This window comes from Pseudomonas protegens, from assembly GCF_003363755.1.
GTDB classification, from domain to species: Bacteria; Pseudomonadota; Gammaproteobacteria; order Pseudomonadales; family Pseudomonadaceae; genus Aquipseudomonas; species Aquipseudomonas danubii.
Genome location: NZ_CP031396.1, coordinates 2,107,648 through 2,336,888, shown reverse-complemented (window position 1 = coordinate 2,336,888; position 229,241 = coordinate 2,107,648). Strand labels below are relative to the sequence as shown.

The following is a 229,241-nucleotide window of genomic DNA, read 5'->3' as shown; positions in this document are numbered from 1 at the left end:
AGCTGCCGAACCAGGCACCTACCGCGCCGGCGGCCGCATGGTTGGCCAGGGTCGCGGCGACGATGCCGGCGATGATGGGCCAGGGTTTGCGAAAGCGCGCGGCAAGAATCAGGGCGAGCAGTTGCGTCTTGTCGCCGATTTCGGCCAAGGCAACGATTGCGGTGGGAACGAGGAGAGAATCCAGCATCATCAGGGTTTTCCTAAGGGGCGGGTCGACACGGCTATGACACGTACAGCCTTCCCGCCCCGGGTAAGGTGTGCGTGTCATAGGTCTTGTCAAACCCTGCGGTCCGTCTGTGCGGACTCTTGGGTCGCATGCGCCATGGTCTGAGGACCAAGTATGTTGACGCATGCCGGACGAGCGTGGCGCTCGTGGGAGACTACTCCCCTAGGACGGAGCGGATTCTGCCTAGGCAAACTCCATTCGGCAAGCCTTGTTTGCGAAAAGAAGGTCAGCCGCGTTTGGCCCGATAAATCCGAAATCCCTGGCCTTCGGCCTTGATTGCGCAGGGTCCGAGGTGCTCTTCGATCAGGGGTTGGTAGCGCAGGAAGCTGTTGGCCACTACCCGTAGTTCGCCGCCTTTTTGCAGATGTTTGGCCGCTTTTCGCAGCAGGTTTTCTGTGGCTTGGTAATCGGTGTGGACCCCGGTATGGAAGGGGGGATTGGTCAGAATGCAGTTCAATTCCATGGGCGCGGCATCAATTCCGTCGCCGGTCAGCACCTCGGCTTCAAGACCGTTGGCGGCCAGGGTCAGGCGACTGCTGGCGGCGGCAAAGGCGTCCACATCCAGCAAGGTCACGCTGTTGTCCGGGTAGCGGCGCTTCACTGTGGCCCCCAGCACCCCGGCGCCACAGCCGAAGTCCAGCAGGTGGCCGGCGGGCAAGTGATCCAGATGCTCCAGCAACAGCGCGGTGCCGCGGTCCAGGCGCCCGTGGCTGAACACGCCCGGCAGGCTGACGACCGTCAATGGACCTTCGGCCAGGGGCAGTTCGTATTCCTGGGCCAGACTCTCCAGCGCCACCGGTTCGGGAGCGTTGGCGACCGTGACCTGCCACAGCTGGCAGTGGCGCGCGCTGTCGAGCTTGCGCGGTTTGCCGAAAGGGTTGAGTTGCTTGGCGGCGCTCTCCACGCCGCTGCGCTTCTCGCCCACCAGATACAGCTCGCGTCCGGCCAGGCGTGAGGCCAGGGCGTTGAGCAGGTAGTCAGTGAGGTCCTTGGACTTGGGCAGGAACAGCACGGCGCTGTCGAAGGATTCTGCCGGTGCTTCTACGCCAAAGTGGCTGCGGCCTGGAAAGCGTGCCTCCAGGGCCGCGTGGTCACCGGCGTGCCAGCTCCAGCCACGGGCATTGGGCAGGCGCCCGAGCAGGTCATCCGCGGTCAGGCCGGCCAGCAGCAGTGAGCCTTGAAACAATTGAGCCTGGCGTAACAGTACTTCACTGCGTGTGTCCATGATCCGCACCCGAAAAAAGTGGCGAAGTTTATCAACTCACGACACGCAGTGGGGCGCCACTGAAGAAGGCTTGGGCATTTTCCGTCAGTTGCCCGACGATTCGCTGGCGAGCTTCGCGGCTGCCCCAGGCATTGTGCGGCGTGACGATCAGGCGTGGGATATCACCGGCCAGCAGTGGATTGCCGTTCACCGGCGGCTCGACGCTCAGGACGTCGGTGGCCGCCCCACCCAGATGACCACTGCGCAGCGCATCGGCCAGGGCCTGTTCATCAATCAGGCCGCCGCGGGCGGTGTTGACCACCAGGGCGCCGGGCTTGAGCAGGGCCAGTTCCCGGGCACCGATGAAGTTTCGGGTGTGTTCGTTGAGTGGGCAGTGCAGGGTCAGGGCATCCACTTGTGGCAGCAGTTCCTCCAGCGGCAGGCGATCCGCTCGAGCCGGGCGTCCGGGGATCTGCCCCAATACCACGCGCATGCCAAAGGCTTCGGCCAGGCGTGCCACGGCGCTGCCTAGCTCGCCATTGCCCAGCAGACCCAGGGTCTTGCCCGCCAGTTCGATGATGGGGAAGTCCAGCAGGCAGAACTGCTTGGCCTGTTGCCAGCGGCCGGCGGCCACGGCTTGTTGGTAGTCGGCAACCCGAGTGGCGAGATTGAGCAGCAGCATCAGGGTGTGCTGGGCCACCGACGGAGTGCCATAACCCTGGCAGTTGCTGACGCTGATGCCTTGTTGGCGGGCAGCGGCCAGATCGACATTGTTGGTGCCGGTGGCGGCCACCAGGATCAGTTGCAGATCAGGGCAGGCCGCCAGGGTCTCGGCGCTCAGGGCCACCTTGTTGCTGATGGCGACCTGGGCACCCTGCAAGCGCTCGGTCACTTGCTCCGCGGGGGTGTTGGCATGCACTTGCAGGGGGCTGAAGCACTCATGCAGCGCACTCAGATCCAGGTCGCCCAGGTCCAGTGAGCTGTGATCGAGGAAGACGGCGCGGCGATTGTTGATCATGAACTGTACCTTTTGCACGAGGGATCTAAGGCGTAATCTGCCGAGCCTAACAGATGAAATAATTAGACATACACAGGAGCCTGCATGTACCTCACCGAGTTCTTGACCGTTGCCCTGATCCACTTGCTGGCGGTGGCCAGCCCCGGCCCGGACTTTGCCGTGGTGGTGCGCGAAAGCGTCACCCACGGCCGTCGCGCCGGTACCTGGACTGCCCTGGGAGTGGGCTGTGCGATCTTCCTGCACGTGGGTTACTCGCTGCTGGGGATCGGCCTGATCGTTTCCCAGTCCATCGTGCTGTTCAACGCCCTGAAGTGGTTGGCGGCGGCGTATCTGCTGTACATCGGCTACAAGGCCCTGCGTGCTCAGCCGGCCAAGCCGGCGGCGGACGACCTGCACAAGGAAGCCGGAGAGCGTACCGCGCGCGGTGCCTTTACTTCCGGTTTTGTCACCAATGGCTTGAACCCCAAGGCGACCCTGTTCTTCCTCTCGCTGTTCACCGTGGTGATCAACCCGCACACGCCCCTGGCGATCCAGGCCGGTTATGGCGTGTATCTGGCGGCGGCCACAGCAGTCTGGTTCTGCCTGGTAGCCATGCTCTTCAGCCAGCAACGGGTGCGTGCCGGCTTCGCCCGCATGGGCCACTGGTTCGACCGCACCATGGGCGCGGTGCTGATCGCCATCGGCGTGAAACTGGCCTTCACCGAGATGCATTGAACGCTCTCCCCGGACAGGGCACGCAGGATCTCCTGAACCGCGCGAATACTGGCCTGGAGCTAGTATTGGTGCGGCCCTGCAAATCATCCCTTTGGCTGATTTAGCCGGCGCACGGGAACTTTAGAGTGGTCATCCTCCAGTCACGACCGAGCCGTCAGAAAAGGGATTCTTATGTTGCAGACTCGTGTTATTCCCCCCGCCGAAGGCGCTTATCAATACCCGCTTCTGATCAAGCGGTTGCTGATGTCCGGCGCGCGCTACGAGAAAACCCGCGAAATCATCTATCGCGACCAGTTGCGCTACACCTATCCGACCCTGATCGAGCGGGTGGCGCGTCTGGCCAATGTGTTGACTGCGGCCGGGGTCAAGGCCGGAGATACCGTGGCGGTGATGGACTGGGACAGCCATCGCTACCTGGAGTGCATGTTCGCTATCCCGATGATCGGTGCGGTGATCCACACCATCAACGTGCGCCTGTCACCGGAGCAGATCCTCTACACCATGAACCACGCCGAGGACCGCTTCGTGCTGGTCAACAGCGAGTTCGTCGGTCTGTACCAGGCCATCGCCGGGCACTTGACCACGGTGGAGAAAACCCTGCTGCTCACCGACGCACCGCAGAAGACTGCCGAACTGCCGAATCTGGTGGGCGAGTATGAGACCTTGCTGGCCGCCGCCAGCCCCCAGTATCAGTTCGAGGACTTTGACGAGAATTCGGTGGCCACCACCTTCTACACCACCGGCACCACCGGCAATCCCAAGGGGGTGTATTTCACCCATCGGCAACTGGTGCTGCACACCATGGGCGTCTCCACCATCATGGGCTCCATCGACAGTGTGCGCCTGCTAGGCACCAACGATGTGTACATGCCCATTACGCCGATGTTCCATGTGCATGCCTGGGGGCTGCCTTATGTGGCCACCATGCTTGGGCTCAAGCAGGTCTATCCCGGGCGTTACGACCCGGAGTACCTGGTGGAGCTGTGGCGCCGGGAGAAGGTCACCTTCTCCCACTGTGTGCCTACCATCCTGCAGATGGTGCTCAATGCCAAGGCGGCCCAGAACACCGATTTCGGTGGCTGGAAGATCGTCATCGGCGGCAGTGCGCTGAACCGTGCGCTGTACGAGGCGGCCAAGGCCAAGGGGATTCAACTGACGGCCGCCTATGGCATGTCGGAGACTGGTCCGCTGGTGTCTTGTGCTCACCTCAACGATGAACTGATGGCGGGCAGCGAAGACGAGCGCACCACTTACCGGATCAAGGCCGGGGTGCCAGGGCCCTTGGTGGAGGCAGCGATCATCGATGCCGAGGGCAACTTCCTGCCGGCGGACGGTGAGTGCCAGGGCGAGCTGGTGCTGCGTGCGCCCTGGCTGACTGAAGGCTATTTCAACGAGCCGCAGAAGGGCGCCGAGCTCTGGGACGGCGGCTGGTTGCACACCGGCGACGTGGCGACCCTGGACAGCATGGGGGTGATCGACATCCGTGACCGGATCAAGGACGTGATCAAGACCGGTGGCGAGTGGATCTCCTCCCTGGACCTGGAAGACCTCATCAGTCGCCATGCGGCGGTACGTGAAGTAGCAGTGGTGGGCATCGCCGATCCACAGTGGGGCGAGCGCCCGTTTGCCTTGCTGGTGATCCGCGAAGGCCATGAGATTGGTGCCCGTGAGCTCAAGGAACACCTCAAGCCGTTCGTGGAACTGGGGCACCTGAGCAAGTGGGCGATTCCCAGCCAGATCGCCCTTGTTACTGAAATTCCCAAGACCAGCGTTGGCAAGCTCGACAAGAAGCGCATCCGCGTCGACATCAGCGAATGGCAAGCCAGTAACAGCACCTTCCTCTCCACGCTTTGAGCGTCCTCTGCCGTGCCCGTCCGGGCACGGCATGCCCATCCGACAAGCCTTTGCCTTGTGCTCACGAGATTTTCAGCCATCCTTACCGCGCCGTCTTTCAACGGTTGTGGCAAAGGACTGTTCCAATGCGGTGGTCGGCTGCAAATCACACTTTAGAGGGATCAAGCAGTAATCCCTGCTGGATATAGTCCGCCTACGGATTTTTCTGAACAACGGAGCACTGTGGGGTGCTCGCGCCATGCAACTTCGGAACCGGGCAAGTGTTCATCCAACCGGTATTCGAAGCGTTTTCAGAAGAGCGTACTGCCATAAAAATAATGCACATGGAGTAGCGTCGATGACATCAGCAAACCAGTTCTGGCGCCGGGCGAAACTGCCCCTGGCCGTCGGTCTCGCCTCCACGCTCGCCGGGCCTGCATTCGGCGTCAGCTTCAATATCGGTGAAATCGAAGGCAGCTTCGATTCGTCCCTGTCGGTGGGGGCCAGTTGGTCGACCGCCGGACGCAACAAGGACCTGATCGGGGTCAACAATGGCGGCAAGGGTCTGTCCCAGACCACCGATGACGGCCACTTGAACTTCAACAAGGGGCAGACCTTCTCGAAGATCTTCAAGGGCATTCATGACCTGGAATTGAAGTACGGCGATACCGGTGTGTTTGTGCGGGGCAAGTACTGGTATGACTTCAAGCTCAAAGACGAAGACATGGACTTCAAGAACATCAGTGACAACAACCGCAAGGAAGGCGCCAAGTCCTCCGGCGGTCAGATCCTCGATGCCTTTGTCTATCACAACTACTCCATCGCCGATGAACCGGGCTCGGTGCGTTTGGGCAAGCAGGTAGTGAGTTGGGGTGAAAGTACCTTCATTGGCGGCGGTATCAACTCGATCAACCCGATCGACGTGTCGGCGTTCCGCCGTCCCGGTGCCGAGGTCAAGGAAGGTCTGATCCCGGTCAACATGTTCTACATTTCCCAGAACCTGACCGAGAACCTGTCGGCCGAAGCTTTCTATCAATTGGAATGGGACCAGACCGTTACCGACAACTGCGGGACCTTCTTCTCGCAGCCGGACAACATTTCCGATGGCTGTGACGACAATCTGCGTCTGCTCGCCAAGCGTTCGACCATCACCGCCACGGCCCCGGGCCGGGCGGCCCTGGCGGCGATGCAGGCGCGTGGCGTCGATGTCAATGAAGAGGGTGCGCTGGTGCGTCGCAGTGGCGACCGCGATGCCCGTGACAGCGGCCAGTTCGGTGTGGCTTTCCGTTACAACTTCGAGCCGCTGGACACCGAATTCGGCGCCTACTTCATGAACTATCACAGCCGTGCGCCGATCTTCAGCGCCACCGGTGCACCTCAGTCGGCCTATACCATCGCCCCGGGCTTTGGCACGTTGGCGCCGGTGTGGATTGCCGGTAACTCGAAGTACTTTGTCGAGTATCCGGAAGACATCCGCCTGTACGGGCTGAGCTTCTCCACCACCTTGCCTACAGGGACCGCCTGGAGCGGCGAACTGAGTTATCGGCCGAATGCGCCGGTTCAGTTGAACAGCACCGATATCCTCTACTCCGCTGTCCGGCCTCTGGGAGGCAACTTCACCAATGCTTCCTTGCTCGATGGGATTCCTGGACAAGACCTTCATGGCTATCGCCGTAAAGAGATTACCCAGTTCCAGACCACCTTCACGCACTTCTTCGACCAGGTCATGGGTGCCAGCCGCCTGACCCTGGTAGGCGAACTCGGGATCACTCGTGTGGGTGGCCTGGAGAGCAAATCGGATGTGCGTTATGGCCGTGATCCCGTGTTCGGTCCTGGTGCCCTGCCTGCCACTCCCGGTGGACAGAACAGTTGCCGGGTGCTCAATGCCGCCACCATTGCCGGCGCAGGCCCAGGAGCCGATGCCAGTAACCTCACTTCCAACTGCAACAACGACGGCTTCACCACCGCCACCTCCTGGGGTTACCGCGGCCGGGCGATCTGGGAATACCCGGATGTATTCGCCGGTGTGAACCTCAAGCCGAACGTGGCCTGGTCCCATGACGTCAAGGGCTACTCGCCAGGTCCTGGCGCCAACTTCGAGGAAGGCCGCAAGGCCATCAGCCTGGGGCTGGATGCCGAGTACCAGAACACCTACACCGCGAGCCTGGCCTACACCAACTTCTTTGGTGGCGACTACAGCACCGTGGATGACCGGGACTTCCTCGCCTTGAGCGTTGGCGTGAACTTCTAAGCACACTGCATTTTCAGGAAGAACAACAATATGAACATCACCAAGAGTCTGTTGCACATCGGTGTGCTGGGACTGTCACTGCTGGCCACCGGGGTCATGGCCGCGGTCTCGGCCGATGAAGCGGCCAAGCTGGGCACCAGCCTGACGCCGATGGGCGCGGAGATGGCCGGTAACGCTGCCGGTACCATTCCCGCCTGGAAACCCCTGGCAACCAACGCCGGTACCGTGGACAGCAAGGGTTTCCTGTCCAACCCATACGGCAGCGAGCAGCCGCTGTTCACGATCACTGCGCAGAACGTCGAGCAGTACAAGGACAAGTTGGCCCCCGGGCAGTACGCGATGTTCAAGCGCTACCCGGAAACCTTCAAGATGCCGGTTTACCCGTCTCATCGCGGGGCCACGGTGCCTGCTGAGGTGTTCGCCGCCATCAAACGCAATGCCACCAACACCAACCTGGTGTCCGGCGGCAACGGCCTGGAGAACTTCGAAACCGCGATTCCGTTCCCGATCCCGAAAAGCGGTGTGGAAGTCATCTGGAACCACATCACCCGCTATCGCGGTGGCAGCGTGACCCGTCTGGTGACCCAGGCCACGCCACAGGCCAACGGCTCCTACAGCCTGGTGTACTTCCAGGACCAGTTCGTGTTCCGCGACAAGATGAAGGACTACGACCCGAAAAACCCGGGCAACATCCTGTTCTACTTCAAGCAGAAGGTGACGGCCCCGGCGCGTCTGGCCGGTGGCGTGCTGCTGGTCCACGAGACCCTCGACCAAGTGAAGGAGCCGCGTTCGGCCTGGGTCTACAACGCTGGCCAGCGTCGTGTGCGCCGTGCCCCGCAAGTCTCCTATGACGGCCCGGGTACCGCCGCCGATGGCTTGCGGACTTCCGACAACCTGGACATGTACAACGGTGCGCCGGATCGCTACGACTGGAAACTGGAAGGCAAGAAGGAGATGTACATCGCCTCCGACAGCTACAAGCTCGACTCGCCGAGCCTGAAGTACGCCGACATCATCAAGGCCGGGCACATCAACCAAGACCTGGCTCGCTACGAGCTGCGTCGGGTCTGGCATGTGGTCGCCACCTTGAAGGAAGGTCAGCGGCACATCTATGCCAAACGTGACTTCTATATCGACGAAGACACCTGGCAGGCCGCGGTGATCGACCACTATGACGGTCGTGGTCAACTGTGGCGTGTGGCCGAGGCGCACGCCGAGAACTACTACGACAAGCAAGTGCCGTGGTATGCCCTGGAAACTCTCTACGACCTGCAGTCCGGCCGCTACCTGGCACTGGGCATGAAGAACGAAGAGAAGCAGGCGTATGACTTCGGCTTCACCGCGACCACCAGCGACTTCACTCCAGCCGCCTTGCGTCAGGACGGGGTTCGCTGATCCGCTGCAAATAGAGGCCGCATCCTCGGAAATTGCCCCGACTGGCTCGGGGCTTTTTTTTGCCTGGACGATTGTGGATTCGCAGATATGCACAACAATCTAGGCTGTTCCGGCAGGCTTTCTCCAGATGAATTAGTAGGTTGCCGGATAAACAACCGAAATAACGACTGATCAATCAGCTGTATCTGACCCATTTGGTCATAGTCTTTTTCACTCGAATGGTCGCAAAAATCTTCAACAGGTCGCTTTTTACCGCTAGTCTGCGGGCATCTGCTACGCCGACAACCCTACATCAATAAGAGTTGGCCATGACTGAGCTGTCCCCCCTTCAACGGTCTGCCAGCGCGGTGATTCCTGCGTTGGAAGGGCGTTTCTATCGACCCCCTCTGCCCGACGGATACGTGCAGCGGCCGCGTCTTTGCGAACGCTTGAGTGCCGGGTTGAAGGGCAGGCTGTTGCTGGTCAGTGCGCCGGCCGGGTTTGGTAAGAGCTCGTTGGCGGTGGAGTTTTGCCAGGGCTTGCCGGGCAACTGGCAGAGCCTATGGCTGGGGTTGAGCCGCCGGGACAGCGATCCCGGGCGTTTCCTCGAACGCTTGCTGGCCGGTTTGCAGCAGTACTTTCCCCAATTGGGCCGGCAGTCTCTCGGTCTGTTGAAAATGCGCCAGCGCCATCAGCCTTTCGCCTTTGAAGAGTGGCTGGATGGCTTGCTGGACGAACTGGCGCTTCACCTGTCTAGCAGCAGGCCGTTGTTGCTGGTCCTGGACGACTATCACCTGGCCCAGGGGCCGGTGCTTGATCGTTGCTTGCAGTTTTTCCTCAATCACCTGCCCGACGGCCTGCTGGTGCTGGTCACCAGCCGCCAGCGTCCGGATTGGCATCTGGCGCGGCTGCGGCTTTCACGACAGTTGCTGGAGCTGCATGAGCAGGATTTGCGCCTGACCCATGACGAGTCCCTGAGCTTGTTGGACCGCCACAGCAGTTCCTTGCGCGGCGAGGCTCTGGAAAGCCTGATCCAGCGCAGCGAGGGCTGGGTTGCCGGGCTGCGTTTCTGGCTGTTGGCAGCGTCCGAGGCTGGTGCGCTGGGCACCTTGCCTCAGGGACTGCATGGGGGCGAAGGGCTGATCCGCGACTACCTGCTGGAAGAGGTCATCGACTGCCTGCCCGCCGAGGTCCAGGCTTTCCTCTATGACACGGCGCCCCAGGAGCGCTTCTGCGCCGAGCTCTGCGACGCCCTGCGCGAAGCGCATGACAGTGCCGAGATCCTGGGTTTCCTGCAGGCTCACCAAGTGTTCCTGGTGCCATTGGACGAACACGGGCACTGGTATCGCTATCACCATCTGTTTTCCGATCTGCTGCGTACCCGACCCACGGCCAATACCCTGGTGCCGGCCGCCAGCCTGCATTTGCGTGCCTGTCGTTGGTTCAACGCTCAGGGGCTGCTGGATGAAGCCGTGGAGCAGGCGCTGCGTGCCGGACACCTGGATGTGGCGGCCAACCTGGTGCAGAACCTGTCGGAGGAGCAACTGCTGGCGGAGCAGAATGTCGGCATGCTGCTGCGCTGGAAGATGGACCTGCCCGACAGCCTGCTGATCAGCACACCGCGGCTGATCGTGCTCTACAGCTGGGCCCTGGGCCTGGCCTGCCAGTTGGACGCGGCAGAGGAACTGGCGGATCACCTGAGTCGTTTCCTGCCGGCGCCTTCGGCTACTGCGCAAAAGTCGATGCTGGCGCAATGGCTGGCCTTGAGCGGGATCATCGCTCGTGGGCGGGGCCAGCGGGAACGGACCCTGGCCTACTGCGGCGAGGCTCTTGAAAGCCTGCCGCACAAGCGTTACGGACAGCGCCTGATGTGTCTATCGACCTTGTCCAACCTGGCGATCACCGACGCCGACCTGTGGCGCGCCCGCAGTCTCAATCGCGAATCCCTGGAGTTGGCGCAGCGGGTCGGCAATCCGCTGTTCGAGGCCCTGGCCCATTACGATCGGGCCCGGGTTCTGCAGGCGCGGGGCGAGGTGCTCAGAGCGCTGGAGGAGGTGCACCAAGGGCTGCGACGGCTGCAGGGACTGTCGGCTCAGCGGCTGTACGCGGTGCGGGCCCGGCTGACCCTGTATGAAGGTTATCTGTTGACGCTGCGTGCCCAGCCTGAGGCCGGCCTGGTGCGTTTACAGGCCGGGTTGCTGGAGGCGCGGGCCTGTCGCGACATCAGCGTGTTGATCGCCCATTGCGTGATCGCCAAGCAGGAAGGCCTGCGGAGCGAGTTTTCCCGGGCCTTTGCCGAGTTGGCCGAGGCCGAGCGCCTGATGCACATCTGGGACGTGCCGCCGATCTACTACTTGGCGATGATCACTCTGGTGAAGTGCGAGCTCTGGCTGGCCCAGGGCCGCATCGACCTGGCCGAGGCCTGGCTGGCGCGTCTGGGCCAGACCTACACTGGAGAGCAGGCTGCGGCGCCGCCGGAGTTCCATCCGCAGTTGCCCTTGCACATCGAATTGCAGCAAGCCCAACTGGAAACCATCAAGGGCGACTCCGCCCGGGCCGAACAGCGCTTGAGTCGATTGGTGGAGCATGGCCAGCAAAGCGGTCGGCAGTTGTTGAGCGTTATGGCCCTGACCCAGAAAACCCTGCTGTTGCTGGCGTCCGGGCGCGGCGCAGAGGCACGACGGGACTTTGCCCAGGCCCTGGAAGCAGCGGTGGGGGGCGCAGTGCAACCTTTCGAGAGCTTGATCCGCAGTCACCCCTGCTGGATGCGCGAGCAATTGCAGCACTGTGTGTCGACCGCTTTGACTCAGGCTCTGTTGCAGCGTTTGCCTGCTGCCCCCCGTGAGCTTCCCGAGGCGGCTCATAGTGAGTCGTTGAGTTCCCGGGAGCTGTCGGTGCTGCAATTGATTGCTCAGGGGTGTTCCAATCAGGAAATCAGCGAGCGCTTGTTCATTTCGCTGCATACGGTGAAAACCCACGCCAGCCATATCAACAGCAAGCTGGGGGTTGAGCGACGTACACAGGCAGTGGCACGGGCCCAGGAGTTGGGGTTGCTGGGGTAGGCGCTACCCCGCCGGCCAGGGCTTTTGGCGGCCGCGTCGAGGTCGGCCAACCGGCTGCAGCTGCGCCGTGATACAGCGTCGGGCCCGGGGTTATCGGGCCAGGTGCTGTTTGCAGTAATCGGCGAACAGGCGCGCCGGCTTGGTCAACTGGCCACGTTTGAGCCAGGCCGCCACCAGGCCGGAGCCGGTCACGTCCTCGACAATATCCACGCACACCACCGGCTTGCCGTCGTAGGAGCACTGGGAGTGGGGGCGGGTTACCAGAATCGAAAAGCCGAAGCCCTGGCCCACCATGCCCCGCACCATCTCGATGGAGGGCGAGCTGAAGGCGATCTGTGGCGTCAATCCCAGTTCCTCGAACAGGCTGACGAAGTAGGTCCGGCTCGGTTGCACATCCAGCAGGATCATTGGTTCCAGGCTCAGGTCACGCAGTGAAACCTGGGCCTGCTGGGCGTAGCGGTGGTCGGCGGGAAGCAACGCATAGGGCCGTTGCGGTGGCATCAGTGGTTCGGTTTCGATGGTGCCGTCCAGTTCGTGCTCGTACAGGATCACCAAGTCGAACGCACCGCCGGTCAAGCCCTGTACCAGTTCCTGCTGTTCGCCATCGCGGATGCGGATTTCCACCCCGGGATACAGGGCACTGAAGCCGGCGATCAACTGCGGCAGGTACAGCGGTGCCACGGTTTCAAAGCAACCGATGTCGATCTGTCCGGCCACCACGTCGTTGTCCGCCAGGGCGTTCTGCTCGAACTCCTTGGCCATGCGCAGCAGTTCCTGAGCCTTGCGGTAGAAGCGTGCACCACTTGGGGTCAGGGACACCCCCAGGGCGTGGTGGCGGATCAGCAATTGCACGCCGAAGCTGTCCTCCAGGCCCTTGATGGCGGTGGAGATCGACGGCTGGGCGATATACAGCTTGCGTGACGCTTCAGCGACGCTGCCGCATTCGACGGTGGTGATGAAGTACTTGAGTTGACGCAGATTGTAGGCGGCCACAGCGAACCTCGTTCTGATTCGGCTCTAGAGTGCACTGCGCAAGATGCAGCCCGCTTCCTGCAAGCAAGTTATGCACCGACAAGCCTCCCGGGCTTGGTTTCTTGTCCGTCAACGATACTCACAAACGCTGTCGGAAAGGGCGGGGTCTAGGCAGTTTTTTCATCGCTTGTGAACAGGTATTTCCTGGCCTTGAGCGATCTCGACCAGGACGATGGTTTTCAACTTTACGCCTCTGGAGCGCTCTGCGGTGCAGGCAGCTCCTCGGCGGGCGGGGCGGCATTGAAGTCCAGGGTGACCGTGAAGAGTTGCTGTTCCATCAGCACCTCAATGCGCCAGCCGAGCCGGGCGCTGAGTTGCCGCATCAGTTCCAGGCCCAGGCCATAGCCAAAGTCGTTGGATGGCTCCAACTGCTTGGCTTCCCGGATGCGGTTGACGATGCGCAGTTGTGGGTAGTCGAAATTGATCTCGACACTGCCCTCATCGGCGTATTGCAAGGCATTGCGCAGGAAGTTGCCCACCACGATGCGGCAGGCGGTCAGAGGCAAGCGGCAAGGGGTGCTGCTGATGTCCAGCAGCAGTTCGATATCCCGTGTACCGATCAGGTAGCGGTGTTCCTCGATCAGTTCAGTGACCAGGCCGCTCATGTCGATGGGTTCCTCGGGCAAGGGTTCTGGCAGTTCCCGGCTCATCCACAGCAAGGTTTCGGCGATGCGCTGCATGTTCAATACCGAGCGCTCGATACGTTGCAGGGGCGGCGGCAGGACGCCGCCGGATTGCAAGGTCAGCAGTTCGATATTGGCCTTGAGCACCGCCAATGGGGTGCGCAGCTCATGGCTGGTGTAGCGCAGCAGGCGGCCTTCTCGCAGGCTGGCGGCCTGCACCTGCTGCACGCTTTGGGCCAGGGCATCGGCGAGCACGTTGAACTCCTTGAAACCGAAATTAGGTCGCTGGCCGGACACCGCGTCCGCATCCTTGAGGGTCGAGGACCACTGGGCCAGGCGCTCCAGGGGCCTTACCAGCCACCAGACCAGCAGGACAATGATGATCAGCGCCGGGACGAACACCGCCAGGCTGATGAGGTTGACGCCGCGCAACTGGCGCTCGATGTAGGCGTCGGACAGTGGCGTCTCCACTTCGCCGCCTTCTTCCTTGTCGTGGTCGACGTCGAACATGTACAGGGTCTTGCCGTCGCTAAGGGGCTGGGCCAGGACCGCCCGCCCTTCATCCTCGTCATCGGAGTCCAGGTCGCCGAAGGCCTGCAGCGCGCCGAAGGACAGGCTGGGCGGAGTGTCCAGCAGCTGACGGATTTTCTCCGGCAGCGCCTCTTTGCCTATGACGCTGGTATAGAAGTAGTTGTGCGGCGGTGGGGTGTTTGGATCTTTCTTGTAATGCCTGGCGAAGTACTGGGCTTCCTCCTCCATCATGGCGCTGGCGGTATAGAGCAGGCCACGGATACTGTACTCGGGCAGCAGCAGGCTGTAGATCAGCAACACCACGGCAATCAGCAGCAGGAAGCTGCCGCTGATCACCCATTTCAGACCCAGACCGTTACGCATGTGACCTCATCTGAATGCCAATACCAGGGAGGGTGTGGATCAACGGTTGGCCGAAGGATTTGTCCACGGTCTTGCGCAATCGGTGCATGTGCACCTTGAGGGTATTGCTGTCCGGTGGCTCGTCGCCCCAGATCATGGTCTCCAGGCGTTCCCGGGTTACCGGTTCCGGACTGGCACGCATCAGGCATTCCAGCAGGGTCCAGCAAATGGGTGACAGATGCAGTTCTTGCCCGGCGCGGCTGACCTTGCGGGTAGACAGCTCCATCACCAGGTCGGCCACTTGCAGGCGGCTTGCCTGGCCGCTGCGGCGCATGCTCAGGGCTCGGATACGGGCCACCAGTTCCGCCATTTCAAAGGGCTTGACCAGATAGTCGTCAGCCCCGGCGGCGAAGCTGGCGAGTTTGTCGGAAAGGGCATCCAGCGAGGTGAGCATCAGGATCGGCGTCTGGCTGCCTTGCTGGCGCAACTGTTGGCACAGCTGCTGGCCGTCCAGTCGCGGCAACATGATGTCCAGCAGGATGACGTCGTAGTGCTGGCTTAAAGCCAGGTTAAGGCCGGTCTGGCCATTGCTGGCGTGGTCGCAGACGATGCCGCTGATTTCCAGGTACTCGATGACGGTGTTGGCTAGGTCGAGGTTGTCCTCGACCAATAGCAGTTGAATATGCACGGAAACGTCCCCTTGGACCCTTGGCGCTTGATGGGCCGAAGGATAGCGGAGTCAGGCCGCTTTCTGCCGATGTTTACCCGGTGTTAACCCGGCCGTCTCTAAGCTCGGGCTCTTCTTAACTCCAGAGCGTGGCACGGCCATGAACCTGATTTCGGTAGTCAAAGGAATCCTGCTGGTCCTGATACTTCTCGTCCTGATGGCCTGCGTCCTGCCTTCCCAGGCACCTTTGGGGCGCCTGGGAGGGGGCGGCCCCCTGAGTTGGTTACTGATTGGCCACAGTGTTGAGCGGGCGGGATCCGAGCATGTCATCAGTGCATGCTGATAAGACCGGCGCCAGCTACACCGATCAGTTGGTGCTGTGCCTGGTGCTGATTCTCTGTGTATCGATCTCCCTGGGGATCTACATCATGCGCTTCAATGCGCAGATCGACCGGCAGCGCGAATTGTCCCCGGTGCACTTGCTCGAATGCGGCCAGGGGCGCGGGGCCTTCATTGTCGACCCTCATGGACAGCGCAGTAGCAGTGACAACTGTTTCCTGGTGGATGAGGACAACTAGTTTCGGGTCTGCTCGGCACTCAGAACGATTCGCCGTCGAATTCAAGCACAAGAAACGTGGTTCTTGCGCTTGAATCTCGTTTTACAGTGTCGGCGTACTGAGAAGACGGCCATGGACCACTGGGTTCCGGGTCCGATTCCACTGGCGGATTGAAGGAGACCTGAGATGTCCTGCGTATTCAAACTGATGCCGTCCCCCGTTGGCCAACTGACCCTGGTGGCCAGAGGGACCAAGCTGGCGGCGATTCTCTGGGAGCACGAACGGCAGAACCGGGTACGTCTCGGGCCGTTGCAGGAGTCGGTTGATCATCCCCTGCTGCTGGAAGCCGAGCGCCAGCTTCGGGAATACTTTGCAGGCAGCCGTGAGCGCTTCGAGCTTGAGCTGGATTTCGTCGGTACCGAGTTTCAGTGCAAGGTCTGGCAGGCCTTGCTGACCATCCCTTTCGGTGAGACCCGCAGCTACAGCCAGATCGCCCAGCAGATTGGCAGTCCCAAGGCGGTGCGGGCGGTGGGTGCAGCCAATGGCCGGAACCCGATCTCGATTGTGGCCCCCTGTCATCGAGTGATCGGTGCATCGGGGAGCCTGACCGGCTTTGCCGGAGGGCTTGAAGCCAAGCAGTTCCTGCTGGCACTGGAGGGGGAGGAGACGCTGCAACTGGCGTTCTGAGTGAGTGTTGGCGGTGAGCTGTGCCAGAATGCGCCATCGATTTTTCTGGAACGCTTCCATGGACGCCGCCAAACCCAGCCTTATCCGCGAAACCTTCCCCGTCGGCCCTTTGCAGTGCAACTGCACCATCATTGGCGACCCGCTGACCAAGAAAGCCATAGTTGTCGATCCGGGAGGCAATCCCGATTTGATCATGGCTCGCCTCGATGCCCTCGGGTTGAAGGTGGTGAGCATCATTCATACCCATGCGCACCTGGATCATTTTCTTGCCTCCGGGCAGATGAAGGAAAAGACCGGCGCCACTTTGCATCTGCATAAGGACGACCAGTTCCTGTGGGACAACCTTGAGATGCAGTGCAGCATGTTCGGCGTGCCCTACACCCCGGTCCCGTCCCCGGACCGCTGGCTGGGCGACGATGAGGAACTGGCCTGCGGTTGCGGCGTGGCCCTGCATACTCCCGGGCACACTCCGGGTTCCATGAGTTTTTGGTTTTCCGAGGCTAAGCTTCTGATTGCCGGCGACACGCTGTTCAAGCGCGGGGTCGGGCGCACGGACTTGTGGGGCGGGGATCAGGCCACCCTGGTGCGTTCGATCAAGCAGCGTCTGTATACCCTTGATGAAGATGCCACAGTGGTTGCCGGGCACGGTCCAGACACTCGATTGGGCGATGAGATGCGCCAGAATCCGTTTGTGAGGGCCTGACTTTTAGCCAGGCTGCTGACGGAATTTTTGCCACTCTGTGTGTTCCAACGCTAGCTAAGGTCTGTTGCCAACGTCCGCTGCACCACAGAATGCAAAATGTAGGAGTTTTCCATGTTCACCTCGCGTCGTTTGATTGTTGTCGCTACTGCTGTGGCCTTGTTGTCCGGCTGCGCTTCGCCTAACCCCTATGACAATCAGGGGCAGGCCGACGGCGGCTCGTCGGGCATGAGCAAAACTGCAAAATACGGTGGCCTGGGTGCCCTGGCTGGTGCATTGGCCGGTGCTGCCATTGACCACAATAACCGTGGCAAGGGCGCGTTGATCGGTGCCGCGGTGGTGGGGGCATCCGCTGCCGGTTACGGTTACTACGCCGACCAGCAGGAGAAAAAACTGCGCGCCAGCATGGCCAATACCGGGGTTGAAGTGCAGCGTCAGGGTGATCAGATCAAGCTGATCATGCCGGGCAACATCACGTTTGCCACTGATTCGGCGAATATCGCCCCAAGCTTCTACCAACCGCTGAACAACCTGGCCAACTCCCTGCGCGAGTTCAACCAGAACCAGATCGAGATCGTCGGCTACACCGACAGCACTGGCAGCCGTCAGCACAACATGGACCTTTCCCAGCGTCGTGCCCAGAGCGTGGCGACCTATCTCACGTCCCAGGGGGTGAGCAGTGCCAACCTGTCCGCTCGCGGTGCTGGTCCGGACAATCCGATTGCCAGCAACGCCGACGTCAATGGCCGTGCGCAGAACCGTCGTGTAGAGGTCAACCTCAAGGCGATTCCGGGCCAGCAGTATCAGCAGCAAGGTCAGCAGTACCAGCAGCCCTACCAGCAGTACTGATCGACTCGACTGCAATCCCAGGTACAAAAAAGCCCGCCCGATGCAAATCGGGCGGGCTTTTTAATGACTGAAGCGGTTACTTCTTCAGGCCGTAGTGCTCGTCGAGCATACCCGGAGCGTTTGGCGTCTTCGGCGCGTAGTCCCGTGGTGGCTCCTGATCCCGCGGTGGAGTCAGGCGCTCCCGTGGAGTTTGTGCCGACTCGGAATGCAGTGCAGCCAGCAGGCGTTGCCGGGTCAGTTCGTCCAGGGCCAGGCGGTTGGCACCCTCGGCGAGATGGTCCTGCACTTCCTGATAGCTCTGGGTGAGCTTTTTCACCAGGGTGGCAGTGCTGTTGAAATGGGTGACCACTTCATTTTGATAATTGTCGAAACGTTCCTGAATATCGTCCAACTGACGCTGCGTGCGGTTAGGCGCGGCATTGGGCAGCAGGCGAGCAACCAGGAATCCAATGGCGACACCCGCGACCAGGGCAAGAGTCGGCAACAACCAAACTAAGAGCGAGTGTTCCACGAGTCCTTCCTCTATAAACGGCTTTGCTTTACGTTAACGGCTCGAACCTGCGCTGTATACCGCGATTCACTCGCAATAGATTGGCACAGACCATTTGCTAGACGAGTCGACCCCCTTCGAGGTCACGGAGTTCCTTCCTTGCTAATGCGTGAAACCCCTGTAGTGATTGCCGGCCCGGTGGGCCAATTGGAAGCCCTGTATCTGGAGGTGCCCGATCCTCGTGGTGTGGCACTGATCTGCCACCCCAACCCGGTGCAGGGCGGCACCATGCTCAACAAGGTGGTGTCCACCTTGCAGCGCACCGCGCGGGATGCCGGCCTGATCACCTTGCGCTTCAACTACCGGGGCGTTGGTGCCAGTGAAGGCAGTCACGACATGGGCAGTGGCGAAGTCGATGACGCCCAGGCTGCCGCCCAGTGGTTGCAGGCCAAACATCCTGAACTGCCATTGACCCTGCTGGGGTTCTCCTTCGGCGGTTTTGTCGCCGCCAGCCTTGGCGGGCGCCTGGAGGCCCAGGGCGTGCAGCTCAAGCACCTGTTCATGGTGGCGGCGGCGGTGACCCGTCTGCGGGATACCGACCAGTTGCCGGAAAACTGCCCGCTGACCCTGATCCAGCCGGAAACCGATGAAGTCATTGACCCTCAAGCGGTCTATGACTGGTCCGACGCGCTTGTTCGCCCCCATGAGCTGCTGAAAGTGGCAGAATGCGGGCACTTTTTTCATGGCAAGCTCACTGATCTCAAGGATCTGGTGCTGCCGCGACTTTCGAATTGATAGCAGTCTGATAAGCGATTACCCATGACTACTCGTACGCGTATCCTCACCGGCATCACCACCACCGGTACCCCGCACCTGGGCAACTACGCTGGCGCGATTCGCCCGGCGATCCTTGCCAGCCGTGACAGTAATGCCGATTCCTTCTACTTCCTGGCCGACTATCACGCGCTGATCAAGTGCGATGACCCTTTGCGCATTCAGCGTTCGCGCCAGGAAATCGCGGCGACCTGGCTGGCGGGCGGCCTGGATGTGGAACGTGTGACCTTCTATCGTCAGTCGGACATTCCGGAGATTCCGGAACTGACCTGGCTGCTGACCTGCGTAGCCGCCAAGGGCCTGCTCAATCGTGCCCATGCGTACAAAGCATCGGTGGACAAGAACCTAGAGGCCGGTGAAGACCCGGATGCCGGCATCACCATGGGGCTCTACAGCTATCCGGTGCTGATGGCCGCAGACATCCTGATGTTCAACGCGCACAAGGTGCCGGTGGGCCGTGATCAGATCCAGCACGTGGAAATGGCTCGGGACATCGGCCAGCGTTTCAACCATCTGTTTGGCCAGGGCAAGGAGTTCTTCACCATGCCCGAGGCACTGATCGAGGAGAGTGTCGCGACCCTGCCTGGCCTGGACGGTCGCAAGATGTCCAAGAGCTACGACAACACCATCCCTTTGTTCACCAGTGCCAAGGACATGAAGGACGCGATCTCGCGGATCGTCACTGACTCCAAGGCGCCGGGTGAGGCCAAGGACCCGGACAACTCCCATCTGTTCACTCTGTTCCAGGCGTTTTCTACCCCGGCACAGGCCGCCGAGTTCCGTACTGAGCTGTTGCAGGGGCTGGGCTGGGGCGAAGCCAAGAACCGCCTGTTCCAGTTGCTGGATGGTGAATTGGGCGAGGCTCGTGAGCGTTACCATCAGTTGATCGCCCGTCCCGGGGATCTTGAAGACATTCTGCGTGCCGGCGCCGCCAAAGCTCGGGCTGTGGCCACGCCGTTCCTTGCCGAGCTGCGTGAGGCCGTGGGCCTGCGCTCCTTTGCCAGTCAGGTGCAAGTTGCCGCCACGACCAAGAAAAAGGCCGCTAAGGCCGCGCGCTTCATCAGCTTCCGTGAAGACGATGGTAGTTTCCGTTTCCGCTTGCTGTCCGCCGATGGCGAGCAGTTGCTGCTGTCGCGTCACTTCGCCGATGGCAAGGCTGCTGGTGCGGTGACCAAACGACTGCAATCGGGGCAGGAGCTGGATCTGCGTAGCGAAGCCGGCAGTTTCAGCGTTTGGCTGGATGGCGCCTGCGTGGCTGACAGCCCAGCCTTCGCTGACGCTGCCGCGCGTGACGCAGCCATTGAAGCGCTGCGGATTGCGCTGACCCCAGCGCAGGACTAATCGGAATCTTCCCGACCAAGGGCTGATTGCCATTCCCCAGGGCCGTCGCTAAAGTGACGGCCCGTTTTTGTTGCCTTGCTAACGAATTATGACGCCCCTAGAACGATACCAAGCAGATCTGAAACGCCCGGACTTCTTTCATGACGCGGCACAGGAAACCGCTGTGCGTCATCTGCAGCGCCTGTATGAGGATCTGATTGCAGCCGAGCAAAACAAGCCGGGTTTGCTCGGCAAGCTCTTTGGCAAGAAGGATCAGGCGCCGGTCAAGGGGCTGTACTTCTGGGGCGGAGTAGGGCGTGGAAAGACTTATCTGGTAGACACCTTCTTCGAAGCCTTGCCGTTCAAGGAAAAGGTTCGTACGCACTTTCACCGCTTTATGAAGCGCGTACACGAAGAAATGAAAACCCTGGGTGGCGAAAAGAATCCGCTGACCATCATTGCCAAGCGTTTCTCACAAGAGGCGCGGGTGATCTGCTTCGATGAATTCTTCGTGTCTGATATTACCGATGCGATGATTCTCGGCACCCTGATGGAAGAGTTGTTCAAGAACGGTGTGACCCTGGTGGCGACGTCGAACATCGTTCCGGATGGCTTGTACAAGGACGGTCTGCAGCGTGCGCGCTTTTTGCCGGCCATTGCCCTGATCAAGCAGAACACCGAGATCGTCAACGTCGACAGCGGCGTCGACTACCGTCTGCGGCATCTGGAGCAGGCGGAGCTGTTTCACTATCCATTGGATGAAGCTGCCCATGAAAGTCTGCGCAAGAGCTTCCGTGCGCTGACGCCAGAGTGCACTCAGGCGGTGGAAAACGATGTTTTGATCATCGAGAACCGAGAAATTCGTGCGCTGCGCACCTGTGATGATGTGGCCTGGTTCGACTTCCGTGAGCTGTGCGATGGCCCTCGTAGCCAGAACGACTACATCGAACTGGGCAAGATCTTTCATGCCGTGCTGCTCAGTGGCGTGGAGCAGATGAGTGTCACCACGGATGATATTGCTCGGCGTTTCATCAACATGGTCGACGAGTTCTATGACCGCAACGTCAAGCTGATCATCTCCGCCGAGGTCGAGCTCAAGGACCTCTATACCGGAGGGCGCTTGACGTTCGAGTTCCAGCGCACTCTCAGCCGGTTGCTGGAGATGCAGTCCCACGAGTTTCTGTCGCGGGCGCACAAGCCATAATCTCGAGTCGATGAAAAAGGGCCTGCATTGCAGGCCCTTTTTTTATGCCGCCTGCTGCTGGAACTGCTGGCGGTACTGATTGGGTGAGAGTTCGGTGTGTTGGCGGAACAGGCGGGCGAAGAAGCTGGCGTCGTCGTAGCCGACTTCATAGCTGATGGTCTTGATGCTCTTGCGCGTTCCCGAAAGCAGGCCCTTGGCGGTTTCGATGCGTAGACGCTGCAGGTAGTGCAGGGGCTTGTCGCCGGTAGCCGTCTGAAAGCGGCGCATGAAATTGCGAATGCTCATGCCATGTTCGCGAGCCACGTCCTCGAAGCGGAACTTGTCGGCGAAGTGCTCTTCAAGCCAATGCTGGATCTGCAGGATGATTACATCCTGATGCAGTTTCTGGCCGCCGAAGCCGATGCGTCCGGGGGCGTAGCTGCGTTGCACTTCATAGAGGATGTCCCGAGCCACGGCCTGGGCCACGTTGGCTCCACAGAAGCGTTCGATCAGGTAAATGTACAGGTCGCAGGCCGAGGTGGTGCCGCCGGCGCAATAGAGATTGTCGGCGTCTGTCAGGTGCTTGTCCTGGTTGAGCTGGACCTTGGGGAAGCGCTCGCTGAAGGCGTTGAAGAAGCGCCAGTAAGTGGTGGCTTCCTTGCCGTCGAGCAGTCCGGCTTCAGCCAGCCAGAAAACCCCGGTGGCTTCACCGCAAAGCACTGCACCGCGGGCGTGCTGGGCGCGCAGCCAGGGCAGTATCTGTGGATAACGCTGGCACAGGGTGTCGAAGTCATCCCAGAAGGCCGGGAGAATGATCACATCGGTATCTTCCAGCGCACCGTCCACCGGCATGATCACATTGCTGAAGCTGCAGACTGGCTGGCCGTCGGGGCTGACCAGGCGAGTTTCGAATGCCGGAGTCAGGCCTTGGCCCAGCTGTTTGCCGTAACGCAGGCTGGCCAGATGGAAAAAATCCTTGGCCTGCATGAGGGTGGAAGCGAAAACCCGGTCGATAGCCAGGATGCTGACGCGCCGCAAGGGCGTGGAGGTTTGGTTAGACATAATTCAATTGTTCTTATAGGGGAAAGTGGTCACCAGACGGCTGGATCGTCTTATTTTTTGTCGGATGTGTCCAGTGTCCCGTGCAGGTGCCTGGGCTTAGGCTCTGGCAGCCAACCCATGATCAATCAACATCACAGGTGCCTGCATGATCCCTAGAACCTTGTTCAGTTCCGAGCATGAACTCTTTCGTGACAGCGTGCGTACGTTCCTTGAAAAAGAGGCTGTGCCTTTCCATGGTGAGTGGGAAAAACAGGGCTTCATCGACCGTCAGTTGTGGAGCAAGGCTGGGGAGGCGGGGATGCTGTGTTCGCATATTCCCGAGGAGTACGGCGGTCTGGGGGCGGATTTTCTCTACAGTGCGGTGGTGATCGAGGAGATCGGCCGTCTGGGGCTGACCGGCATTGGTTTTTCTCTGCATTCAGACATTGTTGCGCCCTACATCCTGCACTACGGCAGTGAGGCGCTGAAGCGCAAATACCTGCCCCGTCTGGTGTCGGGGGATATGGTCACGGCCATTGCCATGACCGAGCCGGGTGCGGGCTCTGACTTGCAAGGGGTGAAGACCACGGCAGTGCTCGACGGCGACGAGTATGTGATCAATGGGTCCAAGACCTTTATTACCAACGGCTATCTGGCGGACCTGGTGATAGTCGTGGCCAAGACCGATCCCAAGGCTGGAGCTAAGGGCACCAGCCTGTTTCTGGTTGAGGCCGATACTCCCGGGTTCTCCAAGGGCAAGCGCCTGGAAAAGGTTGGAATGAAGGCTCAGGACACCTCCGAGCTGTTCTTCCAGGATGTGCGAGTGCCCAAGGAAAATCTGCTGGGGCAGGCTGGGGCAGGCTTTGCCTACTTGATGCAGGAGTTGCCCCAGGAGCGCCTGACCGTGGCGATTGGTGGCCTGGCCAGTGCCGAGGCCGCGTTGCAGTGGACCCTGGAATACACCCGCGAACGCAAGGCCTTTGGCAAGGCAATTGCCGATTTCCAGAATAGCCGCTTCAAGCTGGCTGAAATGGCCACGGAAATTCAGATCGGCCGGGTCTTTGTCGATCGCTGCCTGGAGTTGCATTTGCAGGGCAAACTCGATGTGCCGACGGCGGCCATGGCCAAGTACTGGGGCACCGATCTGCAGTGCAAGGTACTCGATGAGTGCGTGCAACTGCACGGCGGCTACGGCTTCATGTGGGAGTACCCGGTGGCCCGGGCCTGGGCCGATGCGCGGGTGCAGCGCATTTATGCCGGGACCAACGAGATCATGAAGGAAATTATCGCCCGTTCACTGTAGGAACCGGCTTGCAGGCAAATGGTGCGACGTGTCCATTCGTTGGCAAGCCAGCTCCTGTAGACCAGTTAAGGCGCAGGGTTGGGGTGATCCTTGTGGATTGCCTCTATCCCGGCGAGGACTTCTTCCGACAACTTCAAGGTGGCGCTGGCGATGTTGCTGTCCAGCTGTTCCAGTGTGGTGGCGCCGATGATGTTGCTGGTCACGAACGGCTGTTGAGTGACGAAGGCCAAGGCCATCTGTGCCGGGTCCAGACCATGCTCGCGGGCCAGCGCCACATAACGGCTGCAGGCCGCTTCCGACTGAGGGTTGAAGTAGCGGCTGAAGCGGCTGTAGAGGCTCAGTCGAGCCTTGGCTGGTCGGGCGCCTCCCTCGTACTTGCCGGACAGGTAGCCAAAGGCTAATGGAGAGTAAGCCAGCAGGCCGCATTGTTCGCGAATGGCGATTTCCGCCAGGCCCACCTCAAAGCTGCGGTTGAGCAGGTTGTAGGGGTTCTGGATCGAAACTGCGCGAGGCCAGCCACGACTTTCGGCCAGGGCGAGGAACTTCATGGTGCCCCAGGGCGTTTCGTTGGACAGGCCGATATGGCGGATCTTGCCGGCCTTGACCTGTTCGTCCAGCGCTTCGAGGGTTTCTTCCAGCGGTGTGAAGTCTTCGTCGGCCTGGTGCCTGTAACCCAGCTGACCGAAGAAGTTGGTGCTGCGCTCGGGCCAGTGCAATTGATAAAGGTCGATCCAGTCGGTCTGCAGGCGCTTGAGGCTGGCATCCACGGCTTCGACTATGTGTTTGCGGTTGTGCTTGAGTTGTTTGTCGCGGATGTAATCGATGGTGTTGCCTGGGCCGGCGATCTTGCTGGCCAGGATCCAGTCGGCGCGATCGCCGTGTTGCTTGAACCAGTTGCCTATGTAGCGTTCGGTGGTGGCATAGGTTTCGGCCTTGGGTGGCACCGGGTACATTTCGGCGGTGTCGATAAAGTTGATTCCGGCGTTCTTGGCTCGCTCGATTTGAGCGAAGGCTTCAGCCTCGGTGTTCTGCTCGCCCCAAGTCATGGTACCCAGGCAAATCGCACTCACATTCAGATCGGTTCGGCCCAGCTGGCGGTAGTCCATCGGGTACTCCCTTGGCAAAACAATCATAAAAGCAGGTTGAATTTTTTTTCGCAATCTGCATAATTCGGCAGCTCTTTCTGCAGTGGAAGTGATGCGCCGCCTGCCGAAGAATCTTGCCGTATATCAGACGCGCTGACCCGAGCCCCCGATAGCGTCTGTGTCCGGCTGCCTTTGACCTTGTCAAAGTACGCACTATTCAGTAAGATCCGCCGTCTATTTTGCTGGGCGGCCCCTGAGGCTATAAAGAATGAAAACTTTTACTGCTAAACCGGAAACAGTAAAGCGCGACTGGTTCGTCGTCGACGCTGCTGGTCAGACCCTGGGTCGTCTGGCCACTGAAATCGCGAGCCGTCTGCGTGGCAAGCACAAGCCTGAGTACACTCCTCACGTTGATACCGGCGACTACATCGTCGTAATCAATGCCGAGCAGGTACGTGTTACTGGCGCTAAAACCACTGACAAAATGTACTACTCCCACTCCGGTTTCCCGGGCGGCATCAAGTCGATCAACTTCGAAAAGCTGATCGCTAAAGCCCCTGAGCGCGTGATCGAGACCGCGGTAAAAGGCATGCTGCCTAAGAACCCGCTGGGTCGCGACATGTACCGTAAGCTGAAAGTCTATGCGGGCGCTGCTCACCCTCATACTGCTCAGCAGCCCCAAGAACTGAAGATTTAACGGAATAGTTCATTATGTCGGCGACTCAAAATTACGGCACTGGCCGTCGCAAGACTGCAACCGCACGCGTTTTCCTGCGTCCGGGCACTGGCAACATCTCGATCAACAACCGCTCCCTGGATAACTTCTTCGGTCGCGAAACTGCCCGCATGGTAGTTCGTCAGCCGCTGGAGCTGACCGAGACTGTTGAGAAGTTCGATATCTACGTTACCGTTATCGGCGGCGGTGTAAGTGGTCAAGCTGGCGCAATCCGCCACGGTATCACTCGCGCTCTGATGGATTACGACGAAACTCTGCGCAGCGCTCTGCGTAAAGCTGGCTTCGTAACCCGTGACGCACGTGAAGTTGAGCGTAAGAAAGTGGGTCTGCGTAAAGCGCGTAAGCGTCCGCAATACTCCAAGCGTTAATTCGCTACTGCGTTCAAAAGCGCCCAGTCTCCTCGCGGAGCTGGGCGTTTTTTATTGTCTGAAATTTGCGCTGTGACAACTTGCCACATCCGCGCAGGCCCTATACTACAAGGCTTCGGGCTGGGTCGGCTTGGTAATTACCTTGTCAGAATAGGGGCTTTTCATTACCATTCGGCAAAATTTTTATAAGTTCAGATTTTTACTTAGTAGATGCCTGATTTAACAGGCCACAAAGCTGATGGGAGAGGACTGAATGAGCAATGACGGCGTGAATGCAGGCCGGCGTCGCTTCCTAGTAGCAGCCACATCCGTGGTGGGTGCTGCTGGAGCGGTGGGGGCTGCGGTCCCGTTCGTGGGGTCATGGTTTCCCAGTGCCAAGGCGAAAGCCGCAGGTGCACCGGTGAAAGTGAATATCAGCAAGATCGACCCAGGTCAGCAGATGATTGCTGAGTGGCGTGGTCAACCGGTATTCATCGTCCGCCGTACAGAGGAAATCCTGGGGAATCTTAAAAAGATCGAGGGCCAGCTGTCTGACCCTGACTCCAAGAACTCGGTACAACCAACCTACGTCGATCCGGAAGTGCGTTCGATCAAGCCAGAGATTTTGCTGCTGATCGGGATCTGTACTCACCTGGGTTGTTCTCCGACCTTCCGTCCTGAAGTGGCGCCCGCTGATTTGGGTAAGGACTGGGTAGGTGGCTATTTCTGCCCTTGCCACGGCTCCCACTACGACCTGGCTGGTCGCGTCTATAAAGCGCAGCCTGCGCCCCTGAACCTGCCAGTACCCCCGCATTCCTATGAGTCGGATGACATCATCGTCATTGGCGTCGACACGGAGAAAGCGTGATGAGCAAGTTCATGGATTGGGTTGATGCGCGCTTCCCAGCGACCAAGATGTGGGAAGACCATCTCAGCAAGTATTACGCTCCGAAGAACTTCAACTTCTTCTATTTCTTTGGCTCCCTGGCACTGCTGGTACTGGTTAACCAGATCGTTACTGGTGTCTGGTTGACCATGAGCTACACCCCTTCGGCGGAAGAAGCCTTTGCTTCCGTTGAATACATCATGCGCGACGTCGAGTACGGCGCGATCCTGCGTTTGCTTCACTCCACCGGCGCTTCGGCGTTCTTCATCGTGGTCTATCTGCACATGTTCCGTGGCTTGCTCTACGGTTCCTACCAGAAGCCTCGTGAGCTGGTGTGGCTGTTCGGCATGCTGATCTACCTGGCGCTGATGGCCGAGGCCTTCATGGGCTACCTGCTGCCTTGGGGGCAGATGTCCTACTGGGGTGCCCAGGTGATCATCTCGCTGTTCGGTGCGATCCCCGTTATTGGTGACGACCTGACTCAGTGGATCCGTGGTGATTACCTGATTTCCGGGATTACCCTGAACCGCTTCTTCGCTCTGCACGTGGTAGCCCTGCCGATCGTGATTCTCGGTCTGGTGGTGCTGCACATTCTGGCGTTGCACGAGGTGGGTTCGAATAACCCGGATGGCGTAGACATCAAGAAGAACAAGGATGAGAACGGTATCCCGCTGGATGGCATTCCTTTCCACCCTTACTACACCGTGAAGGATATCGTCGGTGTAGTTGTGTTCCTGTTCATCTTCTGCTCGATCGTGTTTTTCTTCCCTGAGATGGGTGGTTACTTCCTCGAGAAACCGAACTTCGAACCGGCCAACCCATTCAAGACACCTGAGCATATTGCTCCTGTTTGGTACTTCACTCCGTTCTACGCGATTCTGCGTGCGGTGCCAGACAAGCTCTTGGGTGTTATCGCCATGGGCGCTGCAATTGCGGTCCTGTTCGTGCTGCCTTGGCTCGACCGTAGTCCGGTCAAGTCCATGCGCTATAAAGGCTGGCTGAGCAAGATCTGGCTGCTGGTGTTCTGCGTCTCGTTCGTGATCCTGGGTGTGTTGGGTGTGTTGGCGCCGACTCCAGGCCGTACGCTGTTGTCGCAGGTGTGTACCTTCCTGTACTTCGCCTACTTCATTCTGATGCCGTTCTATACCAGGCTCGAGAAGACCAAACCGGTTCCGGAAAGGGTGACTGGCTGATGAAAAAGCTATTTGCTGTACTGATTCTTGCTGCTATGCCTGTGTTGTCTTTCGCGAATACCGCGGGTCCTGAGTTGGAGAAGGTTGATATCGACCTGTCCGACAAGGCTGCCTTGCAAGATGGTGCGCGTACTTTCGCCAACTACTGCATGGGTTGCCACAGCGCCAAGTTCCAGCGTTATGAGCGGGTCGCCGATGACCTGGGCATTCCTCACGACTTGATGTTGAGCAAGCTGGTTTTCACCGGTGCCAAGATCGGTGACCACATGAACATCGGCATGCAGCCGGCTGATGCCAAGACCTGGTTCGGCGCTGCGCCGCCAGACTTGACTCTGGTGGCTCGCGTGCGTGGTACCGATTGGCTTTATGGCTACCTCAAGTCCTTCTATGAAGATCCTGCGCGCCCTTGGGGCGTGAACAACAAGGTCTTCCCGAACGTTGGTATGCCTAACGTCCTGGTCGGTCTGCAAGGGCGTCAAGTTGTCGGTTGCAAGCAGGTGCAAATCGTTGAAGGCGGTAAGAAACAATACGATCCGCTGACTGGTACGCCCCTGACTCACGAGGCGTGCGACCAGCTGACAGTCAAAGAGGGTACCGGTACTCTCAATGAGGCTCAGTTCGACGAGAAGGTCAAGAATCTGGTGACCTTCCTGGCTTACTCGGCCAACCCTGTCAAACTGCAGCACCAGCGCATCGGTACTTACGTGCTCTTGTATCTGGCCTTCTTCTTCGTGTTCGCCTATCTGCTCAAGCGCGAATACTGGAAGGATGTGCATTAATAGCGTTTTAAGCATCAGTTGTTGAACATGCGCGCCTAGGGGCGTCTCTGAAACTGTAACAACCCTGTATCATTCGGGGGTTACCAGAGGCGCCCTGAGGGCGCGCTTGTTTTTTCTGCTTCCGATAATTTCAACAAGCGAGGAGGATCGCCATGGGCGTGACCAATCGGTTGGCCTGTTACTCCGACCCCGCCGACCACTATTCCCACCGGGTGCGCATTGTGCTTGCGGAGAAGGGTGTCAGCGCCGAGATCATCAGTGTGGAGGCGGGGCGTCAGCCGCCGAAACTGATCGAAGTGAACCCTTACGGGAGCTTGCCGACGCTGGTCGATCGGGACCTGGCGTTGTGGGAATCGACAGTGGTGATGGAATACCTGGATGAGCGTTACCCTCATCCTCCATTGCTGCCGGTCTACCCTGTTGCGCGTGCCAACAGTCGCTTGCTCATCCATCGGATCCAGCGTGATTGGTGCGGGCAGGTGGATCTGATTCTGGATTCGCGGACCAAGGAGGCGGTCCGGGTGCAGGCGCGTAAGGAGTTACGCGAAAGTCTGACAGGGGTTTCCCCACTGTTCGCCGATAAGCCATTTTTCCTCAGTGAGGAACAAAGCCTGGTGGACTGCTGCCTACTGCCCATACTCTGGAGGTTGCCAATCCTGGGTATCGAACTGCCGCGGCAGGCCAAGCCGCTGCTTGATTATATGGACCGCCAATTTGCGCGTGAGGCTTTCCAGGCAAGTTTGTCTGGTGTCGAACGTGATATGCGCTGAGGCTTAAGGAGCCGCTATGAACTCCAGTCGACCTTATCTGGTCCGCGCGCTCTATGAGTGGATTGTGGACAACGATTGCACCCCGCACATGCTGGTCAACTCCGATTACCCGGCTGTACAGGTGCCTCAGGGTTTCGCCAGCGATGGGCAAATTGTTCTGAATATTTCTCCCAGTGCCGTGCGCCATCTGCATATGGATAACGATGCAGTAACTTTCGAGGGGCGCTTCGGCGGTGTGCCTCACAGCCTGCACGTACCGGTTGCTGCGATCCTTGGGATCTATGCGCGCGAGAATGGGCAGGGCATGGTCTTTGATCTGGAATCGCCTCTGGATGAGGAGGACGATGTTGAGCCGGATGATGACCTGCCTCCACCGGGCAGTGAGCCGCCGCGACCTAGCGGCCGGCCGAGCCTGAAAGTGGTCAAGTAATAAAAAAGGCGATCCGGATGGATCGCCTTTTTTGTATCTGCTGCAGTGCTTTTTCAGTCGATGTATTCGAACAGCTTAACGATTTTCTGTACGCCGGAGACGCCCTGTACCAAATTGGTGGCTTGGGCGGCTTCCTGTTGGGTCAGCAAGCCCAGCAAGTAGACAATGCCGTTCTCGGTCACCACCTTGATCCGTGAAGCGGGAATGCTGGCGTCGGTGAGCATCTGTGTCTTGATCTTGGTGGTCAGCCAGCCATCGTTCTGCCGTGCCAGGAATCCTGATGGTGGCAGCACCTGCAGTTCGTTATGCACCTTCTTGACTCGCTGTACCTCGCTGGCGGCCTGTTCGGCTGTCGCCTTGAGGTCGGGGCGCGGTGTCTGGCCGGCCAACAGGACGATGCCGTTGAAGCTGGTGACGACAATGTGCGAGTTGTTTTCCAGGTCCGGGTTGGCCTTGGCAACGTTGACGGCGACTTTGGTCTCTATCAGCGAATCGTCGATCTTGCTGCCGAAGGTGCGGGTGCCGCGATCGTCATCGATTGGTTTGTCGCGGGTGGCGGTAATCACCGAGCTGCAACCAGTGATGCCGAGGCACAAGGTCAAGGCCAGAAGGCCAAGGCGATTAAGGGTCATTCTTCACTCCCGAACAATTGGCTGTCGATCAAGTCGCAAAGGCAATGGATCGCCAGCAGGTGGACTTCTTGAATACGTGCAGTGACGGTGGCCGGTACGCGAATTTCCACGTCTTCAGGCAGTAGCAGTGAGGCCATGCCGCCGCCGTCGCGACCAGTCAATGCTACGACAATCATTTCACGATCATGTGCGGCCTGGATGGCTTGAATAATGTTCGCCGAGTTGCCGCTGGTGGAAATTGCCAGCAACACATCGCCAGGTTGGCCTAGAGCGCGAATCTGCTTGGAGAAGACTTCGTTGTAGCTGTAGTCGTTGGCAATCGACGTGATGGTCGAGCTGTCGGTGGTCAGGGCGATGGCGGGCAAGCTGGGGCGTTCACGCTCGAAGCGGTTGAGCAACTCGGAGGAGAAGTGCTGGGCGTCGCCGGCGGAGCCACCGTTGCCACAGGAGAGCATTTTGCCCTCATTGAGCAAGGCGTTGACCATGACCTGGCTGGCTTGCTCGATGTGCGGTGCAAGTACGTCCATCGCCTGTTGCTTGGTGTCGATGCTGGCCTGAAAAAGCTGGCGAATTCGGGATTGCATGTCCATCTGTGTGACCTTAAGTGGCGCGGCTTGGTGGCACGTGAATGTGCAGCCCGCAAAGCAAAGAGCAAAAAAGTTGAGTGAAAATGGGTGCGGCCTGAAGGCGTCTTTCAGCTATCAAAGGCATTGCGTAGCCAGTTCAAACGGGCTTCTGCACCCGGGGCGCCTTCAATGGCGACCACGTCGAAACGGCAGGGGTGGTTGGACCAGCATGATTCGCGTTGCAAGAAAATCTGCGCGGCAAGAATCAGTTTTTGACGCTTGCGTCCATCGATACTGCCCAGAGCTCCACCCCATTGCGTGTGTTGTCTGTAGCGGACTTCGACGAATACTACTGTATCGCCGTCAAGCATGACCAGATCAAGCTCGCCGCGTTTGCACAGCCAGTTCTGCGCCAATAGGCGCAGTCCGTGCTGTTGGAGATGCCGGAGTGCTTGGCTCTCGGCATCTCTTCCGCTTTGCTGGCGTGCTCCTTGAGTCATTAGCGCGGTGTGTCGGGCAGGCGGGTAACCTGGCCGTTGACGAACTTGGCCCAGGGCAGTTGACGCTCAATGCGCTGACCGGCGGCCATGCCCAGGCTTCCGGATTCGCCTTCGATACGGCTGTCGGGCAGAGCCTTGAGCTGACCCAGGCGTGGCGCCAGGCGATAGGCGTCGACCCCCATTGCGTACAGGCGACCGAGGCTGCCTCCAGCTTGTGGCCATTGTGCAGTGACCTGGCGACGCAGAAGGCCGTTGGCATCCAGCAGCCAAGGCGTTTCGCAGAACATTACACCGTTCATGTCGTTGTATTGATTCTGATCGCCGCTGGCGCTGAACACGTTGGAAGTTGCGTACACCGGAACATCGCCAGCGTACTGGAAGTTCAGGGTCGGCTTGATCTGCTGTGCTTGCTGTGGAGTGGAGGCGAGAAAAATGAACTCGATATCCTGGCGGCGCGACGGTTGTGCGGCGACTTGAGTACCTACAGTGCTCTGCAGGCTCTTGGCGCGGCTCTCGCTTTGGCGCAGTCGGAATAGGTCGGCAATTTGCTGAGCTAAGGCGACAGGCTGGTCAACGCGTTCGATGCCGATCACGCTGCCACCGTTGGCTTCCCAATCCTGGCGGAACGCCTTGAGCACGCGATCGCCCCACTCGCCCTTGGGGACCAGTACCGCGGCGCGATGCAGGCCATCGGCGCGGGCACGACGAGAGACTTCACGGGCTTCGTCCTCGGCAGCCAGGCCAAACTGGAACAGTTGCGCCGGGCCTTGTTCGCCTTCGCTGTAGTTCAGTGCGAGGGTGGTAATCGGCAGTTGCGAGCGTGTGGCCAGTTGCTTGACCAATGGTTTTTCCAGGGGGCCGACTACCAGTTGCACGCCTGCGGCCTGGGCTTTGCGGTAGAAGTCGTCCAGGGAGCTCAAGCGCGAGCTGTCGTAAAACTCAATGCTGGGCGGCTTTTGTCCTGCTTGCTGAGCCTGGTAGTGAGCGGCCATGAAGCCTTCACGCAGGGCCTTGGAAACCGAAGCCAAGGGACCATCTTGTGGCAGAAGCAGGGCGATTTTCGAAACGGGTTGGCTAGCCAGCTCTTTGAGCTGGGTCAGCGGTTGTGGCAGTTGAATGGCCGCAGGATGCTTTGGGTTCTGCGCGCGCCAGTTATCAATGGCCGACTGTTGCTGCTCCAGAGTGCCGGCGGTCTTGACTGCCAGGGCCAGGCTCAACCATCCGGCCAGGTCATCGTTGCCTGCAGGTTGCAGTTGGTCGGTGGGCAGGGCAGCAATCAGTGCCCAGATAGCCTCATGGTTTTTTGCCGCGGCATCATCTTTCAGCAGGGGGGCGATAAGAATTCGCTGCTTGGCGGCAGAGAGCGTTTGGCCGTCTGCTTCCAGGGCGCGAGCATAAACGGTGCCGGTGCGGATCTGCTGAGTTGCAGGTAGTTCGCTGAGATGCTGCAGGCTCTGATGGCTCAGCGCAGTCAGCGCGGCTTTCGGCTGATTGCGGATCATGGCCAGCTCTGCGGCCAGGGTGCTGGCGAAGATCTGCTGGGCAGGTTTGAGTTGATCCAGCGACACTTGCTGAAGGATTTGTCCGGCGCGTCCTGCGTTGCCCTGGCGATATGCCAGGTCTGCAGCGCTCAAGCGCAGCAGGGCTGCCTTGTCCGGGCTTTTGCTGGTGGCGGCCTGTTCGAGCAATTGCTCGATGCTGGCATCCGGTGTCCGTGGAAGTTCGCCAAGGCTGGAAGAGGGCGAGCTGGCGCAAGCCACCAAAAGGGTAGCCAGGCAGAGGGCAAGAAACAGCCGCAGGCAAGCGATCATGTAAGTGTTCCTGATACTCGATCAAATGAGCGTGGAATTGTACCCAAGCGCTGGCCGGGGCGCGATGTTGCTGGTGATAAACCGTCTATTTAGCTGGTGCAAATGTTGCCGTGGTGCCTAAAAGGCCCCAAAGGGCTGGGTTGTTGAGTGATCGTCAGGCGTATTGATAGGGCTTCAACGCGTTACAATGGTGCTTTTGTCGATCTAGAGGTGTGCCCTTTGACTGCTCCAGGTGCTTTGAATACCGCTGCTGGTTCGCTTTATGTGGTGGCGACGCCCATCGGCAACCTGGACGACATCAGTGCCCGGGCCCTTAAGTTGTTGCGCGAAGTGTCTTTGATCGCTGCCGAGGATACTCGGCACTCTCAGCGCCTCATGCAGCACTTTGGCATTTCCACGCCCTTGGCGGCTTGCCATGAGCATAACGAGCGTGATGAAGGCTCTCGTTTCATTACTCGTTTATTGGCGGGTGATGATGTCGCCTTGATTTCCGATGCCGGCACGCCGCTGATTTCCGACCCGGGTTATCACTTGGTACGGCAGGCTCGAGCTGCAGGCATCAATGTGGTTCCTGTGCCGGGGGCTTGTGCATTGATCGCGGCACTGTCGGCGGCAGGTTTGCCGTCGGATCGGTTTATCTTCGAGGGGTTTCTGCCGGCCAAGGCCGTTGGGCGGCGTGGGCGCCTGGAGTTGGTCAAGGAAGAGCCCCGCACGTTGATTTTTTATGAGGCGCCGCATCGCATTCTTGAGTGTCTGCAAGACATGGAAGCGGTATTCGGTGGTGAGCGGCCGGCACTGTTGGCTCGAGAACTGACCAAGACCTTTGAGACCCTCAAGGGGCTGCCTCTTTCCGAATTGCGCCAGTTCGTAGAGGCTGACAGCAACCAGCAGCGTGGTGAGTGCGTGGTGCTGGTGGCGGGATGGACTGCACCGGAAAGTGATGAAGCGATCAGTAGTGAGTCGATGCGCATTCTTGATCTGTTGCTTAAGGAGATGCCTCTCAAAAGGGCGGCGGCGCTGGCAGCCGAGATCACGGGTGAGCGCAAGAATGTCCTGTATCAGGTAGCACTGAATAAGCAGAAAGAACAATAAATTGCGTGGCAGGGTGGCCAAAGGCTTTTAGCGCTTGTTCTTGGGGCGCTCTGCCGTTAACCTGCGCGGCGGAGAGTCGATTGGACAGTCGCTGCCCTCTATGAAAATTAGAGGGGGGAGGAAAGTCCGGGCTCCATAGGGCGGAGTGCCAGGTAATGCCTGGGGGGCGTGAGCCTACGGAAAGTGCCACAGAAAATAACCGCCTAAGCACTTCGGTGCCGGTAAGGGTGAAAAGGTGCGGTAAGAGCGCACCGCACGTCTGGTAACAGTTCGTGGCTAGGTAAACCCCACTCGGAGCAAGACCAAATAGGGTTCCAAGGCGTGGCCCGCGCTGGAACCGGGTAGGTTGCTAAAGATGTCCAGTGATGGCCATCGTAGAGGAATGACTGTCCTCGACAGAACCCGGCTTACAGATCGACTCTCCACCTTTTCCCTCCCTGCTTGAATCAATAGCAGAAGCGTTTCTGTAATACCGAAAAAATCTTACTCTTAATAAATTACTTTAACTTCATGCTGCAGCTTATTGAGCTGTTTGAAGTTGATGCTCTGGAATGCCCTCCGAATTCTCGTTATCTCTCCTCTTAGTCTCCTAAATCTCCGTTCTATAAGGCTTTTCCGTCGCTGCGCGCCTTGACGGTGGTGTGGGCGCATTCCTATAGTGTGCGCAAGTGGCAGAAAGTGGCATGAAGTGGGTTTTTTGAGCGCAAAACGCTAAAATTTGGAGAAACGCTGACGTGTTTCGCGGAGCTAACGCTATCAGTCTCGATGCGAAGGGCCGTCTCGCCATGCCGAGTCGGTATCGTGACGAGCTCGTTTCGCGAAGTTCCGGGCAATTAATCGTCACTATCGACGCTGTTGATCCTTGTTTGTGTGTTTACCCCCTCGATGAGTGGGAGCTGATAGAAACCAAACTGCGCGCATTGCCTTCGCTTCGCGAAGAAAACCGTCGTTTGCAGCGTTTGCTGATTGGTAATGCCGTCGATCTTGAACTCGATGGCAGTGGTCGTTTTCTGGTGCCGCCGCGCCTGCGTGAATATGCCAAGTTGGATAAGCGCGCGATGCTGGTGGGCCAACTGAACAAGTTCCAATTGTGGGACGAGGATGCCTGGGATGCTGTTTCGGCGGCTGACCTGGCGGCTATTCAACAACCGGGCGCGATGCCTGATGAACTGCGTGATTTGATCCTGTGACTATTGATAGCGGCTTTAACCACATCACCGTGCTGCTTGACGAAGCCGTCGAGGCTCTCGCCGTGCGCCCTGATGGCTGCTATCTGGATGGCACCTTCGGCCGTGGCGGGCATAGCCGCTTGATTCTCAGCAAGCTCGGAACGGAGGGCCGGCTCCTCGGATTCGATAAGGACCCCCAAGCGATTGCCACCGGGCAAGCGCTAGCGGCCGAAGACGGCCGCTTTGTCGTTGTACAGCGCAGTTTTGCCGAGTTGGGTTCGGAGGTCGCGGAGCGCGGCCTGGCAGGCAAGGTCAGTGGTGTTCTGCTGGATCTTGGTGTGTCTTCGCCACAGCTGGACGATCCTGAGCGCGGCTTCAGCTTTCTCAATGATGGCCCTCTGGACATGCGCATGGACCCGACTCGTGGCATCAGCGCTGCGCAGTTCATTGCCACCGCGCCCGTCGAGGAAATTGCCCGTGTGTTCAAGGAGTACGGCGAAGAGCGCTTCTCCGGGCGCATGGCGCGGGCCGTGGTCGAGCGTCGTGAAATCCAGCCCTTCGAACGCACCGCCGATCTGGCCGAAGTGTTGAAAGTCGCCAATCCTGCCTGGGAGAAGGGCAAGAATCCTGCTACCCGGGCTTTCCAGGGATTGCGCATCCATGTGAATAACGAACTGGGCGATCTTGAGGCCGGCCTTGAAGCGGCGCTGGAGTCGCTGGAAGTGGGTGGTCGCCTGGTGGTGATCAGCTTCCACTCCCTGGAAGATCGCATCGTCAAATTGTTCATGCGACGCCTGGTGAAGGGCGAGTCCGACAATCTGCCGCGCAACCTGCCGGTACGTTTCGAAGCCTTCGTGCCGAAAATCAAGATTCATGGCAAAGCGCAGTTCGCCTCCGAGGCCGAGCTCAAAGCCAATCCCCGTTCCCGTAGTGCGGTCATGCGTGTTGCGGAGAAGCTTCGGTGAGCAAGCTCTTCGCCAAGCCTCTTCCAGGCGGAAGCTTTTTCATGCTTCTGCTATTCGTTGGCGTTTTGGTCTCCGCGATTGCGGTTACCTACAGCGCCCACTGGAATCGCCAGTTACTCAATACGCTGTATGGCGAGTTGAGCGTACGCGACAAGGCCCAGGCCGAATGGGGACGGTTGATTCTCGAGCAAAGCACCTGGACCGCTCATAGCCGGATCGAAGTGCTGGCCACCGAACAGCTGAAGATGCATATCCCTGGCGCGGCTGAAGTCCGCATGGTGGCGCCATGAAACTTGAAGGCGCTCTCTACCCCTGGCGTTTCCGTGTGGTGCTGGGTCTGCTGGCGATCATGGTGTCGGCGATTGGCTGGCGCATTATCGATCTGCAGGTGGTCGACCGTGACTTCCTCAAGGGGCAGGGCGATGCGCGCAGTGTCCGGCACATCCCTATTCCCGCTCACCGTGGCCTGATCACCGACCGCAATGGCGAGCCTCTGGCCGTGAGTACGCCAGTGACCACGCTTTGGGCCAATGCCAAGGAAATGCAGTTGGCCAAGGACCGCTGGCCAGCATTGGCCATGGCTCTTGGTCAGGACCCCAAGGCGTTGGCCGAGCGTCTTGAAGCTCAGGCCAATAAAGAATTCATCTATCTGGTCCGGGGCCTGACTCCGGAGCAGGGCCAGGCGGTGCTTGATCTGAAGGTGCCGGGCGTCTATGGCATTGAGGAGTTCCGGCGCTTCTATCCGGCCGGCGAAGTGACCGCGCACATGGTTGGTTTTACCGACATTGACGACCGTGGCCGCGAAGGGGTCGAGCTGGCCTATGACGAATGGCTCGCCGGTGTTCCCGGCAAGCGCCAGGTGATCAAGGACCGGCGCGGCAGATTGATCAAGGATGTCCAGGTCACCAAGAACGCCAAGGCCGGCAAGCCCTTGGCGTTGTCGATTGATCTGCGCCTGCAATACCTGGCCAACCGTGAGCTGCGCAATGCCATTGTCGAAAACGGCGCCAAGGCCGGCAGCCTGGTGATCATGGACGTGAAGACCGGCGAGATCCTGGCCATGGTCAACCAGCCGACCTACAACCCGAACAACCGCCGCAACTTGCAGCCGGCGATGATGCGTAACCGCGCGATGATCGACGTGTTCGAGCCTGGCTCGACCATGAAGGCGATCTCCATGAGTGCCGCTCTGGAAACCGGGCGCTGGAAGCCCAGCGATACTGTCGAGGTCTATCCGGGCACCCTGCAATTGGGTAAATACACCATTCGTGACGTGTCGAAGACCGAAGGGCCGGTGCTCGATCTGACCGGCATCCTGATCAACTCCAGTAACGTCGGCATGAGCAAGATCGCCTTCGATATCGGTGGTGAAGCCATTTTTCGTCTGGCACAGAAGATTGGCCTGGGTCAGGACACCGGCCTGGGCTTCCCTGGCGAGCGAGTCGGCAACCTGCCGAACTACCGTGAGTGGCGCAAGGCTGAAACCGCGACCCTGTCTTATGGCTACGGCCTCTCGGTGACCGCGATCCAGCTGGTCCACGCGTTTTCCGCGTTGGCCAACAATGGTCGGATCGCTCCACTGACGCTGATCAAATCCGACAAGACCCCGCAAACCGCCCAGGTGATTCCGGAAAACGTCGCCAAGACCATGCAGGGCATGCTGCAGCAGGTGATCGAGGCGCCCCGTGGCGTGTTCCGTGCCCAGGTTCCGGCCTATCACGTGGCTGGCAAGAGCGGTACCGCGCGCAAGACTTCGGTCGGCACCAAAGGCTATGCCGAGAATTCCTATCGTTCGCTGTTCGCCGGTTTCGGCCCGATGAGCGATCCGCGTTATGCCATCGTGGTGGTGATCGACGAGCCGAGCAAGGCCGGTTACTTCGGTGGTCTGGTATCGGCTCCGGTGTTCAGCAAAGTGATGTCCGGCACCCTGCGCCTGATGAACATCACTCCGGATAATCTGCCGGCCACGCAACAGGCCAATGCGGTGCCCGGTACCCCAGTACGAGCTAATGGAGGGCGCGGCTAATGTCTCTTAGCCTGAACAAGATTTTCGCCCACGCTGGTCGCGATCTGCTGATCCGCGAGTTGACGCTGGACAGCCGCAATGTACGTGCCGGTGATTTGTTCCTGGCGGTACCCGGCGCCAAGTTTGACGGCCGTGCGCATATTGCCGACGCCTTGCAGCGCGGTGCTGCTGCAGTGGCCTATGAGGTGGAAGGCGCAACCGTATTGCCGCTGACTGATGTGCCGCTGATTCCAGTCAAGGGCCTGGCGGCGCAGCTGTCGGATATTGCCGGACGCTTTTATGGTGATCCAAGCCGCCAACTGAATCTGCTGGGCGTGACCGGTACCAACGGCAAGACCAGTGTTACCCAGTTGGTCGCCCAAGCGCTGGATCTGTTGGGCCAGCGTTGTGGTTTGGTGGGCACGCTGGGCACTGGCTTCTATGGCGCGCTGGAAAGTGGCTTGCACACCACGCCTAACCCTATCGCTGTGCAGGCGAGCCTGGCTGACCTGAAAAACGCCGGCGCCAAGGCGGTGGCCATGGAGGTCTCGTCCCATGGCCTGGATCAGGGGCGCGTGGCGGCCCTGGCATTCGATGTTGCGGTGCTGACCAATCTGTCCCGTGACCATCTGGATTACCACGGAACCATGCAAGCCTATGGCGCAGCCAAGGCGAAGCTCTTCAACTGGACTGACCTGCGTTGCCGGGTGATCAATCTCGATGATGAGTTCGGCCGGCAGCTGGCAGCGGACAAGCACGAGTCACGGCTGATTACTTACAGTCTCGAGGATGCCTCTGCTTATCTGTATTGCCGTGAGGCGACCTTCGACGACGACGGCGTTCGCGCAACCCTGGTGACTCCGCAGGGCGAGCACCATCTGCGCAGCGCTCTGCTCGGGCGCTTCAACCTGAGCAATGTGCTGGCTGCGGTCGGTGCTTTGCTGGGCCTGGAGTATGCACTGGACGAAATTCTCGCCGTGCTGCCCAAGCTCGAAGGTCCTGCCGGACGCATGCAACGCCTGGGTGGTGGTACTCAGCCCCTGGTGGTCGTGGATTACGCCCACACTCCGGATGCCCTGGAAAAAGTATTGCTGGCCCTGCGCCCTCACGCCAAGGGGCGTCTGCTCTGCCTGTTCGGCTGCGGCGGTGACCGCGATCGTGGCAAGCGTCCGCTGATGGCCGAGGTGGTAGAGCGCCTGGCAGATGGTGTGCTGGTCACCGATGACAACCCACGCAGCGAAGACCCTGCGCAGATCTTCGACGACATCCGTGCTGGTTTCAGCGCGGTAGACAAGGTCGATTTTGTTGCCGGTCGTGGCCTCGCCATTGCTCGATTGATCGCCGCCGCATCGGCAGACGATGTGGTGGTTCTGGCGGGTAAGGGCCATGAGGATTATCAGGAGATCAATGGCCAGCGCCATGACTTCTCCGACCTTGCTGAAGCCGACAAGGCCTTGACCGCATGGGAGGTGGCACATGCTTAAAGCCTTGCTGCTCAGTGAAGTATCGGCCCCATTGGATGCCCGCTTGATCGCGGGCGACGTGCGTTTCAGTGGTGTCAGTATCGATAGTCGGGCGATTCAGGCGGGCCAGTTGTTCGTTGCCTTGACGGGCCCCCGTTTTGACGGCCATGACTACTTGAACGAAGTGGCAGGCAAAGGTGCCGTAGCCGCGTTGGTTGAACGTGAAGTTCCCGACAGCACCCTGCCTCAGTTGCTGGTCAAGGATACCCGTCTGGCCCTCGGCCAATTGGGCGCTCTGAATCGTGGCGCCTTTACCCAGCCTGTGGCTGCGGTGACGGGTTCCAGCGGCAAGACCACGGTCAAGGAGATGCTGGCCAGCATCCTGCGTACCCGTGGTCCAGTGCTGGCAACCCGGGGCAACCTGAACAATGATCTGGGCGCGCCGCTGACACTGCTGGAGCTGGCCCCCGAACATACCGCTGCGGTGATCGAGCTGGGTGCGTCACGCATCGGCGAAATCGCCTACACCGTAGCCATGACTCGCCCCCATGTGGCGATCATCAATAATGCAGGTACCGCTCACGTCGGTGAGTTCGGCGGGCCGGAGAAAATCGTCGAAGCCAAGGGCGAGATTCTCGAGGGGCTCGATAGCGCCGGGATCGCGGTGCTCAATCTGGACGACAAGGCCTTCCCAATCTGGAAGACCCGAGCCGCCGGTCGCCAGGTGCTGAGCTTTGCCCTGGACAACAGCGCAGCAGATTTCCATGCCTCGGATATCGGTCGTGATGCCCGTGGTTGCCCGTCCTTCACATTGCACAGCCCAAAGGGCGTGGATAGGGTGCAACTGAACCTGCTTGGCACCCATAACGTGGCCAACGCCCTGGCTGCTGCCGCCGCAGCCCATGCCATAGGCGTCTCGCTGTTCGGCATCGTCACTGGCCTGAACGCTGTGCAGCCGGTCAAGGGCCGCACCGTTGCCCAACTGGCCAAGAACGGCCTGCGGGTGATCGATGACACTTACAACGCAAACCCCACCTCAATGTGTGCCGCCGTTGATATACTCGCCGGCTTTTCCGGCCGCACCGTCCTGGTGCTCGGAGACATTGGCGAGTTGGGCGAGTGGGCGGAGCAGGGGCACCGCGAAGTAGGTGCATATGCCGCTGGCAAGGTTTCGGCCCTCTACGCCGTAGGCCCGATGATGGCTCATGCCGTTGCCGCCTTCGGCGAACACGCGCGCCACTTCGCCAGCCAGGCTGATCTGATTGCCGCCCTGAACGTCGAGCAAGACCCAAATACCACCATTTTGATCAAGGGATCGCGCAGCGCGGTGATGGAAAACATCGTCGCGGCTTTGTGCGGCTCGAGCACGGAGAAACATTGATGCTGCTGCTGCTAGCGGAGTACCTGCAACAGTTCTACAAAGGCTTCGCGGTCTTTCAGTACCTGACCCTGCGCGGGATTCTCGGGGTACTGACTGCGTTGTCTTTGGCGCTGTGCCTGGGTCCGTGGATGATCCGTACTCTGCAAAACCGGCAGATCGGCCAGGCCGTGCGTAATGACGGTCCGCAGTCCCACCTTTCCAAGTCCGGTACACCGACCATGGGGGGCGCGCTGATTCTTTCCGCCATCGGTATCAGCACCCTGCTCTGGGCCGACCTGCGCAACCACTATGTGTGGGTAGTGCTGGTGGTCACCCTGGCGTTTGGCGCCATCGGTTGGGTCGATGACTACCGCAAGGTGATCGAGAAGAACTCCCGTGGCCTGCCGAGTCGCTGGAAGTATTTCTGGCAGTCGGTGTTCGGCCTGGGCGCTGCGATCTTCCTTTATATGACCGCACAGAGTCCGGTGGAAACCACCCTGCTGATTCCGATGCTCAAGGACGTGAGTATTCCTCTGGGCATCGGTTTCGTGGTCCTGACCTACTTCGTCATCGTCGGTTCGAGTAACGCGGTCAACCTGACCGACGGCCTCGATGGCCTGGCGATCATGCCGACCGTGATGGTTGGCGGCGCGCTGGGGATCTTCTGCTACCTGTCGGGTAACGTGAAGTTCGCCGAATACCTGCTGATTCCTTACGTACCGGGAGCGGGCGAGCTGATCGTCTTCTGCGGTGCGCTGATCGGTGCCGGCCTGGGTTTCTTGTGGTTCAACACCTATCCGGCACAAGTCTTCATGGGCGACGTCGGCGCACTGGCGCTGGGCGCGGCCCTGGGCACCATTGCGGTGATCGTCCGTCAGGAAATCGTCCTGTTCATCATGGGCGGCGTGTTCGTGATGGAGACCCTGTCGGTGGTGATCCAGGTCGCTTCCTTCAAATTGACCGGTCGCCGTGTGTTCCGCATGGCACCGATCCACCACCACTTTGAACTCAAGGGCTGGCCCGAGCCTCGCGTGATTGTCCGCTTCTGGATCATCACCGTGATCCTCGTGTTGATCGGCCTTGCCACCCTGAAGCTGAGGTAGAACGAGTGTCTCTGATCGCTTCTGACCACTTCCGCATCGTTGTCGGCCTCGGCAAGAGCGGCATGTCCCTGGTTCGCTTCCTGGCGAACCGGGGCGTGGCTTTTGCGGTGGCCGATACGCGGGAGAATCCACCTGAGCTGGCCACGTTGCGTCGTGACTACCCGCAGGTGGAGGTGCGTTGTGGCGAGCTGGACGTCGAATTCCTGTGCCGTGCCGACGAGCTCTACGTGAGCCCCGGCCTGGCCCTGGCGACTCCGGCCCTGCAGGCCGCTGCTGCCCGTGGCGTGAAATTGTCCGGTGACATCGAGCTGTTCGCGCGTAACGCGAAGGCGCCGATTGTCGCCATCAGCGGTTCCAACGCGAAAAGCACCGTGACCACCCTGGTGGGCGAGATGGCCGCTGCGGCGGGCAAGCGGGTCGCCGTGGGCGGCAACCTGGGCACTCCGGCCCTGGATCTGCTCAGCGACGATATCGAGCTGTACGTGATGGAACTGTCCAGCTTCCAGCTGGAAACCACCGACCAGCTGGGCGCTGAAGTGGCCACTGTGCTCAACATCAGCGAAGACCACATGGACCGTTACAGCGGTCTGCCGGCCTATCACCTGGCCAAGCACCGGATCTTCCGGGGCGCGCGGCAAGTGGTGGTCAATCGCCAGGATGCGCTGTCCCGGCCGTTGTTGAGCGAGAACCTGCCGTGCTGGACCTTTGGCCTGGGCAAGCCCGACTTCAAGGGCTTTGGCCTGCGGGAAGAGAACGGCGAGAAGTACCTGGCCTTCGAGTTCCAGAACCTGATGCCGGTGCGCGAACTGAAGATCCGCGGTGCCCATAACCAGTCCAACGCCCTGGCGGCATTGGCCCTGGGGCATGCAGTCGGCTTGCCGTTCGACGCGATGCTCTCGGCCCTGCGCACCTTCGCCGGCCTCGAGCACCGTTGCCAGTGGGTTCGCGACGTGGATGGCGTGGGCTATTACAACGATTCCAAAGCCACCAACGTCGGCGCCGCACTGGCTGCCATCGAAGGCCTGGGTGCGGACATCGCTGGCAAGATCGTGCTGATCGCCGGTGGCGACGGCAAGGGCGCCGAGTTCAAGGATCTGCGGGACCCGGTGGCGGCCAACTGCCGCGCGGTGATCTTGATGGGCCGTGACTCCGACAAGATCGGTGAGGCCATCGGCGATGCCGTGCCGCTGATTCGTGCCGATTCGCTGGCCGACGCTGTGGCTCAATGCCGCGCAGCCGCGCAGCCTGGCGACGTGGTGTTGCTATCTCCCGCCTGTGCCAGTTTCGACATGTTCAAGAATTACGAAGACCGTGGTCACCAGTTCGTCCGTGTCGTGGAGGAACTGGCATGAATCTGAGAAACATCATCAAGCCTTATCCGTCCCCGCTGATCACCGGGCGCGGCATCGACCTTGATTTCCCGATGCTCGCCGGCTGTCTGACCCTGCTGGGCCTGGGGCTGGTGATGATTGCCTCGGCCTCCACCGAAGTGGCGGCGGCGCAGTCGGGCAGTGCCCTGTACTACATGATTCGCCACCTGATCTACATCGTGCTGGGGCTGGGTGCCTGCATTGTCACCATGATGATTCCCATCGCCACCTGGCAGCGCCTGGGCTGGATGATGTTGATTGGTGCCTTCGGCTTGCTGGTGATGGTGATCATTCCGGGGATTGGCCGTGAAGTGAACGGTTCGATGCGCTGGATCGGTTTCAGCTTCTTTAACGTTCAGCCCTCCGAGATTGCCAAGGTGTTCGTGGTGATTTACCTCGCCGGCTACCTGGTGCGGCGGCAGAAGGAAGTGCGTGAAAGCTGGATGGGCTTCTTCAAGCCGTTCATCGTTCTGCTGCCAATGGCGGGCCTGCTACTGATGGAGCCGGACTTCGGTGCCACCGTGGTGATGATGGGCGCCGCGGCGGCGATGCTGTTCCTCGGCGGTGTCGGGCTGTTCCGGTTTTCCCTGATGGTGCTCCTGGCGGTGGCGGCGGTGGTCTTGCTGATTCAGATGCAGCCCTATCGAATGGCCCGTCTGACCAACTTTGCCGACCCCTGGGCGGACCAGTTTGGTGCCGGTTACCAGCTGTCCCAGGCCTTGATCGCCTTCGGTCGTGGCGAGTGGCTGGGAGTGGGTCTGGGCAACAGTGTGCAGAAACAGTTCTATCTGCCGGAGGCTCACACCGACTTCGTGTTCTCGGTGCTGGCCGAAGAGCTGGGTGCCGTGGGCTCCTTGTGCACAGTGGCGCTGTTCGTATTCGTCTGTATACGCGGCATGTACATCGGCCTGTGGGCCGAGAAAGCCAAGCAGTATTTTGCCGCTTATGTGGCTTATGGCTTGTCGTTCCTGTGGATTGGTCAGTTCTTGATCAATATCGGGGTGAACGTCGGTCTGCTGCCAACCAAGGGGCTGACCCTGCCGTTCCTCAGTTATGGCGGTAGTTCGTTGGTGATCTGCTGCGCCTGCCTCGGATTGTTGCTGCGTATCGAATGGGAGAGCAGGACCCACCTGGGCAGTGAAGAGATGGAGTTCAGTGAGAGTGACTTTGCCGAGGAGCCGATCCATGGGCGCTAACGTGCTGATCATGGCGGGCGGCACCGGTGGCCACGTGTTCCCGGCGCTGGCTTGTGCCCGCGAGTTCCAGGCCCGTGGCTACAGCGTGCACTGGCTGGGTACTCCCCGCGGGATCGAGAACGAATTGGTACCGGCGGCTGGCCTGCCGCTGCATTTGATCAACGTCACCGGGCTGCGGGGCAAGGGCAAGCTGTCCCTGCTCAAGGCGCCGTTCGTCCTGATCAAGGCGGTGCTCCAGGCCCGGCGGATCATTCGGCAACTCAAGCCGGTGTGTGTGCTGGGTTTTGGTGGTTATGTGACCGGCCCTGGTGGTGTTGCCGCCAAGTTGTCGGGGGTGCCGGTGATCGTTCACGAGCAGAATGCTGTGGCCGGTACCGCCAATCGGCTGCTGGTGCCGTTGGCCGCCCGAGTCTGCGAAGCTTTCCCGGACACCTTCGGAGCCTCCGACAGCCGCCGCACCACGGGCAATCCGGTGCGCACCGAACTGTTCCTCGACACACCGCGCGAGGCCCTGGCCGGACGCAAGGCGCGTTTACTGATCCTGGGCGGAAGCCTGGGGGCAGAGCCGTTGAACAAGTTATTGCCGGAAGCCCTGGCACAGGTCGCCCCCGAGCTGCGTCCGGAGGTGTTCCATCAGGCTGGTAAAAACCACGATGAAGTCACTGCAGAGCGCTATCGCGCCGCCGGCGTCGAGGCGCAGGTGCAGCCCTTTATCAAAAACATGGCTCAAGCCTATGGCTGGGCCGACCTGGTGGTCTGTCGCGCAGGCGCGTTGACCGTCAGCGAACTGGCTGCTGCCGGTCTGCCTTCGATGCTGGTGCCTTTGCCCCATGCGATCGACGATCACCAGACCCGCAATGCCGAATATTTGGCTCGTGAAGGTGCTGCCTTCCTGATGCCGCAAAGAACGACTGGTGCAGCGGACCTTGCCGCTCGCCTGACAGAGGTTTTGATGCAACCAGAACGACTCGACAACATGGCCCAGGCTGCGCGCCGCCTGGCCAAACCCGATGCCACCCGCGATGTGGTGAATATCTGCCTGGAGGTGGCCCATGGTTGAGAATCAAAAAGCCATGCCGCAACCGGAAATGCGCCGTATCCGTCGTATCCATTTCGTTGGTATTGGCGGCGTGGGCATGTGCGGGATTGCCGAGGTGCTGCTGAACCTGGGTTACCAGGTCTCCGGTTCCGATCTCAAGGCGTCGCCGGTCACCGAGCGCCTGGAGTCGTTCGGTGCACAGATTTTTATCGGCCACCGCGCCGAGAACGCTGCGAACGCCGATGTACTGGTGGTTTCCAGCGCCGTGAACACCTCCAACCCGGAAGTCGCCACTGCACTGGAACGGCGCATTCCGGTGGTGCCGCGGGCGGAAATGCTCGCCGAGCTGATGCGCTACCGTCACGGCGTTGCCGTGGCTGGTACGCACGGCAAGACCACCACCACCAGCCTGCTGGCTTCGGTGTTCGCCGCGGGCGGTCTGGACCCGACCTTTGTCATCGGTGGTCGGCTCAATGCAGCGGGCACCAATGCCCAGCTGGGCACCAGCCGTTACCTGATTGCCGAAGCCGACGAAAGCGACGCCAGCTTCCTGCATCTGCAGCCGCTGGTGGCCGTGGTCACCAACATCGACGCTGACCATATGGCGACCTACGACGGTGACTTCAACAAACTGAAGAAAACCTTCGTCGACTTCCTGCATAACCTGCCGTTCTACGGGCTGGCGGTGATGTGCCTGGACGATCCGGTGGTGCGCGATATCCTGCCGCAGGTCAAGCGTCCGACCGTGACCTACGGCTTCAGCGAAGAAGCCGACGTGCGTGCCATCAATGTACGCCAGCAAGGCATGCAGACCTTCTTCACCGTGCTGCGTCGTGACCGCGAGCCGCTGGACGTGTCGGTGAACATGCCGGGCAACCACAACGTGCTGAACTCCCTGGCGACCATCTGCATCGCCACCGACGAAGGCATCAGCGACGAAGCCATTGTCCAGGGGCTGTCGGGCTTCCAGGGTGTGGGCCGGCGCTTCCAGGTCTACGGCGAACTGCCGGTGGAAGGCGGCAACGTCATGCTGGTGGACGACTACGGGCACCACCCGACCGAGGTCGCGGCAGTGATCAAGGCCGTGCGTGGCGGTTGGCCGGAGCGCCGCCTGGTGATGGTCTACCAGCCGCACCGTTTCAGCCGTACCCGCGATCTGTACGACGACTTCGTGCAGGTGCTGGCCGATGCCAACGTGCTGCTGTTGATGGAGGTCTACCCGGCCGGTGAAGAGCCGATTCCGGGCGCTGACAGCCGCCAGTTGTGCCACAGCATTCGGCAGCGGGGCCAGTTGGACCCGATCTACATCGAGCGAGGCGTCGACCTGGCACCGCTGGTCAAGCCACTGCTGCGTGCCGGTGACATCCTGTTGTGCCAAGGCGCCGGTGATATCGGTGGCCTGGCGCCAAAACTGCTCAACAGCCCGCTGTTCGCCGGTGCTGTGGCCGCTGGCAAGGGGGCGAAATGACGGCTGCCTACGCCAACCTGTTCTCCACCGTAAAGCCGAGCGATTTCGGTCGCGTTGCCGTGCTCTATGGCGGCAAGAGCGCCGAGCGCGAAGTGTCGCTGAAGTCCGGCAAGGCCGTGCTTGAAGCCTTGCAGAGTGGCGGTGTGAACGCCTTCGGCATTGATGTCGGTGACGACCTGCTGCAGCGCCTCTTGAGCGAGAAGATCGATCGCGCCTTCATCATTCTCCACGGCCGTGGCGGTGAAGACGGCAGCATGCAAGGCCTGCTGGAATGCGTGGGGATTCCCTACACCGGTAGCGGCATCCTCGCTTCGGCCTTGGCCATGGACAAGCTGCGCACCAAGCAGGTCTGGCACAGCCTGGGTATTCCGACGCCGCGTCACGCGGTCCTGAGTTCGGAAGCCGACTGTATTTCCGCGGTGGCGGAACTGGGCCTGCCTTTGATCGTCAAACCGGCTCATGAAGGCTCCAGTATCGGTATGGCCAAGGTGACTTCCGCACCCGAATTGATCGAGGCATGGAAGGCGGCCAGTACCTACGATTCGCAAGTGTTGGTCGAGCAATGGATCCAGGGTCCGGAGTTCACCATCGCAACCCTGCGTGGTCAGGTGCTGCCACCGATCGCGTTGGGCACTCCCCACACGTTTTACGACTACGACGCCAAGTACCTGGCTTCCGATACCCAGTACCGGATTCCATGCGGCCTCGATAGCACCAAGGAACAGGAACTCATGGAGCTCACGGCGAAAGCCTGTGAGGCGCTCGGTATCGCCGGTTGGGCGCGTGCCGATGTGATGCAGGATGCCCAGGGGCAGTTCTGGTTCCTGGAAGTGAACACCGCTCCCGGGATGACCGACCACAGCCTGGTGCCGATGGCCGCTCGTGCGGCCGGTCTGGATTTCCAGCAGTTGGTCCTGGCCATCCTGGCAGCCAGTCTTGAGGCGAGAGGTTAAGTCCATGCAAGGCGCGTCGCTTCGTCATCAGCAACCTGCACCCGGCCGCAAGCCGGTGCCGCGGGGTGCCAGCCGTATGGTGGCCAAAGAGCCGATGTCGGTGCGCCTGCCGAAAGCCAACTTTGGTTTTCTGAAAAGCCTGTTCTGGCCGGTGCTGCTGGTGGCGTTGGGCTTTGGCACCTATGAAGGTGCCCAGCGCTTGCTGCCATACGCCGACCGTCCGATCACCAAGATCGCGGTGCAGGGGGACTTGAGCTACATCAGCCAGCAGGCGGTGCAGCAGCGGATCGCGCCATATGTCGCGGCGAGCTTCTTCACCATCGACCTGGCGAGCATGCGCACCGAGCTGGAAAAGATGCCCTGGATCGCCCACGCCGAAGTTCGTCGGGTGTGGCCGGACCAAGTGGTGATTCGCCTGGAAGAACAACTGCCAGTGGCCCGCTGGGGCGACGAGGCGCTGTTGAACAACCAGGGCCAGGCCTTCACTCCGCGTGAACTGGCGAACTATGAACACTTGCCGCAGTTGTTCGGGCCGCAGCGGGCCCAGCAGCAAGTGATGCAGCAGTATCAGGTGTTGAGCCAGATGCTGCGGCCGCTGGGCTTTTCGATAGCCCGTCTGGAGCTGCGTGAGCGCGGCAGCTGGTTCCTGACCACCGGTGCCGGCAGTGCCGGTCCCGGTATCGAGTTGCTCCTGGGTCGCGATCATCTGGTGGAGAAGATGCGCCGCTTCATTGCCATTTATGAAAAAACGCTGAAAGAACAGATCACGAACATCGCGCGCATCGATCTGCGCTACGCCAACGGCCTGGCCGTGGGCTGGCGCGATCCGGCGGCACCCACGACGGCGCAACCTGCCGTCGCGAAGAATTAAGAAGAGGCAGGACCATGGCAAATGTGCAAAGCGGCAAAATGATCGTCGGCCTGGATATCGGCACCTCCAAGGTGGTGGCGCTGGTGGGCGAAGTCGCGGCCGATGGCTCGCTGGAAATCGTCGGCATCGGCACCCATCCTTCCCGCGGCCTGAAGAAGGGCGTGGTGGTGAACATCGAGTCCACCGTGCAGTCGATCCAGCGCGCGGTGGAAGAGGCGCAACTGATGGCGGGTTGCCGTATTCACTCGGCCTTCGTCGGTGTGGCGGGCAATCACATCCGCAGCCTGAACTCCCACGGCATCGTGGCGATCCGCGACCGTGAAGTCAGCTCGGCGGACCTGGAGCGGGTATTGGATGCGGCCCAGGCCGTGGCAATCCCGGCTGACCAGCGGGTCCTGCACACCCTGCCACAGGATTACGTGATCGATAACCAGGAAGGCGTGCGTGAGCCTTTGGGCATGTCGGGCGTGCGTCTGGAAGCCAAGGTGCACGTAGTGACCTGTGCGGTGAATGCCGCTCAGAACATCGAGAAGTGCGTGCGTCGCTGCGGCCTGGAAATCGACGACATCATCCTCGAGCAACTGGCCTCGGCCTATTCGGTACTCACCGACGACGAGAAAGAGCTGGGCGTGTGCCTGGTGGACATCGGCGGCGGCACCACCGACATGGCGATCTTCACCGAAGGCGCGATCCGTCACACCGCGGTGATCCCGATTGCCGGCGATCAGGTGACCAACGACATCGCCATGGCCCTGCGCACGCCGACCCAGTACGCCGAGGAGATCAAGATCCGTTACGCCTGCGCCCTGGCCAAGCTGGCCGGTGCCGGCGAAACCATCAAGGTGCCGAGCGTCGGCGATCGTCCGCCGCGCGAGCTGTCGCGTCAGGCCCTGGCCGAAGTGGTCGAACCGCGTTACGACGAACTGTTCACCCTGATCCAGGCCGAGCTGCGTCGCAGCGGCTACGAAGACCTGATCCCGGCCGGCATCGTGCTCACCGGTGGTACGTCGAAGATGGAAGGCGCGGTGGAACTGGCCGAGGAGATTTTCCACATGCCGGTTCGTCTGGGCGTGCCCCACAGTGTCAAGGGCCTGTCCGACGTGGTGCGCAACCCGATCTATTCCACCGGCGTCGGCCTGCTGCTGTACGGACTGCAGAAACAGTCCGATGGCATCTCGTTCTCCGGCATCGGCAGCCGCGACAGCTACAGCAGCGACGAGCCCAAGGCCGCGTTGCTGGACCGCATCAAGAGCTGGGTCCAGGGCAACTTCTAAAGATTTACCGCAACACCGTTTCAAAGCAGTAGGCAGTAGGCGAAAAACTAGAGAAATGAAAGGAGAGGGAAAATGTTCGAACTCGTAGACAACATCCCGCAGAGTCCGGTAATCAAGGTTATCGGTGTTGGCGGTGGCGGCGGCAACGCGGTCAATCACATGGTCAAGAGCAACATCGAAGGCGTCGAGTTCATCTGCGCCAACACTGATGCTCAAGCGCTGAAAAACATCGGCGCGCGGACCATCCTGCAACTGGGTACCGGCGTGACCAAGGGCCTGGGTGCTGGCGCCAATCCGGAAGTCGGCCGTCAAGCCGCTCTGGAAGACCGCGAGCGTATCGCCGAAGTACTGGCGGGCACCAACATGGTGTTCATCACCACCGGCATGGGCGGCGGTACCGGTACCGGTGCGGCGCCGATCATCGCTGAAGTGGCCAAGGAAATGGGCATCCTCACCGTTGCGGTGGTGACCCGTCCGTTCCCGTTCGAAGGCCGCAAGCGCATGCAGATCGCCGATGAGGGCATCCGCGCGCTGAGCGAAAGCGTCGACTCGTTGATCACCATCCCCAACGAGAAGCTGCTGACCATCCTCGGCAAGGACGCCAGCCTGCTGTCGGCTTTCGCCAAGGCTGACGACGTGCTGGCCGGTGCCGTTCGCGGTATCTCCGACATCATCAAGCGTCCGGGCATGATCAACGTCGACTTTGCCGACGTACGTACCGTGATGAGCGAAATGGGCATGGCGATGATGGGCACTGGCTGCGCCAGCGGTCCGAACCGTGCGCGTGAGGCCACTGAAGCGGCGATCCGCAACCCGCTGCTGGAAGACGTGAACCTGGAGGGTGCACGCGGCATCCTGGTGAACATCACCGCAGGTCCCGACCTGTCCCTGGGTGAGTACTCCGACGTGGGTAGCATCATCGAAGCCTTTGCTTCCGAACACGCCATGGTCAAGGTCGGTACTGTTATCGATCCGGACATGCGTGACGAGCTGCATGTAACCGTAGTGGCCACCGGTCTGGGCGCGAAAATCGAGAAACCTGTAAAGGTCATCGACAACACCGTTCAGACTTCCATGTCCGCGCAGTCGCAAGCGCCAGCCCCTGCTCGTCAGGAACTGCCGTCGGTGAACTACCGTGACCTGGACCGTCCGACCGTCATGCGCAATCAGGCGCAGTCGAACGCGGCGACCGCGGCGAAGCTGAATCCGCAAGATGATCTGGATTACCTGGACATCCCGGCATTCCTGCGTCGTCAGGCCGATTGATGGAATGTATCAGGGGTATTAGGGTGATTGGTGTTCAGCAAAGGCATGGTCTGCTATTATCGCCAGCCTTTGTTGATACCAGTTCGCAATTTGCGCTGAAGCGGCCCAAGCCATGATTAAACAACGCACCCTGAAGAATATTATCCGTGCCACAGGTGTAGGCCTGCATTCCGGGGAGAAGGTTTACCTGACCCTCAAGCCTGCGCCTGTCGACACCGGCATTGTGTTTTGTCGTGCCGACCTGGACCCTGTGGTGCAGATTCCTGCTCGCGCGGAAAATGTTGGCGAAACCACGATGTCGACCACGTTGGTCAACGGTGACGTCAAAGTGGACACGGTGGAGCACTTGCTCTCGGCCATGGCTGGCCTGGGCATCGATAACGCCTACGTCGAGCTCTCCGCGTCCGAAGTCCCGATCATGGATGGTAGCGCCGGACCCTTCGTATTCCTGATTCAATCTGCTGGCCTCGAAGAACAGGACGCAGCTAAAAAGTTCATCCGCATCCTTCGTGAAGTGACCGTGGAAGACGGCGACAAGCGCGCCACTTTCGTGCCTTTCGATGGTTTTAAAGTGAGCTTCGAGATCGATTTCGATCACCCGGTTTTCCGTGACCGCACCCAGAGTGCAAGCGTGGACTTCTCCAGCACTTCGTTTGTAAAAGAAGTCAGCCGCGCCCGTACCTTTGGTTTCATGAGTGATATCGAGTACCTGCGCAAGCACAACCTCGCACTCGGCGGCAGCGTGGAAAACGCCATTGTGGTCGATTCGGATGGCGTACTGAACGAAGACGGTCTTCGCTACGAAGACGAATTCGTCAAGCACAAGATCCTGGATGCAATTGGTGACCTCTACCTGCTAGGCAATAGCCTGATAGGCGAGTTCAAGGGCTTCAAATCGGGCCACGCACTGAACAACCAGCTACTGCGCAAGTTGATTGAGCAGAAAGATGCCTGGGAAGTCGTGACCTTCGAAGATGCCAGCACTGCACCGATCTCTTACATGCGTCCGGTCGCGGCCGTGTAATTACTCTCTCTTTCCTTTTGTTTTTGAAGGCCATCCCCCCGGATGGCCTTTTTTTATGCCCGAAGGTTCAGCTGCTGCGCCGTGACATGTTGGAAACCACTCGGTTGCGGCCGCTGTACTTGGCTTGATACAGGGCCTTGTCGGCGTCACTCACCCATTGCTCGAGGCTGATATCGGGATTGCCCGACCAGGTGTTGATGCCGATGCTCACCGTCAAGGGGGTGGCCTGCTCGCTGACAGTCGGCAAGGCGGCGATGCTGGCGCGGATTCGCTCGGCGAGTACGGCGGCGCCGGCGCTGTCGGTCTCCGGCAGTACTACCGCGAACTCTTCGCCTCCGTAGCGCGCCGCCAGATCTGCCGGGCGTCCCGCGCAAGTGCCAATGTTCTGCGCCACTGCACGCAATGCCTGGTCCCCCAGTGGATGGCCAAAGCGGTCGTTGAACGACTTGAAGTGGTCGACATCGATCATCAGCAGCGACAGGGGCTGGTTGGCGCGCCGGGCCCGGGCCCACTCATTGTTCATCACCTGATCCAGGGTACGACGGTTGGCCAGGCCGGTGAGGGCATCGACAGCTGCCAGGCGCGCCAGCTCCTGCTCGGCATCCTGCCGACGCCGCAGTTCACGACACAGTTGCCAGGTCAGCCAGAACAGGGCGATGCACAGCGCCCCAGTGGCGCCGCTGATCAGCAGCGCCGTGCGTTGCCAGGCAGCGAAGACTTCGTCGATGGACAGCGCCACAACCACGATCAGCGGCAGGTCACCCACCTGGGAAAAGGTGTAAAGCCGGTGCATCCGATCCACGCTGGACACGCTGCTGAAGCTGCCATTGCCTTCGCCCAGGATGCGCACGAAGTTGGGGCGGTTACTGAAACTCTTGCCAATCAGGTCGTCCGCCAGGGGCGGTTGTTGGGCCAGCAGAACCCCGTCGCGGCTGATCAGGTTGATCGAGCCGTTGCGCCCGATATCCAGATTCTTGAACAGCTCATTGAAGTAGCTCAGGCGCATGGCCGCTTCGGCGACACCGATGAACTCGCCATTCTCGTTGCTGAGCCGACGACTGAAGCTGATCCGCCAGTCATGCTCGGCGGTGCGGGCACGGAACGGGGGGCTGATCATCATCCCTGGATCTGGATTGTCGATATGCGAGCGGAAGTACTCGCGGTCGGCGTAGTTGCCCGTGCGCGGCACGACCGAAGCCGAGTCGGCAAGTACCTCGCCGTGCTTGTCCAGCAACAGAATATCGCCCTTGTAGGGCGCTGCGGTGGCCCGGTCGAACAGCGCCAGGTGGCGGATGGGCGCCGATACGTCCTTCAGGTCGTCGCGTTGCGCCGCACTGATCAGCCCCTTGAGGGACAGGTCGTAGAGTTCGACGTTGCGCAACACATCCGCTTCGATCAACTGCACGATGTTGTTCGCGGCACGGGTGGCAGCCTGTTCGGCAGCAGCGTGTTCACGGATCAACAGGTAGGTGACGATACTGAGAATGGCCACGACGATCAGCGAGCTGGCCAGGACCAACAGACGTTCCGGATTTGACGCGATTTTCCCTGTGCGGGGTGTCGCACGACTCACGCTCATGATTTTGATTTCTGCTACGTCGACATAGTTAAGTCTAGTGTGGACGTGGGCTACAGAAATCGGTCACGCCTTCGCGCCTGTATAAATCCCGAATAAAAAAAAGGCCAGCAAAACATGCTGGCCTTTTGCTCATATCGGCTTAGAACACGTTGATCGGATAGTCGACGATCACCCGGTACTCATCGGTGTCGTTGTCCAGTGCGCCGTAGCCGTTGCCGCCACGGTTGGTGGCCCATTGCAAGCGCACGGCCAGGTCCTTGGCGGTGCCGCCTTGCACCACGTACTTGAGGTCGAGGTCGCGCTCCCAGTGCTTGGCGTGCTTGCCGTCGGCGCTGTACCAGTTGGCATAGCCGCGGCTGGCCGGATCGACCTGGGTCAGGTCCAGCTCGCCCCGGGAGTAAGACAGTGCCGAGGTCAGGCCCGGCAGGCCGACGCCGGCGAAATCGTAGGCGTACTTGAGCTTCCAGGAGCGCTCGTTGGGACCGTTGAAGTCCGAGTACTGCTGGGAGTTGTCCAGGTAGATGCTGTCACCCTGGGCGATGTAGTCGAACGGCGTGTTGCCGTTGACTCGCTGGTAGGCCGCAGTGACGCTGTGGCTGCCTACGCCCACGGTGAAGTGCAGGCTGTAGGTGTTGTTGTCGATGTTGCCCAGCAGCGCCTGGCCGGTGTCCTGGGTGTGATAGAAGTGCAGGCCCGGATTGAGGCTGACCAGATCGTTGAGCGCGTAGGTGTAGTCCAGGTCGTAGTAGTACTGGTTCCAGATGTCCTTGAGTTCAGAGGCGTAGAGGCTGCTGGTCAGCCCCGGAATGCCACTCCAGGCGACCCCGGCCCAATCCAGGTGCAGGCTTTCGTCACCTTTTTGCAAGGTGCCGTAGGAGGTGCCGATGCGTTTGTGGCCACTCTGGTTGTAAGGCTTGGTGAAACTGGCTTGGCCGCCTTCGATCAACCAGCCGTCGAAGCTGTGGTTGGTCAGGCTGACGCCGCGAAAGGTCTGCGGCAGCATGCGGCTCATGCCCCCGGCGATCACCGGGTTGTTGAGAAACAGATCGCCGGCCTTGAGCTCGGTGTCGAAGGCTCGCATCTTCAAGGTGGCGCCAGCGGTGGAGAACGCTGTGGGCGCTTTTCCGTTGCCATCGCTGATGGGCAGGATGCTCGAACTGTCGGTGCCGCCACCGCCATCGAGCTTGAGGCCGAGCATGGCATTGGCATCCAGGCCGAAACCCACGGTGCCCTGGGTGTAGCCGGACTCGAAGACCCCCAGGAACCCCTGGCCCCATTCGATGTTGTCATCGGCTTGCTGATGCCGGTTGCGATTCATGTAGTAGTTGCGGGCGTTGAGCTTGAGGCTCGAGCCGGCGACGAAGCCCTGTTTGTCGCGCTCTTCGGCAGCTTGGCCCAAGGCGGGAATAGTTGCAGCGATTGCAATGAATAGTGGGCTGATTCTCAGCGTGGTCCTGAACAACGTGTAGCTCCTTTGGTGAATGAACATGATTTTTTATTGTGAATTCGGTTGTTTCTTGTTCTGTGCATGACGAATGTGCAGAGGGTTTCTCTACAGCAAAAAAAAGCCGCTGAAGTCAGCGGCTTTAAGACAACTTACTCCAGGGTTGAAAGCAGAGAAGTTGTCGAGGGAAACGAGTGGCTATCGCCGATCAACTGTCTTTGTGAGCGTCGGTCTTGCTGTGCTCAGCGGTGATCTTCTGGGCTTGCTGACTGTGTTGCTGCTGGGCGGCCTGGGCAATCTGTGCTTGTTCGAATGCGGCGGCGCGTGCGGCATTTCTCGCCACGAATCCCTGGGATTCTTCGGCCATGGCCATTGGCACCACGAACAGGGAAGACAAAACAAAGACGCTGGCCAAACCCATACTGTTGGACATTTCTGAAGACCTTCTTGCAGAGCAAGTTCAATTCGGTGCGACAAAAATATAACCATGGGGCTGCTGGAAAAAGAGCCGAACAGGATAAGGACTGTTACCAAAAACACAACAGTAGAGACTGGCCAGCAGGCGCCGGGTTGCCAGCGAAAGTGCCCCATAGTCCGCGCCGGATATGTTGAGGCGTGCGTCGGCCAGTCGGCGTCTGCAGAATCCGAGAATCCCGAGTCACAGAGGCAGATAAAGGCCGAAGGTGTTGATCCCCCGATCGCTGCGCACAAAGACGTCGCCGCCATGCATCAGAGCGATGGCCTTGACGATGGCCAGCCCCAGGCCGTGGTTGGCGCCGCTGTTGCTGCGCGAGGCATCGACCCGGTAGAAACGCTCGAACAAACGCGGCAAGTGTTCGCTGGCGATGTTTTGCCCCGGGTTGCTGACGGCGATCGCCACCTGCTGCGCCTGCACTTCAATCCGCACCCGGATCACTTCCCCTGCCACCGTGTGCTGCACGGCATTGCTCAGCAGGTTGATCAGGGCCCGGCGCAGGTGGGCAATCTCGATCCGTACCTGGGCATCGCCCTGGACCTCGACCCTGACCTGGGCGTCTTCGAGGATGAAGTCCAGGTAGTCCAGGGTGGCAGCCACTTCCGTCGCCAGGGAGGTGCTGGTGAGCTTGGTGGCCTTGTTGCCCTGGTCGGCACTGGCCAGGAACAGCATGTCGTTGACGATGGAGCGCAGCCGTTCCAGTTCTTCAAGATTGGATTGCAGTACTTCGAAGTAATGCTCCGCCGAGCGGCCCCGGGTCAGGGCCACCTGGGTCTGGCCGATCAGGTTGGTCAGGGGCGAGCGCAGTTCATGGGCGACGTCGGCGTTGAACGACTCCAGGCGCGAATAGGCCTGTTCGACCCGTTCCAGCGTGGAGTTGAAGGAGCTGACGAACTGGCTCAGCTCCGGCGGCAGGGGCGAGAGCTGCAGGCGTCCGGAGAGCCGCGGCGGTGCCAGGCGCTGGGCCTCCTGGGACAGCTTGATCAGCGGCTTGAGGCCGATCCGCGCCACCCAGTAACCCAGGGCCGAGGCCAGCAGTACACCGACGATGGCCAGGCCGATCAGGGCTATCAGCAACTGCTGCTGGGTCTGGTGGAAAGTATCGGTGTCGATGGCAATCAGGAAGCGCAGGGCCGGGCGCTGTTCCTTGGCCGGCAGTTGGCTGACCAGTACCTTCAGTGGATAGGGATGAGCGCTCAGGATCAGGTCGCGCATGCCCAGCGGACCTTGGGCGAATGCGCGGATCTGTGGGTCCGGGTTGCCGTACTCATAAGCGGGATCGCCGCTCACTGCCCAGAAACGGATGCGCTTGTCCTCCTCGCTGAGCAGCTTGAGCTTGGCGTTGATCTTGGCCCAGTGTTCAGGCGTGCCGTAACGGTTCAAGGCCGACTCCAGCACGCTGTAACGCGCGTCCAGCTCGGCTTCCGGCAGCAGGCCCAGGCCTTTGTCCACCTGTTGATAAAGGGCGCCACCAATCAGCAGGAAGATCAGCAGTGCCACCAGGGTGAACAGCCCGCTCAGGCGCAGGGCAATGGAGTTACTCGGCACTGCGGCTCTCCAGCACATAACCCATGCCGCGGATGGTGTGCAGCAGCTTGTGTTCGAAAGGGCCGTCGAGTTTGGCCCGCAGGCGCTTGATTGCCACTTCGACGACATTGGCGTCGCTGTCGAAGTTAATGTCCCAGACCATCTCGGCAATCGAGGTCTTGGACAGGATTTCGCCCTGGCGCCGGGCCAGCACGCTGAGCAGGGAAAACTCCTTGGCGGTCAGGTCCAGGCGCATGCCGGCACGGCTGGCCTTGCGGCTGATGAGATCGATCCACAGGTCGGCGATGCTGATCTGCACCGGTTCGTGACCACCGCTGCGGCGGGTCAGGGCCTGCAGGCGGGCCACCAGTTCAAGGAAGGAAAAGGGCTTGCCCAGGTAGTCGTCGGCGCCATCGCGCAGGCCGCGAATCCGGTCCTCCACGCGCTCCCGGGCGGTAAGCATGATCACCGGGGTCTGCTTGCGCGCCCGCAGGGCCCGCAGCACGCCAAAGCCGTCCAGGCCGGGGAGCATCACATCCAGCACGATCACGGCGTAGTCGCTTTCCAGCGCCAGGTGCAGCCCCTCGACGCCATCCCGGGCCAGGTCGACGGTATAGCCCTGTTCGGTCAGTCCGCGATGCAGGTAGTCCGCAGTTTTTTCTTCGTCTTCGATAATCAGAACGCGCATGACCCGCCTCAGGTGTTGGTGGCCGGCGAAAGGGCCGGCTGGGGCCGGTGGAACAGCCGCTCGAGCCACAAGTATATGACCGGCGTGGTGAACAGCGTCAGGGCCTGGCTCACCAGCAAACCGCCGACCACGGCGATGCCCAGGGGCTGGCGCAGTTCGGCACCGGTGCCATAGCCGAGCATCAGCGGCAGGGCGCCGAGCAAGGCGGCGAGGGTGGTCATGATGATCGGCCGGAAGCGGGTGATACAGGCCTGGTAGATCGCTTCTTCAGGAGCCAGGCCACGGTTGCGCTGGGCCTCCAGGGCGAAGTCGATCATCAGGATGCCGTTTTTCTTGACGATGCCGATCAGCAGCACCAGGCCGATCAACGCCATGATGGAAAAGTCCTGGCCGCAGAGCCAGAGCATCAACAAGGCGCCGAGGCCCGCTGAAGGCAGGGTGGAAATGATGGTCAGCGGATGCACGAAGCTTTCGTACAGCACCCCGAGAATGATGTACACGGCCACCAGCGCGGCGAGGATCAGGTACGGCTGGCTGGCCAAGGAGCTTTGGAAGGCCTGGGCCGCGCCCTGGAAGTTGCCGCTGATGGCCGCCGGCATGCCGATCTCGCTCTTGGCCTGGTCAAGCAGGATCACCGCATCCCCCAGGGCCACGCCGGGGGCCAGGTTGAACGACAGATTGGCCGCCGGAAACATGCCGTCGTGGGCGATCGACAGCGGCCCGATGCTGGGCGCGTCGAAGCGGGCCAGGGCCGACAGCGGGACCATCTGCCCGGTCAGCGGCGAGCGCAGGTAGAAGTAGTTCAGGCTTTCGGCCTTGCCCCGTTGCTGAGTGTCGAGTTCGAGGATCACGTTGTACTGGTTGATCTCGGTCTGGAACTCGTTGATCTGACGCTGGCCGAAGGCGTCGTACAGCGCTTCGTCGACATCGCTGGCGGTGAGGCCGAAGCGCGCGGCGGCGGTGCGATCGATGTTGATGTGGGTGATGCTGCCGCCCAGTTGCAGGTCGTTGGAAACATCGCGGAACGCCGGGTTGCCGCGCAGTTTTTCAGTCAGGCGTTGGGTCCAGGTACTCAGGGTCGGGCCGTCGTTGCTTTTGAGCACATATTGATACTGGGCGCGGCTGGGGCCGGAACTGAGGTTGATGTCCTGGCCGGCCCGCAGGTAGAGAACGATGCCGGGCACCTGCATCAGTTGTGGGCGGATGCGGTCGATAAAGGCGCTGGCGGAGACATCCCGGTCGCCACGTTTTTTCAGCGAGATCCAGAAGCGGCCATTGGCGATGGTCTGGTTGTTGCCGGAGACGCCCACCGAATGGGAGAAGGCTTGCACCGCCGGGTCGGCAGCGACGATTTCTGCCAGGGCCTGATGTTTTTTCACCATGTCCGGGTAGGAGATGTCCGCCGCCGCCTCGGTAGTACCCAGCACGAAGCCGGTGTCCTGCACCGGGAAGAAGCCCTTGGGAATCAGAATGTAACCGGCGATGGCCATGCTCAAGGTCAGGCCGAAAATCCCCAGCATCAGTCGCTGATGGGCCAGGGCCTTGCGCAGGCCGCGTTCGTAGAAGGCCAGCAGGCGCTCGCCGAAACCCGGCTGGGCATGGGCCGGGTGCACCGGGGCACGCATGAACAGGGCAGCCAGGGTCGGGGCCAGGGTCAGCGAGACCACCACCGAAATCATGATGGTGGAGGTGGCGGTCAGGGCGAACTCCTTGAACAGCCGGCCCACCACGCCGCCCATGAACAGCAGGGGAATGAACGCCGCCACCAGGGAAAAGCTGATGGAGACCACGGTAAAGCCGATCTCTGCGGCGCCCTTGATCGCCGCCTCGCGCATGCCGTCGCCGGCCTCCAGGTGACGGTGGATGTTCTCCACCACCACGATGGCATCGTCCACCACAAAGCCCACGGCGATGACGATGGCCACCAGGGTCAGGTTGTTCAGGCTGAAGCCCATCACATACATGAGGGCGAAACTGGCGGTCAGCGATACCCCCAGCACTGCGGAGACGATCAGGGTCGCCGACCACTGGCGCAGGAACAGCGCCATCACCGCCACCACCAGCAGCACGGCGATCAGCAGCGTGATCTCTACTTCATGCAGCGAGGCGCGGATGGTCTGGGTGCGATCCACCAGCACCTTGACCTGCACCGACGCCGGCAGCATGGCCTCAAGGCCCGGCAGCGCAGCCTGGATGCGGTCCACGGTGTCGACGATATTGGCCCCCGGTTGGCGCGAGATCACCAGGTTGACCCCCGGCTGGTCGCCGGACCAGGCCTGGACGTAGGCGTTCTCCGAGCCGTTGACCACTCGCGCCACGTCCTGCAGGTGCACCGGTGCGCCGTCCTTGTAGGAAACGATCAACTGGCCGTATTCCTCGGGATGGAACAGCTGGTCGTTGGTGGACAGGGTGGAGATGCTCGACTCGCCATACAGCGCGCCCTTGGCCAGGTTGAGGCTGGTTTGCTGGATCGCCAGGCGAATGTCGGCCAGGGTCAGGCCGATGGCCGCCAGCTTGTCTGCTGAAGCCTGGACCCGGATCGCCGGGCGCTGCTGGCCGGTGATGTTGATCTGGCCAACACCGTCGATCTGGCTGATCTGCCGGGCCAGCAGGGTTTCCGCGTAGTCGCTGAGCTCGGTGCCGGGCATCTGCGTCGAGCTGATGCTGAGGATCAGCACCGGGCTGTCGGCGGGGTTGACCTTCCTCCAGGTGGGCAGGGTGGGCATGTCCTTGGGCAGTTTGCCGGCGGCGGTGTTGATGGCCGCCTGTACTTCCTGAGCGGCGGTGTCGATGCTCTTGTTCAAGGTGAATTGCAGGGTCAGCAGGGAGGAGCCCAGGGCGCTGCTGGAGGTCATCTGGGTTACGCCGGGGATGGCGCTGAACTGCACCTCAAGCGGCGTGGCTACCGAGGAGGCCATGGTGTCCGGGCTGGCCCCGGGCAGGGCGGCGGAAACCTGGATGGTGGGAAACTCGGCCTCCGGCAGCGGCGCCACCGGCAGGCGCGTAAAAGCGATCAGCCCCAGCAGCACCAGCGCGAACGTCAGCAACACGGTGGCGACCGGATGGTCGATGCACCAGGCGGATACCGAGCCACGGCCCTTCATGGCTTGGGCTCCGAGGCCTGCACCAGGGGCGGCGGGTCGCTCAGTACCTGGACCCTGGAGCCGGGTTTGAGCCGCGACTGGCCGTCACTGACCAGCACGTCCCCGGCCTGGACGCCGGAGATGATGTTCAGCCCGCTGTCCTGATACAGCACCTGCACCGGCACGCTTTCCACGTGCTGGTCTTTGACCCTGAACACGAAGTGCTGATCCAGGCCTCGCTGGACCACGTCAGGCGGCACGGTGAGCGCGGCCTGGTCCAGCGCCGTCTGGATTTTCACCGTCACCAATTGTCCGGGCCAGAGCTTTTGCTGAGCGTTGTCGAACTCGGCCTTGACGCGAATGGTGCCGGTACCGGCATTGATCTGGTTGTCGATCAGCGTCAGGTGCCCGGTGCCCAGCAGGGCATCGGGGCTGTTGCTGTCGGCGCCCAGGTAGGCCTGGACCGCCGCCGGCTTCGGGGCGCGGATCAACTGCTGCAAGGTCGGCAGCATTTGCTGGGGCAGGGAAAACTCCACGGCGATGGGGTCGATCTGGGTCACCGAAAACAGTCCCTGGGTGTCGGTCACGCGTAGGAAGTTACCTTCATCCACGGTACGAATACCCACCCGGCCAGTGACGGGAGAGCGGATCTGGGTGTAGGAGAGTTGTACCTGGGTGGCGTCGATGGCGGCCTGGTTGCCCTGGGCCGTGGCATTGAGCTGATTGACCAGGGCCACTTGCTGGTCGTACGTCTGCTTCGAGACGCCGTCATCCACCGACAGCAGCTTGTAGCGCTTGAGATTGATCTGCGCCACCTGCAGCTGGGCCTGATTCTGTGCCAGCTGGGCCCGGGCCTGATCCAGGTTGGCACGGATCGAGCGGTCATCGAGAGTGGCCAGCAGGTCGCCAGCTTTCACCCATTGCCCTTCCTTGACCCGCAATCGGGTGAGGATGCCGTCCACCTGGGGACGGATGGTCACACTGTGCAGCGACTGCACTGAGCCTATGCCGCTGGTGTAGCGCGCTACGTCCTGCTGGACCACCTGCACCACCCGCACCGGTATCGCCGAGGGCGCGCTCAGCCTGGGGCTTGTGGGTTGGTTGAGAAACCAGATCGCAGCGGCGGCGATGGCCAGGAGAAGCGTTGCGGTCACGACGGTTTTCTTGGCAATGGGCATGGGGGGAGGGCGCCGGGCAGTGATGTCGGAAGGATGGCCATGATCTGTGCACAGTTATAGTCCGCTAACCCGGTCAGCAGGGTGACGGCCAGCTGTCAGCCCTGTCAGAAAAGTACCTGCCAGCCCTTGCGACGCAGGTCAAAGATCGCAGGCACACAGGTATACTGCCGATCCCTGTGGCCCGTCCCTCGGCCCGGCTTTTCTTTCTCTCCTGGAGCTTCCATGACTTCCCCTGCACAACCCGCCGCGGATGACGCCCTGAGCGTTGATCCTGCGGCCGAGCCGGCCACCCCTGAAACCGAGGGCAAGGCTGAGATACCGGCGTTCAAGTTTCCCTTCAAACCGTCCGAATTCGCCGCGGCCAAAAACGTTCAGCAGCCCTGGTACAAGAACGGCGCCAGCAATGGCCACACCAAGACCCCCGGCGCAGCGCCTCCCGGTACCCGGCGCTCCATGGGCAAACGTTGATATCGCCGACAATCGAAGACATTGCCTCTATTTGCGCTTTTTAATCGCAATGATGGCTAATTGCTTTAAACCTGAGCTGGATCAGTATTTGTGGCATCAGTGCGCTTAGAGTCAGCAGCCCTGCCGACTCCTCCTAACAATTACGAGCGCGCTTCCCATGAAGATCAACCTTCCGGTTACTGGGCGAAACGTGGACTTTGCCCCTGATGCGAACATCCTCTCGACCACCGATCTGACCAGCGCGATCACCTACGCCAATCCTGACTTCATCGAGATCAGCGGCTATAGCCGCGAGGAGTTGCTGGGCTCGCCGCATAACCTGCTGCGTCACCCGGACATGCCCTCCGCGGCCTTCGGCCATATGTGGCGCACCCTCAAGAGCGGCCGCTCGTGGATGGGCATGGTCAAGAACCGCTGCAAGAACGGCGACCACTACTGGGTCAGCGCCTACGTCACGCCGGTGACCCGCGACGGTCAGGCGGTGGAGTACCAATCGGTGCGCACCAAGCCCAGCGCGCAACAGATTGACGCCGCGGAGCGGGCTTATGCCCGGCTCAGGGAGGGCGGGCGTTCAGGCTGGAGCCTGCTGCCGGTGGTGAGCTTGCGCTTGCGCCTGTGGGCCGCCATCAGCGCCGGTTTTATCGGCAGTTTCGGGGTTTCAGCCTGGCTGCTGCCCGAGTCCTGGATGCTCCAGGGCACGGTGATGGCCATGGGCTGGTGCCTGAGTCTGGTGGCGCTCGGTATGCAAATGCGCCCGCTGGATCGCCTCGCCGAGCGTGCCCGGCAGATCGGCGACAACCCACTGAGCCAGGGCATCTACACCGGTCGTGCCGACGAGTTCGGGCGTATCGAGTTCGCTTTGCAGATGCTCGAGGCCCAAGTGGGGGCGGTGGTGGGGCGGATCGGCGATGCGTCCCAGCGCCTGGCCGGGCATGCCGCAGAGCTGGTGGAACACCTGCACAGCAGCCACAACAGCACTCTGGAGCAGCAGGCGGAAACCGATCAGGTGGCGGCCGCCATTCACCAGATGGCCGCCAGCGTGGCCGAGGTCGCCACCCATGCCCAGCAGGCATCGGTGGCGGCGGATCAGGCGGAAAGCGAAACCCGTGAAGGTCATCAACTGGTGGGCGAAAGCCGCAGCGCGGTGCTGCGCCTGGCCAGCGAGCTGGAGCGGGCCACCGAAGTCATTCATCAGCTGGAGGGCCACAGCACGGATATTTCCGGGGTCCTGGAGGTGATCCGCAGCATCGCCGAGCAAACCAACCTGCTGGCCCTGAACGCTGCCATCGAGGCGGCGCGGGCCGGGGAGCAGGGGCGTGGCTTTGCCGTGGTGGCCGATGAGGTCCGTGGGCTGGCCCAGCGGACCCAGGATTCCACCAACGAAATCCAGCGCATGATCAGCACCTTGCAAAATGCGGCGCGCCATGCCGTGGAGGCCATGCAGCACAGCAGTGCGCATGTGGAAAGCAGCGTCGACCAGGCCCAGCGCGCCGCGGTGGCCCTGGACGGCATCAGCCAGCGGGTCAATCAGATCACCGAAATGAGCCTGCAGATTGCTGCGGCGGTGGAGGAGCAGAGCGCGGTGAGCGAGGACATCAACCGCAACATCATGGGTATTCGCAATGCCTGTGAAGTGACGGTCAGTGCTGGCCAGCTCAGTCATGTCAATTCAGGCGACGTGGCCGGGCTGGCGGGGGATTTGCGGCAACTGGCCCAGGAGTTCTGGCATAAGCGCGGATAGGCCGGTTCGCCGGCCAGCCTGATCCTGCGGGGTCAGGCGGCGCGCAGCGAGATGAAGGCATAGTCCAGGGCCGCTTCGCTGACCACCTGGGCGCCGGCAGCCTGGACCTGGCCGGCGATGTCGTTTCCGGACAGGTGAAAGCGCCAGGGCTGGCTGGATGCCACGGGGGGCGCTGCCTGAACTTGATCGATGGCCTTGGCCAGGGCATTCATGTCGGGCAAGTAGGCGGTGAAGCCGTCGCCCTTTAGGGCCGTGGTGCGAATGCCGAGCAGGGCGCAAATGGCTTCCTTGGTGTGGATATCGTCGCGGTCGGCCTGGCGTGAGCGGCTGATCAGCTCGGCCAGTTCCCTATCCACCAGTGCTCCCCCCAGAATCAGTTGCGGCCCCTGTTCCCAGGATTCCGGCGGGCACTCCTTGGCCTGCGGGTTGAGGGGGATATGGGGATTGATCTCCATGGGGTAGATACGGCACACCAGGGGGCGACGCTCATAGATGCGGCAGAGCTGGTCTTCGTCAAGATTCCGGCAGGGGCCGACGTTGTAGGCGGCAAAGGTGATCGCCACGTAGGCCTCGGTACTGCCACTTTTGACCCGGCAGGAACGGCGCTCGGCGTGCTCGCGCTGTTGCGCCGGCAGCCCCAGGCCATTGCCGAGGAAAGCCTCCACCAGGACGATCACCTGACCGCCGTCGGCGGCCCAGGCCCGGGCTTCGGTGAGGGTCAGGGGCACATGGTGATCGTTGCAGCACTTGCCGCAACCAACGCAGGAAAACTGAGTATTCATGGAGCGAGTAAACCGTTCTGGGTCGACAGGGATAGCGCCATAAATGCTGTTATTGACGCGGCCAGGAGCCGTGTCGAAGCAAGTTGCACGCCAGCTGTCGGGTCTTGATGGCTGTCGCCTAGGGCAGGACTTCGCGACGCACGATATGCATGCCGGTGCTTTCATACAAGCGCCGCGCCCGCAGGTTGTCCTCCAGCACCCTGAGATCGACAAAGCCTTCCCGGCGTTCGGCGAACATCATGAAGGCTTGTAGCAGCAGGGCGCGGCCCAGTCCTTGACCACGGGCCCGAGGGTGCACCACCAGATCCTTGATATAGGCGCTGGTCCAGCACTGGGCCACCGCCACCACGCCCTGCGCATCCCGCACCACCAGACACAGTTGAGGGTCGTACTCGGCATCGGTTTCAAAGGCCCGGCGCCAGTTTTCCAGGGGCGGCACCTGGCCACCGCCGTCCTGGTAGCCCAGGTGCAGCAGTTGATGCACGGCTTCGGCCAGTTCCGGGCTGTAGTGCTGCAGGGTGATGCCCGCCGGCCACTGTGGCGTGGCCTGGAGGACACTGAGGTCACGACGCAGCAGCAGGCAGTGGACCTCGCTCATGGCTCAGGCTGCCTGGCTGGCGATGGTCTTGGCAGCGTCGATCAGGCAGCGGGTCAGTTCCGGCGAGGAGAATTTGGTGAGTACCGCATTGGCTCCGGCCTGGCGTGCTTTTTCGCTGTTCATGGCACTGTCCAGCGAGGTGTGCAGCAACACATACAGATGGGCGAAGTCCGGGGTTTCCCGCAGGGTCCGGGTGAGGGCGTAGCCATCCATTTCCGACATCTCGATGTCCGAAACGATCAGGTTGATCTCGTTGGCCGTGCCTTGCAGTTCCAGCAGGCAGTCGATGGCCTCTTTGGCGCTGCGGGCGGTGTGACATTGCAGGCCGAGGTTGCGCAGGGTGTGCACCGATTGCTGCAGCGCTACCTGGCTGTCGTCCACCACCAGGATGCGCGCATTGCCCAGGGCATCGGCGTCTTCCATGCTCAGTTCGGTGGGCGCCATCTCGATCTGCGCCGGGGCGATGCCGTGGATCACTTTCTCGATATCCAGCACTTGCACCAGCGTGCCGTCTACCTGGGTTACGCCGGTGATGTAGGACTTGATACCGCCGGAACCAAAGGGCGGTGGGCGGATATCGGTGGTCAGGCAGTGGACGATCTTGCTCACCGCCTGCACGTGCAGGCCCTGTTTGGAACGGCTGACGTCGGTGACGATCAGGCAACCGCTGTCCGGGTCGGCCAGGGGGCGCTCGCCGATGGCCCGGCTGAGGTCTATCACCGACAGCGAGTTGCCGCGCAAGGTGGCGATGCCTTTCACATGGGGGTGGGATTCCGGCAGCTTGGTCAGCGGCGGGCAGGGAATGATTTCACTGACTTTAAGCAGGTTGATTGCCATCAGCTTGCCGCTGCGCAAGGTAAACAGCAGAAGCGAAAGCGAGTCTGCGCGGGCTTTGTTGGAGGACATAAAAACCTTCTCTGGAAAAAATTGGCTTGTGGCTCGACCCACGGACAACCCTTGATAACGGGTTATCGACGTATTCAGGACGGGCTTTAGCGGCGAGGCTGCTTTCCGTCGGCCGCTGCGCGGGTCCCTGGATTTACGCCGTGCCCTTTGCTGGCACGCCCGCTCCAGCGAGCAGGCCCTTGGCCTCTACCGCAGGCCCAGGCGCTTGGCCAGGCGGCTGAGGTTGGCCCTGTCCAAGCCTAGCTCACGGGCGGCACTGGCCCAGTTGTGCTGGTGCCGTTCAAGGCAGGCGTTGATCAGTTGGCGTTGATAGTGCTCGGTGGCCTGGCGCAGATCGCCGTTGGTGAGGGCCAGAGGCGCGCTTTCAAGGGCTTGCTCGGGCACGGCAGGCGCCTTTTCGCTGACCCGCGGCAGGTCCAGGTCCGTTGCATCCAGGCTGAGGATCTTCGGCCGTTCACGGCAGTTGCCCAAGGCCTTGAGGGCGCTGCGGCCGATCAAGTGCTCCAGTTCGCGGACGTTGCCCGGCCAGTTGTAGGCCAGCAGCGCCTGTTGCGCATCGGCGCTCAGGCGCAGGCTGACCAGGCCCATGCGCGAGCGGTTCTGTTCCAGGAAGTAGCCGCTGAGCAGCAGCACGTCCCGGCCCCGGTCCCGCAGGGCCGGCACCCGCAGTGGATAAACGCTGAGGCGGTGGTAGAAGTCGGCGCGATAGCGACCGTTGCGCACCTCTTCTGCCAGATCGCGGTTGGTGGCGGCGATCAGGCGTACGTCCACCTGATGTTCCTTGTCCGAGCCCAGGCGTTGCAATTGGCCACTTTGCAGCACCCGCAGCAGCTTGGCTTGTACCGTCAGCGACAGTTCACCGACTTCATCGAGAAACAGGGTGCCGCCATTGGCCAGCTCGAATTTCCCCCGACGATCCTGGGTGGCCCCGGTAAAGGCGCCGCGCACATGGCCGAACAGCTCGCTTTCCACCAGGGTTTCGGGCAGGGCCGCGCAGTTGAGGCTGATGATCGGTTGCTCCGCCCGGGGCGAGGCCGCGTGAATGGCTTGGGCCACCAGTTCCTTGCCAACGCCGGTTTCCCCGGTGATCAGCACGGTCAGGTCGCTGCCGCCAACCAGATTGATCTCTTCCAGCAAGCGCTTGTGGGCCTTGCTCTGGCCGATCATCTCGCGGTTCTGCCCGCTGGCCTGGCGGAAGACTTCGGCCCGTTGGTGCTCGTTTTCGGCGCGCAGTGCCAGGCGCTCGATGCGTTCGGCAGCGCTGACCGTGGCGGCAGCGAGGCTGGCGAAGGCTTGCAGGGCGTCCAGTTCGATAGGCTCGAAGCGCTGCGGGTCGAGGGCATCGAGGGTCAGCAGGCCCCAGGGGCGTTCATCGACGAACAGCGGACAGCCCATGCAGTCATGGACTTCCAGGTGATCATCGAGACCTTCCACCAGGCCATCATAGGGATCGGGCAGTTCACTGTCGCTGGCAAAACGGGTCGGTCCCGGGCTGCTGAGCAGGGCGGCAAAGCGCGGGTGCTCGCTGACCTTGAAGCGCCGGCCCAGGGTATCGGTACTCAGGCCGTTGACCGCCAGCGGCACCAGCCATTCGCCATCCAGGCGCAGCAACGCGGCGGCATCGCAGGGCAGCAGGGCTCGCAGGGCCTCCAGCAGGCGGCGATATCGTTCGCCCTCTGGCAGTTCCCGAGACAGGTCGGTCACCAGTGGCAGTAGGGTCGTGAGTAGGGATTTTGCAGTCATAAGGACTCCGCGTTGTCTTAATGACTATAAAGGTCGGCGTGTCTTTATGACTATTTATATTTTAAGTTATTGATTTATAACGATTTAAATTATGGCATGGAAACTGATTAGTTAAGGGCAACCTGCAAGCAGTCAAAAAGTCCAGGAGTTGTCCCTATGCTAAGCGTTCAAGATCGCGCCATCATCAAATCCACTGTGCCCCTGTTGGAAAGCGGTGGCGAAGCCCTGATTACCCATTTCTACCGGATGATGCTGTCCGAGTACCCTCAGGTGCGTCCGCTGTTCAACCAGGCCCACCAGGCCAGCGGTGATCAGCCCCGGGCCCTGGCCAATGGCGTACTGATGTATGCCCGGCATATCGACCAGTTGGACCAACTGGGGGACCTGGTGGCCAAGATCATCAACAAGCATGTGGCCCTGCAGATCCTGCCGGAACATTACCCCATAGTTGGCGCCTGCCTGTTGCGGGCCATTTCCGAGGTGCTGGGCAGCGAGATCGCCACTCCTGAAGTGATCGATGCCTGGGGCGCGGCCTACAACCAGTTGGCGGATATCCTGATCGGCGCCGAGGCGGCCATCTACGACGAGAAGGCCCAGGCACCCGGCGGCTGGCGGGGTGCGCGGGAATTCACATTGGTGGATAAGGTCCAGGAGAGCGCGGAAATCACCTCCTTCTATTTCGAGCCATTGGACCGGGGGCCGATCCTCGCCGCCGAGCCTGGGCAGTACATTGGCTTGCAGCTCTTCATCGAAGGCCAGGAAGTGCGGCGCAATTATTCCCTGTCGGCGCTTACCAGCCAGGGCCAGTACCGCATCAGCGTCAAGCGCGAGGCCGGAGGTGTGGCGTCCAACTACCTGCATGACCAGTGCCCGGTGGGCGCGCGCATCATGCTGTTTCCGCCGGCGGGTGAGTTCACCCTGGAGGCCAGCGACAAGCCCCTGGTGCTGATCAGTGGCGGGGTTGGTATCACCCCGACCCTGCCGATGCTGGAGGCCGCGTTGGCGACCGAGCGCCCGGTGCATTTCATCCACTGTGCACGCAATGGCCAGGTGCATGCGTTTCGCCACTGGGTCGACGAGTTGGCGCAACGTTATCCACAGCTCAAGCGTTTCTACTGCTACGCCGAAGACGACGGCATCAGCCCTGCAGCAGACAAACTGGGGCTGCTGACCCGGGAGCAGTTGGCCGACTGGTTGCCGGAGCAGCGTGATCTGGATGCCTATTTCCTCGGGCCCAAGGGCTTCATGGCGGCCATCAAGCGCCATCTCAAGGCCCTGGGCATTCCCGAGCAACAAAGTCGCTACGAGTTCTTCGGCCCGGCGGCGGCCCTGGAATAACCCTCGCGACTCCTGCACAAGCCAGCCCTGCAATGGGGCTGGCTTGTTAATCCTTGCTTAACCTGCCTGTCGTTAATTCCCCACCATGCTGGGATGGCGCTGCCATGCCGGCCCTTTCATTGTGCGTCCCCCAGGCCCGTAAACCTTGGGTATTGCCTTCGATGCAATGCATTCAAAGGTCATGATCAGCGTGTAGACTTCCGGGCACCCGATGGCAATCAGATCAACTTCGCAATTCAACCGTGGGCTGCCGTGAGCAGCACAGGTGGCCCGGTTGGACAGACAACAGAAAAAAGGAAAAGGGATGAGTGACGACAGACTGCGTTTGGGACGTGAACGGCGCTTCCTGGTGCTGCTGGGGGTTATCTGCCTGGCGTTGATCGGCGGTGCCCTGTACATGCAGGTGGTATTGGGCGAGGCGCCTTGCCCTCTGTGCATCTTGCAGCGCTACGCCTTGCTGCTGATTGCACTGTTCGCCTTCATGGGCGCGGCCCTGAGTTCGCGGCGTGGTATCACCATCATGGAGACGTTGGTGGTGATCAGTGCCATCGCCGGCGCGGGAGTGGCCGGGCACCATGTGTACACCCAGTTCTATCCAGCAGTGAGCTGTGGCATTGACGTGCTGCAGCCGATTGTCGACAGCCTGCCCTTGGCGACGATCTTTCCCCTGGGCTTTCAGGTAGACGGCTTCTGCTCCACGCCGTATCCGCCGATCCTTGGGCTGTCCCTGGCCCAGTGGGCACTGTTGGCGTTCGTGCTGACGGTGATCCTGGTGCCCCTGGGCGTGGTGCGCAATCGCAAGAAAACCTACTGATTCACCCGGAAAAGCCCCGGTCCCTCAACAGGGGCCGGGGCTTTTTCATGTCGTTCATCCAGCCGTTGAAAAGTCCGTGATTTGCGGCAAGTGAGGGTGCGGCAAAAGTGCGACATGTTGTCACACTGTTGCGGCCGCAGGCGGGCGGCCGGGGGCTGCCAACAGACTGCATTCCGGGCAACTGGTTCCATACAAGTCTGTCAGTTTATGTAAGCCGCGTTGTTGGGGAAAACCCATAGCCTGCTATCTATACAATTCTTCACAGACCCCGTTTTACAAGGGGTGAAGCCATATGAAAGGCGGCTTTCAGGGGTGGGTAGAGGTCCGGTGGCGGGGCTTTTTTAAGTCCTTTTTGGGGGTTTTTGTTGATAATGAAAATCGTTATGATTGCGATCCTTTGCAACAATCGTGAGCGATTGTTGCGACCAGCGATAAAAATTATTTCGGGATAAGACATGGTTTATAAAACGCGACATATCTACAATCGCCCGCACTGAATTTCCGACGCTGCTCATCCCTGAGCACACGAGGACGGTCGAGGGGCGGATTGAGCGCTCCATGCGACTGCGGGTGTCGGCGCCTTCCAAACTTCCGCACCAAATGGAATTGGTCTGTAACAAGGCCTTTGACCACGAGATCGAATAAGAACCACTGCTAGCCCGGGATGTGTCGTTGAGCGTTTAACGCAACGGGCAGGCCCTTATTCCATTGAAGAAAAATGCCAACCCTTGGCAGGGTGAAGTGTTGGCGATCAAAACCCAACTGCATTGCGCAAGCTGCTTTAGAGGTCGTGAGATGAGTAAAAACAGGTACCCCAGATTACTAGGCTTATTGCCGCTGCTCGGCATGTTGATGCTGGGAGGCTGCAAATGGACCTTGCTCGATCCTAAGGGTCAGGTCGGTCTGGATGAACGAAACCTGATCATCACGGCAACCATCCTGATGCTGCTGGTGGTTGTGCCGGTCATCATCATGACCTTCGCCTTCGCCTGGAAATACCGCGCCTCGAACACGGACGCGACCTACGCGCCGAAGTGGTCCCACTCCACCAAGATCGAAATCGCCGTATGGCTGGTTCCGGTGCTGATCATCATTGCCCTGGGTTATGTCACCTACAAGTCGACCCACGCCCTGGACCCGTACCGTCCGCTGGAATCCGACGTCAAGCCGGTGACCATCGAAGTGGTGGCAATGGACTGGAAGTGGCTGTTCATCTACCCCGAGCAAGGCATCGCCACCGTCAACAAGATCGTGTTCCCGGCCCATACCCCGGTGAACTTCCGCGTGACCTCCGACACCGTGATGAACTCGTTCTTCATCCCGGGCCTGGGCGGCCAGATCTACGCGATGGCGGGCATGACCACCAAGCTGCACCTGATTGCCAACCAGAACACCGAACTTGAAGGTATCTCCGCCAACTACAGCGGCGCGGGCTTTACCGGCATGAAATTCAAAGCGATCGCAACCAGTCAGGAAGATTTCGACGCCTGGGTAAACGAAGTCAAGAAGGCACCTAAACAGCTGGACACCGCTGAATACGAAGCCCTTTCCAAGGCGAGCCAGAACAATCCTGTAGAACTCTACTCCGCGTACGCGCCGAACCTGTTCCAGACCATCATCGACAAGTATGAAGGCATGAAACCGGGCCAGCCGCTCAAGCACGAGAAGAAAGAAAAGGAAGTGGCCGCAACCGAAGGGATGGACGTGAGTTCGCATTCAGCTGCCGGGGCAGAGGAGTAAACGATGTTTGGTAAATTAAGTCTGGAAGCGATTCCGTTCCACGAGCCGATTGTCATGGTGACCATTGCCATGATCGCGCTCGGCGGCGTGGCGCTGTTCGCGGCAATCACCTACTTCAAGAAGTGGACCTACCTGTGGACCGAGTGGCTGACGTCCGTCGACCACAAGAAAATCGGTGTGATGTACATCATCGTCGCCATGGTCATGCTCCTGCGTGGCTTCGCCGACGCCATCATGATGCGTACCCAGCTGGCCATGGCCACCGAGGGTTCGCCTGGCTACCTGCCACCTGAACACTATGACCAGATCTTCACCGCCCACGGTGTGATCATGATCATCTTCATGGCGATGCCTTTCTTCACCGGCCTGATGAACCTGGTCGTGCCGCTGCAGATCGGCGCGCGTGACGTGGCCTATCCGTTCCTCAACTCCCTGAGCTTCTGGCTGCTGGTATCGGGCGTGGTGCTGATCAACCTGTCCCTGGGCGTTGGCGAATTCGCCAAGACCGGCTGGGTTGCCTATCCGCCACTGTCGGGCCTGCAATACAGTCCGGGCGTGGGTGTCGACTACTACATCTGGGCGCTACAGCTATCAGGGCTGGGGACAACGCTGACGGGGGTCAACTTCCTGGCCACCGTGCTGAAAATGCGTACCCCGGGCATGAAGATGATGGACATGCCGATCTTCACCTGGACCTGCACCTGGGCCAACGTGCTGATCGTGGCTTCGTTCCCGATCCTCACCGCTACCCTGGCACTGCTGACGCTTGACCGTTACATGGATTTCCACATTTTCACCAATGAACTTGGTGGCAATCCAATGATGTACGTGAACCTGTTCTGGGCCTGGGGTCACCCCGAGGTGTACATCCTGATCCTGCCGGCGTTCGGTATCTTCTCCGAAGTCATCTCGACCTTCTCGGGCAAGCGCCTGTTCGGCCACCACTCGATGATCTACGCGTCCGGCGCGATCTCGATCCTGGGCTTCATGGTCTGGCTGCACCACTTTTTCACCATGGGTTCGGGGGCCAGCGTCAACGCCTTCTTCGGCCTGGCAACCATGCTGATCTCGATCCCGACGGGGGTGAAGCTGTTCAACTGGCTGTTCACCATCTACCACGGCCGTCTGCGCATCACCAGCCAGGTTCTGTGGACCCTGGGCTTCATGGTGACCTTCGCCATCGGCGGCATGACCGGCGTACTGCTGGCCATTCCGGGTGCGGACTTCGTCCTGCACAACAGCCTGTTCGTGATCGCTCACTTCCACAACGTGATCATCGGCGGCGCGGTATTCGGCTACATCGCCGGCTTCAGCTTCTACTTCCCGAAAGCCTTCGGCTTCAAGCTGCATGAAGGTTGGGGCAAGGCTGCCTTCTGGTTCTGGATCTCGGGCTTCTTCGTCGCGTTCATGCCGCTCTATGCACTGGGCTTCATGGGCATGACCCGTCGTCTGAACGCCACCACCAACCCTGAGTGGGTGCCATACCTGTACGTGGCCATGGTGGGTGCACTGATGATCGCTGTGGGTATCGCCTGCCAGCTGATCCAGCTGTACGTCAGCGTGCGTGACCGCAAGCAGAACATGTGTGTGTCCGGCGACCCATGGAACGCCCACACCCTGGAATGGTCGACCTCGTCGCCACCACCGTTCTACAACTTCGCGGTACTGCCCAAAGCCGACGGCATCGATCCGTTCACCGAAGCCAAGGAAGACGGTACCGCCTACGCGAAGCCAAGCCGCTACCAGCCGATCCACATGCCCAACAACACCGCTACCGGTGTGGTCATGGGGGCCCTGCTGACCGTGTTCGGTTTCGCCATGATCTGGCACATCTGGTGGCTGGCCATCGCAAGCCTGGCCGGCACCGTGATCTATTTCGCGATCCACGCTGCCCGTGATGATCAAGGCTACATGGTGCCGGTCGAGACGATCGAACGCATCGAAGCCGAGCAGCACAAGCGTCTGGTATCGGAGAACAAGATCCCGGCTACCCGTGTTGAAACCTCGTTGGAACAGGCTTAATCCATGTCGAACTTAGTGACCAATGCTGGACACGCCCATGTCGATGACCATGGGCACGATGACCATCACCACGACTCGGGCGAGATGACCGTATTCGGTTTCTGGCTCTACCTGATGACCGACTGCATTCTGTTTGCGTCGATCTTCGCGGTATACGCGGTACTGGTTAACAACGTAGCGGGTGGCCCGTCGGGCCACGACATCTTCGAACTGCCTTACGTACTGGGCGAAACCGCTCTGCTGCTGTTCAGTTCGATCACCTACGGTTTCGCCATGCTGGCGTTCTTCCGGGGCAACAAGAAGCAGGTACTGGGCTGGCTGGGCATGACCTTCCTGTTCGGCCTGGGCTTCATCGGCATGGAGATCAACGAGTTCCACCTGCTGATCTCCGAAGGCTACGGCCCTAGCCGTTCCGGCTTCCTGTCCGGGTTCTTCACCCTGGTCGGCACCCACGGTCTGCACGTGACCAGCGGTCTGATCTGGATGGCGATCATGATGTATCAGGTGCAGAAAAACGGCCTGACGGCGACCAACAAGACCCGTCTGAGCTGCCTGAGCCTGTTCTGGCACTTCCTGGACGTGGTGTGGATCTGCGTATTCACCGTTGTTTACCTGATGGGGACTATGTAAATGGCCAACACACACTCCCACGACGAAGCCGGTCACGGCAGCGTCAAGTCCTACGCCATCGGCTTCATCCTGTCGGTCATCCTGACACTGATCCCGTTCGGCCTGGTGATGTACCCGTCGCTGCCCAAAGACGTGACCCTGTGGATCGTCCTGGCGTTCGCGGTCATCCAGGTGATCGTTCACCTGGTGTACTTCCTGCACCTGGACCGTTCCGCGGCACAGCGCAACAACGTGGTGGCGTTCATCTTCGCCGCGCTGGTCATTGTTCTGCTGGTTGGTCTGTCGTTGTGGATCATGTTCAGCATCCACACCGTCATGATGGCCAAGTGAGGTAAACCCGATGTCGCTCAAGCACTTTATCCAAATCACCAAACCGGGGATCATTTTCGGTAACGTGCTTTCTGTGGCAGGCGGGTTTTTCCTGGCCTCGAAAGGGCATGTCGATCTGGCCATTTTCCTGGCCGCCATGATCGGCACCTCGCTGGTGGTAGCGTCCGGTTGCGTGTTCAACAACTGCATCGACCGTGACATCGACCTGAAGATGGAGCGCACCAAGAACCGGGTGCTGGTCCAGGGCCTGATCTCCCTGGAAGCGGCCCTGGTCTATGCCTCCCTCCTCGGGATCGCCGGCGTCGCCCTGCTGTACTACGTGGCCAACCCGTTGGCCGCGTTGTTCGCGGTCATCGGCTTTGTCATCTACGTCGGCCTCTATAGCCTGTACCTCAAGCGCAAGTCGGTTCACGGCACGCTGGTGGGCAGTCTGTCCGGGGCCATGCCGCCGGTGATCGGTTATGTGGCCGTGAGCAATAGCTTCGACATGGCCGCGCTGACCCTGCTGGTGATGTTCAGCCTGTGGCAGATGCCGCATTCCTACGCCATCGCGATCTTCCGCTTCAACGATTACCTGGCCGCATCGATTCCGGTGCTGCCGGTGAAGCGCGGCATTCGCGTGGCCAAGAAGCACATCCTGCTCTACATCCTGGCGTTCCTGGTGGCGACCCTGATGCTGACCTTCAGCGGTTACGCCGGCATGAGCTACCTGGCGGTAGCGGCGGCGATGGGCATGTACTGGCTGTACATGGCCTGGACCGGCTACAAGGCGGTGGATGACACCGTGTGGGCGCGCAAGCTGTTCGTGTTCTCGATCTTCACCATCACCGCGCTGAGCGTGATGATGTCGGTGGATTTCAAGGCACCGACCGAGCTCTTGCTGACCTACGCGCACTAAGCTGTCCAGGCCACAGAAAAGCCCCGCCTTCGTAAGAAGCGCGGGGTTTTTTTTGCCGCGTCGTTACATCATTTAAAGTTTTTCGGCCCAGTACGATCCCCGGGCTGGGTAAAATTGCCGGTTCGTTGATTAAGCCTGAGTGGATGTCATGCAAAGCCGTATTGAAATGAACGACTCCAAGGCGCGCTACGGCGCGGTCAGTCGTGGGTTGCACTGGGCCATGGCGCTGGCTTTTGCCTGGATCTATTGCACTACTGCTGCCCATTACCTGCTGGAGGAGTCGGCACTGGACAAGTTCCTCTGGCCGACCCACAAGCAAGTCGGGCTGCTATTGATGGGGTTGTTGCTGGTGCGGCTGCTCTGGAGCCTGCTGAACCGCCATCGTCGGCCGCCGAGCCTGAACCTGGCCGCGCGCCTGGGGCATGGGTTGCTGTATGCCGGCATGTTCGCCATCCCGTTTCTCGGCCTGCTGCGCCAGTACGGTTCCGGGCGGGCGTTTTCCGCCTTCGGGCTGCCGGTGATGAGCGGCTTCGAAGGGCCGAAGATCCAGTGGATGACCGACCTGGGCAACAGCTTCCACAGCCTGCTGGGCTGGACCTTGCTGGTACTGATCGTGGGCCATGTGGCGGCGGTGATCCTGCATTGTGTCAAAGGCCAGGGGCATGTACTGCGGCGCATGGCGGGTAGCACGACCTCGGCTTGATTGATCGTCCGAGCAGAGAAAACCCCGTCTTCGAGAGACGGGCGGGGTTGTTTATCCAGAGCCCGCCATTGGGCTATTCAAACCATACAAATGACTCAACCTTTGCAGGAAGCAGAATGATGAAAAAAATAGCCGTTGTCGTTTTTAGTGGCGGGCAGGACTCAACAACCTGTTTGATCCATGCACTGCCGGCTTATGACGAAGTGCACTGTATTACGTTTGACTATGGTCAGCGTCATCACGCGGAAATCGAAACGGCACAGAGACTGTCCAAACAATTAGGAGCGACAGTCCACAAGGTACTGGACGCTTCGTTGTTGAATGAGCTGGCGATCAGTAGCCTCACTCGGGACAATATTCCCGTTCCGACGGTAAACAGTTCCGGTGAAAGCTTGCCGAGCACTTTTGTACCAGGAAGAAATATTCTGTTTTTAACGTTGGCTTCTATATATGCCTATCAAGTAAAGGCTGAGACTGTCATTACCGGGGTGTGTGAGACAGACTTTTCCGGTTACCCCGATTGTCGGGACGAGTTCGTAAAAGCCTTGAATAAGGCCCTTGAATTGGGAATGGAGTACCGGCTGCGTCTTGAAACCCCGTTGATGTGGCTAAACAAGGCAGAGACTTGGGCGCTGGCGGACTACCACAACCGTTTGGATCTGATTCGCGAGCAAACACTGACTTGCTATAACGGTGTCATCGGAAGTGGCTGTGCTAATTGTGATGCTTGCAACCTTCGTGCAAGAGGCTTGAGCAGTTACTTGGAGAATAGAGCTGAAGTTATGAATAGCTTGAAAAGCAAAATGGCTCTGAAATAATTTATAAGTGCTGACTCGCCATTGCTATTCAATACTGCACCTGTCTTTGAAACAGGTGAGTATTGAATTCAATGGCTTCCGCCTATTGTATGTCTATTTTCCTACCTGGTTATCTGTGACGTATCTCTTGAATAGTGATCGCGCACCATAGGCAGGTAGAATGTTGAAAAAAGCAAAGCATACTTTGATCGCGATCTGGATGTAAATCATGCTCAGAATATCGTTGTTCTGCATTGCTCCATAAAAAGCAATGAAGCAGAACAGGAAGCTGTCGATGATTACTGCAAACAAGGTGCTCAGGAATATACGCAGGAAGAGGAATCTAGAGTTTGTCAGTTCCTTTATCTTGCATAGTAAGTATGAGTTTACGTTTTCCGAAACAAGGAAAGAAACGGAGGAGGCAATCAATACGGAGGTCACCTGAATGATGACGTCGTTATAGGGTTTGTCGAGCTTCCAGTCGGGCAGTCCAGGGAGAAAAGTCGAAGCATAAAGGAGGATGATGATCATTGCGTTGCTTGCAAAAGCAAAGAAAATGGCTTTTCTTGCAAGTCTGAGTCCGAAGTTTTCGTTCAGCAGGTCAACGATCAAAAATGTCAGGGGATAAAGAAAGGTGCCGGGAGTGATGATGATATTGAGCGACTCCAGATAAATTGGCTTTGTCGCAGCAATGCTGGTGAAAATATAGAATGTAAAGAGTAGTAGGTTCAGGATGATATAAATCATCCATGAGTTTTCGTGGCGGTCATTCAGGTCGTAGGCAGTAAGTGCTCCTCCTTGGGAATAGAATTTTTTATACAGGTTTCTGATTTCCATTTTGTTCAGGTTGTCCATTATTTCACTGTTCAGTACTTCGTTCAGCTTTATTCTGATGACCTTGCCTGTGGCGATAATCATAATCACGGCCAGATTCTTATTGTTTTCAAAGCCTAGTAATTTATATTTGCTGTTCTCGATTTCACTTTCAAATGCTGTCATTGAATCGCTCCTCGATGATGTCTCCCACGATGCACATATCATCCGAGTTGGAGTACGGAGTGTTTACGATGAACAGTTTCTTTGTCAGCCTGTCGTAAACGAGTTTTTCCTTGTCGTCTGTCGATGACCCTTTTTGCACGATCAAAAGGTCGCCAGGTTCATTCATGTCACGTATTTCATTCTCAAGCAGTACCGCTATCAAGTTGTGAGATGTGCCGAAATAATAGGTCAGCGGATAAAGCGTGGCCAGTTCGCCGATGCGTCTATCGAGATTGGCGATCAGCAGACTTTCCTTGATGATTGGCACAGCGGCGGGATTCATGTTGCCTTGAGGTGAAATGCTGCTTTCGATGATCTCCTTTTCTTCAAAGTCGATGGTTTCTATTTCTTCGTAGGAAACACCGAAGAAGTCGGAAATCTTTCGAATGGTGGATTGCTGTACATTAGTAACCTTGCCTTCCAGTATGTTGTATATGGTCGTTCTGGTCAGGCCACTAGCGTTGCACAAAGATAATTGCGTTTCGCCGCGACTTTTTATCAGGTATTTGATATTGCTCTTCAAATACTCTGTTCTTTCTCTTCTGTGCATCAAATGCTCACCATTTCCTTATAGTCGTCAGGCATAGAGACGTTTATAGAAGTTATGCCGTATATGGCTCTCGGCATGTGTTATGCCAAACGCTGGGCTACTGCAGCGAAAGTGGGCAGGTTAGTTTTTGGTATTTACCAATTCGCTACTACTCCTTTAGTCAGCTTGCATCCGTCCTGGGTTGCTCTGCTGTTGGTATGTGGGGCGATCAAATCGTGGGAGAAATCACGATTCGTAAGGGCGCCGCGGTGGGTAAGTGTTACATGCGTCAGTCCGGGGAATAAAGCCCCAAAAAAACCGTGGCCTGGCTCCTCGTTGCTGGGTATTGAGCAAAAGTACAGGGCTGTTGTTTTTATCTGGGCAGAAAAGCAGCATTTAATTTGGAAAATGTTTAATTCTTTGATTAATTTTGTTGCGCCTTATAGAGTCTGACGCCGAGGCTTGGATAAGCCCGATGCAGGCAAACGAACGTGATATCCAGGAAGCGTGCTGTCGTTCGTGGCGCGCAACATACAAGGAAGGGACACAGAACAATGGCAGCTGACACTGAACCACTCAGGACCCAGGCCGACCTGCTGCGACGTGGCTTGGCCGATCTGCGCGCTGAAGACACGGAGCTGGCAAGCATCCTGGACGCGGAAGTCACGCGCCAACACCGCACACTGTCTTTGGTTTCATCTTCCTGCGCGGCCGGCCCCCGGAGCTTGGCGGCATCAGCCTCGGCGCTGGTCAACGTCACGGTCGAGGGCGCTCCCGGCCGGCGTCATTATAGTGGGTGTGAAAACGTTGATCGGGTTGAGGCTCTGGCGATCCGACGCGCTCGGGAGCTGTTCTCTGCCCAATACGCCTGCGTGCAATCACACTCGGCCTCGAATGCCATTTACCAGGTGCTGACGGCGCTGGCCGAGCCGGGGGATACGATCCTGGGCATGGCCCTCGAACAGGGTGGGCACCTTGCACATGGTCGAGTGGAAGCCTTCGCGGAGGCCAACTACAAGGCTGTTCGCTACGGCATCACATCCCAGGGGGAGATCGATTACGCAGAAGTGCGCCAACTGGCGATGGCCCATCGTCCGCGGATCATCATTTGCGGGGCGACGGCCCATTCTCGGGTCGTGGACTTCCAGCGCTTTCGTGCCATTGCCGATGAGGCCGGGGCCATCGTGCTTGCCGATATTTCCCATATCGCCGGGCTGGTGGCCACAGGGCGCCATCCGAGCCCGATCGATGCCGCGCACGTCACAATCACCTGCACCCACAAGCAGCTCGCCGGCCCGCGTGGAGGTCTGATTCTTTCCGGTCGTGATGCAGACACCAAAGTGCCTGGACTGAGGTCGAGTTTTCGCCGGGTTCTCGAACAAGCGGTTTCCCCCGGTATGCAAGGCGCGCCTGCCGTCAACGTGATTGCCGCCAAGGCGGCCGCGCTGGGCTATGCGATGTCCCCGCCGTTTGATGCCTACATGGAGCGGATTCGCGCCACGGCAGATGAAATGGCTTGCGCGTTCATGGAGCGGGACTACGAGGTTGTGGGGGGAGGAACGGAAAATCACACGATCCTGCTGCGCTTGCGTGGCGGCATCAGCGGCTCCATCGCCGAATCGGCGCTGGAGAAGTGTGGAATCATCGTCAGCAAAAAACGCGGTCCGAGGGAAAACCGGTCATCATTTGCCGCCAATGGCTTGTGTATCGGCACCGGCTCCATCGCCCAGCGCCACGTGGACGCGCAAGGGTGTCGCCAGATCGTCGACCTGGTGTGCCGGATACTCGATCAGGTGCAGCCCCACGGCGAGCAGAAATACACCCTGGAGCCCGGATTGCAGGAGCAGTTCCGACAACAGACCGAAGCGTTGTGCGCGATGTACCCGATCCGTGAGTACGGGGATCGCTGAAAACAACAAGCCCCGACTTCACACGCAAGTACGGGGCTTTTTCTCGGCGCTCAGGTCGGGCTGATGCCTTCGCGAGCAAGCTCGCTCCTACAGGGCCGGGTTACAGCTGTTGTTGCGCGCTGTAGCCTTCGAATGCGGTCTGCTGCTGGATCGCGGTGATGATGTTCTTGCGGGTCGCTTGCTGCTCGTTGCCGTTCTTGTCGAGGAACATTTCGCTTTCCAGTTCCGCCTCATCGCCTTCGCCGACAAAGCTGAAGCCGAGGAATTCGAAGGCTTCACGGTCGACGTTGGCCTTGGAGCGCGGGCGCATCGGCAGGGTGACGCTGATGCCGTCCTTGCTGATGGCGAACACTTCCATTTCCTTCTTCGGCCGCGCCTTGCTCTTGCCGCCGCTGGGGTTGCTGATGGCCTGGTGCGTCTGGTTCAGCACTTTCAGGGCCAGGCCGTAGACCAGCTCCTGGAAGTCCGGGTCGTCCTTGTAGCTGGAGAGAATCCGGCTGATGGGGAATTTCTTGCTCAGGTCTTCCAGGGCGGCCAGGTCGGCGGCCTCGGCGTCTTTGAGTTGCTTGAGCTGGCCCATGAGTTCATAGGCGGTGTCGTCGTCAAAGCGGTCGTGGGCCTGGCGAATCGCAGCACGCAGTTCGCGAATCTGGTCACTTTCTTTCGAGCTGTGGAAGGCGTCGAGCACCATCTCGCTGATGGTCTTGGCCTGGGACACGTGCTGGGAAAGATGAATGGCGTTTTCGTACTCGGCCTTGTTGGACAGGGCGATTACGGATTCTTCGGTGTTGGAATCAGGCATTGAACATCCACTACTTGGTTTAACAGGTTTGAGGCGCGAAAGGCCCAGGGGGATTTTCGGGGGCGCCTAATCTATTGGACCCGGACCCTAATGTCACGGACCAAGCGACCCGCGCAACAGGACCGTCCCTACAGACCGGTTTGTACGGCGAAGATTCCACAGTGCTCCAAGGGCATGGCCGCACCGCTTTCAGGCGTTGAGCCGCAGTTGCCGGAAGTTGCGGAACAGCTTGAGTGCTCGCCCGCAGAACAGACCAACGGTAAAGCCTGCAGCGGCGCCACTGATAGCGAGCATCTGCACGCTGGCGGCCTGTTCGGGGTGCACGGCGGTTTGATAGCCGATCCAATACTTCACCGCGAAGAACAGCAGCGAGATGGCGAGGATCTTCACGGTGCCAGGCACCAGGATCGCCTCGCCGCCGGGCTCCAGTAGCACGCCGGCGCTGGAGAACAACAGCATCGCCAGCAGGCTGCCGAGTGCGGCACCACCGGCCCAGGCGCCCAGCGCCAGCAATGGGTGATCGCCGAGATTCACCGACCACAGCGACCAGACCAGCAGGATCACTGGCGTCAGCAGCAGCGAACGACGGCTTTCGCGAGTGATGGCGAGGGCGTGCAGGCCGTAGTAGCCGATCAGGGCGAAGACCGCGTACACCCACAGGGGCGTGCCTTGGAGGATATCGAGCATCTGTAGCGTCCTTGCTTCAGCGGAAAATGAGCGATCCATGGTGCGCTTTGTACCCGCCGACGTGAAGCCTTCGCCCTCGGCACAGCTCACCGCAGCCGCTTGCGGCTGAAAACGTGCCGCTTGAAGCTCAGTGCACTTGGGTATCGCTGACCCCAGCCTCCAGTTCCTGACGCAGATCGCTGCCCCGGCGGGCGATGAACACCAGTTGCGCGGCATGCTCGGTGGGCTGCCCTGTGGCGAGGGTGAACTGGCTGCGGTTGCCCACATGCTGCAACCAATAGGGTTGTTCATTGCCTTCCAGGCGCACCAGGCCCTTGAGGCGCAGCAGGTCGGCGGGCAGGCGCGCCAGCCAGTCGCGCAGGGCCTTGGGCTGCAGCGGCCGCGAGCTTTTCCACACCCAGCTTTCGAACAGTTCGTCGTGGGCCTGGGGCAGGGCCTTGAACAGCACTTCGGTGGAACGCACCGGCGGCGTCAGCAGCAGCTCGGGTGGCAGTTCGGCCTGCACCGTTTCGAATACCGGGGCGCGGCCGCCGAGGCTGGCGCGGATGCTCTGCAACTGCTCGGCGCTCACCAGGTCGGCCTTGTTCAGCAGCACCCAGTCGGCGCAGGCCACCTGGGCCCGGGACAGCCGGGCCATTTCACCTTCCAGGTCCTGGTAGCCGCTGGCATCCACCAGGGTGATCACCGCGTCCAGGTGCAGGCGGTTGCGCAGTTGCGGGTAGCCGATGGTCTGCACGATGCGCTGCGGGTCGGAGACGCCACTGCACTCGATGACGATCCGTTCCAGGGCCGGGCGCAGCTTGGACAGGCTCACCAGTTGCGCCAGCAGGTCCTCTTGCACGGTGCAGCAGATGCAGCCGTTCTGCAGGCTGTACACCGCGTCGGTGACCTCGGCGATGATCGCCGCATCGATGTTCAGCTCGCCGAAGTCGTTGACGATCACCGCCAATCGACCGCTGTCGGCGCGCTGCACCATGCGGTTGAGCAGGGTGGTCTTGCCGGCGCCGAGAAAGCCTGCAACCACGGTCACCGGAATGCTCGGGGTGCTGTTCATTGTTCCTTGCCCTCGATCACCGGCGGCAGGCCTTCCCACACTGCCTGCAACGGCGTGTCGCTGAAGATGCCCTGGCGGTCGTAGACCAGTTGCCCTTCGACGAAGGTCAGTTGCACCTGGGTGTGGTGGATGTAGTTGCGCGCGCCCTGGGCGAACAGATCGCGGTCGAGGACGATCAGGTCCGCCGACTTGCCCACCTGCAGGCTGCCGGTCAGGTGTTCCAGGCCCATGGCGTGGGCGCCGTTGAGGGTCGCCACTTGCAGCGCCTGCTCCAGGCTGATGGGGTCGCCGAAGGTGTCGGGTTCCTGGTTCCACGGGTTCTGCCGGGTGACCATGGTTTCCAGGGCCAGCCACGGGTCGATGGACGCCACCGGCCAGTCGGTGCCGAACACCGCGATGCCGCCGGCCGCCAGCACGCCCTTGAAGTCATAGATGCGCTTGAGACGCTCCTGGCCGTAGCCGGAGCGGGCACCGCTGGCGAACGGCGTCGGGTACCAGGCCGCCGGGGAGAACTCGGCGATCACGTCCAGGCTCTGGAAGCGCTTGAGGTTGCCCGGGTGCAGCAAGGTGCTGTGGGCGCATTGGTGACGGATGCCGCTGTTGCCGTTGCGCCGCCGGGCTTCGGCCACGGCGTCGAGGAACACGTCGGAGGCGCCGTCACCGGTGCAGTGGGCGATCACCCGCAGGCCGCGCTTGTCCATGTCCACCACCATGTCGGTGATGTGTTCCGGGGTCAGGTTGAGCTTGCCGCGCCAGCTCGACTCTTCCGGCCAGGGGGTCAGCAGGTAGGACGACTTGGGCTCCACGGTGCCGTCGAAGTGGAACTTCACCGCGTTGGCGCTCAGGCGGGCGCTGCGATAGAAGTGCCGCTCGCCACTGAGCAGCTCCCAGCGCCGGCGCACCGGGAAGATATCGTCCTGCCAACTGATGGCCGCCTCCACCCGCAGGGTCAGCTCACCGGCGTCGTCCAGTTCCTTGAGGGCCTGCAGACGGTTCTCGCAGACGTGCACGTACTTGGTGGCGGTGACCCCGCGCGAGGTCTGGAAGTGCACGCCATCGCGGTAGGCGCGGCGTAGTACCGGGACGGGCGTCGGCGGCATGGCCGCGTGGATCAGGGCATAGGCGCCGTCGATCAGCAGGCCGTTGGGCTCGCCGCTCAGCTCGTCGCGCTCCAGGTAGCCGTTGCGCGGGTCGCTGGTGTGGCGGTCGATGCCGGCCAGATCCAGGGCCTTGGAGTTGACCATCATGGTGCCCCACATGCGGTCCAGCAGGGCCACCGGACGGTCCGGCATGACGCTGTCGAGCCACTCGCGGCCCGGGGTCAGGCCGGCTTCGCGGAAGGTGTAGCGGACCCAGTACTGGCCGTAGATCCAGCCATCGCCTGGGCGACTGTCGGCGTAGGCGTGGATCGCCGCCGCCAGTTGCTCGGGAGTCGGATCTTCGATGCCCACGTCCAGGTCGTCGGCGTAGCGCGGGGCCAGGGCCAGGTCCGGGTGGGTGTGCATGTCGTGCAGGCCAGGCATGCAGAAGGCCCCGTCCAGGTCGTGCTGTCGGGTGTTGGGCCCGATCAGCGAAGCCAGGGAGGCGAGGCTGCCCACCGCGATCAGCTTGCCCTGGCGGATGGCCACGGCATCGGCCCAGGGTTGGGCCGGGTCGAGGGTGTACATCCGGCCGTTGTGCAGCACCAGTTCGGCGTATTGATCGACGGCGCTATGGGTGGAGTTGAATTGGTCGGAAGCGGTCACGGGGTCAACCTCTCAAGCAGGGGGCCCTTCAAAGGTGGGCGGAAAAATGGGCGACAAGCTCAAATGCATTCTTGTTGTGCGGGCTACTGTGGCGAGGGCTGTTGTTTAGCGTTGTGCGCCCAGGGTTTCGACAAAGCCGGCGATGCGCTGGCAGGCGTCCTTGAGCACCTCGTCGGCGACGGTGAAGGAGATCCGCACGAAGCCCTCGGCGCTGGCCCCAAAGGCCTGGGCGTCGAGCACCGAGACCCCGGTGGCGCGGAACAGCTGCCAGGCGAAATCCATGCTCGACAGCCCTGTGCGGCGCACGTCCACCAGCATGAACATCCCGGCCTCGGGCTCGCGGCAATCGAGCAGGTGCACCGACTTGAGCCCGGCCACCACCAGATCGCGGCGCCGGCGATAGACCTCGCGGGCGCTGCCGATCACTTCTTCATCCAGCTCCAGGGCCTTGAGCGCGGCTTCCTGGATAAACCCGGGCAGGCCGTAGAGCATGCACAGCAGCAGGTTGTCCAGGTGCCCGACCAGGGCCGGCGGGGCGATCACCCAGCCCACGCGCCAGCCGGTCATGGCGTGGGTTTTCGACAGGCTGTTGAGGATCACCGTGCGCTCGGCCATGCCTGGCATTGAGGCGATGCTCAGGTGTTCGCGGTCATAGGTCAGTTGCCCGTAGACCTCGTCGGAGATCACCCACAGGTCATGCTTGCGCGCCACTTCGGCCACGGCTTCCAGCTCTTCGCGGCTGTAGACGTTGCCGGTGGGGTTGCACGGGGTGGCCAGGGCGATGCCCCGGGTCTTGTCGGTCAGCGCCGCTTCCAGGGCTGCGGCGGTCAAGCGGAAGCCGTTGGCTGCCGGCTGCTGCACGCAGGCGATCTGCGCCCCGGAGGCATGCACGCACGCCTCGTAGGTCAGGTACATGGGCTCGGGCACCAGCACTTCGTCGCCACTGCCGAACAGGCACAGGCAGGTGGCGAACAGACCGTTCTGTGCACCCGCCACCAGGGCCACGTTATCGGCACTGACATCGATGCCCAGCAGGCGCCGCTGCTTGGCGGCAATCGCTTCGCGCAGGGCCGGGCGACCCAGGACATGGGTGTAATGGGTGTCGCCTTGCTCCAGGGCAGCGCTGGCGGCGGCGCTGATGCGCGCATCGGTAGCGAAGTCCGGATCACCGACGCTGAGGACGATGACGTCCTCGCCGCGCCCCCGAGCCTCGATGGCTGCGTAGTGAATATCCCAGGCGCTGACGGATTCGCCGCTGATGCGCTGAACGAAAGGTGAGTAACGCATGTTGTTCTCCTCACGGGCTTGGTTGCCCGTGCAATCAATGGGTTCAGGCCTGACGCTGGGGGGCCCGGTTTCGTTCGGGGTTGCCCAGGCGTGCGCACAGATGCTCAATGGCGAAGGCCAGGATGATGTAGATCAGCGCCACCGCCAGCAGTGGCTCGTAGACCTTCAGGGTTTGGGCGCGCACCAGGTTGGCGGCGCCGAGCAAATCAGTGACCGCCACGGTGGACGCCAGCGCCGTGGCCTTGAGCAGCAGCACGCATTCGCCCACCAGGGTCGGGCGCACCAGCTCCAGGGCCCGGGGCAGCCACACCCGGCGCAGGGTCAGCCAGTAACCCATGCCGTAGGCGCGGGCGGCTTCCAGTTCGCCCCGAGGCACGGCCCGCAGGCCACCGCGCAGCACTTCACCGACATAGGCGCCGACACTCAGGGTCAGGGCCAGGGCCACGTACCAGAAACCTTCACGCAGGTAGGGCCAGAGAAAGCTGCCGCGAATCGGCGGGTAGGCGGCGAACAGGCTGCCGACCCCGTAATAGAGGATGTAGATCTGCACCAGCAGCGGCGTACCGCGGAATACGCTGATATAGAACTGCATCGGTGCGCGAATCAGAGGGTTGCGCGACGCCCGGCCCAGGCCCACCACCACCGCCAGGGCAAAGCCGCAGATTCCGCTCAGCAGCAGGAGCTTGAGGGTGATGCCCAGGCCGCGCAGCAGCTCTGTGGAAAAACCGTTGATCCAGGAAAAGTCCATTCGAGTCTCCTAGTGCTGGGGCAGCCAGCGGTTGGTGCGACGCTCGAGCACACGGAACAGGCTGCCGGACACCAGGGTGATGACGAAGTAGAAAGCCGCGACCGCCAGGTAGAACACCAGGTAGTGCTTGGTGGAACCGGCCGCCTGTTTGCCGACTGAAAGCAGTTCGCTGTAACCGACGATGCTGATCAGCGCGCTGTCCTTGACCAGTACCAGCCACAGGTTCGACAGCCCGGCCATGGCGTAGGGCAGCATGCTCGGCAGCAGGATGCGCCGCACCAGCAGCCAGCGCTCGATGCCGTAGGCCCGCGCCGCTTCGATCTGGCCGTGGGGAATGGCCTGGATCGCGCCGCGGATGATCTCCGCCGAATAGGCGCCCTGGACAATCCCCAGCACCAGTACCGCCGCGATAAAGCCGTTGACCGTGACACTCGGACGGTCCATGGCGGCCATGGCCATGTTCAACAGGTCAGTGCCGGCGTAGTACAGCAGCAGAATCAGCAGCAGCTCGGGCATGGCCCGGTACAGGGTGGTGTAGACGTTGGCCAGTTTCACCAGCCAGCGCGGGCCCTTGAGCTTGATCATCGCCACCAGCAGGCCGATGCCCAGGCCGAGGACGAAGGCCCCGGCGGAAATCTGCAGGGACACCAGCGCGCCCTGGGCCAGGGCACCGAGCCAGCCGTCGGCGACGAACAGTTGGGAAAGGTCGGACAGAGAAATCATGACGTATCCAGTCAACGCCGGCGGCCCGCGCGAGCGGGCGCGCCGGACGGCTTAGTTGGCAGAGATGTCGACGCTGAAGTAGCGGCTGCGGATCTTGTCGTAGGTGCCGTCGGCCTTGAGCGAGGCCAGGGCGGTGTTGATCCGCTGTTGTAGGGCGCTGTCGCCCTTGCGCAGGCCGACGCCGATGCCCGAGCCGAACAGCGGGTCTTTCGGCGCCAGGCCCTTGTCCGCCAGGCCAGCACCGGCCGCGGTCTTGAGGATCGGCTCGATGGTCAGGGCGTCGGCCAGCATCACGTCGATGCGCCCGCTCTGCAGGTCGGCGATCATGTCGTCCTGGGTGGTGTAGTAGCGCAGGGTCGAGGTCTTGCCGTAGTAGGTCTTGGCGAAGGTGGCGTTGGAGGTCGAACCCTGCACGCCGATCAGCTTGCCCTTGAGGCCTTCGGGAGTGGTCGCAAGCTCCAGGCTCTGGTCGGCGACCCACATGGCCGGAGTCTGGTAGTAAGGCGCGGAGAAATCGATGACCTTCTCGCGCTCCTCGGTGATGCTCAGGGAATTGAGAATGGCGTCGATCTGGCTCGATTGCAGGGCCGGAATCAGCCCGTCCCAGGCCACTTCCTTGAGCGGGCACTGGGCCTGCATGCGTTCGCACAGGGCCTTGATCAGCTCCGGCTCGAAGCCGCTCCAGTTGCCGTTGCCGCTTTTCATCGAGAACGGCGGGTAGGGTTCCAGGGCGATGCCGAAGACGATCTTGTCGGCGGCCACGGCGTGGCTGGCCAATGCGCTGAACAGGCAACCGGTGGCGAGCACCTTGAGCAGGTTTTTCATGGCTTTACCCTTTATCGAAGTTGTTGTTTTCAAGGATTGAAGCGGGACGTCAGACGCGGTTTTCCTGGGCCATGACGAATTGCCGGCAGCGTTCGCTGACCGGGTTGAGGAACACTTGCTGCGGCGGGCCTTCCTCTTCCACCAGCCCCTGGTGAAGGAACATCACCTTGCTCGACACATCCCGGGCGAAGGCCATTTCGTGGGTCACCAGGATCATGGTGCGGCCTTCCTCGGCGATGCCCTGGATGACCTTGAGCACTTCGCCCACCAGTTCCGGGTCCAGGGCCGAGGTCGGTTCGTCCATCAGCAGTACCTGGGGGCGCATGGCCAGGGCTCGGGCGATGGCCACACGCTGCTGCTGGCCACCGGAGAGAAAGGACGGGAAAGTGTCACGTTTGTTCGCCAGACCGACTTTTTCCAGCAGGTGCTCGGCGTGGGCGATGGCATCCTTGCGATCTTCACCGAGGACATACACCGGCGCCTCGATGACGTTTTCCAGCACGGTGCGATGGGGCCACAGGTTGAAGCTCTGGAACACCATGCTCAGTTGGGTGCGCAGGCGTGCCACCTGGGCCGGGTCGGCGACCTGAGGGTTGCCGGCGCGATCGGTCTTGATGCGCACCTCTTCGCCATTGATGCGCAAGCTGCCGCTGCAGGGAATTTCCAGCAGGTTGATGCAGCGCAGCAGGGTGCTTTTGCCCGAGCCGCTGGAGCCGATCAGCGACACCACTTCACCTTCATTGGCGCGCAGGGCAATGCCCTTGAGCACGTGGTGATCGGCGTAGCTCTTGTGCAGATCATCGATCGCCACCACGGGATTGACGGAGTTGGGCTGCGATTGCAAGGGTCGACCCTCTTGTTATTGTGCGATGGCCGGGCAGTACCCGGCACAGGGTAGGGCTGGAGAATTAGCCATCGATGGCCTGGGGTCAATCGAGCATTTTTAGCCCGATGCGGTAATTTTTTTCAGCAGTCGGGGATTTTTTCGGCGACGGGCAAGGCTATTGCCGGATCGCGATTGCGGCTATGGTGCTGGCACTCGTTTTTTGCAGTCGAGGCCTGATCGGTATGCGTTATCCCTCCATGACCGCTCTGCGCGCGCTGGACGCGGTGGCCCGCCTGGGCAGTGTCGCCGAAGCCGCCAATGAGCTGAACCTGACCCCCAGCGCCATCAGCCACCAGATCAAGAGCCTGGAGCAGACCCTGGGGTTTGCCCTGACCGAGCGCCAGGGCCGCAGCATTCGCATCACCTACCAGGGCGAGCGCTATGCCCGGGACATTCACCTGCTGCTGGCCAATATCCTCGAGGCCGGCCAGCGCTCCGACGGCCAGCAGGTCAGCGGGCGGCTGTGCATCAGCAGCCCGCCGGGGTTCGCCACCTATTGGTTGTGCACCCATATCGCCGAGTTCCAGGCGCTGTATCCCCAGGTCGAATTGCAGCTGGTTTCACCCCGCACCCCGGGCGACACCAGCGACAGCAGCGTCGATCTGTTCGTCGCCTACGGCATGGGCGACTGGCCCAACCAGCATGTGCAGAAGATCGTCTCCCTGCGCTATTTCCCGGTGTGCAGCCCGAGCCTGGTCAATGCCATGGGCGGTTTGAAAACCCTCGACGGGCTCGATCACGCCTTGCTCCTGCACATGATCGACTACTCCGATTGGCGGGTCTGGCTGGCGGCGGCCGGGGCGCCGAATGTCGATGTGCGCCGGGGCATCGTGTTTGCCGACGCGCACTTCGTGCAGTCGGCCTGCATCGCCGGCCAGGGCATCGCCATGGGCGACAACCTGATCAGCGGCGAGGCCCTGGCTCGGGGGCAACTGGTGCAGCCCTTCGGCACCGAAATCGAATCCAACCGCGGTTACTACCTGGTGGCCGACCTGCTCAAGGCCGAGCGCCCGGTGGTGCTGGCCTTCAGCGAATGGGTCAAGTCGCAGTTGCAGGGCATCACCCGCCTGCACCCGGAACCCCGGCGCAATGGCAAAGCGTGAATTTTATTGAGCAATCGCGGCGATTTTTTTCGATTGTTGCCCCTCGGGTGCAGCGACTAATGTCCCTCGACATCAGCCGGGCGCAGGGTGTCGTCCGGACGCATAAGAACAAGAGGAGTAGTCGATGACCACCTGTGCCCAGTCCCTGGTTCGTTTGCTGGAAGGTTATGGCGTGGACACGGTGTTCGGGATTCCCGGCGTGCACACCGTCGAGCTGTATCGCGGCCTGCATGGCAGCCGCCTGCGCCATGTCAGCCCGCGGCATGAACAGGGCGCCGGGTTCATGGCCGACGGTTATGCCCGGGCCAGCGGCAAGCCGGGAGTGTGCTTCATCATCACCGGTCCGGGGATGACCAACATCCTCACCGCCATGGGCCAGGCCTACGCCGATTCGGTGCCGATGCTGGTGATTTCCACGGTCAACCGTCGCGAGCACCTGCGCCTGGGCCATGGCCACCTGCATGAACTGCCGGACCAGCGGGCGATGGTGGCCGGGGTCTGCGCCTTCAGTCATACCCTGCAATCGCCTGCGGAACTGCCGGAGCTCCTGGCCCGGGCCTTTGCCGTGTTCAAGTGCGCGCGACCACGGCCGGTGCACATCGAGATTCCCCTTGATGTGCTGGACATGCCCGCCACCGACCTCAACCTCATGCCCCGCAGCCTGCCCGGTGCTCCGGCCCCGGCCGGAGCCTCGATCGAAGCGGCCGCGACCTTGCTCAACAGTGCCCACCGGCCGCTGATCCTGGCCGGCGGCGGCGCCCGCGGTTGCGCCGAAGTCCTGCGGCAATTGGCCGAACGCCTGCAAGCGCCGGTGGCCCTGACCACTAACGCCCGGGGCCTATTGCCCTGCGCGCACCCGCTGTTGCTCGACGGCGTGCAGTCATCGGCCCATGGCCGGGCGCTGATCGACGAAGCCGACGTGGTGCTGGCCGTGGGCACCGAACTGGGGGAAACCGACTACGACTTCTTTGGCCTGGGCCCGCTGCGTTTCAAAGGCTCGTTGATCCGCCTGGACATCGACCCGATGCAGGTCATGGGCGTGCAACGGGCCCATGTCGGCCTGGTGGGCGATGCCCTGGAAGGCTTGCAAGCCTTGCTCAGTAAAGTGGCGCCACCCAGCGCTCGCGGTCGTTGGGCGCTGGACAGCGTGCAACGCGTGAACCAGGCCGAACGCACCGGCTGGACGCCCAAGCAACAAGGCTTGCAGGGCTTGCTCGACCTGCTGCGCGACACCCTGGGCAGCCCGATCCTGGTGGGCGACTCGACCCAACCGGTGTACCAGGGCGCCTGCGGCTACCAGGCACCGGCCCCGGCCAGCTGGTTCAACGCCGGCAGCGGTTACGGCACCCTGGGCTACGGCCTGCCGGCGGCCATGGGCGCCAAGCTGGCACAGCCCGAGCGTCCGGTGGTGGCGTTGGTGGGGGACGGCGGCCTGCAGTTCGCCAGCAGCGAACTGATCGCCGCCAAGGAAGCGCAGATCGGCGTGATCCTGCTGGTGTGGAACAACCAGTGCTACGGCGAGATCCGCGACTACATGCAGGCCCGGGACATCGCGCCGCTGGGGGTGGACATCCTCACCCCGAACTTCGAGGCCATGGCCCAAAGCTTCCACGTGGCGCACCATCGTGCCGACACCCCGTCGCAGTTGCAGGAACTGCTGCAGAGCCTCAGGGATATCCGCCAGCCGGTGATGATCGAGGTCGACGCCGGCGCCTATCTGGCTCTGGACTGATCTGCGGGCCTGTTCTGCGGACGGGCTCTCCAGGAATGAGTCTTCAAGGGACAGGCCTTCAAGGGATAAGGTGGGTTACATTGACGTAGCCCGCCAGGACGCACCTTGTCACTTGAGGATTCATGGATGAACTGCATTTTCTGCCAGATCGTCGCCGGCACCCTGCCGGCGGCCGTGGTTTACCGCGATGAACACTGCATGGCCTTCATGGACGTGCATCCCCTGGGAGCGGGTCATGTCCTGCTGATTCCCCAGCTTCATGTAGAAAAGCTCGATCAATTGCCCGGTTTCGTCCGTCAGCATCTGTATCAGGTGTTCGATGGATTGCTGGCCGCGCAGCGGCGTGCCGGCTACGGCGTCGAAGGCACCCACCTGCTGGTCAATGATGGTCGGGCCACCAACCAGCACATCCCCCATGCCCATCTGCACCTGATCCCGCGCAAGCGTGGCGATGCCCTGGGGTTTGCCGGGCGCCTGCTGCTGCACTTCAGCGGGTTGTTTGGGCGTCGCGCCAAACTCGAGGTCCTGCAGCAGCAGGCTGCCAGCATCGCCGAACAAGTGCGCGTGCCCTGGGTCAGTGAAACCCCGATGGGCGGTCGCTGATATGGATCGCCGCCGCGCCCTGGCGCTTGAATACGCAGAGCACCAATACCTGCGGGCCCGGGTCCAGGGCGTGGCGAGTTTGCCGGGAAACCCTTATCAGGCGCAGCTCTATGGTGATCAGGATGGCGGAGCCTTTGTCGTGGGTGGCAATCCCAGTCCGATGATGAACCGGGTGCACGGCGACAGTGCGCAACAAGCCCGCAATCTTGCCGATCTGCTACAGACCTGCGTGGCTTACGCCCCGGCGATCGCCTTGATCGCCGAGTCAGCCAAGGTAGCACCCACTCTGGAGCTGGAGGGGCAGCAGCTGCAGCGCCTCAGGGGCTGGACCCACGGACAGCTGTTCGCCTCGGTGGACGAACTGGTGGCGCCGCCTTCGGCGCTGGATATCGAGCCGGTGCTCGCCTCGACCCTGGAAAGCTTCTGTGCTCTGCACCGCGAAGGCTTCAATACCCCTGCGGCCGCCCGGCCAGTCAACCAGGCAGCCTTCGGCGGCTTGCTCAACGATGGACGTGGGCATCTGTACCTGCTTCGGGACCAGGGCGTAGCGGTGGCCGGTGCGGCGCTATTCGTCGCCGACAATGGCGTGGCCTACCTGGGCACCGCCTTTACCACCAAGGCCGCCCGGGGCCAGGGCTATCACCGGGCCCTGATCGCCCATCGCTTGCAGCAGGCCGCCGCCCTCGGCGCCCAGAGTGTGGCGGCCACCGCCCTGGTGAACTCGCAAAGCCGGCGCAACCTGGAGCACTACGGCTTGCGCCTGTCCCACCTGCAGACCCTGTATCGGGCCGTGCCTTAGTGCGGGTTCTGTTGCGCCGCTGGCAGCGGGTCGAAGCGGATCGAGTGCAGGATCGCGTTCAGGGTCGCGAAGTCCTGGAAGAACCCCACGCTGTCAGCCACCACCTGACGCCGACCACTGTCGAGCAACGCCATCAGGCAGGTGCCACCATAGGCGTGAAAGCCGGTGTCCCCATCGCTGATGCCGCAGGTTTGATAGGCCCGCAAGCCTTTCCAGCCGGGGCCTGAGATGTCCTGCACCGGGCTGGGCGCATCCCTTCCGGCGCTGCGCATCCAGACGCCGTTTTCCTGATAGAAAAACAGCTCTTCGGCGGCCTGTTCCAGGCTGCCCTGCCGCAGGCACAGGTGCAGGGTGTACTCCTCGTTTGGGCGTTTTTCCGGATGGTCCAGGGTGAGGCAGTTCTGCGTCTGGCTAAGCTTCCAGCCTTTGGGGTACTGCAGGCTGAATCCCGGTCCGTTGAAGCGTGGCGAATCCTCGGGCAATACCGGTATCCCGTCTTCCTCCCGCAAGGGCTCGTACAGCCTGGGATCGTTGCGACAGGCGGACAGCGGGCGGGCCTGGGCCTTGTGCAACTGGTCGAGGCGATGAGTCCGTGGATCAGCGCTGGCGCTGACACAGGCACAACCGTAGCCGTAATGATTGTTGGTGCGTACCCATTGCTGGTCGTTGAAGGTGGGCCAGTCGCCTTCGGCCTGATAACCGCCCTGGCTGGCAATTTCCCAGACGCCGTCGCGGTCGGTCAGGGTGGCGTTGGCCGGGGTCGGGTTCTCGAACCAGCCGCATCGGCGTTCGACCTTGGCCGGAGCGGCGCTGGCAGGTAAGGCAATCAGTGTCAGGAGTGTGCAGATCAGGGCACGCTGAAACATGGAGCATCCTTGTTCGGGGTTAAGAACCGCAGATTGTGCGCCGGCATTGGCGTTAGTAGAGATCGAGGTCCTTGTTCTTCAGTAGCGCCACTTGCGCACCAAGTCGTCGCCGTAACGCTGGCTGATCAGCGCTTCGGCGCCGTCGTCGTCCTCGTACACCTCGGCCAGGCACAGCAGCATCAGCGCATCCAGGTACTCCTCGGGGGAGTCGAAGAAGCGTGTCAGCGCTACGCCGGTGTCGTGATCGAAGTAGTAGACCGCGCCGCTGTCCCGGTGGAAACAGAACAGGTTGCCGTTGCCCAGGTAGTCGCCAAAGGCAACCAGCTGGTGCGCCAGTGTCAGGTCCAGATCGCTCTCGGGGATATCGACAATGCCAGGGTAGGCCTCCAGCAGAGGCTGGATCGGGGTATGGCCGGGGCCTACGCTGCAAAGGATCTCCGCCAGGGACAGGACCCCCAGCTGCCGATGATAGTCGCGCAGAGAGGGCGGCAAGGTACAGCCCAGTCGCTGCTCAAGGGCCACCAGCGCTTCTTCGCTGACGGGGGTTAATTCAGGCTCGTTGACGTGCCCTTCCCACAGCGCGCCGTAGGCACCGATGACCGCCAGGTACCAGCTCAGCCGCGCACCCTGGTCGGGCAGGTCCTGCCAGGCCAGGGGTGGGCAGCCAGCGGGTGGCCAGTCGGCGTGTGGGGCGTGCTGTTCTGACATGGGGGTCCTTGGATGAGCGTGCGGGGTGGCGGATATGCGCGATGGTGCTGGCGTTCTAGGGGATGTATGAGAGTACTGGTTTGCTAAAAAAGCCAGCATGCAGCATGGTTCGAGGCGGATCTCGCAAAGACTGGGCTGCTATGGGCGACCCCAGACGTACTAGTCTGGAGCACCTTCTTTGAATAAAGCCTAACCTAGACGATGACGGCGATTTACCGTCCAGAGAAAAAGCTATAAAAACGCTCTCTAATGGAGTAAAGCCAAGCTGAAGAGTTTAATAGAAGTTTGGCCCGTTCCTTTAAGGATGCTTCTGGGATGAAACATATTATTTTTGAGTAACCAAGATAGCGCAAAAGTTGTAGAAGAAATGCTACAAGAAGTGCTCTCTGTTTTTGAGGGGAAAGCTTTGGTTTGTATTGTTCGTAAAAATAGAATATCGCACGCTGCCTGACCCACATCTGTTCGTTAATTTGTGAGTAATTGATCCCGCGCTTGTAACTGTTGTTGTCATGAATTCGATAAAAAATTCCAATTTTAGGGACGTGAGTTGCTTCGACGGAAGAGTAGCGTGCGTGGAGCATCATCCACACGTCTTCATTCGGCAAAAAACTTGGGATTGGAAAAGCCAATTGAGCAAATGAACGATTAAACGCCATGCAACCACCTGACTCAAGACCCAGTGCAGGGTTCTTTGGTAGTGTCATTGCATTGTATTTTGAATCAGCGGAGAAAGACTTTAGTTTGCAGTATGAGACTTTTGGTGTGCCGTCTTTCTGTATTGGCGTGATTCGCTCATGAATACTTTCTGCAATCAATAAGTCGTCAGCTGCCAGCAGGATAAAAATATCTCCAGATGCGTTCTCATAAGCAATATTGAAGGCTTGTGCTTTACCAACGCCCCCGCTTTTTATGAGTTTTACAAAGCTGAAAGCGAGTCTCTCTACAATATTGAAAGTTTCGTCATCAGATCCATCATCGACAACAATAACTTCGAAGTCGAGATTATTTATTTTTTCAATGGAACGAAGTGCTGCCTCAATGTAAAGAGCTTCATTTTTGGCGGGCATCAAAATACTTAGCATTTTGTGTCAACTATTTAAGAGTTTTTTTACAGTATCAAATATAAATTTTTTTGTGGAGTCGCCATTTAAGTCTTTGGCCGCTAAGTTGGCCGACTCTTTCATTCGATAGATATCTTTTGATGTCAGCTGAGACAGTTTGTGTGCCATGTTTTTTGGCGAAAAATCGTCGCTGATTATACCCAGGTTATATTTTTTTGTTAGTCGAGCCATTTCGTCAGAAGGACCAATAGCAATGGCAAGGCGGGCTTGGATAAACTCGAAAAATTTATTGGGAAGTGCATACTTGTAGTTGAAGTTTACGGGGGGTAACAAGAATAAGCCGATATCATAGTTGTTGATTTCGAACGATATTTTTTTCATGTCGACAGGCGGGCGAAATTTGATTTTCTTATTCTTGGCTGCCATTTCTTTTAATGTTTCAAGGTAACCGCTTCCGTTGTCTACTAACATGAGGTCCAAAGTGAAGCGTTCATCAAGATAGTCCATCATTTCGATCATTAGTTCGAGATTTCTTGAACTAATAGCTGCGCCGTGATGGATTAAGCGGATGACTCCTTCCATAACTGGTGTTGGTGATAGCTCGCTGTAAGCCGGTGCGTTCAGGACAACATTAGAATGTACTCCGAAATTTCTTTCATATTCCTCAGCTATTCCCGTGCAAACAGTAGACATTACAGAAACTTTGGGGATGTACTTTTTACAAATGTATTCGTAGAATTTTGAGAAAAATAAACGCCAAATAAAGCGGTCTTCAAATTCCTTTGGTGAGTACTCGTGGGCATCAAGAAATGTTGGGGATTTTCCTGCTAGGCGAAGAGCAAGCGGCAAACTGTTTATATCGTTTGCCAATACACAGTCAAATCTTTTCCCTTGTAGTAAATTAAGGGTTTTTAGGACGTAGGGCATTTTCCAGTAATAAGTTTCGAAGCATTGGGATATAAGTAAAGTCCCTTTCAAGACTTTTTTAAAAAAATGAGCACCTATAGAGCTGATGTCGATAAACTCAATATCTGGGTACGGAGAGCTACCAAATCCGGCAACAGTTAAATGATATGAACCTCTTAGTGAGTCAATTTGACGCATCACGCGAGGGTCAGTTTTTATGGGGGAAAACGAAATTATTAGTATGTTAGTCATGATTTTCACCCGAAAAAATGTTGGTGCCAGCGAATAAAATTAATCCAGCGCCATACTTGCCAGCTAAAAGGTGCTTTCCCTGAAATTATTTTATCAAACTCTTTTAATATGGCGGATTGATCAAGGAACGGAAGCCCAAGGTCAATTTTTAGCCATTCCCGTATCTGATCGGCCAAATGGGTCAACCATACTTGTTCTGGTGTAGAGAAGCCTATCTTATCTCTGCGATCAAGAATGGCATCGGGCACGATGCCTCGCATTGCTGCTCGGAATACTGATTTAGTTTCTCCTTGTTGAGAAATCAGGTAGTTTTCTGGGAGCGAAAGAAGAAAATCTGCCATGTCACTGGTGAGAAACGGTACTCGACTTTCTATGGAGAAACGCATTGAGTTTCGGTCACCATGTCTTAGTAGTGACTGAAGTCCACGGTGGCTCAGGGAGAAAGCAAGCTCAGAGGCGAGTTTACGTCCAGTTATATCATAAGGTGACTTTTGACGCGGGTATCCAATAACAACTCCCGATTCGCGTAGGATATCAGTATCAATCCACGTTGGTTTGGTACGCATACCATTTCCGCGTCGGAGCAGTTCGTATACTGGGCCGTCTACGCACTCCGCGATTACCGTTTTTAAACAATGCTTTAAGTCTCGATCAGGCCATTTTGACCATTCTTTAGCAAAGTTTAATGCCTTCAAGTATTGTCGCTGTTCCAACATGCTCTTTATGCGTTTACTAGGGTATCCATGGTAACCTGCAAGCAGTTCATCAGCACCTTGACCGTCAAGAGTTACGGTGATGCCACTCTCTCTCGCTAGTTTGAATACTCTGTATTGCGCATAAATACTGGTGCTTCCAAATGGCTCACCTTGAGCAAGTATCATATCATCGAGATCATTGGCTAACTCATGAGGACTTACAAACACTTTATATGCTTTTGCCCCAACATGTTGATTAACCAAATCAACCCATGACTCTTCGGATACTGTACTGTCTTTAGCAATGAAGCTGAACGTACTAATGACTGCGTCTGGTTCTATCTTACGCATTGCACAGACAACTGCCGAAGAATCTACCCCACCTGAGAGAGCAGCACCCAACGGCACATCACTTCTAAGATGTAGCTTTATATTATCCAGAAAGCGCTCACGTAGTTCATCAGCAGCATCTGAAAAACTCAATACAGATGTTTGCTCTACATTAGGAACCCACCATTGCTGAGGAGCAGATACAACTCCTGTGGAGGTGTTCAGTTTTATTAAATGTCCTGGCATTAGCTGATAAATGTCTTTGACAAATGTCGAACTTTTGGAGTCATAGTCTCCATGAACCAGATAGTCATATGCCCGTTGAGTATTAAGCTCAAATTTTTTTGTTTTCAATTTTCGTAGAGCAGGTAGCTCTGAGGAAAACAAAAAATCTTTATTTTCTTGGGTATAAAAAAAAGGCTTGATACCAAATTGGTCTCTTACACATGTTAGAGTTTTATCTTTGCGGTTGTAAATGACAAATGAAAACATCCCTTTCAACCGGCTGAGACAACCTTCTTTCCAATGTTGCCAAGCTGCTAATAGTACTTCTGTATCTGACTCAGAGTTAAATAGTGCGCCGGTAGTGCTAGAGAGCTCTTTTCTTAACTCCTTGAAGTTGTAGATTTCACCGTTGAAAACTATAGTGAAATTTTCATCACTGGAGTGCATTGGCTGATGGCCAGCTGAAGAAGTGTCCTGTACAGACAGTCGAGTGTGTCCGAGCAAAGTTTCCCTATCATGATGGACGTATCGTTCAAAACCTTGATCATTAGGCCCTCGATTTTTCAAAGTTGAAAGAGCTTCTTGGATTGCTTGATCAGATTTTGAAGTATTTTGTTGCCAGTTACCGCCTAAAATTCCGCACATTGATAAAGTCTCTCCCTCACAGCTCGCGTACTTTTTTTAACGAGGAAAAAAAGCGCATAAGAAAATATAATATAACAATTGAATTTAAAATAATAAGAAAAATTTCGTACTTAGAGGTAGTTGCCAGTGTGAATACTGTAGTTATACCTAAAGCAAATGACAGGAGCTCATAAGTTGTAAATCTTGAGAAGCCATATTTTACAGCTGCAAAGTAGTTGAGTAAAAATATGCTAATACCTACAAGGGCAGAGGAAATTGCCCCGCCGAGTGCTCCAATTCTATTAATTAATATTAAGTTAAGGATAAGTGCCAATCCTCCACCTGCTATATTAATCAGAATGTAAGTATATGTTTTTCCGCTGAGGGATATATATGTATATAGAGTTGCGGATACCATTGGTAGTGAGCTACCAATAACAAGGGGCAAAACATAATAATGTGACTCTGAATATATTTCAGAAAACAGGAGTATTATTCCCCAATTCGAAAACCAGTGCAATAGTAGGCAAGTAGCAAAAAATGCAGTCAAGCATCCATAAAACACCATTTTATGGAGTGCTAGAAAGTTAGATTTAGATATTGCTTGTAGGCGCGCAGCAGATGGACCCCATGCGGATAAGATGGAAGCAAACATGAGTCCTATCATGGTCGCTATTTTTGCAGCCATTGCATAGCTTCCAAGAGTAGCTAGTCCAGCATCACTAGCAATCAGATATCTGTCCAATCCTGAAATTAGCCATTGGAGTGGGGCGAGAAGTGCGAATGGCCATCCATAAGAAACGACTTTTCTTAAGCTATTCCATTTAAAAGATGCTGAAAGATCGCTGCGGATTAATAAAATACCAACTATAAGCGCTGAGGCTGTGGCTATAATTGGAGCAGATAAGTAGCCTTTGACTCCGAAGCTTAAAAAAACTACAAAAACTAAACATAAGAGACCTCCGCCAATACGAGCTAATCCTGCTACAAGCAGGTACTGTAATGGTTCTCCTCGGATTCTGATCACGTCTAATGTCAGTTGACCAAAAATGGAAAAGATAATAAATAATGCAAAAATTAATTTGTAATCTTTAAAGGTGTAGAGGTTTAGTTTTAGGATGAGGTAGTCATAGAATAAGAATAGGATTGCTAAGGATAGAGTTGTTATAAATATAACAAATAGAAAGCTAGTGCTAATTATTTCAGACCGTTCCTTGAGTGAAAACTTCGGATCGTTATAATACCTGTGAATGGCGCTGCCGGATCCAAAACACAAAAAAATAATAAATGAATTCATGATTGTCAGCATTAGTTCGGCTGCCCCAAACTCAGCTTGATCTAAATTTCTAACAATGAAAGGAAGAATTAGTATTGGGAGAAGTTTGAATATGAGCTCCCCAATACCATAGGTGAATATGTCTCTACCTACTTTTATGCTCATGATAAGTCTGTCAGTTTAAGGAGTCGATCGATTTGATATTCAGAATTATAAGTACGGCTCAGTTTTATTGCTGCTTTTTTCATTTCCATTACAGCACTGATATCCGACTTCATGAGTTCTATTTGAGCCGCTATTTTATTTGAATTTGGCCATCCGTAGGTTACTCCACAACCACTCTTTCTGAGCACGTTCATCAGGGGGAGAGAGGAGGGGGCAAGAACAGCTAAGCCTGAATTTATATACTCATAAAGTTTAAAGCCGACACACATTCTTCCGTTGCCGGTATTGGGCGATGCCAGGATTACTCCGACATCAAAACTTACTGAGTTTGACACAAGTTGATCGGAGGGTACTGCGTCTAGAAAAAAAATCCGCTCTGTCAAATTTTCTTTGATAACTAGATCTCGTAAAACTTTCTCATAATCACCAACTCCGCGGAGATATAGGGTTGCAGAGCTAACTTGCTTGAAGGCAAGAATTAGTTCATCTAACCCGCGAGATGCTTGATATGCACCATGATAGTGAAGTTTTAAAGGCGTCTCTACAGAGAAAGTTGTAGCGGAATATTTGTCTGGGCATACAGGTATCGTCGCCATGACGTTATTGTTAAGATGATATTTCCGTCTTATATATTTGGAGACGACATCTTGTACAGTTATTACTTTGTCTGCACGGTTACAGAAAAAGTACTCTAAAGCTGTACGAGCACTCTTTTCTGCACGATCAACTAATGAGGTAACCGGGTATTGATCAGGCCATATTTCGTAAACGAAGTAATAGAATTTTGCGCCAAGCAATCTTGCCGTAAGCCATGAGGCTAGCAAGTAGTCTCCATCTACAGCGAATACTAATCTGACACCACTTTTAACAAAGCGAAATTGCTTAGCTAGAAAAATAAAGTTATTGATGATGAAGTTTACAATAAACAAAAGTGTTAAAAGGTAGAGTGAAATTTTTTTTATGAATTTTATTTTCTTAAGAAGATTTTTTAATTCTATGGGGGACTTTCTGTAAAGTGCTCTTATATATTCCCAGTGATTGATTGAGATGTTGGTGAGCTGAATGTCTTTTTCAGGAGGTGTTGTTTTACTATCGAAGCATGATACTAGGCAGTCGTACCTTGTTTTGAACGCACTAGTATACATTTTCAGCATTGGGTTATTTCTATAGTTTTTATAAGTGAAGAAAACGACCTTCCCTTTCGAGTTTTTTTTTCTCTTATTCATTTAACAAGCTCGGTACAGTTCAATTTCAGCATCTAGGCACCTGATTATTATGGATATATCGTCATTGATTATAAAATCTTTATTTTTTAGCGTGCCAGAAGGTATTTTTTTTACTTCACCGAAGTATAATCTCGAACCATGAATTTCTAAGTATGCTCCCTTTGTGTAGGGTGGGCGTTGAGCTCGTATAAAATTGTAAATTTTTTCATAGCTTTGAGACAAATCTATCATAGAGTCTTCAGGGCGACGAGCTCTAAAGTATGTTGCCTTATTATTGTTTTGTTTTTTTGGTATTGCTTTTTTTTCTATTACTTGAATTAGTTTGCTGGGGAGCCAGCTTGCCAGTTCCGTTTCAGCGATCTCAAATAAAGTATTTATATCGATTTGCGAGTCCACAGGTATAATTAATTGGGCATAAATATCACCTGTGTCTATACCACCATCAACCTTATGAAGTGTATAGCCAACCTCCTTCTCTCCATTGATCATCGCCCAGGTAAAAGCATGCCTGCCACGATATTTAGGAAGCAGCGAGTTGTGCACGTTTAGCACGCAGGTTTGCTTGTTTATAAATTCTTCGGATAATATCGTAGGCCATGAGTAAAGTATTATAAAAGAGTTTTCTACATCGATTATCTCTTCAAGGCTTGATGAGAACTCTAGTTCACGAAGCTCATTTTTTAGACTTGATAAAACTTTATCGTCTGATTTGCAACGACTCAATACTATTTTACGTGTCATGGTCTGTATTATCTAGAGTAAAAGATTTTCTGAAGTAACCATTTGCACCAAAGCCTTCTTTAAATTCGAAAATACTAGGGTGTGGTAAGCCTTTTTGTGTCGATGTTCCAAAATCAAAGTAGTCGAACTTTTCGTTCTTTGCGCGTTTTAATGCATCTGATATCACTAGAGATAGAGCTTGGTACTCTCTTTTTTCATTGTTCTGGAATATGTAAAAAGAGCAGCGTACCTTATCTGTGATATCAAACTCGCATATTCCTCCGAGAGGTTCTGATCCAATACTTGCTATATGGAATGAAATTTTATTAGGAAATTTTTTAAGCAGCTCTGAAAGTTCATCATAGCTATGAGTGGGGGCGACATTGTGTTTTTCTAGGCTCTTAACCAGTAATGGCCAAGCTAAGTCTAAACTAGCGTTGTTTTGTAGCGATACTCCAAGACTCACTGCTTTACGTACCATGCGTCGTGCACGAGTATTTAATATATCATCCGTATCGAATGCTTGCTGCAGATGTACTGTACTTGAAATATCATGTGAGGACTGATTAAAACCTACTTGTAGCAAGCAGTAGTAAAATGTTCCAAGTGGTACTTTGTCGCATGCGCTAGTTGGGAACGTAAGAGTCATTTTGTCCGCACGATTTGACGTGAGAAATGACTTTAATAGTATGGAAACTTCACTTGATATAGAGAATGTTGGTCTTTCTAGGAAAACAACACCACCATAGCTTGCACCAAATGGTGAAACTATGGCGTCTTTTTTGTCAAGTAAAGACAGTAAGGCAATAATTTTATTTTTTTTCTTGAATACAAGAAACTGTTCTTGGTTGTCGAATTTTTTTCCGTGATAGCTCAAAAAAAGTCGCTGGTGATAAATGGTGCCATTGACCGAGTTTTCAATCATATGATCCCATTTTTCTAGTTCTTCTTTGGTTGCCTCAATAAGCTGCATGTTTCATCTCTATCTTAGCTGAATATTATTCAGTATTACTGACTCAGAAGTATCTTTAGCCAGGAAGCGCTGCCATTGCCACGATTTATTTTTTTTGATAATAGTTTTGTGTCAGATAAAAAATTACGGCACTCGTTATAAAGTGAAATGTCAGAGGTGTTTAAAAAAAGGTGTATTGGGTGGAAGTCGAAAACTTTGAGCCCTTCTCTCTTTTTTAAGGTGTATAAATCCGAGTTGTTTTTGCTTAGGCATACTACATCGTCCTCCCAGAAATATGGAACTTTGGTCATGTTTAGCCAATGTTCCCAGGGCTTTAACTCTATATTTGCCTGCTCTGGTATGAAGTGATTACACTCATGAGTCAGTCCCTTCTCACTGAATAAACTGATCAGATAGCTACTTTGTGTCATAAAATGAGATCTAACGGAAGTAGCCTCTGGCACAAGTTGCATTAGACGATCAATCACCTCGCTTGCGGTTGTACCGTTGGTGAAATCTCCCTTTAGCAAAGGATTGAAGTTAGGGTGTATACCGAGCTCAAACTTTGGATTGTTCCTGAGTCTCTCTAATACGGGAGTGTTATGAGTGATAAACCATGTTGCAGGAACATCGAACTCTTCAACTAAATCGATAGAGTGGTTGATGACATCATCATTCGCCCAGTCGATATCGAGTGTCAAAAATAATCGATTGCTCCAGGACAAGTCGTCTTTCGTGCTGATTTCACTTATCTTGGAGAATAGGTTCATTCTTTCCTTCTTAAAGAAGCCTTTCCTTTATGCTAGGGAAAATGGTTCTTATGGTTTCGTTGTTAGAGTTTTTTGCCTTTAATATTTTAATGGCGCCGTTACCGCATTTTATAGTGACATAGTTAAGGTTGCGTTCGACTATTGCTCCAGTGGGGGCGTATATGGTCCTGTTGTCTATTTCGCACTTTATGATCTTAATTTTTTCTCCTTTTGAATTTACTGTAAATGCTCCAGGATATGGGGTCGTCTGCGCTCTAACAAAATTAAAAATTTCTTGTGCGCTTAGATTCCAGTTTATTTTTCCATCTTCCGGTATCCTCAATGAGCAATAGCTAGCTTTGCTATGGTCTTGGAGAGTCAAGGTGACCTCCCCATTAAGGATTTTTTTAACCTGCTCTTCTAGTATTTCTTTTGAATAGAAATTTGCTTTTGCAAGAACTGTAGAAATATCATCTTCATTCAGTAGTGGAAATTTTTTCTGAGCAACTATTTCACCATCATCTATCCCCAAGGAAAATTTGAAAAGTGAAAGACCTATTTCACTTTCCCCGTTAATAATTTGCCATACAAGCGGTGCATTTCCTCTGTATTTTGGTAATGGAGAGTAATGCATGCCAAAGAAGTCATTCCTAGAAAGCAGATTTTCCTGAAGAATGCTGTACCATCCAATAACAAATACTTTTGCGCCTTGGTGTGCTTTTAACTCGATTGATAAATTTTTCGGTTCAATAATTGAAAGAGGTATATTTTTTTCACTGCAATAAGAAGAGAATTCATTTAATACGCTTCTAGAGTCAGCCCTATCATCAAAGGTAATAGCCTTTACCAAACGTTCTTTGGCTGAGGCTCTGATAGCTTTTAGAGCCTCTAATCCTGCATCCTTACTGCCTAAGAATATTGCGTCAGACATGCCTCTAGCGCCTCAATAATGTAGTCGACGTTTTCTTCATTCAAACCTTCAAAAAAGGGAAGCGCCAATCCGTTATGGAAAAGTTCCTTTCCATTGGGGCATTCATTATCCATCACTCCATAGATACCTATTTCTGTCAGACTTTGAGCGCCAAGATTACTCTCGATATTCTTCGACTTAAGATTGTTAATGACGGAAGCGCGATCAATATTGTTTTTCAGAACTAGCATAAAAGTTTGCCAGCTATGACCGTCAGCAGGTGTAGGTAGTTTAATTAATTTTTTTTCTTCTAGTGGGCGTAGTTTTAACAAATAGTGTTGTGCTAGTTTTCTACGTATTTCTATCCACCCATCGAGCTCGGGTAGTTGTGCTCGTCCAAGGGCTGCTTGAAAGTTGGTAAGGCGATAGTTTGTCGCTGGCTCTATGAAGCTCATGCCTTCCGGGCCCCGCTCCATTCCATGATTACGCAAGCGTCTTATGCGTGTTGCCAGATCAGAATTATTGGTCGTGAGCAAACCGCCCTCACCAGTTGTTAAGGTCTTACGCGGGTGAAAGGAAAAACAACCTATATCTCCAAGAGTTCCAGTTTTCTTATCTTTAAAAGTTGCACCAAGTGCACAGGCTGCATCTTCGACTATAAATAAGTTGCTATTTTTAGCAATGTTTTTGATGGCATTCATGTCGGCTGGGCATCCGAATTCATGTACAGGCATGATTGCTCGTAGGCGCTCCGGTCCTTTCCAGTTTTGGATAGTTTCCTCTAGATGCTTGATCGACAGCGTATAGTTATCGAGATTTACATCAACAATTATCGCTCGGGCTCCTACCATAGCGACTACATTCGCTGTGGCTGGAAAGGTAAAGTCAGGGACAATGACAGCATCTCCTGGCCCAATATCAAGTGCCATTAATGCAATGTGTAAGGCTGCCGTTCCTGATGAAACTAGTATTGCATTGTTGCAACCGATATAAGCGGCAAGTTCTTGTTCGAATGCTTCGGATTCTTCACCATGCACTAGTTTTCCGCTTCGAAGGACCTCCGCCACAGAGTTAATGGCAAACTCACTAATATTGGGCTGGGATAGCTTAATCATTTTTAACTCTTAAATAGCTTCGGAAGCGGTGGTAGGGATTTTTCGTTTGCTGCAATCCAAGCGGCAGTTTTTTCAAGCCCTAGATCTAAGTCTACTTTCGCTTCAAATCCAATCAGCTCTTTAGCTTTTCCTACGCTTGGAATTCGTAGCTCAATATCCGCAGACAACGCATCACGGAAAATGATTTTGGATGAACTATTGGTAATTCTACAGATTGTTTGTGCCAATCCATAAATTGTTGTAACTGCACGTGAGTTACCTATATTGAAAGACTCACCTATCGCGTTAGGGTGCTCCAACGCACAAAGAACCCCTTCAACCATATCGTCGACATAAAGCCAGGCGCGAATTTGGCTACCATCACCAAAAATTAAAATATCTTCATTTTTCAATGCTCTACGAACAAAGATTGAAAGTGCACCTTCGCCTGTCTGGCCTGGACCGTATACGTTGAAAGGACGAACGGTAACTGTCGGCATTTCATACTGTTTATGGTATGCATGTGCCAAGTGTTCTCCTGCCAGTTTACTAACAGCGTAAGTCCAGCGAGCTTCACCTACTGCTCCTGTGACAGTTTGTTGGTTTTCGTCAACTTTAAATGCGTATGAGCCAAATACTTCAGATGTGGAAAAATCGATAAAACGTTCGATTTTTCCTAGCTGGTGAGCTGCCTCCATTGCGTTGGCGGCACCTATCATATTGACTCGCATTGTTGAAACGGGATTTCGTACAGTCGAGTCAATTCCTGCAATAGCAGCAGCATGAACAACTATCTGTGACCCAGTCATTGCTTCTTTAAGTTTAGAGAAGTCTAAGACATCGCCATGAACTTGCTTGACATTTGGGTGGTTCGAGTAAGGTGTGTCTTTCAGCGTGTTACGAGTGTAGTTGTCATAGACTACAATATCATTCTGATCTGCTAGTTTAGAAATTAGCATGCTGGCGATAAAGCCTGCACCACCCGTTATAAAGATTTTTTTACCGGTGATCATGTTTTTAATCCTTAATTATCGATGGCTTTTTTTAGCTCAGAGACGATGTTTGATATGTTTTCTAGTGATAGATAGGGGTGCATGGGAAGGCTTAAAACGCGAGTTGCAGCTTTATCACCTATGGGGAGATATGCTTGGTCGTCTTTAACTGCTGGCTGCCTGTTTAGAGGGGTTGGATAATGAACGGTTGTTGGAATGCCAGCTGATTTAAGTTTTTGTTGAACTTTATCTCGTACATCTACTTGTACAGTAAACTGTGCCCACGCACTTTTGTTATCTGCGGCAACATAGGGGGCAGGTATATCCACGCTCTCTAGTAGTCTTGTATAGTTGTACGCAACCTCTTGACGCAGATTGAGCTCGTCGTCAAAAATTTCAAGTTTAGATAACAATATGGCAGCTTGTAGAGTATCTAGCCTGCTATTAACACCTACGCGGACATGATGATAACGTTGACTTTGTCCATGTCGTGCTATTTGGCGTATTATTTGGGCGAGCTTTTCATCGTTGGTAAAAAGTGCTCCACCATCACCGTAGCATCCCAATGGCTTACTTGGAAAAAAACTCGCACATGCAATGGTGCTTATGTTGCAAGAGCGTCTTTCTTTGTAGTGTGCTCCAAAGCTCTGTGCGGCATCCTCAATAACTGACAGATTGTATTTTTTGGCAATACTATTAATTTTTTTGAAGTCGGCGCATTGACCATACAGAGAGACTGGAACTATAGCTTTCGTGCGTGGGGTTATAGCCGCTTCTAGCAGTGTTGGATCAAGGTTGTAGGTTTGTGGGTCAATATCTACATATACCGGTTTGGCCCCTAAAAGGGCTACGGTTTCTGCGGTCGCGATATAAGTGAACCCAGGTGTTATGACCTCATCACCCGGACCAATGCCTATCGCCATCTGGGCAATTTGGAGGGCATCTGTTCCGTTTGCACAGCTAATACAGTATTTCGCTCCTACATAAGCGGCAAGTTTTTCCTCAAGCTCTGTCACTTCTGGGCCAAGGATATACTGGCCGTGACATAGGACGCGTTCAATTCTCGCGTCAATCTTTTCTTTGATCCGGTCTTGTTGAGATTTCAAATCAATGAATTCGATCATTTACTGTGCGTCCATTTTGCTCAGGTTGTTGCCACGCAAGACATAGCGGGCGCCGGTATGTGGGCAGAGGCATTCGGCTTCTCCCTCGACCGGCAGTTCGAGGCGTTCACCAAACTCGCTCATCCAGCCTAGCTGTCGTGCGGGCACCCCAACCATCAGTGCGTAAGCCGGTACATCCTTGTTGATGACCGCACCTGCGCCGACGAAGGCGTATTCGCCGATGGTGACCCCGCAGACGATGGTGCAGTTTGCGCCCAACGTGGCACCCTTTTTCACCAGGGTGTCGCGGTATTGGTCCTTGCGCTCGATCAATGAGCGTGGGTTGTAAACGTTGGTAAAGACCATGCTTGGACCGCAGAATACGCCTTCTTCCAGGGTAACGTTGTCATATACCGAGACATTGTTCTGGATCTTGCAATGATCACCGATGACCACTTTGTTGCCGACGAAGACGTTCTGGCCAAGGGAGACTCCTTTGCCGATCTGTGCGCCTGGGCATACATGCACGAAATGCCAGACCCGTGAACCTTCGCCGATCTGGGCGCCATCATCGACGATGGCGCTTGGGTGCTGGTAATGGCTCATATTGTCAGACCAGGCGGGACAGGAAGGGGTGGCCTTCGTTGTCCTGAGCTCTGACAGGGTTCATGGTACGGATAGTCTCGACGGTCTCCACACAGTGCCGGGTATCCTCGATACCGTAGCCCTTGCCGTCGAGTACGGCTTGGTAGCTGACGGTATGGAGATCGGTGAAACCTTCGGAAAACTCTATTTCCGCGCCGTCAACAGTGATCGAGCGGTAAGTAGGTTTCTTGCCTTTGACCGATTCAGGCAGGTCGTTGGCATCGATGGAAAGGAACCAGCGTACTCGGGCGTTCTCATATTCCAGATAGCCGCAGGCCTTGTCGGCATTGCTGAAATGCACAACGTTGCGTTGTAGCTTGCCGAAAATGAAGTGCAGCATGTCGTAGAAGTGCACGCCGATATTGGTCGCGACACCAAAGGACTTGCGAGGGTCGCCTTTCCAGCTTTCCATGTACCAGCGGCCACGGCTGGTGATGTAAGTCAGTTCTACCTCGTGCTTATGGGCACTGGGTTGCGACTGCACACGGTTCTTCAGGTCGATGATTGCCTGATGGTGACGCAGTTGCAGGATATTCCAGAGGCGCTTGCCGGTTTCGCGTTCAGTCAGGCTCAGGTCTTCCAGCAGTGCTGCACTAGGTACCAGAGGCTTCTCGCAGATCACGTCGCATCCAAGGCGCAGGCCGGCAGTGATATGAGAGTGATGGAGGTAATTGGGCGAGCAGATCGAAACGATATCCAGAGCGGTTGCCGGATCTCGTTTGAGGCGCCAGGCGTGATCGTAGAAGCGCTCGAACTCGGTGAAGAATTCGCTTTGAGGCGAAAGGCTGTCGATGATGCCGACGGAGTCGTTGATGTCGTAGGCACAAGCCAGCTCATTGCCGGTGTCCTTGATGGCACGCATATGGCGCGGGGCGATGTAGCCGGCGGCGCCAATCAGGGCAAAGCGTTTCATGGGGTTCCTCGGGGAAGAGTTTCAACTGCCTGTGGCAGGAGGCGTGAAACAGAGGCCGTATGGCGGTGGCCTCTGTCTCATGCAACTCGCTGCGATGTGTTGTGGTTCGATCAGGCTTTGATGACGTTGCTCGCAACAGCGCGGTACTTGCCGCGGCTGTCGATGATCAGTCGAGCGTGATTCTGGATAAGTTCGTAATCGAACTTATCATGATCTGTAGCCAGTACCACTGCGTCGAATGCGGCCAGGTTTTCTGCGGTCAACGGCTCGCTATCCAGTTCAAAGTGATGCTCGCGCATTTTCGGGAATACCGGAACATGGGGGTCGCTGTAGGCCACGATACCGCCCTTGGCTTCTATAAGTTCCATGATCTCCACGGATGGAGACTCACGCATGTCATCCACGTTCTTCTTGTAGGCAATGCCCAGGACTAGGACCTTGCAGCCTTTCAGCGCCTTGCCACTGTTGTTCAGACCGTCCATCAGCTTGTTCAGGACGTACTCGGGCATTGCCTTGTTGACTTCGCCGGAGAGCTCGATGAACCGTGTGTGCAAACCGTATTCGCGAGCCTTCCAGGTCAGATAGAAGGGGTCGATGGGAATGCAGTGGCCACCCAGTCCAGGGCCAGGGTAATAGGCCGTGAAGCCGAAAGGTTTGGTTGCAGCGGCATCGACGACTTCGAAGATGTCGATGCCCATGCGGTCGGCAACGACTTTCATTTCGTTGACCAGACCGATGTTGACAGCGCGGTGGATATTTTCCAGCAGTTTGGTCATTTCCGCGGCTTTGGTTGAGCTGACAGGCACTACCTGGTCGATGGCCTGCTCGTACAGCGCGATACCAACGTCCAGGCAGCCGGGGGTGTGACCACCGATTACCTTGGGAATTGTACGGGTTTCAAAGTTGGCGTTTCCCGGATCTTCCCTTTCCGGCGAATACACCAGGAAGATGTTTTCGCCAACGATCAGGCCGTTTTCTTGTACTCGAGGCAGCAGTTCTTCTTCTGTTGTACCCGGGTAGGTGGTGCTTTCCAGGGAAACCACTTGGCCTGGACGCAGGTAAGGCTTGAGTGCGTCAGTGGTGTTGATCACGAAGCTCATGTCCGGCTCGCGATACTTGTTTAGCGGCGTCGGTACGCAAAGGATCAGTGCATCACACTCACTGGCACGGCGAAAGTCGGTGGTTGCCTCAAATCCCGAATTCCTAGCCTGGCTGATGTGCTCGCTGGCAATGTGTTCTATATAGCTGGTGCCATTGTTGAGCTTGGCAACCTTGGAGTCATCGATATCGATACCCAGCACCCGGAAGCCGATAGCGTTGTAACGTAACATCAGCGGCAAGCCCACATAACCGAGCCCTACGATGCCAATCAGGGCTTCCTTGCTCTTGAACTTGGCGATGCTAGTTTGTTTTTGGTCAGGCATTTTAGCTCCGATGTAATACAGGTTCGATGCATGCAGCAGGCGTTTCGTTAATTTTTCGACAGGAGCGTGGGAACTAGTTCTGGTTCTTACACACCTGGGATCAGACCTATCGTAGGATGCGATCAACAGGCGAATGACTCTTAGAGTCCACGCGTCAAGCCGTCAATAAACAGAATGTTCTGCCATCCGACAGCTGCGTGATCGGAAGGCGAATTCATGGTGTATGCGGCCAAATTGGCGGCGATTCTACACTGGCAAGGCGCCTCGGGCGACAGGCCGGGCACATTTACTCCATGCCAGCCTCCCCGCCCCCCGCCCAAGCTGGCTGCTGAGCCTTGCCAGTCAGGAAAAGTAAAATCTCCTTGCCGCTATGGAAGAGGCTGTGGTCCCATCGCGTCCATCAAGCGGGCACCCGTTCTCCCGGCAGGTTACTGCCGGCTCACGTCAATGATTGCTGCTTCCGATGAATGGCAATAGGCGTATATGAGGCGCCGTCCTGAGGTCCCACGAATGAGTAAAGTGGTCGTGCGGGAAGTGTTGTTTTCACCGAATATAAAGTGAACTCTTTGAAGTTATTAATTTTTTCTCAATACTTTAGTCCTGAAAATTTCATCATCAACGATATAGCCAGGACTCTTGTTGCTCAGGGGCATGAGGTAGTAGTTGCCACGGGAAAACCTAACTATCCCGATGGTCGGATATTTGCGGGTTATCGTGCATGGGGATGTCACTACGAGCGTTATCTGGATTCTATTGATGTACTGCGGGTGCCGTTATGGCCGCGCGGCGAAGGTGGTGCAAAGAACATGGTTCTTAACTACCTGTCATTTGTTTTTGCCGGGCTTGTCTTTTTTCCATGGATGCTGCGCAAGCGTGAGTTCGATGCGATTCTGGTATTCGCGCCTTCGCCCATCACCCAGGCCATTCCGGCGATTCCTATCAAGTGGCTGAAGAGGGCGCAGTTGGCCTTGTGGATACAAGACCTGTGGCCAGAGAGTCTTGCTGCCACCGGATTCGTCAAGAGCCCCTATCTATTGAAAATGGTTGGCTGGATGGTGCGCGGGATTTACGCAGGTTGTGATCGGCTGCTGGTCCAGTCTCATGCCTTTGTCGATTCAGTGGCCCGCTACGCACCCAGAAAGAAGATTACCTATTATCCCAACTCCGTTGATGCCCAGACTTTTAATGCAGAAGTAGAAGTTGACGAGCAGCTGTCGCAGGTCTTGAAGGCGCATTTCTGTGTAGTGTTCGCTGGCAATCTTGGAACCGCCCAGGCACTGGAGACATTAGTTGAGGCTGCGAAACAACTGCGTGACGAGCCGGACGTTCGCTTGGTTCTGGTGGGCAGTGGCAGCCGGCTGGAGTGGCTCAGGGAGCAGAAGCAAGTTCATTCACTGGATAATCTGATACTTCCTGGGCGCTTCCCGGCCGTTGCAATGCCTGCAGTTTTTGCACAGTCCAGCGCATTGCTGGTGTCACTTAATAATGAAAGCATCTTTGCCCAGACCATCCCCAGCAAGGTTCAATCATACCTGGCATCCGGCAAGCCAATCATTGCCAGTCTGAACGGCGAAGGCGCGCGAGTAGTTCAAGAAGCCCGGGCGGGACTCACCAGTCCCGCGGAAGAAGTGGCTCCATTGGTCGCCAACATACGGAAGATGTATAGCCTGGGCGGTGCGCAACGGGAGGAAATGGGGCGTTGTGGACGGAGCTACTTTGCCGCCCATTTCGAAATGGATCAGCAGGTCCGTAGTCTGGTGGAGTTGCTGAAGACTTGAGGCATATCGCTTGCTTGCCTGGCTCGCGGTGCTTTTCCAAGCAGTGCTATTTTTTTCCTGTTGCTGGACAATACGGCCATTTTTGAGGGGGCTTGTAGCCCCTCCGTCCCAGGTTGTAGTGCATGGGATACATTCAAGGTCTGGATCTGAGTCATATTTATGAAGGTATTGGTATTGGGTATTACCGGCATGCTCGGTAGTACTGTTTTTAAAGTATTCAGCCAGGACCCGCAGCACGAGGCCTGGGGGACGGCGCGCAGTCTGTCCGCCCTGAAGCATTCTTCTCTACCTGATTATGCGCGGGTTCTGTCAGGCGTCGACGTGCTCGATCAGGATGCCCTGACAGCGGCAATGGTTCAGGTCCGTCCGGATGTGGTCATCAACTGTGTAGGCTTGATCAAGCAACTTGCAGATGCCCAGGACCCGCTGACTGCGCTCCCGATCAATGCCATGTTGCCCCATCGTCTGGCACAGCTGTGTGCCTTGAGCGGCGCACGTCTGATTCACATCAGCACCGACTGCGTGTTCTCCGGAGCCAAGGGCGGCTACCTGGAAACGGATACTTCCGATGCCGAAGATCTGTACGGAAAGTCCAAGTACATCGGTGAGCTGCATGATGAGCCTCATGCAATTACCTTGAGAACCTCCATTATCGGGCACGAACTGAATTCCGATCATTCCCTGGTGGACTGGTTCCTGAAGCAGCAGGGCAGCGTGCGGGGCTTCACCCGTGCCATTTTCTCCGGTTTGCCTACCGTGGAGCTGGCTCGAGTAATGAAAGACTTCGTCTTGCCGCATCCGCAACTTAATGGGCTGTATCATGTTGCCGCGGAGCCGATTGCCAAGTCCGACCTGCTGGCGCTAATTGCCCGGCAATATGAAAAGGCAATCGATATACATCCAGATGCCAAACTAGTGATCAATCGCTCGCTCAACAGTGATCGGTTCACTCAGGCTACTGGGTACAAGGCTCCATCCTGGCCTCAGCTCATTGAGCTGATGCATGCCAATCGCTAAAAAATTTGGAAGGTGTACATGTTCGACGACAAGGTATTGATGATCACCGGTGGAACCGGTTCTTTCGGTCATACGGTCCTCAAGCGTTTTCTCAATACCGCTGTGCGTGAAATTCGCATCTTCAGTCGCGATGAGAAGAAGCAAGAAGATATGCGTATCGCCCTGGCCAATGACAAGGTCAAGTTCTACATAGGCGATGTTCGCAACTACGACAGCCTGGCCCAGGCCATGGTCGGCGTCGACTATATCTTCCATGCTGCGGCGCTAAAACAGGTCCCGTCCTGTGAGTTCTATCCGATGGAAGCTGTTCGTACCAACGTATTGGGTACAGAGAATGTGCTCAATGCGGCCATCGCTACCGGAGTCCAGCGGGTCGTCGTGCTCAGCACTGACAAAGCCGTTTATCCGATCAATGCCATGGGAATTTCCAAGGCCATGGCGGAGAAGCTGATGGTTGCCAAATCACGGATGATTCCGGCCAAGGGGCCGATCATCTGTGCAACGCGTTACGGTAACGTCATGGCCTCGCGAGGCTCGGTGATCCCTCTCTTTGTCGATCAACTGCGTTCCGACGAAGCCTTGACGGTGACCGACCCGGAAATGACGCGGTTCCTGATGTCGCTGGAAGACTCGGTGGATCTGGTCCTGCACGCCTTCGAACATGCACAACAGGGTGACCTGTTTATCCAGAAGGCCCCCGCGTCCACCGTTGGCGACCTGGCCGAGGCACTCAAGCAGCTGTTCGGTAAAAGCAATGAAGTCAGAGTCATCGGTACTCGTCATGGTGAAAAGCTTTACGAGTCGCTGGTTTCCCGAGAGGAAATGGCCAAGGCCGAGGACATGGGGCGTTACTATCGGATTCCTGCGGACAATCGTGACCTGAACTACAAAAAGTATTTTGTAGAGGGGGAGCAGCGTATTTCCGAACTCGACGACTACACCTCTCACAACACCTCCCGCCTCGATGTACCGGGCATCAAGGAGCTTTTGCTCAAGCTCGATTACATCAAGGAGCAACTCGATGCTTAAGGTCATGACCCTGGTCGGTACCCGTCCCGAGCTGATCAAGATGAGTCGGGTGATTGCCGAGTTGGACCGTCAGGTCAACCACGTGCTGGTGCACTCGGGGCAGAACTACGATTACGAACTCAATCAGGTTTTTTTCGATGACCTGCAGATCCGCAAACCGGATCATTTCCTCGGTGCTGCCGGCGAGACAGCCGCGCAGACCATTGCCGAAGTCATCGCCAAGTCCGATGCGATTTTCGAGCTCGAGAAGCCCGATGCACTGCTTCTGTATGGCGATACCAACACCTGCCTGGCAGTGATTGCTGCCAAGCGTCGCAAGATCCCGGTGTTTCACATGGAAGCCGGCAACCGCTGTTTCGATCAAAGAGTTCCTGAAGAGCTCAACCGCAAGGTGCTCGACCACCTCAGCGATATCAATATGGTATTGACTGAACATGCCCGTCGTTACCTGATCGCCGAAGGCATTCGTCCGGAAACCATCATCAAGACCGGTTCGCACATGCAGGAAGTCCTCGACTACTACATGCCGAGGATTGAAAGCTCGGACGTGCTGGCGCGTAGCGGCCTGGAGCAGGACAAGTTCTTCATCGTCAGTGCGCACCGTGAGGAAAACGTCGATACCGCCGATAACCTGCGCGACCTGCTGGATACCCTGCGAGCGCTGGCTGATCATTACGGCTTCCCGTTGATCGTCTCCACCCACCCCCGCACGCGCAAGCGCCTAGAGGCCTTGGGAGAGAGCCTTGACCATCCGCTGATTCGTTTCGTCAAACCTTTCGGCCTGTTGGATTACATCAAGCTGCAGATGTCGGCATTCTGTGTACTGTCCGACAGCGGCACCATCACCGAAGAGGCCTCCCTGCTGAACCTGCCGGCGGTAACCTTGCGAAATGCCCATGAGCGCCCCGAAGGGATGGACGAGGGCACGCTGATCATGAGCGGCCTTAAGCGCGAATCGGTCATGGACGCTGTGCGAGTCGTGACCAGCCAGCATTCTCGCGATCAGCGCAAAGTGCCTTTGGTGCAAGACTATCAAGGTGGGCCTGTCTCAGTTCAGGTGGTGCGGGTGGTGTTGAGTTACACCGACTACATCAACCGCACGGTGTGGCGTAAAGACTGAAACCAACGACGTTGACCGGGGCCGTTGACGGCGCCGGTCATGGGGTTGTTCTGTCCTGCTGCTCTTCACCCTGATGGAATCGGTCAATTCCATCGAGCGTTCGGAACATTGTTGTGGCCAACCGCCAAATCTAGGCTAGGGCTTCAATAGCTAGCGCAAGAGCACCGCCATGAGTTCAGCATTCTCAGCCATCGATGCCTGGGCACAACCGGCCAACGGCCGTGCCCGGGCGCTGTTGCCGGAAGTGGCGCGGTTGTTCGAAAAGTCCGGGTCCGCGCATTTGCTGGACCAGGCCCTGAGCATTGAACAGACCGTGGAACTGATGGATCAGGCTGGGGTGGAGAAACTCATGCTCTCGGCCTGGTGCCGGCCCGAGGGCTGGGTGTTCAGCAACGATGAGATTGCGGCTTATACCCGGGCCTTTCCCGAACGTTTCGTCGGCGTGGCCACGGTGGACCTGAGCCGGCCCGTGGCGGCGGTGGCCGAGTTGGAGCGAGCCGTCAAGGAGCTGGGCTGCAAGGCTCTGCGCATCGTGCCCTGGTTGTGGAAGCTGCCACCCAATCACCGCTGGTATTACCCGCTGTATGTGAAGTGCATCGAATTGGGCATTCCCTTTTGTACCCAAGTCGGTCATACGGGGCCGCTGATGCCCTCGGAAACCGGACGGCCCGTGCCGTACCTGGACGAGGTGGCTCTGGATTTTCCCGAACTGGTGATTGTTGGGGGACACATCGGGCATCCCTGGACCGACGAGATGATCGGCCTGGCCTGGAAACACGACAACATCCACATCGATACCTCCGCCTACCTGCCGGCCTATTACCCCCCGCAGTTGCTGCACTTCATGCGCACTTATGGCCAGGACAAGGTGTTGTTCGGCAGCAACTTCCCCCAGCTGTCGCTGAAAAAATGCCTGGAACAGGTGCGAGCCCTGGAACTTCCGCCGGCCATTGCGGACAAATTCCTCCAGGGCAATGCCCGTCGGGTATTCGGTTTGTAAGCGCTGGCAGCGGCGCTCAAGCGATCTCCTGGGCGCCTGAACGCCGCTGCGGCGGTTTTTCTGGGGGTAGGTTTCTTGCTATCGTGGCCTCCCTCTTTCACGGACGAATATCGAGACAGCCCATGGCTAACTCCACCCCGTCACGCCTCGGCAAGATCCTCCAGGGTCTGCTGTTTGTTCTGATCGGCATTGGCCTGTTGGCCATTGCTGTCAATCTCACCCTCGATCGTCGCGAATTCATTGCCAGCGCCCAGACCGCCAACGGTGTCGTCAGCGACCTGAACGCCGGTGGTTCGCACCCCGAGATCGCCTTTACCACCGGCAGTGGTGAGAAAATTTCCTACCCCCAGGGCGGCTTTATCTTCGGCTACCAGAAGGATCAGCCCGTGCGGGTGTACTACCAGCCTGAGCGGCCGGCCAACAGCGCGGTCATTGATGACCCCGCGGCACTCTGGGGCACTCCCGGTGTGCTGGGCCTGATCGGTTTGGTATTCACCCTGGCCGGCTTGGTGGGTGTCATCAGCCAGCGCGGAAGAGCCGCACAAAAAGCAAAAGGACTTTGACCCCATGAACCTCAGCATTCCGATTCCGGTCAACGAAAGTAAATGGCTGTACCAGACCGCCAGCGGCGGCGGCCTGACCATCGCCCTCGTGGCCGGCGGTGGTGGGTCGATCACCCTGCGTTCGCCCCAGGGCAAGGACGTCAGCTATCGCTACGGCGGTCTGGGGGTAGGCGCCGGCTTTGGTGGACGCCTGCCGCGTTTCGGCAAGGTCAATATCCAGGTCAAGGGCAAGAGCGTCAGTGGTGCCGGTGCGGCGGAGGCTTTTCCCAGCACCGGCAAGGTCTTTGTCAGCGATGCCCTTCGCAGCCGGGACCTGACCGAGGACGACATCACCGGGCCGTGTTTCTATACCGAAGTCGGTGGCGGACTGGTGGTGGGCGGTTCGGCCACGGCCCTGCTGTTCGGCCTGGACCCCAAGCTACTGGCCCTGGCGGTCGTTTTGGGAAGCAACCCGGCGACCATGATGGCTTCGATCAAGGTCAACGAGCAGTTGCTGCGTTCGGCGAAGGGCGCCGTGGTCATGGCGGGCATGAACGTCGGACCACAGGCCGGTGGCGGCATTGCCACCTACATGGGCTACCTGTTCTAGCCTCGTCCTGAGGCGCGCCGGGAATCACAGGCGCGCCAGGCACTCCTGGAGAATATCCAGGCCCTCCTCGAAGATTTCAGGCTCGGTGGTCAAGGGCGCCAGCAGGCGAATGATGTGCCGCGACTTGCCGCTGGGCATCAGCAGCAGCCCGGCCTCCCGGGCGTTGCCGAGCAGGGCGCTCAACTGTTCCGGCGCCGGCTCGCCCTGGGCATTGACCAACTCGATGCCGCGCATCGCGCCGACGCCGGTCAAGCGTCCCAGATACGGGCTCAGGCGATCGGCTTTCCAGCCCTCATAACGTTGCACGATGGCCTGTTCCTGGCGTTCGCCCCAGGCTTGCAGATGTGCATCGGTCATTTCCTCCAGGGTGGCAAGAGCGGCCGCGCAAGCAATCGGGTTGCCTGAATAGGTGCCGCCCAGGCCGCCCTTGGGCAGCACGTCCAGCAACTCCCTGCGACCTACCACCGCGCCCAGCGGAAGCCCACCGCCAATGCTCTTGCCCAGCAGGATCAGGTCGGGCTCGATGCCCAGCCGTGAGAAGGCGAAACGCTGCCCGGTGCGGCCGAAGCCGGACTGGATTTCATCGGCGATCAGCAGTATTCCGTGTTCGTCACAGAAGCTGCGTAACGCCTGGGCGAAGGTGGCGTCCAGGGCCAGGAAGCCGCCTTCGCCCTGCACCGGTTCGAGGATGAAACAGGCCACTTCCTCGACATCGATTTCCACACTGAACAGGCGCTGCATGGCCTTCAGGGTTTCGTCGCAGCTGACGCCGTTGTCGGCGCTGGGGTAGGGCAGGTGATACACCGGCCCCGGCAGCAGGCCGACCTTCTGCTTGTAGGGCGCTACCTTGCCGTTGAGGTTGAGGGTAGCCAGGGTGCGCCCGTGAAAGCCGCCGTCGAAGGCGATGACCGCACTGCGCCCGGTGGCTGCGCGCACGATCTTCAGGGCATTTTCCGCGGCCTCGGCGCCGCTGTTGGTAAGCATGCCGCTGACCGGGTAACTCACCGGGATGAAGTCCGCCAGGCGCTGCATGAGCTCGATGTAGGGCTCGTGGTGTGCGGCGTTGAAGGCGTAGTGGGTGAGTCGGGTGGCCTGCTGCTGGATGGCCGCGACGATCCGCGGATGGCAATGCCCAAGGTTGAGCACGCCGATACCGCCGACAAAGTCGATGTAGCGCTTGCCGTCGCTGTCCCAGACTTCGGCGTTGCGGCCGTGGCTGAGGCGGATCGGGTGGACGGTGGAAAGCGAACGGCTGATGTTCTCGTGGCTCATGGATGCGGGCTCTGGGTGCCGGAAACGAGCCGTTATCTAAGCCGGGGCCGGGGGGCCGGGACAAACGAAATAAAGTCGTCGGGTCAGTATGAAAATTCCCGATGTGTTGCGGCCTTTAGCTCATTTTTGCTGCGCCTTGCGCCGGTTGCGCAGGTGCCGCACCAGCGCTATCAGGGCCACCAGCGCCAGGACCCCGAGGAAGATTGGCAGGCGATAGGGTTTCAGGTCGCCGAGGAAATGCTCCAGGGCTTCGCCGGCCCAGTAACCGGCGCTGACGAACAGGACGGCCCAGACCGCCGCGCCCAGCACGTTGAGCAGGGCGAAGCGCCAGGGCGCCAGGCCGCTGGCACCGATCACCATCGGGCCGACCAGGCGCATGCCGTAGAGAAAGCGCACGGCGAACACCGACGTCGAAGGGTAGCGCTGGATCAGCTCCTGGACCCGTTCGATGGCCGCCTGATGGCGCTTGAGCCTGGGCAGCAGGCGCGCTCCGGAGTAACGGCCGGTCCAGAACAGCAGTTGATCGCCGAGGATGCCGCCGAGGGTGGCCCAGCCGATCACTTGCGGCCAGTGCAGGCTGCCCTGATGCGCCGCTATGCCGCCGATGATCAACACGGTTTCGCCTTCCAGCAGGCAGCCGATGAAGATCACCCAGTAGCCGTAGGCGGCGATCAGGGTATTGAGGTCGAGGTGTTCGAGCATGGGGCAAGAGCTTCCGGAGGGGGCCTGAAAACAAGCCGGGCGATGATCAGGTTTCAAATGGCTCTGATTCCATTCCTAGGCACAAGTGCCCAGGATCTTCAGCGCGGGTCCGGCCAGGGCGCCGGCCAGTCCTTCAGAGCCCAGCGTAGACGTCAGTCTCGGCGTAGGACACGGCTAGACATACGGCCATTGTTTCCGTGGAGCAGACTGGGATCGCGGGTGTGAGGAAGCCCCTGTGAGTGCAGGCGGCATGGGGGAGCAGGATCAGTCGTTATCTGCGTCGGCTTTCTCAGCCCAGGCGGATTTGGACGAGGGATAGCGTATTTCAACCTGGGTACCCGCTTGAATCAGGGCCTCCTGCCAGACCCTGAACTGTTGCGGCCAGGCTTGGCTCACCTTGAAGGGGACGCCGGCCAGCAAGTCTCTGGCCACGCTGGGACTGACGCCCATGGCTTGCCTGATCAGCGCGAAGACTTTCGCGGGGTTGGGCCCCACCTCGGTGATCCAGAGCGCTGGATCATTGGAGGCGAGGGGCGGGTAGTCCGCAAACGGAGCATATTGCCGGGTCAGCACTGTCATGGCATCGCTGTAGCTCAGCGAAGCCAGGGCCTGGGCATTGGCCAGGTGTTCATCGCAGAACCACTCGTAGCCATGAGGGTGTCCTGCGCACCCTTCGCCCAGTGGACGGTAATCGGCGAACTGCACCATGGCGCCGCCACTTCCGGCATGCTGCATCTCTGAGGAAAAATCGTTGTGGCACAGCTCGCATACAGGCGGTTTCATCGCTCTATCACTCTGGGCATGCTTGGCCTTGCGGGGTCGAGGTCACGCAGTCTGCCCCAACACCCACGCCCAGAACATCCCCGCCCCATACAAGCCCAGCCCGAACACCGCATGCGCCATCAGGCTGCGCAGCCGGGCCACATTCGGCTTGGGCGTCTTGCTCGCCGCGATTCCGGCGCCCATGCCCGGTTGCATCAGCAGGAACGGCGCAGCCACCGTCAAGACACCGATGATCAGGGCCGGTGCCAGGGTCGGCTGTCGCGCCCACTCCAGGCCGCAGATCAGCAGCAACAGGGCGGCAAAGCCGACGCCGATCAGGTAGTGCGCCAGCCAGCCCAGTGCATGCTCCCCGGGGACCGCAGCGGCTTGGGCGATGCTTGGATGCACGAAGCGCCCACGAGGAAAATGCCCGATCCAGCGGCCGACCATCGCCCAGTTGGCGCCAGGCATGTTCAGCGCCCGCGCCAGAAACAGCGTCCAAAGATCAAGGATCAAGGTGGCGCCGATGCCCAACAGCAGCGCCTGTGAGATCAACGCGACGAACTCATGCATTACGGACTCCTTGAAGTGCGACGGGCTGTGCTTCAGCCTTGTGCGCGGGCGTGATAAGTTTTCATTCAATTAAGTGATTGAATGATCAATAAAGCAGCAGGAGCTGTCAATGAGCGATTCGATTTCCCCCCAGCATCCCCTGGTCGAGATGGCTGAGCTGGCGCGCATTCTCGGCCACCATCACCGGCTGATCCTGTTGGAGCACATCGCTCGCGGCGAGCTGCCGGTGGAGCGTCTGGTGGAAGCCTCGGGCCTGTCGGTGGCCAACACCTCCCAGCATCTGCAGCAGTTGCGGCGTGGCGGTTTCGTGCAGACCCGGCGCGATGGCAAGCGGGTGCTCTACAGCCTCAGCCAGGGGCCGCTGGCCGGTCTGCTGGGCGCCTTGCGTCAGTACGTCGATTACAACCATGGGCAGATTCGCCAACTGCTGGCCGACAGTGAGCAGCAACCGATGCAACTGGAGGGCATATCCCGTGAGGAACTGCGTCAACGCTTGCAGGAAGGCGGCATGACCCTGCTGGACGTGCGTTCGCCGGAGGAGTTTGCTCAAGGGCATTTGCCCGGGGCAATCAACATCCCGCTGGAGGAGCTGGAGCAGCGTCTGGCCGAATTGGCTGCTGATCAGGAGTGTGTGGCGTATTGCCGTGGCCCTTACTGCGTGCTGTCACACAATGCCGCAGCCCTGCTGCGGGCCAAGGGCTTCAAGGTGCGGCGTCTGGAGCAGGGATTCACCGATTGGCAAGCGGCGGGACTGGGGGTGGAAACCAGCGAGTAAAAGCGCCACCTGGGCCGGCATACAGGACATTGCCTAGGGCGCCATGATCCATATCAACAGGGCTTTCAGAAAAATCCGATACAAGGGCATCAGGCTCGGACTCACGAGGTATCGAGCCCCTGGCCTGCACCGTGAAGGTCGGGATAACCAATAAAAACCTTTGTGGATATCGGCCAAGGGGACCACCCCAGGCGGATTTTAAAGGAATAACCTGATGGCTTTTTCTCTGTCGCGCCTGTGCCTGCTAGGCGCTGCGTTGCTCTGCGTACCCCCTCTGCAAGCCAGTGAGCCGATCCCGGCAACGGCGGTTACCCCACCCGACTCCGAGCTGATCCAGCGTGGCCTGTACGTGGCCCAGCTGGGTGACTGCATTGCCTGTCACACCGCCAAGGGCGGTGCCACCATGGCCGGTGGCCTGGAACTGAAGACGCCCATGGGCACCATCTACTCCAGCAACATCACCCCGGATAAAAACACCGGTATCGGCCGCTACAGTTTTGAAGAGTTCGATCGCGCCATGCGCGAAGGCGTAACCCCCGACGGCAGCCATCTTTACCCGGCCATGCCCTATCCGTCCTACGCCAAGATGACCGAAGAGGACATGCGCGCTCTCTACGCCTACCTGATGCACGGCGTGGAACCGGTGGCCCAGGGCAACCTGGAAGCCGACATGGGCTTCCCCTTCAACCAGCGCTGGGGCCTGTGGTTCTGGAACCTGGCCTTCGTCGACAAGCAGCCGTTCAAGCCCGATCCAGCCAAGGACGAGCAGCTCAATCGCGGCGCCTACCTGGTCCAGGGGTTGGGTCACTGCGGTTCCTGCCATACGCCACGGGGCATTGCCTTCCAGGAGAAGGCCATGAGCGACACCGAGTCCGGCGGCCAGCACTACCTGGCCGGTGAGACGGTGGAAGAGTGGCGGGCCCTGAGCCTGCGCAACCTGTGGACCGTGGAAGACACGGTGCAACTGCTCAAGACCGGGCAGAACCGCTTCGCCACGGTGTCCGGCAACATGGCCGACGTGATCCATCACAGCACCCAGCACTTCACCGACGCCGACCTGACCGCCATTGCCGCCTACCTCAAGTCCCTGCCGGCCGGTAAAGACGATCTGCCCATGCCTTCGGTGGCCCTGACTCCGGCGGCCCCGCCGAGCAACCTGTTCACCTCTCGCGGTGGCCTGGGCTACGCGCAGTTCTGTTCCGACTGCCACCGCCAGGACGGCGCCGGCGTGCCGCAGATGTTCCCGTCCCTGGCGGGCAACCCCAGTGTCGCCTCGGCCAATCCGACCTCCTTGCTGCACATCACCCTGACCGGTTGGCAGACCGCGCAGACCGCGGCTCATCCGCGGGTCTACACCATGCCCGGGTTCGCCCAGCTGGCGGATGGCGAGATTGCCGAAATCCTCAGTTTTATCCGCAGCAGTTGGGGCAACAACGGCTCGGCCATCAGCGCCGAACAAGTGAAAAAGATGCGTGCGCAACTGAGCCCGCAAGTGGAAAGCACTCTGTTCGAAACCCCGCGCCTGGCCAATCTGCTGGCGGCGCCGAATGCCGAGCAAGTGGTGCGTGGCATGCGCCTGCATCTGGAAACCAAGGCCCTGTTGCCGGACAACGTCGGCAACTCGCTGAACTGCACCAGTTGCCACCTCAACGCCGGCACCGTGGCTGACGGTTCTCCCTTTGTCGGTGTCTCGGCGTTCTTCCCCGGCTACGCGCCGCGGGCGGGCAAGACCATCACCCTGGAAGAGCGCATCAACGGCTGCTTCCGCCGTTCCATGCACGGTAAGCCGCTGCCGGTGAACGGCGCCGACATGCAAGCCATGGTGGCCTACTTCGAGTGGATGAAGATGAACACTCGTCCCGAAGACAAGGTGGCCGGGCGCGGCGTGGGCAAGATCGACCCGGCCCTCAAGCCTGACGCCGACAATGGCAAGCAGGTCTATGCCAAGCAATGCGCGGTGTGCCACGGCGCCGACGGCGAAGGTCTGAAACGGGCCGACGGCAGCCTGATCTTCCCGCCGCTGTGGGGCGATCAATCCTTCAACATCGGCGCCGGCATGGCCCGCACCTACACCGCGGCGGCCTTCGTCAAACGCAACATGCCGATTGGCTTCCACGAGAAATTCCCCCTGGGCCAGGGTGGCCTCTCGGATCAGGAAGCCCTGGACGTGGCCGAGTACTTCTCCCACCAACCGCGTCCGGACTTCCCGGACAAGGTCAAGGACTGGCCCAACGGTGGCCGTCCGGTGGACGCTCGTTACTGAGGGCTTGACCCTGTAGCCGCCGCCTTGAGCCGCGGCTACAGGCCCCGCAGAAAAATCTGCCGACGCTCCCTGGCGTCGAGGTAAGATCGCCATCCTTTGCCTCAGCCTTCGCTGGCGGTCCCATCAAGGATGAATCATGCGGCTGTATTCGATCCTGTTGCTGAGCCTGTCACTGGGGCTCGGCGGCTGTACCTTTGTCTCCACCCTCAAAGCCACCACCGTGAGCTACCGGGTGCCGGCCGATGCCGGTGACACCGCGCTGATCCGCATCGTTGCCCAGGGGCTGGTGCGTGGCGTGCCCTACAGCGATTGCATCGACTGGCGTAAACCGAGCTCCGGGCTGATGGTTCGTCCCCATCGTGGTATTGCCAATCCCAACTTCCGCAACCTGGGCATTCCCATGACGGCCGCCACCGACCGCATGCGCCGTCAGGAAGGCTTTGGCGCCAACGAGCTGAAGATCCCGGCCAATCGTCCGTTCGCCTTCATGTTCTACAACACGGAACCGGGGATGGATAAGGACTACCGCTTTGTCTGCGAACAAAGCGTGACCTTCGTGCCTGAGGCCGGTGCGACCTATCAGATGGTCTTTCTCCAGGACCAGATGTGCACAGCGATGCTGCGCAAGATCGACGCACAGGGCGAAATGCTGCCGGAACGGGTGGCGCTGCGGCCTACCGATTACTGCAGCGCTGATGCGCGTTAGGGCTCGAACCTAGGGCGCATAGTGCTTGCAGATTTCCTCCCAGATATAGGCCCCGCGAAAGCGGATCCAACGGATGAACAAGCGCACGCGAAACGCCTGCCAGCGGTTGCTGCGCCGAAGCGCCAGGCTTGCCTCGATCTCCTCCAGCAAGGGCTCGCGAGCAAAGCCCATCCAGATTTCCGGGATCACTGCCATCAGGTTGATGTAGCACACCGGCGCCACCTCTTCGTAGAGAATGCGCTCCACCTCAGCCCGGTCATAAGCCTGGGTTTCGCGGGCGATGTAGGCGTAGTCCACCTCGTTGTCCACAAAGGCGTCGGATAACACGTAGCGAATATCGTCCCGCTGTTGCGGGGTGATCTCTGATGACACGCGGTGCTCCTTCCTTGGGCTTTCGGGGATCTGGCTGGCGCGGTGGCGGATTCTATCTTGGGGCGATCATCCGGGTTGGCGCCGCGCCATTGGCATTGTGCTGGAGGATGGTCACCGGCTGGCCCTGCTGATTGAAAAACACCTGACCGATCCCCGACGAATTCCACAGCCGCTCCCCGGCTTCGGCATGCTCGGGCACGTGGGGTATCACCTTCATCCGCCGGCGCTTGGTGAACCAGTTCAACGGCGAGCGCGGCGAGTAGAGCCAGCGGTTGAGGCGGTCGAACCATTCCAGCAGGGTGTCGGGGAATTCGTTCTTGATGCCGCTGCTGGTGATCTGCCAGATGCGCGGGCCGCCCTGGCGGTGACGGATCAGCACTTCGTAGACGAAGGAATAGTGCACATCGCCGGAGAGAATCACGTAGCTGCCCGGGGTTCGCGAGTGGCGGAAGATGTTCAGGATCACCTGGGCCGAACCGCGATGGGCCATCCAGTTTTCCGCGTCCACCAGCAGCGGGTAGCCGCACCAGCTGAAGACCTTCTGCACCGTCTCGATCAGCTTGACGCCGAAGATCGGCGCCGGTGAAACGATGATCGCCGAGGGGTGATCCAGCAGTTCATGTTGCAGTTCGCACAGGGCCTCCCAGTCCAGCAGGCCCGAGGGCTGGCCCAGGTTGGACTCGCTGCGCCAGCGCCGGGTGCGGGTGTCCAGCACCACCAGGGCTGGGGTGCTGGGCAAGACGTACTGCCACTGCGCAAAGCGCAGCAACTGGTCGATCAAATCGTCCTGGGCCTGACGTTGCAGCAGGTGTTTCGGGCCTTGTGGCGTGGCACTCAAGGCGCGGGTGTGGTCCAGCAGTTGGGTGAAGGCGTCCGGGTTGTTGCCCCAACCCTGGCACAGCATGTAAGCCAGCAGCGCGTTGCCGATGATGCGTTTGGAGAAAGGATGACCGTAGGCGGTTTCTTCCCACTGGGCGCTGAGGTTCCAGTCGTCGGTGATGTCGTGGTCGTCGAAGATCATCAGGCACGACAGGTGGGCGAAGACCCGCGCGGCACCCTTCAGGCCCTGGACAAAATCATCGATGCGCTGCTGTTCCCGGGTGTAGCGCGTTTGCTGTTCCGGCGTCAGTTGCGGTGGCAGTGGCGCGATCAGGGTCCAGGGCACCGGTGACCACACCAGCAGGTACATGGCCAGCACCTCGGCGAAGGTCACCAGGTGGTTGTCGGCATTGCTGCTGGTGAAGATCGGCTTTTTCACCCCGCCGAAAAACCGCTCGCGCAGGGTTTCATTGCTTTTGAGGGCCGGGAGCAATTCGGCTCGTCGGTAGTAGCTGGCGCCATGGCGGTACAGCGCCTGGCTGTCGGCCACCACCGCGCCCTCCAACTCTTCATCGAACAGCCCGAGGCGCTCGATCAGGGCGTGAACTGCCCGCAACATGGGGCCGGCCACATCGTCGGCGTACACCTGATCGCCGCTCATCATCAACAAGGCGGGGCGCTGTGCGGGCTCGGGCTGTTGCGCCAGCAGGCGGTCGACGCAGAGCAGGCCATCAGTGGACGTGTGATGGGGCTTGCGGCAGGAGCCGTGGAGCAGGTTGTCGATGCGGCTGTGGAGCACGAACTCCGGAGTCCTGGCATCGCCATACAGCAGGTGCGGCGCCCAGTCGGCAATGGATCGGGCGCCGTCCTCGGCGTCGTTGATCAAGAGGTCATAGGCAATCGTTACGTCCTGGGGCAGGGCGTCGTCCAGCGGCACATCGATCAGATGGATAAAGGCCTGGCGCCCGACGGGGATGACCTGGCATTGCTGCTGATCGAGGGCCAGTTCCAGGGCCGGGCCGCCCGTGGGGTGCAGGCGCAGGGTCAGCGGCAACGCCCTTGAACCCACCAGCCACAGCACCAGCCGCGTTGGCTCCAGGCGGCGCAGCAGCGGGCCGGCAAGAACGGGGGGCAGGGCTGGGGCGGGCTTAGTCAGTGGCATCTGCAGCGGGGTCTCTAGCGGTAGCAAAGGGGGCGCAATGGTAGCGCAGCCGATGTCGAAGAAACGTCGGCTGCGGGCGCCGGGTCAAGGCTTTTGTATCCGATTATTTATGGGCGCTGGCCAGCATCACACCGAATCCGAGAAAGGTCATCCCCGACAGTTTGCCGACGATCCTGGCCCCTCGGCTACTGGATAGCCAGCCCCTGGCGCCGTTGGCCATCAGCGCGTAACCGCTGTGCAGCGCAATCACCAACAGGCTGTAGGACGCCACCAGCACAAAGAACTGGCTGTAGTAATCGCCTTGCGGCTGGATGAACTGCGGGAACACCGCGAGAAAGAAAAAACCGGCCTTGGGGTTGAGCAACTGGATCGACAGGGCCTCGACAAAGCGCCGTGTGGGGCGGCTTTTAGTGTCCTGGAGTGGCGGAATGAAACTCTGCGTGCGCCACATCTTCACCCCCAGATACAGCAAGTACAGGGCGCCGATGTACTTGAGCAGGGTAAAGGCGGTGGTAGAGGCCGCCAGGACCAGACCCAGGCTGCTGGCGGAAATCCCCGCCACCACAAAGGCGCCCAGGGCGATACCGAGAATGCCCGGCAGTGCCCCGCTCCAGCCGTGGCGCAGGGCGTTGGACAGGGTCAGCACCACCCCGGGGCCGGGGCTGAGGATGGTCAGGGTGGCCAGCAGTAAAAACAGTCCATAACTTGCCATGGAGCACTCCAGAAATGAGCCATTGAAGGGGCGCAGCCTGCTCCGCGGTTGGCGGCCTGACAAACGCTTTAATTGCACGGCTGATGTGCCTAAATCAGATCCATGCGCAGGCTCTACAAAGCGTCTCAGGCGCCGCTGGCCCGGGCGGGCACCTGGGTCCGATTAGTCATCGCGTCCTGCTGAATCTGCGCCAGCATCCACTCGATAAACACCTGGGCTTCGGGGGCGGCATCGGCGGCGAGCGCGTAGTAATAGCGGGTCAGCGGCTGGTGCAGTTCCGGCAACGGGCAGACCAGCCGGCCGCTGCTCAGATCCTTGGCCAGCAACGAGGCCGGGCACAGCGCCAGCCCCAGGCCGTCGACACAGGCCTGGAGCACGAAGTGCAGATGGTCGAAATGCAAGGTCGGTGGCTGGCGCAGTGGCTTCAGACCGCAGTGTTCCAGCCATTTTTGCCAGTCGTTGGCGCGGCTACGACTGACCAGCAGGGTATGGCGTCCCAGATCCTTGGGGCTGTTCAGTGCTGTGCTCTGCAACAGCGATGGCGCGGCCACCACCAGGATTTCATCCTCCAGCAAGCGCTGAGGCTGCAGCGATGGCGCCCAGCCCGAACGCCCGCGACGAATCACCAGATCGAAGGTTTCCTTGGCCGGATCGGGGAGCAGGGTGCTGGTCACCACTTCCGGCTGGATCTGCGGGTACAGCGCCATGAACTGCGGCAAGCGCGGAATCAGCCAGCGCACCGCGAAGGACGGCCGCACATTGACCGTCACCTTGCGCAGGGCCGCGCCGCGGCGCAGTGAAACCGCGGCCGCGGCGATCTGGGTCAGGGCCACGCTGACCTGTTCATAGAAGGCTTGCCCGGCGGGGGTCAGCACCGACTGGCGAATGCGCCGTTCGAACAGCAACACACCCAGGTGCTCTTCCAGCAGTTTGATATGGCGGCTCACTGCGCTGTGGCTCACGTGCAGTTCTTCAGCAGCGCGGCTGAAACTCTCGTGGCGAGCGGCGGCGGCAAAGGCGCGGACGGCGTTCAGGGGCGGCAGGTCAGTGATCATGTGTCTAATTTAGTCACCTATGCGGCGCAATAAAAGCGTTTGTCAGTGCCACGTCGTTGACGTCCATCGCGAGCAAGCTCGCTGCTACAGGCCACAGGCCGAGGCCTTGTGCGTTTCACCGCGTTCAATGCTCTGCGGCTGGCCCTGTTCGATCACCCAGCGCAGCAGCTCGGTCACCGACACCCGGTGCTTGCGTTCGACCCATTCCATGCCTTCAGGGCTGTAGTGCTCGCTGTAGCGGGTCAGCACCAGGTAGTGCTGGTCTTCGGACAGGCCCAGGCTGACTTCGCGGCAATGCAGGCTGGCGTCATCGAGTCTGGTCACCCGTTGCAGCAGCATCAGGGCGTGTTGATCGGAGGTGGGCATGGACAGCTCCTTCGCAACGAGAGGGGCCGGGGCGGGGTTGATCAGGCGCATGGTCAGGGTTCTCCAGCAAGGGGAGGCCGATGCTGGCAGCTGAACCTTGCGCAAAGATGTCTGCTTTATTGCGTCGCTGAAGGTTTGTTGCGGCGTTGAAATAAATGACGCCGGGCGGCGAATGGTTTTAGATAACGGCTCATTCCGACTTGAAGTGATCTCCGCCGGTGAGCCGTCTCTTGATCGTGGACGACGACATTGAAGTCCTCGCGCTGCTGAAGAAATTCTTTGTCCAACAGGGTTATCAGGTGGCGGTGGCCACCGATGGCGCGTCGCTGTGGGCGGCGCTGGAGCGCGAGGTGCCGGACCTGATCATCCTCGATCTGATGCTCCCCGGCGACAACGGCCTGACCCTGTGCCAGCGCCTGCGCCAGTTGCATGCCACGCCGGTGATCATGCTCACCGCCATGGGCGAGTTGAGCGACCGGGTGGTGGGCCTGGAGATGGGTGCCGACGATTACCTGAGCAAGCCCTTCGATGCCCGTGAGCTGCTGGCCCGGGTGCGGGCGGTGCTGCGCCGGGCCGGGGAGAGCCGGCCGGTGAGCGGCGAGGTGCCGCGGCCCTTGATCAAGTTTGCCGACTGGCAACTGGACCTGACCCGCCGCGAGCTGCGCTCGCCGGATCAGGTGATGATTCCGTTGTCGGCGGGGGAGTTCGACCTGCTGCTGGTGTTTGTCGAGCATCCGCAACGCATCCTCACCCGCGAGCAGTTGCTGGACCTGGCTCGGGGGCAGGCCCATGACGCTTTTGATCGCAGCATCGATGTCCAGGTCAGCCGCCTGCGGCGCAAGCTGGAGTTCGACACCAAGCGCCCGGCGATGATTCGCACCGTGCGCAATGGCGGTTATCTGTTCACCCCCAGCGTGACCCGTCAGTGAAGCTGATCAAGCCGTTGTGGCGCTATCGGCTGCGGGACACCGTGGCGCGCTGGATCGCCCTGACCATCATCATGGCCATGCTCACCGCCCTGGCCTTCAATGCGCTGTTCGTGCAGTTGGCCGGGGTCTGGGCCTATCCGCCGCTGGCGGAAACCGGGTTGCTGGAAAAGTCCGCGGCCATCGTGCGCATGATCGAAGCCTCGGAGCCGGGCCAGCGCCCGCAACTGGCGGCGGCGGTCAGCAGTGATCACCTGAGTATCCGCTGGCAGCCGACGCGCCAGGGCTTTGCCCTGCCTGAGCTGGACGACCCGGAGTACCGGGTCGGCTCGGAAGGCATCCGCGCCATGCTGCAACCGCCCCAGCGACATATCGAGGCCTACCAGCCCAGTGACTGGCCGGGCCCGGATGGGCGCTACGCGCTGCTGGTGCAATTGACTGATCAGAGTTGGGTGATGTTTTCCTCGGCGTCGCGCAGTTGGGGCCTGGAGGAGGGCACGCGCAATCTGATCGTGATCGCCCTGGTGCTGATCTCCACTGGCCTTGTGGCCTTGATCGCCACGCGCCGGCTGGCCAAGCCGCTGCAGCAGTTCGCCCAGGGGGCGCGGCGCTTTGCCGTGGACTTTCGCGCGCCGCCCATCGAGCCGGTGGGGCCCCACGAGATCCGTCAGGCGATTCTCGCCTTCAACGCCATGCAGGCGCAGTTGCAGCACTTCATCAAGGACCGCACGCAGATGCTCGCGGCCATTTCCCATGACCTGCGCACGCCGCTGACCCGCATGCGCCTGCGCGGCGAGTTCATCGAAGATGCCGACCAGCAGCAGCGCCTGTTTCGTGATGTGGACGAGATGCAGGCGATGATCAATTCGGCCCTGGAGTTCTTTCGCGACGATGCGCGGTTGGAACAGGCCACCCATTTCGATCTGGCCGAGCTGCTGCAGACCCTGGTGGACGACTATCGCGACCAGTCCATGGAGATCCTGTTCAGCGGCCCGCCGCGCCTGGTGTATTGCGGCCGGCCCCTGGGGCTCAAGCGGGTGATGACCAACCTGCTGGATAACGCGATCAAGTACGGGGGCGAGCCGGCCATCGTGCTGGAGCAGGGCGCCGACCAATTGCGGGTGCGGGTGCTGGACCGAGGCCCGGGAATTGCGCCCGATTCTCTGGAACAGGTGTTCCAGCCGTTTTTCCGCCTGGAGAGTTCGCGCAACAAGAGCACCGGCGGCGTGGGCCTGGGGCTGTCGGCAGCGCGGGCCATCGTGCGTGAGCATGGCGGCGAGTTGCGTCTGTTCAACCGTGACGGCGGTGGCTTGGAAGCGCGGGTGGAGTTGCCGCTGTAGCCGTTGCCGCAGGCTGCGACAAGGCCTGAAGGGCCTTGCGAAGTCCTTCGAGCGCCCAGGCCGGCCGATCCCGGCCTGGGCTCACTGAATCCGTTGCGGCTCAGGACCAGTCGAAGCAGAACAGCACCAGGCCTTCCACCGGTTCATAGAACATTACGATCAGGTCGGCGCCGCTGATTCCGTAGTGGCTGGCCGGAACGCTGAGTGCGTGCTGGAAGCGCCGGCCCGCGGGGCTCAAAGGCCAGACGTCGATGTCGCCGCTGTCATCGGTGGCTTCCACGATATCCATGGGGAACTCCACGGTTTCCACCCAGTTGCCATAGCCTTCGGCTACCCCACCGATTTCGTCGATGAAGGTCCAGCGCTGTTCGCGATCGTTCGGCCAGGTCAGGTAGCCCAGTTCCTGAAAACGCTGACGCGAGGCCTGGTAGTCGGCGTGCTCCTTGGCATAGTGGCGTTGCAGGCTGGCTCGCACGTTGCGCCGTGGTTCCGGCAGTTCGGCATTTTCCGGGTGCAGGAAGAAGTAGCGTGGATCACCGCACAGGCGGTAGCGACCGTTCTCGATCTTTAAGCCGATCCAGTTGGTCTTCAGCAGCTCGCTGCCAAATCCCTCATCCTGAGTGAGTTCGCCCACCAGCCCCTCGTCGGGCTCGATAGGGCTCAGCAGGTGCAGGCGCCCGGACCATTCGGGGTTGATCAGGCTGGCGTCTATGGAGAGCAGCGGCAGCAGGTGCTCGGCCAGCTCCTGCTGGTCGGCGACGAACACGTCCTTGGCGTCGGGAAAGGCCATGGCGCCGGGAGGCAGTTGGGTGTAGTGCGCGGTGGCAACGGTGGGCATTGATCGAGTCCTTGATGATTGGGCATCTATGGCGCGCAAGCGCGGTCGCGATTTTGCGGGGTTGCTGACGAATGAACAATCCGTGGCGGCGCGCAAGGATGGCATTTGTCTGCACGGCTCGGTCATGGAGGCCGTGGTGTGTAGGCGGTTTCAGTGGCGGCGGGTGATCAAACCGTTTGAAAGAGGGCAGGTGGCGAGACGTTGCGGTGGCGAACGGGGCGTAAACCTCAAGGTCGGCGCCCCGTAGCGTGTTGCAGTGATGCTCAGGCCGATAGGGCCAGTTTTGTAGCGCCCGCGTCCGCCGTCGCCTGGGCCTGGGTGCGCTCATCTTCTTCCAGCCCCCGCGAGGCGCGACCCACCAGCAACGGATCAGGGGCGTGGGCGACTTTCAGGTCCTTGCCCGGGTAGTCCAGCTCATGCAGGAAATGGCGGATGCAGTTGATCCGCGCGCGTTTCTTGTCGTCGGACTTGATCACCGTCCACGGTGCATCGGCGGTGTCGGTGTGGAAGAACATCGCCTGCTTGGCGGCGGTGTATTCGTCCCACTTGTCCAGCGACTTGATGTCGATGGGTGAGAGCTTCCAGTGCTTGAGCGGGTCGTCCCGGCGTGAGATGAAGCGTCGCAACTGTTCTTCGCGGTTCACCGAGAACCAGAACTTGAACATCAGGATGCCGCTGTTGCACAGCATGCGTTCCAGCTCCGGGGTCTGGCGCATGAACTCCAGGTATTGCAGGGGCGAGCAGAACTCCATCACCCGCTCGACCCCGGCGCGGTTGTACCAGGAGCGGTCGAAGAAGACCATTTCCCCGGCGGTGGGCAAATGCTGGATGTAGCGCTGGAAGTACCACTGGCCCTTTTCCTGTTCCGAGGGCTTTTCCAGGGCCACAATCCGCGCGCCACGGGGGTTGAGGTGTTCCATGAAGCGCTTGATGGTGCCGCCTTTACCGGCCGCATCACGGCCTTCGAACAGCACCACGATGCGCTGCCCGGTTTCCTTGACCCAGCTCTGCACCTTGAGCAGCTCGATCTGCAGCTCGCTCTTGGCCTTTTCGTACTCGGCGCGGCGCATGCGGTTGCGATACGGATAGTTGCCCGGCAGCGCAGCGGACACGCTGTCTTCATTGGAACCGCGCGGCGCGCTGGCCACTTGCAGGGCCATGGGCTTCTGGCTGATGGCGCTGATTTCGGCTTCGGCGGCTTTCACCGGGGCGGCCTTGGTTGTGCGTGGGCGGCGAGGGCGCGGCGTAGCCGCTTTGCGTGGAGCAGCCTTGGTGCTGGCAGGGCTGGTGGTGGCCGGAGCGTTTTGCGCTGGGGCGGGAGGCACGGGCAGGGCGGTGGATTCTTCACTCATGGGAGGGGGGCCTGTAATTGCGTTCAATGTCCTCCGGTCATTTTTAGGGCTGGGCAGTTGGCGGCCGTTGATCTCGATCAAGTTTGTAATAAGGAAAAGTCGGTAATCAGTTGAGATTTTTTCGGTGGCTCATTCGGGAGCTATCTGACCTGGGGCGCTGGCCATACGGCTGACGATGGCGCCACAGGATCTTGATGCGCGCAGCGCTGAAAGGACGGCGGATATCAATCCGCCTCCTGTCGTTTTCAGTGAGCCAGAGCCGGTCGCCGGTCCGCCGGATCGCGCTGGCCGGGCTTGGAGGCTGCCGAGGTGGCGGCACTGTGTCGGGTTTGCAGGGCGCCGAACGAGGTGATGTAACCGGCAATGGCGCTGGCGACCACGGTCGGCGGGCTGGCCAGCCAGACCTGACCTGGACCGGAGCGCCCCGGAAAATTCCGGTTGATGGCGCTGACGGTGACCTGCTCTTGGTGGGTCGATGAACCAGGGCCGCAGTTCGCACAGGCGCCGCAGGCCGGCTGCAGCAGTTGCGCGCCAAAGGTTTCGAAGGCCGGCAGGTAACCCTGCTCCTCGCAGTAGTCGCGAACATCCACGGTGCCGAACTGCAAATAGAGTTTGACCTCGGGATGCAGCCGCAGGTCGTTCTCCAGCGCCCAGTTGATCACCTCGAAATAATGATCGAAGTCATCGCGCTTGCCGGCGGTGCAGGAACCGCCATAGGCGATATCGACCCTGACCCGCTCGGTCAGGTCGGTGAGGCGCTGTCCGTTGCCGGGGTCGCCCGGAGCGGCAATCATCGGCAGGATCTGATCGCAGTCCAGGACAATCGTGTCGGCGTAGTTCGCCTCGGGGTCGCTGGTCATCCAGGGTTCGAGCACGAAGTCGAGCTGGCGTCGCTCCTTGAGAAAACGAACGGTCTCCTGATCGGGCACGACGATCCCGCTGAAACCACCCAGCTCCGCTGTCATGTTGGTGAGGGTGGTGCGTTCGTCGGTGGACAGGAACGCCAGGGCCGGGCCACCGAATTCGAAGATCTTGCCGACGCCGTGGCCGGCTTTGATCCGGCTATCGGCCAACAGGGCCAGTACCAGGTCCTTGGCGGTCACGCCGGCGGACAAGCGGCCGACCAGGGAAATGCGCAGCACCTGTGGATACACGGTCCTGACCGAGCCGGTCATGAAGGCGTTGGCCATGTCGGTGGTGCCCACGCCAAACGCCAGGCAGCCGAGTGCGCCGCTGTGGGGGGTATGGGAGTCGGTGCCGACCACGACTTGTCCGGGCAGGGCATAGTGCTCGGCCATCATCGCGTGGGAGATGCCCTCGCTGCCTTCGGCCGGCAGATAGCCGTGGGCGCTGAGTCGATGCTTGGCGACGAAGTCCCGATGGGCTTGAGACAAGCCATCGAGTTCGCCCACCAGGCTCTGTTGCAGGTGCGCCGGGCTGCGGTGCTTGTAGGATAAGTGGTCCTCAAACGCCAGAATCGATTCCGGCTGGTACACAGAGAAGTTTTCGCCGAAGGCATCGTCGAGCAAATGGGCGCAAAGCCCGGTGTAGTACTCGTGGATAAAGCGCCAGTCGGCCTTCAGCAGAATGCCGGCGCCCTGCTCGATGCGTTCGGCGCCGGGGGCCTTGAGCAAATGCCGATGAATGATCTTCTCGGCAAAAGTCAGGGGGCCGGTGGGCTGCTGCGGCGATGCTTCTGCGGGCTGGTCCGGCTGCTGACGCAAATGTTCGCGCCCGTAGTTGAGCAGCCCGCCGCTGCGCAGAATGGCCGTGGACAGCGCATCCCTGTTGCCGATCAGCTCCTTCAGCGACAGCTCCTCGCCAGCCTGCAAGCGTGGCACCAAGGACAAGTCGGTGGAGGTCAGCAGCCCGATGTTGTCGGCGTTCTGTCGGTAGATGCGCTCGAAGCTTTCGGCGATGACCAGGCGGATGCCGGCTTTTTTCTCCGCCAGCGGGCTGTGCTCGCGGGAAGAACCTTTGCCGTAGCGGGTGCCCGCCACGCTCACTGTAAAGCCTGCGGAGGCGACATCGTCCTTGCCGATAGGCAGCACCGGGCCCGTCTTGAGGCCCACATAAGGGTATGAACCCAGCCGCTGGTCAAAGAATGCCAGCACCGGAATCGGCGTTATTTCATCCGTTGAAATGTCATCGCGCAGGGGCTGTGCCTCCCCGAGGGTTAGTGTTTGTCCCCCCAACTGCCGTGACACTTTCAAAGGATCGCTGCTTAGAAAAAGCAGCTTTGCGTCAAGCTTGAAACCCATGATTTACCCCAAAAGAAATGGCCGATGGTTTCAGATCAAGTGCCGACCGTCATAGACGCTGTTGTCGTAGGCGGCATGCTTGGCGGCCTCGGCGGCTGGCGCTGGTTTCGCGGTCACGGCGCCTCCCCAGGTGGCATAGATCAATGCGCCCTTGGAGGACTTCCAGGCGTGGGTGCTGCCTGGCGGGTAAATCACCAGATCGCCCTTGAGGTAAATCCCGTTTTCATCCTCAAAGTCACCGTCGAGGATCAGAAAGGTTTCATGGCCGTGGTGGTGGTGAGATTGGGCGCTGGCGCCGGCTTCGCAACGGATCAGGGCAATGCGCTGGGCGCTCTCCTGGCACTCGAACAGCGTGTGAATGCTGGCGCCACTGCGACCCAGTTGTTGATGAGTCGACCATTGGATCGAATCCGGCTCGCTGGATACATTCAGCAGATTGAAAACTGTCGGGTTCATGGATATGCGCCTGTTATAGAGAAGAGGTGATGAAGCTGAAGGTCGAGCTGATGTTCGCCGTGCGGGAGATTCTTTCTATCGCCGCCAGGTGACGCTCCTGGGTCACCGCCGCGCAGGCATCTTCGAGCACGGTGATCTTGAAGTCCCTGTCATGCCCGTCGAGGGTGGTGGCGAGGATGACGTGTTCGGTCGACACCCCTGTCAGAACCAACTCTTCAATACCTTGGGTACGGAGTATCAATTCCAGGTTGGTTTGATAGAACGGGCTGACCCGGCTCTTGGCGATCACGATTTCGTCCTCGCGGGGGCGCAGGTCGTCGTGCACCTGGGTCGACCAGGTCTGCAACTTCAAGACGCCATGCTCCTTGGCGGGAGCGAAGACTCGGGAGTGCGGGGGGAAGCCTTCATAGTGGGCGTTGAAACCAACGACGATAAAGATGATCGGCAGGTGATTGCTGCGGGCGTAGTTCAGGGCCGATGCGGCCTTTTCCAGCACCCGACGTTCCTGGGTCTGTTGGTAATAGCCTTCACGGGCATAAACCCCTTCGGGATGGACAATTTCATTGATGAAGTCCATGACCAGCAGTGCTTTGTTTGCAGACATCATTCATTCCTTTAAATGAGGGGCTGATCAGGCCACTTCAGTGATTGCCACAGGCGCTTGGGCGTAGGCCAACTGCAGTGCATCGGACGCCACGTAGTGGGCATCCTGGGCAAAGTCGGTCCAGAACCCCGGGCGGCTACTGCCGGCCTGCATGAACCAGCGGGTGTGCTCGGAAGGCAGGCCCAGGACGTAGAGCCCCTTGATGGGCTGGCCCGCGCGGTCGATCGGGTGATAAGGGCCGGGGGTGACGGCAACGCCGCCGGTGACGAAGGCCTCGTCGATCCCCTGGTTGATGTAGTTGGTCCAGTACCCGCGCCGCACCAGGTTTCTGGTCAGCGGTGACGGGTCGCGGAGCAAGTCCGGCGAAGGGATTCGGCCGTCGATGACCACATCGATCAATTGCCTGGAGTGACGGACCCGAGGGGATTCGATGCTGAACTTGCGGTGCTGGGTATCGATGCCATAGACCGTTTCAGGTCCCACCAGCGTCAGTACCCCCGCAGCGATCAGGGCGCGGATTTGCTCGGTGCGGTAAAGGGGCGGCCCCGCGGTGAGAAACAGGCTGGTAGGGGCGTAGTACTGCAGGAAGTCTTCTTGATGCGAGCGGGGAGTCAGCCGGCCGAAATCCACCACGCTCCTGATCAGGGCGCGGGTATCGCGAATGGTATCCAGGGCGGCTTTCATCGGGTTGTCGACGTTGCCCTCGCGGGCGCTGCACAAGTCGTCTTCCAGCACCCGATCAAGGGCTCGGGCAAAGTCTGCCGGGCTGTGGAACTCTTGGGCGCGGAACGGCCTGGCCAGTCGGTCCAGTTCCAGGACCGGAAGGTCGCTCACGCCGAAATCGGCAGCCGCGGCGACCAGGGCTGGCAACGAGAACAGTTGCTGTTGCACCACGCGATGCTTGAACTGCTGTTCGGCTGCCTGCCCCGCCTGGGCCCGTATGGCGGTGGCGAAGTAGACGATGTTGATTTCCACCAGCAGCAGTGGGAGCACTTCGGTAGCAAACTCGATGTGACCGCGTTTTTGCAGCGCGTCGATCTTGTCGCGGGTGATGCACAGCGGTTGGTATTGAAAGTTCGGGCCTTTCTGGTTGCGGCCCCTGGCGGGGATCAGCATGCCGCTGCGGGAGCCGGCGAACAGCTTGGGTTCACGGTGCGACGGGATGTAGGTGGTGACACCGTCGACAACGCTGAAGCGGCCTCCACGACCGACCGTCAGGGCGGCGACGATGTCGTGGAACGCCAGGCCCAGGCCGACGATTCCCACCTGCTGCTCAGACTGGATTCGCGACAGCGGCATGTCGGCTGCGGAGTCGCCGCGAAAGAACTCCAGCCCGGCCGTCTGCTGGGCGAACTGTTGCAGCTCCCTTTCCCAGCCGATCAACTCGGGGGTTGGGTGCCCGGTGGCGATGACCACCTTGTCGACCTGGAGAAAAGCCCCGTTATCCAGTTCCAGGGTTTGCACGTTTTCCTCGTTGAGCAGATCGACGACCACCGCCGGTACGCGCTGCAGCGAAATGTTCGGCGTGAAGCTGGCCTCGATGGTCGACAGGACGAATTGCATGTACTCGCCATGTACCGCGCGCGGCGCATAGGCGTTGGGGCCCGGGTAGGCCGGGTCCACGGAGCTCCACCACTGTGCCAGCGACGGCCCGGCGCCCGGCCTGATCGGACCGTCGTCCAAGGGCCCGGAGAAGGACGAAACCTCCTCGGCGACGGTATTCATCACGTAGTGGCGTGGTTGATCGGTGCGCCAAACCCGGCCGGAGCCCATTTGCGCGCTGTCGATCAGATAGACCATGACTTGTTTGAGCGGGGCGTCCATGAGCATGAGCGCGGCCAGGCGCTCCAGCACAGACAGACCACGGGGGCCGCTGCCGATGATAGCGATACGGTGTGCAGGCGACGAAGGCGTGCTGTGTCGCAGAGACATACTGACTCCTGTTTGTATGTGATGACGGTTCAAAGGGGCGGGCAATTATTTGAAGGCTTGATGAAAGCGCCTGATGGCTTCCTCTATGGCTTCATCGCTACCGGCGAAGGACAGTCGGATATAGCCTTCGCCCCCCTCACCAAAGGCCGTGCCTGGCGTGACCGCGACTTTCGCGGTGCTGAGCAACCAGCGGGTAAACGCCAGGGAGTTTTCAAAGCCCAGGTCGGCGATGGAGGCAAACAGATACAGTGCGCCCTCGGGGGCTATGCACTGGATGCCGGCAATGCTCTGAAGGCCTTCAATCAGCCGGTCGCGGCGCTTTTGATAGGAGGTCACCATGTCGGCTATCCGGTGTTGGCAACCTTTGAGGGCCGCAACGCCGCCGCGTTGAATGAAGGAGCCCGCACAGCCGACGGTGTGCTGATGGACTTTGAGCAGCTCATTGGAAATGCGCTCGCAGCTGACGACGTACCCCAGACGCCATCCGGTCATCGCGTAGGCTTTGGAAAAGCCGCTGATGGTAACGGTGATGTCCTGGGCGCCTTCGATGCTGGCAATGCTGATATGGCGGGCCTGGCCGTAGATGACCTTTTCGTAGATCTCATCGGAAATGATGTACAGCCCGTGTTTCAACGCCACCTGCACCACCCCGGTGACCTCTTCGCGGGTCAGCACGCGGCCGGTGGGGTTGTTGGGGTTGTTGATCAGAATGGCTTTGGTGCGTGGCGTGATCGCCTGTTCCAGGGCGTCGGCTTCGAGCATGAAGCCGTTTTTGCCGTCCAGCGGCACGGCCTTGACGGTGGCACCGGCCATGGCCGCCATGGCCTTGTAGCTCACCCAGCTGGGGGTTGGGATGATGATTTCATCGCCCTGGTCCAGCAAGGTCATCAATGTGATGAACAGCGCGTGCTTTGCCGATGGCGTGACAATGATGTTCTTGTCGGCGGCCAGATCGAGCCCATGTTCGGTCTTGTATTTATGGGCCACGGCGTCCAGCAGTGCCTTGGTGCCACGGCTGGGTGTGTAATGAGTGTCACCGTCCGACAGTGCTTCAACGGCAGCATCTACGACATGATTGGGCGTCCTGAAGTCAGGTTCACCACCGCCGAGATCGACGATATCTTCCCCCTGCTCACGCAGGCTGCGCACCATATCCAAAATGGCGTAAGTTTCCGAAAGCTCAAGGTTTTCAACCCGTTTGGAGAATGCGTGTAGGCGCATTTAAATCACCCTGACTGGTCATGCTGATAATGAAGTTATTGTTTTAGCGGTGAACTTAGTCGATGACGCAGCCGGCCCGGTTATTGGCCCAGTACGCTTCGTAACTTTTTGCAGTGCGGGAGTCTTTGAAGGCATAGGTCTTCAACAGCCAGCGCGCAGCGGCACTCTCAGGATTGAGGATGTCGATCTTTTCCCGGTTATGCAGGCCATCCTGATTGGCGAACGTCAGCAGGTCGCCGGTGAGAATGCGGTGGCGCTTGCATTGAGAGCGGGTCATCGCACTTTTGAAAGCAATGAAGGCATCCCGTGCTTCGAGCGGTGCTTCTTCAGCCACGCAGGTCATGGTGTCAAGGAAGCGAATGGAGTGAACGTTACTCAGGATCGGGTGTTTCTCGGAGGTGCTCAGTTGTTTGTTCATGTCCCGTGAGAAGACATCGAAAACCGTATAGAAGTGTGGTTCACGCAAGTAGGCGATGTGCTTGGGTTCAAGATTGTTCACGATGTCCGCGCCGTCGATGTAGCCGGTGTAGATCAGGTCATCATCGGGGCAGCGCATGCCCAGCAGGGTGATGTAGTCGGCCCGGACTTTATGGGCGGTGCGGTCATTGTGAAACACCAGTTCGCTGTCGCTGAAGCCGGTGAGTTGTCCGCTGTATTTCTTGATTGCGATGACATCGGTAAAGAAGTCACCCTGGTTTCTGGTTTCGTAGGACAGCAGCGGAGTGCCTGTTAGTTGGGCGAACAGTTCGAGAAAGGCTTCGCTGATGAACTTGTTCTTTTTCAGGTGTTTGTCACTGACTGGGTCTTCGGGGTCCAATTCGGGGATGACTGGGTCCATGGGGCAGTTGCGGATCACGTGGATCTTCTGCTGATGGCGAGCGCGTTCATCGCTGATGATTTGGCAGGCCTTTACAAAACGCTGTGGAACCTGGGAGTGCAGCTCTCTTATTTCTTCTGAGAAGTCGCCGTAGTTCTTGTAGGGCGATAGCTGGATTTGTTCAAGAAGACTCAGTAGTTGTGACTTTTCACCGGCTTCAAAAATAAATAGCGGGATCATTGGTTTCCTCCATGGAATAAGATCGGACTAGTTAATCGAATGGTTAGGCAGTTGGCGTATATAAGTCAGTGTGCGACGCGTGCCGTTCTTAAAGTTGTATGGCACGCGTTATAGTTGTGAAACTTCTATGAACAGCAACTTCAAGCCGAGCCAAGTTCCAGCGCGTAGTTTTTTTCAACACGAGGAAACAGCGGTACGGTCAACAGGGCGCAAAAGGCGGCTGCCAACCACACCAGGCTCCAGGAAAAATGAGTCATCAGGGCGGAGGCCGCGATGGGGGTCGCGAACAGCACCACAAACACGCAGGTATTGCCCATGGCCAGGGCGGTACCGGCGCGACTGGCGCCGGCCAGTGTGGCCAGTTCGGTGTAGGCAACACCGTGCCAGGCGGACACGCTGATCCCGGCGACGACCATCACACCGATGATCACGGCGCTGGCCAGCGGGGTTTGGCTGATGCCATAGAAGCTGGCGGCCGACACCGTCCCGCTCAAGGCCAGGAAGGTCAGGGTGCTCAACCAGGCGCAGGCCTTGAGGTAGCTGCGGCGGTTCTTGTTTTTGTCGGTCCAGCGTCCGCTCCAGATCCTGCTGACGATCGCGCCAATCTGGATCACCGCCAGAGTCGCGGAAACCAGGGTGATGTTGATGTTGCCGAAGTCATGAAAGAACACCGCCGCATAAGTGAGAATGGCAAATTGCGGGGCGCAGAGCAGGCCGATGGCCAGGACGATTCGCCAGATCCTCGGATCTTTCAATGGGCTGTTGCTGCTCTCCAGGCTCAGTTTTTTTGCTGCGCTGCTGGAGAAGTCCGGCTCATACAGCCATAACCAGGCAAACAGGGCGGCCACCAGGCAGAACAGCGCCGATGCCGTGAATACTTCGATAAAACCGTAGGTATGAGCCAGGTAGGGCAACACCACCGCGCCCAAGGCATAACCCCCGGGTACAGCGGTTTGCCGGATGCTCATGGCCAGCCCGCGCTCGCCTTCCTTGAACCAGGCCATGATGGCCCGGCCGCTGGCGCCGTTGACGCTGCTGCCCAGCAGGCCCACGGTGAACAGCCCCGCCGCCAGCAGGACCACCGTGGGGGCATAAAAGGCCAGCATGGCCAGGATCAGCAAGGCGATGCCGGAGGTCAAAAGCCCGGTCAGCAGAACCGGACGATCCCCCCAGCGATCGGTGAGCAGCCCCCAGGGAATTTCGCTGATGGCGATGCCCAGTCCGAGCACCCCCAGGACCAGCCCCAGCTCAGCGTTGTCCAGCTGATAGGTCGCGCGCATATAGACCGCTGTAGCGGGCAGTCCACCCACCACACTGGAAAAGCTGGCGTTGGCCGCAACCCCGACGCCGAGCACTTTCCAACGGTGACCGTTATCTACAGGCATAAGAATCCCACTAGTTAAATAGTTGTGGGTTAAAAGACTCTCATGGGAGTATCGTCTCGAATATCAAATAATTTTGCGTGTTAGTCCCAAAAAACAGGATTGTCATGAGACCAGTAAATTTCGATTTGGATGTCATGCGCAGTTTCGTCACAGGGGTCGAATTGGGCAGTTTTGCCAAGGCGGCGCAAAAGCTCGCTCGTTCGACATCGGCCATCAGCGCCCAGTTGAAGAAACTCGAAGCCCAGGCGGGTTCGCCCTTGTTCAAGAAGGCCGGTCGCAGGCTGGCCCTGACGGACACCGGGGAAGTGCTACTGAATTACTCCCGGCGGCTTTTAAGCCTCAACGACGAAACCATCACCGCGGTATCCGAGCTCAAGCTCAAAGGCTGGGTGCGCCTGGGGCTTCAGGAAGACCTGGGCAGCTTCCTGCCCACGGTGCTGGGCCGCTTCGCCAGGGCCCATCCCGATGTTCGGGTCGAAGCCCGCATCGCGCGCAATGGCGATCTGCTCAGCCGCATCGAAAACGGCTCCCTGGATCTTGCCGTGGCCTGGGGGGCAGAGCGGACCACCGGGTATCAGGAAGTGGTGGCGGACCTGCCCATGCAATGGATCGGCTCATCGCACCAGTACCTCGACTGGCGCGCCGAGTCGGGAACACCGTTGCCGATCATCGCGTTCGACGCGCCTTGTCCTTTTCATTCGATGGCCACCGAAGCGCTCAACCGCGAAGGGATTCCCTGGTTGCTGTCGTTCACCAGCTCCAGCCTCAATGGCCTATCCGCGGCGACCGAGGCCGGCCTGGGCTACACCATTCGCACGGCCCTGGGCCTGCAGCCAGGTACCGAGCTTCTGCAGGCCGGCGACCGCGGCTTGCCAGCCTTGCCCTCAATCGCCTTGACGTTGCATCGCCGAGAGGCAACCCCGGACCCGCTGACCGAACGGCTGTCGAACATCGTGATACAGGCCATCCGCAGTGAGATTGTTTACTGACGAGAGACGGCTTGAGCACAAGCCTTGCCAGCCCGATTTCGCCCAGCACGTGTTTGCAGTCGGGCTATTGTTGAGCACAGAGATTTGATCAGAAGAGAGCGCACAATGAACAAGTTCGTTTGGCCGGCACTGGTGGCTTTGCTGTTTGTCCAGTCCCCGGCCCATGCCATCAATGAAAAGTATCGCCAGCAGCTTGAGCAATCGGGCTGTACCCAAATGACCGAGCTTCAGGGATGCGACATCCACAAGAGCAAGGCGGAAAACGCCAAGGCCGGATTTGCCGACCCTTACACACCCGCCGCTGCTGCTGACAGCGCCAAGGAACAGACCCCCTACGCCGGACAATGGACGGCCAAAAGCGATACTGGCGCGACAGTCGCCACCATTCGTATCGATGCCAAAGAGCATGTGTGGGTGAACGGCAAAGAGGTCAAAGCCAAGCGCACGGATGGCGCCCTGCAATTTCGTCAGGGCACGCTGCTGTTCACCATTCAAGGTGATCGACGCCTGAAGAATGAAGATGTGTGGATGGATACCGATGCCGGAACCAAGGGGCCGATTCAGAGCGAATAGGTATTCGGACAGGCACAAAAAAACCGGCTCAGGTGGCCGGTTTTTTTTGGTTCAAGATGCATTGAGCGGCATCTTGAGATATGTACTTGGTGCCCCGAGGGAGACTCGAACTCCCACTTCTTGCGAAAACGGATTTTGAATCCGCCGCGTCTACCAATTCCGCCATCAGGGCTCAATGGCGGCGAAGTATAGAGAGGCAGTTACCGTTGGTCAATCGGCTTTCGTGGTCAATTTTTAGTTATTCCGCTAAACTTTCCGGCCCTGCTAGACGAACCCCATCATGCGCGTTGCTGACTTTACCTTCGAGCTTCCTGATTCGCTGATCGCCCGCCATCCTTTGGCCGAGCGTCGCGGCAGCCGTCTGTTGACCCTGGATGGGCCAACCGGCGCCTTGGCCCACCGTCAATTCACCGATCTGCTGGAGCATTTGCGTCCGGGCGATCTGATGGTGTTCAACAATACCCGGGTGATTCCGGCCCGTCTGTTTGGCCAGAAGGCCTCCGGCGGCAAGCTGGAGATCCTCATCGAGCGGGTGCTGGACAGCCATCGTGTGCTGGCCCATGTGCGCTCCAGCAAGTCGCCCAAGCCGGGGTCGAAGATCCTGATCGACGGCGGTGGCGAGGCCGAGATGCTGGCGCGCCACGACACGCTGTTCGAGCTGGGTTTTGCCGAGGAGGTGCTGCCGCTGCTGGATCGGGTCGGGCACATGCCGTTGCCTCCTTATATAGACCGCCCGGATGAAGGCGCGGACCGTGAGCGTTATCAGACCGTGTACGCCCAGCGTCTGGGGGCTGTTGCGGCGCCTACGGCGGGGCTGCATTTCGACCAGCCGCTGCTGGAGGCCATTGCCGCCAAGGGCGTGGAGACTGCGTTCGTGACCCTGCATGTCGGCGCCGGCACTTTCCAGCCGGTGCGGGTCGAGCGTATTGAAGATCACCATATGCACCACGAGTGGCTGGAAGTCGGCCAGGACGTGGTGGATGCGGTTGCCGCATGCCGTGCTCGCGGTGGTCGGGTGGTGGCGGTGGGCACCACCAGTGTGCGTTCCCTGGAAAGTGCCGCGCGCGATGGTGTGCTCAAGCCGTTCAGCGGCGATACCGATATCTTTATCTACCCGGGCCGGCCGTTCCATGTGGTCGATGCCCTGGTGACCAACTTCCATCTGCCGGAATCCACGCTGTTGATGCTGGTTTCGGCGTTCGCCGGTTATCCCGAGACCATGGCCGCCTATCGCGCCGCGGTGGAAAATGGATACCGCTTTTTCAGCTACGGTGATGCGATGTTCATCACCCGTAATCCTGCGCCGACCGCTCCCAAGGATCTGGCCCCCGAGGAAACTGTATGAGTCGCACTTGTCGTATGTCCTTCGAGCTTCTGGCCACTGATGGCAAGGCTCGTCGCGGTCGCCTGACCTTCCCCCGCGGTACGGTGGAAACCCCGGCCTTCATGCCGGTGGGCACCTACGGCACGGTCAAGGGCATGCTGCCACGGGATATCGTCGCCACCGGCGCCGAGATCATCCTCGGCAACACCTTCCACCTGTGGCTGCGCCCGGGTACGGAAGTGATCAAGGCCCACGGTGACCTGCATGATTTCATGCAGTGGAATGGCCCGATCCTCACCGACTCCGGTGGTTTCCAGGTGTTTAGCCTGGGGGCGATGCGCAAGATCAAGGAAGAGGGCGTGACCTTCGCCTCGCCGGTGGACGGCGCCAAGGTGTTCATGGGCCCGGAAGAGTCGATGCAAGTGCAGCGCGACCTGGGTTCGGACATCGTGATGATCTTCGATGAGTGCACGCCGTACCCGGCCGATGAAGATGTGGCGCGGATCTCCATGGAGTTGTCCCTGCGCTGGGCCCAGCGTTCCAAGAACGCCCACGGTGACAACACGGCGGCGCTGTTTGGCATCGTCCAGGGTGGCATGCACCAGGACCTGCGCATGCGTTCCCTGGAAGGCCTGGACAAGATCGGTTTCGACGGCCTGGCTATCGGCGGCCTGTCGGTGGGCGAGCCCAAGCATGAAATGATCAAGGTCCTGGACTACCTGCCGGGCCAGATGCCTGCCGACAAACCTCGTTACCTTATGGGAGTTGGCAAGCCGGAAGATCTGGTTGAGGGTGTGCGCCGCGGTGTGGACATGTTCGATTGCGTGATGCCAACCCGCAATGCCCGCAATGGGCATCTGTTCATCGATACAGGCGTGCTGAAAATCCGTAACGCGTTCCATCGCCATGATGATTCGCCGCTGGACCCAACTTGTGATTGCTACACCTGCCAGAACTTCTCCCGTGCCTATCTGCATCACTTGGACAAGTGTGGGGAAATGCTCGGGAGTATGCTCAATACCATCCATAATTTGCGCCATTACCAGCGTCTTATGGCTGGTTTGCGCGAGGCTATTCAACAAGGTACATTGGCCGCCTTTGTCGATTCCTTCTATGCCAAACGCGGGTTACCCGTGCCGCCTTTAGAATAAGTTCTAAAGACGTTAAGCCACTAATTTTGCAATTATCGGAGTGTTAAATGAGCTTTTTGATCCCTGCCGCGTATGCGGACGCCGCTGCACCTGCCGCTGCCGGTCCTGCTGGCACTGGTTTCGAGTGGATTTTCCTGGTTGGCTTCCTGGTCATCTTCTATCTGATGATCTGGCGCCCGCAGGCCAAGCGCGCCAAAGAGCAGAAGAACCTGCTCGGCAGCCTGCAGAAAGGCGACGAAGTTGTGACCACTGGCGGTATCGCCGGCAAGATCAACAAGGTGACCGACGACTTCGTGGTTCTGGAAGTGTCGGACTCCGTTGAGCTGAAGTTCCAGAAGGGCGCGATCGCTGCCACGCTGCCAAAAGGCACGCTGAAAGCCATCTAAGTTTCATCTTTTACCAATCGACGGGGCGCGCAAGGCGCCCCGCGTCATAAACGGGCGGCGTGATGCTGAACAAATACCCTCTGTGGAAGTACCTACTGATCCTGGCGGTGCTGGCGATCGGTTTTATTTATTCCGCTCCCAATCTATACCCTGATGATCCGGCCATTCAGGTCAGCGGTGCGAGCACTGCGTTGCAGGTCACTCAGGCGGATCTGGATCGTGCGAGCAAAGCGCTCACCGACGCCGGTATCAAGGTCAAGGCTGCTTCCATTGCTGCCAACGGCAAGGGCGGCCTGCTGCGCTTGACCAACAAGGAAGACCAGCTTCCGGCCAAGGATGTAGTGCGCAAGGCGCTGGGCGATGACTATGTGGTGGCGTTGAACCTGGCGCAAACCACTCCGCAATGGCTGCGCAACCTGGGTGCGCACCCGATGAAACTGGGTCTGGACTTGTCCGGTGGTGTGCACTTCCTGCTGGAAGTGGACATGGACAAAGCCCTCGACGCGCGCCTGAAAGTCTATGAAGGCGACGTCAAGAGCCTGCTGCGCAAAGAGCGTCTGCGCTATCGCAGCCTGCCGCAGCTCAATGGCGCCATCCAGCTGGGCTTCAGCGATGAAGACAGCCGTGAACAGGCCCGTTCGCTGATCCGCAAGAACTTCAACGATTTCGATATCGTACCGGCCGACCTCAATGGCCAACCGGTGCTGCGTCTGGCGATGACCCCGGCCAAGCTGGCGGAAATCCGTGAATACTCCATCAAGCAGAACTTGACCACCGTGCGTAACCGGGTCAACGAGCTGGGTGTGGCCGAGCCTCTGGTTCAGCGTCAGGGTGCCAACCGTATCGTGGTTGAGCTGCCGGGCGTGCAGGACACCGCTGAAGCCAAGCGGATCCTGGGCAAGACCGCCAACCTGGAATTCCGTCTGGCCGCCGAGCCGGGTGCTTCCAAGGCGACTTCCGAGTCCTTCGAATTCCGTGAGGGCAACCGTCCTCCTGCTCTGATCGAGCGTGGCCTGATCATCACCGGTGACCAGGTGACCGATGCCCAGGCCGGTTACGACGAACACGGCCGTCCACAGGTGAACATCAAGCTTGATGGTCACGGTGGCGAGCTGATGAACCGTTCGACTCGCAGCAATGTCGGTCGCAGCATGGCGGTGATCTTCATCGAGCAGAAGCCGACCACCACCTACACCAAGCAAGTGGTGAACGGTGTCGAGAAAGACGTGGCGGTGCAGACCTTCAAGGAAGAGAAGAAGATCATCAGCCTGGCGACCATCCAGTCGCCACTGGGCAGCCAGTTCCGCATCACCGGCCTGAACGGTCAGGGCGAGTCTTCCGAGCTGGCGCTGTTGCTGCGTGCCGGTGGTCTGGCGGCGCCGATGTACTTCGCCGAAGAGCGCACAATCGGTCCAAGCCTGGGTGCTGACAACATCACCAAGGGTATCGATGCGTCCCTGTGGGGCATGCTGTTCGTGTCGCTGTTCATTATCGCCATCTACCGTTTCTTCGGTGTCATCGCTACTGTGGCGCTGGCATTGAACATGGTACTGCTGCTGGCCCTGATGTCCCTGCTGGGGGCGACGCTGACCCTGCCGGGTATCGCCGGTATCGTCTTGACCATGGGTATGGCGGTGGACGCCAACGTACTGATCTTCTCGCGGATACGTGAAGAGCTCGCCGCCGGCATGAGTGTGCAGCGGGCAATCAACGAAGGCTTCGGCCGGGCATTCACCGCGATCCTGGACTCCAACCTGACCACCTTGCTGGTGGGCGGCATTCTGTTCGCCATGGGTACCGGTCCGGTGAAAGGCTTTGCGGTGACCATGTCCCTCGGGATCTTTACCTCGATGTTCACGGCCATCTGGCTGACCCGTGCGATGGTCAACCTGATCTTCGGCGGTCGTGACTTCAAGAAGTTGTGGATTTAAGGGGCTGCCATGTTACGTACTATTAACTTCATGGGCGTGCGCAACGTTGCGTTCGGCGTCACTGTGCTGCTCACCATCCTGGCGTTGTTCAGCTGGTTCCACAAAGGCTTGAACTACGGTCTGGACTTCACCGGCGGTACGCTCATCGAGCTGACCTACGAGCGTCCCGCGGATGTGATGAAGGTGCGTTCGCAACTGAACGATGCCGGTTATCACGAAGCCATCGTGCAGAGCTTCGGTGCGACCACTGATCTGCTGGTGCGGATGCCGGGTGAAGACCCGCAACTGGGCCACCAGGTGGCCGAGGCGCTGCAGAAGGTTGGCGGTGACAACCCGGCGCAGGTCAAGCGCGTCGAGTTTGTCGGTCCGCAAGTGGGTGAAGAGCTGCGGGACCAGGGCGGCCTCGGCATGCTCATGGCCCTGGGCGGTATCCTGATCTACCTGGCCTTCCGCTTTCAGTGGAAGTTCGCGGTGGGCGCGATCGTTTCGCTGATCCACGACGTGATCGTGACGGTGGGTATCCTCTCGTTCTTCCAGATCACCTTTGACCTGACGGTGCTGGCGGCGGTGCTGGCGATCATCGGTTACTCCCTCAACGACACCATCGTGGTGTTCGACCGGGTGCGTGAGAACTTCCGTGTGCTGCGCAAGGCCAGCCTGATCGAGAACATCAACATCTCGACCACTCAGACCCTGCTACGGACCATGGCGACTTCGATCTCCACCTTGCTGGCGATCATCGCGCTGCTGTTCTTTGGTGGCGATAACCTGTGGGGCTTCTCCATCGCCCTGTTTGTCGGTGTTCTGGCGGGTACCTACTCGTCGATCTACATCGCCAACGTGGTGCTGATCTGGCTGAACCTGAACAGCGAGGACCTGATTCCTCCGGCCAATACCGAGAAGGAAGTGGACGACCGTCCATGAGGATCTAGCCCTTTTCCGGCTGTCAGTTAAAAAGGCGCGAGTGTTGAACTCGCGCCTTTTTTATTGCTCCAACGCTGGGAGAAGCGCGGGCCAAGTCCCGTTTGTATGGTCAGGAGGTTCACGTGAACAAGTCGTTGCTGGTTGGTGCGGTATTGGGTGCTGTCGGTGTCACCGCCGGGGGTGCTGTTGCCACCTACAGCCTGGTTAAAAGCGGCCCTGAGTATGCGCAAGTGCTGGCCGTACAGCCGGTCAAACAACAGATCAAGACCCCTCGTGAAGTCTGTAAGGACGTCGCCGTGACTCGTCAGCGCCCGGTCAAGGATGAACATCAGATCCTGGGTACCGTGGCGGGAGCGGTGGGCGGTGGTCTGCTGGGTAGCATGATTGGTGGTGGTAATGGCAAGAAGATCGCCACTGTGGCGGGTGCGGTTGGCGGTGGCTATGCCGGCAACAAGGTGCAGGAAGGCATGCAGGAACGTGACACCTACACCACCACCCAGACTCGCTGTAATACAGTCAATGACATCAGTGAGAAGGTCGTGGGTTATGACGTGAAGTACGACCTGGGCGGCAAGCAAGGTCAGGTGCGCATGGATCGTGATCCGGGCAACCAGATTCCGGTGGATAAAGAGGGGCGTCTGATTCTGGGTCAAAACCAGAATCAACCCGGCCAATAACCCCGGCCTGTAGGCGTCTGCTTGCCGGCGAAGGTGATCTCAAGATCCGATTCGCCGGCAAGCCGGCTCCTGCGGGAATTGCAGGCATAAAAAAAGCACCCCTCGGGGTGCTTTTTTTGTCGCTGGCGCTTAGCGCTTCAGCGAGGCCGGCAGGTGCGGCTGGATGGCGGTCAGGACCGCTTTGAAGCATTTGGTGTTGCCAGCTACCACGTGGCCTTTTTCCAGGAAGTCGTGACCGCCGGTGAAGTCGCTCACCAGGCCGCCGGCTTCTTGAATCAGCAGGGCGCCAGCTGCCATGTCCCATTCGGACAGGCCCGACTCCCAGAAGGCGTCGAAACGACCGGCGGCCACGTAGGCCAGGTCCAGGCTTGCAGCACCAGCGCGGCGGATGCCGGCGGTCTGGCCAACCAGGGCGCGGAACATGCCCAGGTAGTTGTCCAGGTTGTCCATCTGGTCGTCACGGAATGGGAAGCCGGTGCCCAGCAGGGCGCCGTCGAGGCTGGTGCGGCCGCTGACACGCAGGCGGCGACCGTTCAGCTGGGCACCACGGCCACGGCTGGCGGTGAATTCTTCCTGGCGAACCGGGTCCAGGACCACGGCGTGTTCCAGGCGGCCACGGTATTTGCAGGCGATGCTCACGGCAAAGTGCGGGATGCCGCGCAGGAAGTTGGTGGTGCCGTCCAGTGGGTCGATGATCCACAGGTAGTCTTCGCCTTCGCCGCTGCCAGCGTGCAGGCCGGTCTCTTCGCCGAGGATGGCGTGGGTCGGGTAGGCCTTGCGCAGCGCGTCGATGATCTTCTGCTCGGCAGCGCGATCAACTTCGGATACGTAGTCTTTGGCGTCTTTTTCGTCGACCTTGATGGTATCCAGGCGCTCGATGGAGCGGAAAATCAATTCACTGGCGCTGCGGGCGGCGCGCAGCGCGATATTCAGCATTGGCTGCATGGATAGGTCACCTAAGGTTGTTAAAGAAAGCCGAGCATTCTAGCAGAAAACTTTTGCAGATGAAGGCTGGTGTTCGCTTTGATTGCATTGATCCGCTGTGTGGCGTTCTCCGGTGGCGAGTGTTTGTGCCGGTTGCTGGGCGCCTTTCTGGAGCGCTGGAATCTGTCGGGTGGTTATTTTTGAGGCGGGAGTCTTGCCTGTTCGGTAAGATTTGCTCCCCCTTATCGTGTCCGAGAGCGCATCCCTTGCTGCAGAACATTCGTGTCGTCCTGGTCAATACCAGTCATCCGGGCAATATCGGCGGGGCTGCGCGTGCCATGAAGAACATGGGCTTGTCGCGGCTGGTGCTGGTGGAGCCCCGGGTATTTCCGTCTCACGAGGCGGATGCGCGTGCCTCCGGTGCCACCGATATCCTGGCCAATGCCCAGGTAGTCGCCACCCTTGAGGAGGCATTGGCGGGTTGCACGCTGGTGTTTGGTACCAGTGCTCGTGACCGGCGCATTCCCTGGCCCTTGCTTGATCCGCGTGAGTCCGGTCTCAAGGTGGTCGAGGAAGCCGGGCAGGGTGCGCAGATCGCCCTGGTGTTCGGTCGTGAAGATTCCGGCCTGACCAATGATGAGCTGCAGCGATGTCATTTCCACGTGCATATCCCGTCGGACCCGGAGTTCAGCTCGCTGAACCTGGCCGCGGCGGTGCAGGTGCTGACTTATGAAGTGCGCATGTCCTGGCTGGCGGCCCAAGGCCGGCCAACCAAGGTAGAGAAGGATGAAGTGGCTTCGCCGCGCAGTGAAGAGCTGGCGACCATGGATGAGTTGGAGCGGTTCTACGAGCATCTGCAGCAGACGCTGGTGGCCATCGACTTCCTCGATCCGGAAAAGCCGCGGCACTTGATGGCACGCCTGCGTCGGTTATACGGTCGTAGCTCGGTCAGCCGGGCGGAAATGAATATATTGCGTGGCATTCTCACGGAAACCCAGAAAGCGGCCCGTGGAGAGCTACAAAAGCGGAAGGATCAGTGATGTTCGAGCGTCTGCGTGAAGATATCCAAAGCGTGTTTCATCGTGACCCGGCGGCGCGCAATGCCTTCGAGGTGTTGACCTGCTACCCAGGCATGCACGCGATCTGGATTCATCGTTTGTCCGGCGCCTTGTGGGGCATGGGTTGGAAATGGCTGGCGCGGCTGGTGTCGAACTTCGGTCGTTGGTTGACCGGGATCGAAATTCACCCGGGAGCCAAAGTCGGCCGCCGCTTCTTTATCGACCATGGCATGGGCATTGTCATTGGCGAGACCGCCGAGATCGGTGATGACGTGACCCTCTATCAAGGGGTGACCCTGGGTGGCACCAGTTGGAACAAGGGCAAGCGCCATCCGACCCTGGAAGGCGGTGTGGTGGTGGGGGCGGGCGCCAAGGTGCTGGGTCCCTTTATTGTGGGGGCGGGGGCCAAGGTTGGTTCCAATGCGGTGGTGACCAAGGCGGTGCCGGCCGGAGCGACGGTGGTGGGCATTCCTGGGCGGATCATCATGAAGTCCAGCGACGAGCAGGCGGCCAAGCGCAAGGCCATGGCGGAAAAACTCGGTTTCGATGCCTACGGTGTCGGCGAGGACATGCCGGATCCGGTGGCTCGGGCTATCGGGCAGTTGCTGGATCACCTGCAGGCAGTCGACGGTCGTCTGGAGGATATGTGTGGCGCGCTGAAGGATCTGGGCAGTGATTACTGTGCCAAGGATCTGCCTCAATTGCGTGAAGAAGACTTCGCTGAAGTCAAAGACAAGGACGGCAGTCAGGTCGGCTGATGGCGCAAAACCGGCCCCCTCTGTGGGCCGGCTTGCTAGCGAAAGGACCTAATACCCTTTGAGTGACCCGCAGGTCAGGTGTTGCCATCCTGCTGTGCCATTACGTCGCAGACTTTGCTATGATTTGCGCGCTCTTTTGCGGGTAAACCCGACTAAAGTAGTTGGTCTTATAGTTGACTCGATTACTCGGGTATTGCATACTCGCGTCCATTCCGAAACTCCGTGGTACTTGTCCATGCGACTGACTACTAAAGGCCGATACGCCGTGACCGCCATGCTTGATCTGGCGTTGCACGCGCAACATGGCCCGGTCTCCCTGGCCGATATCTCTGAGCGCCAAGGCATCTCCCTGTCCTACCTCGAACAGCTTTTCGCCAAACTGCGCCGCAGTAACCTGGTGTCCAGCGTCCGGGGGCCTGGTGGCGGCTACCAGCTGTCCCGTGACATGCAGGGGATTCAGGTGGCTCAGGTGATCGATGCGGTGAATGAATCGGTCGATGCAACCAAATGCCAGGGGCTGGGTGATTGCCATGCCGGCGACACCTGCCTGACCCATCACCTGTGGTGCGACTTGAGCCTGCAGATTCACGAATTTCTGAGCGGTATCAGCTTGGCTGATCTTGTTACTCGCCGTGAGGTACAAGAAGTAGCCCAGCGTCAGGACCAGCGCCGTTGTAATGGCAAGGCGCCGCGCCTGGACAAGATTGAAGCGTCCGCCGTCGAATGACAGCCAAAGAGCTAGCGGCACGCCAGCCAGCCTGATTTAGGAGAGAGTCCATGAAATTGCCGATTTACCTTGATTACTCAGCGACCACGCCGGTCGATCCGCGTGTTGCGCAAAAAATGAGTGAATGCCTGCTGGTCGACGGAAACTTCGGTAACCCGGCGTCCCGCTCTCACGTGTTCGGCTGGAAGGCCGAAGAGTCGGTGGAGAATGCCCGTCGCCAAGTGGCCGACCTGGTTAACGCTGATCCGCGTGAAATCGTCTGGACCTCCGGTGCAACCGAGTCCGACAACCTGGCCATCAAGGGGGTCGCGCATTTCTATCACACCAAGGGCAAGCACCTGATTACCTCGAAAATCGAGCACAAGGCTGTCCTGGACACCATGCGCCAACTCGAGCGTGAAGGCTTTGAAGTGACTTACATCGAGCCAGGCGAAGATGGCTTGATCACTCCGGCCATGGTTGAAGCGGCCCTGCGTGACGACACCATCCTGGTTTCGATCATGCATGTGAACAACGAAATCGGCACCATCAACGACATTGCCGCCATCGGCGAGTTGACCCGCTCCAAAGGTATTCTGTTCCACGTCGACGGCGCTCAGTCCACCGGCAAGGTCGAAATCGACCTGCAGGCCCTGAAAGTCGACCTGATGTCCTTCTCTGCCCACAAGACCTACGGCCCTAAAGGTATTGGCGCGCTGTACGTCAGCCGCAAGCCTCGCGTGCGCCTGGAGGCCACCATGCACGGCGGCGGTCACGAACGCGGCATGCGTTCCGGCACCCTGGCCACTCACCAGATCGTCGGCATGGGCGAAGCCTTCCGCGTCGCCAAGGAAGACATGGTCGCCGAAAATGCTCGCATCAAGGCCCTGAGCGATCGCTTCTACAAGCAGGTTGAACACCTGGAAGAGCTGTACATCAATGGCAGCATGACGGCTCGTGTACCGCACAACCTGAACCTGAGCTTCAACTACGTTGAAGGCGAGTCGCTGATCATGGCCCTCAAGGATCTGGCAGTGTCTTCCGGTTCGGCCTGTACTTCGGCTTCGCTCGAGCCTTCGTACGTGCTGCGTGCCCTGGGCCGTAACGACGAGTTGGCTCACAGCTCGATCCGCTTCACCTTCGGCCGCTTCACCACCGAGGAAGAAATCGATTACGCGGCGCAGAAAGTCTGCGAAGCCGTTACCAAGCTGCGCGCTCTGTCGCCGCTGTGGGACATGTACAAAGATGGCGTCGATATCTCGAAGATCGAGTGGGCGGCGCACTGAATATAAGTCGCCGCACAGGGTTCTGTAGAGCGTCCCGATAACGGCGATTTGCAGAACCCAAGAGCGACTCTCTGATGAGTGAGGATTAAGAATCATGGCTTACAGCGAAAAGGTCATCGACCACTACGAGAACCCGCGCAACGTCGGCAAGATGAACGCGGAAGATCCGGATGTCGGCACCGGCATGGTCGGCGCTCCAGCCTGCGGCGACGTGATGCGCCTGCAGATCAAGGTCAACGAGCAGGGCATCATTGAAGACGCCAAGTTCAAGACTTATGGCTGCGGTTCCGCCATTGCTTCCAGCTCCCTGGCCACTGAGTGGATGAAGGGCAAGACGCTGGATGAAGCCGAAACCATCAAGAACACTCAGCTGGCTGAAGAGCTGGCCCTGCCTCCAGTGAAGATCCACTGCTCGGTTCTCGCCGAAGACGCCATCAAGGCCGCCGTTCGCGACTACAAGCAGAAGAAAGGCCTGATCTGATCGATCGGCTTTCACAGATTTGGCGACAAGTAAGGAGTCACGATGGCTATCAGCATGACAGAAGCGGCTGCTCAACACGTGCGACGCTCCCTCAATGGGCGCGGCAAGGGTGATGGGATTCGTCTGGGTGTTCGCACCACAGGCTGTTCCGGCCTTGCCTATGTGCTGGAGTTCGTCGACGAGATCGGCGAGGACGATCAGGTGTTCGAAAGTCACGGCGAGAAAGTGATCATCGACCCAAAGAGCCTGACCTATCTGGACGGCACCGAGCTTGATTTCGTCAAGGAAGGGTTGAACGAAGGCTTCAAGTTCAACAACCCCAACGTGCGCGGTGAATGTGGCTGCGGCGAAAGCTTCAACATCTGAGGCTTCTTGTGGGTACTCCTTGTCATTTCGCTTTATTTGAACTGCAACCGAGCTTCCGTCTGGATCTCGAGCAGTTGGCTGCGCGCTACCGTGAGTTGGCGCGTGGGGTTCATCCAGACCGTTTTGCCGATGCTTCCGAGCGCGAGCAACGTCTGGCCCTGGAGCAGTCGGCAAGCCTCAACGAGGCTTACCAGACCCTCAAGAGTCCGCCAAAGCGTGCTCGTTATCTTCTGGCCTTGAATGGCGGTGAGTTGCCGCTGGAAGTCACGGTGCATGATCCGGAGTTTCTTCTGCAGCAGATGCAATGGCGCGAAGAACTCGAAGACTTGCAGGACAGCGCCGACCTGGCTGGAGTGGCAGCATTCAAGCGTCGACTCAAGACTGCACAGGATGAACTGAACGAAAGCTTCGCAGCCTGTTGGGATGATGCAGCGCAACGCGAGCAGGCCGAACGCCTGATGCGGCGCATGCAGTTCCTCGACAAGCTCACCTACGAAGTGCGCCAGTTAGAAGAGCGCCTCGACGATTAACCCAGTGCCGCTCCGGTCGCACGCCTGATATACAGATAAGTCCAGATAAGCATGGCCCTACTGCAGATCGCCGAACCCGGCCAAAGTCCTCAACCGCACCAGCGTCGCCTGGCTGTGGGGATCGACTTGGGCACTACCAATTCGCTGGTCGCTGCCTTGCGCAGTGGTCTTTCCGAGCCTCTGGCTGACGCGCAGGGTCAGGTGATTCTGCCGTCGGCCGTGCGTTATCACGCCGACCGCGTCGAAGTGGGTGAATCCGCCCGCCTGGCTGCGTCCAGCGATCCCCTGAACACTGTGCTCTCGGTCAAACGCCTGATGGGGCGCGGCCTGTCCGACGTCAAGCAATTGGGTGAGCAACTGCCTTATCGCTTCGTTGATGGTGAGTCGCATATGCCGTTCATCGAGACCATCCAGGGGCCGAAAAGCCCGGTGGAGGTATCGGCTGAAGTGCTCAAGGTCTTGCGTCAGCGTGCTGAGGCGGCCCTGGGGGGCGAGCTGGTAGGTGCGGTGATTACCGTTCCGGCCTATTTCGATGATGCCCAGCGTCAAGCCACCAAGGATGCGGCCAAACTGGCTGGCCTGAATGTGCTGCGCCTGCTCAACGAGCCGACCGCAGCTGCCGTGGCTTACGGTCTGGATCAGCACGCCGAGGGTGTGGTGGCGATCTATGACCTGGGCGGCGGTACCTTCGATATTTCCATCCTGCGCCTGACCGGCGGTGTCTTCGAGGTGCTGGCTACTGGTGGCGATACGGCCCTGGGTGGCGACGACTTCGATCACGCCATTGCCGGCTGGATCATCGAGGGCGCGGGCCTGTCCGCCGACCTGGACCCAGGCACCCAGCGCAATCTGTTGCAAACCGCCTGTGCGGCCAAGGAAGCCCTGACCGGTGCTGCATCCGTGGAAGTGGTGCATGGCGATTGGCGCGCCGCCCTGACTCGCGAGGCCTTCGACGCCCTGATCGAGCCTATGGTTGCCCGCAGCCTCAAGGCCTGCCGTCGTGCCGTTCGCGACTCCAATGTCGAGCTGGACGAAGTGCAGGCAGTGGTCATGGTGGGCGGTTCGACCCGCGTGCCGCGTGTGCGTGAAGCGGTGGCTGAAATGTTTGGTCGCCAGCCGTTGACCGAGATCGATCCGGATCAAGTGGTGGCCATTGGTGCCGCGATCCAGGCCGATACCCTCGCGGGCAACAAGCGCGAAGGGGGTGAATTGCTGCTGCTGGACGTGATTCCGCTGTCGTTGGGGTTGGAAACCATGGGCGGGCTGATGGAGAAGGTGATTCCGCGTAACACCACCATCCCGGTTGCCCGTGCCCAGGACTTCACCACCTACAAGGATGGCCAGACGGCCATGATGATTCATGTGCTGCAGGGCGAGCGCGAGTTGATCAGTGACTGCCGCTCCCTGGCGCGCTTCGAGCTGCGTGGCATCCCGCCGATGGTGGCTGGTGCCGCGAAGATTCGCGTGACCTTCCAGGTCGACGCCGATGGCCTGCTCAGTGTCTCTGCCCGAGAGCTGGGTTCGGGTGTTGAAGCCAGCATTCAGGTCAAGCCGTCCTACGGCCTGACCGACGGCGAAATCGCCAAGATGCTCAAGGACTCCTTCCAGTACGCCGGTGACGACAAGGTGGCCCGCGTGCTGCGTGAGCAGCAGGTTGATGCCCAGCGCCTGATCGAGGCTGTGCAGGGCGCCCTGGATGCTGACGGTGACCGCCTGCTGGACGCTGAAGAGCGCATGGTCATCGAACTGCAGATGCAGGAGCTGAGTGAATTGATGCGTGGTACCGATGGTTACGCCATCGAGCAGCAGACCAAGCGTCTGTCGCAAGTGACCGATGCCTTTGCTGCCCGCCGCCTGGATTCGACGGTGAAAGCCGCGTTGGCGGGGCGCAACCTGAATGAAATCGAGGAATAACTGATGCCGCAGATCATTTTTCTGCCACACGCCGTGTTCTGCCCGGACGGTCTGGTTGTCGAGGTCGAGCCTGGTGTTTCGGTGCTCGACGTGGCCCACGACAACCACATCGAGATCGAGAGCGCCTGCGGCGGCGTCTGCGCCTGCACTACCTGCCACTGCATCATTCGTGAAGGGTTTGACTCGCTGAACGAAGCCGACGAGCTGGAAGAAGACTTGCTGGACAAGGCCTGGGGCCTGGAAGCACAGTCGCGCCTGTCGTGCCAGGCCATCGTTGGCGATGAAGACCTGACCGTTGAAATTCCCAAGTACTCACTCAACCATGCCGCCGAAGCGCCGCACTGATTCAAGGAGTCGTCATGAGTCTGAAGTGGGTTGATGTACTGGAAATCGCGATCCAGCTGGCTGATTCCAAGCCGGATGTGGATCCGCGTTATGTGAACTTTGTCGACTTGCACCAATGGGTTCTGGCACTGCCAGAGTTCAGCGACGATCCGGCTCGCGGAGGCGAGAAGGTTCTTGAAGCAATTCAGGCCGCCTGGATCGACGAAGCGGACTGAATCCGCGGGCTACGCAGTTAGGCAATCCCTATAAACCCGCGTATAATTCGCGGGTTTAATTTTTCGCTTTAATCACCGTTTCTGGAGTTACACCATGGCTGTTCAACGTACTTTCTCCATCATCAAGCCTGACGCTGTTGCAAAAAACGTTATCGGCAAGATCGTTTCCCGTTTTGAAGAAGCCGGCCTGCGCGTTGTAGCTTCGAAAATGAAGCAACTGTCCAAGGCTGAAGCTGAAGGCTTCTACGCTGAGCACAGCGAGCGTGGCTTCTTCGGCGAACTGGTTGCCTTCATGACTTCCGGCCCAGTTGTTGTTCAGGTTCTGGAAGGCGAAAACGCCATTGCTCGCAACCGTGAGCTGATGGGCGCTACCAACCCTAAAGAAGCTGCTGCCGGCACCATCCGTGCTGACTTCGCCGAGTCCATCGACGCCAACGCCGTTCACGGTTCGGACTCCGAAGCTGCCGCTGCTCGCGAAATCGCTTACTTCTTCGCAGCTACTGAAGTAACCGCTCGCTGAGTAAGGCTGGCGAGTGAGGGGTGAGACCATGACTACATCGATCGGCAAAACTAACCTGTTGGGGTTGACTCAACCGGAAATGGAGAAATTCTTCGACTCAATCGGGGAGAAGCGTTTCCGTGCCGGTCAGGTAATGAAATGGATTCACCACTTTGGCGTCGATGATTTCGACGCCATGACGAATGTCGGCAAGGCTTTGCGCGAGAAGCTCAAGGCCGTTGCCGAGATTCGCGGTCCGGAAGTGGTCAGCGAGGACATCTCCAGCGACGGCACCCGCAAATGGGTGGTGCGCGTGGCGTCCGGCAGCTGCGTCGAGACCGTGTACATTCCCCAGGGCAAGCGCGGCACTCTGTGCGTTTCGTCCCAGGCAGGCTGTGCCCTGGATTGCAGTTTCTGCTCCACCGGCAAGCAAGGCTTCAATAGCAACCTCACCGCCGCCGAAGTCATCGGCCAGGTGTGGATTGCCAACAAATCCTTTGGCAGCGTCCCGGCAACCGTCGACCGTGCCATCACCAACGTGGTGATGATGGGCATGGGTGAGCCGCTGCTGAACTTCGACAACGTCATCGCCGCCATGCACCTGATGATGGACGACCTGGGCTACGGCATTTCCAAGCGCCGTGTGACCCTGTCCACCTCCGGCGTGGTGCCGATGATCGATGAGCTGGCCAAGCACATCGACGTGTCCCTGGCGTTGTCCCTGCACGCACCCAACGATGCGCTGCGCAACCAGTTGGTGCCGATCAACAAGAAGTACCCGCTGAAGATGCTCCTGGAGTCCTGCCAGCGCTACATGTCCTCCCTGGGCGAGAAGCGCGTGCTGACCATCGAGTACACCCTGCTCAAGGACGTCAACGACAAGCTGGAACACGCGGTTGAGATGATCGAGTTGCTCAAGGACATTCCTTGCAAGATCAACCTGATCCCGTTCAACCCGTTCCCTCATTCCGGTTACGAGCGTCCGAGCAACAACGCCATTCGTCGTTTCCAGGACCAACTGCATCATGCCGGTTTCAATGTCACCGTGCGTACGACTCGCGGTGAAGACATCGATGCCGCCTGCGGTCAGTTGGTCGGGCAGGTGCTGGACCGCACCCGCCGTAGCGAACGCTATATCGCCGTGCGTGAGCTGAGCGCCGACGCCGATATGCCGCAAAGCGCCGCGACCCGTACCTGAGAGAGGATCTCCATGACCCTGCGCTTCGCGCTGCTCCTGCTTGTTGCCAGTCTCTGTGCTGGCTGTGTTCTGTCGGGTGATTCCAGTCCGATGAACACCAGCAAGGGCCGTGATGAGGCGCGCGAGGCCTACGTACAGCTGGGCCTGGGGTATCTGCAGCAGGGGATGAGCGAAAGGGCCAAGGTGCCGTTGAAAAAGGCCCTGGAGCTGGCGCCTGCCGATGCTGATGCCAACGCCGCTCTGGCGCTGGTGTTCCAGGCCGAGATGGAGCCTGCGCTGGCCGATGAGCACTTTCGCCAAGCCCTGGCGGCCCGTCCGGACAGTGCGCGTATCCTCAACAACTACGGCAGCTTCCTGTTCGAAGAAAAACGTTACAAAGAGGCTTATCAGCGCTTCGAGCAGGCCGCTGCTGATACTCTGTACCCCGAGCGTTCCCGGGTGTTCGAAAACCTCGGTATGACCGCTTCCAAGCTGGGCCAGCGTGAGCTGGCCCAACTGCAACTGGAAAAAGCCCTGCGCCTGAATCACCAACAGCCCCGCGCATTGCTGGAAATGGCTGAGTTGTCTTACGAAGACAGGCATTATGTGCCCGCGCGCGACTATTACGATCGTTTTAGCCTGCTCGGCGAGCAAAATGCACGTAGTCTATTGCTCGGCGTTCGGCTGGCAACGGTGTTCGAAGATCGCGACAAGGCCGCCAGTTACGGCCTGCAACTAAAACGACTTTATCCCGGTACGCCGGAATATCAGCAATACCTGTCGGAGCAATGATGAAAGCGGCGCATCCCGAAGTTCAAGCAGTGACTCGCGTAAACCCCGGTGAGACCCTGCGTCAGGCCCGCGAAAGCAATGGTTGGTCGCTGGCTGAAGTGGCCCACAAGCTCAACCTCACCGTGAGCTCCCTGAGCAATCTGGAAGCCGGCGCGTTCGACAAACTGCCAGGGCATACCTTTGCTCGGGGCTATATCCGTGCCTACGCCAAATTGCTGGGCATGGACCAGGCCATCCTGGTACAGGAATTCGATCAATACACCGGTACCGACTCCCAAGGCAGCAGCGTTCATGCCCTGGGTCGTATCGAAGAGCCGGTACGGGTTTCCCACACCATCCTGCGCATCGTCAGCTTGCTGCTGTTGGTGGCCGTGGTGGGTGGCGGTTTCATCTGGTGGCAGGATCAGTCCTCCTTGCGCGGCAAGGAGCCGATCTCCTTGAGTCCCGAGCACGTTGAGGTTGAGGGTGCCGACGGCACCACGCAGATCCATCCAATCGACGAACCGGAAGACCAGGCCGTCGCCGAAGGTCAGAGCGAAGCCCAGGACAACGCCGCGCAAACTCAGAGCCTGGCTGCCGCTGAGGCGCCTGCCAATCCAGTGGCGCCTGCAACGTCGGCTCCGATTGCGACCCCTGCGACTCCGACCGCTCCTGCGCATGCTGCCCCGGCTGTTGCGCCGGTTGTCAGCGCACCTGCAGTTCAGGCGCCGGTTCCGGCTGTCGTACCCGCTACGCCAGCGAATCCTGCCACTGCAGCGGCGCCTACCTCTCCGGTTGCCGGGGCGGGCCAGGTGCAGATCCAGTTCAGTGCCGATTGCTGGGCCCAGGTCATCGATGGCAATGGCAAGATTCTGCTCAGTGCCCTGAAGCGCAAGGGTGAAACGGTCGATGTTAGCGGCAAGCCGCCATTTGCCGTACGTCTGGGGTATGCCCGTGGCGCACAAATTTCTTACAACGGTCAGGCGGTGGATATCGCCCCGTTCACCAGTGGCGAGACCGCTCGCCTGAAGTTAGGTCAATAAGTCATGCACGGCGAATCTCCAATCAAACGTCGCGAGTCCCGCAAGATCTGGGTCGGCTCGGTACCGGTCGGTGGCGATGCCCCGATTGCGGTGCAGAGCATGACCAACAGCGACACCAACGACGTGGCCGCAACCGTCGCCCAGATCAACCGCCTTGAAGCTGCCGGTGTCGACATCGTGCGGGTCTCGGTGCCGGACATGGACGCCGCCGAAGCGTTCGGCCGCATCAAGCAGCAGGTCAAGGTGCCGCTGGTGGCCGACATTCACTTCGACTACAAGATCGCCCTGCGCGTAGCTGAGCTGGGTGTGGATTGCCTGCGGATCAACCCCGGCAACATCGGTCGCGAAGACCGGGTGCGTGCGGTGGTGGATGCCGCCCGTGACCGCGGAATTCCGATCCGTATCGGGGTCAACGCCGGCTCCCTGGAAAAAGATCTGCAGAAAAAGTACGGCGAACCGACTCCAGCAGCGCTGGTTGAGTCGGCACTGCGCCACGTCGAGCACCTTGAACGCCTGAATTTCCAGGACTTCAAGGTCAGCGTGAAGGCGTCCGACGTGTTTATGGCCGTCGAAGCCTATCGCTTGCTGGCCAAGGAAATCATCCAGCCTCTGCACCTGGGGATCACCGAAGCCGGCGGATTGCGTTCAGGCACGGTGAAATCCGCCGTCGGCCTCGGTATGCTGCTGGCCGAAGGCATTGGCGATACCATTCGCATCTCGTTGGCGGCCGACCCGGTCGAGGAAGTGAAGGTCGGCTACGACATTCTCAAGTCCCTGCACCTGCGTTCCCGTGGCATCAACTTCATCGCTTGCCCGAGCTGCTCGCGGCAGAATTTCGATGTGGTGAAAACCATGAACGAACTGGAAGGGCGCCTGGAAGACTTGCTGGTGCCGTTGGATGTCGCGGTGATCGGTTGTGTGGTCAACGGCCCGGGTGAAGCCAAAGAGGCGCATATCGGCCTGACCGGTGGTACTCCGAATCTGATCTACATCGACGGCAAGCCTGCACAGAAACTGACCAATGACAATCTGGTGGACGAGCTTGAAAAGCTGATCCGGCAGAAGGCGGCCGAAAAGGTCGAAGCCGACGCAGCGCTTATCGCTCGCGGCTAACCGAACGTATTTAAGGATTTTTTGTGAGCAAGTCTCTGCAAGCCATTCGTGGCATGAATGACATCCTGCCCGAGCAGACCCCCCTGTGGCGTTATTTCGAGGGCACTGTGGCGCGTCTGCTGGATAACTACGGTTACAAGCAGATCCGCATGCCGATCGTCGAGTTCACCGAGCTGTTCAAGCGCTCCATTGGCGAAGTGACCGACATCGTCGAAAAAGAGATGTACACCTTCGAAGACCGCAACGGTGATTCCCTGACCCTGCGTCCGGAAGGCACTGCGGCGTGCGTCCGCGCTGTACTCGAGCACGGCATCACTGGCGGTGGCCAGGTGCAGAAGCTCTGGTACATCGGCCCGATGTTCCGTCACGAGCGCCCTCAGAAAGGCCGTTATCGCCAGTTCCACCAGATTGGTTGCGAGGTTTTCAACCTCGACGGTCCGGACATTGATGCTGAACTGATCGTGCTGACCTGGCGCCTGTGGGGCGAGCTGGGCATCCGTGATGCGGTCAAGCTCGAACTCAACAGCCTGGGCACTGCTGAGGCCCGCGCACGTTATCGCGACGCGCTGGTGGCGTTCCTGTCGGCGCGCATGGACAAGCTGGACGAAGACAGCCAGCGTCGCCTGAAGACCAACCCTCTGCGCGTGCTCGATACCAAGAATCCGGACACTCAAGCCGTACTGGTGGACGCGCCCAAGCTGGCCGACTACCTGGATGAAGAGTCCCGTGTGCACTTCGAGGGGCTCAAGGCCCGTCTGGACGCCGCGGGTATCCCTTATGTGATCAACCCGAAGCTGGTGCGCGGGCTGGATTACTACAGCAAGACCGTTTTCGAATGGGTCACCGACAAACTCGGCGCCCAGGGTACTGTGTGTGCCGGCGGCCGTTACGACGGTCTGGTCGAGCAAATGGGTGGCAAACCTACACCGGGTGTTGGCTTCGCCATGGGGATCGAACGCCTGGTGCTGCTGCTGGAAACCCTGGAGCAGATCCCGCAAGAAATCTCGCGCCAGGTCGACGTTTACCTCTGCGCCTTCGGGGAGGCTGCCGAACTGGCCGCACTGGCGCTGAGTGAGCGCGTTCGAGACCAATTGCCGAACCTGCGTCTGCAGATCAATGCCGGTGCCGGCAGCTTCAAGAGCCAATTCAAGAAGGCCGACAAGAGCGGTGCGCTGTACGCGCTGATCCTTGGTGACGACGAACTGGCCCAGCAAGTGGTAGGTTTCAAACCCCTGCGTGGCCAGGGTGAACAACAAAGCATTGCCTGGGATGCGCTCGCCGCGCACCTGGCCACCTGCATCGTGCAGGGTTGAAGCTGTCAAACAGCCGATTTAGCGAATAAGGAGTATTGGGGTGTCGAGTACCGAAGATGAACAGCTGGCGGAATTGAAAGACTGGTGGCAGCGCAACGGCAAACCCCTGGTGACTGGCGGCCTGCTGGCCTTGGTTATCGTGTTCGGCTGGCAGGCCTGGCACAAGTATCAGAACAATCAGTCGCAAGGTGCTTCGGTGCTCTATCAGCAACTGCTGGAAACCACCCTGACGCCAGATGGCAAGCCTGACGCCGCCCGGGTTGCAGACCTGGCCGGCAAGCTCAACAGCGAGTTCGGCGGTACTGCCTACGCGCAATACGGCAACCTGTTCGTGGCCAAGGTAGCCGTGGACACCGGCAAGCTGGACGACGCAGCGGCGCAGCTCAAAGCAGTGCTCGACAAGCCGGCGAGCCCGGCTCTGGGTGAAGTGGCGCGCCAGCGTCTGGCCCAGGTGCTGGCGGCGCAGAACAAGGCTGACGAGGCCTTGAAGCTGCTCGAGGGTGATGCCGACAAGGCGTTCCTGGCGACTCGCGAAGAACTCAAGGGTGATCTGCTGGTCCAGTTGGGCCGTGTGGATGAGGCCCATGCGGCATACCAAAAAGCCAAGGCGGCGCTCTCGGATGAGGCGGCGGTCGGTGGCTTACAAATCAAGCTGGACGACCTGGCCAAAGGGGATGCATGACGTGATCCGTTGGAAACATGCAGCATTGCTGGCTCTGGCCTTGTTGGCCGCGGGTTGCAGCAGCAACAGCAAGAAAGAACTGCCGCCGGCTGAACTGGTCGACTTCAAAGAAGAAGTGGTCCTGCAGAAGCAGTGGAGCCGTTCGATCGGTGACGGTCAGGGCGAAACCTACAACATGCTGGTGCCGGCGATCGATGGTGACACCATCTATGCCGCCGACGTCACTGGCGTTGTGGTTTCCATGGATCGCATGAATGGCGACGTCAAATGGAAGAAAGATCTCGAACTGCCTGTTTCCGGCGCCGTCGGCGTGGGTTACGGCCTGGTCATGATCGGCACTCTGAAAGGCGAAGTGGTTGCCCTGGATGCTTCCAGCGGTGAAGAGAAGTGGCGCTCCCGGGTCACCAGTGAAGTGCTGGCTCCGCCGGCGACCAACGGTGACGTGGTCGTGGTCCAGACTCAGGATGACCGGGTGATTGGCCTCGATGCCAGCACCGGCAACCAGCTCTGGCTCTACGACAGCACTCCAGCGGTACTGACCCTGCGGGGCACCAGTGCGCCGTTGGCCACCAACCGTCTGGCCCTGGCCGGTCTCTCCACTGGCAAGGTGGTGGCGCTGGATATCCGCAACGGCGTGCCGGTGTGGGAGCAGCGTGTCGCTATTCCACAAGGCCGTTCCGAGCTGGATCGGGTAGTGGACATCGACGGCGGCTTGCTGCTGTCCGGCGGTACCCTGTACGTCGCCAGCTATCAGGGACGTGTGGTTGCCCTGGACCTGGAGAGCGGTCGTCCGCTGTGGCAGCGTGACGCTTCCAGCTATGCCGGTGTGGCGCAAGGTTTTGGCAGCGTCTATGTCAGCCTGTCGTCGGGCACCGTGGAAGGCGTGGACGAGCGTTCGACTACGGCCCTGTGGAGCAACGACTCCTTGGCCCGTCGTCAACTGTCGGCCCCGGAAGTCTTCTCCAGCTACGTAGCGGTGGGCGACCTGGAAGGTTACCTGCACCTGCTGAGTCAGGTGGACGGTCGTTTCGTCGGCCGTACCCGCATCGATAGCGACGGCCTGCGCGCTCGTCCGCTGGTGGTGGGCGACATGATTTATGTGTATGGCAACAGCGGCAAACTGGAAGCCCTGACCATCAAGTAATGGTTTGACTATGCTTGGGGTTGATTCCCCAAGCGGCCTTGTCTCGACAAGGTTCGCAGCACTTCAAGGTGCTGCCCCGAGCACCAGCCGCTGCCTCGCAGCGGCTTTTGTATTTTCGCAATTAACGCAGTGGAGAGCCGCATGGTTCCCGTAATCGCCCTGGTGGGCCGACCTAACGTCGGCAAGTCCACCTTGTTCAACCGCCTGACTCGGACTCGCGACGCCATTGTTGGCGACCTGTCCGGTCTGACCCGTGATCGCCAATACGGTGAGGCCAAGTGGCAAGGGCGTACCTATATTCTGATCGACACCGGTGGTATTTCCGGTGACGAACATGGCATGGATGAAAAGATGGCCGAGCAGTCGCTGCTGGCCATCGAAGAAGCTGATGTGGTGTTGTTCCTGGTGGACGCCAAGGCCGGGTTTACCGCGGCCGACCAGATGATTGGCGAACACCTGCGCAAACGTAACAAGACCTCCTATGTGATCGCCAACAAGGTCGACAACATCGACCCGGACATGGCCCGCGCCGAGTTCGCGCCACTGGGTATGGGCGACGCGATTCCAATCGCTGGTGCTCATGGCCGCGGCATCACCCAGATGCTGGAAATCGCCCTGAGCGAGTTCCCCAAGGATGACGCCGACGAGCCGGAAGAAGGCGAGGAAGAAATCGTCGCCGAAGGCGAGGAAGCCAAGCGCATTCCTGGTCCGAGCGAGAAAGACGGGATCAAGATCGCCATCATCGGCCGCCCCAACGTGGGTAAATCCACGCTGGTCAACCGCATGCTTGGTGAAGACCGGGTCATCGTCTACGACCAGCCCGGTACCACCCGCGACAGTATCTACATCCCGTTCGAGCGTAACGACGAGAAGTACACGCTGATCGACACCGCCGGTGTGCGCAAGCGCGGCAAGATCCACGAGGAAGTTGAAAAGTTCTCGGTGGTCAAAACCCTGCAAGCGATCAAAGACGCCAACGTGGTGATCTTTGTCATGGACGCCCGGGAAGGGGTGGTGGACCACGACTTGAACCTGCTGGGCTTCGCCCTGGAAGCCGGTCGGGCCCTGGTGATCGCCCTGAACAAGTGGGACGGCATGCAGCCAAGCGAGCGCGACTATGTGAAGACCGAGCTGCAGCGCCGGTTGTTCTTCGTCGACTTCGCCGATATCCACTTCATCTCGGCCTTGCACGGAACCGGCGTGGGCAACCTCTACCAGTCGGTGCAGAACTCCTTCAAGTCGGCGGTGACCCGCTGGCCGACCAGCCGCCTGACGCAGATTCTCGAAGACGCCGTTGGCGAGCACGCGCCGCCCATGGTCAACAACCGTCGGATCAAGCTGCGCTACGCCCACTTGGGTGGTGCCAACCCGCCGCTGATCGTGATCCACGGCAACCAGGTGGAGAAGGTGCCCAAGTCCTACGTGCGTTATCTGGAAAACACCTACCGTCGTGTACTGAAGTTGGTGGGCACGCCAATTCGCATCGAGTTCAAGGGTGGCGAGAACCCGTACGAGGGCAACAAGAACACGCTCACCGACCGCCAGGTCAACAAGAAGCGTCGCTTGATGTCGCACCACAAGAAGGCCGACAAGAAGCGCCGCGACAAGCGCTGAGCGACCGGGATTTGTGTGGGTAAGAGGGCGCTTTATGCGCCCTTTTTCATGCCCGGTGTTTGGGCTATTCTCGGGACCTCCCGCGCCGTCGTAGAGCCGGGTGTTCAGCAGGGAATCCTCATGATCACCAGTAAGCTGCCGAATGTCGGCACCACCATCTTCACGCAGATGTCCCAGCTCGCGGTTGAAACCGGAGCGCTCAATCTGTCCCAAGGCTTCCCTGATTTCGAGGGTCCCCAAGCCTTGCGTGACGCGGTTGGACGGCATATCGCCAATGGCCACAACCAATACGCCCCCATGACCGGATTGCCGGTCTTGCGCCAACAGGTGGCGGCTAAAATCGCTCGCAGCTATGGCGTCGAGGTCAATGCCGACAGCGAAGTGACCATCACCCCGGGCGCCACCCAGGCCATTTTCTGTGCCATCCAGGCGGTGATTCAGCGCGGTGACGAGGTCATCGTTTTCGATCCCTGTTACGACAGTTATGAGCCTGCAGTGGAACTGGCCGGCGGCCGTTGTGTGCATGTGCAACTGGGCCTTGATGACTTTGCCATCGACTGGCAGAAACTTGGCGAAGCCCTGAGTCCGCGTACACGGATGATCATTCTCAACACGCCGCACAACCCCAGTGGAGCCTTGATCAGCCGTGCCGAACTGGATCAACTGGCAGCGCTGATCCGTGATCGCGACATCTACCTGGTCAGCGATGAGGTTTATGAGCATCTGGTGTTTGACGGTGTCCCCCATGTCAGCGTTTTGGCCCACGAGGAGCTGTATCCGCGGGCTTTCGTCGTCAGCTCCTTCGGCAAGACCTATCACGTGACCGGCTGGAAGACCGGTTATGTCGTAGCGCCACCGGCCTTGAGCGCCGAGCTGCGCAAGGTGCATCAATATGTCAGCTTCTGCGGCGTGACCCCTTTGCAGTACGCTCTGGCGGACTTCATGGCCGAATGCCCGGAACATGTCGAGCAGCTACCGGCCTTCTACCAGGCCAAGCGTGATCTGTTCTGCGACTTGCTGAGCCCTTCGCGCTTCAGCTTTACCCGGGTGGCCGGCACCTACTTTCAACTGGTGGACTATTCGCAGATTCGTCCAGACTTGAATGACGTCGACATGGCAACCTGGATGACCCGCGAACACGGCGTGGCAGCCATTCCGGTGTCGGTGTTCTATCAGCAGCCGCCCCAGGGGCAGCGTCTGGTACGTCTGTGTTTTGCCAAGCGCGAGGAGACGCTGCGTCAGGCAGCGGAGAAGCTATGCGTGATCTGAGTGCGTTACCCGATCTGAATCTGGCATTGATCCAGACCACCCTGGCCTGGCATGACCGCCAGGCCAATTTCGAGCATTTCGAGCAGTTGCTGGAGCAGGCCCGCGGTGCGGATCTGATCATCCTCCCGGAAATGTTCACCACCGGTTTCTCCATGGAGTCCAGCACCCTGGCTGAGGCGGAGAACGGCCCCACCAGCAAATGGCTGCGCTGCCAGGCGAAGAAGCTCGATGCGGTGATCACTGGCAGTGTGATCATCCAGGCGGCGGACGGCAGCCATCGCAACCGCCTGTTGTGGGCGCGTCCCGACGGTGAAGTCTGGCATTACGACAAGCGCCACCTGTTCCGCATGGCCGGCGAGCACAATCACTTCACCCCAGGTGAGCGCCAGGTACAGTTCGAACTCAAGGGGTGGCGGATTCGTCCGCTGATCTGCTACGACCTGCGTTTTCCGGTGTGGAGCCGCGATGCCCAGGACACTGATCTGCTGCTGTACACCGCCAACTGGCCCGGGGCTCGGCGGCTGCACTGGAACCGCTTGTTGCCGGCCCGAGCCATTGAAAACCTGTGTTATGTCGCTGCGGTGAACCGGGTAGGTACCGACGGCAAGGGCTTTGCGTATACCGGTGACAGCCAGGTGTTGGACTACCAGGGCGAGACCCTGCTCAGTGCCGGTGAGGCGGATGGGGTGTTCCAGGTACGTTTGAGCGCCGGCGAGTTGGCGGCCTATCGAGCACGCTTTCCCGCGAATCTCGACGCCGATACCTTCATGTTCACCTAGAAGGATTGGGCGCGGCAGCACACTTTTTTACAGGTTGCCGATATCAAGCTTCAGGGATGAAAGCCGATAGGACGGGCATTCAGGAGGAATCACTCATGACCACCATCAATGCCAATGTCGTCAATCCTTACCCGCTGTCCGCGCCGAAAGCCAAGATGGGGGAAGCCGAAGACACCAGCACCAGCCCGCTGGCGCCAGTGGCTGAAAACAAGGACGCCGAAGACCAGGAGCTGCGAGTCAACTCTGCGGATGCCAGTATCGATGCGGTGAAAGGCGGAGGCGATCCGGTCAAGCAGTTGCAGAAGCAGATCGAACAGACCCAGAAGATCCTGGCACAGCAACAGGCGCAATTGGCCGGTGTCGAGAAGGGGCAGGCCAGCGATGAGCAGAAAGTCCAGCAAGTGATGGAGATCCAGACCCAGATCGCCGTAACCAACAGCACCTTGCAAGTGTTGCAGGCAGCCTTGTTGCAGGCCATGTTCAGCGTCGATGTGCATGCCTGAGTTAGCTCAAGGCCAGATACAAAAAGGCCCCGAGGAGCAGAACTCCCCGGGGCCTTTTTTATCAGGGCTGCTTAAGCGGCCTTGGCTTCCTGCTCGCTCAGGGAGCGGTTCAGGGCACTGAACAGCGCCTTGAAGCTGGCAGTGGTGATGTTTTCGTCGATACCAACACCGTGGACCGCACGTTCACCGTTGACCCGCAGTTCGATGTAGGCCGCCGCCTTGGCGTTGGTGCCCGCACCAATGGCGTGTTCGTTGTAGTCCATGATCTCTACAGGAATCGGCAGACCGGCCACCAGGGCTTCCAGGGCGCCATTGCCCTTGCCGCGCCAGCTCAGGTTGGTTTCGCCCTGGCCCTTGCTCGACACTTCCACTTCCACGGCGCTGTGGCCGTTTTCTTCCTGCAGGCGATGGCTGACCAGCGCGTACGGAGTGTTGGCCTGCAAGTATTCGCTGTGCAACAGCGCGTGGATTTGCTGGGCGGTCATCTCCAGACCCAGGCGGTCGGTTTCACGTTGCACCACCTGGCTGAACTCGATCTGCATGCGGCGCGGCAAGCTGATGCCGTATTCCTGTTCCAGCAGGTAGGCGATACCGCCTTTGCCCGACTGACTGTTGACGCGGATGACCGCCTCGTAGCTGCGACCGATGTCGGCCGGGTCGATCGGCAAGTACGGCACTTCCCACAAGCCGTCGGCTTTCTGCTGGGCGAAGCCCTTGCGGATCGCGTCCTGGTGGGAGCCGGAGAAGGCGGTGTGGACCAGGTCACCGACATATGGGTGACGTGGGTGCACGGCAATCTGGTTGCACTCTTCCACCACTTTGCGTACGCCGTCGATATCGGAAAAGTCCAGCTCCGGATCGACGCCCTGGGTATAGAGGTTCAAGGCCACGGTGACCAGGTCGACGTTGCCGGTACGTTCGCCGTTGCCGAACAGGCAGCCTTCGACACGGTCGGCGCCCGCCATCAGGCCCAACTCGGTGGCGGCTACGCCAGTGCCACGGTCGTTGTGGGTGTGCAGGCTGATGAGCACGCTGTCACGACGGTTGATGTGGCGGCAGAACCACTCGATCTGGTCGGCATAGATATTGGGTGTCGCCACTTCAACGGTGGCCGGCAGGTTGAGGATCACCTTGTTGGTCGGCGTCGCGTTCCAGACTTCCACCACGGCGTCGCAGACTTCCTTGGCGAACTCCAGTTCGGTGGCGCTGAAGGTTTCTGGGGAGTATTCGAACTGCCATTGGGTTTCCGGCTGCTGGGCGGCGTATTTGACGAACAGCTTGGCCGCGTTCACCGCGATTTCTTTCACACCGGCCTTGTCCTGGTTGAAGACAATGCGGCGGAACGAAGGGCTGGTGGCGTTGTACAGGTGGACGATGGCTTTCTTGGCACCACGCAAGGATTCGAAGGTGCGGGCGATCAGGTCTTCACGGGCCTGGGTCAGCACCTGGATGGTGGTGTCGTCCGGGATGTGGCCGCCTTCGATCAGGGTGCGCACGAAGTCGAAGTCGGTTTGCGAGGCGGCAGGGAACGAAGCCTCGATCTCTTTTACGCCAACGGCCACCAGGGTCTTCCAGAAACGCAGCTTCTTGACCGCATCCATCGGCTCGATCAGCGACTGGTTGCCATCACGCAAGTCCGAGCTGCACCAGATCGGCGCGCGGGTGATGGTTTTCGACGGCCAGGTGCGGTCCGGCAAGTTGATGGTCGGGAACGCGCGGTACTTGGAGGAGGGGTCTTTGAGCATGGTCATGGAGAAATCCTTATGGTCCGGGCCGAAAAGAGGCGGCCTGCCGGTGAGTCAAGAGTGCAGTGTTGACGCAGGGGGATGAGGCACCGCGATTCAGCCTGGCAGTCGTGCGCTGACGAGGCAGAGGCTCCGGTGTTGACGACGCTGAATGAGGGTGTGAGAGGTTTTCATGTGCTCAACCCTAACCACTGAGGTGAGAGATGGCAAGCAGTCGAAAAAAATTGAGAGGAATACTCGAAATCGAATCTATATCGAGATTTTATGCTGCCTATTCTTTGAAAGAATACTAACGATTGCGCAGTCGTGATGGGCTGCGCAATTCTCAGGGGAGGCCGGCTTGCCGGCGACGAGGGCTCGGGATCAGGGCTGAAACGCCCCGATGAAGATTGCCGGATCGACCCGGGCATCGTTCAGGCTGATATTCCAGTGCATGTGTGGGCCGGTAGCGCGTCCGGTCGCCCCCACCTTGCCGACGACTGCCCCGCGAGCCAGGGACTGACCCACCTTCACGTCAATCTTCGACATGTGGCAGAACATGCTGATAAAGCCCTGGCCGTGGTCGACGAACACCGTGTTGCCATTGAAAAAGTAGTTGCCGGTCAGGATCACCTTGCCGGCTGCCGGAGTCTTGATCGGTGTGCCTGCCGGCACTGCGAAGTCCAGGCCGGCGTGGGGATTGCGCTCCTCGCCGTTGAAGAACCGGCGCACTCCGAACTTGCTCGACAGCGGCCCGTTCACTGGCTTGTCCAGCAGCAGATTGCTCGGGGTGTTGGGGCTGAAACTGCGATAGGCACGGAGTTGCTCTGCCAGTTCTCCATCGATGCGTTTCAGGTCTGCCGGGTTTGGATTGACCTGGCGCTGGTTCTTCAGGGTGATGTGCTGCTCGGGGTATTTTTTACTGCCCACCACGAAGTTCAGGCTGCGGTTGCCGGCGCTGATCTGCTGGGTGCCTGGCTTGACCGTCAACGGGATACCGACAATGGCCAGCCAGTTGTTCTGCTCCTTCACCACCAGCACGGGTTTACCCTGGTAGCTGACCTTGGGCGCCTGGGCTGCGCTGCCCAGGTCCACCACCGCCACGCCACCAGGCACGGGTTTGTTCAACAGGCGAGTGATGTAGCTGTCGGCGTTGGCGTTGAAGGCCAGGCACAGCAACAGCAGGGAAGTGAGAAAGCGCGGCATGGATCAGTCCAGTAGAGAAAGAGTGACAGGCGTCAGGTGGTTGTCTTCGACTCGCACCTGCAGTTCACCTTCGCCCAGGCGGGCGGTGAGGCGCTGGCCATTGCGGGTCTGTGCGGCAGTGCGGATGGCGTGGTCGCGGTCGTCCAGAAGAATGCTATAGCCGCGTCCCAGGGTGGCCAGGGGGCTGACCACATGCAGGGTTTGCATCTGACTGTGCAACTGCAGGCGTCGGGCTTTCAGGCCTTCGCGCATGGCTCGGGGCAGGCGTTCGGCGAGGCTGTCCAGGCGCTGGCGCAATAGGGCCAGTTGTCGTCCCGGATGCTGGGCGCCGAGGCGGGTTTCCAGGCGGATCAGGCGCTCGCGACGGGTATTGAGGTTGCGCTCGAAGGCCCTGCGCATGCGCATATCCAGGTCATCCAGGCGTTGTGCCTGCTGGCGCAGGCGTTCGCCGGGATGGCGCAGGCGGCGGGCCAGACCGTCGAGGTGCAAGCGGTCGCGCATCAGCCGGTCGCGGATGCGCATCACCAGGCGGCGATGCAGGCTGTCGACCCGGTGTTGCAGGTCACTGGCGTCGGGTGCCAGCAGTTCAGCGGCGGCGGAAGGGGTGGGGGCCCGTACGTCAGCGACGAAATCGCTGATGGATACGTCGGTTTCATGGCCGACGGCGCTGACGATCGGCGTCACGCAGGCATCCACCGCCCGAGCTACCGCCTCTTCGTTGAAGCACCAGAGGTCTTCCAGAGAGCCGCCGCCCCGAGCCAGGATCAAGGCATCGAAGCCTCGGGCATCGGCCAGTTGCAGGGCCCGGACGATCTGCGCCGTGGCCTCGCGACCTTGCACGGCAGTGGGGATCAGCGTCAGTGCCACCTGGGGCGCACGGCGGCGGAACACGCTGATGATGTCGCGGATTACCGCGCCAGTGGGGGAGCTGATAATGCCGATGCGTTGTGGATGGGCCGGTAACGGCACTTTGCGTTCGGCACTGAACAGCCCCTCGGCGCTGAGCTTTTCCTTGAGTGCATCGAAAGCCAGGCGCAGGGCACCATCACCGGCGGGCTCCACGGTGTCGAGAATCAGTTGGTAGTCGCCGCGCCCCTCGAACAGCGAAACCTTGCCCCGGACCTTGACCGCCAGGCCGTCCTTCAGCGCCTGGCGGACCCGTGCGGCGTTCTGCCGGAACAGCGCGCAACGCACCTGGGCGCCGCTGTCCTTGAGGGTGAAGTAGACATGGCCGGAAGCCGGGCGAGCGAGGTTGGAGATCTCGCCTTCGACCCAGATGTTGCTGAACACGTCCTCGAGCAGCACCCGGGCGCGGCCGTTGAGCTGGGTGACAGTGAGGACCTCGCGGTCCAGGCCGAGTCGTGCAAAGGGATCTTTAATCATGGGGCGCAGTTTAAGGGGCTGTCAGTCCATGGAACAACGCAATTCGATTGCCAATGATTGCGCAGCTGTTCGACAAACTGCGCCACCAGCGGTGTGGTGTCTTGCCGGTAGGCGAGGGCGACGGTGCTCTGGCAATCGCTATCGGCCAGAGGCAGGAAACGCACGTTGGCCGGGGCGATGTCCTGCATCGATTCGGGCAGCAGGGCAACGCCGAAACCGGCCTGGATCAACTGCAGTTGAGTGGTCTTGCGTGACATCACTCGCGCCGCTTTGGGAAAGAATCCCTGGCGCATGCACAGCTGCGCCGACAGATAGCTCAAACCCCCACGCTGGGGATGGGGGATGGAGATAAAGGCTTCGTTACGCAGTTGTGCAAGCTCCACGCCGTGGGCCGGTGGATCAAGGGCCAGGGGATGCTGCGGTGGCAATGCCAGCAGCAGGGGTTCGCTGAACAAGGGCACGATTTGCACTCCCTCGCATTGGCGCAGTACCGGCAGGCGCAGCAGGCCAGCATCCAGCCGGCCTTCGGCGAGTTCTTGCAACTGCGCCTCGGACGACAGCTTGACGATGTCCATCGAAGCGCCGGGGCACGCCTGTAGATACTCGCTGATGCCCCCAAGCAGACGGCCGCTCATGGGCACGGTGCTTGAGTGACTGAGGCGCAGAGTGCCCAGTTGCCCCTGGCCGACCTGGGTGGCCAGCTCGGCGGCCTTGTGCAGTTCGCTCAGCAGGTTGCGTGCCTTGGGCAGGAAGGCTTCACCGGCGGCGGTCAGCCGAGGCTGGCGGGCAGTGCGTTGGAACAGTGGGGTTTGCAGCTGGCTTTCCAGTTCCTTGATCTGCCGGCTAAGGGCTGATTGGGCGACAAACAGGCGTTCTGCCGCAGCGCTGAAGCTGCCGCATTCGGCGATTTCCACGAAATAGCGCAGTTGACGGGTTGAAATCACAAGGCATGCCTTTTTGCGATGGGTTGAAGGCTTTGATGATATTAGTCGCAAGGCTCGCCGCTGGCTAAAGTCATTGCTGATCCGCTTGGGGAAGTCGCAGTGATGAGCGTGGTAATCGAAGGTTTGAACCAGTGGTCTTTCGGCCCGGGTGGTTGGTTGGCGATCGGCCTGGGCATCGCGCTGGCGTACATCGTGTTTGGCATCGCCGGTTTCGGCACGGCGCTGGTGGCGGGACCGGTCCTGATCCTGTTCATGCCGTTGTCGAAAATCGTGCCGCTGTTGGTGCTGCTCGACTTTGTCGCAGCCTTCGGCAACCTGCTGCCATCGCGCAAGGACGTGGCCAAGCCGGAGCTGTTGCGCCTGCTGCCCTGCATGGCGCTGGGCTGCACCTTGGGGGTGATCTTTCTGCTCAACCTCAAGTCCGATCTGCTGCTTCTATTGATGGGGCTGTTTATCAGTGCCTATGCCATCTACAGCTTATGGGTGAAGGTACGCCCGGCTCAGTTGGCGGCCGGCTGGTCGGTGCCGATGGGAATAGTGGGAGGAATGTTTGGCGCCTTGTTCGGTAGTGGCGGCTTTTTATATGCCATTTACCTGAACAGTCGTTTGCCCAAGGACCCGGCACGGGCCACTCAAAGTGCGTTGATCAGTTGCAGTACCGTGGTGCGCTTGAGTCTGTTTGCCTTGGCCGGGGTCTATGCCGAGTGGCCGCTGCTGCTGTTGGCGGTGTGCTTGTTGCCGGCGATGGCGTTGGGTCTATGGGTGGGACGGCGCTTGACCATGAGGTTGTCCCGGGAGGCCTTTGTGCGCCTGGTGACCTGGCTGGTGCTGGCCAGTGGTGTTGCCTTGATCGGGCGCTTTCTGAGCACTTGACCTGCGGGGTTCAGGGATTATGCTGCGGGCCTTTAAATTCGTTCGCCGGCACGCCGGCTCCTACAATTGATGGTGGGGGCCGGCTTGCCGGCGAAACCGTTCGTACTGTCCCGCACGTTTCAGGCTTATCCATGAACTCGCAAAGCATCCTCGTCCCGAAAATTTCCACCCTGCCGGTGCACGAGCCCCGGGCTCGGGCCATCGTGCGCTGGCTGGTGCGCAAGAACATCGTCGAGGAAACCCTGAGCACGTGCGGGCGCACCGGCAATCGCATGGGCCATGCGATTGCGCCGGGGGCACGGGAGGTGGTGCTGCGGCCGCAGGCGCTGCCCTTCGGCGAGCCGATCAATGGTCTGGAGATCATCACCAAACGCTGCATCTATACCCCGGCCAAGGGCTTTCTCGAAGAAGCCGGCTGTGCAGAATGCCGCCAGGAAGTGGGTGAAGCGCTGTTCGAGAGCCTGGAAGACTGGATGCCGGGGCGCACCGATAACTTCACCTGTCCCGAGTGCGGTCATGAAGATGACATCAACGGCTTTCTGTTTCTTCAGGAATGCGGCTTTTCCAACTTGGGCTTTATCTTCAACAACTGGGCCGAAGCGGGTTTCAAACAGAGTTTTATCGACGAGTTTGCCGACTGGCTGGATCAACCGATAAGTTGGGTCAAGGTCGAGTTGTAGCGCGCTGATATCTCCATCTATCACTCCAGTGATATTAGACAGAGTTTTACATTGAGCCCGGGTAGGTGTCTGAGTATAATGGCGCGCTTCCATTTTCCCGCCCGGGAGCCCCCGCGATGCTGCGTATCAGCCAAGAAGCCCTCACCTTCGACGACATCCTCTTAGTGCCCGGTTATTCCGAAGTACTGCCTAATGAAGTCAGTCTAAAGACCCGTTTGACCCGTGGCATCGAGCTGAATATTCCACTGGTTTCCGCCGCCATGGACACCGTCACTGAAGCCCGTCTGGCAATCGCCATGGCTCAGGAAGGCGGCATCGGCATCATCCACAAGAACATGACCATCGAGCAGCAAGCTGCCGAAGTGCGCAAGGTCAAGCGTTTCGAAGCCGGTGTGGTCAAAGACCCCATCACCATCGAAGCCGACGCCACCGTGCGTGATCTGCTCGAACTGACCAACATGCACAACATCTCCGGTGTGCCCGTGCTGCACAACGGCGATCTGGTGGGCATCGTGACTTCCCGCGACGTGCGTTTCGAAAGCCGTCTGGAAGCCAGTGTCCGCGAAGTGATGACGCCTAAAGAGCGCCTGGTCACTGTCAAGGAAGGCGCCGACAAGACCGCCGTCCGTGAGCTGCTGCACAAGCACCGTATCGAACGCGTGCTGATCGTCGATGACGCCTTTGCCCTCAAGGGCATGATGACCGTCAACGACATCGAAAAAGCCAAGGCCTACCCGCTGGCCAGCAAGGACGATCAAGGTCGTCTGCGTGTCGGCGCTGCGGTCGGTACCGGCAAAGACACGGGCGATCGCGTTGCTGCGCTGGTCAATGCCGGTGTCGACGTGGTGGTGGTCGACACCGCCCACGGTCACTCCAAGGGCGTGATCGACCGCGTTCGCTGGGTCAAAGAGAACTTCCCGCAAGTGCAGGTGATCGGCGGCAACATCGCCACTGGCGCTGCAGCCAAGGCCCTGGCCGAAGCCGGCGCCGACGCGGTCAAGGTCGGTATCGGCCCTGGCTCGATCTGCACCACCCGCATCGTTGCCGGTGTCGGCGTGCCGCAAATCAGCGCGATCGCCAATGTTGCAGCGGCACTGGTCGGCACGGGCGTTCCGCTGATCGCCGACGGCGGTATCCGTTTCTCCGGTGACCTGTCCAAGGCCATCGTGGCCGGTGCCTCCTGCGTGATGATGGGCTCGATGTTCGCCGGTACCGAAGAGGCGCCGGGCGAGATCGAACTGTTCCAGGGTCGTTCCTACAAGGCTTACCGTGGCATGGGTTCCCTGGGCGCCATGTCCCAGGCCCAGGGCTCTTCCGACCGCTACTTCCAGGACTCCTCCGCGGGTGCCGAGAAGCTGGTGCCGGAAGGGATCGAAGGTCGCGTGCCGTACAAGGGCTCCCTGACTGCGATCATCCATCAGCTGATGGGCGGCCTGCGTTCTTCCATGGGCTACACCGGTAGCGCCAACATCGAAGAAATGCGCACCAAGCCGGAGTTTGTCCGCATCACCGGCGCCGGCATGGCTGAATCCCACGTCCACGACGTGCAGATCACCAAGGAAGCGCCAAACTATCGCGTAGGTTGATAGTGATCGCCTCCAGGCCCAGGCCCGGAGGCGATTGACGAATTTAGTAACCGGGGCTGTGTTTTTCAGCCCCGTGTCGTTTCTGAAATTAGACGAGACTGACCATGGCCCTCGACATTCACGCCCACCGCATTCTGATCCTCGACTTCGGTTCCCAGTACACCCAATTGATCGCCCGCCGCGTGCGCGAGATCGGGGTCTACTGCGAACTGCATCCGTTCGACATGGACGACGAAGCGATCCGCGAATTCGCTCCCAAAGGCGTCATCCTCGCCGGCGGTCCCGAGTCCGTGCACGAAGCCAACAGCCCTCGCTGCCCACAAGCGGTGTTCGACCTGGGCGTTCCGGTCTTCGGCATCTGCTACGGCATGCAGACCATGGCCGAGCAAATGGGCGGCAAGGTCGAAGGTTCCGAGCTGCGCGAATTCGGTTATGCCCGGGTTGATGTGGTGGGCAAGAGCCGTCTGCTGGACGGCATCGAAGACCACGTCGACGCCGACGGCCTGTTCGGTCTCGACGTGTGGATGAGCCACGGTGACAAGGTCACCAAGATGCCAAAGGATTTCCACATCCTGGCCAGCACCCCGAGCTGCCCGATTGCCGGCATGTTCAACGATGACCTGCGCTACTACGGCGTGCAGTTCCACCCGGAAGTGACCCACACCAAGCAGGGCGGCCGCATCCTGTCGCGCTTCATCCTCGACATCTGCGGCTGTGAAGCGCTGTGGACCCCGTCGAAGATCGCCGAAGACGCCATTGCCCAGATCCGTGCCCAGGTTGGCACCGACAACGTCCTGCTGGGCCTGTCCGGCGGTGTCGACTCCTCGGTGGTCGCGGCCCTGCTGCACAAAGCCATCGGCGACCAGCTGACCTGCGTTTTCGTCGACAACGGCCTGCTGCGCCTGCACGAAGGCGAGCAAGTGATGGCCATGTTCGCCGAGAACATGGGCGTCAAGGTGATCCGCGCCAACGCCGAGGAGCAGTTCCTCAACAACCTGGCCGGCGAGTCGGACCCTGAGAAGAAGCGCAAGATCATCGGCCGTACCTTCATCGACGTGTTCGATGCCGAATCCTGCAAGCTGGAAAACATCAAGTACCTGGCCCAGGGCACCATCTACCCGGACGTGATCGAGTCGGCTGGCGCGAAAAGCGGCAAGGCCCACGTGATCAAGTCGCACCACAACGTGGGCGGCCTGCCGGAAGAAATGAACCTCAAGCTGGTTGAACCGCTGCGCGAGCTGTTCAAGGACGAAGTCCGCCGTCTGGGCCTGGAGCTGGGCCTGCCGTACGACATGGTCTACCGTCACCCGTTCCCGGGCCCGGGCCTGGGTGTGCGCATCCTCGGTGAAGTGAAGAAGGAATACGCCGACCTGCTGCGTCGCGCCGACCACATCTTCATCGAAGAACTGCGCAAGGCCGACTGGTACCACAAGGTCAGCCAGGCATTCGTCGTGTTCCAGCCAGTGAAATCCGTCGGTGTGGTCGGCGATGGCCGCCGTTACGCCTGGGTCGTGGCCCTGCGCGCGGTGGAAACCATCGACTTCATGACCGCCCGTTGGGCACACCTGCCTTACGAGCTGCTGGAAACAGTCAGCGGCCGGATCATCAACGAAATCGAAGGCATCTCCCGCGTCACTTACGACGTGTCGAGCAAGCCGCCGGCAACGATCGAGTGGGAATGATCGGGGCCGAGTGATCGGCGCTTGATCCACTGGCTTTAACCAATGGCGATCGGGACCTTCGGGGATCGATCGCCATTGTCGTTTCTGCGGAGATTGAATCCGTTACACATCGGCATTTGTGTTGCAGAACCTTTAGAAACGCTGCTTTTTCACCTTCCGGCAATATCACGTAAGACATGTTCGGCGCTCTGCCCCGGGCTTCTCTCTACCCTTGGGTCTCCCCCCGCTGTTTTTGCTGCGGCTTGTTCGTGGCGCGGGTTTGATCGGATTGCACAAGGTTGTCAGTTGACAACCCTGCATGACTGGCGATACTGGAGGCTATGGATGGCTCGTGCAACTCATCCCAAGAAGGACATTGAAATGGCTCTGCGCTACGCCGAATGGCAGGGCTGGCGAATCGAGGTCGGTGCAGGCCATGCGTGGGGGCGGATCTACTGCCCGTATAACAACGAAGTGTGCCGCTGCGGCGAGTTCTGCATCACCAGTGTCTGGCGTACGCCGAAGAACCCGACCCAGCACGCCCGGGCGCTATGCCGGGTGATCGACAGCTGCACTGTGAATCAGCTGCGTGGGGCCAAGGCGCCGGCAGCCCGTCAGGAGTAAGCACCATGGAGTACCTGTTCACCCTCAACTATCTGCTGCCGCTGGAGGGCTGCGATCCGCTGCAACTGGTGGAGCGCCTCGGTGCGGCGGGCTGCACCGACGCCCTGGTGGGCACCGGTCTGGCCGGGCGCCTGGCCCTGGAGTTCAGTCGCGAGGCCGAGAGCGCCGAAGCGGCGCTGCTCAGTGCCCTGGGGGATATCAAGCGCATCATCCCCGAGGCGCGGCTGGTGGAGGCCTGCCCGGACTTTGTCGGCCTCAGCGAGATCGCCGAGATCGTCGGCGTGTCCCGGCAGAACATGCGCAAGCTGATGCTCGGCCACGCTGACAGTTTTCCCCTGGCGATCCATGAGGGCAGCACCTCGCTGTGGCATCTGGCGGAGGTTCTGAGCTGGCTGGACAGCAAGGGCGGTTACCCTCTCAAGCACCCGGTGATCGAGGTGGCACGGGTGGCACAGCAGGTGAACACCGCCAAGGAGTCGAAGCGCGTCGGTCCCCTCAGCGGTGAACTGGTGGCTCTGTTGGGCTGACGGGGTAGGGCTTAGCGCCGGGCCACGTCGGAGAAGTAGAACTTGTCCAGGGTGTGCCGTGATTCGGTGTACTCGAACTGCCGTCCGTCCTGGAGAAAGGTCTGGTTGCTGACCACGATCACATGGCTCTGGCCGTCCAGGTCGAGCAGTTGCTGATCGTCCTTGCTCCGCGGGCTGGCCTCGATGGTGCGCTGGGCATAGCTGATGTTCAGTTGCAGGGTCTGTTCGATGTAGGCGTAGATCGAATGCTCGGCGATCTGCCGGTCCAGCCCCGGAATCAGCTCGGCGACAAAATGGTTGATGTCGAGAATCACCCGCTTGCCGTCGATTCGCCGCACGCGCTTGATCCGTGTGATCAGGCTGCCTTCTTGCGCCTGCAGATGGTTGCGCAGGGCGCCTTGCAGGGGGAACTGGCTGAACTCCACCACCTCGGTGCTGACGTCATCCCCCAGGCGTGGATAGGTTTCCTGGAAGCTGACGATGCCGCCCAGCTGGAACTCGATGGGATTGGGCGAGAGCACGAAGGTGCCCTTGCCGTGGATCTTCTGCGCGAAACCGCGCTCCTGCAGCAGTTCGATGGCCTTGCGCACGGTGCCGCGACTGGCCTGGTAGCTGTCCATCAGTTCGCTTTCCGAAGGCAGGCGGGCGCCACGCTCAAGACGTTCGGTGGTGATGCTGGCAAGCAGATCGCTGTAGATCTGGTTGTATTTGCTCATGGGATGGCTCTGTGCCGGACTGTGCTCAAGGCAGGCACCTTAAGGGCTGGACGGGGCATTTGTCCATGCGCCCTGGTGATGCTTTAGCGGGTGGAAAAAGCATGGGGCAGGGCCACGCCGGAAGAAAATTTCAAACTCGTCTGTACGAGTTATTGATTTAACTCGTACAGACGAGTAATTTGCCCCTCGGCGTGCTGCCAATAACAAAAATCTCAGGTGGAAGAACAAGCATGAGCCACGACTATTCAACGATCGCCAGCGAGTTGCTGCACAGCCTCGGTGGCGCCGACAACCTCGAACAGGCAGCCCACTGCGTGACCCGCCTGCGCCTGGCCCTCAAGGACCCGAGCCTGGTCGACAGCGCCACCCTCAACCAGATCGATCTGGTCAAGGGCTCGTTCTTCACCGGTGGCCTGTTCCAGGTGGTGATCGGCCCTGGCGAGGTAGAGAAGGTCTACGCGGCCCTGCGTGAGCAGACGGGGCTCGCGGTTTCCACCATTGCCGACGTGAAGCAGAAGGGCGCGGAAAAGACCAACGCCATGCAGCGTCTGGTGCGGGTGTTCTCCGATGTGTTCATGCCCATCCTGCCGGCGCTGATCATCGCCGGCCTGCTGATGGGGGTGAACAACCTGCTGGGGGCCAAGGGCATGTTCATCGAGGGCAAGACCCTGCTTGAGGCGTACCCGGGGCTGGATGGGCTCTGGAGCCTGATCAACCTGATGGCCAACACTTCCTTTGTGTTCCTCCCGGCCCTGGTGGGCTGGTCGGCGGCCAAGCGCTTTGGCGGCAGCGAGATCCTCGGCATTGTCCTGGGGCTGATGCTGGTCCACCCGGACCTGCTCAATGCCTGGAACTATGGCAAGGCCGTGGCCGGGTTGGACGGCCAGAGCCTGCCGTACTTCGACATCTTCGGTCTGTTCCAGATCGAGAAGGTCGGCTACCAGGGGCAGATCCTGCCGATCCTTTTGGCGGCCTATGTGATGAGCGTGATCGAAAAATGGCTGCGCGCCCGGGTGCCCAACGCCATCACCCTGCTGGTGGTACCCATCACCACCATCGTGGTCACCGGCGTGCTGGCTCTGGCGATCATCGGTCCGGTGACCCGGCACTTGGGGATTCTGATCACCGAAGGCGTGGTCACCCTGTTCGAACTGGCGCCCATGCTCGGCGGCGCCATCTTCGGTCTGCTCTACGCACCGCTGGTGATCACTGGCATGCACCACATGTTCCTGGCCGTCGACCTGCAACTGATCGCCACCCAGGGCGGCACTTTTATCTGGCCGATGATCGTCATGTCCAACCTGGCCCAAGGCAGCGCGGCCCTGGCGGTGTTCACCATGAGCCGCAACGCTCGTGATCGCAGCATGGCCTCGACCTCGGCGATTTCCGCCTACTTCGGCATCACCGAGCCGGCGATGTTCGGCGTCAACCTGCGCTACAAGTTTCCCTTCTACGCCGCGCTGATCGGCTCGGCCCTGGGCAGCATCTTTCTCTCGCTGAACAAGGTCCAGGCCTCGGCCATCGGTGTCGGTGGGCTGCCGGGGTTCATCTCGATCATTCCCCAGTACATCCCGACGTTCGTGATTGGCATGGTCATCGCCCTGGTGGTGCCTTTTGTCCTGACCTGCGGCCTGAGCCTGAAGATCATCCGGCCCGGCTATCGCGTGGCCTGACCCGCCCTGTAGGCGCCGGCTCGCCGGCGAATGTCCTCGCACTTTCCAAAGGATTCCCCCATGCAAGACTGGCAGCGTTCGGTGATCTACCAGATCTACCCGAAAAGTTTTCACAGCCACCAAGGCCAGGCCACCGGTGACCTGCTGGGCGTGGTGGACAAGCTCGACTACCTGCACTGGCTGGGGGTCGATTGCCTGTGGCTGACCCCGTTCCTGCGCTCGCCGCAGCGGGACAACGGCTATGACATCAGCGACTACTACGCCATCGATCCCAGCTACGGCAGCATGGCCGACTGCGAGTTGCTGATCGCCGAAGCCGGCAAGCGCGGGATCAAGCTGATGCTGGATATCGTGGTCAACCACACCTCCATCGAGCACGCCTGGTTCCAGCAGGCCCGCAGCAGCCTGGACAACCCCTACCGGGATTTCTACATCTGGCGCGATGAGCCCAATAACTGGGAATCCAAGTTCGGCGGCTCCGCCTGGGAATACGAGGCCCAGACCGGGCAGTACTACCTGCACCTGTTCGATCACACCCAGGCCGACCTCAACTGGGACAACCCCCAGGTGCGTGCCGAAGTGTTCAAGATGATGCGCTTCTGGCGCGACAAGGGCGTCGGCGGCTTCCGCCTCGACGTGATCAACCTGATCTCCAAGCCGGCGGATTTCCCCGAGGATCAGAGCGACGGCCGCCGCTTCTATACCGACGGTCCCAACGTGCACCAGTACCTGCAGGAAATGCATCGGGAAGTGTTCGCCGGGCACGATCTGGTGAATGTCGGCGAGATGTCCTCCACCTGCCTGGAGCACTGCATTCGCTATTCCCATCCGGAGTCGAAGGAGCTGTCGATGACCTTCAACTTCCATCACCTGAAGGTGGACTACCCCAACCAGCAGAAGTGGCTGCGGGCCGATTTCGACTTCCTCGAACTCAAGCGCATCCTCTCCGACTGGCAAACCGGCATGCAGGCCGGTGGCGGCTGGAATGCGCTGTTCTGGTGTAACCACGACCAGCCGCGGGTGGTCTCGCGCTTTGGCGACGACGGTGAGCAGCGGGTGGTGTCGGCGAAGATGCTGGCCACCGCGCTGCACCTGCTCCAGGGCACGCCTTTCGTCTACCAGGGCGAAGAGCTGGGCATGACCAATCCGCACTTCGAGCGGATCGAGCAGTACCGCGATGTCGAGACCCTGAACATCCACCGCCTCAAGCGCGAGGCCGGTGAAGAGCCGCAGGCCATCATGGCGGCGATCCAGCAGAAGTCCCGGGACAACGGGCGCACGCCGATGCAGTGGAATGCCGGGATCAATGCTGGTTTCAGCAGCGCCGAGCCCTGGATCGGGATACCGGCCAACGCCAGCCAGATCAATGTCGAGGCGCAACTCGACGACGAAGATTCGGTGCTGCATCACTACCGTCGGCTGATCGCCTTGCGCCGCCAGGAAGCGCTGATCCAGCACGGCCTCTATCGCCAGCTGCTGCCGGAGCATCGGCAAGTCTGGGCCTATGTGCGCGAGGGCGACGGCGAGCGCCTGCTGGTGGTGAACAACTTCTATGGCTCGCCGTGTGAGGTCGAGTTGCCGGAAGCGGTGATCAGCACCGGCATGCAACAGCGCCAGCTGATCAGCAACTACCCGGACCACGAGCCCCGCAACCGGCACTTGCACCTGCGGCCTTACGAGTCCTTCGTCCTGCACCTGACCTTGTAGGCGCCGGCTGTCGGCGAACTGGGCCAGACGATCATTTTTGGCCCAGCGCATGCGCCGCCAAGCCGGTTCCGATGAATCCAAACAACACAATAAAAATAATGCGGTGGCTTATGAAAACAACAATAAATCGCGCTCTGGCGGCGTCCTGCCTGTGTCTGGCCTTGCCCTTGCCGGCCCAGGCCCTGGAGTTTGCCGGGTACCTGCGCAGCGGCCTGGGGACCTCGGTGAACAGCGGCTCGCAGTCCTGCTTCCAGTTGCCCGGCGCGCAGTCCAAGTACCGCCTGGGCAACGAGTGTGAGCAGTACGCGGAGCTTGAGCTGCGCCAGGACCTGTACACCCTGGAAGATGGCTCGGTGCTCAGCGTCGACGGCATGGCTTCGCTCTACAACCGCTACGACCGCAACCTGAGCTTCCAGGGCGAAAACGGCTCGGCGCGCATGCCGCAGATGTACGCCCAGTGGTCGAACCTGCCCAGCCTCAATGGCGGCTCGCTGTGGGCCGGTCGCCGTTACTACAAGCGTAACGACATCCATATTTCCGACTTCTACTACTGGAACCAGAGCGCCACCGGCGGCGGGGTCGAGGACGTGCGCATCGGCGATCTGAAGTACAGCTACGCCTTTTCCCGCAAGGACAATCTCTATCAGAAGCAGGCGGTGAGCCGTCATGACTTCAACGTCGCCGGCTTCCAGACCAACCCCGGCGGCGAGCTGGAGCTGGGCCTGAGCTACCTGGAAAAGCCCGATCGCCGTGGTGCCCACAATGGCTGGGCGATCACCACCCAGCATGTGCAGAAGGACTTTTTCGGCGGCAAGAACAAACTGGCCCTGCAATACGGTGAAGGCCCCGGCACCGGACTGGGCTACACCGGCAACACCTACCTGGATGACAGCAATAAGAGCTATCGCCTGGTGGAGTTCTTCGACTGGCAACTGACCCCGCGCTTCGGCGGCCAGGTGGAGGCGGTCTATCAGAAGGACATTCGCCCCGACGGCCAGGACCAGAACTGGATTTCCCTGGGCGTGCGTCCGGCCTATGCCATCACCGAGCAGTTCAAGCTGGTGACCGAGTTCGGCCACGATCAGGTTGAGGCGCCCGGGGGCACCCGCAAGCTCAGTAAATTTACCTTCGCGCCCACCTGGTCACCCAAGGGACCTGAGTTCTGGGCCCGGCCGGAGGTGCGCCTGTACTACACCTATGCCAGCTGGAACGAGGCCGCCAAGCGCGCGGCCAATGAGCTGGCGGCCGGTTCCGCGCTGTCCGACAGCGGTGTGTTCGGCAGCGCCCGGCACGGTGCGAACGTCGGTTTGCAGGTCGAGTACTGGTGGAAATAAGCGATGCTGTCGGGGCTCGCGCTCCATCGGCATTTCAAGGAATCATTAGCAGGTGACGTCATGGCCATAACCCAACCCTTGCAATTGCTCGCGCCCCTGTCCGGGGTGCTGCTGCCCCTGGAGCAGGTCCCGGACCCGGTGTTTTCCAGCCGGGTGATCGGTGACGGGCTGTGCATCGACCCGACTTCCCAATCCCTCTGCGCACCGCTGTCCGGGGTGGTCAGCAACCTGCAGCGCAGCGGCCATGCGCTGAGCATCACCGGCGAGCAGGGCCAGCAGGTGCTGATGCACATCGGGCTGGACACGGTGAACCTGGCGGGCAAGGGCTTCACCTGCCTGATCGAGGAAGGTCAGCAAGTCACGGCTGGCCAGCCGCTGATCGAGTTCGACGCCGACTACCTGGCCCTGCATGCCCGTAGCCTGTTGACCCTGATGCTGGTGGTCAGTGGCGAGGCGGTGACGGGGGTGGTGTCCGGCAGCCTGCTGGTGGAGCTGGGACAGCCGGTGTTGCAGATCGAGCCCACCTCCGCAGAGGAAGGTGCCAAGGCCGAGGACGCTGAAGCTGAGGCGCTGTTTTCCAAACCGCTGATCCTCGGCAACCCCCAGGGCCTGCATGCGCGCCCGGCGGCTTTGCTTGCCCAGGCCGCCAAGGGCTTTGCCGCGAACATCTGCCTGCACCGGCGCCAGGACTCGGCCAATGCCAAGTCCCTGGTGTCGATCATGGCCTTGCAGGCGGTGCAGGGCGATGTCTTGCAGGTCAGTGCCGCAGGTGCGGATGCCGAGCGGGCGCTCCAGGTTCTGGTGGAGCTGTTGGCCTCGGGTTGTGGCGAGAAAGTCAGTGCTGCGGCGCCGAGTCTTGCGCCGCTAGCGGCGCGGGATGAGTCGTTGGAGACGGTTCTGCGGGGAGTCTGTGCGTCACCGGGTTCGGCGGTCGGCCAGGTGCTGCAGGTGGCTGAACAGCGCCTGCAGATAAAGGAGTGGGCGGTGAACCCGCAGCAAGAGCGCGAAGTGCTTGAGCGGGCCTTGCGGGAGGCGGTCCGGGACCTGCAACAGCTGCGGGACAATGCCCGGGGTGGCGCGCAGCAGGAAATCTTTCGGGCCCACCAGGAGCTCCTCGACGATCCGAGTCTGTTGCAGCAGGCCGAGGCCCTGATCGTCACCGGCAAGAGCGCTGCCTTTGCCTGGAACCGTGCCATCGAGGCCACCGCCGAGCTGTTCAAGGGCCTGGGCAGTACGCTGTTGGCTGAGCGCGCGGTGGATCTGGCGGACGTCGGCCAACGGGTGCTCAAGCGGATGCTCGGGGTGCAAGAGCATGCCCTGAGCTTGCCGGATCAGGCCATTCTGATTGCCGAGCAACTGACCCCCTCGCAGACCGCCAGCCTGGACACGGCCAAGGTGCTGGGGTTTGCCACCGTTGGCGGCGGCGCCACCAGCCACGTGGCGATCCTCGCCCGGGCCCTGGGCCTGCCGGCGATCTGTGGCCTGTCGTCCCGGGTCCTGTCCCTGGCCAACGGCACCCGGGTTCTGCTGGATGCCGATCGCGGCGAACTGCATACGGACCCGGACCCTCAGCGTCTGCAGCAACTGGAGTCCCTGCGTCAGCAGCAACGCCTGCGCCAGCGTCAGGACCTGGCCCAGGCCGCGCAACCGGCGGTGACCCGCGATGGTCATCATCTGGAGGTCACGGCCAACATTGCCTCTCTGGCGGAGGCCGAGCAGGCCATGAGCCTGGGCGGTGAAGGCGTGGGCCTGTTGCGTTCGGAGTTCCTCTACCAGGACCGCAGCCACGCCCCGAGCCCCGAGGAGCAGGCCGAAACCTATCTGGCCATTGCCCAGGCCCTGGGGCCGACGCGCAATCTGGTGGTGCGGACCCTGGACGTGGGCGGCGACAAGCCCCTGGCCTATGTGCCCATGGACAGCGAAGCCAACCCTTTTCTCGGCCTGCGGGGTATCCGCCTGTGCCTGGAGCGTCCCGAACTGCTGCGCGAGCAGTTCCGGGCGATGCTCGCCAGCGCCGGGCAGGCCCGCCTGCACATCATGTTGCCGATGGTCAGCCAGCTGGCGGAGCTGCGTCAGGCGCGCCAATTGCTCGATGACGAGGTCCGGGCCCTGGGCCTGGCGGAGCGGCCCAAGCTGGGGATCATGATCGAGGTGCCTTCGGCGGCCTTGATGGCGGATCGTTTTGCCCCGGAGGTGGATTTCTTCTCCATCGGCACCAACGACCTGACCCAGTACACCCTGGCCATGGACCGTGATCATCCGCGCCTGGCCAGTCAGGCCGACAGCTTCCATCCGTCAGTGCTGCGCCTGATCGCGCGCACGGTGCAGGCCGCCCATGCCCACGGCAAGTGGGTCGGCGTCTGCGGTGCACTGGCTTCCGAGACCCTGGCGGTGCCGCTGTTGCTGGGCCTGGGAGTAGACGAGCTGTCGGTGAGCGTGCCGTTGATTCCCGCCATCAAGGCCCGGGTACGGGAGTTGGATCTGAGCGAGTGCCAGGCCTTGGCAGCGCGGATCATCGATCTGGAAGACGCGGTTCAGGTACGTGAATGCCTGCAACGGCAGCAAGTCGCCGCCGACTCACTGGTTCTGGAGAACTGAAGATGTTCGAGAAATTGCAACGGGCGTTCTGGAAGGCCCTGACTCCAGACCTGATCCCTGATCAGCCGAAGGCCCCCCAGGCCAAGGGCCGTGTTCTGAGTGACGCGATGCTGGCGGCACTGGGTGGTAGCGCCAACATCAAGAGCCAACAACCATTGGCCCTGACCCGCCTGCGCCTGGAACTGCATGATCCGCAGTTGCTGGACAGCAGCGCCCTGCGAGTGGCGGGGGTGCCGGCAGTGATGCCCCTGGCCGGTGGTGTGGTGCATCTGCTGTTGGGATTGCAGGGCTGAGGGGCTTGTTCGCCAGCAAGCCGGCTCCTGCAAGAGCAACGGGCTTGCCAGGGAGCAGGCTCCCGAAAACACCCATCGTTTCCCCGTCCCGCCTGCGTCCGGTCGCCGCGCCGGCCTTACTGTTTCTCAACTGCGGGTGTATCGTATTCGCCTTTTGCGGGCTTGGGCCCGCCGCGGATACGTGAGGTAGTTGAGTCCATGTCCTTTACCCGTCGAAAAATACTCGGTGGTCTGGCCGGTCTGGTAGTGGTGGGCGTGGGAGCGGGTGGCGCCTCGCGCTACTGGCTGGGGAAAATGGCCGACGCTGAAGCGGGCCACGACTACGAACTGATCGCTGCGCCGCTGGATGTGGAACTGGTGCCAGGACACAAGACCCAAGCCTGGGCTTTCGGGCCATCGGCACCGGGTACCGAACTGCGAGTGCGCCAGGGCGAGTGGCTGCGGGTGCGCTTTATCAACCACCTGCCCGTGGCCACCACCATCCACTGGCACGGCATCCGCCTGCCCCTGGAAATGGACGGCGTGCCTTACGTCTCGCAACTGCCGGTGCTACCCGGCGAATACTTCGACTACAAGTTCCGCGTACCGGATGCCGGTAGCTACTGGTATCACCCCCATGTGAACAGCAGCGAAGAACTGGGCCGCGGCCTGGTGGGCCCGCTGATCGTCGAAGAGCGCGAACCCACCGGATTCCAGTACGAGCGCACCCTGAGCCTGAAAAGCTGGCACGTGGATGAAGAGGGCGCGTTCGTCTCCTTCAGCATCCCCCGGGAAGCGGCGCGGGGCGGCACGGCCGGGCGCCTGTCCACCATCAACGGCGTGTCCCAGGCGGTGATCGACCTGCCGGCCGGGCAGATTACTCGGGTGCGCCTGCTCAACCTGGACAACACCCTGACCTACCGCATCAACATCCCCGATGTCGAAGCGCAGATCTATGCACTGGACGGCAACCCCATCGAGCCGCGTCCTTTGGGCAAGGAATACTGGCTGGGGCCGGGCATGCGTATCTGCCTGGCGATCAAGGCGCCGGCGGCGGGGCAGGAACTGTCCCTGCGCAACGGTCCGGTGCGCCTGGGCACCTTGCGTTCGGTGGCCAACAACGATGCGCCGACCCAGTGGCCGCCAGCCCTGCCGGCCAACCCGGTGGCCGAGCCGGATCTCGACAACGCCGAGAAGCTCAACTTCAATTTCGAGTGGGTTGGCTCGGTCTCGGTGAACGTGGACAATGGCCAGCCGCCGAGCCTGTGGCAGATCAACGGCCAGGCCTGGGACATCACCGACAAGACCTGCGCCGACCGCCCGATTGCCACGCTGAAAAAGGGCAAGAGCTACATTTTCGAATTGAAGAACATGACTCAGTACCAACACCCGATCCACTTGCACGGCATGAGCTTCAAGGTCATCGCCTCGAACCGCAAGAAGATCACTCCCTACTTCACCGACACCTACCTGCTGGGCAAGAACGAGCGTGCCCGCGTGGCGCTGGTGGCGGATAACCCTGGGGTCTGGATGTTCCACTGCCACGTGATCGACCACATGGAAACCGGTCTGATGGCCGCCATCGAGGTGGCGTGATGCGTCAGATACGCCCGGCGCCGATCATCGACCGCAGCCGCGACCAGGACTTCATGCGCGAAGCCCTGGCCCTGGCTGCCCAAGGCGCCGCCCTGGGGGAAGTGCCGGTGGGCGCGGTGTTGGTGCTGGATGGCCAGATCATCGGCCGCGGCTACAACTGCCCCATCAGCGGCAGCGACCCCAGCGCCCACGCCGAAATGGTGGCGATCCGCGCGGCGGCCCAGGCGGTCAGCAACTATCGCCTGCCCGGCAGCACCCTGTACGTGACCCTGGAACCTTGCAGCATGTGCGCCGGGCTGATCGTCCATTCGCGCATTGCCCGGGTGGTGTACGGCGCCCTGGAACCCAAGGCCGGCATCGTGCAGAGCCAGGGCCAGTTCTTCACCCAGGGCTTTCTCAATCATCGGGTGCTGTACGAGGGCGGGGTGCTGGCCGAAGAGTGCGGCACGGTGTTGAGCGAGTTCTTCAAGGCGCGCCGGGCGCGCTGAGCGCAAACCGGTTCGCGGCCTACACCAAACCGTAGGAGCCGGCTTGCCGGCGAAGAGGCCCTTGAGCCTTGCACCGCTATGGCGGGCGCCTTCGCTGGCAAGCGGAACGCCGCCCGGCCAGCTCCTACAGGGGGAAGGCGGGGTTATTTTCTGGCGACAATCACCGCGCGCATCGGCGCCGGCAGGCCTTCGATGGTCTTGCTGTGATCGTTGGGGTCGAGGAAATCGCTCAGGGACTGGTACTTCATCCACTCGGTGCCGCGCTGCTCCTCGACGCTGGTCACGCTCACATCCACGCAGCGCACGTCGCTGAACCCGGCGCGTCGCAGCCACAGCTCCAGAGCCGGCACCGAGGGCAGGAACCACACGTTGCGCATCTGCGCATAACGGTCTTCCGGCACCAGCACCTGATGCTGATCGCCTTCCACCACCAGGGTTTCCAGCACCAGTTCGCCACCCTTGACCAGGCAGTCCTTGAGCGCCAGCAGATGCTCGATGGGCGAACGCCGGTGGTAGAACACCCCCATGGAAAATACGGTGTCGAAACCTTCCAGGTTGGCCGGCAGGTCTTCGAAAGGAAACGGCAAGTGCCACACCGAGGGCTGCGACAGGTAGCGCTGCACCGCCTGGAACTGGCAGAAGAACAGCCAGTTGGGGTCCACGCCAATCACGCTGTGGGCGCCGGCGCCGAGCATGCGCCACATGTAGTAGCCATTGCCGCAGCCGACATCGAGGATGCGTTTGCCTTCAAGGTTCAGGTGCGGCGCGACCCGCGACCACTTCCAGTCCGAACGCCATTCGGTATCCACGTGCACGCCGAACAGGTCGAACGGGCCCTTGCGCCACGGTGACAGGCCCATCAGTGCGGTACGCATCTGCGCCCGGGTGGCGTCGTCGCAGTCGGTGTCCAGGCGCAGGCCGTTGATCAGGTCGACTTCGCTGGGCTGGATCTTCGGCAATGCGTCGAGGGCGCTCTGCCAGCGCTCCAGGTCGCCATGGCCCTTTTCCATCTTGGCATCGAGCTGGGCTTGCAGGCCGTTGGCCCATTCGGCCAGGGGCGTGCCCGCCAGACGGCGAGCGAGGGGAGACAGATCAATCATGGCAGGGCAATCAACGAGGCAAAATTAAGACACTGGAACCACGGCACGACTTTCGAGAACCCGGCGGCCAGCAGGCGTTCGCGGTGTTCTTCGAGGCTGTCGGGCTTCATGACGTTTTCGATGGCGCTGCGCTTCTGGGCAATTTCCAGTTCGCTGTAGCCGTTAGCGCGTTTGAAGGCGATGTGCAGGTCGGTGAGCAGGGCGTGTTCTTCGGTGTCGTTGAAGCGCAGCTTCTCCGAGAGGATCAGCGCGCCGCCGGGCAGCAACGACTGGCGGATGCGCCCGAGCAGGGCCAGGCGTTGCTCGGGGGCGATGAACTGCAGGGTGAAGTTCAAAGCCACCACCGAGGCCGGCTGGAACTCCAGGGCCAGGATATCGCCTTCGATCACCTGCACCGGCAGCAACTCCTGGAACATCGAATCCTGGCCGTTGAGGTATTCCCGGCAACGCTCGACCATGGCCGCCGAATTGTCCACGGCGATCACCCGGCAACCGTCGCTGCGCACATGGCGGCGCAGGGCCTGGGTCACCGCGCCCAGGGATGAGCCCAGGTCGTAGAGCACGCTGTTGGGCTGAGCGAACTGCGCGGCCAGCACCCCGAGGTTCTCGACAATGGTCGGGTAACCCGGCACCGAGCGCTTGATCATGTCCGGGAACACCCGCACCACATCCTCGTTAAAGGCGAAGTCGGGCACCTGGGCCAGGGGCTGGGAGAATAGGCGGTCGGGTTCTTTGCTCACGGCATTTCCAGCGATGGAGATAAAAAGAGGGCGGCATTGTAGCCGCTGGCGCAGGCTGCGATAAGGCCCGCAGGGCCTTCAGCAGAGCAAGGGCGACGCAAGGTGTGGCCCTTTTCGCCGGCAAGCCGGCCACTACCGAGAGTAGGGACCGGCTTGTTGGCGCCGGCTGATCAGCGCGGCTTCTGGCTGAACGCCGAAGCAGCGATGCCCCACTGGCCCAGCCAGTAGAAAATGATGATCAAGTAGGGCGCGGCATCGAAGGCCACCACGAAGCGGCTGATGCCAATCAGGCTGTCGGAGAAGGCGAAGCTCAGGGCCCCCGCGGCCGCTAGCGCCGCCGAGCGTTTGGGCACCGCTGAGCCCAGGCGTGCCAGGGCGCGCCAGAGCATGGCGCTGATGGTCAGGGCGTAGACGATCACCGGGATCAGCAGCGGGCCCAGGCCGTGGGAAATCAGGATGCTCAACAGCCCCGCGCCAATGGCCAGTGCCACCACCAGCGGCAACAGTGCCAGGCGCCGACAGTCGCAGAGATAGGCCTTGAGGTAGGCCAGGTGCGCCACCAGAAACGCCCCGAGGCCGAACACGAACAGGTCCGAAGGCCAGGCCAGCAGCACGTCACCCAGCACTGAGAACAACAGGCCAATGGCGATCCAGCGGCGATAGTCCCCCGGCGGCGCATCGTGCAACCAGCCCAGCAGGGCCAGTACCGGCAGCGGCTTGACCAGCAGGCAGAGCAACGTGGCGTGCACGCTGATCCCGTAGATGAAGGTGGCGGCGCCCATCAGCGCAAGAATCAGCCAGCCCATGTCAGTTGACCGTGATCGAGCAGTCGAAGGCTTTTACCGGTGCTTCTTCCGGTGCCCAGGGTTGCTGATAGGTCAGCAGCAGTCGGCCCTGGCCGCTGGCGAACGCCTGGAAACGCCAGGTGGATTGACCACCGCTGCCCACCAGACCGGTGTTCTCGGGATTGCTGTAGACCTCGGGGCTGACCTTGCGCAGGATGCCGCCGGCCGAATCCTGGATTGCCCAGCGATAGCCCGTGGTGGGATTGCTAGGCAGGGTCAGGGTCAGGGTTTGCCCGTTGTGCAATTGCAGGGGGCATTGGCTCTGGTTTTCCACGGTGACGTTTTGCTTGGGCTGGCTGGCGCAGGCGGCCAGCAGGGCGAGGCTGAGCAGGGCAAGCAGGCGAGGTGCGGACATGGGTCAGGAAGCTCCGATCATTCGTGACGAACGGCGAGCATAACTGAAGATGATGGGCGGTGTGGGCCGGGGGACGGAGGTTGGCGCTTATGGCCTGTTCGCCGGCAAGCCGGCTCCTACAAGGGACAACCTGTAGGAGCCGGCTTGCCGGCGAAGGGATTTAGAACAGTACCTTGGCCACGTCGGCAAAACGCTTGGCGAAATGCACGGTGATGCCTTCCTTGAGGTAGTCCGGCAGTTCCTCGAAATGCCCGCGGTTGGGCTCCGGCAGGATCAGCTCAAAGATCTTCTGCCGCCGCGCCGCGATGACTTTCTCCCGCACCCCGCCAATGGGCAGCACGTGGCCGGTGAGGGTCAGCTCGCCGGTCATGGCCACGCCTTTTTTCGGCGGCTGGTTGCGCGCCAGGGACAGCAGGGCGCTGGCCATGGTCACCCCGGCGCTCGGGCCATCCTTGGGCGTGGCACCTTCAGGAACGTGCAGGTGGACGAAGGCTTCGTCGAAGAACTTGCTGTCGCCGCCGAACTGCTTGAGGTGCGAACTGACGTAGCTGTAGGCGATCTCCGCCGACTCCTTCATCACATCCCCCAACTGGCCGGTGAGCTTGAAACCACGGTTGTGGGTATGAATCCGCGTCGCCTCGATGGGCAGGGTCGCGCCGCCCATGCTGGTCCAGGCCAGGCCGGTGATGACTCCGGTGCCGCTCAGGACCTGCTCGTTGCGGAACACCGGCATGCCCAGGGAGGCCTCCAGGTCCTTGGGCCCGATCTTGATGTTTGCATCCGGCTCGTCCAGCAGCTTGACCACCGCTTTGCGCACCAGTTTGCCCAGTTGTTTCTCCAGTTGGCGCACCCCGGCTTCCCGGGCGTAACTGTCGATCACGGCGCGCAGGGCACTGTCGCTGATGCTCAGGCTGCTCTTGGCTACACCGGCTTTCGTCAACTGCTTGGGCCACAGGTGGCGCTTGGCGATGGCGAGTTTTTCCTCGGTGATGTAACCCGACAGGCGAATCACTTCCATGCGGTCGAGCAGCGGCCCGGGGATCGAGTCCAGGGTGTTGGCGGTGCACACGAACAACACCTTGGACAGGTCCATGCGCAGGTCCAGGTAATGGTCGAGGAAGTCGACGTTCTGCTCCGGATCGAGGGTCTCCAGCAGGGCTGAGGCTGGGTCGCCCTGGTAGCTCTGGCCCATCTTGTCGATCTCGTCGAGCATGATCACCGGGTTCATCACCTCCACTTCCTTGAGGGCCTGCACCAGCTTGCCCGGCTGGGCACCGATGTAGGTGCGGCGGTGGCCCTTGATCTCGGCTTCGTCGCGCATGCCGCCGACACTGAAGCGATAGAACGGCCGCCCCAGGGATTCGGCAATGGACTTGCCGACACTGGTCTTGCCCACGCCCGGCGGGCCCACCAGCAGCACGATGGAGCCGCTGATCTCGCCCTTGTAGGCGCCCACCGCGAGGAATTCGAGGATGCGGGTCTTGATGTCATCGAGCCCGGCGTGGTGCTGGTCGAGCACTTTGCGCGCGTGCTTGAGGTCGAGCTTGTCCTCGCCGTAGACGCCCCAGGGCACAGCAGTGGCCCATTCCAGGTAGTTGCGGGTCACGGCGTATTCCGGCGAGCCGGTTTCGAGGATCGACAGCTTGTTCATTTCCTCGGCGATGCGTTTCTGCGCCTGGGCCGGCAGCACCTTGCCGCTCAGCCGCTGCTCGAACTGCTCCAGGTCGGCGCTGCGGTCATCCTTGGTCAGCCCCAGTTCCTGCTGGATCACCTTGAGCTGTTCCTTGAGGAAGAATTCGCGCTGGTGCTCGCCGATCTTGCGGTTGACCTCGGCGGAGATCTCTTTCTGCAGGCGCGCGACCTCGACTTCCTTGCGCAGCATCGGCAGGACTTTTTCCATGCGCTTGAGCATCGGCACGCAGTCCAGCACCTCCTGCAACTCGTTGCCGGTGGCGGAAGTCAGGGCGGCGGCGAAGTCGGTCAGGGGCGAAGGGTCGTTGGGGCTGAAGCGGTTGAGGTAGTTCTTCAGTTCTTCGCTGTACAGCGGATTGAGCGGCAGCAGCTCCTTGATCGCGTTGATCAGCGCCATGCCGTAGGCCTTGACCTCATCGGTGGGTTCGCTGGGCTGGTGCGGGTATTCGACTTCCACCAGGTAGGGCGGCCGGTGGTGTTTGAGCCAGGTGCGGATGCGTACCCGGGTCAGGCCCTGGGCGACGAATTGCAGCTTGCCGTTCTCGCGGCTGGCGTGGTGGACCTTGACCAGGGTGCCGTACTCCGGCAACGCGGATGTATCGAAGTGGCGCGGGTCTTCCTGGGGGGTATCCATGAAAAACAGGGCCAGGGAGTGGTGGTCGGATTGGCTTACCAGCTCCAGGGTTTCGGCCCAGGGTTCTTCGTTGACAATCACCGGCAGTACCTGCGCCGGGAAGAAGGGACGATTGTGAATCGGCATGATGTAGACCTTGTCCGGCAGATTCTGCCCGGGCAGGGCCAGGCCGGTGCCATGGGCACTGGGCTGTTCGGTATTTTCCGGATCGAGGTACTCACGTGGATCTTCGGGAAATGCTTGCTGGTCGCTCATGAAGGCTCCTGCGCGATGGGCTATGCAGGTTAGATGGGGCAGGTCGAGACGGGTTTCAATGGGAAACTGGTTTCAGCTTTTTTCCGTGCGGCCCTCAACTGTCCCTCGAGGCTCTGTCCAGACGTGTGGTGTGGACGCTGTGGACGGCGTTGACGGATATCAAATGTCAATAAAATGACTTGGATATCACCTGTTTTATTGCGTGATCTTCTACAGTTTGAGGATTAATCTGAGTGTCCGGAATGCTGGAGTGAAATCGGCATTTATTTGACGCACGCATTCAGCTTCTTAGAGGGATGGGTATGAAGAACGGATTTTTCAGCTCTCGGCGGCTGTCACCCGCGCAGGTGCTTTTCCGGCCCGGCGGGCGATCGGAGTGGATGAGAGCAGCCCTATGAAGTGGCGCCGAACCTTTCAGGCAAGGATTGTCGGGGTGCTGGCGCTGTTGCTGTTGGTGCTGATTGGCGCGGTGTACTTTGCGGTGAAGACCGCTACTACTCACGCAGTGGAGAAGCAGGCGCAGTTGCAATTGAAGATCGGCACTCGCGTGTTCGAACGCCTGCTGGACCTGCGGGGCCGCAACCTGCAATACGGTATCGACTGGCTGGTGGTGGATTCGGAGTTTCACCGCGCTGTGGTCAGCGGCAAGCCGGTGGACATCCTCGCGTCCCTGGCGCAGTACCGTGGGGGCATCCGTTCCAGCGAGATGTTCGTGCTCAGTCCCGAGGGACGGGTAATCGCCAGTACGCTGGCGGATATTGCCAGGGGGCAGCCGTTTCCCTATGACCGGGCGTTGCGCCGAGCGCAGCGGCACGACACTCACATGCTGTTCGTTGCGATCAACGGCCGCCCCTATCTGTTGGTGCAAGGTGAAGTGCTGGATTCGCTGCCCGTTGCCCGGGTGGTGATGGGCTTTCCCATGGATGAGTTGTTCGCCCGGGAACTGCGTTCCATGAGCAACCTGGAAGTCTCATTCCTGACCGTTGATGGCGAGCACCCCGGAGAGTTGTTCAGCACCCAGCCTGAGTTCTTCTGGTCGCCGATCATCAATGCCCTGCGTGACTCGTTGTGGCAGTCCCTGCCACAGATGAGCCAAACCCATGGCCAACGCTTTCTCAACCAGGCACTGCAACTGGCCAATACCGGGGATGCCCAGGATCCGCGGGTCATGGTCTTGTTGCAGAGCCCCCTGGAACAGGCACTGCAAGCCTTTGCGCCACTGGACCGGGAGTTCCTGTGGATCGCCATGGTGGCGCTGGTGATTTCCCTGGTCTTCGCCCTGCTGATGGCTCGGCGGGTTTCGCGGCCCCTGGAAGACCTGGCCCAGGCTGCCCGACGTATCGGTGCCGGCAACTATCAGGCCACGGTGGCCATCAAGCGCAGCGACGAGTTCGGTGTGCTGGCGGATGCCTTCAACGCCATGCAGAGCGCCATCGCCACCCGTGAGCGGCAACTGGCCCACAACGCCCTGCATGATCCCCTGACCGGGCTGCCCAATCGGGCCCTGGCCATCGAGCGCCTGAGCCAGGCCATCGCTGCCCGGCGCAACGTGGTGTTGCTGTACCTGGGGATCGACAACTATCGGGCGATCAACGAAGGCTTTGGCAATGAAGGGCTGGAGCAGATGATGGGGGAACTGAGCCGGCGGCTGCGTGATGTGCTGTCCCAGGGCGATACCGCGGCGCGGATCACCGCCAGCGAGTTCCTCCTGCTGCTGGAAAACACCGAGCTCGATGGCGCCATTGCCATGGCCGACCGCCTCCATGACCTGTTGAGCCGACCCCAGCTGATTCAGGGGGATGAGGTACGGCGCCAGATCTGCATGGGCATGGCGGTGTATCCCGCCGACGGCAAGTCCGCTGAAGAACTGATCAGCCGTGCCGCGATCGCCCGCCACGATGCAGCGCTCAACCCCGGTTACCTGCAGGTCTACCAGCAAGACCGCGACCTGGCTCATCAGCGCCAGATCAGCCTGATCCGTGACCTGCGTCGCGCCGCCGCCGATGGCGAGCTGTTCCTGCTGTATCAGCCCAAGCTGGATCTGCGCCGGGATTACCTGCATCAGGCCGAAGCCCTGCTGCGCTGGCGGCATCCGGTATTTGGCGTGGTGTCGCCGGCGGAGTTCATTCCCCTGGCCGAGCGCACCGGCAGCATGCACAGCCTGACCTCCTGGGTCATCGAGGCTTGCATTCGCCAGTTGGCGGAGTGGAACCGCCGGGCTTTGCCGGTGCGCCTGTCGCTGAACATCTCTGCCAGCGACCTGGAGGACGACGGCCTGGAAGTCCGGGTCAGCCAGTGCCTGGAGCGCTATCAGGTGGCTGCTGAGCAACTGGTGTTCGAGATCACCGAGAGCGCCATCATGCGCCATCCGGAGCAGGCCCTGGCGGTGCTGCAGCGCTTGCGTGGCTGCGGCATCAGTCTGTCGGTGGATGATTTTGGCACCGGCTATTCATCCCTGGCCCAGTTGCAGCGTCTACCGGTGCAGGAGCTGAAGATCGACCAGTCCTTTATCCGCAATCTGGATGAAACCAGCGGTGACGCGGTGATCGTGCGCTCAACCATCGAAATGAGTCACAAGCTGGGGCTCAAGGTGGTGGCCGAAGGGGTGGAGTTCGAGCATTGCCTGAAACTGCTGGAAAGCTGGGGCTGCGATACGGTCCAGGGTTACCTGATCAGCCGGCCGTTGCCCGCCGAGGCCTTCGAGCATTGGATGTTGAAGTCTCGGGTCTCCAGCTGAAGGCTGGATGGCCGGCGGGGAGCCGGCATCCAGGGTTGGGGCTTTCAGAGGGTGGCCGACTCGGCCTTGGTCAGCAGGCTGTGCAGCTCCGGCTCGATACCTTCTTCACTGAGGTTGTCCATGATTTCCAGGATACAGGGCGCATAGCGCTGCTCGATGGCGGCTTGCGCCCAGTCCAGCTCATAGACCGCCATGACCCGCACATCCAGGTAAGGCGAGTCTGCCAGCAGGCGTTTCAACAAGGCGATGGCCGGTGCCGTTCGCAACTCGCCCAGGGAGACAGCGCAGCGGTGCTGCCAGTACTCGGGCTGGGACAGCAGTGTCTCGCCGAGCCGTTGCCATTGCGCCGGGGTAAAGGCGTGAAGCACGCCCTTGGCCACCTGTTCGGTGGTGTATTCGTTCCAGTTGGTGGCTTCCGAGTCACCGAACCAGTGGTGCAACCGATCAAATAGTTCATCACGTTCATCCGTATTCATGATGTTTTTCTCCTGCGTGGGGCGGCTGCGCGAGCACGCTGTTCCTGGCGTGCCGCCCAATGCCATGGCGTTTATACAGGCGTGCCAGGACCGATGCTGCCTCATTTGCGCCAAGCTTCCCAGTGTTAAAGGTGCAACCGGGGCAAACAGCCGGTGCAGCACCGGAGACGACTCTCTGGCATTGGTGCGCGAGCCTGTCCCGGGTTACCAGGCCCCGGCGAACTTCACCGCAGCGGCTGCCCGTGAGGGCACTTTCAGGGTGTGCAGCAGGGATGAGACGTGGATGCGTACGGTGAACGGCGAGATATCCAGCTCCCGGGCGATTTCCTTGTTGGTCTTGCCCTGGGCGATCAGGCGCAGCACTTCTTGCTGGCGGGTGGTTAGCTGGCTGATCTCGGCACCGGCATCCAGGGGCAGCAGCAAGCCGGAAGGTGCGTACTTGACCACCACTTCGCCCTGGCGAATGGCCTGGATTGCCTGGCCGATCTCCTCCGGGCTGATGCTCTTGCCGATAAAGCCGTCGGCACCAGCGGCCATGACTTCGCCGATCAGGTCCTGATTGTCCACCATCGATACCACGATGAGCGAGGTTCGGGGCAGTTGTCGGCGCAGGTCGGCAAGCAGGCTGACCGAGGTCAATCCGGGGAAACGCAGGTCCAGAATCAGCGAGTCCGGCTCCTCGCCGGTCAGGGCCAGGGCCAGTACCGCCGCCAGGTCGCCAGCCTCTTCGAGCAGGGCGTCGGGCAGCAGGCGCTGGAGGGTGCGCAGCATGCCCTCGCGGAATAGCGGGTGGTCGTCGGCGACGATAATCCGGCATGTCATGTCGTGAAACTCCTTGAAACATCCAGTCCTGCGCGCATGCTAACTTGACGCGCGGCGTTGTAACTGGCCGCTGGTCGTGTTCGATACGCGGTATTGCCGAGCGGCAAAAGACCACGGCAACACAGATTGCACAAGGAGGTGATTGCATGAACGTTGAGAAGGACAGCGAACTCGACCAGGCCACCCTGCGGATTATCGTGGCCGGTTGCGCCCTGGTCTGGTTTACCGTGATCGGTTTTCTCCCGGGGCAGCAGGTCGACCCTTATGTGCCGGTGATGATCTACATCGCCCTGTTCATGCTGGGTTCGATCCTGCTGCGCATGGCCATCGCCCGCTGGCCCGGGCATTACCCGGCGCGGCGCATCCTGGGCATGGTCTACGACTACACCGGCACCTGTTACGGCCTGGTGGTAGGCGGCGAGGGGGCGCTACCGATTTATGCGGTGATGGTCTGGGTGAACCTGGGCAATGGCATGCGTTTCGGCTCGCGCTACCTGGCCATTGCCACCGTGTTGGCGCTGTTTGCGCTGTTCATGGTCTATCTGCTGACCCCGTATTGGCAGGCCCAGCCCTACATGGTGCTGATGCTGATGATCACCAGCACGGTGATTCCGGTGTACGCCCACATCCTGCTCAAGCGCACCCGCCTGGCGTCCGAAGAGGCGATTGCCGCCAACCTGGAAAAATCCCGCTTCCTGGCCCAGGCCAGCCACGACCTGCGCCAGCCGATCCACTCCATCGGCCTGTTCACTGCTTGCCTGCGCGAGGCCAACCTGGGGGGCGAAGAGCGGCGGCTGGTGGACAACATCGACCGTTCGCTGCTCAACGTGTCGCAGTTGTTCCGTTCGATCCTCGACCTTTACACCCTGGACAACGGACGCGTGCAGCCCAAGTACGAAACCGTGCACCTGGGGGAGTTGCTGCGGGATCTGGTGCGCCAGAACGCCGAAGCGGCGCGCTGGGCGAGGGTCGAACTGCGCTTGCGCCCCTGCAGTTACTGGGTGCGGGTTGATCCGGGGCTGTTGGCGACCATGGTGCAGAACGTGCTGTCCAACTGCTTCAAGTACGCCGCAGAACGGCCGGTGCTGATCGGTGTGCGCCGGCGAGGTGCGGGCCTGGCCATTGTCATTTATGACCAGGGCCGGGGGATTGCCGAGGAGCACCTGCCGAAGATCTTCGAGGAGTTCTACCGGGTTCGCCAAGTACGGGACAAGGACGTCGAGGGCGTCGGCCTGGGCCTGTCCATCGTCAAGCGCCTGGGGCAGTTGACCGACCTGCAGGTGACGATCCGTTCGCGGGTCGATCACGGTACTACCGTCAGCCTGCATGGCTTGGTATTGGCCGCGCCGCAGCGTTTGCACAGCCGTGACGAAGCGGTGCAGAACGGCTTGCTGACCGGGTTACGAGTCTGTCTGGTGGAAGATGACCGCAACGTCCTGCTGGCCACCTCGGCGTTGCTGGAACGCTGGGGCTGCGTGGTCCAGGCCGAGTCGAGCGGGGAAGATCTGCAGACCGACTGCGACATCATCGTCGCCGACTACGACCTGGGCACCCGCGCCTCGGGCATCGAGTGCATCGACAGCATCCGCGAGCAGCGGGGCTGGGAAGTGCCGGCGCTGATCATCACCGGGCACGACATCGAGAAAATCCACGCCGCCCTGCACGACCGCAACATCGCCATCCTCTCCAAGCCGGTGCGTCCGGTGGAACTGCGGGGCACCTTGCGGGCCCTGCGCGAGACGCCGCTGGCGTCGGCCCGCAGCGCTTCGGCGACAGAGGTGGTTACCAGGTCCGGCACGGGATAAGCAGGGGGTAGTTGGTCATGGTCAGCTTCTTGTTCTCGCCGCTGGCCACTTCGACGAAGTCATCCAGCATCCCTGAGTACGAAGAGATCGAACTGCGCTCGGTGTAGTAGTGGGTGGTCACCGGCCCGTAGTTGGTGTTGCTCTGGCCGGTGCCCACGTACTCATTCCAGCGGCTGGTGCCGTACACCATGTCCTGGCCCTGGACGAAGTAGCGGCCCGGTTGCAGCCCGGTGAACTGGAAGATGCCGTTGCCGTCGGTACGGGTCACCCGGTGCACGGCCAGGGCCTCGGGGACCATGCTCACCGGGGCGCCTTCGGGCTGGGACGCGCGCAACTTATGCCAGGCCTGCAAGTGCGGGGTGGCCGGGTAGAGATAGATCTTGACGTCGCGACTGTCCTCGATGCCATCGTTGCCGACGATGCAGAACTTGCCGGTGAGCGTGGCGCTGCCGGGCTGCAGGGCGGCGCGCGCGGCCTGGGTGTCGAAGGGCACGTCGGGGTACTGCACGCTGGGAATCTTCACCGGCGGGTATTCGGCCAGGGTTCGCCCTTGGCGCGGCGCACAGGCCATCAGGGTACAGGCGAGCAGGGCCAGGCCTGTCACCATGAAGAGACGGGGTTTCATCAACTTGGGACCTTTTCAGGAGGGAGCGGTGCTCGCCCGACGCTGTCCCGCTGCTACACCGGGGCAGCCCGTCGTGGCGAACCAGGTTGGCCTGGGGCTAGCGCTTTATTGCTTGCTGCACTCGGCCGGCAGCGCTACCGCTCCGCCCATGGTGGCGAAGGCGACCATGCCGCCGCTGGGCAATACGCAGTTGTATTCGCCGGCGCTGGTACTGGCGGTGAAGTAGGTCTGGGACGCGTCGCTGCGCACATTCGAGACTGTGGAAACCGGCTTGCCGAGGGTGATCTGCGCGCGGTTCTTGAGGTCGTCGTTGCTCGGTTTGGCGATGGCGCAACCGCCCAGGGCAAGGGCCAGGGCGCTGAGCAGGGCGAGGGGACGAAGGCTGGACTGGAGTTTCATGATGGCTCTTCCTTGGTGTTGTTGTGTTTTCAACGGCGCAGCCGCTCCCGACACCGCAGAACGGCGGTGTTGGGGGAGAGCGGGTGGTTGCCCGGCACTATATCCCCGGGCTGGGGGAGGGTCGATTAGCACAAATGGGCTAATGTCGCTTTGCAATTACGGGGCGCTGGGGGAGGCGCACAGGGCCGCCGGATGGGACCGGCGAAGTGTTGCCGGTCCCGGATCATGCTCAGGTGAGCAGTTGCTCCTGCAGGCGTCGGCCCAGTACATCGAGCAGGTCGCAGCCGTCGCGCAGGGGGATGACGCAGAGTTGGGCGAAGTCCTGGAGCAGGGCCGGGTTGCTCTGCAGGTTGTCGTGACTGGCGATGTTTTCCAGCAACTGGGTGGCCGCGCGGATGCGGTGGGCGGCGGCCTCGTGGAGCGCGTCCAGCGGGGCGTGGGTGTCCACCAGCAGGGCGGGGATGTTGTAGTCGTTGCTGGTCAATGGCATGTGACGAGAGTTGGGCTCCGTCGCAGATGTATCAGGTTTGTTGGGTTTGACCTTTTTCATTTGATCGAGCTCCGGGTAGGCATGAGAGCTGCCAACGGCCTTCCTACGGGCTTGGGTGGCAGCCGCGCGCGGGGTAGGAATACCGAATACCCTTGGACTCGGCCACGCCGAAGCGTGCCCGCGCACGGCCGCCGCGGCTGATCTTACGGATGCGACAGATGCTCCGCAATCAGACGGGCGCTTATGCGCCAAGGGTTCTCGAAGGGTTCCTACGCCCTGTCACTGAATTTGCAATGACCCCCAGACCTTAAGGGCATCGTCTTGGAGGGACAAGGTGATGCAAGTGGACGCGAGTTGTAGGAATTTTCGGTGATCGCGGCTGAGGGGAGGGGGGAGTTTTTGGTCTTGATCGGTGGGGAAGCAGTCGTAAAACCTGGATCTTTTTGTGTACATATCCGTTGCTGCGGTCATGGCGGCTGGCTCGGCATCCTTGCCGAGCTGCCCCCTACGCAACGCCTACGCTTGGCCGGCTGGGAAGGGGCCTAAAGATCAAGATCAAGATCAAAAGCCAAAGCCAAAGCCAAGGTGCGCAGGCCGGCTCTTTGTAGCCGCTGCCGAAGGCTGCGAAACCAGGCGACGCGATATGTCAGGAATATCGGGGAGGCAGGTTTCGCAGCCTTCGGCTATGCCAAGAGCAACGTCGCCCTGTGAAGGAAAAATGAAACAAGGCCGGCCGGCAGGCCGCCGTCTTGCTCTTGCTGTGGCTTTTGATCTTGATCTGTTAGCCCCGTTAACCACGATGGCCGAACGCAGGCATTGATCCGTGGGTAACCCGGCAGGGATGCCGGGTTAGCCGCCACCCGGCCATGGATCAATGCCGGAGTTCGGGCATGCCTCGCTATGCGAGGCACCGAGTGGAGGGGCAGAGCGTTTTGCTTACTTTTGTCTGGGCCGGCATTCCGGATTTTCAAAAGTGAGTCGCTGTAAGAGCGAAACCATAAGCCGCCACACCCGCAGTACCGGATATGCACCCCAACCCCCACTGTAAAAGCGCAACCACAAATGGCCCCCCCCGTATCACCGGATATACACACCATCCCCCTCTACCCAGACCACAAAAAAAGGCGGCTACCCGTAGGTAGCCGCCTTTTTCATCCCTGTCGGTAACGCTTATTCCGCCAGTTTGTAGGCAATGATGTAGTCGCCCATCTTGGTGCCCAGGGAGCCGTGGCCGCCCACGACCACCAGGACGTACTGCTGGCCGTCCTTGCCGGTGTAGCTCATCGGCGTGGCCTGGCCGCCCGCTGGCAGGCGGGATTTCCACAGTTCCTTGCCGTTTTTCACGTCATAGGCGCGGATGTACTGGTCCAGGGTGCCGCTGAGGAAGCCCACGCCACCGCCGGTGACCATGGAGCCGCCCATGCTCGGCACGCCGATTGGCAGGCCGATCGGGATCGGCGAACTGTCGCGGCTGGTGCCGTTCTTGTGCTTCCACACCACTTTGTTGGTGGTCAGGTCGATACCGGCCACGTAGCCCCAGGCCGGCGCTTGGCAAGGTACGCCGAGCGGCGACATGAACGGGTGCATGATCACCGCGTAAGGCGCGCCGGTGTTGGGTTGCACGCCCGAGGTTTCGCTTTCGCGCTTGCTGTCGGCGGCGACTTCGGCACGCGGCACCAGCTTGGAAACGAAGGCCATGTAGTTCGGGCTGGTGAACAGCAACTGGCGCACCGGGTCCAGCGAGACGCTGCCCCAGTTGAACACGCCGACGTTGCCCGGGTAGATCAGGCTGCCCTGCACCGACGGCGGGGTGTACTGACCTTCATAGCGCAGTTCCTTGAACTGGATGCGGCACAACATCTGGTCGAACGGCGTGGCGCCCCACATGGCTTTTTCGTCCAGTGGCGGCGGCAGCAGGTTCAGGTCCGAACGGGCCTGGGTCGGGGCGGTGTGGTCGCCTTCGACTGCGCCGGTCGGGGCCGGTACTTCACGGATCGGCACGATCGGGGTGCCGTCGCGACGGTCCAGTACGTACAGGCTGCCTTGCTTGGTCGGCTGGATCAGCGCCGGCTTGACGCCGTCCGCGGTCTTCATGTCGAGCAGGGTTGGCTGGCTGCCCACGTCCATGTCCCACAGGTCGTGGTGGGTGAACTGGTAGTTCCAGCGCAGCTTGCCGGTGTCGATGTCCAGGGCCACGGTGCCGGCGCTGAATTTCTCGGCGCCTGCGGTGCGGTTGCCGCCCCATTGGTCAGGCATCTGGTTGCCCAGTGGCAGGTAGACCATGCCCAGTTTCTCGTCGACGCTGGCCAGGGACCACATGTTCGGCGAGTTGCGGGTGTAGGTCTTGCCTTCTGGCAGGGGAGCGGTTTCGTCGGGGTTGCCCGAATCCCAGTTCCACACCAGGTGACCGTCGTGCGCGTCGAAGGCGCGAATCACGCCGGACGGTTCATTGGTCGATTCGTTGTCGGTGACGTGACCGCCGATGATCACCAGATTGCGGGTGATGGCGGCCGGCGAGGTGGAGTAGTAGCCACCCGGAGTGAACGGGCCGATGCCGGCCTTGAGGTCCACGGCGCCTTTGTTGCCGAAGTCTTCACAGACTTTGCCGCTGTCGGCGTTGATGGCGATCAGGCGCGCATCGGCGGTGGGCAGGAACAGGCGGCGCGGGCAGCTGGCGGCGATGGCCTGGCCCGCAGGGGACAGGGTGGCCGGCTGGCTGATGGCGTCGGCGTTCTTGAAGTTGGCTTCGTCGTAGTACGACACGCCACGGCAGGTCATGTGCGCCCAGCCACGGAAGTCGTCGCCGTTGGGGCCCTGGATCTGCGGGTCGAAGCGCCAGATTTCCTTGCCGGTATCCGGGTCCAGGGCCAGCACCTGGCTGTGGGCGGTGCAGGCATAGAGCTTGCCGTTGACCTTCAGCGGGGTGTTCTGGTTGGTGATTTCCACCGGGTCCTTGGCGGTCGGCATGTCGCCGGTGCGGATGCGCCAGGCTTCCTGCAGCTTGCCGATGTTGGCCGGGGTGATCTGCTTAAGCGGCGAGTAGCGGTCGCCGAACTCGGTGCGGCCGTAGGCCTGCCAGTCGCCTTCAGGCATGGCCGGCGCGGTGCTGGTCATGTCGGTGCTGTCGCGGCCCAGGTCACCGGAGATTTCCCCAGGCTGGGTGAACTGGCTGCCGATGGCGGCGCCACCGGCCAGGACCACGGCCACGCTCAAGGCCGCAGTGCCCATGGGCGCAGGGCCATCGCGCAGCAGCGGACGACGGAACCAGGGCAGCAGCAGGACCACGCCCAGGGCGAACCACAGGGACAGGCGTGGCACCAGTTGCCACCAGTCCAGGCCGATTTCCCACAGCGACCAGAGGGTACTGGCGAACAGTACCAGGGCATAAAGGCCCAGCGCGGCGCGTTTACCGGCCAGCAGCAGGAGGCCGGTCAGCGTCAGGCCGATACCGGCCAGGACGTAGTACAGCGAGCCGCCGAGCATGCTCAGCTTGATCCCCCCGGCCAGCAAGGCCAGGCCCATTAGCAGCAGCAAGACTCCGAGCAGGCTTGGCAGCCGGCGGCTCGGACTTGAAGCACCCTCAGTGCTCATAGTGTGGTTCTCCGTGACGTTAAGAGTGTTCCCGCGCTTGTTCACTGTAGATGACGATCAGGCGCGGGCTTGGTTCAGCTGAAAACTGTGAATGGCGTCGTTTCTGCCTCGCGGCTTTAGAACGAACTCTGGATCTTGATCCCGCCGATCAGCGCGTCGTCCACCTGGCTGACGCCACCGGGATGACGGATGTATTGCAGGTTGGGGCGCACGGTCAGCCAGTTGGCCAGGTGCACGCCGTAGTACAGCTCGGCGCTGTATTCGGTGTCCTGGGGCGGCAGGTAGCCGGGGTCGTCGTAGGCGTAGATCGCGCGGGCCTGGTTGCGGGCCTGGGCGTTCTTGCGGTACGCCGGGTTGACGTGGACTCGGGCCAGGGCAAAGCCGATGTCGTCCTTGGCGCGGGCATCGAACAGGCCCTTGTAGACCAGGCCGGCCTGGACGTAGTTGTCGATGGCGTTGGTCTTCTTGTCGTGGGCGGTGACGTTGGCGAACAGGCTCAGGCCGCGGGAGTGGTCGCTGGCCACGCTGGTGACTTGCTGTTGCGCGCCGAACCACAGGCCGTGCTTGCTTGAGCTGCTGCGGTAGGCTTCGCCGCTCAGGGCCGCGCTCTGGCCGTTGCTGTCCTTGTACAGGTCGCTGGCCTTGGCGCTGCTGTAGTAGTAGCCGGCGCGGTACTCACCGGCCAGGCCGTTGAGTTTCGGTGTCCACACCAACTCCACCGGCAACAGGGTGCCCTGGGTGCCACTGCCGCTGAGCTTGAAGCCGTTGTCGCGGTCCAGGTTCGACGGGTTCTGTTCATAGGCGCCGATCTGCGCGTAGACCTCTGGAGTCAGGTGGTATTTGACCCGCAGCGCCCACTGGCTGACCGGCCAGTTGTACCAGACGCTGCCGGCCCAGTTGCCCACCTGGGAACCGCAGAACGCCAGGTTCTGGAAGTCGCAGGGGAAGCTGTTGAAGTCTTCGCCCTGGCCGAAGCGGCCGGCCTTGATGTCGAGCTTCTGGTCGAAGAATTTCTGCTGGTACCACATCTGCGTCAGGCGCCAGGTCTGGCCACGGCCCCAGACTTCCTGGGCCGAGGTGAAGCCGCCGACCCGTGGATCGTTGATCCGGTCGTTGCTGATGTTGTCGCCGTCGCGCTTGGTCACGGTCAGTTGGAACTCGGCGTCATCCCAGCCAAGGATCTTCTGCAGGTCCAGGTGGCTGCCGAAGGCGAACTGGTCGCTGTAGCGCGCGGTGCGGTCATGGTCGTAGCCGCCATGCAGGTTGGCGCCCATTTCGCCGACGTAGTCGACCTTGAAGTCGTAGCCCTTGTTCGCCAGTTCCGTGCGCGTGCCGTTCCAGTCGCCGAGCATCCAGGACGAGTCGCTGTCGAAGGCCGGGGCGGCCTGGGCGCAGGCGGCAAACCCCAGGGCGCCGAGCAGGCTCAGGGTCTTGGGCAGGGCAACGGGAGTCAGGACAGCGCTGTCTTTTAGGCGCTGAAAAGTAGGCATAGGCATTCGAGTCAGGTCTTTTTCTAGGAATAGGCAGAAGCAAGGGCGCGGCACGTGGCATCGATACGGGTTGATCGAGGACGGCAGGCCACTGATTTCAAAGGGAAAGATGAAACGGTTCAGCTTTATTAGGGGGCTAAGGATAAAGCGCCGTCTCATCAAGAGAAAGCGCTTTTATTGACATGAACCGTTTCGGATTCGGTAACAGTTACCGGGCCCGGGCAGGTTCAGCGCGGGGCGGTGGCCCCGGCGAGGGATTGTTTCTGCCGGGTGTAGCTCAGGGCGAAGTGCGCCACCAGGCCGAAGATCAACCCCCAGAACGCGGCGGCCAGGCCGAGAAAGCTCATGCCCGAGGCGGTGACCAGGAAGGTGATCAGCGCGGCTTCACGCTGTTTCTCATCGGCCATGGCGCCGCTGAGCCCGGCGCTGATGGCGCCGAACAGGGCGAGGCCGGCCAGGGCCGCGATCAGCTCCTTGGGCAGGGCGGCGAACACCGAGGCCAGGGTCGCGCCGAAAATCCCCATGAGGATGTAGAACAGGCCGCAGGCGATCCCGGCGATGTAGCGTTTGTCCTTGTCTTCGTGGGCTTCGCGACCGGTGCAGATGGCGGCGGTGATGGCGGCAAGGTTGATGCCGTGGGAGCCGAAGGGCGCCAGCAGCGCCGAGGTGATGGCGGTCCAGGACACGATCGAGCGCGCCGGGGTGGTGTAGCCGGCGCTGCGCATCACCGCCATGCCCGGCACGTATTGCCCGGTGAGGGTCACCAGGGCCAGGGGCAGGCCGATGTTGATGATGGCGTGCCAGTTCCACTCGGGGGCGGTGAAGATCGGTTTGGCCAGCGCCAGGGTGATGGAGCCGCCATTGAAATTGCCGAGGCCGGCGGCCACGGCGCAGCCCACCAGCAGCACTGCCAGGATCGCGTAGCGTGGCGAGAAGCGTTTGCCCAGCAGATAGGCCGCGATCATCGCCAGCACCAGGGCCGGTTGCACGGTGACCGAAGTGAACAGCTCGGCGCCGAAGCGGAACAGGATGCCCGCCAGCATGGCCGCGGCAATGGCTTTGGGCAGGCGGCTCATGAGTTTGTCGAAGGCCCCGGACAGCCCGACCACGGCAATGATCAGCGAGGCGACTATATAGGCACCGATGGCCTGGGGCAGCGACACCGTGGGCAGCATCGATACCAGCAGCGCCGCGCCGGGGGTTGACCAGGCGGTGATCACCGGCACCTTCAGGCGCCAGCTCAGCAGCAGGCCGGTGAGGCCGCTGCCGATGGAGATGGCCCAGATCCAGGACGACACCTGGTCACTGGGCAAGTGGGCTTCGCGGGCGGCCTGGAACACGATGATCAAGGGGCCGGCGTAGGAAATGATCACGGCGATCAGGCCGGCGATCACGGCGGAGAGGGACAGGTCCTTGCTGAGACTGTGCATGGCATCTCGACTGGGCATGGAGTGGAAGAAGGATTGAGTCGATTGGGTTGGTGCTGGCTGAGTGTATTTCAATGAATTGAATCGATTCAATTGTTTCTCTGGAAAGATTTCTTTGAGAAGTCCTTTGTTTTTATATAAGTGACTGATTTAAAACTATTTATATTGATCATGAATAAGGCTTTCGAGTCGCCTGCAGTTTTTTCATTTGTCTTTTCATCGAATCAATAGCTCGATTGAGTCGACGTTAAAGGCGAGTGCAGGCCTGTGATATGCTCCGGCCCACTTCAATGCAGCCGATGGTGATCAGCCTCCATGTGGGTTCCCCAGTTAAGCGAGTTCAATCAGCCGGTCTACCTGTCCATTGCCGACGCCTTGGCGCGGGACATCAGCAGCGGCCTGTTGAACGACGGTGACCGCTTGCCGACCTTGCGCGAGCTGGCGGTGACCCTCAATGTCACCCCCGGCACCATCAGCCGCGCCTACAGCGAAGCTCAGCGGCGCGGGCTGGTGCAGGGCGAAGTCGGGCGCGGCACTTATGTGCTGGCGCAGCCGCCGCTGGTGTTGCCGGAAGGTTCCAGTGCACCGTCGCTGTCCCTGGGGCAGTCCGAAGCCCTGGATCTATCGATCATCAAGCCTTACAGCGAAACCCTGGAGTACTGGTTGCGCGGCGCGTTGGTGGGCATGGCCCGCAGCAGCGATTTCGGTCGTGCCCTGGACTACGCCCCCGACGGTGGTCATCCGGCCCATCGTGAAGCCGGAGCCCAGTGGCTGCGCCATTCCCTGCCCGAAGTCCATTGGCAACAGGTGGTGATGACTGCCGGTGCCCAGCACGGCTTGATGGTGGCCATCAGCGCCTTGAGCAATGCCGGCGATCTGCTGCTCTGCGAATCCTTGACCTACCCGGGCATCATCTCCGTGGCCCACGGCCTGGAGCGGCGCCTGCGGGGCGTGGCAATGGACGAGCAGGGGATGATTCCCGAGGCCTTGCGCGAGCAGTGCCTGCGGGAAAAACCGGCGCTGCTGGTGTGCGTCGCCAGTTGCCAGAACCCCACCACGGCGATCATGTCACCCCAGCGCCGGGCGCAGATTGCAGCGATTGCCGAAGAGTTCGACTTTTTGATCATCGACGACGATATCTACGGCTTTCTCGCCACCGATCCGTCGATCAAACCGCTTTCCAGCTATGCGCCGCAGCGTTCGGTGTACCTCACCAGCCTGTCCAAGGCGATCATGCCGGCGTTGCGCGTGGGTTATCTCTACAGCCCGCCCAAGTTGCTGTCGCGCCTGAGCTCGATGGTCCGCAGCAGCGTGTGGATGCCCTCGCCCCTGACCGCGCAATTGGCCAGCAACGTGATTGTCGAGGGATTGGACCGCAAGCTGGTGCAGACTCAGCGCAACGAAGCGGCGGCGCGTCAGGCGATAGCCCGGGAAGTGTTTGCCGGCCTGGAGATCGAGACTCAGCCCCACAGCTATCACCTGTGGCTGACCTTGCCGGAGCCCTGGACTGGCGATGAGTTCGCCACCCTGGCCCGAGCCAATGGCGTGCTGGTGATGAGCGGCAGCCAGTTCCAGGTGGAACGCGGTGCCAGCTCCCGTTGTGTGCGGGTGGTGCTGATGTCGCCGACGACCCAGGACGAGTTGCGTTTTGCCCTGACTCAGTTGGCCAGCTTGATCGAGGCTGATCCGCGACGTTACCGCTGAGGCCGCTTCGCCGGCACCTGCCTCTTGTAGGTGCCGGCTTGCTGGCGAACGGGGCCTTAGAAGGTGGTACGCAACCCCACTTCCACACTGCGCCCGGCGGCCGGGGCGATATCCCGCAGAATCGAGCTGGCGTAGCGCACGGTCTGGTTGGTCAGGTTCTCGCCCTTGACGAAGGCCAGCCACTGGCTACGGCCAATATCGAAGCGATAACCGGCACTGGCGCCAAAGGTGGTGTAGCCATCGGTGCTGCTTTCGTGGTCCGGCACTCGGCCCTGGCCGGCGGCATGCTGCACATCCAGGCGCGCCTGCCAGCGATCCAGTTCCCAGAGCAGGCCGCTGTTCAGGCGCAGCGGGGCAATGCGCGGCAGGTACTGGCCATTGTCGAGGTTCTTGGCCCGGGTGTAGTCGCCGGACAGATCCAGGGCGAACTTGCCGTAGGCGCTTTCTCCCAGGCTCCAGCGATCCTGGGCTTCGATCCCGGTGAAGCGTGCTCGTACTCCGCTGTAGGCGTATTCCGGAATTGCACCTGCCTCTTCTTCGCCTTCATCGTTCAGGGTGCGCCCCGTGCCCAGCAGGCCGATGTAGTTGGAGAAGTGGCTGTAGAACACCCCGACGCTGCCTTTGTGGGTGCCGTTGTCAAAGCGCAGGGCCAGGTCGCTGGACACGGCCTTTTCCTTGGACAGCTTGGCGTTGCCCAGCTCATAGGTGCCGGTGGCGACGTGGGCGCCGTTGGCATACAGCTCATAGAAGGTCGGGGCGCGTTCGGTGTAGCCCAGGGTCGCGGCCAGGGACCACACCGGTGTCAGGGTATAGACCGCGCCGGAGGACAGGCTGCCGGCAGTGAAGCTGCTGGACTTGTCGGCCTGGGCAAAACGCTCGTTGCCTTTGCCGTCCGGGTCCACGGTGGTGTGTTCCAGGCGCCCGCCGAGGCTGAGTTTCAGGCGCTCGGTGGCTTGCAGTTCTTCAAGAATGAACAGGGCGCCGCTGTTGGTATCGGTCTTCGGCACGAAGGCTTCTTCACCCAGGGCGGAAAACTCGTTGCGATTGACCTGGGCGCCGATCACGCCTTCCAGCGGGCCGATGGGCAGGTGCCGAGCCTCGACCCGCGCCTCGTAACCCTTGTTCTTGAAGGTGGTGCCGGTTTCACCGCCTTCGATCTCCCGGTGCTCATAGTCGGTGTAGCCGGCGTTGAACTTGAGCGAGCTGAACGGGCCTTGCAGGTTGCGCAGCTCCGAGGCAAAGGCGTAATGATCCTGCTTCATGCGGATACGCACGTCGTCTTCGGCGGGTGAGCCGTAGTTGGCGTCGTAGTTGCTGTAGGACAGGCCGGCATAACCGTCGTCCCAGGTGTAGGAACCGCCGATGGCGCCGCCGTCCTGGCGTCCGTCGCTGTTGCCCAGGCGGCCTTTCTTGCCGTCGCCATCTTCGCTCGCTGGCGCGTGGCGGCTGCGGGCGTAGCCGGGAATCTTCAGGTCATTGAACTGCCGGGAGTTGGCGTCCAGGTGCAGAGCGAAGGTGCCGTCGCCGGCTTCCAGTTTTCCGGCGCTGCTGCGGGTGGTGTCGGCGCCGCCGTAGCGCAGTTCACCGGCCCCGTGAATACCCTCGATGGCTTTGGTGGGAATGCGGTTGTCGAAGCTGTTGATGACCCCGCCAATGGCGTTGCCGCCGTACAGCAAGGCTGCCGGGCCACGAACGATTTCGATGCGTTCAACGTTGACCGGGTCCAGAGGCACGGCGTGGTCGTAGGACAGCGACGAGGCATCCAGGGCGCCGATGCCATTTTGCAGGATGCGGATGCGGTCACCGTCCAGGCCACGAATCACCGGGCGGCTGGCACCGGGACCGAAGTAGGACGAAGACACACCCGGCTGCTTGTTCAGGGTTTCACCGAGGCTGCCTTTCTGTTGCAGGGTCAGTTGATCGCCTTCCAGCACGGTGGTGGGGGCGGCCAGCTCAGTGCTGCCCAGAGGATTGGCGGTGATGACTTGCTGGGGCAAATCCAGGGCCTGGGCCTGGGAGGCAATCAGCAAGGCGGCGGACAGCGGCGACAGGCGCCACAGTAAAGAGCGGGAAGGGCGAGGGACTGAAAGGGACATCGGTCATTCCTTGGCAAGCGTTGCGCAGCGCGCTTTGAGTCAGAAAACAGGCAGGACACGGGGGTGCCCAGGATGCGGGTGAGTTGTTATTGATTGATACAATATAACATCTCTTTTATCGCGAAAAGCCAGGAACTTTTTGCTTCTCATGCTCAATCGCCGTGGTTGTCTACGGCGGCTACAGTTAAAACAGCGCTCTGGCGCGGGCGCATGGCCTCGGCTAAGGTGCGCGGCTTTCCCTATTTTCTTCCCGCAAAGGCCTGGCATGACCGACACCCACACCGACCCGCTGCATGGCGTAACCCTGGAACAGATCCTCAAGGCGCTGGTGGAACACTACGAATGGTCGGGGTTGGCCGAGCGCATCGATATCCGTTGCTTCAAAAGTGACCCGAGCATCAAGTCGAGCCTGACCTTCCTGCGCAAGACACCCTGGGCACGGGAAAAGGTCGAGAAGCTCTACGTGAAGTTGCAGCGCACCAAGCGTCCGCTCTGAGGAATTCCATGGCCGGTGTATCGCTGCAGGGGCTGCTCAGCCGACGCGGGCTGATCGCCATTGCCGCAGTGCTGGGTTGGCTGGGGCTGACGGTTCAGCTGTACCTGATTCTGTTGTTACGCTGGGAGGCCGGGGCCAGCCTGCTGGGTGGGCTGGTGAACTTCTTCAGCTTCTTCACCGTACTCAGCAATACCTTGGTGGCCAGTGTGCTGACCTGTGCCCTGAATCTGCGGATTTCCCGGGGGCAGGCGTTCATGTTGCGTCCGGCGGTCAGTGGCGCGGTAGCGGCGAGCATTGTCCTGGTGGGGTTGGCGTACAGCCTGCTGTTGCGTCATCTGTGGCATCCCCAGGGCTGGCAATGGCTGGCGGATGAGTTGCTGCACGACGTGATGCCGGTGCTGTTCCTGATCTACTGGTGGTGCTGTGTGCCCAAGGGGGGGCTGCGGCTGTGGCACGTCGGCTTTTGGATGCTTTATCCGATACTGTATTTCGCCTATCTGCTCTTGCGCGGGAATGTGCTGGGGCTGTACCCCTATCCTTTTATCGCTGTGGACAAGCTCGGCTATCCCCAAGTGCTGCTCAATGCCCTGGGCATATTGGCGGGATTCGTCCTGGTGTCGTTGTTGTTGCTGGGCCTGGATCGCTGGTTGGGCAAGCGCCCGGCGCAACCCCGGTAGGCCCCGGCTTGCCAGCGAAGCGGGCCTTGAGACCGCTTTCGCTGGCAAGCCAGTTCCTACAAGGGAAATGCATTCCCGGCCACTCCGTAGGAGCCGGCTTGCCAGCGAAGGGGGCGTTGAGATCGCCTTCGCTGGCGTGCCAGTTCCTACCGTGAGGCGGGCCTATTGTTCTTCGCTGCCGTCCAGGCGCCAGTAACCGGCAGCCTTGACGAATTCGTCGTTGAGCCGGTGCTCATCCAGCAGCACTCGACGAACCTGGCGCGAGACCTTGCTCTCGGTGGCCACCCAGGCATACAGCTTGCCTTGCGGGACCTGCAACTGACGCACAGTGCTGATCAGGTCCTGCGCGCCGCCATCACGCTCCACCCAGATCACCTCGACCTCGGCGGCGCTATGCAGTGCCTGGCGCTCCGCTCGATCCTGAACCTCGATCACCGCCAATACCCGGCGTCCGGCCGGCAGTTCTTCCAGGCGTCGGGCTATGGCGGGCAGGGCCGTTTCATCGCCGATCAACAAGTAGCTGTCGAAGATGTCCGGCACGATCATCGACCCCCGCGGGCCGCCGATGTGCAGGTACTGCCCCGGCTTGGCCTGCTCGGCCCAGGTCGAAGCGGGGCCGTCGCCATGGAGCACGAAGTCGATGTCCAGTTCGCCCTGTTCCAGGTCGTAGCGGCGCGGGGTGTAGTCGCGCATGGCGGGCATCGGTCCGCTGTCCTTGCCTGGGCCCAGCACCAGGGTTTCCAGGGCGGCTTGCTGTTCGGCGTTCTGCGGGAACAGCAGCTTTACATGATCGTCGCTGCCCAGGCTGATGAAACCGGCCAGCTCCGGCCCGCCGAGGGTGATGCGGCGCATGCGTGGGGTCAGGTCGACGACGCGCAAGACTTCCAGGCGCCGGCGCTTGATCTCGTGCATGACCCGGTGAATGGATGGCTCTGGGGTTGCAGTCATTCGGATTTCTCCTGGGCAGTGTGGCTGACAGGACCATCGACAATGGCCTTGGCGGTGTTGTTCAGCAGGTCACGCACCCGGAGGATTTCTTCCGGGCTCCAGCGCCCATGGTGCATTTGCAGGGCGTGGCGCAGGTTGTGCACCGCCTCATGGATTTCTGCAGGGCGGTCGTGGCCGCGCAGGGAGCGCTTGCTGACCTCGATGCGCATGTGCACACCGTCCAGGGCAATGGCCTGCTCCTGAAGGGAAAGACGACCGGCGTCGGTGACGCTGTAGCGCTTTTTCCCGCCTTCGGCGTCGCCCTGGATCATTTCGCTTTCTTCCAGAAAGATCAGGGTCGGGTAGATCACACCGGGGCTCGGGCTGTAGGCGCCGTCGAACATGCCTTCGATCTGGCGGATCAGGTCGTAGCCGTGGCAGGGCTGCTCGGCGATCAACGCCAGCAGCAGCAACTTCAAGTCGCCGGGGGCAAACACCCGGGGGCCGCGGCCGCCGCGTTCACGAGCGGGGCGGCGCTCGAAACTGTCGTGGCCGTCACCTTGTTCGCGGTGGTGAGGGGACTCTCTCATTTTCTCTTTCTTCTGTTCGGTTCAGATATAACTTAAGATATATCTTAACGATTGCGCAAGCACTTCTACGCCATCCAAAGCTGCCGTTGGTCTGAGATGGAAAATCACAATGGGCGGGCGCTCCACGCCATGGAGTGGCGTGGAGCGGCTAGTAACCGGAGGGATTCAGCGTTGCAGCGAGGCTGCCCAGGCACTGGGTGCTGCTGCCAGGCTGCAGGTAGGGCATGAGAATCGGCGCCATGCCCTTGAGCACCTGCACCGGCAAGGCCGAGGTGAATTTGAAGCCCTGGGCCGAAGCCCCTGGCACGTAGGCTGTGAGGGTGCCGAAGTGGTGATCGCCGATGTAGAACACGAAGGTTGCGGTGCGGTTGATGGACTTGGAGCTCAGCACCCGGCCGCCGGCACCAGTGGCCTCGATGCGGTTGTCGCCAGTACCGGTCTTGCCGCCCATGGCCAGTGGCGTGCCGTCCGCCAGTTTGAAACTGCCGGATACCCGTTTCGCGGTACCGGCATCCACCACCTGTGACAGGGCCCCGCGCAGCGCCGTGGCGACCTCCGAAGGCATCACGCGCTTGCCCTTGCCAGGGTCGTTGCTCAGGCGGGTTTCGTAAGGCGTGCCGGCGGCAAAGTGCAGGCTGTCGATACGCAGGGACGGCAGGCGCACGCCGTCGTTGAGGATGGTGCCCACCAGTTCGGCGAGCGCCGCCGGACGATCGCCGGAGCTGCCGATGGCGGTGGCCAGGGAGGGCACCAGGTGGTCGAACGGGTAACCGACGCTCTGCCAGCGCTGGTGAATATCCAGGAACGCTTCGACTTCCAGCATGGTGCGGATGCGACTGTCCCGGGCGCTGCGATGGCGACTCTTGAACAGCCAGCTGTAGACCTCCTGGCGTTCGAATTCACTGGCCTTGACGATCTGGCTGAAGGTCGCGTCGGGGTTGTTCATCAGGTAGCCCAGCAGCCACAGGTCCAGGGGATGGACCTTGGCGATGTAGCCCTGGTCCGGCAGGTCATAGGCTCCCGGGCCATAGCCGGCATAGAGCTTGTCCAGGCGCTCGTCGGTGAGTTTCTCGGCGGTCTTGGCGTTTTTCATATGGGCCCGGACAAAGCGATTGAAACTGTCCTGGCTGGCGTCCGGCAGCAGGTAGCGGTGCACGGCAGCCAGGCGGATCGCCGTGGGGTGCATGCCGTCGAGAAAGGTGTCCAGGCGTGCCTGGGTGTCCTTGTTGCGGTACTTCTTCCAGAACCGCAGCAGGAACGAGGTGCCTTCGTGGTCGGCGAAGCGTGCCAGGTATTCCTGGCGCCGCGGGTTGGCGTCGTCCTTGAGCAACTCGGCACTGCTGCTGTCGCCGCCGTAGGTGCTGTAGCGCACCAGGTCACGCATCAAGCGAATGAACGGCAGGTTGATGGATTCGCGCAGGGCATCGCGCAGGGTCGGGCTGCGGCCGTTGTCCTCTTTGCGGAAGTTGTTGAAGTGATGCAACCCGCCGCCGGTGAAGAAGGCTTCGCCGGGGCTGGCGGAGTAGGTGCGGTCCAGGGCCGCGTCGAGCATCTTCGGCAAGCTGCGGTCGCTGTTCTGCATCAGGTAGTCGAGGGCCCAGCGGCTCAGTCGGTCCTGGTCGTTGACCACAAACTTCTTCAGCTCGGCCGGAGTTTTCCCAGCGTGCTTGTCGTGCAACTCGGCAATGATCTGCAGGTAGGTGGTCAGCACCCGCAGCTTGGCGGTGGAGCCCAATTCCAGCTTGCTGCCTTCGTTGATGTCGAAAGGCTGGTCGGTGCTGTCGGTCTGCACCCGCACCCGCGAGCCGTCGGGGGTGAGTTCGAACAGGGTGAAGCTGTAGCGCACTTGCGTGGTGCTGGTGGGGGTCAGCAGGCGCTCGCCGAGCACACCGATCTGCGCGGCGAAAGCCGGGTCGGCGAGGTGCTTGAGGTACTCGGTGGCCTGGCGCTGCAGGTCGCTCTGCAAGGTGCTGGTGGCCGACAGGTCAAGGCGGTCCAGGTCGTACAAGGGGCGGTTGAGCAGCGCTGCCAAACGGCGGCGGGCCACGCTGATGCCCTTGTTTGTTTCGATCGGCTGGATCGTCGGCTGCTGCTGCCAGTCGCGGTAGCTGACCTTGCTGGCCAGGGCCGCGGCGGTCAGGGCGGGATCGATGACATTGTTCTGCGCCAGCAGGCGGATATGGCTGTCGGTGAGGTCCGCCAGCTCGGCGTGCCTCTTGACCAGATAATAGGAAGGGCGGCGTTGCGCGATCATCAGCGACAGCACCTGGCGCAGGGCCAGGCCGCGCTGGGCCAGGCTCCTGGCATCGGTGGCGTTGCTGGACAGGGCCTGGTTGACCTGATCGAAATCGGCGCCGTACCAGACCCGCAGGCCCTCGGCCATGCCATGTACCTCGCCGTGCCCCGGAACTGCCGACAGCGGCACGCTGTTGAGGTAATCGCGGACGATCCGGCGCCGGGCCTCCAGGGTTTGCGGGCCATCCTGATAGGCGCGCACGCTGGCGGAAATCATCTGGCGGATCTTTTCGCCGCCGGACACCGTCAAGCCATCGGGGGAGTGGCGGTATTTTTCCAGCTGGGTGGCCAGGGTGCTGCCGCCGGCGGTCTGCCCGGGTAGGTGCAGAAGCTTGGCCACCTGGGACCAGGCGGCCTTGGCGAAGCGCGGCCAGTCCACCGCCGGGTTGGCCTGGGCCAGCTTGGGGTCCAGCAGATCGCGGTTCTCGATGAACAGCAGGCTGTGCACCATCAGGGGCGGAATATGGTTGAAGCTGGCATACAGCTGTTGTGGGTAATTGAATTGATACAGGGGCGCGGCGCGGCAATCGGTGATGAACAGGCCGGCCTGGATTTTCTCGGTATAGGGCACGAAAAAACCGTTTTTGCTGTAGTCCATCAATGCCGGGGAAAACCGAGTCTGAGCGTCGATCAGGTAGCCGCGCTTGAGCAGACGCGGCAGGAACTCGCCCAGGGCGCTATAGCCCAGACGCCGGTCGAAGGGGCCGGCGCCGGGATAGAGTATGGCGTCGCTGGGGCCTGGTTGCAGGGAATAGCTCAAGTCTTGAGCCAGCTTGCTGAACTCCCGCGCCTGGAGCTTGGAGGTACGCATTTCCCGGCTGGCGGCGACACCCAGGGCGATCAGCGTGATCAGCAGTAGCAGCCAGAACAGGCGCCAGGCATAACGGCGGGACCTGGGTTTTTTGGGTAAAGGCGCTTCGTCCTCGCTGTGGTTTGGCACTGCGTTTTTACGCGAATCGGTCTGCCACAGAGCGCCCATAGTCGATTGATCCATTCACGCAGATTGATCGGACTTGTCTGAAGCTTAGTCGGTGGTAGCCGCGGCAGAAGAAATTGTGAAAGCAATGGGTCCTGGAACCGGGCCGCGGCCCCGGGGCTGATCAGGAACCGGTGGGAAAGGGCTGTGATAGAGCCTTCTTCCAGGTAAATACGCCCTAGGTAGGGGCATGACGATGCACCAGGGCTGTGCAATACTCCGGGCCCTTTCCGAGTGAGGTTTAAGGGCAAAAAGCAGGTAATGCTTCTCCGCGAAAGCGGTATTTGCCGAGATTTCTCTCTGAATTTAGCTACTTATAGAGTGAAAAGCCCTGTCGGGAGCTTTTTATACTGCGCACCCCGCTGATCTGGCAGGTCTTGTCCTACAGACGCGCCGCCCCACAAGGCCGGTACGGTTGAGCAAGCTGCGGCTATCCGCCACGGCTTCGCAGACTCGGTGGTTCATATCCAATAACAAAATGAGGTTGTATCTCTATGTCAGTTGGCAACCAACTGCCCCACGGCGAGACCGCTCAGGGCGGCCCGCTGAAACGCGAACTGGGCGAACGGCATATTCGCTTGATGGCCCTGGGTGCCTGTATCGGCGTCGGCCTGTTCCTGGGCTCGGCCAAGGCCATCGAAATGGCCGGTCCGGCCATCATGCTGTCCTACATTATCGGCGGCCTGGCGATCCTGGTGATCATGCGCGCCCTCGGCGAGATGGCGGTGCATAACCCGGTCGCCGGTTCCTTCAGCCGTTACGCACAAGACTACCTGGGTCCGTTGGCGGGTTTTCTGACCGGCTGGAACTACTGGTTCCTGTGGCTGGTGACCTGTGTCGCGGAGATCACGGCGGTGGCGGTGTACATGGGCATCTGGTTCCCCGATGTGCCGCGCTGGATCTGGGCCCTGGCGGCCCTGGTGAGCATGGGGTCGATCAACCTGATCGCGGTCAAGGCCTTCGGTGAGTTCGAGTTCTGGTTCGCCCTGATCAAGATCGTCACCATCATCGCCATGGTGATCGGCGGCGTTGGCATCATTGCCTTCGGCTTCGGCAACGACGGCGTGGCGCTGGGCATCTCCAACCTGTGGACCCATGGCGGCTTCATGCCCAATGGCGTGACCGGCGTGCTGATGTCGCTGCAGATGGTGATGTTCGCCTACCTGGGCGTAGAGATGATCGGCCTCACCGCCGGTGAAGCGCGCAACCCGCAGAAGACCATTCCCAACGCCATCGGCTCGGTGTTCTGGCGCATCCTGCTGTTCTACGTGGGCGCGCTGTTCGTGATCCTGTCGATCTACCCGTGGAATGAGATCGGCACCCAGGGCAGCCCGTTCGTGATGACCTTCGAGCGTCTGGGCATCAAGACCGCCGCCGGCATCATCAACTTCGTGGTGATCACTGCTGCGCTGTCGTCCTGCAACGGCGGCATCTTCAGCACCGGGCGCATGCTCTACAGCCTGGCGCAGAACGGCCAGGCCCCGGCCGGCTTCGCCAAGACCTCGAACAACGGCGTGCCGCGTCGCGCGCTGCTGCTGTCGATCTTCGCCCTGCTGCTGGGGGTACTGATGAACTATCTGGTGCCGGAGAAAGTGTTCGTCTGGGTGACCTCGATCGCCACCTTCGGGGCGATCTGGACCTGGGTGATGATCCTGCTGGCCCAGCTCAAGTTCCGCAAGGGCCTGAGCCCGAGCGAACGGGCTGCGCTGAAATACCGCATGTGGCTGTACCCGGTCAGTTCCTACTTCGCCCTGGCGTTCCTGGTACTGGTGGTGGGGCTGATGGCCTACTTCCCGGACACTCGCGTGGCGTTGTATGTCGGCCCGGCGTTCCTGGTGCTGCTGACGGTGCTGTTCTACCTGTTCAAGCTGCAACCGACCAATGTCCAGCAAGGGGCGGTGCGTTCGGCGTCGTGATCCCTCGCTCGGCAAGCTCTTGCCTTGAGCATCCCGGGCCAACGGCCTGAACAGAAGAATCCGGCGTCCCGCCAGGGCCGCCGGATTTTTTTTGTCGCGGTTCAGCCTCCCAGTGTGCCGCTGGTATCGGCATCGAAAACCGCCTTGGCTTGTTGGGCCAAGGGGCTCAGCAGGCTCAACAGCGTCGCAGCGTCATAGAGCTGGTGGGCTGCCAGGTTCGCCGGGGTGGGGTCGATGGGAATCAGCACTTCGGCATCGGCTGCGTGCAGCCAGATCGCCGTCACCTGCAACGCCGGAATGAACAGCAACCTCAATTCGCAGGATTTCCCCTGCAGCAGGGGTGCCTGTTCCGCCAGGTTCAGGGCACTGATGGTGGACGCCGCCAGAACGCCGTGATTGAGCGCCGCGAACTCGACCTTGCCGGCCACTTCCGTCAGTTGCGCGTCGGCGATGGATACACCGCCGGCGAACACCAGGTAATGCCAGTCCCCCGTCGTGGCCTGGTCCAGGCCCTTGCCGTTGGCCAGGTCCTCCAGGCCGAGGGCGTAGCCGCGAAATGCCTGGGACAGGCTCAGGGTGCCGGCATTGGCAAAGGCGCGGTTGACGCCGAAACCCTGGGTGCGCAGGGCTGCCTGCAGTGCCGGGTGCAAGGTCTGGACGCCGTGGGTGGGCGCCTTGGGGTAAGTCAGTTGCATGACGCCTCCTAGTTTTTCCGGGTGAAGTAGGTGTGGGTCCAATTGCCGCCGCCGTTGTAGGAACCGGGGAAGCTGTTAAGGGCACGGGTCGAGTAACCGAAGATGGAGTCGGCGACCAGGATGGAGCTGCCGTCGGTGCCGTAGATCGTCAGGAAATGCGCGCCGCCGCCATACCAGGCGCAACGCAGGCCGACGGGACGGCCCATGCCGAGCTGGTTTTCGATGGCCGGCATCTGCATCCGGTTTTCCCGCATCCCGCCATAACTGCGGGTGGTTCTGAGGGCCGAGTCCAGGTAGCCGTAGACGTTGCACGGTCCGGGCTGGCTGCAGCAGGAGTTGCGGCCCAATTCGGCATTGGCCACCCCGCACTGGGTCCAGGAGCCGGTGCCGTAGTAGTTGCCGACCGATGCCGACAGTGCCGCCCAGCACCAGTTGCTCTGGGTTTGCGGCTGCACGCTGAAATTGAGTCGGGCGCCGGCCTGGGGGGCCGCCTCGGCGCGTGGGTCGATTTCAGCCAGTTGCGGATCGATCAGCGTACCGGCCAGGCATTGGGGCAGGGCCTGCGGGTTGCCGGTGGGGGTCAAGGTCGTGCTTAACATGTTCATCCTCCGTGAGTGAAAACCAGCCTCCGGCTGGTGTCGCTGTGGCATCTGGGCTACAGCAAGTTGCCGGACCCGGCGCTGGGTGATGCGCGGCGCCAGCCTCGATGGCGTGCGCTGGCCGGGTCTGCAAGCAACCTTAGATGAGGTATGCGTCAATGCAATTTAATTATGCGTTTATGCATTGTGGCGGGCGTGAATGTCCCTGATAAGGGGGGCGTCCACAGTCGGGCCCGGTCCGGGTTGTGACCCCTTGTCGAGTGCCGAGTGAGGCTAGACGTCGATGATCACCAGGGTGCCGTGGCTGCCGGGCAGTACGCTATGGGCCTGGCCGGCTTGCACCCGGTACATCTGGCCGGCCAGCACTTCGACAGTGGCCTGGCCAATGCCCAAGCGCAGGCAGCCCTGGGTCACCAGCAGGCCTTCGTTGTAGTCGTGGATTTCTTCCGGGTAGGGCGCCTGGTCCATGCGCAGGACCTTGATACGGGCCGCGCCGACCTGGCCCACCAGCGAGGATTGCCAGGGACCGGGCAGTTGCTGGGACAGTTGCTCGAAGGACAGCAAGGGCATGGTGGAACTCCGAAAGGTCAGTGGTGGTTCGCTCTGCTTTCGGTGGTCCGGTCAAGCATCGGGAGGATGTCGGCTTCTAGAATTCGTCCATCAGCAGTACGCGGCATTCGCGGGCTTGGAAGGCGTTGATCTGTGGTACCAGGCGGGTGAAGTGTTCGGTGTTGCAATGAGCGTCGAGGGCGGCGCGGTCCGGCCACTGTTCGACGAAGATGAAGTGCCCGGGGTCTTTCTGATCGACGAACAGATCGTAGGCGATGCACAGCGGCTCCTGGCGGGTTTTTTCCACCAGTTCGGCGTACCACGGGCGCACGGTTTCCAGGTGTTCGGGCTTGATGAAGTCTTCAGCGATAACCTTGAGCATTCCAATCTTCCTTGTGAGTCGCCAGGCTCCCCAGGTAGCCGGGGAGGCCTGGACAGGCGTGCTTAAGCGGCGGCTTGGGTATTGGGTTCGAAGCTGTCGGCCCGGGCCAGTTGCCACATGCGCGAGTAGAACTCGCCGTTGACTTCGCCGGTGAGCAATTCGCCGGGCTTGAGGAACACATGCAGTTGGGAGAACAGCTTGATCTCGGTGGCCGACATGCGTCGCACCAGGTGCTTGGCTTCCAGTTGCGACGGGTGCTGCAGGCCGGCGGCGGCCAGCATCTCGGCCAGGGCCTTGAGGGTGTTGCGGTGGAAGCTGTACACCCGCTGGGCCTTGTCCGGCACCACCAGGGCACGCTGGCGCAGGTTGTCCTGGGTGGCGACACCGGTGGGACATTTGTTGGTGTGGCAGCTTTGTGACTGGATGCAGCCGATGGCGAACATGAAGCCCCGGGCCGAGTTGGCCCAGTCGGCGCCGATGGCCAGGACGCTGGCGATGTCGAAGGCACTGACGATCTTGCCGCTGGCACCGAGCTTGATCTTGTCCCGCAGGTTCAGGCCCACCAGGGTGTTGTGGACGAACAGCAGGCCTTCGCGCATGGGCGCGCCGATGTGGTCGGTGAACTCCACGGGGGCTGCGCCGGTGCCGCCTTCCTTGCCGTCGACCACGATGAAATCCGGGAGGATGCCGGTTTCCAGCATGGCCTTGGCAATGCCCATGAATTCCCACGGGTGGCCCAGGCAGAACTTGAAGCCCACCGGCTTGCCGCCGGACAGCTCACGCAGTTGCTGGATGAAATGCATCATTTCGATCGGGGTGGAAAATGC

General features: G+C 60.1%; 212 protein-coding genes, 1 tRNA gene, 1 other RNA gene, 1 pseudogene and 1 riboswitch (2 of these 216 only partly in view). Of the genes and pseudogenes, 116 read left to right on the top strand and 99 right to left on the bottom strand.

The window, feature by feature from the left end; genetic code table 11:
* The 3 genes from DWF74_RS10255 to DWF74_RS10245 form a co-directional block, all read right to left on the bottom strand.
* On the bottom strand, positions 1-187 hold the start of the coding sequence (locus DWF74_RS10255; protein ID WP_102860988.1) for a TMEM165/GDT1 family protein. 398 nt of this gene lie to the left of the window's left edge; only the first 187 of its 585 coding nucleotides appear in the window; its start codon is at positions 185-187; the stop codon falls past the left edge of the window.
* Between the two features lie 91 nt (positions 188-278).
* Positions 279-402: riboswitch (yybP-ykoY riboswitch) on the bottom strand.
* A gap of 50 nt (positions 403-452) precedes the next feature.
* On the bottom strand, positions 453-1,451 hold the full coding sequence (locus tag DWF74_RS10250; RefSeq protein ID WP_110652237.1) for a class I SAM-dependent methyltransferase: 999 nt from the start codon (positions 1,449-1,451) through the stop codon (positions 453-455).
* A gap of 31 nt (positions 1,452-1,482) precedes the next feature.
* Positions 1,483-2,448 (bottom strand): 2-hydroxyacid dehydrogenase, encoded by a 966-nt coding sequence (locus DWF74_RS10245; RefSeq protein WP_115580893.1) that lies wholly within the window; start codon positions 2,446-2,448, stop codon positions 1,483-1,485.
* Positions 2,449-2,532: 84 nt separating this feature from the next.
* On the opposite strand from DWF74_RS10245, the gene DWF74_RS10240 reads away from it, so the two are divergent.
* From DWF74_RS10240 to DWF74_RS10220, 5 genes are all read left to right on the top strand, one after another.
* Positions 2,533-3,162, top strand: coding sequence for a LysE family translocator (locus DWF74_RS10240; RefSeq protein WP_102860289.1), 630 nt, complete (start codon positions 2,533-2,535; stop codon positions 3,160-3,162).
* Between the two features lie 171 nt (positions 3,163-3,333).
* Positions 3,334-5,016 (top strand): fatty acid--CoA ligase, encoded by a 1,683-nt coding sequence (locus DWF74_RS10235; protein ID WP_115580892.1) that lies wholly within the window; start codon positions 3,334-3,336, stop codon positions 5,014-5,016.
* A gap of 337 nt (positions 5,017-5,353) precedes the next feature.
* Entirely contained in the window at positions 5,354-7,246 is a 1,893-nt protein-coding gene (locus DWF74_RS10230) for a DUF1302 domain-containing protein (RefSeq protein WP_102860291.1), read from the top strand.
* A 30-nt stretch (positions 7,247-7,276) separates the two neighbouring features.
* Positions 7,277-8,641 carry a DUF1329 domain-containing protein gene (locus DWF74_RS10225; protein ID WP_115580891.1) on the top strand — a complete coding sequence of 455 codons (1,365 nt, stop codon included), beginning with the start codon at positions 7,277-7,279 and terminating at the stop codon, positions 8,639-8,641.
* A gap of 308 nt (positions 8,642-8,949) precedes the next feature.
* The gene (locus DWF74_RS10220; RefSeq protein ID WP_102860293.1) at positions 8,950-11,682 is read left to right on the top strand and encodes a LuxR C-terminal-related transcriptional regulator; all 2,733 of its coding nucleotides are present in this window, start codon (positions 8,950-8,952) and stop codon (positions 11,680-11,682) included.
* Between the two features lie 90 nt (positions 11,683-11,772).
* Here DWF74_RS10220 and DWF74_RS10215 read toward each other — a convergent pair whose 3' ends face one another.
* The 3 genes from DWF74_RS10215 to DWF74_RS10205 form a co-directional block, all read right to left on the bottom strand.
* Entirely contained in the window at positions 11,773-12,675 is a 903-nt protein-coding gene (locus DWF74_RS10215) for a LysR family transcriptional regulator (protein WP_102860294.1), read from the bottom strand.
* A gap of 224 nt (positions 12,676-12,899) precedes the next feature.
* Positions 12,900-14,231, bottom strand: a complete 1,332-nt coding sequence (locus DWF74_RS10210; protein WP_102860295.1) for a sensor histidine kinase — start codon at positions 14,229-14,231, stop codon at positions 12,900-12,902.
* Complete coding sequence (locus tag DWF74_RS10205) at positions 14,224-14,898, bottom strand: response regulator transcription factor (RefSeq protein ID WP_102860296.1); 675 nt, start codon at positions 14,896-14,898, stop codon at positions 14,224-14,226. The genes DWF74_RS10210 and DWF74_RS10205 overlap by 8 nt, the downstream gene beginning before the upstream one ends.
* A gap of 302 nt (positions 14,899-15,200) precedes the next feature.
* On the opposite strand from DWF74_RS10205, the gene DWF74_RS10195 reads away from it, so the two are divergent.
* The 4 genes from DWF74_RS10195 to DWF74_RS10180 all read left to right on the top strand — a co-directional run bounded on the left by DWF74_RS10195 (position 15,201) and on the right by DWF74_RS10180 (position 17,670).
* Positions 15,201-15,455 carry a hypothetical protein gene (locus DWF74_RS10195; RefSeq protein ID WP_102860298.1) on the top strand — a complete coding sequence of 85 codons (255 nt, stop codon included), beginning with the start codon at positions 15,201-15,203 and terminating at the stop codon, positions 15,453-15,455.
* 165 nt (positions 15,456-15,620) lie between these two features.
* Positions 15,621-16,121 (top strand): methylated-DNA--[protein]-cysteine S-methyltransferase, encoded by a 501-nt coding sequence (locus tag DWF74_RS10190; RefSeq protein ID WP_102860299.1) that lies wholly within the window; start codon positions 15,621-15,623, stop codon positions 16,119-16,121.
* Between the two features lie 58 nt (positions 16,122-16,179).
* Entirely contained in the window at positions 16,180-16,824 is a 645-nt protein-coding gene (locus DWF74_RS10185; RefSeq protein WP_015636939.1) for an MBL fold metallo-hydrolase, read from the top strand.
* A gap of 111 nt (positions 16,825-16,935) precedes the next feature.
* Positions 16,936-17,670: an OmpA family protein gene (locus tag DWF74_RS10180; protein WP_102860300.1), complete on the top strand. Its 735-nt coding sequence runs from the start codon at positions 16,936-16,938 to the stop codon at positions 17,668-17,670.
* Between the two features lie 76 nt (positions 17,671-17,746).
* On the opposite strand, the gene DWF74_RS10175 is transcribed toward DWF74_RS10180, so the two are convergent.
* Positions 17,747-18,181: a YhcB family protein gene (locus DWF74_RS10175; RefSeq protein WP_102860301.1), complete on the bottom strand. Its 435-nt coding sequence runs from the start codon at positions 18,179-18,181 to the stop codon at positions 17,747-17,749.
* A gap of 144 nt (positions 18,182-18,325) precedes the next feature.
* On the opposite strand from DWF74_RS10175, the gene DWF74_RS10170 reads away from it, so the two are divergent.
* The 3 genes from DWF74_RS10170 (at position 18,326) to zapE (ending at position 21,518) form a co-directional block, all read left to right on the top strand.
* On the top strand, positions 18,326-18,955 hold the full coding sequence (locus tag DWF74_RS10170) for an alpha/beta hydrolase (RefSeq protein WP_102860302.1): 630 nt from the start codon (positions 18,326-18,328) through the stop codon (positions 18,953-18,955).
* Positions 18,956-18,979: 24 nt separating this feature from the next.
* Positions 18,980-20,335, top strand: coding sequence for a tryptophan--tRNA ligase (locus tag DWF74_RS10165; RefSeq protein WP_102860303.1), 1,356 nt, complete (start codon positions 18,980-18,982; stop codon positions 20,333-20,335).
* 88 nt (positions 20,336-20,423) lie between these two features.
* Positions 20,424-21,518, top strand: a complete 1,095-nt coding sequence (gene zapE / locus DWF74_RS10160) for a cell division protein ZapE (RefSeq protein WP_102860304.1) — start codon at positions 20,424-20,426, stop codon at positions 21,516-21,518.
* 42 nt (positions 21,519-21,560) lie between these two features.
* Here the strand turns inward: zapE and DWF74_RS10155 are convergent, their stop codons facing one another.
* A complete protein-coding gene (locus DWF74_RS10155; protein ID WP_170001537.1) occupies positions 21,561-22,460 on the bottom strand; it encodes a GlxA family transcriptional regulator in 900 nt (299 codons plus the stop codon).
* Positions 22,461-22,704: 244 nt separating this feature from the next.
* Between DWF74_RS10155 and DWF74_RS10150 the strand changes: the two genes are divergently transcribed.
* Entirely contained in the window at positions 22,705-23,841 is a 1,137-nt protein-coding gene (locus tag DWF74_RS10150; protein WP_102860306.1) for an acyl-CoA dehydrogenase family protein, read from the top strand.
* Between the two features lie 65 nt (positions 23,842-23,906).
* Here the strand turns inward: DWF74_RS10150 and DWF74_RS10145 are convergent, their stop codons facing one another.
* Positions 23,907-24,947: an NADP(H)-dependent aldo-keto reductase gene (locus DWF74_RS10145; protein ID WP_102860307.1), complete on the bottom strand. Its 1,041-nt coding sequence runs from the start codon at positions 24,945-24,947 to the stop codon at positions 23,907-23,909.
* Between the two features lie 247 nt (positions 24,948-25,194).
* On the opposite strand from DWF74_RS10145, the gene rplM reads away from it, so the two are divergent.
* The 7 genes from rplM (at position 25,195) to DWF74_RS10110 (ending at position 30,067) form a co-directional block, all read left to right on the top strand.
* Positions 25,195-25,623, top strand: a complete 429-nt coding sequence (gene rplM, locus DWF74_RS10140) for a 50S ribosomal protein L13 (RefSeq protein ID WP_007928449.1) — start codon at positions 25,195-25,197, stop codon at positions 25,621-25,623.
* Positions 25,624-25,637: 14 nt separating this feature from the next.
* On the top strand, positions 25,638-26,030 hold the full coding sequence (gene rpsI / locus DWF74_RS10135) for a 30S ribosomal protein S9 (protein WP_003228056.1): 393 nt from the start codon (positions 25,638-25,640) through the stop codon (positions 26,028-26,030).
* Positions 26,031-26,283: 253 nt separating this feature from the next.
* A complete protein-coding gene (petA, locus tag DWF74_RS10130) occupies positions 26,284-26,877 on the top strand; it encodes a ubiquinol-cytochrome c reductase iron-sulfur subunit (protein ID WP_047306018.1) in 594 nt (197 codons plus the stop codon).
* Entirely contained in the window at positions 26,877-28,088 is a 1,212-nt protein-coding gene (locus tag DWF74_RS10125; RefSeq protein ID WP_102860309.1) for a cytochrome b, read from the top strand. The genes petA and DWF74_RS10125 overlap by 1 nt, the downstream gene beginning before the upstream one ends.
* Complete coding sequence (locus tag DWF74_RS10120) at positions 28,088-28,867, top strand: cytochrome c1 (RefSeq protein WP_115580890.1); 780 nt, start codon at positions 28,088-28,090, stop codon at positions 28,865-28,867. The genes DWF74_RS10125 and DWF74_RS10120 overlap by 1 nt, the downstream gene beginning before the upstream one ends.
* 152 nt (positions 28,868-29,019) lie before the next feature.
* A complete protein-coding gene (locus DWF74_RS10115; RefSeq protein ID WP_102860311.1) occupies positions 29,020-29,637 on the top strand; it encodes a glutathione S-transferase N-terminal domain-containing protein in 618 nt (205 codons plus the stop codon).
* Between the two features lie 16 nt (positions 29,638-29,653).
* The gene (locus DWF74_RS10110; protein WP_115580889.1) at positions 29,654-30,067 is read left to right on the top strand and encodes a ClpXP protease specificity-enhancing factor; all 414 of its coding nucleotides are present in this window, start codon (positions 29,654-29,656) and stop codon (positions 30,065-30,067) included.
* 53 nt (positions 30,068-30,120) lie between these two features.
* Here the strand turns inward: DWF74_RS10110 and DWF74_RS10105 are convergent, their stop codons facing one another.
* The 4 genes from DWF74_RS10105 to DWF74_RS10090 all read right to left on the bottom strand — a co-directional run bounded on the left by DWF74_RS10105 (position 30,121) and on the right by DWF74_RS10090 (position 33,576).
* A complete protein-coding gene (locus DWF74_RS10105; protein WP_102860313.1) occupies positions 30,121-30,699 on the bottom strand; it encodes a BON domain-containing protein in 579 nt (192 codons plus the stop codon).
* Positions 30,696-31,289, bottom strand: a complete 594-nt coding sequence (locus DWF74_RS10100; protein WP_015636934.1) for a phosphoheptose isomerase — start codon at positions 31,287-31,289, stop codon at positions 30,696-30,698. Before DWF74_RS10100 ends, DWF74_RS10105 begins: the two co-directional genes overlap by 4 nt.
* A gap of 104 nt (positions 31,290-31,393) precedes the next feature.
* Entirely contained in the window at positions 31,394-31,765 is a 372-nt protein-coding gene (locus tag DWF74_RS10095; RefSeq protein WP_115580888.1) for a YraN family protein, read from the bottom strand.
* Positions 31,765-33,576: a penicillin-binding protein activator gene (locus DWF74_RS10090; RefSeq protein WP_115580887.1), complete on the bottom strand. Its 1,812-nt coding sequence runs from the start codon at positions 33,574-33,576 to the stop codon at positions 31,765-31,767. The genes DWF74_RS10095 and DWF74_RS10090 overlap by 1 nt, the downstream gene beginning before the upstream one ends.
* A 237-nt stretch (positions 33,577-33,813) precedes the next feature.
* Here DWF74_RS10090 and rsmI point away from each other — a divergent pair, with 237 nt between their 5' ends.
* The 18 genes from rsmI (at position 33,814) to lpxC (ending at position 53,194) form a co-directional block, all read left to right on the top strand.
* Positions 33,814-34,668, top strand: a complete 855-nt coding sequence (gene rsmI, locus DWF74_RS10085; protein ID WP_180988441.1) for a 16S rRNA (cytidine(1402)-2'-O)-methyltransferase — start codon at positions 33,814-33,816, stop codon at positions 34,666-34,668.
* A 72-nt stretch (positions 34,669-34,740) separates the two neighbouring features.
* Positions 34,741-35,094, top strand: an RNA gene (rnpB, locus tag DWF74_RS10080) — RNase P RNA component class A.
* Between the two features lie 308 nt (positions 35,095-35,402).
* Entirely contained in the window at positions 35,403-35,858 is a 456-nt protein-coding gene (gene mraZ / locus DWF74_RS10075; RefSeq protein ID WP_019693566.1) for a division/cell wall cluster transcriptional repressor MraZ, read from the top strand.
* Entirely contained in the window at positions 35,855-36,802 is a 948-nt protein-coding gene (rsmH, locus tag DWF74_RS10070) for a 16S rRNA (cytosine(1402)-N(4))-methyltransferase RsmH (protein ID WP_162884089.1), read from the top strand. The genes mraZ and rsmH overlap by 4 nt, the downstream gene beginning before the upstream one ends.
* Complete coding sequence (ftsL, locus tag DWF74_RS10065) at positions 36,799-37,092, top strand: cell division protein FtsL (protein WP_102860317.1); 294 nt, start codon at positions 36,799-36,801, stop codon at positions 37,090-37,092. The genes rsmH and ftsL overlap by 4 nt, the downstream gene beginning before the upstream one ends.
* Complete coding sequence (locus DWF74_RS10060; RefSeq protein WP_102860318.1) at positions 37,089-38,828, top strand: peptidoglycan D,D-transpeptidase FtsI family protein; 1,740 nt, start codon at positions 37,089-37,091, stop codon at positions 38,826-38,828. The genes ftsL and DWF74_RS10060 overlap by 4 nt, the downstream gene beginning before the upstream one ends.
* The gene (locus DWF74_RS10055) at positions 38,828-40,291 is read left to right on the top strand and encodes a UDP-N-acetylmuramoyl-L-alanyl-D-glutamate--2,6-diaminopimelate ligase (RefSeq protein ID WP_115580886.1); all 1,464 of its coding nucleotides are present in this window, start codon (positions 38,828-38,830) and stop codon (positions 40,289-40,291) included. Before DWF74_RS10060 ends, DWF74_RS10055 begins: the two co-directional genes overlap by 1 nt.
* Complete coding sequence (locus DWF74_RS10050) at positions 40,284-41,651, top strand: UDP-N-acetylmuramoyl-tripeptide--D-alanyl-D-alanine ligase (protein ID WP_115580885.1); 1,368 nt, start codon at positions 40,284-40,286, stop codon at positions 41,649-41,651. The genes DWF74_RS10055 and DWF74_RS10050 overlap by 8 nt, the downstream gene beginning before the upstream one ends.
* The gene (gene mraY / locus DWF74_RS10045; RefSeq protein ID WP_102860321.1) at positions 41,651-42,733 is read left to right on the top strand and encodes a phospho-N-acetylmuramoyl-pentapeptide-transferase; all 1,083 of its coding nucleotides are present in this window, start codon (positions 41,651-41,653) and stop codon (positions 42,731-42,733) included. The genes DWF74_RS10050 and mraY overlap by 1 nt, the downstream gene beginning before the upstream one ends.
* A gap of 5 nt (positions 42,734-42,738) precedes the next feature.
* Entirely contained in the window at positions 42,739-44,085 is a 1,347-nt protein-coding gene (murD, locus tag DWF74_RS10040) for a UDP-N-acetylmuramoyl-L-alanine--D-glutamate ligase (RefSeq protein WP_115580884.1), read from the top strand.
* Positions 44,082-45,299, top strand: a complete 1,218-nt coding sequence (gene ftsW / locus DWF74_RS10035; RefSeq protein WP_102860323.1) for a putative lipid II flippase FtsW — start codon at positions 44,082-44,084, stop codon at positions 45,297-45,299. The genes murD and ftsW overlap by 4 nt, the downstream gene beginning before the upstream one ends.
* Positions 45,289-46,359, top strand: a complete 1,071-nt coding sequence (murG, locus tag DWF74_RS10030; RefSeq protein ID WP_115580883.1) for an undecaprenyldiphospho-muramoylpentapeptide beta-N-acetylglucosaminyltransferase — start codon at positions 45,289-45,291, stop codon at positions 46,357-46,359. The genes ftsW and murG overlap by 11 nt, the downstream gene beginning before the upstream one ends.
* Complete coding sequence (gene murC / locus DWF74_RS10025; RefSeq protein ID WP_102860325.1) at positions 46,352-47,806, top strand: UDP-N-acetylmuramate--L-alanine ligase; 1,455 nt, start codon at positions 46,352-46,354, stop codon at positions 47,804-47,806. Before murG ends, murC begins: the two co-directional genes overlap by 8 nt.
* A complete protein-coding gene (locus tag DWF74_RS10020; RefSeq protein WP_115580882.1) occupies positions 47,803-48,759 on the top strand; it encodes a D-alanine--D-alanine ligase in 957 nt (318 codons plus the stop codon). Before murC ends, DWF74_RS10020 begins: the two co-directional genes overlap by 4 nt.
* Before the next feature lie 4 nt (positions 48,760-48,763).
* Entirely contained in the window at positions 48,764-49,630 is an 867-nt protein-coding gene (locus tag DWF74_RS10015) for a cell division protein FtsQ/DivIB (RefSeq protein WP_102860327.1), read from the top strand.
* A 14-nt stretch (positions 49,631-49,644) separates the two neighbouring features.
* Positions 49,645-50,904, top strand: coding sequence for a cell division protein FtsA (gene ftsA / locus DWF74_RS10010; protein ID WP_011063306.1), 1,260 nt, complete (start codon positions 49,645-49,647; stop codon positions 50,902-50,904).
* A 72-nt stretch (positions 50,905-50,976) separates the two neighbouring features.
* Complete coding sequence (gene ftsZ / locus DWF74_RS10005) at positions 50,977-52,170, top strand: cell division protein FtsZ (RefSeq protein WP_011063305.1); 1,194 nt, start codon at positions 50,977-50,979, stop codon at positions 52,168-52,170.
* A gap of 112 nt (positions 52,171-52,282) precedes the next feature.
* Positions 52,283-53,194 (top strand): UDP-3-O-acyl-N-acetylglucosamine deacetylase, encoded by a 912-nt coding sequence (lpxC, locus tag DWF74_RS10000; protein WP_011063304.1) that lies wholly within the window; start codon positions 52,283-52,285, stop codon positions 53,192-53,194.
* Positions 53,195-53,261: 67 nt separating this feature from the next.
* On the opposite strand, the gene DWF74_RS09995 is transcribed toward lpxC, so the two are convergent.
* The 7 genes from DWF74_RS09995 to DWF74_RS09965 form a co-directional block, all read right to left on the bottom strand.
* Positions 53,262-54,773 (bottom strand): sensor domain-containing diguanylate cyclase, encoded by a 1,512-nt coding sequence (locus DWF74_RS09995; protein WP_115580881.1) that lies wholly within the window; start codon positions 54,771-54,773, stop codon positions 53,262-53,264.
* A 139-nt stretch (positions 54,774-54,912) separates the two neighbouring features.
* Positions 54,913-56,262, bottom strand: coding sequence for an OprD family porin (locus DWF74_RS09990; RefSeq protein WP_115580880.1), 1,350 nt, complete (start codon positions 56,260-56,262; stop codon positions 54,913-54,915).
* 163 nt (positions 56,263-56,425) lie between these two features.
* The gene (locus tag DWF74_RS09985; protein WP_102860330.1) at positions 56,426-56,650 is read right to left on the bottom strand and encodes a hypothetical protein; all 225 of its coding nucleotides are present in this window, start codon (positions 56,648-56,650) and stop codon (positions 56,426-56,428) included.
* Positions 56,651-56,875: 225 nt separating this feature from the next.
* A complete protein-coding gene (locus tag DWF74_RS09980) occupies positions 56,876-58,240 on the bottom strand; it encodes a heavy metal sensor histidine kinase (protein WP_115580879.1) in 1,365 nt (454 codons plus the stop codon).
* Positions 58,230-58,907 carry a heavy metal response regulator transcription factor gene (locus DWF74_RS09975; RefSeq protein WP_115580878.1) on the bottom strand — a complete coding sequence of 226 codons (678 nt, stop codon included), beginning with the start codon at positions 58,905-58,907 and terminating at the stop codon, positions 58,230-58,232. Before DWF74_RS09975 ends, DWF74_RS09980 begins: the two co-directional genes overlap by 11 nt.
* An 8-nt stretch (positions 58,908-58,915) precedes the next feature.
* A complete protein-coding gene (locus tag DWF74_RS09970) occupies positions 58,916-62,011 on the bottom strand; it encodes a multidrug efflux RND transporter permease subunit (RefSeq protein ID WP_115580877.1) in 3,096 nt (1,031 codons plus the stop codon).
* The gene (locus tag DWF74_RS09965; protein ID WP_115580876.1) at positions 62,008-63,168 is read right to left on the bottom strand and encodes an efflux RND transporter periplasmic adaptor subunit; all 1,161 of its coding nucleotides are present in this window, start codon (positions 63,166-63,168) and stop codon (positions 62,008-62,010) included. Before DWF74_RS09965 ends, DWF74_RS09970 begins: the two co-directional genes overlap by 4 nt.
* Positions 63,169-63,390: 222 nt before the next feature.
* On the opposite strand from DWF74_RS09965, the gene DWF74_RS09960 reads away from it, so the two are divergent.
* The 3 genes and pseudogenes from DWF74_RS09960 to DWF74_RS09955 all read left to right on the top strand — a co-directional run bounded on the left by DWF74_RS09960 (position 63,391) and on the right by DWF74_RS09955 (position 65,377).
* The gene (locus DWF74_RS09960; protein ID WP_102860335.1) at positions 63,391-63,636 is read left to right on the top strand and encodes a hypothetical protein; all 246 of its coding nucleotides are present in this window, start codon (positions 63,391-63,393) and stop codon (positions 63,634-63,636) included.
* A gap of 157 nt (positions 63,637-63,793) precedes the next feature.
* A pseudogene (locus tag DWF74_RS30970) lies at positions 63,794-64,075 on the top strand (PAS domain-containing protein); the annotation flags it as partial.
* 264 nt (positions 64,076-64,339) lie between these two features.
* A complete protein-coding gene (locus DWF74_RS09955) occupies positions 64,340-65,377 on the top strand; it encodes a methyl-accepting chemotaxis protein (protein ID WP_430757468.1) in 1,038 nt (345 codons plus the stop codon).
* A gap of 32 nt (positions 65,378-65,409) precedes the next feature.
* On the opposite strand, the gene DWF74_RS09950 is transcribed toward DWF74_RS09955, so the two are convergent.
* The 4 genes from DWF74_RS09950 to norR all read right to left on the bottom strand — a co-directional run bounded on the left by DWF74_RS09950 (position 65,410) and on the right by norR (position 69,406).
* The gene (locus tag DWF74_RS09950) at positions 65,410-66,159 is read right to left on the bottom strand and encodes a YkgJ family cysteine cluster protein (protein WP_115580874.1); all 750 of its coding nucleotides are present in this window, start codon (positions 66,157-66,159) and stop codon (positions 65,410-65,412) included.
* Positions 66,160-66,277: 118 nt separating this feature from the next.
* The gene (locus DWF74_RS09945; RefSeq protein ID WP_115580873.1) at positions 66,278-66,757 is read right to left on the bottom strand and encodes a GNAT family N-acetyltransferase; all 480 of its coding nucleotides are present in this window, start codon (positions 66,755-66,757) and stop codon (positions 66,278-66,280) included.
* A gap of 3 nt (positions 66,758-66,760) precedes the next feature.
* Positions 66,761-67,663, bottom strand: a complete 903-nt coding sequence (locus DWF74_RS09940; RefSeq protein ID WP_102860339.1) for a chemotaxis protein CheV — start codon at positions 67,661-67,663, stop codon at positions 66,761-66,763.
* Positions 67,664-67,849: 186 nt separating this feature from the next.
* Positions 67,850-69,406 (bottom strand): nitric oxide reductase transcriptional regulator NorR, encoded by a 1,557-nt coding sequence (gene norR, locus DWF74_RS09935; protein WP_115580872.1) that lies wholly within the window; start codon positions 69,404-69,406, stop codon positions 67,850-67,852.
* A gap of 156 nt (positions 69,407-69,562) precedes the next feature.
* Here norR and hmpA point away from each other — a divergent pair, with 156 nt between their 5' ends.
* From hmpA to queC, 9 genes are all read left to right on the top strand, one after another.
* A complete protein-coding gene (gene hmpA, locus DWF74_RS09930; RefSeq protein ID WP_115580871.1) occupies positions 69,563-70,744 on the top strand; it encodes an NO-inducible flavohemoprotein in 1,182 nt (393 codons plus the stop codon).
* A gap of 304 nt (positions 70,745-71,048) precedes the next feature.
* A complete protein-coding gene (locus tag DWF74_RS09925; protein WP_115580870.1) occupies positions 71,049-71,558 on the top strand; it encodes a disulfide bond formation protein B in 510 nt (169 codons plus the stop codon).
* A 795-nt stretch (positions 71,559-72,353) separates the two neighbouring features.
* Entirely contained in the window at positions 72,354-73,298 is a 945-nt protein-coding gene (gene cyoA / locus DWF74_RS09915) for a ubiquinol oxidase subunit II (protein ID WP_102860343.1), read from the top strand.
* A 3-nt stretch (positions 73,299-73,301) separates the two neighbouring features.
* Complete coding sequence (gene cyoB / locus DWF74_RS09910) at positions 73,302-75,320, top strand: cytochrome o ubiquinol oxidase subunit I (RefSeq protein WP_102860344.1); 2,019 nt, start codon at positions 73,302-73,304, stop codon at positions 75,318-75,320.
* Between the two features lie 3 nt (positions 75,321-75,323).
* The gene (locus DWF74_RS09905) at positions 75,324-75,950 is read left to right on the top strand and encodes a cytochrome o ubiquinol oxidase subunit III (RefSeq protein WP_025129487.1); all 627 of its coding nucleotides are present in this window, start codon (positions 75,324-75,326) and stop codon (positions 75,948-75,950) included.
* Positions 75,951-76,280: a cytochrome o ubiquinol oxidase subunit IV gene (gene cyoD, locus DWF74_RS09900; RefSeq protein ID WP_102860345.1), complete on the top strand. Its 330-nt coding sequence runs from the start codon at positions 75,951-75,953 to the stop codon at positions 76,278-76,280.
* A 10-nt stretch (positions 76,281-76,290) separates the two neighbouring features.
* On the top strand, positions 76,291-77,178 hold the full coding sequence (gene cyoE / locus DWF74_RS09895; RefSeq protein WP_102860346.1) for a heme o synthase: 888 nt from the start codon (positions 76,291-76,293) through the stop codon (positions 77,176-77,178).
* Between the two features lie 148 nt (positions 77,179-77,326).
* Complete coding sequence (locus tag DWF74_RS09890; RefSeq protein ID WP_115580869.1) at positions 77,327-77,881, top strand: cytochrome b; 555 nt, start codon at positions 77,327-77,329, stop codon at positions 77,879-77,881.
* A 119-nt stretch (positions 77,882-78,000) separates the two neighbouring features.
* Entirely contained in the window at positions 78,001-78,699 is a 699-nt protein-coding gene (queC, locus tag DWF74_RS09885; RefSeq protein ID WP_102860990.1) for a 7-cyano-7-deazaguanine synthase QueC, read from the top strand.
* A gap of 93 nt (positions 78,700-78,792) precedes the next feature.
* Here the strand turns inward: queC and DWF74_RS09880 are convergent, their stop codons facing one another.
* Together DWF74_RS09880 and DWF74_RS09875 are read right to left on the bottom strand one after the other, a co-directional pair.
* Positions 78,793-79,677: a queuosine precursor transporter gene (locus tag DWF74_RS09880; RefSeq protein ID WP_115580868.1), complete on the bottom strand. Its 885-nt coding sequence runs from the start codon at positions 79,675-79,677 to the stop codon at positions 78,793-78,795.
* Positions 79,664-80,266, bottom strand: a complete 603-nt coding sequence (locus DWF74_RS09875; protein ID WP_115580867.1) for a helix-turn-helix transcriptional regulator — start codon at positions 80,264-80,266, stop codon at positions 79,664-79,666. Before DWF74_RS09875 ends, DWF74_RS09880 begins: the two co-directional genes overlap by 14 nt.
* Positions 80,267-80,799: 533 nt before the next feature.
* Between DWF74_RS09875 and glyA the strand changes: the two genes are divergently transcribed.
* Positions 80,800-82,155, top strand: a complete 1,356-nt coding sequence (gene glyA / locus DWF74_RS09870; RefSeq protein ID WP_115580866.1) for a serine hydroxymethyltransferase — start codon at positions 80,800-80,802, stop codon at positions 82,153-82,155.
* A 100-nt stretch (positions 82,156-82,255) separates the two neighbouring features.
* On the opposite strand, the gene DWF74_RS09865 is transcribed toward glyA, so the two are convergent.
* The 9 genes from DWF74_RS09865 to DWF74_RS09825 form a co-directional block, all read right to left on the bottom strand.
* Entirely contained in the window at positions 82,256-82,957 is a 702-nt protein-coding gene (locus tag DWF74_RS09865; protein ID WP_047305989.1) for a hypothetical protein, read from the bottom strand.
* A gap of 189 nt (positions 82,958-83,146) precedes the next feature.
* The gene (locus tag DWF74_RS09860; RefSeq protein WP_115580865.1) at positions 83,147-83,644 is read right to left on the bottom strand and encodes a DUF6622 family protein; all 498 of its coding nucleotides are present in this window, start codon (positions 83,642-83,644) and stop codon (positions 83,147-83,149) included.
* A 127-nt stretch (positions 83,645-83,771) separates the two neighbouring features.
* The gene (locus DWF74_RS09855; RefSeq protein WP_115580864.1) at positions 83,772-84,698 is read right to left on the bottom strand and encodes a CobW family GTP-binding protein; all 927 of its coding nucleotides are present in this window, start codon (positions 84,696-84,698) and stop codon (positions 83,772-83,774) included.
* Complete coding sequence (locus DWF74_RS09850; protein ID WP_115580863.1) at positions 84,695-86,443, bottom strand: amidohydrolase; 1,749 nt, start codon at positions 86,441-86,443, stop codon at positions 84,695-84,697. The genes DWF74_RS09855 and DWF74_RS09850 overlap by 4 nt, the downstream gene beginning before the upstream one ends.
* A 105-nt stretch (positions 86,444-86,548) precedes the next feature.
* Complete coding sequence (locus DWF74_RS09845; RefSeq protein WP_102860355.1) at positions 86,549-87,730, bottom strand: pyridoxal phosphate-dependent aminotransferase; 1,182 nt, start codon at positions 87,728-87,730, stop codon at positions 86,549-86,551.
* A 43-nt stretch (positions 87,731-87,773) separates the two neighbouring features.
* A complete protein-coding gene (locus DWF74_RS09840; protein WP_102860356.1) occupies positions 87,774-88,478 on the bottom strand; it encodes an ABC transporter permease in 705 nt (234 codons plus the stop codon).
* A gap of 9 nt (positions 88,479-88,487) precedes the next feature.
* Positions 88,488-89,201: an ABC transporter permease gene (locus DWF74_RS09835; RefSeq protein WP_047305985.1), complete on the bottom strand. Its 714-nt coding sequence runs from the start codon at positions 89,199-89,201 to the stop codon at positions 88,488-88,490.
* Between the two features lie 51 nt (positions 89,202-89,252).
* On the bottom strand, positions 89,253-90,026 hold the full coding sequence (locus DWF74_RS09830) for a transporter substrate-binding domain-containing protein (RefSeq protein WP_102860357.1): 774 nt from the start codon (positions 90,024-90,026) through the stop codon (positions 89,253-89,255).
* Between the two features lie 49 nt (positions 90,027-90,075).
* Complete coding sequence (locus DWF74_RS09825) at positions 90,076-90,870, bottom strand: ABC transporter ATP-binding protein (protein ID WP_102860358.1); 795 nt, start codon at positions 90,868-90,870, stop codon at positions 90,076-90,078.
* 224 nt (positions 90,871-91,094) lie between these two features.
* Here DWF74_RS09825 and DWF74_RS09820 point away from each other — a divergent pair, with 224 nt between their 5' ends.
* From DWF74_RS09820 to DWF74_RS09805, 4 genes are all read left to right on the top strand, one after another.
* A complete protein-coding gene (locus DWF74_RS09820; RefSeq protein ID WP_053159989.1) occupies positions 91,095-92,015 on the top strand; it encodes a LysR substrate-binding domain-containing protein in 921 nt (306 codons plus the stop codon).
* A gap of 124 nt (positions 92,016-92,139) precedes the next feature.
* Complete coding sequence (locus tag DWF74_RS09815) at positions 92,140-93,747, top strand: 5-guanidino-2-oxopentanoate decarboxylase (protein WP_115580862.1); 1,608 nt, start codon at positions 92,140-92,142, stop codon at positions 93,745-93,747.
* Positions 93,748-93,873: 126 nt separating this feature from the next.
* A complete protein-coding gene (locus DWF74_RS09810) occupies positions 93,874-94,350 on the top strand; it encodes an HIT family protein (RefSeq protein ID WP_115580861.1) in 477 nt (158 codons plus the stop codon).
* 1 nt (position 94,351) lies between these two features.
* Positions 94,352-95,149, top strand: a complete 798-nt coding sequence (locus DWF74_RS09805) for a GNAT family N-acetyltransferase (RefSeq protein WP_115580860.1) — start codon at positions 94,352-94,354, stop codon at positions 95,147-95,149.
* Here the strand turns inward: DWF74_RS09805 and DWF74_RS09800 are convergent.
* The 17 genes from DWF74_RS09800 to wbpA form a co-directional block, all read right to left on the bottom strand.
* The gene (locus DWF74_RS09800; RefSeq protein WP_102860362.1) at positions 95,146-96,015 is read right to left on the bottom strand and encodes a DUF4087 domain-containing protein; all 870 of its coding nucleotides are present in this window, start codon (positions 96,013-96,015) and stop codon (positions 95,146-95,148) included. The genes DWF74_RS09805 and DWF74_RS09800 overlap by 4 nt on opposite strands.
* Positions 96,016-96,093: 78 nt before the next feature.
* Positions 96,094-96,723, bottom strand: coding sequence for an SMI1/KNR4 family protein (locus tag DWF74_RS09795; protein ID WP_115580859.1), 630 nt, complete (start codon positions 96,721-96,723; stop codon positions 96,094-96,096).
* Positions 96,724-96,935: 212 nt separating this feature from the next.
* Entirely contained in the window at positions 96,936-97,790 is an 855-nt protein-coding gene (locus DWF74_RS09790) for a glycosyltransferase family A protein (protein ID WP_162884088.1), read from the bottom strand.
* A 21-nt stretch (positions 97,791-97,811) separates the two neighbouring features.
* The gene (locus tag DWF74_RS30425) at positions 97,812-98,942 is read right to left on the bottom strand and encodes a glycosyltransferase family 4 protein (RefSeq protein ID WP_162884087.1); all 1,131 of its coding nucleotides are present in this window, start codon (positions 98,940-98,942) and stop codon (positions 97,812-97,814) included.
* A 5-nt stretch (positions 98,943-98,947) separates the two neighbouring features.
* Positions 98,948-100,837: an asparagine synthase (glutamine-hydrolyzing) gene (gene asnB, locus DWF74_RS09780; RefSeq protein ID WP_115580856.1), complete on the bottom strand. Its 1,890-nt coding sequence runs from the start codon at positions 100,835-100,837 to the stop codon at positions 98,948-98,950.
* 16 nt (positions 100,838-100,853) lie between these two features.
* Complete coding sequence (locus DWF74_RS09775; protein WP_115580855.1) at positions 100,854-102,257, bottom strand: oligosaccharide flippase family protein; 1,404 nt, start codon at positions 102,255-102,257, stop codon at positions 100,854-100,856.
* Positions 102,254-103,483: a glycosyltransferase family 4 protein gene (locus DWF74_RS30420; protein WP_162884086.1), complete on the bottom strand. Its 1,230-nt coding sequence runs from the start codon at positions 103,481-103,483 to the stop codon at positions 102,254-102,256. The genes DWF74_RS09775 and DWF74_RS30420 overlap by 4 nt, the downstream gene beginning before the upstream one ends.
* Positions 103,484-104,224 (bottom strand): methionyl-tRNA formyltransferase, encoded by a 741-nt coding sequence (locus DWF74_RS09770; RefSeq protein WP_115580854.1) that lies wholly within the window; start codon positions 104,222-104,224, stop codon positions 103,484-103,486.
* Positions 104,214-105,176, bottom strand: coding sequence for a GNAT family N-acetyltransferase (locus tag DWF74_RS09765; RefSeq protein ID WP_115580853.1), 963 nt, complete (start codon positions 105,174-105,176; stop codon positions 104,214-104,216). The genes DWF74_RS09770 and DWF74_RS09765 overlap by 11 nt, the downstream gene beginning before the upstream one ends.
* Before the next feature lie 35 nt (positions 105,177-105,211).
* Complete coding sequence (locus tag DWF74_RS09760) at positions 105,212-105,925, bottom strand: hypothetical protein (protein WP_115580852.1); 714 nt, start codon at positions 105,923-105,925, stop codon at positions 105,212-105,214.
* Between the two features lie 10 nt (positions 105,926-105,935).
* On the bottom strand, positions 105,936-106,835 hold the full coding sequence (locus DWF74_RS09755) for a methionyl-tRNA formyltransferase (protein ID WP_110652268.1): 900 nt from the start codon (positions 106,833-106,835) through the stop codon (positions 105,936-105,938).
* Entirely contained in the window at positions 106,814-107,929 is a 1,116-nt protein-coding gene (locus DWF74_RS09750) for a DegT/DnrJ/EryC1/StrS family aminotransferase (protein WP_115580851.1), read from the bottom strand. The genes DWF74_RS09755 and DWF74_RS09750 overlap by 22 nt, the downstream gene beginning before the upstream one ends.
* A 2-nt stretch (positions 107,930-107,931) precedes the next feature.
* On the bottom strand, positions 107,932-108,921 hold the full coding sequence (locus DWF74_RS09745) for an NAD-dependent epimerase/dehydratase family protein (protein ID WP_115580850.1): 990 nt from the start codon (positions 108,919-108,921) through the stop codon (positions 107,932-107,934).
* 11 nt (positions 108,922-108,932) lie between these two features.
* On the bottom strand, positions 108,933-110,024 hold the full coding sequence (locus tag DWF74_RS09740; RefSeq protein WP_115580849.1) for a DegT/DnrJ/EryC1/StrS family aminotransferase: 1,092 nt from the start codon (positions 110,022-110,024) through the stop codon (positions 108,933-108,935).
* Positions 110,025-110,609, bottom strand: a complete 585-nt coding sequence (gene wbpD / locus DWF74_RS09735) for a UDP-2-acetamido-3-amino-2,3-dideoxy-D-glucuronate N-acetyltransferase (RefSeq protein WP_110652272.1) — start codon at positions 110,607-110,609, stop codon at positions 110,025-110,027.
* A 4-nt stretch (positions 110,610-110,613) separates the two neighbouring features.
* Positions 110,614-111,561 carry a Gfo/Idh/MocA family protein gene (locus tag DWF74_RS09730; RefSeq protein ID WP_110652273.1) on the bottom strand — a complete coding sequence of 316 codons (948 nt, stop codon included), beginning with the start codon at positions 111,559-111,561 and terminating at the stop codon, positions 110,614-110,616.
* Between the two features lie 110 nt (positions 111,562-111,671).
* Positions 111,672-112,985 carry a UDP-N-acetyl-D-glucosamine 6-dehydrogenase gene (gene wbpA, locus DWF74_RS09725; RefSeq protein ID WP_110652274.1) on the bottom strand — a complete coding sequence of 438 codons (1,314 nt, stop codon included), beginning with the start codon at positions 112,983-112,985 and terminating at the stop codon, positions 111,672-111,674.
* Positions 112,986-113,551: 566 nt separating this feature from the next.
* On the opposite strand from wbpA, the gene DWF74_RS09720 reads away from it, so the two are divergent.
* The 7 genes from DWF74_RS09720 (at position 113,552) to DWF74_RS09690 (ending at position 120,081) form a co-directional block, all read left to right on the top strand.
* Positions 113,552-114,763: a glycosyltransferase family 4 protein gene (locus tag DWF74_RS09720; RefSeq protein ID WP_115580848.1), complete on the top strand. Its 1,212-nt coding sequence runs from the start codon at positions 113,552-113,554 to the stop codon at positions 114,761-114,763.
* Between the two features lie 159 nt (positions 114,764-114,922).
* Positions 114,923-115,780, top strand: coding sequence for a dTDP-4-dehydrorhamnose reductase family protein (locus tag DWF74_RS09715; RefSeq protein WP_115580847.1), 858 nt, complete (start codon positions 114,923-114,925; stop codon positions 115,778-115,780).
* 18 nt (positions 115,781-115,798) lie between these two features.
* Positions 115,799-116,809: a polysaccharide biosynthesis protein gene (locus DWF74_RS09710; protein WP_072450892.1), complete on the top strand. Its 1,011-nt coding sequence runs from the start codon at positions 115,799-115,801 to the stop codon at positions 116,807-116,809.
* Positions 116,802-117,929 (top strand): non-hydrolyzing UDP-N-acetylglucosamine 2-epimerase, encoded by a 1,128-nt coding sequence (gene wecB / locus DWF74_RS09705; protein WP_110652277.1) that lies wholly within the window; start codon positions 116,802-116,804, stop codon positions 117,927-117,929. Before DWF74_RS09710 ends, wecB begins: the two co-directional genes overlap by 8 nt.
* Before the next feature lie 169 nt (positions 117,930-118,098).
* A complete protein-coding gene (locus DWF74_RS09700) occupies positions 118,099-118,929 on the top strand; it encodes an amidohydrolase family protein (protein ID WP_115580846.1) in 831 nt (276 codons plus the stop codon).
* 122 nt (positions 118,930-119,051) lie between these two features.
* Positions 119,052-119,492: a DUF3592 domain-containing protein gene (locus tag DWF74_RS09695; RefSeq protein WP_205413488.1), complete on the top strand. Its 441-nt coding sequence runs from the start codon at positions 119,052-119,054 to the stop codon at positions 119,490-119,492.
* A gap of 4 nt (positions 119,493-119,496) precedes the next feature.
* A complete protein-coding gene (locus tag DWF74_RS09690) occupies positions 119,497-120,081 on the top strand; it encodes a hypothetical protein (protein WP_102860366.1) in 585 nt (194 codons plus the stop codon).
* Positions 120,082-120,105: 24 nt separating this feature from the next.
* On the opposite strand, the gene DWF74_RS09685 is transcribed toward DWF74_RS09690, so the two are convergent.
* The 4 genes from DWF74_RS09685 to DWF74_RS09670 form a co-directional block, all read right to left on the bottom strand.
* Positions 120,106-121,353: a 2-aminoadipate transaminase gene (locus DWF74_RS09685; RefSeq protein ID WP_102860367.1), complete on the bottom strand. Its 1,248-nt coding sequence runs from the start codon at positions 121,351-121,353 to the stop codon at positions 120,106-120,108.
* Between the two features lie 120 nt (positions 121,354-121,473).
* Positions 121,474-122,055 carry a DedA family protein gene (locus DWF74_RS09680; protein WP_115580845.1) on the bottom strand — a complete coding sequence of 194 codons (582 nt, stop codon included), beginning with the start codon at positions 122,053-122,055 and terminating at the stop codon, positions 121,474-121,476.
* 264 nt (positions 122,056-122,319) lie between these two features.
* Complete coding sequence (locus DWF74_RS09675; protein ID WP_115580844.1) at positions 122,320-122,838, bottom strand: hypothetical protein; 519 nt, start codon at positions 122,836-122,838, stop codon at positions 122,320-122,322.
* 42 nt (positions 122,839-122,880) lie between these two features.
* Positions 122,881-123,390, bottom strand: a complete 510-nt coding sequence (locus DWF74_RS09670; protein ID WP_060840906.1) for a DUF2938 domain-containing protein — start codon at positions 123,388-123,390, stop codon at positions 122,881-122,883.
* Between the two features lie 109 nt (positions 123,391-123,499).
* Between DWF74_RS09670 and DWF74_RS09665 the strand changes: the two genes are divergently transcribed.
* The 3 genes from DWF74_RS09665 to DWF74_RS09655 all read left to right on the top strand — a co-directional run bounded on the left by DWF74_RS09665 (position 123,500) and on the right by DWF74_RS09655 (position 127,134).
* Complete coding sequence (locus DWF74_RS09665) at positions 123,500-124,165, top strand: ArsR/SmtB family transcription factor (RefSeq protein WP_115580843.1); 666 nt, start codon at positions 123,500-123,502, stop codon at positions 124,163-124,165.
* 214 nt (positions 124,166-124,379) lie between these two features.
* Positions 124,380-126,428, top strand: coding sequence for a c-type cytochrome (locus DWF74_RS09660; protein ID WP_115580842.1), 2,049 nt, complete (start codon positions 124,380-124,382; stop codon positions 126,426-126,428).
* 136 nt (positions 126,429-126,564) lie between these two features.
* Positions 126,565-127,134: a hypothetical protein gene (locus tag DWF74_RS09655; RefSeq protein ID WP_115580841.1), complete on the top strand. Its 570-nt coding sequence runs from the start codon at positions 126,565-126,567 to the stop codon at positions 127,132-127,134.
* 9 nt (positions 127,135-127,143) lie between these two features.
* On the opposite strand, the gene DWF74_RS09650 is transcribed toward DWF74_RS09655, so the two are convergent.
* From DWF74_RS09650 to DWF74_RS09630, 5 genes are all read right to left on the bottom strand, one after another.
* Positions 127,144-127,506: a DUF7079 family protein gene (locus DWF74_RS09650; protein WP_205413487.1), complete on the bottom strand. Its 363-nt coding sequence runs from the start codon at positions 127,504-127,506 to the stop codon at positions 127,144-127,146.
* 52 nt (positions 127,507-127,558) lie between these two features.
* Positions 127,559-129,487 carry an alkaline phosphatase D family protein gene (locus DWF74_RS09645; RefSeq protein WP_115580839.1) on the bottom strand — a complete coding sequence of 643 codons (1,929 nt, stop codon included), beginning with the start codon at positions 129,485-129,487 and terminating at the stop codon, positions 127,559-127,561.
* Positions 129,488-129,590: 103 nt separating this feature from the next.
* Positions 129,591-130,199 carry a LysE family translocator gene (locus tag DWF74_RS09640; protein WP_115580838.1) on the bottom strand — a complete coding sequence of 203 codons (609 nt, stop codon included), beginning with the start codon at positions 130,197-130,199 and terminating at the stop codon, positions 129,591-129,593.
* 125 nt (positions 130,200-130,324) lie between these two features.
* On the bottom strand, positions 130,325-131,254 hold the full coding sequence (gene gcvA / locus DWF74_RS09635) for a transcriptional regulator GcvA (RefSeq protein ID WP_115580837.1): 930 nt from the start codon (positions 131,252-131,254) through the stop codon (positions 130,325-130,327).
* A gap of 84 nt (positions 131,255-131,338) precedes the next feature.
* Positions 131,339-131,620 carry a hypothetical protein gene (locus tag DWF74_RS09630; RefSeq protein ID WP_240322043.1) on the bottom strand — a complete coding sequence of 94 codons (282 nt, stop codon included), beginning with the start codon at positions 131,618-131,620 and terminating at the stop codon, positions 131,339-131,341.
* 218 nt (positions 131,621-131,838) lie between these two features.
* On the opposite strand from DWF74_RS09630, the gene DWF74_RS09625 reads away from it, so the two are divergent.
* Positions 131,839-132,549 carry a response regulator gene (locus DWF74_RS09625; protein WP_060840896.1) on the top strand — a complete coding sequence of 237 codons (711 nt, stop codon included), beginning with the start codon at positions 131,839-131,841 and terminating at the stop codon, positions 132,547-132,549.
* Positions 132,546-133,886 (top strand): ATP-binding protein, encoded by a 1,341-nt coding sequence (locus DWF74_RS09620; protein ID WP_115580835.1) that lies wholly within the window; start codon positions 132,546-132,548, stop codon positions 133,884-133,886. The genes DWF74_RS09625 and DWF74_RS09620 overlap by 4 nt, the downstream gene beginning before the upstream one ends.
* Before the next feature lie 100 nt (positions 133,887-133,986).
* Here the strand turns inward: DWF74_RS09620 and DWF74_RS09615 are convergent, their stop codons facing one another.
* The 9 genes from DWF74_RS09615 to DWF74_RS09570 form a co-directional block, all read right to left on the bottom strand.
* Entirely contained in the window at positions 133,987-134,724 is a 738-nt protein-coding gene (locus DWF74_RS09615; RefSeq protein WP_102860378.1) for a hypothetical protein, read from the bottom strand.
* 263 nt (positions 134,725-134,987) lie between these two features.
* Positions 134,988-135,884: a polyphosphate kinase 2 gene (gene ppk2, locus DWF74_RS09605; protein WP_162884156.1), complete on the bottom strand. Its 897-nt coding sequence runs from the start codon at positions 135,882-135,884 to the stop codon at positions 134,988-134,990.
* A 437-nt stretch (positions 135,885-136,321) separates the two neighbouring features.
* Complete coding sequence (locus DWF74_RS30790; RefSeq protein WP_205413486.1) at positions 136,322-138,190, bottom strand: aconitase family protein; 1,869 nt, start codon at positions 138,188-138,190, stop codon at positions 136,322-136,324.
* A gap of 177 nt (positions 138,191-138,367) precedes the next feature.
* Positions 138,368-138,793 carry a cupin domain-containing protein gene (locus DWF74_RS09595; RefSeq protein WP_102860381.1) on the bottom strand — a complete coding sequence of 142 codons (426 nt, stop codon included), beginning with the start codon at positions 138,791-138,793 and terminating at the stop codon, positions 138,368-138,370.
* Positions 138,794-138,806: 13 nt separating this feature from the next.
* Complete coding sequence (locus tag DWF74_RS09590) at positions 138,807-139,397, bottom strand: cysteine hydrolase family protein (protein ID WP_162884085.1); 591 nt, start codon at positions 139,395-139,397, stop codon at positions 138,807-138,809.
* 27 nt (positions 139,398-139,424) lie between these two features.
* Positions 139,425-141,329, bottom strand: coding sequence for an FAD/NAD(P)-binding protein (locus tag DWF74_RS09585; protein WP_115580832.1), 1,905 nt, complete (start codon positions 141,327-141,329; stop codon positions 139,425-139,427).
* A 45-nt stretch (positions 141,330-141,374) separates the two neighbouring features.
* Entirely contained in the window at positions 141,375-142,550 is a 1,176-nt protein-coding gene (locus DWF74_RS09580) for a pyridoxal phosphate-dependent aminotransferase (RefSeq protein WP_115580831.1), read from the bottom strand.
* Positions 142,551-142,605: 55 nt separating this feature from the next.
* The gene (locus DWF74_RS09575; protein WP_240322042.1) at positions 142,606-143,607 is read right to left on the bottom strand and encodes a taurine catabolism dioxygenase TauD; all 1,002 of its coding nucleotides are present in this window, start codon (positions 143,605-143,607) and stop codon (positions 142,606-142,608) included.
* Between the two features lie 140 nt (positions 143,608-143,747).
* The gene (locus DWF74_RS09570; RefSeq protein WP_102860385.1) at positions 143,748-144,992 is read right to left on the bottom strand and encodes an MFS transporter; all 1,245 of its coding nucleotides are present in this window, start codon (positions 144,990-144,992) and stop codon (positions 143,748-143,750) included.
* Between the two features lie 104 nt (positions 144,993-145,096).
* On the opposite strand from DWF74_RS09570, the gene DWF74_RS09565 reads away from it, so the two are divergent.
* Positions 145,097-145,981, top strand: coding sequence for a LysR substrate-binding domain-containing protein (locus DWF74_RS09565; RefSeq protein ID WP_102860386.1), 885 nt, complete (start codon positions 145,097-145,099; stop codon positions 145,979-145,981).
* 105 nt (positions 145,982-146,086) lie between these two features.
* Positions 146,087-146,554, top strand: coding sequence for a hypothetical protein (locus DWF74_RS09560; RefSeq protein ID WP_102860387.1), 468 nt, complete (start codon positions 146,087-146,089; stop codon positions 146,552-146,554).
* An 87-nt stretch (positions 146,555-146,641) separates the two neighbouring features.
* On the opposite strand, the gene DWF74_RS09555 is transcribed toward DWF74_RS09560, so the two are convergent.
* Positions 146,642-146,726 (bottom strand) — tRNA-Leu (locus DWF74_RS09555).
* 108 nt (positions 146,727-146,834) lie between these two features.
* Here DWF74_RS09555 and queA point away from each other — a divergent pair.
* From queA to DWF74_RS09525, 6 genes are all read left to right on the top strand, one after another.
* Positions 146,835-147,899, top strand: a complete 1,065-nt coding sequence (queA, locus tag DWF74_RS09550; protein ID WP_102860388.1) for a tRNA preQ1(34) S-adenosylmethionine ribosyltransferase-isomerase QueA — start codon at positions 146,835-146,837, stop codon at positions 147,897-147,899.
* A gap of 14 nt (positions 147,900-147,913) precedes the next feature.
* Entirely contained in the window at positions 147,914-149,029 is a 1,116-nt protein-coding gene (gene tgt / locus DWF74_RS09545) for a tRNA guanosine(34) transglycosylase Tgt (RefSeq protein WP_161799191.1), read from the top strand.
* A 47-nt stretch (positions 149,030-149,076) separates the two neighbouring features.
* A complete protein-coding gene (gene yajC, locus DWF74_RS09540) occupies positions 149,077-149,415 on the top strand; it encodes a preprotein translocase subunit YajC (protein ID WP_011063224.1) in 339 nt (112 codons plus the stop codon).
* A gap of 62 nt (positions 149,416-149,477) precedes the next feature.
* A complete protein-coding gene (gene secD, locus DWF74_RS09535; RefSeq protein ID WP_102860389.1) occupies positions 149,478-151,346 on the top strand; it encodes a protein translocase subunit SecD in 1,869 nt (622 codons plus the stop codon).
* Between the two features lie 9 nt (positions 151,347-151,355).
* Entirely contained in the window at positions 151,356-152,270 is a 915-nt protein-coding gene (gene secF, locus DWF74_RS09530) for a protein translocase subunit SecF (RefSeq protein ID WP_102860390.1), read from the top strand.
* Between the two features lie 122 nt (positions 152,271-152,392).
* Positions 152,393-152,947 carry a glycine zipper 2TM domain-containing protein gene (locus DWF74_RS09525; protein WP_102880808.1) on the top strand — a complete coding sequence of 185 codons (555 nt, stop codon included), beginning with the start codon at positions 152,393-152,395 and terminating at the stop codon, positions 152,945-152,947.
* Between the two features lie 129 nt (positions 152,948-153,076).
* Here DWF74_RS09525 and suhB read toward each other — a convergent pair whose 3' ends face one another.
* Positions 153,077-153,892 (bottom strand): type III secretion system regulator SuhB, encoded by an 816-nt coding sequence (suhB, locus tag DWF74_RS09520; protein ID WP_011063220.1) that lies wholly within the window; start codon positions 153,890-153,892, stop codon positions 153,077-153,079.
* A gap of 245 nt (positions 153,893-154,137) precedes the next feature.
* Here suhB and trmJ point away from each other — a divergent pair, with 245 nt between their 5' ends.
* The 22 genes from trmJ (at position 154,138) to DWF74_RS09410 (ending at position 173,437) form a co-directional block, all read left to right on the top strand.
* Positions 154,138-154,911, top strand: a complete 774-nt coding sequence (gene trmJ, locus DWF74_RS09515) for a tRNA (cytosine(32)/uridine(32)-2'-O)-methyltransferase TrmJ (RefSeq protein WP_115580830.1) — start codon at positions 154,138-154,140, stop codon at positions 154,909-154,911.
* Positions 154,911-155,687 carry a serine O-acetyltransferase gene (gene cysE / locus DWF74_RS09510; protein WP_115580829.1) on the top strand — a complete coding sequence of 259 codons (777 nt, stop codon included), beginning with the start codon at positions 154,911-154,913 and terminating at the stop codon, positions 155,685-155,687. The genes trmJ and cysE overlap by 1 nt, the downstream gene beginning before the upstream one ends.
* 235 nt (positions 155,688-155,922) lie before the next feature.
* Entirely contained in the window at positions 155,923-156,414 is a 492-nt protein-coding gene (iscR, locus tag DWF74_RS09505) for a Fe-S cluster assembly transcriptional regulator IscR (RefSeq protein ID WP_011063217.1), read from the top strand.
* 50 nt (positions 156,415-156,464) lie between these two features.
* Positions 156,465-157,679, top strand: coding sequence for an IscS subfamily cysteine desulfurase (locus DWF74_RS09500; protein WP_102860394.1), 1,215 nt, complete (start codon positions 156,465-156,467; stop codon positions 157,677-157,679).
* Positions 157,680-157,773: 94 nt separating this feature from the next.
* Positions 157,774-158,160 carry a Fe-S cluster assembly scaffold IscU gene (iscU, locus tag DWF74_RS09495; RefSeq protein WP_007929523.1) on the top strand — a complete coding sequence of 129 codons (387 nt, stop codon included), beginning with the start codon at positions 157,774-157,776 and terminating at the stop codon, positions 158,158-158,160.
* Positions 158,161-158,202: 42 nt separating this feature from the next.
* A complete protein-coding gene (gene iscA / locus DWF74_RS09490; protein ID WP_007929524.1) occupies positions 158,203-158,526 on the top strand; it encodes an iron-sulfur cluster assembly protein IscA in 324 nt (107 codons plus the stop codon).
* Positions 158,527-158,534: 8 nt separating this feature from the next.
* Entirely contained in the window at positions 158,535-159,056 is a 522-nt protein-coding gene (hscB, locus tag DWF74_RS09485; protein WP_011063215.1) for a co-chaperone HscB, read from the top strand.
* Between the two features lie 51 nt (positions 159,057-159,107).
* The gene (gene hscA / locus DWF74_RS09480; RefSeq protein WP_115580828.1) at positions 159,108-160,970 is read left to right on the top strand and encodes a Fe-S protein assembly chaperone HscA; all 1,863 of its coding nucleotides are present in this window, start codon (positions 159,108-159,110) and stop codon (positions 160,968-160,970) included.
* A 3-nt stretch (positions 160,971-160,973) separates the two neighbouring features.
* Positions 160,974-161,315, top strand: coding sequence for an ISC system 2Fe-2S type ferredoxin (gene fdx, locus DWF74_RS09475; protein WP_025129554.1), 342 nt, complete (start codon positions 160,974-160,976; stop codon positions 161,313-161,315).
* 14 nt (positions 161,316-161,329) lie between these two features.
* Positions 161,330-161,530: a Fe-S cluster assembly protein IscX gene (iscX, locus tag DWF74_RS09470; RefSeq protein ID WP_102860397.1), complete on the top strand. Its 201-nt coding sequence runs from the start codon at positions 161,330-161,332 to the stop codon at positions 161,528-161,530.
* Positions 161,531-161,624: 94 nt separating this feature from the next.
* Positions 161,625-162,050, top strand: coding sequence for a nucleoside-diphosphate kinase (gene ndk, locus DWF74_RS09465; protein WP_025129556.1), 426 nt, complete (start codon positions 161,625-161,627; stop codon positions 162,048-162,050).
* A gap of 28 nt (positions 162,051-162,078) precedes the next feature.
* Positions 162,079-163,227 (top strand): 23S rRNA (adenine(2503)-C(2))-methyltransferase RlmN, encoded by a 1,149-nt coding sequence (gene rlmN / locus DWF74_RS09460; protein WP_102860398.1) that lies wholly within the window; start codon positions 162,079-162,081, stop codon positions 163,225-163,227.
* Between the two features lie 12 nt (positions 163,228-163,239).
* Positions 163,240-163,998 carry a type IV pilus biogenesis/stability protein PilW gene (pilW, locus tag DWF74_RS09455; protein WP_102860399.1) on the top strand — a complete coding sequence of 253 codons (759 nt, stop codon included), beginning with the start codon at positions 163,240-163,242 and terminating at the stop codon, positions 163,996-163,998.
* A complete protein-coding gene (locus DWF74_RS09450) occupies positions 163,998-165,020 on the top strand; it encodes a RodZ domain-containing protein (protein WP_102860400.1) in 1,023 nt (340 codons plus the stop codon). The genes pilW and DWF74_RS09450 overlap by 1 nt, the downstream gene beginning before the upstream one ends.
* A 3-nt stretch (positions 165,021-165,023) precedes the next feature.
* A complete protein-coding gene (gene ispG / locus DWF74_RS09445) occupies positions 165,024-166,133 on the top strand; it encodes a flavodoxin-dependent (E)-4-hydroxy-3-methylbut-2-enyl-diphosphate synthase (RefSeq protein WP_016968333.1) in 1,110 nt (369 codons plus the stop codon).
* Between the two features lie 23 nt (positions 166,134-166,156).
* Positions 166,157-167,446: a histidine--tRNA ligase gene (gene hisS / locus DWF74_RS09440; protein WP_102860401.1), complete on the top strand. Its 1,290-nt coding sequence runs from the start codon at positions 166,157-166,159 to the stop codon at positions 167,444-167,446.
* A gap of 40 nt (positions 167,447-167,486) precedes the next feature.
* Positions 167,487-168,128, top strand: coding sequence for a tetratricopeptide repeat protein (locus DWF74_RS09435; RefSeq protein ID WP_102860402.1), 642 nt, complete (start codon positions 167,487-167,489; stop codon positions 168,126-168,128).
* Positions 168,121-169,272, top strand: coding sequence for an outer membrane protein assembly factor BamB (gene bamB / locus DWF74_RS09430; RefSeq protein WP_102860403.1), 1,152 nt, complete (start codon positions 168,121-168,123; stop codon positions 169,270-169,272). Before DWF74_RS09435 ends, bamB begins: the two co-directional genes overlap by 8 nt.
* Before the next feature lie 141 nt (positions 169,273-169,413).
* Complete coding sequence (gene der / locus DWF74_RS09425) at positions 169,414-170,886, top strand: ribosome biogenesis GTPase Der (RefSeq protein WP_011063203.1); 1,473 nt, start codon at positions 169,414-169,416, stop codon at positions 170,884-170,886.
* A gap of 120 nt (positions 170,887-171,006) precedes the next feature.
* Positions 171,007-172,155 carry a pyridoxal phosphate-dependent aminotransferase gene (locus DWF74_RS09420; protein WP_115580827.1) on the top strand — a complete coding sequence of 383 codons (1,149 nt, stop codon included), beginning with the start codon at positions 171,007-171,009 and terminating at the stop codon, positions 172,153-172,155.
* Positions 172,143-172,934: an amidohydrolase gene (locus DWF74_RS09415; protein WP_115580826.1), complete on the top strand. Its 792-nt coding sequence runs from the start codon at positions 172,143-172,145 to the stop codon at positions 172,932-172,934. Before DWF74_RS09420 ends, DWF74_RS09415 begins: the two co-directional genes overlap by 13 nt.
* Before the next feature lie 95 nt (positions 172,935-173,029).
* On the top strand, positions 173,030-173,437 hold the full coding sequence (locus DWF74_RS09410; RefSeq protein ID WP_115580825.1) for a hypothetical protein: 408 nt from the start codon (positions 173,030-173,032) through the stop codon (positions 173,435-173,437).
* A 71-nt stretch (positions 173,438-173,508) separates the two neighbouring features.
* Here DWF74_RS09410 and leuA read toward each other — a convergent pair whose 3' ends face one another.
* The 4 genes from leuA to DWF74_RS09390 all read right to left on the bottom strand — a co-directional run bounded on the left by leuA (position 173,509) and on the right by DWF74_RS09390 (position 178,694).
* Positions 173,509-175,188, bottom strand: coding sequence for a 2-isopropylmalate synthase (gene leuA, locus DWF74_RS09405; protein ID WP_102860407.1), 1,680 nt, complete (start codon positions 175,186-175,188; stop codon positions 173,509-173,511).
* A 357-nt stretch (positions 175,189-175,545) separates the two neighbouring features.
* Positions 175,546-176,367, bottom strand: a complete 822-nt coding sequence (locus DWF74_RS09400; protein WP_102860408.1) for a M23 family metallopeptidase — start codon at positions 176,365-176,367, stop codon at positions 175,546-175,548.
* A gap of 3 nt (positions 176,368-176,370) precedes the next feature.
* Entirely contained in the window at positions 176,371-177,750 is a 1,380-nt protein-coding gene (gene xseA / locus DWF74_RS09395; protein ID WP_115580824.1) for an exodeoxyribonuclease VII large subunit, read from the bottom strand.
* Positions 177,747-178,694: a LysR family transcriptional regulator gene (locus DWF74_RS09390; RefSeq protein ID WP_102860410.1), complete on the bottom strand. Its 948-nt coding sequence runs from the start codon at positions 178,692-178,694 to the stop codon at positions 177,747-177,749. The genes xseA and DWF74_RS09390 overlap by 4 nt, the downstream gene beginning before the upstream one ends.
* A 102-nt stretch (positions 178,695-178,796) precedes the next feature.
* On the opposite strand from DWF74_RS09390, the gene DWF74_RS09385 reads away from it, so the two are divergent.
* From DWF74_RS09385 to DWF74_RS09360, 6 genes are all read left to right on the top strand, one after another.
* Positions 178,797-179,567 (top strand): sulfite exporter TauE/SafE family protein, encoded by a 771-nt coding sequence (locus DWF74_RS09385; RefSeq protein ID WP_115580823.1) that lies wholly within the window; start codon positions 178,797-178,799, stop codon positions 179,565-179,567.
* 131 nt (positions 179,568-179,698) lie between these two features.
* Positions 179,699-180,247, top strand: coding sequence for a sugar ABC transporter ATPase (locus tag DWF74_RS09380; RefSeq protein WP_102860412.1), 549 nt, complete (start codon positions 179,699-179,701; stop codon positions 180,245-180,247).
* 116 nt (positions 180,248-180,363) lie between these two features.
* A complete protein-coding gene (gene guaB / locus DWF74_RS09375) occupies positions 180,364-181,833 on the top strand; it encodes an IMP dehydrogenase (protein ID WP_102860413.1) in 1,470 nt (489 codons plus the stop codon).
* 104 nt (positions 181,834-181,937) lie between these two features.
* Positions 181,938-183,515, top strand: coding sequence for a glutamine-hydrolyzing GMP synthase (guaA, locus tag DWF74_RS09370; protein ID WP_102860414.1), 1,578 nt, complete (start codon positions 181,938-181,940; stop codon positions 183,513-183,515).
* 324 nt (positions 183,516-183,839) lie between these two features.
* A complete protein-coding gene (locus DWF74_RS09365) occupies positions 183,840-184,118 on the top strand; it encodes a hypothetical protein (protein ID WP_115580822.1) in 279 nt (92 codons plus the stop codon).
* Between the two features lie 5 nt (positions 184,119-184,123).
* Positions 184,124-184,645 carry a helix-turn-helix transcriptional regulator gene (locus DWF74_RS09360; protein WP_115580821.1) on the top strand — a complete coding sequence of 174 codons (522 nt, stop codon included), beginning with the start codon at positions 184,124-184,126 and terminating at the stop codon, positions 184,643-184,645.
* A gap of 11 nt (positions 184,646-184,656) precedes the next feature.
* Here DWF74_RS09360 and treR read toward each other — a convergent pair whose 3' ends face one another.
* Positions 184,657-185,361, bottom strand: a complete 705-nt coding sequence (treR, locus tag DWF74_RS09355) for a trehalose operon repressor (protein WP_102860417.1) — start codon at positions 185,359-185,361, stop codon at positions 184,657-184,659.
* Positions 185,362-185,591: 230 nt separating this feature from the next.
* Between treR and treP the strand changes: the two genes are divergently transcribed.
* The 7 genes from treP to tadA all read left to right on the top strand — a co-directional run bounded on the left by treP (position 185,592) and on the right by tadA (position 195,029).
* Entirely contained in the window at positions 185,592-187,034 is a 1,443-nt protein-coding gene (gene treP, locus DWF74_RS09350; protein WP_102860418.1) for a PTS system trehalose-specific EIIBC component, read from the top strand.
* 60 nt (positions 187,035-187,094) lie between these two features.
* Positions 187,095-188,741: an alpha,alpha-phosphotrehalase gene (gene treC, locus DWF74_RS09345; protein WP_115580820.1), complete on the top strand. Its 1,647-nt coding sequence runs from the start codon at positions 187,095-187,097 to the stop codon at positions 188,739-188,741.
* Between the two features lie 110 nt (positions 188,742-188,851).
* The gene (locus tag DWF74_RS09340; protein WP_115580819.1) at positions 188,852-190,075 is read left to right on the top strand and encodes a maltoporin; all 1,224 of its coding nucleotides are present in this window, start codon (positions 188,852-188,854) and stop codon (positions 190,073-190,075) included.
* Between the two features lie 60 nt (positions 190,076-190,135).
* Complete coding sequence (gene ptsP / locus DWF74_RS09335) at positions 190,136-192,673, top strand: phosphoenolpyruvate--protein phosphotransferase (RefSeq protein ID WP_115580818.1); 2,538 nt, start codon at positions 190,136-190,138, stop codon at positions 192,671-192,673.
* Between the two features lie 2 nt (positions 192,674-192,675).
* Positions 192,676-192,966 carry a PTS transporter subunit EIIB gene (locus DWF74_RS09330; protein ID WP_102860422.1) on the top strand — a complete coding sequence of 97 codons (291 nt, stop codon included), beginning with the start codon at positions 192,676-192,678 and terminating at the stop codon, positions 192,964-192,966.
* A 198-nt stretch (positions 192,967-193,164) separates the two neighbouring features.
* Positions 193,165-194,541 carry a multicopper oxidase family protein gene (locus DWF74_RS09325; protein WP_115580817.1) on the top strand — a complete coding sequence of 459 codons (1,377 nt, stop codon included), beginning with the start codon at positions 193,165-193,167 and terminating at the stop codon, positions 194,539-194,541.
* Entirely contained in the window at positions 194,541-195,029 is a 489-nt protein-coding gene (tadA, locus tag DWF74_RS09320) for a tRNA adenosine(34) deaminase TadA (RefSeq protein ID WP_047305914.1), read from the top strand. The genes DWF74_RS09325 and tadA overlap by 1 nt, the downstream gene beginning before the upstream one ends.
* Positions 195,030-195,172: 143 nt before the next feature.
* Here the strand turns inward: tadA and cmoB are convergent, their stop codons facing one another.
* The 5 genes from cmoB to lon all read right to left on the bottom strand — a co-directional run bounded on the left by cmoB (position 195,173) and on the right by lon (position 200,650).
* Positions 195,173-196,129, bottom strand: coding sequence for a tRNA 5-methoxyuridine(34)/uridine 5-oxyacetic acid(34) synthase CmoB (cmoB, locus tag DWF74_RS09315; protein WP_115580816.1), 957 nt, complete (start codon positions 196,127-196,129; stop codon positions 195,173-195,175).
* A complete protein-coding gene (gene cmoA, locus DWF74_RS09310; protein WP_115580815.1) occupies positions 196,126-196,869 on the bottom strand; it encodes a carboxy-S-adenosyl-L-methionine synthase CmoA in 744 nt (247 codons plus the stop codon). Before cmoA ends, cmoB begins: the two co-directional genes overlap by 4 nt.
* A 170-nt stretch (positions 196,870-197,039) precedes the next feature.
* Positions 197,040-197,675: a lysoplasmalogenase gene (locus DWF74_RS09305; protein ID WP_115580814.1), complete on the bottom strand. Its 636-nt coding sequence runs from the start codon at positions 197,673-197,675 to the stop codon at positions 197,040-197,042.
* Between the two features lies 1 nt (position 197,676).
* The gene (locus DWF74_RS09300; RefSeq protein ID WP_102860427.1) at positions 197,677-198,069 is read right to left on the bottom strand and encodes a protease inhibitor I42 family protein; all 393 of its coding nucleotides are present in this window, start codon (positions 198,067-198,069) and stop codon (positions 197,677-197,679) included.
* A gap of 160 nt (positions 198,070-198,229) precedes the next feature.
* Entirely contained in the window at positions 198,230-200,650 is a 2,421-nt protein-coding gene (gene lon, locus DWF74_RS09295; RefSeq protein ID WP_102860428.1) for an endopeptidase La, read from the bottom strand.
* A 394-nt stretch (positions 200,651-201,044) separates the two neighbouring features.
* On the opposite strand from lon, the gene DWF74_RS09290 reads away from it, so the two are divergent.
* Positions 201,045-203,387 carry a putative bifunctional diguanylate cyclase/phosphodiesterase gene (locus DWF74_RS09290; RefSeq protein WP_102860429.1) on the top strand — a complete coding sequence of 781 codons (2,343 nt, stop codon included), beginning with the start codon at positions 201,045-201,047 and terminating at the stop codon, positions 203,385-203,387.
* Between the two features lie 44 nt (positions 203,388-203,431).
* On the opposite strand, the gene DWF74_RS09285 is transcribed toward DWF74_RS09290, so the two are convergent.
* Positions 203,432-203,863, bottom strand: a complete 432-nt coding sequence (locus DWF74_RS09285; RefSeq protein ID WP_102860430.1) for a hypothetical protein — start codon at positions 203,861-203,863, stop codon at positions 203,432-203,434.
* A gap of 204 nt (positions 203,864-204,067) precedes the next feature.
* A complete protein-coding gene (locus tag DWF74_RS09280) occupies positions 204,068-204,685 on the bottom strand; it encodes a LuxR C-terminal-related transcriptional regulator (RefSeq protein ID WP_115580813.1) in 618 nt (205 codons plus the stop codon).
* Between the two features lie 146 nt (positions 204,686-204,831).
* On the opposite strand from DWF74_RS09280, the gene DWF74_RS09275 reads away from it, so the two are divergent.
* Positions 204,832-206,490 carry an ATP-binding response regulator gene (locus tag DWF74_RS09275; protein ID WP_115580812.1) on the top strand — a complete coding sequence of 553 codons (1,659 nt, stop codon included), beginning with the start codon at positions 204,832-204,834 and terminating at the stop codon, positions 206,488-206,490.
* Here the strand turns inward: DWF74_RS09275 and DWF74_RS09270 are convergent.
* From DWF74_RS09270 to DWF74_RS09235, 6 genes are all read right to left on the bottom strand, one after another.
* On the bottom strand, positions 206,468-207,115 hold the full coding sequence (locus DWF74_RS09270) for a carboxypeptidase-like regulatory domain-containing protein (RefSeq protein ID WP_115580811.1): 648 nt from the start codon (positions 207,113-207,115) through the stop codon (positions 206,468-206,470). The two genes, DWF74_RS09275 and DWF74_RS09270, sit on opposite strands and share 23 nt — an antisense overlap.
* A gap of 105 nt (positions 207,116-207,220) precedes the next feature.
* Positions 207,221-207,514, bottom strand: coding sequence for a hypothetical protein (locus tag DWF74_RS09265; RefSeq protein ID WP_047305906.1), 294 nt, complete (start codon positions 207,512-207,514; stop codon positions 207,221-207,223).
* 229 nt (positions 207,515-207,743) lie between these two features.
* Entirely contained in the window at positions 207,744-208,064 is a 321-nt protein-coding gene (locus tag DWF74_RS09260) for a hypothetical protein (protein WP_115580810.1), read from the bottom strand.
* Between the two features lie 1,110 nt (positions 208,065-209,174).
* Positions 209,175-211,595 carry a glucose/quinate/shikimate family membrane-bound PQQ-dependent dehydrogenase gene (locus DWF74_RS09245; RefSeq protein WP_115580807.1) on the bottom strand — a complete coding sequence of 807 codons (2,421 nt, stop codon included), beginning with the start codon at positions 211,593-211,595 and terminating at the stop codon, positions 209,175-209,177.
* A 116-nt stretch (positions 211,596-211,711) separates the two neighbouring features.
* Positions 211,712-213,085 (bottom strand): carbohydrate porin, encoded by a 1,374-nt coding sequence (locus DWF74_RS09240; RefSeq protein WP_115580806.1) that lies wholly within the window; start codon positions 213,083-213,085, stop codon positions 211,712-211,714.
* A 227-nt stretch (positions 213,086-213,312) separates the two neighbouring features.
* On the bottom strand, positions 213,313-214,515 hold the full coding sequence (locus tag DWF74_RS09235) for a benzoate/H(+) symporter BenE family transporter (protein WP_102860439.1): 1,203 nt from the start codon (positions 214,513-214,515) through the stop codon (positions 213,313-213,315).
* A gap of 312 nt (positions 214,516-214,827) precedes the next feature.
* Between DWF74_RS09235 and DWF74_RS09230 the strand changes: the two genes are divergently transcribed.
* On the top strand, positions 214,828-216,216 hold the full coding sequence (locus DWF74_RS09230; RefSeq protein ID WP_115580805.1) for a PLP-dependent aminotransferase family protein: 1,389 nt from the start codon (positions 214,828-214,830) through the stop codon (positions 216,214-216,216).
* Positions 216,217-216,272: 56 nt separating this feature from the next.
* Here DWF74_RS09230 and DWF74_RS09225 read toward each other — a convergent pair whose 3' ends face one another.
* Positions 216,273-218,312, bottom strand: a complete 2,040-nt coding sequence (locus DWF74_RS09225) for a TonB-dependent receptor (protein WP_115580804.1) — start codon at positions 218,310-218,312, stop codon at positions 216,273-216,275.
* Positions 218,313-218,577: 265 nt separating this feature from the next.
* On the opposite strand from DWF74_RS09225, the gene DWF74_RS09220 reads away from it, so the two are divergent.
* Both DWF74_RS09220 and DWF74_RS09215 read left to right on the top strand, forming a co-directional pair.
* Entirely contained in the window at positions 218,578-218,808 is a 231-nt protein-coding gene (locus DWF74_RS09220) for a VF530 family DNA-binding protein (RefSeq protein ID WP_019093117.1), read from the top strand.
* 8 nt (positions 218,809-218,816) lie between these two features.
* A complete protein-coding gene (locus tag DWF74_RS09215) occupies positions 218,817-219,485 on the top strand; it encodes a Pr6Pr family membrane protein (RefSeq protein WP_115580803.1) in 669 nt (222 codons plus the stop codon).
* Between the two features lie 162 nt (positions 219,486-219,647).
* Here DWF74_RS09215 and DWF74_RS09210 read toward each other — a convergent pair whose 3' ends face one another.
* The 3 genes from DWF74_RS09210 to DWF74_RS09200 all read right to left on the bottom strand — a co-directional run bounded on the left by DWF74_RS09210 (position 219,648) and on the right by DWF74_RS09200 (position 224,276).
* A complete protein-coding gene (locus DWF74_RS09210; protein WP_102860443.1) occupies positions 219,648-220,433 on the bottom strand; it encodes a siderophore-interacting protein in 786 nt (261 codons plus the stop codon).
* Entirely contained in the window at positions 220,430-221,002 is a 573-nt protein-coding gene (locus DWF74_RS09205; RefSeq protein WP_115580802.1) for a PadR family transcriptional regulator, read from the bottom strand. Before DWF74_RS09205 ends, DWF74_RS09210 begins: the two co-directional genes overlap by 4 nt.
* 148 nt (positions 221,003-221,150) lie before the next feature.
* Positions 221,151-224,276 (bottom strand): transglycosylase domain-containing protein, encoded by a 3,126-nt coding sequence (locus DWF74_RS09200; RefSeq protein ID WP_115580801.1) that lies wholly within the window; start codon positions 224,274-224,276, stop codon positions 221,151-221,153.
* A gap of 491 nt (positions 224,277-224,767) precedes the next feature.
* Here DWF74_RS09200 and DWF74_RS09195 point away from each other — a divergent pair, with 491 nt between their 5' ends.
* A complete protein-coding gene (locus DWF74_RS09195) occupies positions 224,768-226,189 on the top strand; it encodes an amino acid permease (protein WP_102860446.1) in 1,422 nt (473 codons plus the stop codon).
* 101 nt (positions 226,190-226,290) lie between these two features.
* Here the strand turns inward: DWF74_RS09195 and DWF74_RS09190 are convergent, their stop codons facing one another.
* The 5 genes from DWF74_RS09190 to DWF74_RS09170 all read right to left on the bottom strand — a co-directional run.
* Complete coding sequence (locus DWF74_RS09190; RefSeq protein ID WP_102860447.1) at positions 226,291-226,884, bottom strand: hypothetical protein; 594 nt, start codon at positions 226,882-226,884, stop codon at positions 226,291-226,293.
* An 8-nt stretch (positions 226,885-226,892) separates the two neighbouring features.
* On the bottom strand, positions 226,893-227,483 hold the full coding sequence (locus DWF74_RS09185) for a papain-like cysteine protease family protein (RefSeq protein ID WP_115580800.1): 591 nt from the start codon (positions 227,481-227,483) through the stop codon (positions 226,893-226,895).
* A 273-nt stretch (positions 227,484-227,756) separates the two neighbouring features.
* A complete protein-coding gene (locus tag DWF74_RS09180; RefSeq protein WP_115580799.1) occupies positions 227,757-228,053 on the bottom strand; it encodes a cupin domain-containing protein in 297 nt (98 codons plus the stop codon).
* A 76-nt stretch (positions 228,054-228,129) separates the two neighbouring features.
* Positions 228,130-228,414: a putative quinol monooxygenase gene (locus DWF74_RS09175; protein WP_102860450.1), complete on the bottom strand. Its 285-nt coding sequence runs from the start codon at positions 228,412-228,414 to the stop codon at positions 228,130-228,132.
* 62 nt (positions 228,415-228,476) lie between these two features.
* Positions 228,477-229,241 carry the final stretch of an FMN-binding glutamate synthase family protein gene (locus DWF74_RS09170; RefSeq protein WP_115580798.1) on the bottom strand. 855 nt of this gene lie beyond the right edge of the window, so the window shows 765 of its 1,620 coding nt (coding positions 856-1,620); its start codon lies off the right edge, out of view — the gene reads right to left on this strand; its stop codon occupies positions 228,477-228,479.

Coding starts and splice junctions, on each gene's coding strand:
- DWF74_RS10250 (WP_110652237.1), bottom strand. CDS start 1,451: ATGGACACACGCAGTGAAGTACTGTTACGCCAGGCTCAATTGTTTCAA.
- DWF74_RS10245 (WP_115580893.1), bottom strand. CDS start 2,448: ATGATCAACAATCGCCGCGCCGTCTTCCTCGATCACAGCTCACTGGAC.
- DWF74_RS10240 (WP_102860289.1), top strand. CDS start 2,533: ATGTACCTCACCGAGTTCTTGACCGTTGCCCTGATCCACTTGCTGGCG.
- DWF74_RS10235 (WP_115580892.1), top strand. CDS start 3,334: ATGTTGCAGACTCGTGTTATTCCCCCCGCCGAAGGCGCTTATCAATAC.
- DWF74_RS10230 (WP_102860291.1), top strand. CDS start 5,354: ATGACATCAGCAAACCAGTTCTGGCGCCGGGCGAAACTGCCCCTGGCC.
- DWF74_RS10225 (WP_115580891.1), top strand. CDS start 7,277: ATGAACATCACCAAGAGTCTGTTGCACATCGGTGTGCTGGGACTGTCA.
- DWF74_RS10220 (WP_102860293.1), top strand. CDS start 8,950: ATGACTGAGCTGTCCCCCCTTCAACGGTCTGCCAGCGCGGTGATTCCT.
- DWF74_RS10210 (WP_102860295.1), bottom strand. CDS start 14,231: ATGCGTAACGGTCTGGGTCTGAAATGGGTGATCAGCGGCAGCTTCCTG.
- DWF74_RS10195 (WP_102860298.1), top strand. CDS start 15,201: ATGTCATCAGTGCATGCTGATAAGACCGGCGCCAGCTACACCGATCAG.
- DWF74_RS10190 (WP_102860299.1), top strand. CDS start 15,621: ATGTCCTGCGTATTCAAACTGATGCCGTCCCCCGTTGGCCAACTGACC.
- DWF74_RS10185 (WP_015636939.1), top strand. CDS start 16,180: ATGGACGCCGCCAAACCCAGCCTTATCCGCGAAACCTTCCCCGTCGGC.
- DWF74_RS10180 (WP_102860300.1), top strand. CDS start 16,936: ATGTTCACCTCGCGTCGTTTGATTGTTGTCGCTACTGCTGTGGCCTTG.
- DWF74_RS10170 (WP_102860302.1), top strand. CDS start 18,326: ATGCGTGAAACCCCTGTAGTGATTGCCGGCCCGGTGGGCCAATTGGAA.
- DWF74_RS10165 (WP_102860303.1), top strand. CDS start 18,980: ATGACTACTCGTACGCGTATCCTCACCGGCATCACCACCACCGGTACC.
- zapE (WP_102860304.1), top strand. CDS start 20,424: ATGACGCCCCTAGAACGATACCAAGCAGATCTGAAACGCCCGGACTTC.
- DWF74_RS10150 (WP_102860306.1), top strand. CDS start 22,705: ATGATCCCTAGAACCTTGTTCAGTTCCGAGCATGAACTCTTTCGTGAC.
- DWF74_RS10145 (WP_102860307.1), bottom strand. CDS start 24,947: ATGGACTACCGCCAGCTGGGCCGAACCGATCTGAATGTGAGTGCGATT.
- rplM (WP_007928449.1), top strand. CDS start 25,195: ATGAAAACTTTTACTGCTAAACCGGAAACAGTAAAGCGCGACTGGTTC.
- rpsI (WP_003228056.1), top strand. CDS start 25,638: ATGTCGGCGACTCAAAATTACGGCACTGGCCGTCGCAAGACTGCAACC.
- petA (WP_047306018.1), top strand. CDS start 26,284: ATGAGCAATGACGGCGTGAATGCAGGCCGGCGTCGCTTCCTAGTAGCA.
- DWF74_RS10125 (WP_102860309.1), top strand. CDS start 26,877: ATGAGCAAGTTCATGGATTGGGTTGATGCGCGCTTCCCAGCGACCAAG.
- DWF74_RS10120 (WP_115580890.1), top strand. CDS start 28,088: ATGAAAAAGCTATTTGCTGTACTGATTCTTGCTGCTATGCCTGTGTTG.
- DWF74_RS10115 (WP_102860311.1), top strand. CDS start 29,020: ATGGGCGTGACCAATCGGTTGGCCTGTTACTCCGACCCCGCCGACCAC.
- DWF74_RS10110 (WP_115580889.1), top strand. CDS start 29,654: ATGAACTCCAGTCGACCTTATCTGGTCCGCGCGCTCTATGAGTGGATT.
- DWF74_RS10105 (WP_102860313.1), bottom strand. CDS start 30,699: ATGACCCTTAATCGCCTTGGCCTTCTGGCCTTGACCTTGTGCCTCGGC.
- DWF74_RS10100 (WP_015636934.1), bottom strand. CDS start 31,289: ATGGACATGCAATCCCGAATTCGCCAGCTTTTTCAGGCCAGCATCGAC.
- DWF74_RS10095 (WP_115580888.1), bottom strand. CDS start 31,765: ATGACTCAAGGAGCACGCCAGCAAAGCGGAAGAGATGCCGAGAGCCAA.
- DWF74_RS10090 (WP_115580887.1), bottom strand. CDS start 33,576: ATGATCGCTTGCCTGCGGCTGTTTCTTGCCCTCTGCCTGGCTACCCTT.
- DWF74_RS10060 (WP_102860318.1), top strand. CDS start 37,089: ATGAAACTTGAAGGCGCTCTCTACCCCTGGCGTTTCCGTGTGGTGCTG.
- DWF74_RS10055 (WP_115580886.1), top strand. CDS start 38,828: ATGTCTCTTAGCCTGAACAAGATTTTCGCCCACGCTGGTCGCGATCTG.
- DWF74_RS10050 (WP_115580885.1), top strand. CDS start 40,284: ATGCTTAAAGCCTTGCTGCTCAGTGAAGTATCGGCCCCATTGGATGCC.
- mraY (WP_102860321.1), top strand. CDS start 41,651: ATGCTGCTGCTGCTAGCGGAGTACCTGCAACAGTTCTACAAAGGCTTC.
- ftsW (WP_102860323.1), top strand. CDS start 44,082: ATGAATCTGAGAAACATCATCAAGCCTTATCCGTCCCCGCTGATCACC.
- murG (WP_115580883.1), top strand. CDS start 45,289: ATGGGCGCTAACGTGCTGATCATGGCGGGCGGCACCGGTGGCCACGTG.
- murC (WP_102860325.1), top strand. CDS start 46,352: ATGGTTGAGAATCAAAAAGCCATGCCGCAACCGGAAATGCGCCGTATC.
- DWF74_RS10020 (WP_115580882.1), top strand. CDS start 47,803: ATGACGGCTGCCTACGCCAACCTGTTCTCCACCGTAAAGCCGAGCGAT.
- DWF74_RS10015 (WP_102860327.1), top strand. CDS start 48,764: ATGCAAGGCGCGTCGCTTCGTCATCAGCAACCTGCACCCGGCCGCAAG.
- ftsA (WP_011063306.1), top strand. CDS start 49,645: ATGGCAAATGTGCAAAGCGGCAAAATGATCGTCGGCCTGGATATCGGC.
- ftsZ (WP_011063305.1), top strand. CDS start 50,977: ATGTTCGAACTCGTAGACAACATCCCGCAGAGTCCGGTAATCAAGGTT.
- lpxC (WP_011063304.1), top strand. CDS start 52,283: ATGATTAAACAACGCACCCTGAAGAATATTATCCGTGCCACAGGTGTA.
- DWF74_RS09995 (WP_115580881.1), bottom strand. CDS start 54,773: ATGAGCGTGAGTCGTGCGACACCCCGCACAGGGAAAATCGCGTCAAAT.
- DWF74_RS09990 (WP_115580880.1), bottom strand. CDS start 56,262: ATGTTCATTCACCAAAGGAGCTACACGTTGTTCAGGACCACGCTGAGA.
- DWF74_RS09985 (WP_102860330.1), bottom strand. CDS start 56,650: ATGTCCAACAGTATGGGTTTGGCCAGCGTCTTTGTTTTGTCTTCCCTG.
- DWF74_RS09975 (WP_115580878.1), bottom strand. CDS start 58,907: ATGCGCGTTCTGATTATCGAAGACGAAGAAAAAACTGCGGACTACCTG.
- DWF74_RS09970 (WP_115580877.1), bottom strand. CDS start 62,011: ATGAAGGGCCGTGGCTCGGTATCCGCCTGGTGCATCGACCATCCGGTC.
- DWF74_RS09965 (WP_115580876.1), bottom strand. CDS start 63,168: ATGCCCATTGCCAAGAAAACCGTCGTGACCGCAACGCTTCTCCTGGCC.
- DWF74_RS09960 (WP_102860335.1), top strand. CDS start 63,391: ATGACTTCCCCTGCACAACCCGCCGCGGATGACGCCCTGAGCGTTGAT.
- DWF74_RS09955 (WP_430757468.1), top strand. CDS start 64,340: ATGGCCATGGGCTGGTGCCTGAGTCTGGTGGCGCTCGGTATGCAAATG.
- DWF74_RS09950 (WP_115580874.1), bottom strand. CDS start 66,159: ATGAATACTCAGTTTTCCTGCGTTGGTTGCGGCAAGTGCTGCAACGAT.
- DWF74_RS09945 (WP_115580873.1), bottom strand. CDS start 66,757: ATGAGCGAGGTCCACTGCCTGCTGCTGCGTCGTGACCTCAGTGTCCTC.
- DWF74_RS09940 (WP_102860339.1), bottom strand. CDS start 67,663: ATGTCCTCCAACAAAGCCCGCGCAGACTCGCTTTCGCTTCTGCTGTTT.
- norR (WP_115580872.1), bottom strand. CDS start 69,406: ATGACTGCAAAATCCCTACTCACGACCCTACTGCCACTGGTGACCGAC.
- hmpA (WP_115580871.1), top strand. CDS start 69,563: ATGCTAAGCGTTCAAGATCGCGCCATCATCAAATCCACTGTGCCCCTG.
- DWF74_RS09925 (WP_115580870.1), top strand. CDS start 71,049: ATGAGTGACGACAGACTGCGTTTGGGACGTGAACGGCGCTTCCTGGTG.
- cyoA (WP_102860343.1), top strand. CDS start 72,354: ATGAGTAAAAACAGGTACCCCAGATTACTAGGCTTATTGCCGCTGCTC.
- cyoB (WP_102860344.1), top strand. CDS start 73,302: ATGTTTGGTAAATTAAGTCTGGAAGCGATTCCGTTCCACGAGCCGATT.
- DWF74_RS09905 (WP_025129487.1), top strand. CDS start 75,324: ATGTCGAACTTAGTGACCAATGCTGGACACGCCCATGTCGATGACCAT.
- cyoD (WP_102860345.1), top strand. CDS start 75,951: ATGGCCAACACACACTCCCACGACGAAGCCGGTCACGGCAGCGTCAAG.
- cyoE (WP_102860346.1), top strand. CDS start 76,291: ATGTCGCTCAAGCACTTTATCCAAATCACCAAACCGGGGATCATTTTC.
- DWF74_RS09890 (WP_115580869.1), top strand. CDS start 77,327: ATGCAAAGCCGTATTGAAATGAACGACTCCAAGGCGCGCTACGGCGCG.
- queC (WP_102860990.1), top strand. CDS start 78,001: ATGAAAAAAATAGCCGTTGTCGTTTTTAGTGGCGGGCAGGACTCAACA.
- DWF74_RS09880 (WP_115580868.1), bottom strand. CDS start 79,677: ATGACAGCATTTGAAAGTGAAATCGAGAACAGCAAATATAAATTACTA.
- DWF74_RS09875 (WP_115580867.1), bottom strand. CDS start 80,266: ATGCACAGAAGAGAAAGAACAGAGTATTTGAAGAGCAATATCAAATAC.
- glyA (WP_115580866.1), top strand. CDS start 80,800: ATGGCAGCTGACACTGAACCACTCAGGACCCAGGCCGACCTGCTGCGA.
- DWF74_RS09865 (WP_047305989.1), bottom strand. CDS start 82,957: ATGCCTGATTCCAACACCGAAGAATCCGTAATCGCCCTGTCCAACAAG.
- DWF74_RS09860 (WP_115580865.1), bottom strand. CDS start 83,644: ATGCTCGATATCCTCCAAGGCACGCCCCTGTGGGTGTACGCGGTCTTC.
- DWF74_RS09855 (WP_115580864.1), bottom strand. CDS start 84,698: ATGAACAGCACCCCGAGCATTCCGGTGACCGTGGTTGCAGGCTTTCTC.
- DWF74_RS09845 (WP_102860355.1), bottom strand. CDS start 87,730: ATGCGTTACTCACCTTTCGTTCAGCGCATCAGCGGCGAATCCGTCAGC.
- DWF74_RS09840 (WP_102860356.1), bottom strand. CDS start 88,478: ATGGACTTTTCCTGGATCAACGGTTTTTCCACAGAGCTGCTGCGCGGC.
- DWF74_RS09835 (WP_047305985.1), bottom strand. CDS start 89,201: ATGATTTCTCTGTCCGACCTTTCCCAACTGTTCGTCGCCGACGGCTGG.
- DWF74_RS09830 (WP_102860357.1), bottom strand. CDS start 90,026: ATGAAAAACCTGCTCAAGGTGCTCGCCACCGGTTGCCTGTTCAGCGCA.
- DWF74_RS09820 (WP_053159989.1), top strand. CDS start 91,095: ATGCGTTATCCCTCCATGACCGCTCTGCGCGCGCTGGACGCGGTGGCC.
- DWF74_RS09815 (WP_115580862.1), top strand. CDS start 92,140: ATGACCACCTGTGCCCAGTCCCTGGTTCGTTTGCTGGAAGGTTATGGC.
- DWF74_RS09810 (WP_115580861.1), top strand. CDS start 93,874: ATGAACTGCATTTTCTGCCAGATCGTCGCCGGCACCCTGCCGGCGGCC.
- DWF74_RS09805 (WP_115580860.1), top strand. CDS start 94,352: ATGGATCGCCGCCGCGCCCTGGCGCTTGAATACGCAGAGCACCAATAC.
- DWF74_RS09800 (WP_102860362.1), bottom strand. CDS start 96,015: ATGTTTCAGCGTGCCCTGATCTGCACACTCCTGACACTGATTGCCTTA.
- DWF74_RS09795 (WP_115580859.1), bottom strand. CDS start 96,723: ATGTCAGAACAGCACGCCCCACACGCCGACTGGCCACCCGCTGGCTGC.
- DWF74_RS09790 (WP_162884088.1), bottom strand. CDS start 97,790: ATGCCCGCCAAAAATGAAGCTCTTTACATTGAGGCAGCACTTCGTTCC.
- DWF74_RS30425 (WP_162884087.1), bottom strand. CDS start 98,942: ATGACTAACATACTAATAATTTCGTTTTCCCCCATAAAAACTGACCCT.
- asnB (WP_115580856.1), bottom strand. CDS start 100,837: ATGTGCGGAATTTTAGGCGGTAACTGGCAACAAAATACTTCAAAATCT.
- DWF74_RS09775 (WP_115580855.1), bottom strand. CDS start 102,257: ATGAGCATAAAAGTAGGTAGAGACATATTCACCTATGGTATTGGGGAG.
- DWF74_RS30420 (WP_162884086.1), bottom strand. CDS start 103,483: ATGAATAAGAGAAAAAAAAACTCGAAAGGGAAGGTCGTTTTCTTCACT.
- DWF74_RS09770 (WP_115580854.1), bottom strand. CDS start 104,224: ATGACACGTAAAATAGTATTGAGTCGTTGCAAATCAGACGATAAAGTT.
- DWF74_RS09765 (WP_115580853.1), bottom strand. CDS start 105,176: ATGCAGCTTATTGAGGCAACCAAAGAAGAACTAGAAAAATGGGATCAT.
- DWF74_RS09760 (WP_115580852.1), bottom strand. CDS start 105,925: ATGAACCTATTCTCCAAGATAAGTGAAATCAGCACGAAAGACGACTTG.
- DWF74_RS09755 (WP_110652268.1), bottom strand. CDS start 106,835: ATGTCTGACGCAATATTCTTAGGCAGTAAGGATGCAGGATTAGAGGCT.
- DWF74_RS09750 (WP_115580851.1), bottom strand. CDS start 107,929: ATGATTAAGCTATCCCAGCCCAATATTAGTGAGTTTGCCATTAACTCT.
- DWF74_RS09745 (WP_115580850.1), bottom strand. CDS start 108,921: ATGATCACCGGTAAAAAAATCTTTATAACGGGTGGTGCAGGCTTTATC.
- DWF74_RS09740 (WP_115580849.1), bottom strand. CDS start 110,024: ATGATCGAATTCATTGATTTGAAATCTCAACAAGACCGGATCAAAGAA.
- wbpD (WP_110652272.1), bottom strand. CDS start 110,609: ATGAGCCATTACCAGCACCCAAGCGCCATCGTCGATGATGGCGCCCAG.
- DWF74_RS09730 (WP_110652273.1), bottom strand. CDS start 111,561: ATGAAACGCTTTGCCCTGATTGGCGCCGCCGGCTACATCGCCCCGCGC.
- wbpA (WP_110652274.1), bottom strand. CDS start 112,985: ATGCCTGACCAAAAACAAACTAGCATCGCCAAGTTCAAGAGCAAGGAA.
- DWF74_RS09715 (WP_115580847.1), top strand. CDS start 114,923: ATGAAGGTATTGGTATTGGGTATTACCGGCATGCTCGGTAGTACTGTT.
- DWF74_RS09710 (WP_072450892.1), top strand. CDS start 115,799: ATGTTCGACGACAAGGTATTGATGATCACCGGTGGAACCGGTTCTTTC.
- wecB (WP_110652277.1), top strand. CDS start 116,802: ATGCTTAAGGTCATGACCCTGGTCGGTACCCGTCCCGAGCTGATCAAG.
- DWF74_RS09700 (WP_115580846.1), top strand. CDS start 118,099: ATGAGTTCAGCATTCTCAGCCATCGATGCCTGGGCACAACCGGCCAAC.
- DWF74_RS09695 (WP_205413488.1), top strand. CDS start 119,052: ATGGCTAACTCCACCCCGTCACGCCTCGGCAAGATCCTCCAGGGTCTG.
- DWF74_RS09690 (WP_102860366.1), top strand. CDS start 119,497: ATGAACCTCAGCATTCCGATTCCGGTCAACGAAAGTAAATGGCTGTAC.
- DWF74_RS09685 (WP_102860367.1), bottom strand. CDS start 121,353: ATGAGCCACGAGAACATCAGCCGTTCGCTTTCCACCGTCCACCCGATC.
- DWF74_RS09680 (WP_115580845.1), bottom strand. CDS start 122,055: ATGCTCGAACACCTCGACCTCAATACCCTGATCGCCGCCTACGGCTAC.
- DWF74_RS09675 (WP_115580844.1), bottom strand. CDS start 122,838: ATGAAACCGCCTGTATGCGAGCTGTGCCACAACGATTTTTCCTCAGAG.
- DWF74_RS09670 (WP_060840906.1), bottom strand. CDS start 123,390: ATGCATGAGTTCGTCGCGTTGATCTCACAGGCGCTGCTGTTGGGCATC.
- DWF74_RS09665 (WP_115580843.1), top strand. CDS start 123,500: ATGAGCGATTCGATTTCCCCCCAGCATCCCCTGGTCGAGATGGCTGAG.
- DWF74_RS09660 (WP_115580842.1), top strand. CDS start 124,380: ATGGCTTTTTCTCTGTCGCGCCTGTGCCTGCTAGGCGCTGCGTTGCTC.
- DWF74_RS09655 (WP_115580841.1), top strand. CDS start 126,565: ATGCGGCTGTATTCGATCCTGTTGCTGAGCCTGTCACTGGGGCTCGGC.
- DWF74_RS09645 (WP_115580839.1), bottom strand. CDS start 129,487: ATGCCACTGACTAAGCCCGCCCCAGCCCTGCCCCCCGTTCTTGCCGGC.
- DWF74_RS09640 (WP_115580838.1), bottom strand. CDS start 130,199: ATGGCAAGTTATGGACTGTTTTTACTGCTGGCCACCCTGACCATCCTC.
- gcvA (WP_115580837.1), bottom strand. CDS start 131,254: ATGATCACTGACCTGCCGCCCCTGAACGCCGTCCGCGCCTTTGCCGCC.
- DWF74_RS09630 (WP_240322043.1), bottom strand. CDS start 131,620: ATGCCCACCTCCGATCAACACGCCCTGATGCTGCTGCAACGGGTGACC.
- DWF74_RS09615 (WP_102860378.1), bottom strand. CDS start 134,724: ATGCCCACCGTTGCCACCGCGCACTACACCCAACTGCCTCCCGGCGCC.
- ppk2 (WP_162884156.1), bottom strand. CDS start 135,884: ATGGCCCTGCAAGTGGCCAGCGCGCCGCGCGGTTCCAATGAAGACAGC.
- DWF74_RS09595 (WP_102860381.1), bottom strand. CDS start 138,793: ATGAACCCGACAGTTTTCAATCTGCTGAATGTATCCAGCGAGCCGGAT.
- DWF74_RS09590 (WP_162884085.1), bottom strand. CDS start 139,397: ATGTCTGCAAACAAAGCACTGCTGGTCATGGACTTCATCAATGAAATT.
- DWF74_RS09585 (WP_115580832.1), bottom strand. CDS start 141,329: ATGTCTCTGCGACACAGCACGCCTTCGTCGCCTGCACACCGTATCGCT.
- DWF74_RS09580 (WP_115580831.1), bottom strand. CDS start 142,550: ATGCGCCTACACGCATTCTCCAAACGGGTTGAAAACCTTGAGCTTTCG.
- DWF74_RS09575 (WP_240322042.1), bottom strand. CDS start 143,607: ATGATCCCGCTATTTATTTTTGAAGCCGGTGAAAAGTCACAACTACTG.
- DWF74_RS09570 (WP_102860385.1), bottom strand. CDS start 144,992: ATGCCTGTAGATAACGGTCACCGTTGGAAAGTGCTCGGCGTCGGGGTT.
- DWF74_RS09565 (WP_102860386.1), top strand. CDS start 145,097: ATGAGACCAGTAAATTTCGATTTGGATGTCATGCGCAGTTTCGTCACA.
- DWF74_RS09560 (WP_102860387.1), top strand. CDS start 146,087: ATGAACAAGTTCGTTTGGCCGGCACTGGTGGCTTTGCTGTTTGTCCAG.
- queA (WP_102860388.1), top strand. CDS start 146,835: ATGCGCGTTGCTGACTTTACCTTCGAGCTTCCTGATTCGCTGATCGCC.
- tgt (WP_161799191.1), top strand. CDS start 147,914: ATGTCCTTCGAGCTTCTGGCCACTGATGGCAAGGCTCGTCGCGGTCGC.
- yajC (WP_011063224.1), top strand. CDS start 149,077: ATGAGCTTTTTGATCCCTGCCGCGTATGCGGACGCCGCTGCACCTGCC.
- secD (WP_102860389.1), top strand. CDS start 149,478: ATGCTGAACAAATACCCTCTGTGGAAGTACCTACTGATCCTGGCGGTG.
- secF (WP_102860390.1), top strand. CDS start 151,356: ATGTTACGTACTATTAACTTCATGGGCGTGCGCAACGTTGCGTTCGGC.
- suhB (WP_011063220.1), bottom strand. CDS start 153,892: ATGCAGCCAATGCTGAATATCGCGCTGCGCGCCGCCCGCAGCGCCAGT.
- cysE (WP_115580829.1), top strand. CDS start 154,911: ATGTTCGAGCGTCTGCGTGAAGATATCCAAAGCGTGTTTCATCGTGAC.
- iscR (WP_011063217.1), top strand. CDS start 155,923: ATGCGACTGACTACTAAAGGCCGATACGCCGTGACCGCCATGCTTGAT.
- DWF74_RS09500 (WP_102860394.1), top strand. CDS start 156,465: ATGAAATTGCCGATTTACCTTGATTACTCAGCGACCACGCCGGTCGAT.
- iscU (WP_007929523.1), top strand. CDS start 157,774: ATGGCTTACAGCGAAAAGGTCATCGACCACTACGAGAACCCGCGCAAC.
- iscA (WP_007929524.1), top strand. CDS start 158,203: ATGGCTATCAGCATGACAGAAGCGGCTGCTCAACACGTGCGACGCTCC.
- hscA (WP_115580828.1), top strand. CDS start 159,108: ATGGCCCTACTGCAGATCGCCGAACCCGGCCAAAGTCCTCAACCGCAC.
- fdx (WP_025129554.1), top strand. CDS start 160,974: ATGCCGCAGATCATTTTTCTGCCACACGCCGTGTTCTGCCCGGACGGT.
- iscX (WP_102860397.1), top strand. CDS start 161,330: ATGAGTCTGAAGTGGGTTGATGTACTGGAAATCGCGATCCAGCTGGCT.
- ndk (WP_025129556.1), top strand. CDS start 161,625: ATGGCTGTTCAACGTACTTTCTCCATCATCAAGCCTGACGCTGTTGCA.
- rlmN (WP_102860398.1), top strand. CDS start 162,079: ATGACTACATCGATCGGCAAAACTAACCTGTTGGGGTTGACTCAACCG.
- pilW (WP_102860399.1), top strand. CDS start 163,240: ATGACCCTGCGCTTCGCGCTGCTCCTGCTTGTTGCCAGTCTCTGTGCT.
- DWF74_RS09450 (WP_102860400.1), top strand. CDS start 163,998: ATGAAAGCGGCGCATCCCGAAGTTCAAGCAGTGACTCGCGTAAACCCC.
- ispG (WP_016968333.1), top strand. CDS start 165,024: ATGCACGGCGAATCTCCAATCAAACGTCGCGAGTCCCGCAAGATCTGG.
- bamB (WP_102860403.1), top strand. CDS start 168,121: ATGCATGACGTGATCCGTTGGAAACATGCAGCATTGCTGGCTCTGGCC.
- der (WP_011063203.1), top strand. CDS start 169,414: ATGGTTCCCGTAATCGCCCTGGTGGGCCGACCTAACGTCGGCAAGTCC.
- DWF74_RS09420 (WP_115580827.1), top strand. CDS start 171,007: ATGATCACCAGTAAGCTGCCGAATGTCGGCACCACCATCTTCACGCAG.
- DWF74_RS09415 (WP_115580826.1), top strand. CDS start 172,143: ATGCGTGATCTGAGTGCGTTACCCGATCTGAATCTGGCATTGATCCAG.
- DWF74_RS09410 (WP_115580825.1), top strand. CDS start 173,030: ATGACCACCATCAATGCCAATGTCGTCAATCCTTACCCGCTGTCCGCG.
- leuA (WP_102860407.1), bottom strand. CDS start 175,188: ATGACCATGCTCAAAGACCCCTCCTCCAAGTACCGCGCGTTCCCGACC.
- DWF74_RS09400 (WP_102860408.1), bottom strand. CDS start 176,367: ATGCCGCGCTTTCTCACTTCCCTGCTGTTGCTGTGCCTGGCCTTCAAC.
- xseA (WP_115580824.1), bottom strand. CDS start 177,750: ATGATTAAAGATCCCTTTGCACGACTCGGCCTGGACCGCGAGGTCCTC.
- DWF74_RS09385 (WP_115580823.1), top strand. CDS start 178,797: ATGAGCGTGGTAATCGAAGGTTTGAACCAGTGGTCTTTCGGCCCGGGT.
- DWF74_RS09380 (WP_102860412.1), top strand. CDS start 179,699: ATGAACTCGCAAAGCATCCTCGTCCCGAAAATTTCCACCCTGCCGGTG.
- guaB (WP_102860413.1), top strand. CDS start 180,364: ATGCTGCGTATCAGCCAAGAAGCCCTCACCTTCGACGACATCCTCTTA.
- guaA (WP_102860414.1), top strand. CDS start 181,938: ATGGCCCTCGACATTCACGCCCACCGCATTCTGATCCTCGACTTCGGT.
- DWF74_RS09365 (WP_115580822.1), top strand. CDS start 183,840: ATGGCTCGTGCAACTCATCCCAAGAAGGACATTGAAATGGCTCTGCGC.
- DWF74_RS09360 (WP_115580821.1), top strand. CDS start 184,124: ATGGAGTACCTGTTCACCCTCAACTATCTGCTGCCGCTGGAGGGCTGC.
- treR (WP_102860417.1), bottom strand. CDS start 185,361: ATGAGCAAATACAACCAGATCTACAGCGATCTGCTTGCCAGCATCACC.
- treP (WP_102860418.1), top strand. CDS start 185,592: ATGAGCCACGACTATTCAACGATCGCCAGCGAGTTGCTGCACAGCCTC.
- treC (WP_115580820.1), top strand. CDS start 187,095: ATGCAAGACTGGCAGCGTTCGGTGATCTACCAGATCTACCCGAAAAGT.
- DWF74_RS09340 (WP_115580819.1), top strand. CDS start 188,852: ATGAAAACAACAATAAATCGCGCTCTGGCGGCGTCCTGCCTGTGTCTG.
- ptsP (WP_115580818.1), top strand. CDS start 190,136: ATGGCCATAACCCAACCCTTGCAATTGCTCGCGCCCCTGTCCGGGGTG.
- DWF74_RS09330 (WP_102860422.1), top strand. CDS start 192,676: ATGTTCGAGAAATTGCAACGGGCGTTCTGGAAGGCCCTGACTCCAGAC.
- DWF74_RS09325 (WP_115580817.1), top strand. CDS start 193,165: ATGTCCTTTACCCGTCGAAAAATACTCGGTGGTCTGGCCGGTCTGGTA.
- tadA (WP_047305914.1), top strand. CDS start 194,541: ATGCGTCAGATACGCCCGGCGCCGATCATCGACCGCAGCCGCGACCAG.
- cmoB (WP_115580816.1), bottom strand. CDS start 196,129: ATGATTGATCTGTCTCCCCTCGCTCGCCGTCTGGCGGGCACGCCCCTG.
- DWF74_RS09305 (WP_115580814.1), bottom strand. CDS start 197,675: ATGGGCTGGCTGATTCTTGCGCTGATGGGCGCCGCCACCTTCATCTAC.
- DWF74_RS09300 (WP_102860427.1), bottom strand. CDS start 198,069: ATGTCCGCACCTCGCCTGCTTGCCCTGCTCAGCCTCGCCCTGCTGGCC.
- lon (WP_102860428.1), bottom strand. CDS start 200,650: ATGAGCGACCAGCAAGCATTTCCCGAAGATCCACGTGAGTACCTCGAT.
- DWF74_RS09290 (WP_102860429.1), top strand. CDS start 201,045: ATGAAGTGGCGCCGAACCTTTCAGGCAAGGATTGTCGGGGTGCTGGCG.
- DWF74_RS09285 (WP_102860430.1), bottom strand. CDS start 203,863: ATGAATACGGATGAACGTGATGAACTATTTGATCGGTTGCACCACTGG.
- DWF74_RS09280 (WP_115580813.1), bottom strand. CDS start 204,685: ATGACATGCCGGATTATCGTCGCCGACGACCACCCGCTATTCCGCGAG.
- DWF74_RS09275 (WP_115580812.1), top strand. CDS start 204,832: ATGAACGTTGAGAAGGACAGCGAACTCGACCAGGCCACCCTGCGGATT.
- DWF74_RS09270 (WP_115580811.1), bottom strand. CDS start 207,115: ATGAAACCCCGTCTCTTCATGGTGACAGGCCTGGCCCTGCTCGCCTGT.
- DWF74_RS09265 (WP_047305906.1), bottom strand. CDS start 207,514: ATGAAACTCCAGTCCAGCCTTCGTCCCCTCGCCCTGCTCAGCGCCCTG.
- DWF74_RS09260 (WP_115580810.1), bottom strand. CDS start 208,064: ATGAAAAAGGTCAAACCCAACAAACCTGATACATCTGCGACGGAGCCC.
- DWF74_RS09245 (WP_115580807.1), bottom strand. CDS start 211,595: ATGAGCACTGAGGGTGCTTCAAGTCCGAGCCGCCGGCTGCCAAGCCTG.
- DWF74_RS09240 (WP_115580806.1), bottom strand. CDS start 213,085: ATGCCTACTTTTCAGCGCCTAAAAGACAGCGCTGTCCTGACTCCCGTT.
- DWF74_RS09235 (WP_102860439.1), bottom strand. CDS start 214,515: ATGCACAGTCTCAGCAAGGACCTGTCCCTCTCCGCCGTGATCGCCGGC.
- DWF74_RS09230 (WP_115580805.1), top strand. CDS start 214,828: ATGTGGGTTCCCCAGTTAAGCGAGTTCAATCAGCCGGTCTACCTGTCC.
- DWF74_RS09225 (WP_115580804.1), bottom strand. CDS start 218,312: ATGTCCCTTTCAGTCCCTCGCCCTTCCCGCTCTTTACTGTGGCGCCTG.
- DWF74_RS09220 (WP_019093117.1), top strand. CDS start 218,578: ATGACCGACACCCACACCGACCCGCTGCATGGCGTAACCCTGGAACAG.
- DWF74_RS09215 (WP_115580803.1), top strand. CDS start 218,817: ATGGCCGGTGTATCGCTGCAGGGGCTGCTCAGCCGACGCGGGCTGATC.
- DWF74_RS09210 (WP_102860443.1), bottom strand. CDS start 220,433: ATGACTGCAACCCCAGAGCCATCCATTCACCGGGTCATGCACGAGATC.
- DWF74_RS09205 (WP_115580802.1), bottom strand. CDS start 221,002: ATGAGAGAGTCCCCTCACCACCGCGAACAAGGTGACGGCCACGACAGT.
- DWF74_RS09200 (WP_115580801.1), bottom strand. CDS start 224,276: ATGGGCGCTCTGTGGCAGACCGATTCGCGTAAAAACGCAGTGCCAAAC.
- DWF74_RS09195 (WP_102860446.1), top strand. CDS start 224,768: ATGTCAGTTGGCAACCAACTGCCCCACGGCGAGACCGCTCAGGGCGGC.
- DWF74_RS09190 (WP_102860447.1), bottom strand. CDS start 226,884: ATGCAACTGACTTACCCCAAGGCGCCCACCCACGGCGTCCAGACCTTG.
- DWF74_RS09185 (WP_115580800.1), bottom strand. CDS start 227,483: ATGTTAAGCACGACCTTGACCCCCACCGGCAACCCGCAGGCCCTGCCC.
- DWF74_RS09180 (WP_115580799.1), bottom strand. CDS start 228,053: ATGCCCTTGCTGTCCTTCGAGCAACTGTCCCAGCAACTGCCCGGTCCC.
- DWF74_RS09175 (WP_102860450.1), bottom strand. CDS start 228,414: ATGCTCAAGGTTATCGCTGAAGACTTCATCAAGCCCGAACACCTGGAA.